Source organism: Chitinophaga sp. Ak27 (assembly GCF_012726295.1).
Classification (GTDB): domain Bacteria; phylum Bacteroidota; class Bacteroidia; order Chitinophagales; family Chitinophagaceae; genus Chitinophaga.
The window spans coordinates 57,672-288,357 of the sequence record NZ_JABAOB010000008.1 but is presented as its reverse complement, the minus strand read 5'-3'; the positions used below and the strand labels follow the sequence as shown (position 1 = coordinate 288,357).

Here is a 230,686-nt window from a genome sequence, read left to right as displayed (position 1 = left end):
AATCCAGTATCCCGGCGTAGCCAACAGCGTGAAATCCGACCTCCGTATCGTAAAACCTTTTGCAATACGCATTGTAGGTATGAACGAAGTAGATATGGATAAATACTTCGACGAAATAGAAAGTAAACTGCTAGAGGAAACCGACTACAAACTGGAGCTTCACCGATCCATGGATTTATCGGCCGCCTGCGCGCATATCCCCAACCTCTGCTTTCCAGGCTATTACCCCGACATGTCCTCCGAGCGGATTATTACGATGGACTGGCTGGAAGGCAAACACCTGAAAGAATTCTTGCAGACAAACCCCTCCCAGGAAGTGCGCAATAAAATAGGCCAGGCCCTGTGGGATTTTTACCAGTTCCAGGTGCACAGCCTGAAACAGGTACATGCCGATCCTCATCCGGGCAATTTCCTCATGCGCCCTGATGGCACCGTAGGCATATTCGACTTCGGTTGCGTAAAAGAAGTACCACTGGACTTCTATGAAAACTATTTCCTGTTGGTTGATAAGGAAGTGTTGAAAGATGAAAAACGCCGGCATGAAATATATACTAACCTGGAAATGATCCATCCTACGGATACACCCAAAGAAGTGGAATTTTTCTCGGGGTTATTCCAGCATATGATCGATCTGCTCACACTCCCCTTCACCCTAGATACTTTCGATTTCGGTAATGAAGCGTACTTCAACGAAATATATGCCTACATGGACGAACTGTACAACATGAAGGAAATCCGCGACTCTAAAGTGGCCCGCGGCTCCCGGCATAGTTTGTATATCAATCGTACTTACTTCGGGTTATACTCCATTCTCAGTGAACTGAAAGCGAATATCATTACCGGGAATAGCCGGATTAAGGAATTGGCGAAAAGCAGCAAGAAAGCTGAAAGCTGAAAGCGTAAAGCAAAAAACTATTGTGGAGAAGGATATAAGCGAATTTAAACACTCGCAAAGTTCTTCTCCACAATAGTTTTTTGCTTTGTGCTTTCGGCCTTACACTCCTTTAAAATGTGTTCTTCTTTTCCAGCTCAGGCATCGCATCATCTATACGCCTGCTCAATTCCGGCAACTTAATAGTTGGCACCGCCGGAAAGAGGTGATGTTCCAGGTGATAAAACATGCTAAATGTAATTTTATTCTTCCAGCCAGAACGCTGCGTTCTCGCAATGGTGTGGTGATCACAATCATGGTGCACACTCCATACGGCAAAAAACGCCATCAGGAATTCACCCACCACCATTACAATAATATGATATACCAGAAAGTATACCTGGAAGTAAAATACCATTCCCGTAAACAACGCTATGGCGGCCAGCTCCAGCAACATATTGCGACGATATTTTTTATTGCCCAGCTGCCAGGTAATCCGGTGTATCAGCCACATGTGCTTAGGTCCGTACAAGATGGCGCCCCAGGCGCTCATACCGGCCGACTTACCTTCATAATCTTCTTCCGATAAACAATACTTGTGATGACGGATATGATTATATTTTACGGCATGAATAGACGCCATCATCAGGATACTATTCAAAAACAAGGTAAGCCAGGTAAGCTTTTTATGGGTGCCGAGCGACTGGTGAAAACCATTGTGCACTTGCCGCAATGCTGTCAGGAAAAACAGCCCCGAAAATGGAAGGGCCAGAACATAATAACCGTAGTAGGCAAGCACCCAGGAAGCCAAAGCCCAAGGGATAGAAATATTATTTTCGATGAGCATTTCCCGGATAGACAAGCGGGTCAAGTCTTTCCAGGCAATCCGGCGGGTAATATCAGCTGTCATATATCAGCGTTTTAGTACAGTGAGGTAATGGGAATTGCAATTATAAAATTAAGACTTAATTTAATATCACAGTTGCGTTGGTCGAAGAAATATCCGGGTTGGTCGCAACTCGCACACATGATAAATATATAAATTCCTAATTTGCCGCCATGAAACGGGAATGGTATCAACAAAAATGGGTTACTATAGCACTCCATACTTTAGGATGGCTCGCATTTATTTCACTGCCCTACCTGTTACATCCCTCGTCAGATACGCATGCGCAGGAACGCATGAATGAGAAACCTAAGTGGGAGCTGTATATGTACTTTACAGACCTGGTGATGATTACCTTCTTCTACCTGAATGCCTGGGTGTTTATTCCCCGGCTGCTCAACAAAAAAAAGGTGGTAAAATACACGCTGTCCGTGCTGGCAGTATTTGTTTTTATGATGACGGCGCGGTATGAGTTTGAAGTCCTTTTCCTGAATCCTCATGTGATAGATATCAGACCCGCTATTCTTTTCACGTTGCTCGTATTTTTCTTCATATGGTCTACCAGTACAGCATTCCAGATGATTGTAGATAAAGTACGGCAGGAAAGACAAACCAGCGCCCGGGAAAACGAAAACCTGAAAACTGAATTATCGTTGCTCCGCTCCCAGGTGAGCCCTCATTTCATGTTTAATGTACTCAACAACATGGTGTCGCTGGCCCGTAAAAAATCGGATGTGCTGGAACCCTCGCTGATCAAGCTGTCGTCGTTAATGCGGTACATGTTGTACGAAGCCGACGAAGACAAAGTGCCGCTGCAGAAAGAAGCAGAATACCTGCAAAGTTATATTGACCTGCAACAACAGCGTTTCGGAAAAAACGTAACGATTAACGTCTCACTGGAAGTAAGTAATAATACTTATGAGATAGCACCTATGTTGCTCATTCCTTTTGTGGAAAACGCGTTTAAACATGGTACCGGATTAATATCCGATGCGCAGATAGATATCCAATTATATACCCGCCCGGGGATACTCTTTTTTTCTGTGCGCAACAAATACAATCCTGTTTCTTCGGAAGTGAAGGATAAAACCAGCGGGATAGGGCTTGTGAACGTCAAAAGACGCTTAAATTTGCTGTACGGCGAAGAGTATGTGTTGCATATCGATAAAAAAGAGGATTGGTTTATAGTTTCCTTACAATTAAATCTACCCGGATGATGAAATGTATTGCCATAGACGATGAGCCATTGGCGCTGGACCTGCTGGAAGACAACATCAGCATGGTACCTTACCTGCAGCTCACAGGCAAATGCCAAAATGCCTTTGAAGCTATGGAAATACTGCGTCATCAATCGGTAGACCTGATATTTCTCGATATACAAATGCCCGGACTTACCGGCCTGCAATTCCTGGAATCGCTGCCCAATAAACCGATGGTAATCCTGATTACCGCTTACGAAAAGTATGCATTGGAAGGTTTTAACCTGGCAGTAACCGACTACCTCGTAAAACCGGTATCGCTGGAACGCTTTGTCAGGGCCTGCAATAAGGCGCAGGAGCTCTTCCTGTTGAAATCGGGCAGTAAAGCCCACCGGGAGCAGGCAGACTTCTTCTTTGTGAATGTAGATTACAGCCTGCTGAAAGTAGTATTTGCAGATATCACCTGGATTGAAGGACTGAAAGACTATGTAAAAATACATCTCCAGGGCAACCCTAAACCCGTGATAACCCGTATGAGTATCAAAGGGTTGGAAGAACAGTTACCTCCGGCAAAGTTTATCCGTATCCATAAGTCGCATATTGTATCTGTAGGGGCTATTACCGCCATCCGGAAGAACAATGTCTTCCTGGATGAAATGGAATTACCCGTGGGAGATACTTACCGGGATTCCGTATATGCGCTAGCCGGAAAATCAAGTCAGTAAGGGATTACAAGCTTTTCCTTCTCGTAAAAACGTTCCCGGAATCCGCATTTCGTAGACATATTTTTCCCGCTCATCTCATTTATTTTATTTAATCCACCAACGCGGTATACTTTTGCATCTCTGAATTTTAAATAAAATGTACAAGATCTACTCGTTAATCGCCCTGTTTTTGCTTACCGTCTCTGCCTGGGCACAGGCCCCCGCTGGCGCTGGCGCCAGAATGCCCATGGGGATGAGCGGACATGTTTATGGAAAAATTATTGACCCAGATGGAAAACCCGTTGCTTACGCTTCTGTAATTATCCTGCAAAACCGCATGGATACTGTTAGCAAAAAAATGAAGGAAAAACTGCTGAAAGGCGCACTCACTAAAGGCAATGGTGAATTCAGCCTGGATGAGTTGCCGGGCAGGGGCCCACTCAAACTGCGGATCACGGCTACCGGCTACAAAACGGTAGAGCAACCCGTTACCTTTCCGCCTTTCGACAAAGACCTGGGTAACATTAAGCTGGCGGTCAGCACCACTCAATTACAGGGTGTAACTGTTGCCGGTACTAAACCCATTATGCAGATGGATATCGATAAAAAGGTATTCAACGTGGAGAAGAATATCGTGAGCGCCGGCGGTACGGCCCTCGATGTAATGAAAAACGTACCGTCTGTTAACGTAGACATCGACGGAAATGTAACCCTGCGTAACGCAGCGCCACAGCTCTACATCGATGGACGCCCCACCACGCTGACACTGGAACAGATCCCTGCCGATGCGATCGAAAACGTGGAAGTAATTACCAATCCTTCCGCTAAATACGATGCTTCCGGCGGCAGCGCAGGTATCCTCAATATCGTGCTAAAAAAGAACCGCAAAACCGGTTACAACGGTAATATCCGCGCGGGTGTGGACAAACGCGGCGCTCTCAACGGCGGCGGCGACTTCAACCTCCGCCAGGACAAAGTAAATATCAGCGCCAGCGTAATGGGCAACCAGATGAAAGGACGTACCAATGGTACCACCGATCGTGATAATTTCGGAGATATACCGCACACCCTCATCAACCAGGAAAATGCCAACAAAACCAATGGTGGCTTCATTTTTGGCAAACTGGGGCTCGACTGGTTCGTTACCAACCGCACTACCCTGTCTATCGCAGGCATTAAGGTGCATGGAGAAATGAACCCCACCGAAAGAATTGATATCAACAGCGACACGCTGTTGAATCCAGTTACCCATGGCTTCAGTCAACGGAATTCCAGCTCACATAATAAATTTAATGCCAATGGATTAGTACTGGGCATGAAACACCTGTTCCCTAAAGAAGGAGAAGAACTGACAGCCGATTTCAACTATTTCGGCGGTAAAAGCAACAACAACTCCGACTATAGAACAGACCGGTATGCCGTTGATAAAAACAATATTACCGGCAGCGATATCCAGCAGATCCTGGGTGGCGGCTCTGTGAGCTTCATGACCATCCAAACGGATTATGTAAAGCCTTTCCGTGGCAAGCTGAAACTGGAAACAGGTTTGAGAGCTTCCATCCGCACTACGAAAAGCAACTTCAATAATTATATGATGGATCCAGAAACGGGTAAGTATATCCTGATTCCGGCAGCCTCTAATAATTATAAAAATAATGACAACGTATATGCGGCCTATGCCAGCATTTCCAATACCATTAAGAACTTTGGCTATAAGGTAGGACTGCGTGCAGAAAGCTCCAGCTATACCGGCGACCTGCTCAATAATGGTCAGCACTTCAGCAACAGCTACCCGGTAAGCCTGTTTCCTTCCATATTTTTAAGCCAGAAGCTGAAACATGACCAGGAGCTGCAGGTAAGCTATACCCGCAGGATTAACCGGCCTAATTTCTTCCAACTGATACCATTTACCGATTCAACGGATAAGCTGAACATCACGAAAGGTAACCCGGGCCTGGTGCCGGAGTTCACCCAGTCAATGGAAATGTCGTACCTGAAAACGTTCAAGGGCAACAACACCTTGCTGGCATCTCTCTACTACCGTCATACCAACAACCTGATTACCCGTTACCTGACTAATGAAACCGACCCGGTAAACAACCAGAAAATCCTGGTCAACACGTATATCAACGCCAACTCCAGCTATTCTGCCGGTGCTGAAGTTACCGCCATGAATACCATTACCAAGTGGTGGAATATGTCGACCAACGTGAATATCTACAATTCCAAAATCAATACGGATAATGTAGCACAGTCGCAGGATGCCCTCTGGAGCTGGTTTGGAAAGCTCAACAACACGTTTAAACTACCCGCTAATTTCGAGGTGCAGCTTACCGGTACTTACCAATCTAAAACCAACCTCCCGGTAAACGACAATAAAGGCGGCCCGCAAAACGGCCCAATGTTCGGTCAGTCGCAAAACGCCTCCCAAGGGTATATTGCCTCCTTCTGGGGTGTAGATGCTGCTATCAAAAAGAGTTTCCTGAAAAACAATGCCGCCTCCGTAACGCTGAGCGTGAACGATATTTTCAGAACCCGCTGGTCAGATCAGTACTCTGAAAGCGCTTACTTCACACAGTACTACAGCCGTTTGCGCGACCCGCAAATGATTCGCCTCAACTTTGCTTACCGGTTTGGTAAAATAGATGCCAGCCTGTTCAAGAGAAAGAATATGGGCGCAGGCATGCAGGGAATGCAGGAAGTGATTCAATAAGAAGTTGTCTGTTATATTTTAAGCGCCGGAATGCGAGGGGAAGCCTAAGCATTCCGGCCTTTTTATTTCTATTTTTTTCCGCTATCTTCAAGCTTTATTATATAACCAATATTCTCTACACCATGAAATGTAAATTGTTGTTAACTTCCCTGTTTGTCATGTCCGCTATTGGAAGTTATGCCCAAATCCAGAACTCCACTGCGCTGCAAACGAATGCTAATTTCAACATTGATGGTACCGGAAGTGCGAGGGCGTTTTATACCTCCGATAGTACCATTAGCTCTGGCAGAGGGCATTATATCATCCGGCAAAAAGGGTCGTTCCGCTGGGCTATAGGAACCTTTACAACTGAAAATGGAACAGAAGGCCAGGGCAGTGATTTTTCGTTGTTCAGCTATAACAATGGTGGCAGCTACCGGGGAAATTATCTCACTATTTTGAGAACAAATGGGGCGGTAGGGATCAATACTTCTGCAGCTACGGCCCAACTGCATGTCAACGCCCAGCCTACTGCTACGGTGGCTAAGTTTACGCTTAGCAATATTGCAGAAACGAATGCTGCTCTTACTATTACAAATGGTACCAGCAGCCCTGGTAATTTCATCACCGCTATTGTAGGTCGTTCCTATAGTCCAACCAGGCCTTTTGGCGTCATTCTGACCGGCGAGGCAGAGGATCTGGCTCCTCCAGCCAATGAACCTGCGGCAGCTGCAGTGGTAATAGATGGCAGAAGTAAAGTAGGTAGCCGTTTAAGCGTTGGCAATGTATTTACCGTTGCCTCTTATGCCAACCCACTTGTGGTGGTAAAGGCCGATGGCAGCATGGGCATAGGTACACTCACCACCGGTACCAACAAACTCGCCGTGGAAGGTACTATTGCTGCAAGAAGAATGAAAGTCACCCAGGCTACGCCCTGGCCCGACTATGTTTTCGAATCCAGCTACGCCCCTCCATCGCTGCAGGCAGTAGAAGCATTCATCAATAAAAACAAACACCTGCCGGATGTACCGTCAGCCAGTGAAATAGCGGAACAGGGGCAGGATGTAGGAGAAATGAATACCATTCTCCTGAAGAAAGTAGAGGAACTTACGTTACACCTGATATCCATGCAAAAGGAAATTACGGCGCTAAAAGATAGCAATAAAGCACTGGAAGAACAGGTAAAAAAGATACAACGTTAAATACTTTACAGGCCGGGATCAGGGATTCCGGCCTTTTTCATCCGGGTAAAACGATTGTACTATATCACTCTGCCATACTTCCTTGGTATCGATATTCATCGCAGAAATCTTGCCCATAAAGGCGGCGCCGGTGTCTACGTTATGTACATTACAGGCAATCATAGGTAGTACCTCGCCATAGTTAACACTGGGGGTATGGCCAATATAAATTTCATAAAACTGTAATAAACGTTTGGGATAAAACCGTGCATCGCGCGGCATTTGTGGATCAAGCGCCAGGGCTAACTCCCATAAACTACGGTCCCAGTATAGCATGGGAGCAAACCTTTCAAATTCGGGCCCATGTGTAGAGGTAAAGCCAGCGTGTACAAACAAGCGCTTCTGTGCATCAATGTAAAAAAGGCGCATGTCGTTGAAAAAGGCAGTATGCCTTTGCAGCTGCGAAGGGGATAGCTTTTCATAGCTGGCGATGGTGGCCGCGCCACCATTCCTCATCCAGGAGGCCTCCGGCATAATACCATTCAGCCAGGATTCACACCAGGCGTCATGATTACCTTTGATAAAAATACAGCGATAGGTCAACTCCAGCTCCATCAGGTACTCCAATACGCCGGCCGACTCCGACCAGCCATCTACATAGTCTCCTAAAAAAATTAGTGTATCAGCTTCTTTGGGCGCAATCCGTGCTATCAGTTGTTTCAAAGCTTTCAGCGCGCCGTGTATATCACCTATTACGTAGGTTGCGGACATGTTTAAAGTTGTTTGTACATAATATCCGTTCTCAGCACGTACTTCACACCAGCCGTCAACAGGGAGCCTTCATGCCGCAACGGATGATGAAAGATCAATGCGGTGCCGGTTTCCGGGCGAATAACTTCTCCGGACGCAAAGATGGTTTCTCCCCCGGTATATGCTTCGTTCAGATAGATCATAAAAGTATATTGGCTGGCTTCAAAACGGTTCCGCTCAAAACTCCCGTCCTTATGCATTTTAAAGCGTTGTCCGGGACTGTATTTATAAAAACGGAACAATTCGTTCAGGCCAACGGCTGTCCGGTTGTCTGTGCCTTCCGGCGCAAATTCCTTCAGACGCTCCCAGATAAAGGTAGCATATGCTTTATCCTTATACAATACCCTTTCATTATTTCGTACGCCTTTGATCAGGCGTTGTACGCCGTTACCCACGTCTACCATGGCTTCTTCATAGCCCAGGGCTTCACTTTTTTCGATCAACGCGCTGCATTCTTCCAAAGAAAAAAATTCACGAATCGTGAAAATACCGGGACTGTAAGTATATTTTTCCATCGTAGTTATGATTCTGTAGGTACATTAATCTGGAAATTGTTTTTCTTCAGGTGTTTGTTAAAGCGGTACAATTCAGGATGCCTGTTCTTCAGCCCTTCCCGCTTCATACCAGTGTTGATAACATATTCCGCATCCAGGATCTTCCGACGGAAATTGCGGCGGTCGAGTGTGGTATGCAGGATACATTCATATAACTCATGCAGCTCTGTGATGGTAAACAATTCATCCAACAACTCGAAGCCTACCGGATGATATAGTATTTTCGATTTCAGCCGCTGTAAGGCCGCCTTAAAAATGTGCTTATGGTCGAAACCCAACACCGGGAGCTTCCTTACATTAAACCATTTTACATCGTTGGCCATACTACCCGCCACGATTTTGAACTTGGCGGGATTGATAAGGGCATAATACCCCACGGCAATTACCCGTCCCCGGGGATCCCTGCCCGGGTCGTCGAAAGAATATAACTGCTCCAGGAATACCTCGTTCATGCCCAGCTTGGTTTGCAGGATACGGGAACAGGTGTCCAGGAAGGTTTCCTCCATCTGTAAAAAGCCTCCCGGCAATGTCCAACAGTCTTTAAACGGTTCCTCTTTACGGTTGAGCAGCAACACCGACAAGGTATTGTCGTGGTAACCAAATACAACCAGGTCTACGGCGAGAGAGGGGTTCCTATATTCGTGAAAAAGCTTCATGGGCTGTTTGCGTCAATATAACGTGAAGTAACAGCTTTTTCAGGAGAAAACCTAAATAAAAGGGATATAATCTGCCCTACTCCCCTCAGATAAGGGGAAACAGAAAGTTTCCGTTCATCCATTTAAATATCTTTTTTAATGGGAGAATTTACCAGCCAAGAAATACCATACCTATTCCACAGAGAGTCACCACTCCTCCTCCTATGGCATGTACGTACCGTTCGAGTTTATCTGTTTTAATGATAGAATAACCATAACAACCTATCAGTACCATGGCCAACATGGTAATAACAGTAACGATCGCAAAAACGCTGATCAGCACCATCACTTCCAGGGAAGAGCGATGTGCACCTGAATAGAACAACAGCGGCACCAGGGGTTCGCTGGGTCCCATCACAAAAATGGCAAACAATATCCAGGGTGTTACTTTCACCCTGTTCTGCGGGTATACTACTTCTCCATGTTTATGTTCATATACATAGATATCTCCTCCCTCATACACATCAAAATGCTTATGCGGTTTGTTCAGCCATGCCTGCCGCAGTCCCCATACCAGGTATACTGCCCCGAAGGCCAGCAGGCACCAGCCGGAAAGATTACCTCTCACATCGGTAAACCAGGCAAGTTTCGACAACTGCCATCCCAGCAATACACCTATCAATCCTATAATGACGGAACTAAAAATATGTCCTAAACCACAGAGGATGGTCCAGAAGATAGTTTTGGACATACTCCATTTCCTGGAGCGCGACAGCACAATAAAAGGCAGGTAGTGATCCGGTCCGGTGGCAGTATGCAAGCAACTGATGGTAACCGCCGATAGTATCAATGTTGTTAATCCAATATTCATAATACTTCCTTTATCGCCGCTACTACCACGGCTTTCCATAAATGTTGCTGTATTTTACGGAGACAGTTAAATAATTGCTCTCCACCATTGCCCAGTATCCTGACTACGGTGCTGTAAGGCCCGCTGACTGAGGCGCCGACAATAATCCCCTCCTCTTCTTCCAGTAAAGTATACAGCTGATCCGGTAAATCGGCCGCTACACCAGCGCCCGTATTCACATAAATGAGTGTGGCCTGGTGCGTATATCCTTCCATCTGCCCGATTGCCTCCATCGACAGCAATTGTGGCTGCAGCAACACATTGTCTTTTACAATCAGCTTATCGCCATAAAACACAGAAGTAACATTCTGAAAATGGCTGAAGCGGAATACTTCCCCCGAATGCTTGCGGCCACAGGTTACAATTTCACCGAAGGTGAGCTCGCAGTTGTCGCCCATCCGGATAATGTTGCGGCCTTTGAATATGGCATTTTCATGCGGCACCACCGGGTGCTGTACATAGCTGAATACACTATTGGGTTCCAGCGTAACCAGCTGCTGTTGCTGCGCACCGCGTTGCATATTGAACAGGCGCTGGTATGATTGTGACTGCAACTGCAACCGGCTGTTGCTTTCTACCTTAATATCAATATCGTAATGATCGCCATCCAATATCCCCGGCGAGGAGCTCATCACCATCAGGTACAACGAGGGATCTGTTTTGTGCTCCCCTACATTCGCCACCCGGAAAGGGCGCGTGAAGTAGGTGTCCCGCAAAAACGAGCGTCCATTCTTATACCCGCTTATTATACTCAGCTTGTTAATCATTCATATTGATTTATCTTACCAGCGCAGGTTCTGCAGCATCTTCCAGTAAGGCATATTTCTTAATCCAACCAATCACGGTGTCAAGCCCCTGTAACGACATCAGATTGGTAAACACGAAAGGCTTACCGGCGCGCATCTTGCGGGCATCGCGTTCCATCACGTCCAGGTCCGCATGTACATAGGGCGCCAGGTCTATTTTGTTGATCACCAGCAGGTCGGAGCGGGTAATGCCCGGGCCGCCTTTACGGGGAATCTTATCGCCTTCTGCCACATCAATCACAAAGATGGTAACATCGGCCAGGTCGGGGCTGAAGGTAGCAGACAGGTTGTCGCCACCACTTTCTATCAGGATCAGTTCTATTTCCGGGAAACGGGCAGCCATTTCATCCACTGCTTCCAGGTTCATGCTGGCATCCTCGCGGATAGCGGTGTGCGGACATCCGCCGGTTTCTACACCGATAATCCTTTCTTTAGGCAGCAGGCTGTTTTTGGTTAAGAACTCCGCATCTTCTTTGGTATAAATATCATTGGTGATCACCCCTATGCTATAAGTGTTCATCAGGTGCCTCGACAATCTTTCTATCAGGGCGGTTTTACCAGATCCTACGGGTCCGGCTACCCCTATTTTCACATATTTTCTGTCGCTCATAGTTAATTACTTTTTTTATTAAGACATATACAAGCGGGAGTACAATTTTTCGTGCTGCATACAGCGGATATCGAATCCTATATTGCAAACACCCACCAGTTCCCGGTCCAGGTGTATGGTTTTGTTTACCAGCTCCGCTATCACTGGTTGCAGGTCGAACAGGATATCCTGTCCTTCCAGCTGCCCCAGGGGCACAAGCTTTACGGCATTGGTGATCATCCCGATGGCAGCATTGTAATAAAAAGCGTATAATGCTTCGGTAAGCGGAATGTTCATGAGGGCGGCATACATACCATAAGTGAGGCAGTAGTGGCCTTCTGCTGTTTTGGCAGCAATAGCCGCAGCATATTCTTCTGCCAACCGACTGTTATATTTCCTGCTGAAAATTTTTATCAATCGTAGTCCCAGCTTCTGGCTGGCCTGCCTGATCTCTTTGGGCAACTTCAGCGCGCTCACTTCTTCATCCAGCAGCAACATGGTTGTAAGATCATTGCTGGTGGCCGCATTGTACGCCAGGCAAACAAAAGCGCCATCATTGTAATGCAGGTTGCCGGCAAGCATTTGCTGCACAAATGCTTTGGCAGAAGTTCTGTCATGTACCAGCCCGAGTTGCACATAGGTTTCCAGGCCATTGGAATGCGAATATCCGCCAATGGGCAAAGTTGGATCGCTGAGGTGCAACAGGCTGCCTAAAAACGGGTGTTGCATATGTTAACGTTCTTTTGCTGCCATGCCTAAAATTTTAGAAAACAACGAACTGCCGCCACCATGGCTATGTGGCTGTACGTTGGCGTTGAGCAGGTTGGTAAGTCGGGTATGCGCTTTCACGGTATCATAGCCACTAGCCGCCAGCCAGCGAAAAATAGGCTCTTCAAAAGGAATGAGCACCTGGTCGTTTTGTATAAAAACAGGCAGGTGTTTATTCCCAATCTCATAGCATATGCTGCCCATCTCCAGCAATGAGCGGGGAGTGACCACAATGGCATCGCTGGGCAGGATGTCTACCACTACTACTTTTTCGTCATCCATATACAGGATATCCCCGTGCTGCAGGCGCTGTCCTTCTTTCAGGAATTTAATGGCGATCTCCAGTCCGTCCTGTGTATGTTTGCGTTGTATACGTTTCGTCATTTCATACCACTCCAATTGCAACAGGTCTACCTTTCGGTTACCTGTTACAGTGGATGCAATATTGCCAGCTATCTTTTCTACGATCATACAGTTATTTTTAGAACAGGAAGTAACGTTGCGCTAAAGGCACAGTGCTTACCGGTTCGCAGGTGATCACCTCTCCGTCTACACGCACTTCATAATTTTCGGGATTCACGGTAATCTCCGGTGTTTTATCGTTATGGATCAGGTGCTTTTTAGTGATGGTTCTGCATCCTGAAACGGGCAACACCATTTTCTCGAGACCATACTTTTCTACAATACCTTTTTCGAGGGATACTTTAGATACGAAAGACACGCAGGTTTTGTGAATGGCTTTACCATATGCGCCGAACATAGTGCGTAGTATTACTGGCTGCGGCGTAGGAATAGACGCATTCGGATCGCCCATTTTGCTGGCGATGATCATACCGCCTTTGATAATCATTTCCGGTTTAGCTCCAAACAGGGCTGGTTTCCACAGCACGATATCCGCAATCTTACCAGGTTCCACGGAACCAACGTAGTTGGAAATGCCCTGTGCGATGGCGGGGTTGATAGTATATTTAGCCACATAGCGTTTAGCGCGGAAGTTATCGTTGCCTTTCCCGGCATCTTCCGGTAATGCACCCCGTTGCTTTTTCATTTTATCAGCGGTTTGCCAGGTGCGGGTCACTACCTCGCCTACACGACCCATGGCCTGGGAGTCGGAGCTCATCATGCTGAATACGCCCAGGTCATGCAGGATGTCTTCCGCAGCAATGGTTTCCGGGCGGATGCGGGAATCTGCAAAGGCCACATCTTCCGGGATGCTCTTACTGAGGTGGTGACATACCATCAGCATGTCCAGGTGTTCGTCGATCGTATTGACCGTATATGGGCGGGTAGGATTGGTAGATGCTGGCAGTACATTGGGGTACATGGCTGCTTTGATAATATCGGGTGCGTGACCGCCGCCGGCGCCTTCTGTGTGGAAGGTATGTATCACGCGACCGTTGATGGCATTCATGGTATCTTCCAGGAAGCCGGCTTCATTGAGCGTATCGGTGTGGATAGCCACCTGTACATCGTATTGGTCGGCCACTTTTAAGGCGGCGTCGATAACGGCAGGAGTAGCGCCCCAGTCCTCATGTATTTTTACGCCCAGCCCGCCTGCTTCTATTTGCTCGGCGATGGGGCCTTCGGTGGCGCAGTTGCCTTTTCCGAAGAAGCCCAGGTTCATCGGGAAAGAATCGGCTGCCTGCAGCATTCTTTCCATGAACCATTTACCGGGAGTTACGGTGGTGGCATTGGTGCCGTCTGCCGGGCCGGTACCGCCGCCGATCATGGTGGTGATGCCGCTGAACAGGGCGGTTTCTATCTGCTGCGGACTGATAAAGTGAATATGGGTATCAATTCCCCCGGCGGTGGCAATGAGGCCCTCGCCGCCATGTACTTCTGTACCGGCGCCAATGATCATATCGGGATGTACGCCATCCATGGTATCGGGATTCCCTGCCTGGCCAAAACCCACAATTTTTCCATTTTTGATGCCCAGGTCACCTTTTACGATCCCCCAATGATCGATCAAGATCACGTTGGTGATCACAAAATCCAGCACACCCTGATCGCTCGTAGCGGTGCTGGACTGGGCCATACCGTCTCTTACCGTTTTACCGCCGCCAAACTTGCTCTCATCGCCATACTCGTTAAAGTCCTTCTCTATCTCAATGATAATATCAGTATCGCCCAATCTTACTTTATCCCCCACGGTAGGGCCGTACATATTGGCGTACTTAACTCTGTTTATTTTCAGGCTCATTGTGCTTTGTTTTTAAAGTTTGCGGCCAACATTTTCGTCATCGCTTTTTCCTTACTGGCTTCCAGGGTGGCATCGCCATTTACCAGGTTGTTGATCCCAAATACGCGGCGGGCGCCGCCCAGTTCCACCAGCTCCACCTCTTTTTCCTCGCCGGGCTCGAAGCGAACAGCTGTACCGGCGGCGATATTGAGGCGCTTACCGAAAGCTTTCTCCCGGTCGAAACTCATTTTGCGGTTGATTTCAAAAAAGTGGCAGTGGGAACCTACCTGTACGGGGCGGTCAGCGGTGTTCACCACTTTTACCTTCACGGTTTTGCGGCCCACGTTGCATTCAATATCTCCTTCTCCTAAAAAATATTCTCCGGGAATCATATTGCGTAGTTTTACGTGTTAACGAATAGGATCATGAACGGTTACGAGTTTGGTTCCATCCGGGAAAGTGGCCTCTATCTGCACATCATGTATCATTTCAGGAATACCTTCCATGACGTCGTCCCGGGTGAGAATAGTAGCGCCGTATTGCATCAGCTCTGCTACTGATTTCCCGTCCCTGGCAGCTTCCAGCAGGTGGCTGCTGATGTAGGCGATAGACTCAGGATAATTGAGTTTAAGGCCGCGGGCCTTTCGTTTAGCGGCCAGTTCGCCGGCCAGATGAAGCAGGAGCTTCTCCGTTTCGCGGGGAGTTAAATGCATATATTAATTTTGTGAATGACAATAAAAAACTGGTATCCGTTATATTTTTTTAGAAATATACAGATAATGGCGCGTAAATCATATCTACTTTTATCATATATAAAAATGAAGCAACGGCCCTTCTGCCTTCTGAAACAGCTGATGATCGCATAAATAAGAAGCGGCGCATGTTTGCACATGCACCGCTTCTTTTATTTGGACCCGGGATAGGAATATTCCAGTCATTTCATAACCTACAACTGTTACACTGTTAAAGTAACAAGTTGCAAAGATAGGTCGCAAATGGCAAATAAAAAGGTGTGCTAACCCCAAGGTTACCAGCAAAAAAAAACCGCAACCAGGAATGACTGCGGTGACTTTTCTTATCCACTCGTTTATCGTTGTAAACTCAACTCTTTATTAGTAGCAAACTGTTGCAGGGTAGCAACAACTTCTTTTTCCAGCGCGGCGCCGGTCAGTTCCTTGCGCAATGCCTTCTCTTCCAGTGCTGCCATTACCTTATACAGTGGTTCATTGTTCACTTTCCGCCGGAGGTGGATGGTACTGCTGCTGCCATACACGTTATCCCAACTCTTACGCACTACCGCCCAGAAAGCCTGGTTTTGTTCCCACCAGGCTTTTGCCAGCTTGCACCTGTTTTCATCGGTACGGTTATAGGTATTGAGTCCTTTCTCACCTACGATTATTTTATCGGTACCGTTTGCACGCACTACTTTCAGGTTGTCCTGCTCATGGATAGAGCCCGTAGCAGTAATTTCATGGTGATTGGTACGGTGTAATACGTTGTAGTCTTTGCGGGTGGTGTATTCCCGCCGGGGCAGCGGCGCATCGCTGGCCGATTCCCAATAATGACGACCATCTGCATGCACCCAGGTAGCGGAGCCTTCGTAGCGGGGCTCATCATCCACACCATATACTTTTTGGGTCCATTGTCCTTTCACCTGTGTCGCGGGCAGGGTTACTTTCTTCCACGCGTCGTCTTTATCATACGCCAGCAGTTGCTGGTTTTCGTATAGCCAGTCTTCCGTCCAATGCTTGATCACCATACTATCAGCAATCAGCAGGTGCTGCAATATAATGCGGTTCTTGTCTTCCGCGGCTACCGTCACATATTCTACCGCATCGGTAATTTTATGGTATCCTTTAGGCTTATAGCTGGTATCGGCCGGGAAGGTTTCGGTATACTCAAAGGTTACTTCCTGGCATCCGCACATGCTTTTTATAGCGGCCTTGTCCTGTGCCAGTTTGTTGCCGCCTGTCTGTTGTGCGGAAGCTGTCCATGCCAGGCATATGCTGGCCATGGTAAAGGTAATGATGTGTTTCATGCTATTTAAGTTGAGTAACAGGATCAGTTAAAGTTACGGGAGCCATCGGCCTGGTATACGTAGCGGAAATTGTAGTGGCGACTCACAGAGGTCTGATCCGGGTTAGCTGGCGCATCTTTGTAATAGCTGGTAATTTCCAGCTTCACATACTTTCCACTGGTGGTCTTCACAACAATAATAGATCCTGCCACCGGGGAAATGACATGGGTATTCATATTGTAGGAATACCAGCCAGTGATAGCCTTTTTGGCGGTAGCATCTGTAACATAACCCGCTTCTGGTGCCTGGCCCAACTGGTTATACACACCGGAAATCACCTGGGCTACCGTACCACCGGGACCACTGCTGCCACCGTTGATGATGATGGTAGTAGCCTTAAACCCAATATCCCATTTGGTGGTAGCGGAGTCGCTGTTTGGCACAATTTTGCCTTCCGCCAGGCTATACAGGGTAAAACTGTTTTTGTTGGCAGCATCGGCATCGAGGTTAGCAACCGTTTTAGAGGTAGCGCCTACTACCGGCTGCGTATCTTTGTTGTCGTCTTTTTTACAGGAAAACAGGAAAAACAGTGAACAGGCGAGCAGGCCTGATGTAAGAAAATGCATCTTCATATAGGTTGTGATTATTTATTAACAGGGTGATAAAAATTCCAGGTAACTGCAGCGCTATAAATCCGCCCAGGCATAGTGGTAATGTGCTGCGGGTCGGTATAGTTAAACAAGTTTTCCAGGGTTGCCTGGAGGCGCAGCCGGCGCCTGAACAGCCACTTGGCTGCAGCCAGGTTCACCGTGGCATATCCCGGTACAAACTCACTTTTTAAATCGGGTACATTATTTCCATTCTCATCCGTAAATCCATACTTGCTACGATACAATACACGGGCATTGGCATCTATACCTAAACGGGTATGGACATACGCTACTTTCACGTTGGCGGTATGATGGGAACGGTTAAACAAACCAAAATATTCACGCCGGGAAAGCGCGCGTGTTTCTCCACTTTGTGCATCTTTCGTATATACCTGACCGTTTTCTACTTTCTTAAAGAGCTCATTGTCTCGGGAGCGCAGGTACTGGTATCCGCCCGACAACTGCCAACGCTCTCCTACGCCCTGCGCCAGTTCCAGCTCTGCGCCGCTGGTGGTAATGCTGTTGATATTGATATAACTGTATACGGCGAGGTCATTGGTTTTCACGGCAATCGCCCGGGTATCAATCAGGTTCTTCACCTGGTTATAAAAGAAATTCAGCTTCGCCGTAACCGCCGTAAATATTTTCCCTTCCAGCCCCAGGTTGTAAGACCACGAGCTTTCGGCATTCAGGTTTTTCAGCTGCTCCGGGTCGATGTTTACCTGCTTGATTTGTCCCTGCTGTTGCATCTCTTTTAAAACATCAGCGGCCAGCTTGGTACCTACTACCGAGTAGCCTACTGTCGCATTGTTGAAGTGCAGGTATAACTGCCGGAAATCCGGTGCACGGTAGCCACGGCCAACGGTGGCGAGTATACGCCAGTTGGGATGGAAATTCCAGGACACCGACAGCTTGGGACTGAACTGGGAAGGGTATTGATTATGTGTATCAAAACGTCCGCCAGCCAATATGTTCCAGGCATTAGCAGGTTTCCAGTTTTCTTGTACAAAAATGTAACCGGTATTAAACGCCATGCGTTCATCGTAGCGGGTAGCTTCCAATGTTTCGTGCACATAACCGACGCCCGCAGTCAATTGGTGCTTCGGGTGTACTTGCCAGTCGGCCTGGTATTCGGGTTTTATATATTGCTGTTTAAAAAAGGATGCATCATACATACTTTTATCTTGCTGATAGCGCATTTCTTCGTCGGTGGAATACCTGGAATAATACCCGCGCAGTACCTGTTTGAAGTTGATCGAAGGCGTATGGCTGATTTGCAGGGAAGCATTCATATCTTTCTCCTTCCCAACATCATCCACTTTTCCCTTGGCGTCATCGAAATAACTGTTGGCCCGCTGTTCATAATACCGGGCCGACATAACGGTGTGCCATTTTGACGACCAGTCATGCTGCCATCGGGCTTGCGCTGTGTTAGCTTTAAACGGCGACACAGTAGGTGAGGCGGCATTAGCATTTAACGTATATCCGTTACTGCTATACCTGATTATGCCGGCAGAAAAACTACCATTGGCATAAGGCAGGCGGGTATTAGCATCCAGCGTATAAGTATGGTTAGATCCATACCTGCCGGTAATAGTGGTTACACCGGAAGCTTGGCGGGGGCTGGTGATAATATTAATAACACCAGCCAACGCGTCGCTTCCATATAGGGATGACACAGGACCTTTGATAATTTCAATTCTTTCAATGTTGGATACTACAACCCGCGACAGGTCGAAAGTACCGGCGGTTCTGCCTATCAGCGGTTCGCCATCCAGCAGTATCAGGGTGTATTCGGCTTCCAGTCCCTGCATTTGTACACCCGTACCATGATTGGAAGTGATAAACAAACCCGTTTGTTCGGCCAGCACCTGCTGCAGCAACACCGCGCCCATAGCTTGTATCTGCTGCTTCGTGATCACCTTTACCTGTACCGGCACTCTGCTGAGCAACTGTTCATTCCTGGTAGCCGTCACCACTATCTCCTGCAAGGCTTTAGCGTTGATAGCTGTATCGGTTTGAGCATAGAGATTCCCTATCCCCATGATGCACATGATCAGGAGTAAATATTTATACATGTTAAAGTTTATCTGAAAAGTGAAGCAAAAGTAAGTGGAGAAAAAAAACAACGCTTACGAGTTTGGGAAAGTTATTTACGAGATACGGAAATTTGCCGTTAACTTCGTTTTCACGGTAATTATGTACCGGTGCAAACAATTTTACGCGTTACCTGTTCTTGTTTATATGAAACTGCAACTCTTCCCCGCAAGCGAAAGGGGTATCAAAGATATTGGCTGGCTGAAAAGCAATTTCTTCTTCAGCTTCAGCGACTATTGCCATCCGATGCGCAGCGCATTCGGCACCCTGTTGGCATTCAACGACGATTTTGTGGAAGCCGGTAAAGGCTTTGGTATACACCCTCATGTTAATATGGAAATAATTTCCGTGTTGCTGAAAGGTAAAATGAACCATAAAGACACAATGGGGTATAGCACTGAAATAGAAGCGCCTGCGGTGCAAATTATGAGTGCCGGCAGCGGGTTAAGACATGAAGAATATAATATCGGCAGTGATGAGGTCAACTTCCTGCAAATCTGGATTATTCCCAAGCAACAAAATATCATGCCCCGCTATCAGCAACGCAGCTTCCCAAAAGATAAACGTAAGAATAAACTGGTGACCATCGTTTCAGGAGAGGAAGGTTTGCAACATTGCTGGATTAACCAGAATGCGAAATTATCGCTGGGTTATTATGAACAACCCACCAGTCTCACCTACACCTTCAACCCGCTGAATAAATGCGTGTTCATTTTTTCTATTGCCGGCGGATTGCGGGTACAGGACCAGGTGTTGCAGGAAAGAGATGCCGTAGGCATTTGGGAAACCGGTGACATCTCCCTGCAGTGTGGGGAAAAGACAGAGTTCCTTATCATAGAAACCCCGATTAACCAGAAGTAATACCGCAGTGGGGGGCGCCTTCGGCCCCCGTACTTTTCCCCAGGATGATAATTATTTTGAAGCACTTACCTATAGCAATAAAAAAATCTATGTTCAGCATGAAAGACTTAACATCGGTTTTTGAACTGGCTGCATGTTATTCCAAACGGAATCATTAAATTTATATAGCACCGCAATAAAGGGTCAGTTACGGTATGACTAGTACCACTCAAAATAATTACATCGGCTTCGAAGTACTCTTTAACCATGCATCGATCGGTATACTGGTAGCCGACAGTGACAACGCTATCCTCATGGCGAACCCCTTCCTGCTCAACCAGTTCGGCTATACGAAAGAGGAAATTACCGGCGCATCAATAGACAGCCTCCTGTCCTGCCAGGATGGGGAACGGATGGCACTGCGGAAAGATGGCAGCAGATTCCCGGTAGAAGTTAACCAGGGTGAGCATGAAACGCCCGGAGGAGTGCTAACCATTATATATGTCATGGATATTTCCGACAGGAAAAATTCAGAATTAACGCAGCAACAACTCACCCAGCAGAAGAAGGAAGTGGCGATTAAAGAAGGTACGCTCAAAAAGATCAACAGCATTCTGAATAGTGTGTGGAGCAATGCCGGCGCTATGATCATTGTTATCAACAAGGAAGGATATATCAAATGGTTTAACCCGGCAGCCGAACGGATACTAGGATATAAAGCCAGCGAAGTAATTGATATATACACTCCGATGATGCTGCATGATAAAGAAGAAGTAGCATTGAGGGCAGAGGAATTTTCACGCCAGCTGCAGCAGGTCGTGGAACCGGGGATGGAAACACTCACCATCAAGGCTAAACTTAATTTACACAATGAATATGAATGGCTGTATGTTCGAAAAGACGGTACCTCATTGCCGGTGTCACTTACAGTGTCGGCTATACGCGAATCTGGTGAAATAACAGGCTACATTGGCATTGCCATAGACCTTACCCGGATTAAACAGGCGGAGTCAGAATTAAGGGTAGCCCTGGAAACAGAAAGGGAACTCAATGAATTGAAATCACGGTTCGTTTCCCTGGCATCGCACGAATTCAGAACACCACTGAGCGCCATCCTGTCGTCGGTATACCTCGTATCCAAATATGAAGCTGTGGAAGACGCCCCCAAACGCGGTAAACATATACAGCGTATCATTTCTTCTGTGAATATGCTGACCGATATCCTGAATGACTTTTTATCTGTTGGAAAAATTGAAGAAGGAAAAATCCAGGTACGCCACAGCCTGTTCGATGCCGGTAAGCACATTGGCACTATCATCAGTGAAATGGATGGATTGAAAAAATCGGCCCAGCAAATTTATTATGCCCACCACGGTAATGCACAAGCGCATCTCGACCCTACATTGTTAAAGCACATCGTTATGAACCTGGTGTCCAACGCGATTAAGTTTTCTCCCGAAGGCGCCATTATCTCTATCCGCACCCAGTGCAGCGACAGCGCCTTCCAGTTGTCCGTACGGGATAAGGGGATCGGCATTTCAGAAGAAGACCGGCTTCACCTGTTTGAGCGTTTCTTCCGTAGCCAGCATGTTGCCAACATACAAGGCACCGGTCTTGGATTACATATCGTAGCCAAATATGCAGAACTGATGAACGGTTCTGTTTCCTGCAACAGTACACTTGACCAGGGTACCGAATTCCTGGTATCCCTTCCATTTCCCAAAAACTAAATACCATGCAAAAAATCCTATTGATAGAAGATAATACCGCTATCTGCGAAAATGTGGCCGAAATCCTGGAGCTGGCTAACTATGAGGTGATCACCGCCGCTAATGGGAAAGAGGGCGTGGCCAAGGCCCTGGAACATCATCCCGACCTGATCGTATGCGATATTATGATGCCGGTACTCGATGGATTTGGCGTACTGCATATGCTTCATAAAAACAAAGCATTGCAAACCACACCTTTTATTTTCCTGTCGGCCAAAGCGGAACGGGGTGATGTACGCAGGGGCATGGAAATGGGGGCCGATGATTATATCACCAAACCTTTTGAAGGAACAGAGTTGCTGAGCGCCATCGAAAGCCGGCTGAAAAGATGCGCCGAAATTAAAGACACCAGCGTTACCGGCTTATACGGCGTAAAAGTACTGCTGTCCGCCAGCACCGGCGATGAACACCTGTCCCGCCTGCGGGAAGACCGGAATACGCACCCGTACAAAAAGAAACAAAGCATTTATGCCGCCGGCAACCGGCCCGAGTACTTGTACTATATCCTGCAGGGAAAGATAAAAACCTATAAACGTAATGATGATGGAAAAGAATTGATTATCGGGTTGTACAATGAAGGGGATTTCCTGGGATATAATGCATTGCTGGAAGGCGGCAACTACCAGGAAAATGCAGAAGCCATGGAAGAGAGCCTGCTGGCTATTATCCCACAGAAAGACTTCGAGCAGCTGATTAGCAGCAACCCCGAAGTCCTGGGGAAATTCATCCAGTTATTGTCAAAGGAAATGGTTGAAAAAGAACAGCAGCTGATTGGGCTGGCTTATAATTCGTTGCGTAAAAAAGTAGCAGAAGCATTGCTGATGCTGGATAAGAAATATAACAGCACAGGCAGTAAACATTTTACTATAGACATCAGCCGGGAAAACCTGGCCGCCGTAGCAGGCGTAGCCAAAGAGTCGCTGATACGCACCCTGGGCGATTTCAGGGACGAACAACTGATTGCCTTAAAAGAAGGACAGATTGCCTCCCTGTCTATCAAAAAACTCACTGAACTGGTTAACTAACCTCCTGGTTAATAAAGACCAGAAAAGCAACCCTCACCCTATCATGCTCCTGTACCATCCCCTCTATATCTCCTTTCAACACCTCATACAAATGAGGGGCAGGTACGCCAACGGGCTGCTTTTCCAGCCATTCCATCTGCTCATTTATCTCGTGCCTCAATAATATCATAGACTGTTCCCTGGCTAACATCAACAACTGAAACTCCTCCGCCTGTTCTATGAAAGAACGGCGTGCGGTTTCTTTTAATGCATCCGCCAACTGGTTAATTAACGCTGCATTTTCCGCTCTCAAGGTTTTCAATATCCTGATCCATGCACTGCACCATTCAATAAATTCAGCATGGGTAGGATCTTTCAGCAGTTCATGCGCCATATCAAAGGCTAATTGTAATACGTTTGAAGTCCATGTATGTCTTTATCTCTGGCCCAGCCCTTTAACAGCTGTACCAGGTCTTTCTGCGTAAAATATAACTGCCTGATATCGTTTACCAGTAATACAATTTCCTTGTGGCTGTAAGCAGCCGGAAAATTGCTTTCGTTCTCCACAAAATCATCCAGTAAAGTCAATATCGTTTTGCTCTGTATTAAAAACTCCTTAACCAGTTTAGCTACTTTATGTATGTGATCATACCCGGCTACGGTGGTTGTTCCATCGCTGATTTTTGGCTTCAGCACCGGCTTCAGCTCTTCCTTCAGGTTCCGCAATACCACGTTATGATATACCATCACCTCGCGGTAGTAGTGAATAAACAACTCATTGAAATCCTGGTTAGCACCTGCTACCGCCGATCCGGCTGCCTGCATCCTGGCATAGGCCGCTTCCATCTTATCCAATACCCGCAGCGCTTTAGGCGCTGCCTCTTCGGTAATACATTGTTGAATACTTTCTGCATACCGGGTATTAAAATCCAAGGTCCCCAACTTCATATCCAGTAATGATTTCACGCCTGCATGACCTCCATATTGCCTGAAAATGAAATGTCCGTACTTACGCAGATGCTTAATCGGGAAGAAGAGGAAGCCTTCGCAAAACCTGCGCTGCCTGGAAGTAGGAGTCAAACCACTAAACATAATTTGCAATTTTAAAGAGATACCAGGAAAAGTATCACCGCTTTTAACGGTGATACCTTACGACAGCATCTCTCCGTTCACTATTTTATCTTAGTATGATGATAATCCGGTTAGAAATTCAATGATGTAAAATTAGCCCGGCGCATGTTGCCGAACAATGATGCGCATTACCTGTAGGGATGACATTCATCATTTTTCAGGATGACGGCGATCATCGGCGCCCCCGGGAGGACGATAATCCAGGCAGCGATATACCAGGAATTTCCTTACTACACGGCCATTTTGGGTTACTACGATCGGTGGTAGCGGCGTGACGGAACTAAAGAATGGAGCTAGCTCTTCCGTAAAGGCGACTTCGTCTTTATCATCATCTACATCAGTGAGAGAATTAATAAAAAGAGCGTTTTTACCTTTGAGGGTATTTAAATCGGTGCCTATAAAATCGAACTGCAACGCGTTTTCTCCAATCACATTGCGGGAATATACCATGTGGCCAAGATATAAGTTGAGCATGGCACTGGTTTTATAATCATCTGCCGAAAAAATAAAATCATCCGGGTAACTGGCCGATAATGTCTTCACCCCATCTCCCAGGCCCTTCCAGCCTATCATCGTATCATCAGAGTGGATCGGCACCGGGTACACCAACACTTCCACCGCCAGGGCCACATGCACCACGAGCGAACAAATCCACTGCCAGCGTATATACTTAAACGTAAGCCAGGTGCTCACCCAGATGATGCCGCTGATATAAGCAGGCATCATCCAGTTGATCTTTACCCAATATATGGGCGATATCACAGTAAACAGGCCACAGATTGGCACAAAAAAACATAATAGGAACAGCTGCCGCGCAGGAATACGGCCAATATATATCCCGTATTTACGAACAAATTTCCAGAGATAATAACATAAAACGCCCAGCAATACCGGCAACAATATGGCCGCCTGGTGACCGATAACACCGAAAAAATCCAACGGATGAAACTCTACCCCTCCCACCCGTTCAGATGACTGGAACCGGAAAGAAGCAAACTGGTTATCCACATTCCAGATCACTACCGGTAAAATAGTGATCGCAAAAAACAGGATACTCAGCAAAAAACCTCCAGACCACAGGTATCGCCGGTGTTCCCGCGACAATAATAAAAACAGCACAGCGCCTGCCGGCAGGAATAACGCAGTATACTTACTATCGAATGTAAGTCCCATGGCAATGCCCGACCAGATCCAGTACATCCGGCGCTGCTCAAACAGTGCTTTGTACATGGCTAACAACGACAGCGACCAGAAAAACAAGAGTGGTACGTCCGGCGTGGAAATGAGCGACAAGATCGTTACCATCAGCGTGGCATACAGTAGCAGCCAGGCATTCCAGGCCCGCTCCCGGGGCAGGAAACACCGGGCCAGCCGGTAAAACACCAACAGGGTACCTGCCGTTACCAGGGTATCGGCCAGCTTGATCACAAACACATGCCGACCAAAAAGATCTGTGAAAGCCCGTAAAATCCAGGCAATCGCCGGAGGATGATCAAAGTAGGAAAGCGCAAAATGCTGCCCGTAAAAGTAATAATAGGCATCCTGGGGCATAGGCCCCATTAACCAGATAAAAGAAAGTCTTAATACCGTAATGAAACAGATGGCCACCGCCACCCACTTATCCGCAGTAAGATAATTTACAAAGCGCTTAACCCCGGCCGATTCCTCCATAGTATGCTGACAGTTAATGTGACAGATCGTGTGTAGGAATACAAGGGCCGCAATCTCCATGCCGTACCACCGTCAGGCAGGTTGTCCTTAACTAAATTTAACACTGGGGGCCAGTTTATTGCCCGGCCCATTGCTTTTCCCAGCTAAAGAAATCTACTGGCGGTACCTGTTTCCCTTCCAGCTGACTAGTTAATGCAGCGATATACATTTTCCAGCGGGGCAGGTAATAACTACGCAGAAGCCCGCCCCATTCCTTGTTGGCATATTCATGCAGGTCTGTATCCGGGTTGTCAGGTCCCCAATAGGTGATCTGGGTTTTGGCATTCCTTACCAACAGCGCTTTTTCTGCCGGCGTTTGTCCCAGGTTTCTGGCAGCGTTCACCCAGCTATCGAGCCGGAAGTGCGGGTTACCGCTTAGCAGCAAGTCCTGTTGCTGTATTAGTGCCAGGAAGCTGGCGGCGCTTTGCTTAAAAGCAGCGAGGTCTTTCTGCTCATAGGCGGTCACCATGCTGGTATAAATATCTTCTCCCTTATTGGCATTCACCTGACGCTGGAAATCTATGGCATCGATGTCGTAGGTGGCGTTATTCTTCATCTTAGGCGCCGCTTTCAGGAAAGTGGCCACCGCAGCGGCAAAATCGGCCGTGTTGTAATTCCGTTTGCGGGTGCCCCACGATGATACCGGGCGATCTGTTAAGGTAGGCCGCGCACAGAAGATCGACTCACTGGGTCCTTCCTGGTACTGTGGAAAACTGCTGTACGCGGTGGCCAGTAAGCCTTGCCAGGCCGCTTGTAAGTCGGCATCATCGCTGCCATAACGGTAACGTACATATGATTTTATCCACTCTTTTACGTCTGTTTTTTCCTGGTGCCAGGCTAGTTCCAGCATCAGGTCAAATACCACCGGGTTGTTGTGAATTCCTTCCGGCATAATGCCGGTGCCCTTAAACAGGCTGGCGTAGGGACTATGAGCCGCTCTCCACGTTTCATCGGCAAATCGTTGCAGTTTGCCATATAATCCCAGCTTCTCGCCAAAGTTATTCACACTGCACCAGATAAAGGGTGTGCCTTCATATCCTTTGCGGGTGTCCCAATTGGCGGTATTTTCTCCGAAAAGTTCCTGTACCAGCACCTTCGACTTATCAAGTCCTGCCAGTAAGACGCTGGAAGGATTGGCCTGCCAGCCCTGCAATACCCAGGTGCTGCCGGGGAAATGCGCCAGCATGGTTTGCTGGATGGTAGCGGCAGCGGCGGTCACGTCTACCCCTTTGCTGATACCTCCTTCATGAAAAGGATCGCCGGCAAAAAAATGGATATCGTTGCCATATAATTTCTTCATCTCTTCGTAATAGATGCCGGCAATGCGGGCAAAGTTACTGTCGCCCGGCACGAGGAAGTCCGGCCGCTGAAAGCCTCCTGCCCATTTGCCTTGTTCAATCACTTTCAGCGGTATTTTCTTTTTCAGGCTTACAGGGATCATCCCATAGAAACCTTGCATTACCGGGGCGATGCCCATATCTTTCATACGGGCCAGTATCTGCTTCTCCAAACGGGTTTGCTGATCTATCATTTGCTGGGTCACCGGTCCTCCCCAACCTTCCAGGTTGCCCATGAGCCACCAGGCGGTAAAGCCAGGTCCGGCTACAAAGCGGCGCGCCTCTTCCGGCGTGTAGCCCAGGCGCTCCAGCGTATGTTGCCATACAGCCTCTGTTCCCATAGTGGCCAGCATCACGTTTACCCCATTGAGTGCCATCCAGTCGAGTTCCCGCTCCCAGTCTTTCCAGTTATAATAGCTCATGGTATAACTGATGGTGCAATAATTGAGCGCATAGCGGTAGTCATAACTGGTGTTGATATGTACTTTTTCTTTTACTGCCGGTAAGGGAGATACCGGCGCGAGGTTGTCGCCCATATGCGACATAGCGCGGTGGCAATAATACTTGAGGTACCAGTTGAGCCCTGCGGCGGCAGCGCTGGGACTGGAAGCCCTGATCTGTACCTGCTTTCCCGGGGTCGTAATTTCAAAAACATCTTTGTCATTTTCCGCTGGTATACTTTTCAAGGCCAGCGACTTGGCCAGCCATGGAACCCTACGCTGTGCCAGTTGCTGTATGGCCGGAAAATCCTGCGCCAATAATGTAGAAGACAGGCATAGCAACAGCCCTGCCAGTATTACTTGCTTTTTCATTTGTTTCACTGTTAGATCGTATGAAGCAATAAAGATGGTAATAAAAAGATGAATTACATAATTCGTAAATTTAGTACGGCTATCACCCAAAAAGATCCTATATGGCTGGACAAATTAATTTACCGGAAAATATCCATGGACTGGACGACGCAGCAGTAGCCGCTTCCAGGGAACAATATGGCAGCAACGTTCCTCCTGTTCCTGAAGGAAACCTGCTTTTGCATATTCTCAGGGAAATAGTAAACGAACCCATGCTGGTGCTACTCATCGCGGTAACTGCCATCTACTTTGTGATGGGCGAACTGGGCGAAGCTTACTTCATGCTGGCGGCCATTGCACTGGTATCGGGTATTTCCTTTTACCAGGACAGCCGCAGCCGTAAGGCGTTGGACGCACTCCAAAAATTGAATGAACCGCTTAGCAAGGTTATCCGTAACGGCCACCTTACCAGTATCCCCACCAGCGAAATTGTTACGGGCGATATGCTCATGATCTCAGAAGGCAATACCATCAATGCGGATGGCGTAATAGTACATGCCAACGATTTTTCTGTGAATGAATCAGCGCTCACCGGTGAAGCCTTTGCCGTATCTAAACAACCCGACGATGAAGACAACAAAGTATATAGCGGCACCCTGGTGGTATCCGGACTGGCCATCTGTGAAGTAACGCAGGTAGGGGCGCAAACGAAAATAGGGCAGCTGGGACAGGCGATACTAGATATCAAAGAGGAGCCTACGCTGCTACAATTGCAAATCCGCCAGTTCGTGAAATGGATGGCAATTGTTGGGGTGGTAGTATTCCTGGCAGTGTGGTTGTTTAATTATATCCGCAGCGGCAGCCTGACCGACAGCCTGTTGAAAGGCCTCACCCTCGCCATGTCTATCCTGCCGGAAGAAATACCTGTGGCCTTCACCACCTTTATGGCGCTGGGGTCCCGGCGCCTCATGCAAATGGGCATTATCGTAAAAAAAATACGCACCGTAGAAGCATTGGGCAGTGCCACTATCATTTGCGCCGACAAAACGGGCACCATCACTGAAAACAAGATGAGTTTGCACGCTATCTACAGCGCAGCAGATCATACGTTATACAGCGAAGACAATCTCCCTGCTGATATTATCACTATGGCCATGTGGGCCAGCGAGCCGGTGCCGTTCGATCCTATGGAAAAGACACTGCACCGGCTGTACGAAAAAACAACGCCCAAAGACGAACGCCCGGAGTATGAAATCATCCACGAATATCCGCTGGAAGGTAAACCACCCATGATGACGCATATTTTCGGCAACAAAGTGGGTCAACGCATCGTGGCTGCGAAAGGAGCGCCGGAAGCTATCATTGCGGTATCTCATCTCCCCGAAACAGAAAAAAAACAAATGCTGAACCAGGTGAATACCCTCGCCGGCAAAGGATACCGGGTATTGGGCGTAGCGAGCGCCGAATTTACCGGCGACCAGTTTCCGGCCACACAGCAGGAATTCCCCTTTGTCTTCCTGGGATTGCTGGCCTTCTACGACCCTCCAAAAGCCAATATAGAAGAGGTGTTTCAGCAATTCTACCAGGCAGGCATCGTAGTTAAAATCATTACCGGCGATAACGCAATAACCACGAAAGCGATTGCCCAACAAGCTGGATTACGGCACGCCGACAAGGCAGTAAATGGAGAGGCACTGATGCAAATGGACGATGCAGAAATGAGAGATACCCTGCAATCGGTTAATATTTTTACCCGCATGTTCCCCGAAGCTAAACTGGCCGCCATCAACGCACTGAAAGCCAACCAGGAAGTAGTGGCCATGACCGGCGATGGCGTCAATGACGGGCCGGCGTTAAAAGCCGCACATATCGGCATTGCTATGGGTAAAAAAGGAACAGAAATAGCCAAACAGGCAGCCGCCCTGATCCTCGTGAATGATGACCTCAGCGGCATGGTAGATGCCATCGCCATGGGACGCAGGATTTATACCAATATCAAAAAAGCCATACAGTATATTATTTCTATCCACATACCTATTATTCTTACGGTATCAGTACCCTTATTCCTGGGATGGATCTATCCCAATATATTTACGCCGGTACATGTTATCTTCCTGGAAGTAATCATGGGCCCTACCTGCTCTATTGTGTATGAAAATGAACCAATGGAGGAAAATGCCATGCAGCTGCCACCACGGCCTATTACGCAAACCTTCCTGTCGTTCCGGGAAATGAATATCAGCATCCTGCAGGGACTGCTGATTACTGCCGGTGTGCTCACCGCTTATCAATGGAGTACAGCTATGGGATATTCAGAGATCCTTACCCGCAGCATGGTATTCACCACCCTGGTACTTGCCAATATTTTTCTTACCTTAGTAAACCGCTCATTCTACTACTCTTTTATACGCAGTATGCGCAATAATAATAAAATGATGACTGGCGTTATCTGTATTACCCTGGCTCTGCTGGCCATTATGTTATACGTACCGCCAGTGGCGCAGTTCTTCAGCATTACCGCCCTGCAGCTGCCGCAACTGCTTATTTGTGCCGGCCTGGGCGCCGCTGCCGTACTATGGTTTGAATTATGGAAAGCATGGAAAAGAAATATACAGGTCCGGAAAAAGCAATTGCATCGTAAGCTCGCTGCAGCGGGCACCGGCAGTATGTAATTTACCCGATATTAAAGCAATAGATGTATGAAGGTATTTACCACCAGGATTATTCCTGAAGACGGTCTTGCACTACTGGAGCGTGCAGGCATTACCGTTACTCAGTGGAGCGAACCGCGGGAAATGAGTCTCGAAGAGATGATTGCAAAATGTAAGGAAAATGATGCCTTGTTATTTGCCGGGGGCAGAAAAATTGATCGCCCACTCCTGGAACATTGCCAGCACCTGAAAATAATCAGCCTGCTATCAGTAGGCTACGACAATGTAGACCTGAAAGCCGCTACCGAACTAGGTATACAGATTACCAACACGCCCGGCGTACTGAGTAATGCCACTGCCGATACCGCTTTCCTGCTGATGCTCGCCGTAGCCAGAAAGGCATTCTATCATCATAAAAGAATCATTAAAGGCGAGTGGGGCTTCTCCTCTCCTACGGCCAACCTGGGAGTAGATATAGAAGGAAAAACATTAGGTATCTGGGGACTTGGCAACATAGGCAGCGTAATGGCCCAGCGATGCCGCGCAGCGTTTGACATGAAAATTATTTACTGCAACCGGCATCGTAATGAAGCCGCCGAAAAAGCACTCAACGCCCAATGGGTGAGCTTCGATGAACTGCTCGAACAAAGCGATGTACTCAGTGTACATACCTCTCTTACACCGGAAACCAAAGAGAAATTCAACAAAGACACATTCGCGAAAATGAAACCTTCCGCCATTTTCATTAATGCCGCCAGGGGTGGTATTCACAATGAAACAGATCTCATCGCTGCACTGGAAACAGGACAGATATGGGGCGCAGGCCTGGATGTAACCAACCCGGAACCCATGCAGCCTGATAATCCGTTGCTGCAAATGCCTACGGTGGCGGTGTTACCACATATCGGATCAGCAACGGTAGAAACACGCAATGCTATGTCGCGCATTGCCGCACAAAATATTATTGCCGCATTCCAGGGGCAACCTGTACCGAACCCGGTAAACCATATTTATGCTTTGTAGTTACCTGCATTATAGCCAGCAAGCATCGTTTGAAGTTATTCACTCCTCAAACTTTGCACCGGGTTTGATAAGGCAGCCCTTACCGACTTCATACTAATCGTCAGCAGCACCAATGCCGTTGTTATCAACACCGGCATTACGAAATAGCCGGGCTTTAAAGTAAGCCGGAACACAAAGTCCTGCAACCAGCGATGCATCACATACCAGGCTACAGGGATAGCTACCAGCAATGCCATCAGCAACAACTGCATAAACTCTTTCATAAACAGCCACAGGATAGAAGTCACGCTTGCGCCCAGCACTTTTCTTACGCCTATCTCTTTTTTCTTCTGTACGGCCATAAACGATACCATACCAAATAAGCCGATGCAGCCCACCAGGATAGCCAGGAAGGAAAAGATCTCTATTAGCTTCAGCAGCGTTTCCTCCGTATGATACATGTTACGGATGCTGTCGTCCAGGAAATTATAAGACCAGCCATAGTCGGGAAATACTTCTTTCCAAACTTTCTCCATTGCGGGCAACAATTGCTGCGCCTTACGCATATCCATCGCTACCGCACACCTGCCATAAGACGAGTAATTGCCCGCCAGGCATACCGGCGCTATCTCTTCATGAAAATCGTTCGTATGAAAATCTTTTACCACACCGGTAATAACAGCTCTCCTGCCAAAGGTGGTCATTCTTTTTCCCAGTATTTGCTCCGGCGTATACTTCATGCGTTTTACAAACGTTTCATTCACCAGGCAGGTAGCTGCAGTATCGCCGCCGGCAATATTCCTGCCGGCCACCAGCTGCAAGCCAAAAGTTCGCAGATAACTGGTATCTGCTGCCTTTTCATTGATGCGGAAACCGGTTTTTGTGGTAGCATTTTCAAATTCAAAATCATTCAGGTTGTACATGTTAGACATGGGCGGGGAATAACAGAAACTAAGTCCGTTCACACCAGCCAGCGTACCCACGCGATGACGTATTGTTTCTATGGCCGACATCTCCTGGGTTGGCACATCTACCATTACAATACCGGTTTTATTAAAACCGATATCGGTATCCATGGAGGCCTTCATTTGCCGCGAAATGATAAGGGTACAACTGATCATAAACAACACTATCGTAAATTGCGCTACCACCAACACCTTCCGCAGCGGCACTCCCGCTGTACGGGTCGTCCCCAGCTTCCCCTTGATGGTTTCCGTTGGCTTTAAGCGCGACAACAGCATACCCGGGTAATAACCTACCAGCAGGGATACCGTTACAAAAAGCGTCACGGAAAACCCAATAAAAACGGGCTGATAAAAAGCAACGGAACTAATAGTGGTATCAAATAATTGATTGAACGACGGCAACGCGGCATACGCCGTAAACAGGGACAATATCATTGCAGCAAACACCAGTATCGACGTTTCCGTTATAAACTGCCAGCGTATCTGCAATGGCGAGCTTCCCAGTACTTTTCGTACGCCCGCTTCCCTTGAACGGTAAAACAGGCGGGCGGTAGCCAGGTTTACACAATTGATACCAGCCATAAGCACCAGGAATAAGCCTACTGTAGCCAGTACCCATAGCTGCTTCTTTTCTATCTGGCCATCATAAGTCCTGTTAAAATGAATATCACTTAATGGCTGCAGGAACAACGAAGCATGTCTGGCCCCCTCCGGGGATATATATTTGGAGAGAAATGCCGGGAATACCTTCTCTACCGCTGCGGCGGATATCCCCGGGCGTAATTTCACGAAACACTGTACCCCGCTGGACACCGCGGCCCAACTGCTATCTCCCCCCATCCAGGGATTGGCTTTTTTATAGTTGGCATAAGATAAGTATACCTGTTGCCGGTTGCTGGTATTGGATGGAATATCTTTCAGCACCCCGGCTACCGTATAGGTATTCCCGTTATTAATAACGAATTGTTGTCCGATAGGGTCTGTTCCGGAAAAAAAACGTGTTGCCTCCTTCTCTGTAATGATTGCCTGATCAGGCACTGCTAATACAGCCGCATTGCCACGGACAAATGGATAATTAAAAATCCGGAAATAATCGGCTTCTACATAGGCCGCTTCGCTATTAAATATCTTCTTTGCGGCGCCGCTGCCAATGCTGATCTGCGGCGCTCCCAGACTGGCGCGCATGGCGGTATACTCGCCATAGGTATAATCATTCCGGAAAGCTTTCCCTACGGGCTGCTGTACTCCCTGGGAATAATCATCCTCTTCATAATGGGAAGCAGACACCATGCGATAAATGCGGTCCCCATCCTGGTGAAAATTATCAAAGCTCAGATGATAATATACCAGGCAAAAAATCAGCATAGCGCCTGCAAATCCCGCTGTTAACCCAACGAGATTAATCAGGGCGAAAAAGCGATTACTACGGATATTCCTCCAGGCTGTTTTAAACCAATGAAGCTGCATCATACATTATCATTTTATGCGGTGCGCTGATACGGCACAGAAAGCAAGCCAATATACAAAACAGCCAGGGACGGGCTTATGCTATTCTTATCACCGTCCGTAAATGAACAGGCAGGTTCAATAGTGAACAGGAAAATCAACCCGGATTCGTTAACTTTAGCAAAAGCATTTCCTTATGAAAAAGGTCGCTATTATTGGTGGAGTACGCATCCCTTTCGTAAAATCCTTCAAGGAATATAATCATATCAGCAACCAGGAAATGCTGACCGCCTGTCTCAATACGCTCGTTACGCGTTATGGACTGGAAGGAAAAAGAATAGGCGAAGTGGCCCTGGGCGCCCTGTTGAACCGCTCCACCGAATGGAACTTTGCCAGGGAATGTATTATGGGCACTGCCCTCGATCCACATACGCCCGCCTATAACCTGCAAAGAGCCTGTGGCACCAGTTTGGATGCTACGATACAACTCGGTCTCCGCATTGCCTGCGGACAAATAGACACCGGCATCAGTGGAGGCAGCGACACCAACAGCGATATCCCCCTGTTGTTTAAACAACAGCTGGCCTGGAAACTGGTAGATTTACGCGCTGCAAAATCGCTGGGAGAACGGCTAAAAATACTGGCGACTATCCGGTTCAAAGATCTGTCCCCGGTATATCCTTCTATCGTGGAACCCAGAACAGGCCTGTCTATGGGGCAACATACCGAAAAGATGGTGAAGGAATGGGGCATTACCCGGCAAGAGCAGGATGCCCTGGCCTATCAAAGCCATATGAACGCAGCCAAAGCGTATAACGACGGCTTTTTTAATGACCTGGTAATGCCCTTCAAAGCAGTAGAAAGAGATACCATTGTACGCGCAGATACCACGCCCGAAAAACTGGCTGCGCTGAAGCCAGCCTTCGACTTCAGCGGAAACGGTACGCTGACGGCAGGCAACAGCACTTTGTATACCGATGGCGCTGCGGCCCTCTTGCTCGCCTCCGAAGAATATGCCCAGCAACAAAACTGGCCGGTGCAAGCCCACCTGGTAGATGCCGAATCGGCCGCGGTAGACTATGTGCACGGAGAAGGACTGCTGATGGCCCCCACCTATGCAGTGGCCCGTTTACTGAAGCGCAATCAACTGCGCCTGCAGGACTTCGACGTATATGAAATTCATGAAGCATTTTGCGGGCAAGTGCTTTGTACCCTCAAAGCCTGGGAAAATGCGGCCTACTGTAAGAAGCTGGGCTGGGATACACCACTCGGCAGCATCAACCGCAGTAAACTCAACACGCGTGGCGGCAGCGTAGCTATCGGCCATCCTTTTGCTGCTACCGGCGCCCGCATTGTAGCACAAACGGCCAAAATATTGCAGCAGCGTGGTAGCGGCCGGGCGCTCATTTCTATTTGCACCGCCGGTGGTATGGGCGTAACAGCCATACTGGAACGATAAAAAAGCCGCGCCGGGAGCACCGGCGCGGCTAAGCTCTAAATCGGGCTCCACTACTTTTTTAAGGCCGCCAGGTATTCTACCAGGTCAACCAGCTCCTGCTGAGACATAGCGGTAGCCAGGCCCGTAGGCATTAACGAATGCTCATATGCTTTCCGGGAAGCAATATTTGTTTTCTTTAATTTAACCCCTTGTCCTCCGGCCATACGCACATCTATTTCTTCATCGGTTTGACTGGCAATATATCCCAGCACCTGTGAGCCGTCTTTCAGCTGGAAGAAGTAACCTTCAAAGCCAAAGCTGATACCGGCGTCAGGGTGGATAATGGCTTCATAAATGGCACTTTTGGGAAGCTTGCTGCCTATTTCTGATAGTGCAGGACCAAAATTCACCCCGGTGTTTCCTGCCAGATGACAGGAACTGCAATAGCTTGCAAACACCTTTTTACCATTCGGCATATCTCCCTTGATAGCCAGCAATTTTTCAACAGGTGGCAACGCCTTGTTCACAACCGCCGGCTCGTAATATGCTACTGCCTTAGCTTTCACATCCTGGCGCCAGGCATGGGTAAGCACTTCTTTTGTGACCGTATCCAGGTCGGCCGGTAACAACTTACGTTCTACAAGGCTCCATAAATCAGCGTATCCATCCCATCCACGACCCAGGTTGCGCGCAGCCAGCTCACGTAACGGAGCCGGGTATACTTTATTACGGATAAGTGAGGTCAACAGCTCGCGGTTGGGCCGGTCCTGGGCCTTACCCATGGCTTCCACCAGGATATAGGCCGCAGCTGTGTCTTTGCCCTGGAGGCGTTTCACCACCAGCGCTTGCCCACCGCATTCAATCAGCGTTTTCATGGCATAGCCCTGTATGTCCTTGGCCGGGTTATTCAGGATCGTTTGTAACAGTGTTTCATTCTGATCGCGTAGCTTATACTTCCGCACCAGGTCTATGAACTCTGTTCTGTCTTTAAATACCTGCAACGCGTTATTAAGTAGCTTCGCCATTTCTCCGGTCCTTGGTAACGCGGCAGCATCCAACTGCATAAAAGCCAGGGCATTGATATAATCCTGTTTAGGATGATGTCCTTTCAGTAATCCCAACAAAACAGGCGTACTTTCTTTAGCGGGGTAAAAGTCGAAGGCCCGGAAGTAGCGTTTATTTTTCATGGGATCTTCTTCGTTACGTTGAATCAATGCGGCCAACAGCGGCAATGCTGCCGGTGTTCTGGCACGCCAGATGATGTCATTGTCTGCCTCGGGATGTTGTTTGTTGGGTGGTAGTTTCCGCCAGGCATCGAAGCAGGCGGCCCAGTTACTATCTGCCGCAATGCCCAGCGCTTCGAGGTACCAGCGGTCCTTACCATCGTACTGTGCCGCCAATAGCGCCCAGTTGGCAGGCATATCCGCCTCATGACTATGATACATAGCCAGCAGGGCCTGGCGGCGCACAGCCGGCGATGGATCGGTCACCAGCATATTACCATAAGTCACGCCTGTTTCCTTTGCAGCACGGATCGCCGTAATACGGATATCTTCATCTTTATCCTGTAACGCTGTTTTGATATAGTCTGCACCGTTAGGCAGCTTGCTGAGCAACCAAAGGGCGCGTGCCCGGTAACGCGGGTTATTGCTATGGTACAGGTTCTCCAGGTCTTTTGCTGCTAATGCACCCATACTATGCAGCTTTGTCCATGCCAGGTAACGGGTACTGAGATTGGGATTCTTAAGTGCGGTTACTGCATCTGCTGCAGTGTTGAATACCGGCGGCAACACTTTATACTTACTCCCCGCAGGGGCTACACGGAATATACGCCCTCTGTCGAGATCAGCTACCTGGTGGCCGCCTACACCCGGATCATACCAGTCAGCCACAAACAGCGAACCATCCGGAGCCACTCCTACATCGGAAGGACGAAACCATTGGTCGGTACTACTTTCCAGTATGTTTTCGATAGTAGCCGTATAACCTCCGCCCTGCTTTTTCACGGGGTAGGCACGCACTACGTTATGTCCCGGCTCCCCGTGGATCATCTGGTTGCGGAATATGGAAGGTAATAAATCACCTTCATATACTACCATCCCTGTGGGTGAACCAGCACCCGTTTGCAACAGGTTGGGCACTACGCCAGGATCATTCAAATGCCAATGCCGGTAAGGAATAGAGTCTTCCATGTTCATACGGCGGCTCGACCAGCCAGCACCGGTCATTTCATCGGTATAACCATAATTACCGTGCTCCAGGATATAATTGATGCGTACAGCCCGGTTGCCATCGTCGTCGTTGTCGCTCTGCCACATATTGCCGAAAGCATCTACCGCAACTTCGTAGTTATTACGAAAATTATGTGCCATTACTTCCAGGTCACTTCCATCCAGGTTACAGCGGAAAATCATACCCTGCCGGTATGGCATGCCTTTATTGGCAATCAGTCGCCCTTCTGCATCTTTAATAACGTTGCCGTTCCTGTCAAGGATACTATCCCCTGCATTGCCAAAGTTGAAATACAATTTACCATCCGGACCAAACGTAAATGCGTGGATGGCATGATCATGCTGGATACCACCAATCCCGCGGAATAGCAGCTCCTTCTTATCGGCCTTGTCATCGCCGTCGGTATCGGTGAAAATAAAAACATTGGGGCTACAGGACACAATGACTTTGTTGCCCAGTACACAAATACCCAGTGCAGCATTAATGCAGGTGTCCTGGTAAAATACTTTAGCCGTATCGGATTTCCCATCACCATCCAGGTCTTCCAGGATCATGATCCGGTCGCCCGCCTGCTTATAGGGATGACCGGGATTGAGCTCATTACGGTAGTTATAAGCTTCTGTAATCCATACCCTCCCCTTTTCGTCAATGTCCATATTGGTAGGATTCATGATCGCAGGTTCGCTGGCAAAGAGGGTCGTTTCCAATCCCTCCCGGGTTTTGAGCCCTTTGACCGCGTTTTGAGGTAACCGCTGCTGCGCTTCGGTGAGCGGGCCTTCTGCGGTGGACGTAGGCTTATTGGCCTGACAAGCGCCAATAATAACAGGTAATATCAGGACAACCCAGTAAATATGTTTCATACGCGGAATTATTAATTGTCATTTTTACAACTATTAAAAATAATAAAATTAATGGCATAAAAAAACCCGTCCCGGGAAACCGGAACGGGTGATCATTGTCATCCATTTCACCGAATAAAAATTCGTATGTTACGGCACAGATACCATGCCGGAAATGAAAGGGACGATCATTAGTGTAATATTTTTTCCAATGCTTCCCCTCTGAGATGAAAAACAGCCCTCATCGGGACTTATATTTTGCTAAACTGGAAATACCCCAGTTGCAGCGGATCAGAAACGGCTCCTGATACCGGCGTTATTTCCAGTGTATATTTTTCTTTGAGATGTGGTGGCAATATATCCTTCACCATATAGATATCATCTACATCTACTCCATACTTGTCATCTACGTGAGACGTAGCGGTACCAAAAGTGGTATGTTTAAAAAAGACGGTTTCCTTAGATGCCCGGATCGCGGCGCCGATATCTTTTTGTACACTGAGTATCTTATAATGAAACTCTTCCATCTCGTCCGGCTTATATCCACCCAGGTTCAGGAAAAACAGTTGCCGGTCGCCGGGTTCCTGTCCGTTCCTTTCCACCACCCGGATCTGGTGATCATCTACAATATTCACTTCCCGGAAACCATCAATATGTAACTTCCCTTTTGCTTCCGGCCAGAAAGCTTCCATATCTGGAATCAGGTCTCTCAGCTGGTTTCCAATACCAAAGAATATATCATGCTGTTCTGTATGACGGCCGTCTGGCTTACATCCCAACAGTACCATGAACAATTTTAATGCTGCCATTGATAAAATTTTATGGCAGTAAGGTACTTTATTTTATTTTTCCTGCATGACAGCACGCAATTGTTATACCATGGTAATGTCGAGCTGCTGACCGGCCTGCAATTGTATCGGCCGATCCAGCTGTATAGTAACAAATCCGTTTTCTGCTTTAAAAGGTATGGCCTTGTTTCCCAGCTTCACCTGCTTTGCGCTGCTATGCTGAAAGCGAAGGGTGTTCAAGGTCAGCTTACCATATTTCAGCAGCAATGCATGATGCCCTTTATGCTGCGAATAAGTACCCCAGCCTTCCGCCGTCACAAACGGGGCTTTGAAATTGTCTTTATTCATGGTGGGAGCGAAAGCGATATAGCCTTTAGGACCGTGATATTCAAATCCGCTGGCGGTAATAAAAGTACCGTAGCTGGCCATGGCACGGGCGTAGTGATCGCTGCATTCTATTTCATTAAAAGGATTACGCTTAGCGGCATGGTAGCGGTCATGTACGGCACGGGTAAGCGTAAGCGCTTCATCTGTCATCCCCTCAGCCATCATATGCGCCGCCACCTGGTGTTCGAAGCCAGTCATACATTCGTTGAAATACCCCAGCTGCCACGCGTCTTTTACGCCAAATGGATAAGGCTCTTTTTTAGGATTGGTATTCAGGATCATCCCGGCTTCACCTGCGAGCGCATAAGGGCGTCCACCCGGATGTGCCGCGATATAAGGCCCTACATCCGCTTTGTAATTATAACGGTATAAAGCCTTTAATGCTGACAAGGTTTTTTCGCGGTCAATCACCCGGTCCATGCCCACCTGGAAAGCCCAACTCTGGCCATATACCTGGTCGATATGACAGGTATTATATGAACCTATTACTGTTCTTCCCTTTACCTTATCCGGTTGGTGAATAAAGTACTCTCCATTGAACAACTGTGTTTCCATATTACGGCGGCCTTTCTCCGTATAGTCGTTACAGATAGCCAGAAATTCCTGGTCGTTCATTTCGGCAGCCATCAGGCCCGCCGCTTTTACAGCGGCAATGCACAACCCTACGATCCAGGCTATTTCACCATCCCATACGGCATCCAGCGTGTTCTCCATCGGCGTATCCTCCATGCCGTCGCCATTACGGTCCTGGTGAATAATGAAGAGCGTCGCCTTCTTGATATTAGACCAATTCCTTTCCAGGAAAACGCTGTCTTTGCTCATCTGGTGCTCCCGGTAAATACGCAGCACGGTACCGGCCTGTCCGTCTATTGCCGGGCGTTTTTCTGCTTCGCCCCGGAAAAGAATGCCCCCGTCAGGCAGGAGCGCGATACCCAGGTCTACCCGTTCCCGCGTATCCCGCTCCAATGCCGGGAAGATACGGCCCACTGCCTGTGCATATTGCCAAACATGCGTACAGGTGCCCTCACAGGCGCCTACGCCTTCCCAGGCCCAGAAACGGCCCGAGCGGAAACGATGCGCCGTGGTGGTAGCCAGCGTGGAAATGTTGAGAAAAGTACGCTCCATAAACCACCAGGGCAAAGACGCGTCATACCACGTATCTTTCCACAAGCGGCTCTCGTGGCTCAGGCGCTCATAATGCGTATTTACGTAATCCATAACCGCTACCGCGTCGGCAAATTTGTTGGCATAGTAACGGCCTTCGCCCTCGATACCGTTGAAATGCAGGTTAGGGCTGTACCAGCTAATAGCAAAATCATTTCGTATAGTCTTTCCCGGTGGTATCGTATTGTATAACGCCACGGCGCCGGTTAATTTCTCCCCGGTATCTTTTACCGTTTGCTTTTCCGGCATCAGGGTAAAACTCTTGTTGGTCAACGGCCCTTCCGGCATAGCGGAATTAGCCATGGCAGCCTTGTCAAAGGCAGCGAGGCACAGGTTACCGTAGTCGAATTGTTTTTCGAGCGCTTCATTACTACCATCTTTCGTACGAATGGTGGCATTAATACCCCTCCACCCGGTACCATTTACTACGGTGTTTACCCGCTCATGGGCAGCAGCTGCAGAATACAGGGCGGTTTTATTTTCCAGCCATCCCATGATGGTGGCGGTCACCGGCGTATTGCTCTTATTTTTTATTTGGTAAGACAGGATCGTTACTGGCAGCCCTGAATCATCTTCATTCAATGGGATGAAGGGCGAAAAGGCTTCCAGTATTACTTCTACCGGTAGTGATGGATCTATATACCGGATGGTGGCCATTGGGTAAGTGGCTTCAAAACTGATCTCCGGCCAGCTGTGTTCATCCAGCTTCCGTATCTCCGTTTTATTACCATAGCGCAATTGCAGGGCAAATCCCTGGTCCAGCGGACGAATATCTTTAGAAGGAGCAATATAGCTGGCCCCATCGCGGGAGCGCACTTTCTTTCCACCATCCAACACATTGACGCTGTAGTCTACTACCTTCGGTTCAATGCCTTCCTGGTTTTTATTGAAAATATCCCATAACCACAAACGCCCGTCGCCACCCAGGTATACGGTTCCGCACATAATGCCGCCTACCGGCATCCCAATGTATTGCAGTTCATTCCTGCTTTTCAGGTAACGGGTAGCCTGGCCACGTTCATACAGGGACGCGATCCACTCCGCCGGAGGCTGGGTGGTGGTCAGCAAACGGTGCTGGCTATCCTGGATAGCCCGGCCTACTGCCGGCAGGCGTATGGTGAGTGCACCCGCCATCGTAAGACTTACATTTCTTAAAAATTTTCTCCGTTCAATACGCATAGTAACATATTCGGTAAAAAATGCGATGCTATAAATTCATACAGTATTTCGAACAAAATAGGTATCAGGTACAAATACAACGCCCTGAAAGCATCACTATCATTGTTCACTGTAATATTTTTGGTAGTGTTATTTCATAACGGTGTCTTAACAATATATAGAACCTTCCGGAGGGTTCATCATCCCGGTTAAACCAACACCATGAAAGGAGAATAAAGCATTACCAGACAAACGTGGCTACCTCGCCGCTGTTCAGCGACGCCGTGGCCTGTTTCCCGCGCACGCTGATCTGGAAAGTTTGCGGCAGGGTGTCGTTATTCACGACAATCAGTACTTTTTTCCCGCCAGGCGTTTTAAAGGCTACGTTATCCAGTTTACCGGGAATATCGGATGCAATCCTCACCGAACCGGCAGGCACAAATTTAGAGGCATGCCCGATCACATAATAAGAAGAATTACGTGAAATAGCATTTCCATCAATGGTAATTGCTCCCAGGCACTGGGAACAGCCTCCTTTATCGGTATGCGGGTTCCATTGCGCATCGGCGGCCAGATTCCATTGCAGTACATTACGCGCCCAGTTGCGGGTGGCGCCAATGATCAGCTGCGTGGTATTCGTTGTCAGCTCCTCAGCAAAGCTGCCCTTTCCATTCGACCACTGTTCTGTAAAATACAAATGCTTACCTGGAAACAAGTCGTGTACCTTACTGAGCGCATCGATAGTACCACCGTATAAATGAAAAGCAGATCCGTCGATATACGGATTGGCGGCGGCATCCTGCAGAATAGAAATAGGGTATTCCGGCTTATCGCAGTTGTGATCATACAAGATGATCTTCGTTTTGATGCGGGCCTTTTTAAACACAGGTCCCAGGTGATCCCGGATAAAAGCGGCCTGGTCTGGCGCCAGCATCAGCATGCTCGGATTATTTTTGGGATGCAACGGCTCATTCTGAATCGTGATGGCGTCGATGGTAATACCGGCGGCTTTCATCGCCTCTATATATCTCACAAAATATTGTGCATACACGCTGTAATACTCCGGCTTTAAACTACCACCAATAAAAGATTCGTTGGTTTTCATCCACGCCGGCGGCGTCCAGGGAGAGCCTAATATTTTGATGGCAGGATTCAGGGCCACAATCTTCTTTAATACGGGGATCAGGTCTTTCTTTTCTTCATTGATGGTAAAATGCTTCAGCTCGGGATCTGTTTCTCCCTCGGGCATATCATCGTAGGTGAATACGCTGGCGCTCAAATCAGAGGCTCCGATGCTCAGGCGCAGGTAACTGATACCGATGCCATTTTCTTTGGTAAGAAATAATTCTTTCAGCAAAGCATCCTGCTGGCCGGCCGGCAGCTGGTTGATCAGCGTAGCGCTTCCTCCGGTGAGCGTAAACCCGAATCCGTCTATCCCCTGGAAGGTGCGGGTATCGTCTACCGTTATAACGGGTATATCTTTTTTCACGGCGCTAAACAACAAAGTACGCGGCTGTTGTTGCAGCACAACAGATTTATCGGGAGAAGTAAGCCAATAGCTGATACCAGGCACTTTCTGTTGGCTGTTTCCGTTAGTATAGCAGCCCAGGAGCAGGGCAAGGCTCGAAAAAATTTGACCAGTTCTTTTCATAGCAAAATAAATAATTCGTCTACGCTAAAGCGGGTATCAAAATACAAACTATTTACGCCTCCTGCAAGAACGATAAGGCCCTTTGTTCTGACCAGTAATACGGTGCGCCGAATTTTACAAAGCCTACATGTCCGCCCTGTTGCGGTGTTTCCAGGAAAAAACAGGTGCTATTGGAAGCCTGGTCATAAGGATAACATTCCCTGCTCAGAAAGGGATCGTCGATGGCATTGATCAGCAAAGCAGGCACCTCTATCCTGTGGAGGTATTTGCGGGAGCTGCATTCCTCCCAGTATTGCAATGCATCCCGAAAGCCATGTATGGGCGCGGTGTAGCGGTCGTCAAATTGCCGGAATGACTTTACAGCGTTGTAACCCGACAAGTCGATACGGCCCGGGTACAGTTGTTCCTTTAACCGCAGCTTCTCTCCCAGGTCGCGGATGAATCGCTGCATGTAAATGATATTATGCCGTTTCTCCAATTCAGCCGAACTGCTTTTAAGATCGCAGGGCACCGAGATGGCTACGGCCGATTTAATGACGCCTTTCAGCTGACTTCCCCTTTCCCCCAGATACTTGAGCGTTACATTGCCTCCCAACGAAAAACCGACCAGGTGTATGGCTTTGTATTTTCCCAATGTTTGCAGGTAGGTAATCACGGTATGCAGGTCACCCGTTTCCCCGCTATGATAAAAACACAGGTTTTTATTGGGCTCCCCGCTGCAGCCACGGAAATTCATAGACACGGTGTCGAAGCCTGCTTCATTAAAAATATGCACCATGCCCAGTACATACTTACGCGTTGAATTTCCCTCCAGGCCATGCAAAATCACCACGATACGGTCATTCCCTTTTTCGCTGAAATCCAGGTCCAGGAAGTCGCTATCCGGTGTAGGAATGCGTTCCCGCCGGTAAGACGCAGGAGCGATACTTCGAAACAGGGAAGGATAAATCGTTAACATATGACGATTCTGCAGGAGGAATGGCGCTCTGTAATCTGAATGATGCAATACGGGCATACTGCGAAAGTACGAATTTAAAAATCACCAAAACACCATACAGCCCTCTGCCATAGCTGATAAACCACCCGGGGGATTTTGTGTTCCCCAGCTGTCATTTAATCGCATTAAACAGTCGTCGCCAGCGGATATGGCCATGGTCAAAGCTCATCCAGATAATCCAGGCCTTTCCTACAATATGGTCTTCCGGCACAAAACCCCAGAAACGCGAATCTGTCGACTCGTTACGGTTATCACCCATCATCCAGTAATAATTCATTTTAAACGTATAGGTACTGGTTTCCTGGCTATTGATATAAATTTTGTTGCCCACCACTTGCAACGTATTATGCTCATAGGTATCGATAATGCGGCGGTAAAAAGGCAGGGTTAAAGAATCAAGTGTCACGGTAACACCTTTTTTAGGAACATAGATGGGGCCCATACAATCCTGTGTCCACTCATAATGTTTGCTATCGAAGGGAAATATCCTGTTATCGCCGTAGCCTTCCACAATCACCCGCTTTATCTGCGCCCCCCTGGTATAGAGGGTATCCAGGTTATCCAGCGACAGGTTGTGTATAAACATGCCCGAATCGCGCATGGGCCGCGGAATGTGATCTGTACCCAGCTTGTCCAACATGGCCTCACTTAGTCGCTGGCGGTCCGGCATGGTCACATAGTACCGCGCCTGGAAATGCGGAGGTATCCTGCCCGGGCGGTGATTGATATATACTTCGCCGCTCACGATCTCAATAGTGTCGCCACTCACCGCTATACAGCGCTTGATCCAGGTTTCCCGCTTATCTACCGGCCTGGTAATGGGTGGTCCGTAATTTTTGTGTACGTATTCCGCACCTAAACCAGCCATGCTATAATAGTCTTCATCTTCCCCTGCTTTATTCTTCAGCACCGTATCCCCGCAGGGATAATTAAACACCACTATATCATTCCGCTCAATATGCCCAAATCCCGGCAGCCGCCTGTAAGGCCATTGTACAGCCGTGGAAAAGGGAGCTACCTCTTTTGTAAAAGGCATGGTATGGTTAGTAAAAGGCCAGGCCAGCGGGGTAATAGGAATGCGGGGACCATAACTGACTTTACTCACAAAAATAAAATCATTGATTAACAGGGTCTTTTCCATGGAAGCGCTGGGGATAACAAACGCCTCAAAAATAAAAGTCCGGATCAGGGTAGCAGCAACAACGGCAAAAAGTACCGCCTCTATCCACTCCCGCAACCTGGATTTCTGGCGGGTACCCTTTTCGGCCTGTTTTACACTGCTGAAAAAAACACGCATGTTGGACAAAGGTTTTAGACAAGTAACTACTAACAATTTAACCATTTTAAAACCTCCTCCACTCAAAAATTACAGGAATAAAAACAGCCGCTGCAATGATGTAGCACAAGGGCCGCCCAATTAGCTACCAGCCAGCATTACAAAGGAATATTTATTTTTCCGTACTTACCTTTCCGTTATAGCAAACTATCTTTTTATTGTATTATTCTGCCGGTTTCTGCAAAAAAGTACCAGCTCCTCGCATGGTTGTTAAAAAATTCGGTCAAGATAAAATCGTTTTATTAAATTGCTTTATATACCACTGCAGTGGTTCAACATTTACCCACGTTATAAATCTTTTATGACCATGCATACTTCGAGACGCTCCTTTCTCCAGCAAACAGGATTGATGGCAGCAGGCATGATGCTCCCCGGCAGCCTCCTGGCTATGACCGGCAACAAAGCACTCCCTAAGAAAATCGGTATCCAGCTGTATACGCTGCGCGATCAGCTGGACAAAGACCCTAAAGGAACCCTGGCTAAAGTAGCAGGCATTGGCTACCGCGAAGTAGAAACATTCTATGGCTTCCAGGGCGCCGGCGATAAAGGCGAATTCTGGGGCCTCAAGCCTAAAGAACTGGGGGCCGTTTTACAACAGCATCAACTGGTAACGCCCAGCGGCCACTATCAGCTCAACGACTACCTCACCCGCGGCAATGGTAACGCAGATGCCCTGCAGCCGCAAATTGAACTGGCCGCCGCATTGGGTCAACGCTATTTCATCGTACCAGTATTACCACTCTCCCTCTGGGATAAAAAACTGGTAGCCGATGATTATAAATTCATGGCAGAACAACTCAATAAAGCAGGCGAAATCTGTAAAAAAGCAAACCTGCACATTGGCTACCATAACCACTACTGGGAATTTAAACCACTAACAGATACCAACGGTACCGGCTATGATATTATGCTCAAAGAAACAGATCCTTCCCTCGTATCCTTTGAGCTGGACCTCTTCTGGGCAGTAAAATCAGGCCGCGACCCAATAGCTCTCTTTAAAGAAGCACCCGGCCGTTTTGTTGCCTGGCATGTAAAAGACATGGATAAAAACAATACTGCCAGTCTCACTGCCGCCGGCACAGAAAACAAAACTTCCATGGAGCTGCTCTCCGGCGTTACCTTTGCAGAAGTAGGTACCGGCAGTATCAACTTCCATAAAATATTTGCCCAGGCGAAACTGGCAGGTGTAAAACACCTGTTTGTAGAACAAGACAAAATTACCATCGATCCGTTCCAGAGCGTCACCAAAAGCTACAAATACGTGAAGAATGTACTGTTGAAAGCATAAAGCTGAAAGCAAAAAGCTATTGTGGAGAATGATCTCAGCGGATATTTCAATATGCTTTGGTCATTCTCCACAATAGCTTTTTGCTTTCTGCCTTATGCTTTATGCTTTTTACGTAGTTTTGCCTAAAAACCACGCTACATATGTCGATGCATGAAGTTGAATCATGGGTGGAATTATCCGTTTATTGCCTGGACGAAAGCCCCGAAGAAGAACTCGACCGAAGAAGTCTTTTCTACAATCTCTATCAAGTACAAAAACAGTTTGATACCGGCTTTACCCATTTCCGCGTAATAGATACGCTGATCAAACACCGATTTGTATATACATTTCCCCTCAGCGCTCATCCGGCCTACGAAGCCCATAAAGCCTGGTTTGATGCGCTGGAAGCCAGCAAAAAATTTAGCTTTATCTACGAGCAGCCAACCGCCGAATGGGACGCTGAAACCAACCCGGTTGCAGGCTACGCCAACTACGACCATACTACCCACCGCTATGTTTTATACTGCGACGCCGGCTCCCTACTCTGGACCGACCTGGTAGACAATGGTACCCTGACCGGCGACGACGCAATAGCCCCGGAAGAAATTGACGTATTTACCATGTCACACGAAATTGCGGAGCTGGCAGGCGAACAAAAAAACACCAGCCTGCTGGCCAGCTACTACCAGCTGATGCCCTACATCGTGATGAATGCAGAACAAATGGGGGAACCTATCGATTACAAAGCACTGGAATCCATACTGGAACTGGTACTGGCCAACGATGCCATTGATGCGGACACCTTACCACCTTCCGATGAACTGCCTATCGGCGGCGAACTGGGAAAATTCTGTGAATGGTGGTATGCGCCGGCAGCCGATAAAATGAAACCCGGCACGGATGCTGCAGAAGAAATAGACCTGGAAAATGTTCCCTTCTCTGAAAATGTAGAAAAAAGCGCCGGCTGGTATGAACAACAGGTAATAAAAATCCTTCAGGAAGCCAATGCCACCATCACTTACATGGAAGATAACGGCTATAACCAGGATACCCAAATGGGCGTAATCACCAAACTACGACTGGCATTGCAATACGCCAACAAAGGCCTGGAACTGTCGCCCGGAGAGCCTAACCTGATGATGAATAAAGGATCCATCTTTATGCTGCTTCAGCTCGACGAAGAGGCACTGGCAATCTATGATGAAGTGTTGAAACTGGCCCCGAACGATCCTTATGTTCACGTAAACCGGGCCGTATTGTTCTACAATATGGACCAGCTGCCCAACGCCATCGCCGCTTTCGAAGAGGTGATCAAACTGGAACCAGGCAACGAATTCGCCCAGCAATGGTTAACACAGCTTAAAAATGGTGAACAACATTAGCATCGCTGAAATAGAAAAAGCACTCGGCTTCCCTTTGCCGGGTGCTTATCGCGATTTCCTGCTAAAAGAAATGACGGAAGATGATCTGCCGGTAACCGACCTGGTGCTGCTATATGGTACGGCCCAACTGCTCCAGCGCAACGCCGATTACCAGGTACAACACTATCTGCCACAATACCTTAGCATTGGCGATGACAGCGGCGGTCAGGCCATTTGCCTCCACTGCCAAAACAACGATCCCACTGTATACATCGTTGCATACGGCGCCCTCGACACTGGTAGCATGGCCATACTTGACTACAACTTTAATAACTGGGTACAGAACGGATTTTCTGTCGATATTATCCGCGAAGCCCCCGATGTACTGGCTTTCCGGAACTCTGAAACTACACAAATCAGAAAAGTCTATTACCAGCTACACAAAGCGCTTACCCAACTGGAAACGTCCAGGCAACAAGGTTTAGACCTCAAACAGTATCTGCAACAAAAACGCGTACTGCAACAACAAATAAGAGACTTCGAAGCACAACATGCAGACAAAAAATATCGCCTGTAAACGGCCATTCCACCTGGCTTCTACTGCGATCCCAATACTAACTAGCACACCACTTTACTGGTTTCGTCCTGTTTTTCTATAGTTCCATCACATTTACCACCCCATTTCTCATCCCTATATTACCTTTCCAAAAATTTTTGCTATGCTCAAGAGAATACTCCCCCTATTGTGTACCCTCTTCGCAGTACAAACCCTGTATGCCCAAACTACTACACAAAAAATTGATACCCTCCTTTATGCTTATCATGATCAGCACCAGTTTTCCGGCACGGCGCTCGTGGCGGTACATGGACAAATACTGATAGATAAAGCCTATGGCCCGGCTAACGTGGCTGACCATACGCCCAACACCACCAACAGTCAATACCAGCTGGCTTCTGTTACCAAAACCTTTACTTCCACGCTGATCCTAAAACTCGCAGAGCTGCATCAATTGTCACTCGACGACCACATCAGCAAATTCTACCCGGCTTATCCCCATGGAGATAGCATCACCATCCGGCAACTGTTATCGCATACCTCCGGCATCTTCAATTATACCAGGCTGGACAGGGACCTCTGGCATCCTGAACAACCGGCTACAGAAGAAAAAATGATCGCACTTTTTAAAGACAAACCATTGGATTTTTTACCCGGTACCAGCTGGAACTATAGTAACTCCGGCTATTCCATGCTGGGATATATTGTACATAAAGCCACCGGCATGCCCTGGGAAGCCGCAGTGAGGAAATATATTTTCAAACCAGCCGGCATGCAACACAGCGGGTTTGACTTTGCGCACCTTCAAAGTAACAACCGAACCATTGGATATGTGGCCGATAGCCTGAATAATTACACGAAAATATCCCCCCTGGTAGACTCATCTGTTTCCTTTTCTGCGGGCGCCATTTACGCTACCACCGGCGATCTGTACCGCTTTCACCAGGCGCTGCAACAGAACCGTATCATCAGCGCACAATCTATCGCCCTGGCCACCACGCCTGTAAAAAACCATTATGGATTTGGTTGGGAAATAGACACCCTCTTTGGACATAAAGCAGTCATGCACAGCGGCGGCATTTTTGGTTTCCGCTCCCAGCTACTGAGAGTACCGGAAGATGATATCTGTATAATTTTACTCAGCAATACCGAAACCCCTGCACTTAACGGCATTGCCAAAAGCATACTGGCCGCTTGTTACCAACAACCATATTATACACCCACCAAAAAAGTAGCGGTAAAATTGAGTGAAGACATCCTGAAAAAATACACCGGCATGTATAAGATCACTGCCCAATCGCTGCTGGTAGAGCTAAAGCTGGAAAACGGGCAGCTGGTAGCTTATCCCGACAAAGGCCCAAGGTCGCCCATGAGTGCAGCAGACAATACCCACTTTTTCCTGGACAATGAGGCCGGCTTCGATATCGAGTTTGTAACCGACAACAATGGCAACGCCACCGCCATGCGCATAACCCGCAACGGAGAAACCAGGGTTGCTCCTAAGCAATAGACCAGCTTTTCCGTTCACCATACATCAAAGTTTAGCACCCGGAACCATTTTTTTTCGCTAACTTATTAGTGAAAAAAACGGGTGCAAAATGCCACAGGGAAACAAGCCATCATCTGTTCCACCAAAAAAAGATAAACAGGAAGCCCGCCGCGATTTCCTGAAACAATCTTCTGCTGTTATGGCACTGGCCTTAGCGCCGCCATTGGTGCTAAAGGCCGCGCAACACGACGAAGCCATTGCCGCCGTGTTCGAAAAGATGCCGGTCAGCCTGGAAATAAACGGGAAGAAAATGCAGCTCTCCGTAGAACCCCGTGTTACCCTGCTGGACCTGCTACGGGAACAGCTTGCGCTGACCGGTACTAAAAAAGGTTGCGACCACGGCCAGTGCGGCGCCTGCACGGTACATGTAAATGGCCAGCGGATCAACTCTTGTCTCACACTCGCCGTAATGCAGGAGGGCAAAAAGATTACTACCATCGAAGGCCTTTCCAACGGCGATCAGTTGCACCCCGTGCAGGAAGCATTCATCCGGCATGACGGCTTCCAATGCGGATATTGTACCCCCGGACAAATCATGTCGGCCGTAGCCTGCCTGAACGAAGGCCATGCCGGCTCGCCGGAACAAATCCGCGAATTCATGAGCGGCAACATCTGCCGCTGCGGTGCATACGACAATATTGTAAACGCCATCATGGACGTAAAAAATGGAGGACAAACAGCATGAATCCTTTCTCCTACGTAAGACCCAACAGCCTCAAGGCCGCCATAGAAGCTATGGCACGCGATCATAGCGCCCGCTTCATTGCCGGTGGTACTAACCTGCTCGACCTCATGAAAAACGGGGTCGCCTTACCGGAAAAACTGATCGACATCAACCAGCTTCCACTCCGGGAGATCCGGCAGGACGGTAATACCCTGCACATAGGCGCCCTGGTGCTCAACAGCGACCTGGCCGCACATGACCTGGTAAAAACACAACATCCGCTGTTGTCGGAAGCCCTACTGGCCGGCGCATCCCAGCAACTGCGCAATATGGCTACCGTAGGTGGCAACATGATGCAACGCACCCGTTGCTCCTATTTCTACGATACGTCTATGCCCTGTAATAAACGGCAGCCCAACAGCGGCTGCGGCGCTACCGGAGGTATTAACCGCATGCACGCCATTTTCGGCGCCAGCGACAACTGCATCGCCGTTCATCCCAGCGATATGTGCGTAGCATTGGCCGCCCTCGACGCAACGGTACTGGTAGCAGGCCCCAAAGGCGAACGCCGCATTCCATTTACCGACTTTCACCGCCTGCCCGGCAATACCCCGCAATTGGATAATAACCTGGCTAAAAATGAACTGATCACGGCGGTGGAAATACCCCCGCACCCATTCACCAAACATACCTGCTACCTCAAGGTACGCGACCGCGCCTCTTATGCTTTCGCGCTGGTGTCTGTAGCAGTGGCCATGGATATCAGCGACAATGTTATACGCAATGTTCGTATAGCCATGGGCGGAGTAGCACATAAACCCTGGCGCCTGCCCGATGCAGAAAAAGCGCTCACCGGCAAAACACCTACCAGCGATAACTTCCGGCTGGCGGCGAACATCGCCATCCAGGGCGCTAAAACATACGCCCACAATGGGTTTAAAAAAGAGCTGGCATTCAATAGTATTCAAACCGCCTTACTAAAAGCTGCTACCGCATGAAAAAACAACAAACAGGACAACCCATGAACCGCGTGGATGGTCGCCTGAAAGTAACCGGCGGAGCCAAATACTTTGCCGACCACCAACCAGCGGATATGCAATACGCTGCGTTGGTTTGCAGTACCATCAGCTGCGGCGCCATTGCCGGCATCAACGCCACCAAAGCGTTGCGCGCACCAGGTGTAGTAGATGTAGTGTCGCACCTGAACGCCCCGCCGGTACCTGGGTATAAAAAGACGACTCCGGGCAACAAAAACGGCCTGCAAATCTTCCGCGATAACCGCATTTACTCCAACGGGCAGCCAGTAGCTATTGTAGTAGCTAACACCCTGGAACGCGCAGTATACGCCGCCTCCCTGGTAGAAGTACAGTACAACCAGGAAACACATTACACTAATATGGAAGCCAGCATGGATAAAGCCTTTCAGAACAATCGCATGAAAGACTATTCCCGTGGAGAAATTAATGCCTGGCAAAAAGCACCTGTTACCCACAGCGCCCAATACACCATTCCACTGGAAGTACACAATCCCATGGAGCTGGCTGGTATCATTGCTCACTGGACCACTCCCGACAACCTCACACTCTATGCTAAAACACAGGGCGTGAAAAGCGTACAGGAAACAATCCAGGAACTGTTCGAAATCCCCGAACAAAATATTACCGTCCACTCCCGGTTTGTAGGCGGCGCATTTGGCATGGCACTCCGTGTATGGCCATTGGAAATTGCCACTATACTGGCCGCCAAAAAAATACGTAAACCAGTAAAGCTGGTTATCACCCGCGAACAAATGTTTACACTGGTAGGATACCGGCCCAATTCCAGTCAGAAGATAAGCATGGGCGCCACTCCCGATGGGAAATTAACCGGCATTACCCATGAAGCCGTCGCTATCACGTCGCCTTACGAAGATTTTACCGAAGGCATTGTAGCCATGACGAAATTCATGTACGACTGCCCCAACGTAAATACCCGGTACCAGCTGGTACCGCTCAATATGAGCACGCCCATCTGGATGCGGGGCCCCGGGGAAGCCACTGGCTCCTTCGCCCTGGAATCGGCCATAGATGAGCTCTCCTACAAACTGAAAATAGATCCGCTGCAATTGCGCATCCTCAATCATGCCGATACCGACCCCGAAAGAAACCTCCCCTTCTCCAGCAAATACCTGAAGGAAGCCTATCAGATAGGGGCGGAAAAAATTGGTTGGTCTAGCCGCAACCCGGTACCACGCAGTATGCAGGAAAATGGTATGCTGGTGGGCTATGGCATGAGCAGTGGTACCTTCGGCGCCTATCGTGGCAAAGCTACGGTATCGGCTATACTAAAATCCGATGGCACACTCACCCTTCAAAGCGCCGCCGCAGATATTGGCCCCGGTACGGCCACTGCCATGGTACAAATCGCCGCCGATGTCACCGGTATCACCCCGGATAAAATAACTTTTATGTTGGGTGAGTCCACTTTTCCCTATGCACCGGAACAAGGAGGCTCTGCCACTGTATCTACTGTAGGTAGCGCCGTATCGGACGTTTGCCATGCCCTGCTTAAAGAACTGGCGAACCTCGCTATCAGCCAGGTGCCCGCATTTAAACAAACCACCCCGGAGCTGATTATTTATGAAGATGGACAACTCATTACTGCCGACCGGCAAACAAAAATTACGCATGAAGCACTACTGCAACAACAAAAGCTGCCGGAAGTAAAAGTAACAGCTACCTCCCAGGGCGGCGACGAAAGAAAGAAATACTCCATGTACTCTTTCTCCGTACATTTTGCCAAAGTACATGTACATCCCGCTACCGGTGTGGTGCGCATACAACATATCGTAAGCGTGGCAGACGCTGGCGCCATCGTTAATACCAAAACAGCCCGCAGCCAGATGATTGGCGGCGTAGTAGGCGGCATCGGTATGGCCCTAACGGAAGAGGCTATACTGGATCACCGCTTCGGCCGTTTCATAAATAATAACTACGCCGATTACCACGTACCGGTCAACGCAGATACGCCACCCACCGATGTGTATTTCGTTAATAAAAAGGACCCACATATTAATCCCATGGGCTCTAAAGGACTGGGAGAAATTGCATTGATAGGATTTGCGGCCGCTGTTTCCAATGCAGTATTTCACGCCACCGGCATCCGTGTACGCGATCTGCCTATCACACCAGATAAGCTATTGCATATTGCCTCCACAGAAAATGCAACCACATGAAAGAGCTCGAAGATATTGTAAAGGCTTATCATAACGCTTGCCAGCAAGGCCTGAAAACAGCCCTGGCTACAGTAGTGCATGTGGAAGGATCGGCTTACCGTCAACCCGGTGCGCGTATGTTGGTAACAGAAAATGGCACCCTTACCGGCGCCATCAGCGGTGGATGCCTCGAAGGCGATGCCCTGCGCAAAGCACAGCTGGTAATATTGCAACAGCAACCCATGCTGGTTACCTACGATACCAACGATGAAGACGATGCTATACTGGGTGTAGGACTGGGATGCAACGGCATTATTCATATTCTCTTGGAACCTATCAACGCTGCCAGTTCCAACAACCCGTTGGCGCTGCTCCGCGAAGTCGTCGCACATCGCAGCCCCGCGGCGCTGGTCACCCTTTTTAGTCTGCGCCAGCGCAAAGGACCTCAGCCCGGTACCTGCCTGCTGCTCACCGCCAACGGGCAAACGGTATACCCTATTGAAGACAAGAAGCTCCAACAGGCTGTGATCACCGATGCCCGGGTGGCGCTGGGCACACAAACCTCTTTTACCAAAACCTACCAGGCCGCTAATAACGACTTTACTGCGCATGCAGCTTATCTGCCACCTGCTATACAGTTGCTCATTGCCGGCGCAGGCAACGATGTAATACCATTGGTAAAAATGGCCGGCCTGCTGGGATGGGGTACCATTGTTGCCGATGGACGCCCCCTGTACGCTACCCAGTCAAGGTTCCCCGATGCTACCCGGGTTGTACTGGCCAAGCCGGCACAACTCCTGTCGGCAGTTAACACCGACGCCTACACGGCAGTGATACTCATGACCCATAACTATAATTACGACCTGGTCCTGCTGGCACAATTATTACCACTTCCCCTGCCGTATATAGGCGTGTTGGGGCCTGCCAAAAAATTACAACGCATGCTCAGCGAACTCATGGAAAACGGCATCCAGGTTTCGAGGCAACAACGGGCACGCATACACGGACCCGCAGGACTTGACCTCGGCGCAGAAACACCGGAAGAAATTGCGCTCTCCGTAGTCAGTGAAATAAAATCAGTGATGTCGGCAGCAGCCGCTACTTCCTTACGGGAAAAAAATACCACCATTCATCCACGTGAACAACAAATCATCCTCCAACAAGTATTATAATGGAAACAACCGGTATCATCATCCTCGCCGCTGGCGCCTCAAAAAGGCTGGGCACCCCAAAACAGCAACTGCCTTTTCAACATAAAAGCCTGCTGCAAAATGTAGTACACACCGCCCAGCAGTCAGGACATATGCCTGTTGTGGTAGTGCTGGGTGCCTTTGCTACCCAGATCAAACAACAACTCACTGCAGAAAAAGTACACACAATCGTTAATCCACACTGGCCTACCGGCATGGGCAGCTCTATTAAAGCAAGCCTGCAACACCTGCTCCAGGTACAACCCAATACTTCCAGCGCACTGTTGCTTTTATGCGATCAGCCACATATCAGCACTTCCCTGCTGCAAGACCTCTACGCTCTCAAAAAGTCCAGCGGCAAGAGCCTGGTAGCAGCTGCCTATGGCGACACAATAGGTACGCCGGCTCTCTTCGATAAAAAATTCTTCCCCCAGCTGCTATCCCTCAGCGGACAGGAAGGCGCTAAAAAAATATTGTTGCAACACCCCAACCAGGTAGCTACCCTCCATTTTCCCCAAGGCGCCATAGATATCGATACTAATAGCGACTATGAAGCATTACTGAATAATACCGGCCAATAACATCCCGTCCGGTAACGGAAAATATTTTTTTGCAATTAAAAGTGAATATCTATATTTGTCCACAGAATTAGTAGACTAATAAAAATCGTATGCCATGGACACTAATTATTATCCATCTAACCGACACCGGTTATACCATCTGATCAATCGCCCGCAACAGCCAGCAGCTGTTTATTGTTGTTAACGCCCATTCCCTCCTGCAGGCTCCCACCACTGCCGCTTCGCATTTTTATTTCAACAACCAACATTACTGTCAGTCTAAACACATTCGTCATGAACACGAACAACCAACCCATATTCCGCCTCAATGAGGCGATTAACCACACACATCTCCAATATTTCCGCCAACATGGAATCATCCAGTTTAAAAATTACCTGGATAAAAATACACTTGCCCATATTCACGAAGAGGTAGCGCGGGTACAGGATTTCCTGTTACGCAACCAGGTACAGAAAGTCAACGGTATTCCGCTGAAATTCGGCGCCGACATCAATGGCGCTCCGCTCATTCAACGCATTGCTTTTGCCTCCCACTTCAGCAATACCTTACGTGAATTGTTGAAAGATCAAAGGCTCCAGTCGCTCATCGCATTACTGGGTCCCTATAGCGGCAGGATAGGCGAAAATGAAAAAGATGGACTGGTAATCAATCATTATGTTAATACCGCTGCCAGCCAATTCAAGCAGCTGGGCTGGCACACCGATAGCCCCCGGGATTTGTTTCTTGGCTCGCGGATTCTTCCTATGCTCAACGTAGGCATTCACCTCGACGACTGCCCGCTGGATAACGGCGGTCTACGGGTATTACCCGGTACGCACGAACAAGGCCTTTTTAAATTACTATTCAGAAAGAAATATTTCATCGATAACAATCCGGATAAAAAGGAAGTGGGTTTCGATATCGAAGCGGGCGATCTTACCGTGCATGATGGCCGCCTGTGGCACCGCGTACAGCAGTCGTCACACACCGGCGAAAAAAGCCGCCGGCGGGTGATGTACATCCCTATCATTACCGGCGACTATCAGCCTAAAACAGCCAATAGCCCCACGCCTTTCTATCATAAGCTGGCCCAGTTTAAACAACACCTCTATGGCGGGAAGCCACAGTGGGTAAATGTTACTGCACACCCGGAAAAGCTGGCGGAAGTAAACACTCCTTCTCTCTAAAAATAATAACTATGTCATACGCATTAATTACCGGCGCAGCCAAAGGAATAGGGAAAGCCATTGCGGCACAGCTGGCGGAAAAAAATTACCACCTGCTGTTGGTGGATATAGACCAACCTGCCCTGGCAGCTACCGCAGAAGCGCTGTCAGTACAATATCACGTGCATGTACGCACGCTGCAACAGGATTTATCGGCCCCCGATGCTGCGCAACAAGTCACTGCCTGGAGCAGTACTTATCACGATTTGTTGTCGGTGGTGGTAAATAACGCCGGGTATGGTATCAATGGCGCATTTGAAACATTAACACTGCCCGAACAGCTGAATATCATTGATGTAAATATCAAGGCACAGGTAAGCTTGTCGTATGCCTATATTCCGGTACTGCGGCAGTTTCCCAGGGCATACCTGCTTAATCTGGCCAGCACTACCGCTTATCAAACGGTACCCTACCTGAATATTTATGCCGCTACCAAGGCCTTTGCGCTATCGTTTACGCGCGGACTCCGGCATGAACTACGGCACTCCAATATTTCCGTGAGCGCATTGAGCCCGGGTAGTACCGATACCGATTTTGTGAACCGGGCGCGCATGAGCAACCGCACCCGGAAGATTGCCGACCGGTTTAATATGACGCCAGAAAGGGTAGCTAAAATAGCTATTGATGGCTTGTTTAGCGGCAAAGCGGAAATTGTGCCCGGTTTCACTAATAAATTGAACGCCTGGCTGCCCAAATTTTTCCCCAAAGCTTTTGTGGAAAAAATCGCCGGGAGAATTTATGAACCGCAGAACACTACCCCGGATACGGCTTTTGCGTCGGGGATACTACTCAAATAATTCCTGTTCATCCGTGTAATAAGTCTTTCTGCCGCCACCGGTATCTTTTTGGATGGCAGCGCCACCCGGACTTTCCTTTAATTTGGCATTATGTACCAGCATAAAGTCCCGGACTTCTCCATGAATAATGTCGGGGTTACTTTTAAGTATCTTTTTTTCGGCTTCCCGTAAAATATGCCTGATGGCAGACAGCAATACCTTTACCTTGGCGGCAGGGATTTTATTACAGATGGAAAAAGGAGAAATCCTGGCGTACCACAAAATATCATCGGCATAAGCATTTCCGATGCCCAACACCTGCTTTTGATCCAACAGAAATTTTTTAATACCGATCTTTTTCTTGCTCAACTGTGTCTCCAAGTAGCGCTCATTAAAATCATCTGACAAGGCATCTGGAGCAGTTTTTTCAGCCGGGTCCAGCGCAATATTGGCAGAGCCCTGGAAATCAGTAATCGCTAACCCGGTTCCGTTACCAAACAATAATTCGGCGATCGTGTACTTCTCTTTATTTTGATGATCAAAGAAGTATAATTTGCCGTGCAACATGAGGTGCATGCCCAGTACATGCCCATTCTGGAATACAAAATGCAACTCCTTTCCCACCCGCTGTATCTCTTTCAACTTTTGCCCTTCCAGGGCAGATTGCAGCGTCTTTTCAGTAACCGCCAGTTTCTTACTGTTCTTAACAGTAATTGTTTTCAGTTGCTGATGCAATAATTTCTTTTCCAGGTTATGACGAAATGCTTGCAGATCGGGTAATTCAGGCATGACTCACTAATTTAAATGAATGGATAATAACAAAGGGCCGGCGCAAGAACCGACCCATTTTTATGGCAGTTTTCTCTTTCTACGAAACCGTTTTCCAAAGTTATATCAGATAAAATAATCAATTATCCTGATATTCTCCAGGCTTTAACCAATGTTTAGCATTTATATGTTTTTCTCATGTATGTGAAAGCACTGTTAAAACCGATTTCCAAGCGGGCTCAAACAGGTTTCCAGGGTTTTATTCCAGGTCAGAATCAGTTAACTTCGTGACCTATGCCTTTTTAATCAATCACCTAAACAAATTACGGAGTGAAAATGAATGTGAAGAAGACGATTAAACCGCTAATTTTTATCAGTGCTATTTGCCTCTTTGTTTTTCTGATTACAACACTTACTACTTCCGAGAAATCAACTGCTGCCAATCAACCTGCACGCAACGGCCTTAAAACAGATTCCTCGCAAAAGGAAGAGAGTTTGTACGATATCATGCGGCTCGACTCTGCCGGTTTATCCCGGGAAGCGTTTCAAAATGCACTATTAGGTTTTCAACACCTGGAAGAAACCGGAAGAATAAAAAATCCGGATATCTTATCTATTGTTGATTTCTCCCTGCCCAGCACCAAAAAACGTCTGTTTGTAATAGATCTCAAAAACAGGCTGTTGTTGTTTAATACCCTGGTATCGCATGGCAGAAATTCAGGAAAAGATATTGCCAATACCTTTTCCAATAAGATGAATAGCTTTAAAAGCAGCCTTGGGTTTTACATTACCGGCGACACCTACAACGGTGAGCACGGATTATCCCTTCGCCTGGAAGGTGAGGAAGCCGGCATCAACGACAATGCACTTAGCAGGGGTATCGTAATGCACAGCGCCGACTATGTTAATGAAAGCCTGGGTAAAGCACAGGGTTATATTGGCCGCAGCCTCGGCTGCCCCGCTATTCCCATCGATATTCATCGTAAGGTAATTCAACGTATACAGAACGGGACCTGCCTGTTTTTATACAGCCCCGATAAATATTATTCTGCCCATACAAAAATATTGAGGCACGACAGCACCGCTTCCTAAACTATAGGAACAACTTATTCCGGAACGGAATATCGTGATCATATACATCTGGTGCTATATGTAAAGTATCTCCTTCTACCCAGGCGGTAAAATAGGTGATAATCACCGGCACCGGGTGTTTTACGGTCACATAAGTTTGCTTGCCGCTGTCCATGGCCGCCGTAATCTTTTCGGTGGTCCACTCCGGCGAATTTTCCAATACAAACTGTGCCATTTTCATCGGATCTTTCAGTCGAATGCAACCGTGGCTGTAGGTCCGGATATCGTGGTTAAACAAGCTCTTCTCTGGTGTATCATGGAAGTAAATATTATAACTATTAGGGAAGAGGAATTTTACCCGCCCCAGGGCGTTATGCGGTCCCGGCAACTGTCTGATAACCGGCAACCCGTTTTGATGCCCCGTTATCTCCATATGCTTTGATGCCAGGTAGCCCGGGCGCCGGTTCATGGCCGGTAATATCTCTTTTCTGATAATACTGCGTGGAATATTCCAGTAGGGGCTAAAGACTACCTGGCTCAGCCACCCCGAAAACATAGTAGTACTATGCCCTTCCTTTCCAACAATAATGTCGATATCAAAAAGTTGCTGCCTGTCTTCTACCACCTGTAGTTTAAAAGCGGGGATGTTAACCAGTATCAGCTTTCCTTTATCAGCCGCGGGCATCCATTTCATTCTTTCCATGTTGATCAGTAACTGCTGCAGGCGCGCTTGGGCAGATACATTGAGTTCCCTGATAATGGTATCATTCAACACCCCGTTTTCCGTGTAACCATAATGGTTACGAAAGATATTTACTGCTGTTTCCAGGGCATCGTCAAATACCGCACTGCTATCCTCGTCTGCCAGCTCCCCGGTAAGGGTTAATCGTTTTTTTATCAGCCGGATATCGGGAGAAGATTGACCCTTCCGGTATCCTTTACCAACCCGTGGCAACGTATCCAAGCCTCCATCCCGCACATACCCCATATAAGCTTTGAGCGGCGCTTTCATAGGCGCTACTGCCGGGAATAAATGGTCGTTGGTTTTCAGCATAGAGTCAGCCAGCTGCATCACTTCATAGCGTTGGGCAGGCACCATATGCTCTATTTGCTCCACGCTTCCGCCTCTTTTCCTGAAATAGGTCACTAGTCGCACGGTTAGCTGCAATTCAAGATGCGTCATTTCAGGGTTATTGGCGGTTATCACCAGGCTGTCTTCCGTTTTTAGCCCATCTAAACGGATATCGATGGCCTTACTGCTGCCCGTATCCTTGCTATAACTGTATAAGCTCTGAAAGGCCGAGGCCTGTTCGGTAGGCCCCTTGCTATCCAGCCAGGCAAACTCATAATTGCGGGTATTGTAAAAACTTCGCAGCCGGTTAGCCATGTGACTGTCCAGCCGCTTTTGCTGAATAAATTTTTCTACCGCCATACTATCCAGGAACAAGTCGTTGTAGGCATTGGCGGGGGTAATCCCCCTGTTACGGGGACTGACCGTATCTTCTTCCTGGGATGATTCCGGGGAGGACGAGGTGCCAGGGGAGGAAGGTCCCTTGCAGGCGGCCACAATAAGGCAAGCCAATAACACCTTCAAAATTTGCCTTTCCATAATGATATCAGCTAGCAAAATGAAAGCCGGTTGCCGGATACCATACCTCAGCTAAAAAAACAAAAGGATCACGTGGCCTACCGGGAACAAATTGTGCATATACCTCAACAAAAAGTCCCCCTCCCCGGTTCAGGACGGGAAGAAGGACTTTACCATCGTTATGATTTTATCCGTATTTAGTCTTTCAGACCATAAAACTTCTTAACAGACGCATAGTTCTTCCAGTCCACACCATTCGCACTGCGCGCCGCTGTTGCCCCGGGTACCAGCACATACCGGAACAGGTTAATTGGACTGTCTCCTGTATGAATGGAACCACCGCTCAGATCTACGTTTGAAACAATATAGATACTGCCTTTTTCTGCCTGGTAAGTGATATACATATTATTATCCACATAAGGCACCGGTACAATATACGGCTTGGAGGTAGAATCGAAATTAAAATAAACGTTTACCAACCCTTTGTTGAGGATATCATCCGTCAGTTTGGGAGCATCAATAATGGCAAAAAAACCAGTCTTCGTGGCTACTCCATTATTATCCCGGATGGAATCAAATGCTAAAGGTTCCCAGGCAGAATAGGTAATGCCTGCGGCATCAGTACCGGCAGGACCAGCGGGACCTTGAGGGCCCTGGGGGCCGGCAGGACCAGCAGGGCCCTGAGATCCCTCTTTAGAACAGGCCACAAATGCAAGTATCATAGCCAAAGAAAATAACCAGTACAGACGACAGTTAGAGCGTTTCATAAAAAGAGATTTTGGATGATTTAATGAATAGGTAATTTGATTTGAGGCTTAGACAGATTCGGGATCACCAACACATCAGTCAATATACAAAAAAACAAATAACAAAAATCTTATAATTTAGTTCAAACCAATACCAGGAAAAGATAAGGGAGTACCTGGAAAAGCAGGTACTCCCTTATTACATAATATATCACGTCACTATGTTACACCCTTCCCATAACAGGATCACTATATGTTTCCTTACCCGTTTCAACCCGGCCTGCATATCGCTGTTCGAACAAACGGTTGCCGGCTACCTTTACCGAAAAGTCGTACCAGCCGTGGCTCTTAGACAAGTCCACGATTAACACCGCTTCCGTTTTAGCCGCCACCGTTTTTTTCAGCACACCTTTATGATAACCCAGGTCCGTGATAACTATTGCCGCCGCTTTAGTCGCGTGATTTATTAACTTCACCTCTATATTACCAGTTAGTTTCCGGCTGTTGGTAAGACTACGCTGATAACCCACCTGTATTTCAACCTGCGGATCGTTGGCATCGCCAGCAAACTCACGGAAAAATCCGTTAGGTCCGTATACCCGCAGATGATAGTGTGCATCTTCAAAAGACGACAACGGCCAGTTATCCGTTAGCTTATCACCCGCTTTTACGCCGTAGGACCATGTTCTCACCGGCTCCATAGTTTGGCTGGCTTCCTGCAGGTATTTCCCTGGCGCATATACGTTAAATGGCGACCCGGCTGCCTGCTGGGCAAATACTTTGTTAGCCGCCTCAAAGCCGATTTCAAAACGCTGTTTATCGGCGCTCAGCTTACCATTCACATATAATTCATATGGCAATGCATTGGCCACACGGATACCTTTTTCCTGCTGAGCCATCCATTCAGACGCCGCCGGGTTTTGATTAATCTGTGCCACCTCTGCCGGCGTCAGCGCCTTAAAGCCATCCGGCAATTTCTTGAACCGGGCATTATGCACCATTTCTATAAACTCATTCCTTTCGGGAAATGGTACATGTATCTTTTCGCCATTAAAAGGACGGAATACGGAGGTAAGATCCCCGCAAACGGCGCGGCGCCAGGCAGAAATGTTCGTTTCCCTGATGACCTTACCTGTTTTATGCTGCAGGAAATGCTCCATAAACTGCAAGATGGAAGTATGATCACATACCTCCGAATTCACATACCCACCTCTGCTCCAGGGAGAAGCAATTACCAACGGCACCCGGTATCCCAATCCTATCGGGCTTTCCCTGACTTCGTCAGGTCGCAGGTATTTCTTGACTTGCTCTTCCTCCCGGGTTACATACTCAATACCGGTGTCAATCCCTTCAGACACCAGGCCGGTACCAGGTTTATGAGGTGCTACAAAAGGAGGTACGTGGTCAAAGTAACCATCATTTTCATCGTAACATAAAATGAAAATGGTCTTTTTCCACACCTCTTCCTTTTTAGTTAATATATCCAGTACTTCCGACACATACCAGGCGCCGTACCACGGCGAACCGGGATGGTCTGAAAACTCACCCGGCGCTACCAGCCACGATACGGTAGGCAGTTTACCCCCATTTACATCCGCCCTGAACTGGTGCAGGATATCGCCCTTCGGCACCAGTACCGTTCTCTCTTTATCCCCATCCTTATAGGTGAGCGTTTCCAGCTCATGATAGTCGGGGTCATTGATATTGGTAGTAAAAGCTTTGTTATGCAACTGCTGCGCCCTGGGCGGCAATTTTGCAAAATTGGCGGCGGTAAATTGTTCCGCATCCTTCTTTGCTTTTTCCAGGCCTGCTTGTAGTTGAGTAAGCAGTTTTTGCAGTCTGGCAGCCTCCTCACCGGAAGTGGTTTTCAGTTTCGCTTCCGTTTCTGCTATTTTTCCCGGCAGCTCTTTTACCTGTCGTTGCAGGTACCCAATATGTCCCGCAGCAAAACGTACATTGAACGCAGTAAACCATTCTATCGGGTTGTCGGTGAAGTTGGCCAGCATGCCGTCTTTCTCTCCCTCCAATCCCGCTGCACTGATTTCATTCTGATATATCCTCCAGGAAATGCCATTATCTTCCAAACGCTCGGGAAAAGTAGTCCAATGTGCTTCGTTACCATAATCCACATCCTCATTCCATACATTGGCTTTGGAGGAAGCATTTTGCTCATCACGCAGGGTGCCTGTCCATAAATAAAGCCTGTTGGGTGTTGTTCCGGTTAAGGAAGAACAGAAATTCTGATCACATACGGTAAAAGCATCGGCCAGGGAATAATAGAAAGGAATATCTTCCCGGTTATAATACCCCAGGGTCAGCGGCATGGGCGACCAGTCCTTGTTGCCAGATTTCTTTACCAACAGCCACTTATCATACTTCCCATTGTTGCGGGCATCTACCTGGTTGCCCCAGGAATGCGGCAAACTGCTCATCCAGGTGGCTTTGGTATCTTTCAGGTTTAAACGGAAAGGAGCAAAGGTTTCATTCTTCTCATTGCTTTGCAGCCACACCAGGTTCTTATTGGGCAACTGTATAGCCCGTGGATCATTGTAGCCACGTACACCTCTCAGGGAACCATAACAGTGGTCAAAAGAGCGGTTCTCCTGCATCAGTATCACAATATGTTCTGCATCCAGGAAGGTACTTCCAGGCCTGGGATCTATGGCCATCGCCCGCTGAATAGAAGCCGGCAAAGCGCTAAATACACCGGCAGCACCGGATAGCAACGCCGCCTTCTTAATAAAATCTCTTCTGTTATCCATTAATAGTTGATTTTTTCATGTACACTGATAAAGGGATCCATCAAAAGCGGAAAATAATAAAAAATCCGGGCTATCCGCAACTATCAATGAGGAGTGGTAGTTATGTTATTGTTACGGCCTTTCTGAAAAAGCTTTTTAATAAAAGTCGTATAGGCAGTGGCGTAGTTCAGTTGCACCAGAAATATGAAACCCACACTCACCACGGGGAAGATAATACCAAGAAGCGCGCCTCCTGCGTACAGCAGCTGCGCATGTACAATGCGCCGTAACATGGCCCTGCTCACCGCAGCCCCCTGCTCCCCTTTTGCACTTACCAAACCGCTGCCATAGGCACAATGCCAATGTATATAAAGAATGAGCCCCAGCATGAAAATATTAACCCAATACAAACCAATGGCCACTTTAGCCTGAAGATGCTCGCTGAGATACGCAGTGGTAAAGGGCAACAATGACACAAAAGCCAGGAAAAATACCGACAACCAGGTAAGGCGCCGGTCCGTTTTTTCAATATAAGTGAGTTGCGCCGACTGCCCCACCCAAAAGATACCCATTGTCATAAAACCCACGAAGTAGGTGGCAATCTTGGGGCCCAGGGCCAGCAACTCTTTCAGCATTTCCTTTTCCGATTGCAGGGCATTAGCTACCGGTACTTTCAGATCCAATACCAACAAAGTCATAGCAATAGCAAATACGCCGTCGCTAAGGGCTTCGATACGCTGTACCCGTTGTCCGGCCAACTGATTATATACGACTGGTGCACTCATAAAGGGGATTTATTGCAAACATAATAAAAAAGGCCCCTGCTTTCGCAGGAGCCCTGTATATGTATGTTGAGAAATGGTAAAGCTGGCTGTATCCTAGTTAACGGAAGGTATTAATACAATCTTCACTCTTACTTTGGTAGCTGGTTTAACAGAAGCAGCGCCGTTAATACCTTTGATATCTACTTCCAGGTTAGCGTCATCGTGGATGATAAAGTAAGACTGGTTATTGTATACCTGCGGTAATAATTCATACGCCTGCGGTGTCTGGCCGCTGGCATCATATCGGGCCATAGATACAATCACACCATCAGTTTGGTTTACCCCCTTTAACTCAGGCAATGGAATAGAATAAAAGTAGGTACCGGTGTTGTTATCATATCCCCAGGCATCCGGCGTTATTTCGTATAAAACAGTTTGATTTGGAATGACGATTTCAGTGGTTTTCTTGGTGCAACCAGGTAAAATGAAACCTAGTAGGAGCAGCGGTAGGTAAAGCCATGTTTTCATAAATGATGCGTTTAGCAGATTTTCTCCAAATACAATGCCATAAAAGAAGCCTCGACACGGAACTGCCATTCTTTTCCCGAACACCCCGCCTGCGCTCCACAAAAACGCCATCATGCAACGGGTATGCAGTCACCATCCCGGCATTATTCACGTCAATAGCTTTGGGCTTCCCGCTCTCTACAGCGTTACCTGTATTCCCCCGGCAGCGCCAATATACGCTCCATGGAACCGGTTGCGGCTCACATCTTCCGACCAGATATAATGACTGACTAAATCGCGGCCAACATCATGCTTGGTACTCACAAAGTTGAAGGTTGGACCGGCAAATATTTCCACCCGGTTGCCAAAGCGGTAGGCAGGAAAAATGCCCACCGTTTGACGATGATAATAGCCTTTCTTAAAATCTGTCAATACGGTATTCAATGCCTCTCCATTGATCCGGAAATGAGCCGTCAACGGTAAATGCGCGCCTATACCACCCTGCAGCGCGTACAGCGGATTGGGGTTATCTTTCAGGTTGTATCCTATGCCCAGTATGCCATACAGAACACGGCCACCAGATTTAAAAGCAGCAATAGTAGTCATGGTTTCGTCGATCGATACGCTCACCTGCTTTTCTCCTCCTTTCACAATATTCACCAATCCAATAGGATACTCACTGCTATCTGCAATATTGATAAAACCTGCTACCTGCACACCTTTCACCTTTTTCGCAATATTGATAAATCCCGCGATCTGGTGTTGTACCGTATCGGCCTTATTGAGAAAACCAGCTACCTGCACAGCTGCTTTATCCTTAACGATGTTGGAAAACCCTGCCAGCTGCGCCTGTGCGTTACTTTGTGCAGTATTGATAAAACCGGCCATCTGCGTACCATTCACGTCTTTAGCGCCCAGGTTGGCAAAGCCTGCTCCCTGGAAACCATTTACATTACCATTTATTAAATTAAGGAATCCTGCCAATGTTGCACCACCCGCATTTCCTTTCACATGATTCATAAATCCTGCAATGGTAGCGGCATGGTAAGTAGTACCAATATGATTGGAAAAACAACCAATCTGTACACCGGTAGCCTGCTCTTTAATGATATTGGAAATGCCGGCAATGGCTACTCCTGTTTCTGCTTTGGATAAGCCGGCAATAATATGTAAAGAAAAATGATTGGTATAAGCAGCTGCATTTTTTCCATTGCTGCTCAACGGATATACTAAACCGATATGCGCCGGGCTGGTCAGTGGCGTTTGCGCAAAGCTATTGCCGGCAAAGAAAAAAAGGGCAATGATTAAATAAATGATGCTGCTGTGGGAATAAATCGTTCTCATACTATGTTTGTTATTACGTACAGCATAACGACACGTTGAGGAACTTCTACCCCTATACCAATCCGGTAAAAAATTAAAAAATGCTGATACCTGCCTGCCAGCCCAGCCAGCGGTTATCCACGCGTATATAATGATAATTGGGAGATATTTTATTATCCTTACCATTCTCTCCCACCATAAACGTAGGTCCGGCAAATAAGCTAATACCTTTTGCCAACTGCACATTGATAGCAGGCTGCAGTGTGTACAGCTCCGATTTATAATTCCAGCTGCCCTGGAAAAAATTCTGCACAGTAGCTTCAGTGGTTAGCGCCCATACTTTACTGAAAGGAATCCTTTTTCCAATGCCATATCCGATGGCCCAGCGCTGGTGAAGACCCGGTTGATAACCTCCCAGCAAAATGCTGTATAGCTTGCTGCCACCGGTTTTCCAGGCCACATTCAAAGGTAATAGATCGGTACTGTACAAGGCTACTTTCTTATATCCCTTCCGCACAATATTAACGATCCCGATGCTATATCCGTTTACGGTATCTGCAATATTCACCAACCCTATCTGTACGCCGTCTACCCGCCTCGCGTAGTTAAACAAGCTCCCAACCTGTACGCCTTTCATCACTCCGCGGTTTATATTACCGGCGCCGGCTACCTGCACGCCGTCTGCATCATGACGATTATAGTTGGTTATACCACTCACCTGTACGCCTCCCATGTTACCGCCGCTGTAGTTATGTATACCGGCTACCTGCCATCCATTCATGTCTTGCCGTACAATACCAATCACACCCTGTACCTGCGCGCCCGTCATATTTTTATACACCTGGCCCACTACACCCGACAACTGTACGCCACGCATACTTCCTTCTATAATATTGCTCAGACCAGATGCCTGTACGCCCTTCATGGAATCCAGCACGTTGTTGTGAATCCCTGCCAGTTGTACGCCGTGGGTTTTACCACCTACAATGTTGAAGATACCCGCCAGCTGCACATACTGCATATCATGCTTTACGATATTGAAAATACTACCCACCTCTAATCCATCTACCCCGGCAGCATAGCCACCTAACAGGTTAAATGAAAATTTATTCACTACCTGCCCGCTCATTCTCCCGTGAGAACCCAGGCCCGGCGTAAGTGAAAACTGGTAAGGCTTGTCGGCGAAAAAGGCGCCAATGTTTAAACTGGTTAATTTCTGCCGGGGCGACAGAAACACTTTACCAAACCATCTTTTCTCCACCTGGTGCCCGGTGATATCCACTGTTTTAAGCTGATAGGTAGTAGGTGAAATACTCACTTCCACGTCCTGGTCACGCCCGGTGCTCAATAACAGCGAAGTATCTGCATACAGGTCCTTACTAACGCTGATGGCTGCGGTAGGATATCTATCCTTTAACCGCAGCCGGAAATAACCATCGCTGTTGGTAAGTGTTGAAATGAGTTGCGTTCGTTCATACACGCTGGCATTAGGTAGTCGCTGCCCTGTGCTTTTGTCCGTTACCACGCCCGTGACCAGGTAGTAATTTTGTCCGGTCGTTTTCTTTAAGAGAATAATATAATTACCAGATTCTTTATAGATGTAGTCCCCATCTAACAAAAGATCTAACACCTGTCTTACTGTTTTATCCGTTGCGGATATGCTCACCAGGCTATCCTGGGGCAATACAGTTGTCAGGTACGAAAAATAAAAATGTCCCTGCTTACTGATGGTGGTCAATACTTCGGCCAGCGGGCGGTCTTTCACATTAACACGCACGGTCTTGTTTAATAAGCCCTGGGCGCCGGCAGTAAGCGACAACACGCAAACAACGAACAAGGTTAGCAATGACTTGGATAGTGGCATACAATACAGCGGCTATTATTTCAAGATGATTTGTGATCCCTGCCTTTCCACAGTGATCTCATAAGTAAGCCCGATTACATTTAATGTACTATCCAGCGAACTGTTGGTGAAGGTAGAATTTATCTGCAAATCACGTTTGCTACTATTGGCAATAACAATGTTTACGCCATACGCTTCATTGAGGATATCCACCAGTTTCCACAGCGGTGTACCATTACATACAAAGGTTTGTGTACGGTAATAATTGTACAGCTCATCGGTGTTACTTTGCTTGGTGGGTACAGCTTCGTCGTCGGTTACGATGGCTTTCTCATGTGGTTTCAGCTGTACGCTGTTATGATGTTTACTCACTTCTACTGCGCCGGTTTCAACGATTACCTCTGTTTTCCCATTGATACTTTTTACGTTAAACGAAGTACCCAGCACTTTTACCGTTACGTCGTTTACCTTGAGTGTAAAAGGTTTCCCGGGATCCTGGGCAACATTAAAAAATGCTTCTCCCGTGAGGTGTATATTTCTTTCCTTTTTAAAGTTGGCGGCATAGGTGATGGTAGACTGCTTATTGAGCGTTACCTCAGAGCCATCGGGCAGTACTTCCTGCTTAATCTTTACCCCCGAACGCACAATGGTGGGAACATTGGCGCCCCTTTGAGAAATAAACCATATTCCGGCGGCGCCTATTAATACCAGGAGCACAGCGGCGATGCGTAGGAAACTGCGCCAGGGCGAAGCGCTGGTATCAAGCTTTATGATACGGGTACTGCTTTCGTTGGTACCTACCCGTTGTTGAAAACGCATCCAGGCATCCTGCTCATTCACGGTACTTACTACCGCCAGCTTTTTACTTTCTTCCCAGATAATCCGGAAGTGTTCGAAATAACGTTGATGATCTTCCTTCTCTGCCAACCATGTTGTTACCGCTGCTTTTTCCGCCGGCGTAGTGATATCCAGCAGGTATTTCACCAGCAAATCATCGTTTATATTGTCAGGTTGTTGTTTCACAGATTCACTTTTACAGGTGGAGCAAAATTAATAACAAAGGCAGAAAATCTACCAGGTTGAGTCGTAGTAAGCGTAAAGCTTTCCCCATCTGATTTTCCACGGTTTTTATAGAGATATCCAGGCGGTCAGCTATTTCCTGGTATTTTAGTTCTTCAAAGCGACTCAGCTGAAAAACGGTCCGGCATTTTTCGGGAAGTGCCTGTAATGCTTGTTCCAGCTTCTCTTCCAGCTCCCTTAATATTACTTTACCGGAGGTATTGCCGGTATTATGATCATTGCTCATCTGGTATTTGGTATGTGCCTGATGCGTGGCTTTTACTTTCTGGTGGCGGATATAGTTGATACACTCATGATATACCGCGCGGTACAGGTAGCCGGAAACAGATTGCTTAATGGTGATATCGCCGGACTTTTCCCAGAGTTTACAAAACACATTTTGTACCATCTCCTCTGCCATCACTTCATCTTTCAATAATGTACATGCATACGCATGCAAGCCTTTAAAATGAGTTTTAAAAACCTGTTCAAATGTTAATGAGTTTTCTATTTCCGGTACTGCAGTACCCGGATGCCTAAATTCCATGCGTAGGGTTTGATATCTAACGTCAAATATAATTCCTTCTGCCAATTGAACTGATTTATTATACGACACCCATGGAGGTATTTACCCCTACGCTTTTACTAATAATTTTCACGGAGAAGAGATCATGGGCGGAAACTTTCGTGGAGCAAGCATTCATTACGTTGTTTTTCAATTAATTATACCCAATTTAAAAGAAATGTGCGATGCTTATAAAGCCCGTCAAAATCCGACACGTTCCGCTACCAATCGCTATTTCATGGCTTTTTTATCGCTTAATCTTTTCTTGTCACTTTAACATTACATTATATTCATCTTAAAGAATATTTCACAACTGGACGATTAATATTGTGGAAATTATCCCGATGAAAATTATCTGTACACTTTTCTTATTACTGATGGGAAGTACTGTTCTTTCCGCTCAATCCAAAACAGGCTATATCAATTTTCAGGAAATGATCGGGCTGATGCCAGAAAGCAAACTGGCGAACGATAGCTTAAATCTGCTGCAGGACAAGCTGAACAAAGACGGGCAACAACTGATAGAAGAATACAAGAAAAAATTGGCAGAATTTGACAGTGCCAGTAAAACTATGAGCCAGAACATGCTGGAGGTAAAAACTGGAGAACTGAAATCTGCCCAGGCCAGCATTCAACGATACAAGGAGATGTCTGACCAGAGCATCGCTGCCAGGGAACAGGAATTACTCACACCATTATTAGATAAAGCTAAAAAGATTTTAAAGGCGGTGGCTAACGAAAAAGGCTACACGCTCGTGATTGATAACTCCAGAGACGCGGTATTAGTATCCGCACCATCCGACGACCTCATGCCGGCTGTGAAAGAGAAATTGGGGATCAGGTAATGAGGGCATTTGAATATTTAGTTATTTAGTTATTTGCCTGATGTGAAGCATTTACCGTTTCTTCCGCCATTCTATATTCTGTAGATGTTGACCGTCGGCAAATAATTAAATAACTAAATGTCAAATGTAACCAACAAAGAACTATATGTGCAAACCATGCGCCAGCAATGATTTCCACTGCGGATGGCTACGTACAAATTCTGCCACTTTTTTGCTGGAAGGCACCATGCGGATATTCTGTGCTGAAATTTCCTCCATCACTTTACCCAGCATCATTGGTAACACTCCCTGCTTTTCCAGCACCGGCGGTACCTCAGCTCCTGTCAGGAAAATACGGCTACCGTTTCTTTCATAAATTACTTTCGCCAGCTGTCCTGCGATATGCGCTTCAAACTGCCTGGCTTCTTTGTTGTCAATGATTTTAAAATCCTTCATGATCATAATTATTTTTACACAATGTTCCTCGAAGTAGCGTAATAATGGGAAGTATCCTATGCAAAAGGGAAGTTGAAATAAGATAGCATGGTTGGTATTAAAATACCTTAAAAAAGCTCTTTCCGCCTGCAAATATACTAATAAAACAGGAGAATACTGTGAAACATTAATATGTAGAAATAATTAATACTTAAAGTAATTGACAGGCATGCCTTTAACAGGAAGACGCACGTGAAACACACTGCCACTCAAGGGATACTTAGCTATCTCGGCCGCCGTCATATGTTCCCGCGCCGTGGTAATCAACATTTCATGACCGTCTGGCCCGCCGAAAGCACAAGACGACACATGCGGCGCCGGCACCTCCACCTTAGCCAACAACGCTCCCGTATCAGGATGCCAGCAATAAACACCACTACCACCCCATTGCGCCACCCATAACATACCATCGGCATCTATCGCCATACCATCCGGGTAGCCCAGCTCCTCAGGCACCTTTACCGCTATACGTGTAAATACAATTTCTCCTGTCTGCCCGTCATAACTGAATTCCTGTACCGTCCCCGTATGCGTATCGTTGTAATACATTTTATTACCCCTCCATACCAACCCATTGGAAATGGTAACACTCCGCAACTTCACTACCGGCGCCTGTTTGCCGGCAATACAATACAACGTGCCGGTGCCTTCGGCGGCCGGCATCTGCATAGTGCCTATCCATAAACGGCCCGCCGGATCACACTTCCCGTCATTACAACGCAGTTGTGGCGCTCCGTGCAATACTGTTATCAGCGGCCCTATGCCATGCTCCGGCGAAAAAAAAGCCACGCCGTCTTTCAACCCCACCAGCAGCTCATTGCGACCCGTTACCGGTACCAGTGTACTTACATAAGTACCTGCATCAAAGGCTTGCTGCCGGCCATCAACATCTCTCAAATAAATCTTATGCCCTAATATATCCACCCAGCACCAACTGTTTCTTTCGGGCCACCAGCAAGCTCCTTCTCCCAGTTCGTCGGGCAATGCAGCCAATAATTCTGCCTGATACAATTTCATATAACGTGTTTTGTAATGCGTTTTATTCTCGCCTGTTCCGCTACAGGACTACATCACAATATATACTTTTATGTACTGATATCGTATATTGCAGGTATTATAATCGTCAATTACCCGCTCTTTAACTCCAATTATGAACATTAAAGTATTTGAAAATCTCCATGCGGAAGGACTGATCAACGACACTGCGCTGGATGCTGTAAAAAGCAGTGAAGCTCACCGCTTGTTTTCCGTTCACTGGGAAATCAAAACATTGCTGTATCTCGGCGTATTACTACTCAGCGGCGGCCTCGGCATCCTTATCTATAAAAATATAGATACCATCGGCCACCAGGTGATCCTGCTGATCATCGGCGTGATCTGTGCCGGCTGTTTCGGTTACTGCATCCGGCAAAAGCTGCCCTTCTCCTGGCAACAGGTAAAAGCTCCCAATGCCTTTTTCGATTATGCGTTGCTGTTAGGTTGTCTTACTTTTGTGACCTTTATCGGGTACCTGCAGTTCCAGTACAATACCTTCGGCACCGCTTACGGACTGGCCACTTTCATTCCCCTGGCCATACTTACACTCAGCGCCTATTACTTCGATCACCTGGGTGTATTATCTATGGCTATTACTAACCTCGCCGCCTGGATGGGCATTGCAGTAACACCTTTTCAACTGCTTTCTGCCAACGATTTCAGCAACGAACGAATTGTGGTCACCGGCGCACTACTGGGCATATTTCTTTTGCTGCTGGCGACTTTGTCCGGCTGGAAAAATATCAAAAAGCACTTCGCCTTTACGTACCAGAACTTCGGCGCACACATTTTTTTTATTGCCTGCATTGCCGCCATGTTTATATTCGACTGGCAGTGGCTCCTGTGGCTTGGCGCCATGATGCTGGTGGCTGTCTATATTTTCCGGCAGGCGTTTAAAGAAGGCTCCTTCTACTTTGTATTGATCACTGTATTGTATGGCTATATTGGTCTAAGCATACTGGTAGGGCGTTTACTCCTTGCCACCGAGGACATTGGCGCCATATATATTGGCCTACTGTACATGATTGGCTCTGCCATCGCCGTGATCCTGCTCCTGATTAACCTCAACAAAAAAATGAAACATGCTCGCGTATAATAACGATACCCTCAACAATCTCGATATAAAAGAAGAAGCGGAAAAAGCGCTGCGAAAAGACTGTATCGATGCTGCTGCTTACCAGGCTATTATTACCGCACATCCGGTCAACTTTTATACGCCCAATCCTATTATCCGGGCAGGGCTTTTTATCCTCACGCTCATTGTTGTAGGCCTTTCACTGGGATTCATCACGCTGGTATCGCTGTCGGCAATGAAAGATGAAAAAAACTTTGGCGGCCTCTGTATATTCGCCGCTCTCCTGTGCTATGGTGCGCTGGAATTATTTTTACGGGAGAAGAAATTATTCCGCGCCGGTGTTGATGATGCGTTACTATGGTGCGCGGTATCGCTCCTGTTGAGTAGTCTCGCTATTTACGGTACCGACTCTATGCTTATCTGGAGCCTGGTGATACTGGGGCTAACGCTGATGGCTACACTCCGCTTTGCGGATATGGTCATGGCAACAGCAGCTTTCCTGGCTCTGGTGGCACTTACATTTGTACTAACACTTAGAACAGGAGTCGTTTCCAGAACGGTGATCCCTTTTTTAATCATGGGGCTTTCGCTGCTCGTATATTATGCGTGCAGGAAAGGAATTGCGCAGCCTGCCTGTAAACATTACCGCCAATGCTTAACAGTGGTATCCGTACTTTCGTTATTGACATTATATTTAGCGGGCAACTACTTTGTTGTACGGGAGCTGAGCAATGAACTATTCGATCTCCAATTACAGCCAGGGCAAAGCATTCCCGGCGCATCGTTCTTCTGGGCGTATACAGTGATAGTACCCCTTGTATACCTCTATCTCGGCATCCGCAAAAAAGATACAATCCTGTTACGCACCGGCATGATATTGCTGGCAGCCATCGTATTTACCATCCGTGTATATCATAGCGTAATGCCACTGGAAACTGCCATGGTATTAGGTGGGTTGGTGTTAACGGTAGGCGCCTGGGCATTGATCCGCTACCTGAAAGTACCGCACCACGGATTCACTTATGAAGAAGATGCAGATCCTTCCCTGGCAGATAAACTAAAAATTGAGTCGCTCATCATTGCGCAAACCTATGCGCCCGTAGCCCATACACCGGGGAACAATATGGATTTTGGCGGTGGCAGCGGTGGCGGTGGTGGCGCCTCCGGCGACTATTAAACACCTACTCACAAATAATAGCAAGGCACAAAGGAAATGCTTATTCCCTTTGTGCCTTTATTGTTCCACTAGCCGGAAGACTTCCGGACATAAAAAAAGCCTGATTGAATGATCTTCAATCAGGCTTAAAGAGCGAAAGACCGGGCTCGAACCGGCCACCCCGACCTTGGCAAGGTCGTGCTCTACCAAATGAGCTACTTTCGCATAGTATTAAGAACTTCGGGACCTGTGTTTGCATCAACGGATCATCAACTTATGACGGATCAATCACCGGATGTTTATATTCGTTTATCCCTCACGAATATCAGAGCGAAAGACCGGGCTCGAACCGGCCACCCCGACCTTGGCAAGGTCGTGCTCTACCAAATGAGCTACTTTCGCAGGTATTAAGAACTTCGTTATTTTAAGATCTTCCCAGACTAAGCGCATCCGTTCGTTTGCTTTGCCCGGCGGCGTTTTCGTTGGGATTGCAAAGATAGGAAACGGACTGAAAACACAAAATTTTTTTTCAAACTTTTCTTAAAAAACTTTGCACGGAAAGGTATAACAACTTCCTGAAACACAATACAGTGAAGCATTTACAACGAAAAATAGAATACTTTTTATTTACACCGGGTCAGTAACAGCGGCTCCCCGCACCATCACCGTCCTCTTTTTCGACTTCTTCCGCCGCCCCCACCAGATGTAAAAGCCCGTTACCGGCAGCGAAGCACAGATAAAACTGATAACGAAAGCCAGGATCTTTCCCGGTAATCCGGCAATGGCGCCTACGTGAATATCATAGTTCATTTCTATCAACCGTTCTCCCCGGTTCTTATGCGCGTCATTACGCCTTCCCAGCAGCTTTGCATTGTATTGGTCAAATTGCAACTCATCCGATCCGTAGTATGTTTCTTTCCCCTTATATCCGCCAATCAGGTTAACCCCTTTTTCTCCCCTGGCGGGATAAATAAATATCCGGCGGGCGCCTCTCAGGATACCCTGCGCCCGCCCGAATGCAGCATCCAGCGGGTCTTGCGTGAGGGTAACCGTACTTTTCGCAGACTCCTTTACCGATCTGTCGGGAGGCGTGGTAGTACCGGCAGCCGCCACATATACGGTTGCCTGGAACCAGGTAAATGCCCATACCATACCCGTTAGCGCCATCACCAGGGCGATAATCAGCGCATAGAAACCCAGCACGTTGTGCAGGTCGTAGTTTACCCGCTTAAAACTGGCCTTCCATTTAACTTTAAAACTCTTTTCCCGGTTAGCTTTATTCCACTTTTTAGGCCACCACATGATCAAACCGGTGATCAGCAACAGCACAAAAATGAAAGTGCTCCAGCCTACAATGGGCTGGCCATAAGGCGTATTCAACAACAGGCTCCAGTGGATCGCCTTCACAATGGAAAAGAAATTGTGCTTATAGTCGATCTTCCCTGTTACCTGGCCGGTATAAGGATTCAGTAAAACCACGTCGTAATACTCCACCCCGCCAAAATAGGTCAGTGCCGTATCATTGCCTTTATAAGCCAGGAATTCCCAGGCATGATCAGGATGGGTATAAGTAGTAATGCTCAGGATGGCTTTATCGGCTCCCAGGGTCGCCTGGGCCGTCTTTTTCAGCTCGCTCAGCGGAAGCACTGGTGTTTGCTGCGGGACGATAAACAACTGCTTGCGGTAATAGTAATCATTGATTTCTTTCTGGAAAACAAATAAACAGCCGGTGATACTAATGATGAGCACAATTAGGCCCGATCCCAGGCCCAGCCAAAGGTGCAACTTATCTACTACAATACGGAACCTGGATTTGGACGATTGCTTCTTTAATTTATCTGTTCGCTTAAACATATTACTTCCGCCGGGCTATATCTGCCGGAGATACAAAAGTCTGGCGAAAGCCATATAAACAGGCATCGGATCGGGAAATTCATTTACGCAATAGGGAAATCCGGAAAATAAAAAACCTCCACCGGAAACCGGTGGAGGTAGGATAATTATGTTGAAGCAGTTGCTTACTTATATTTTGGATTATACAGTGTGCTTTCCTGTACCTTTACATCTGGCTTACCTGGATATTTGTGTTTGTAAAGATTATAGCAACCACCCAGCATGAAAGCTATAAAACAAAACAATTGCACGTAAAAAAGCCAGCGGGAGCGGGAAACCTTATCTAAGGTAATATCATTCTTATTTTCTACTGTATTCTGTTCCATAATCAGTTTATTTCCGGTGCAAACCTACATAATATTTTGAAATTTTCGAATTTTCCCCGGCAGTAATTTTAAGACAGGGTGATCTTTCTCCCAAACCATCCCTTATATCAATTCCGAGAACTTCTTGCGCCTCAAAAAATAATAGCGCCAGATCATAATACCATGAAATACTCCTGTCATTTTCATCAGTTTCATTTCCGGTAAATTATCCTTTTTCACATATTTACGGCGCCAGCGATAGTAATCGCGGTAAGCCCGGTATATGGCTGCCATATCCTTCGGCTTCCCGGCCACCAGGCTTTTCACCCCTGCCAGGATATCCAGGAAGAAGCGCTGTACCAACACTATCCACCGGTCCTCGCTGTGCAGGTTTTTCCACAGCATCATCAGGTTATTCCGAAAATTGAGATAGAGCTTGCGGGGGTTTCCCTGCGGCAGGCTCCCACCGCCTACGTGAAACACGGTCGAATCCGGGCAGTAGCAGATACGGTAGCCGGCCCGCTGTAAACGCCAGCAAAGGTCCACTTCTTCCATATGGGCAAAGAAGTCGCGGTCAAAGCCACCCATCTGGTGGAAACATTCAGAACGGATAAACAACGCAGCACCGGTAGCCCAGAAAATATCGCTGGCGTCGTTATACTGCCCGTAGTCTTTTTCCACGGTATATAAAATACGCCCCCGGCAGAAGGTATATCCCAGGAAATCCATCCAGCCACCGGCAGCACCGGCATACTCGAATTCGTCCGGCTGCAGGTAAGCCCTCATTTTAGGCTGACAGGCCGCAATCCGCGGATCTTCCTGCATAAGAGCCACTACTGGCTCTATCCAGCCGGCTTCTACCTCCACATCCTGGTTCAGCAATACGTAGATGTCGGCCGTTACATGTTGCAAAGCATCATTATAACCACCCGCAAAACCGTCGTTACGGGCATTGCGGATCACCCGGATCCGTGGATAATTCGCCTCCACAAACGCTACACTGTCGTCGGTAGAAGCATTGTCCGCCAATACCAACTGCAAATTGCCGTAAGTGGAACGGCATACCGACGGCAGAAACTTCTCCAGGAAAGCCTTTCCGTTCCAATTTAAAATAACAACTGCTACTGATGGCAATACGGGCAACTGATATGACGTTTATGCGTGAATAATTATTTTTTGAGATGCAAATATGCAACAAAGGATTTTAATATTTGCCAATCATTACAGAATCAGGAAAGCCGAATAAGGCTTAAATTAGGAGTATGTTTAAACAGTTTATAGGATGGAAGTTCGTACTGACCAGCGTAGCAGTGCTCATTATCGGGACCACCATATGGTTCGTCAGTAATCTGTCGAAAAACATCCAGGACGAAGAAAGAAAAAAAGTAGCCACCTGGGTAGAAGCCAACCGTGAGCTGCTACGGACCGAAACAGATGCCAACTTAAACCTTGCTATCGATATCGTTACCAACAATACCACTATCCCCCTGATACTGACCGACGAAGAAGGAAAAATACTGGATAGCCGCAACTTCGACTCCCTAAGGATTGTACAGGATCCCAATTTCCTGCCCCAGGAGCTCAAAGCCTTCAAAAAACAACATCCCCCCTTTATCATGGAGGTCGACGCCAAACAAAAACTGTATAACTACATTTATTACGGCGACTCCCTCATTCTCCGGCAAATCCGCTACTATCCCTATATACAACTGATTGTAGTAACCCTCTTCATCGGTATCGTACTTTTCGCCCTTTCCAGCACCAATCGTGCCACACAAAACCAGGTATGGGTAGGACTCGCTAAAGAAACGGCCCATCAACTGGGCACTCCCCTGTCTTCCATGGAAGCCTGGCTGGAAATATTGCGGGAAAATGAAGCCAATACTACCATCGTAGCCGAACTATCGAAAGATGTAGACCGCCTCAAACTGATTACCGACCGTTTCTCCAAAATAGGCAGCGTACCTAAGCTGGAAGAAACGAATATTGTTACACAGATCGAAAACATGACCAACTATATCCGCAAAAGAGCCCCTCAGAAAGTGCAACTCCAGGTGCACAGCATGGAAGAGGAACTCCCCGCTATGATATCTCCCCCACTTTTCGACTGGGTAGTGGAAAACCTGCTGAAAAATGCACTCGACGCCATGGAAGGTAAAGGGAAAATAGACATCTTCATAGAAAATCATTCTACTTTCATTACCATCGATGTTGCCGATACCGGTAAAGGTATTTCTAAAATGAACTTCGAAAAAGTGTTCAAACCCGGATTCAGCACCAAAAGACGGGGTTGGGGCCTGGGGCTTTCCCTAGCCAAACGTATCATTGAAGAATACCACCAGGGCCGGCTATATGTTAAGTCCTCCGAGTTGAATAAAGGCACCACTTTCCGTATCGTACTAAGGAAATAATCAGTCTTTCAGAAAAAGATGAATAAATAAATTTGCTTATTTCAAAAAAGCCGTTATTTTTGCACCCCATTCTACCAGATGCGAAGGTGGCGAAATTGGTAGACGCGCTACTTTGAGGTGGTAGTGCCTGAAAGGGCTTGGGAGTTCGAATCTCCTCCTTCGCACCAAAGGCGAAAAATTACTTAAAAAGTGATTTTTCGCCTTTTTTCATTTGATAGATAAACTAATAAATGTATCCCATCAAAAGGCATCCATACTTCAAATCTTATATTCATTGTCCAAATACAAATGATGCATATTATCATCAATAACCGTTAAAATGGTGATAACATATACCGCTTCAGATTCTATAGTCAGGAAATAACTACCTAAAAGTTTACCCCAAATAATGTAAACCTTACTACCACATTTTTGTTATCGTTATCAAATCAAAAACATATCATATTGAAATTCCGGAAAACAAATCTATTGCCTGGTATCCTGGCCGCTTTGCTGTTTTGCATGCAGCTATCCTGCCAAAAATCCAACGATACCGCCCCTTCAGACATGCTCCAGGTGATTTATGAAGTAGAATCTCAAACCAACGTACCTTTTGGTCCCATAAAATATACGGCATCCGAAAAAGACAGTGGCGTGGTGAGGTCTGTTACCCATAGCTGGACGGTAAGCGGAGCAGGCCTCTTTCAAAAAACTGTATTCATAAAAAAAGAGCAGGTAGCCCTGCTGGATGTACAACATCCCAGCTCTAACCAGTGGAAAATCCGCATCAGATCTACCGACGGCTCCCTGCTGGTGGAAGGACCGGTAAAATTTGCCGCCGGCTCTCCTGGCTATTACTATTCCCATCTCGAACTGACGATCAACTAAACTCATTATATAAATTATAAATATCATCCTTAACAATTAACTAACCTTCGCTTAATATGCCACTAACAATATTGATTGAATTTACATGCATATCCCTACCCCCGGCTGCTATCCGGGAAAACCTCTTACCTATTGTTTGTTCTTCTTAACGCTGATTGACAAGGAAGGTGGTGAAAATCCCTTCCTTTTTTATTCCGGCTGCCAATCCCCTATCTTTACGTAATTTTTTTACTGAATACTATGGGAACATCAATTACCTGTCCCAGTTGCCGGCACCAATTTGTCATGGAGGATGCCTTTGCAGCGGATATCGAAAAAGAAATGCGCGGTAAAATGGAAGGTGAATGGCGTAAACGCCTGAAAGCCCTCCAGGAAGAAAAAGATACACTCCAGTCGGAAAAAGACCGGATGACACAGGAACGCCGGCAAATAGACCTGCTCAAACAACAGCAGGAAGAGGAAGTCACCAAACGCGTACTGGCGGAGAAAAAACGGCTGCAGGAAAACCTGGAAGCCGAATTACGCAAATCTATCACCGCTGATCTCGACAACCAACTGGCAATACTGAAGGAAGCCAACCTGGAGCAGGAAGAAAAGCTGAAAGAAGCCAGGAAACACGAGCTGGAATTCTTGCGTAAAGAACAGGAACTAAAAGCCAGGGAGCAGGAGCTGGAAATAGACCTGCAAAAGAAACTGCTGGAAGCCCGCTCAGAGCTCGCTGATAAAATACGCCGCGAAGAAGCGGAACGCAACGCGCTGAAAGATACAGAATACCATATGCGCTTAAGAGAGTTGGAAAAACAACTCGACGACCAACGCAAACTCGCAGAAGAAATGAAGCGTAAAGCAGAGCAAGGTTCTACTCAACTGCAGGGAGAAGCGCAGGAACTGGTACTGGAAGAAATGTTGCGTACCCATTTTCCCTTCGATGAAATTACGCCCGTGGGTAAAGGCGTGCGGGGAGCGGATTGTATCCAATTGGTACGTAACCAATACGGCCAGGAATGTGGTCGGATTATCTACGAAAGTAAACGCACTAAGGAGTTTACCCGCGACTGGGTAGAAAAACTCAAAGCCGATATGCGCAGCCAGGGTGTGGAAGTAGCCATACTCGTTACCCAAACCATGCCGAAAGATATGGAACGATTTGGTGAAAAAGATGGCGTCTGGATCTGTACTTTCGCCGAAGCCAAAGCGCTCGCCCATGTATTGCGCGATGGCATCATCAAAATTTCCAGTAAACTCCGCTCCCAGGAAAACAAAGGCGACAAAATGCACATGCTCTATGAATACCTCACCGGTGGCGAGTTTGCCGAGCAATGGAAAGCTATCCGGGAAGGATTTATGGCCATGAAACTGTCCATACAACGGGAACGCGATGCCATGGAAAAACTCTGGAAGGCCCGTGAAAAACAACTGGAAAAAGTATTACTCAACGCCGCTCATATCAGGGGATCTATTGAAGGTATTGCTGGCAGCGATTCAGTAGACCTGCAATTGCTGGAAGATGCAGCGGATGAATTACTGGACTGACATTAATTTTTAAAACACATATCTGCATCTATGCCTCAACCTATCAGCACCATTATCTTTGACCTGGGAGCAGTATTGATAGACTGGAATCCCCGTCATCTCTACCGTAAAATTTTTTCTTCCGAAGAAGAAATGGAAACCTTCCTGCGCGATGTTTGTACATCCGACTGGAATGAAGTACAAGACGAAGGCAGAAGCCTCGAAGAAGGTACCTCCCTGTTGATAAAAAGTTTTCCGCAACATGAAACCAATATCCGCGCCTACTATGGCAGATGGGAGGAAATGCTCGGTGGCGAAATAGAAGGCACCAAAAACATATTACACCAGCTGAAAGAAAGCGGACAATATAAATTGTACGCGCTCACCAACTGGTCTGACGAAACATTCCCCGTTGCGTGGGCCATCTACCCTTCTCTTCATTGGTTTGACGGCATCGTGGTATCCGGCAAAGAAAAAATGCGTAAGCCCAGCCATGCTTTTTATCAGTTGTTGCTCGACCGTTACCAGGTCCCGGCAGCACAGGCATTATTTATCGATGATAACATACGCAACGTTATTGCTGCGCGTGAGTTTGGCATCGACAGCATTTTATTTGAAAATTCACATCAGTTAAAAAATGAATTAGAAAAAAGATCTATTATCGTTTAATGCACTTTATTAATAACTGAATTTGTTAGCCCTTTTTTCACTTTAAGATTTCATTAACACTCCACTGCTAAACTTCCTGTAACAATCAGCTATCTAAACCGTTCAAGAAGGGAATACAACGGAAAACATGATTGTCAGGAATTCAAACCTGTTTGGCTACATGAACGTTAACCTTGTAGAATCTATTTTTAAATTTAATACGCTCGGACATGAAAAAAACATTGTTTTTATTCAGTGCCGCTGCCGCGGTGGTGGCGATGGTTTCATTCAGCAGTTGTCGGAAAGATCCTTTGAAAGACATGACCAACGAGGAGTCGCGGATCTATATTACCAATCACGATAGTACCGCCAACTTCAAAGCCTATTCAACTTTTAGCATAGTAGACTCGGTAGCGGTGTTGACACTGGCTGGCGACAGCGCTAAAAAAGCGTTGACGGATTACGACAAAAAACTGATTGCATCTGTAACCGCTGCCATGCAGCAAAAAGGTTACACCCTGGTGAGTAAAAATGCGAAACCAGACCTTGGAATTAATCTTACCCGCATCGACAATTCCTACAGCGCCATCTCCTGGAATCCAGGATGGTGGGGTGGATGGGGCTACTGGGATCCCGGCTACTGGGGCTATCCCGGTGGTGGTTGGTACTGGCCTTCTTATTACACGGTATACCGCGTAAATGAGAAACAGGTTGCGATCGATGCCTTCGATCTCAAAAATCCGAAAAACAGCAAATTTGTTGCCGTATGGAATTCCCTCTGGCGCGGTTCAGGTGTATGGAATATCGATAATATCGATTCCATGGTGCAGGCTTCTTTCGCCCAATCACCCTACCTGACAAACAAATAATGCTGATCACGAACTTTTAAACTGACAGGAAGATGAAAAAGATAATAAACTGGATATTGGTTTTTGCAGGCTGCTTTACTGCCCAGGCAGTATCCGCGCAGGTTCGTCCACCTTTATCAGTGGATGTCAATTACTCCATTGCACAACCCCTTGGCTCGTTAAAGGATTATTCCGACAAAACCAGCTTCCGTGGCTGGAGCGCCGGGTTACAATATATGTTGAATAACCAGTGGTCTGTAGGTTTACGCTCCGGTTACCAGGACTTTTACGAAAAGCTGCCGCGTGCAGTGTATCCCGACAAACAAGGGGATGTATCTGCTGTACAAACACGTACATTACAAGTAATTCCGATACAGGCTACGGTGAGCTATGCATTTACTAAACCTGAATCTGCCGTTATCCCATATGCAACGGTTGGCGTGGGTGCAGCCAGTATGAATTATGAAAAGTACTGGGGTGAGTTTGTAGAGAAGAATAATAGCTGGCAATTTTTAGTAAGCCCTGAAATTGGTATCAACGTGCCGTTCGGCAAGGCATCTCCACTGATGTTTAATGCCAATGTACGTTACAATTATGCACCGTACAAATACAACGACATCACCAACTTCAACAGCGTGCAAGGCAATATAGGATTGAAGTTCCATCTGAACTAATATCCGATTTACCAATATACTGTGAGAAATGTGAGCGAGGGTCCCATCCGTTATTACAGCGGATGGGACATTTTTTTAGAACTCCATGTACTGCTTAAAGCCTTTACTGAAAGCCTCTTTGATAGTTCCGTCTTTGTCTTTATAAATATAAATCGCTTCCAGTCCATATTCCGGGTGCCTGTCAATAAAGACCATCCCTTTATCTACTCCCATTAATATTAATGGGTTATCAAATGCATCGGCGGTAAAGCAATCTTTCGCAATTACCGTTACACTGATAATGTTATTGTGTAAAGCAATTCCTGTAAGCGGATGAATAGTATGCGCAAAGCGGGTGCGTCCCTGGTCAAAAAAACGACGGTAATTGCCGCTGGTAGCTATTCCTTTATCGGGCAATCTTACCAGCCCCTGCACAGGCTCGTAGGTGGTATCCCCAGGCGATGGTCTTTCTATCCCCACACTCCATACTTTATGCAGGTGATTGTGGCCGCGGGCACATAACTCCCCTCCTACATCTACCAGGTAATTTTCAATACCCAACGACGCCAGGAAGTGCCCGATTACATCTACCGTATATCCCTGTGCTATACCATTGCAATCTATTTGTACGCCCTTCTTTACCGTATACAGTTCATTTCCTTTTACCCGTAGATAACGGGACCCTATTAACGACAGGGCAGCCTTAATACTGTCTGTTGGCGGAACGCCTTTAAAGCCCGGTTTAGTGACCCCAAATCCCCATAGGTATACCAGAGGCTTCACTGTAATATCAAACAGGCCATTAGTGGCTTTATTCGTTGATAATGCCTTTTCTATCACCGCCTTCATATGCTCATCCATCTGTACCCGACCGGCTTCATTAAACTGATTAATGATAGACCCTGGCTGGTACAAGGATAAAGACTGATCAATAACACGAAAAATGGAATCAATGCGTGGCTGCAGGGAAGCAGTGTCGGCAGATAGATACTTCACAATGTAATAGGTGCCCTGCGCCTTTCCTTCACAGGCCATCAGTTTCCTGGACGATTGCTGCGCCCGTACGGCAGGGGCCCATAACAAGGCGCCTGCCAGTAAAAATAATTTCGTCATGGTATTTAAAGAGAAAGCAGCTACAAGTGCTGCTCTCTGTATCGATTGCTATTTAAATGCGTCTAAACCGGTAACATCCATACCAGTGATCAGTAGATGTATTTCGTGGGTGCCTTCGTAAGTCATTACACTTTCCAGGTTCATCATATGGCGCATCACGGAAAATTCGCCGGTAATACCCATACCGCCCAGGATAGTGCGGGCATTCCGGGCAATATTGGCGGCTATTTCACAGGAATTTCTCTTGGCCATGGAAATTTGCGCAGGCGTAGCTTTACCCTCATTTTTCAATACACCTAAACGCCAGTTGAGCAACTGCGCTTTGGTAATTTCCGTCACCATCTCCGCCAGCTTTTTCTGGGTTAGTTGAAAACCACCTATGGGTCTGCCGAACTGTACCCGCTCTTTTGCATAACGCAGTGCAGTATCATAGCAATCCATAGCAGCGCCTACCGCTCCCCAGGCAATACCATAGCGGGCAGAGGAAAGGCAAGTTAAAGGGCCTTTTAATCCTTTGGCACCCGGTAAAATATTTTCTTTTGGAACACGCACCTGGTCAAACACCAGTTCACCGGTAGCGCTGGCACGTAAACTCCACTTTCCTTTTGTTTCGGGGGTCGAAAATCCTTCCATGCCTCTTTCTACGATCAGCCCGCGGATCACGCCTGCTTCATCCTTGGCCCATACTACGGCAATATCTGCAAAGGGGGCATTGGAAATCCACATCTTAGCGCCGTTCAATATTACATGATCGCCATCTTCACGGAAATTAGTGAGCATACCGGCCGGATTAGAACCGTGGTCCGGCTCTGTTAAGCCGAAACAACCCATCATTTCGCCAGTGGCTAATTTGGGAAGATATTTCCGTTTCTGTGCTTCATTGCCAAAAGTAAAAATTGGGAACATTACCAGCGAACCCTGTACGGATGCGGTAGAACGAATCCCGCTATCACCACGCTCCAGTTCCTGCATCATTAAACCGTAGGAAATATAATCCATTCCACCGCCGCCGTATTCAGCCGGAATGGTAGGACCAAAACATCCCAGTTCCCCCAATCCTTTTAATATCTGCGAAGGAAAAGTGGCGCGTTGACAATAATCTTCAATAATAGGGGATACTTCTTTTTTCACCCATTGCCTTACCGCATCGCGGGCTAACAAATGTTCTTCCTTCAACAACTCATCTACGCCAAAATAATCCGGTGACTGAAACAAATCTTGTTGCATGAACTACAGGTTTAGGATACTCAATGTAAGAAAATAAGTGGAAAGCGGGAATTTCGTACCTTTCCTTCAAAATCGGGAGTTATGGCAAGCAAAGTTCTACCTGCGCTGTTGCTATTGGGATTTTTAGTCATTGTGATGTTGTCATTTCACCCCAGACCATTACAATCAGCAGCGCTGAAAATATTTCCCCCAAAAGTAAATCCTGGCGCTAACTATGATCTAAAACGTTACTGGATGGTTTTCCTGGAAAGGGGCGCCCATCGGACCAATGACACTGCGCTGGCGGCGCAGCTTCAGAAAGGTCATCTTCAAAATATCCGCCAGCTGGCCAATGCCGGGAAGCTGTTGGTGGCAGGTCCTTTCGGCGATGATGGCGCATTAAGGGGCATTTTTATCATGGATTGTAAAGACAGTGCAGAAGTAGTATCGCTGGTAAACCAGGATCCGGCAGTAAAAGCAGGACAACTGAGTTTCAGTATAAGACCCTGGTGGACCGCTAAGAATTGTGTTTTTAAATAAAAAAAATTGGTATTCTGTTATCGTTATATACAACAACCAAATACCAATTTCCTTAAAAAAAAATTATACAGCAGCTACCATTTTATTCAGGTAGCTGGCCATTTCCAGCTGGTATTGCCGGGCTACTTTCCTGGCGTCATCTGCAAAATCTTCTCCATTGCCGGCATAAATAATCGCGCGACTGGCGTTCACCAGCAGGCCACAGTCTTTATTCATGGCTTGCAGGGAAATTTCCTCCAGGCTGCCGCCCTGTGCTCCTACACCTGGCACCAGGAAAAAGTTATCAGGCACCAGTTTACGGATATATCCCAACTGGGAAGCAGACTGCGTTGCACCTACCACAAACATCATGTTATCGGGAGTACCCCATTCCATACAGGTTTTCAGTACTTTCTCAAATAAAAATCCGTCGCCAACGGGCTGCAACTGGAAATCCCGGCTACCTTCATTGGAAGTTAATCCCAGCACAATTGCCCATTTTTCAGAAAACTGTAAAAACGGTTCAACACTGTCTCTTCCCATATAAGGCGCCACGGTCACCGCATCGAACTTGTAAGTTTCAAAAAATGTTTTGGCATACTGGGTGGAAGTATTGCCAATATCTCCACGCTTGGCATCTGCGATGGTAAATATACCCGAAGGGATATATTCTACCGTGCGTTGCAAACTTTCCCAGCCGCGGATGCCCATACTTTCATAAAAGGCGGTATTGATCTTATAAGACACACAAAGATCCTTTGTGGCGTCAATAATCGCCTTATTAAAGGCAAACACCGGATCTGCATGAGAAAGCAGGTGTTTTGGAATCTTTTGTATGTCTGTATCCAATCCTACACAGAGGTAAGATTGCTTTTCCTTAATCAGATTCACCAATTCCTGTCGATTCATAGTCGGTTAATTTGGGGCGCAAAGTTAAGTAAAACTTAAGCATTGACGCTGCTTTAAACATATTATGATTACCTATAATTGAAAAACAACTTTAAATATTCACTGTGGTAGTTGTGGTTTACCGACAATGTTGGACTTTTTTTGAGGCAGATGAATTAAAGATATTTCTTTTTATGGTTATGATCATCAAGCGGAAAGATAAAATATTTTTTAATAGCAGAAAGCGCAAAGCAAAAAGCATAAAGCTATTGCAACGAAGACAAACGCGATATATCACTTAACGCAATTCGCTGATATCTTCTTTACAATAGCTTTATGCTTTTTGCTTTATGCTTTAGGCTAAACTATAATATCCACAATCTTGGTAGGTGCTATGTTGGCATTGCGCATGGCAATACTACGGGCCGCAGCGCCGGCAACATCCAGGAATGCTTTGCGGGTAACTTTTTCATCACCAGCCATAGCAGGTACCCCTTGATCCCCACCTTCGCGGATGCTTTGTACCAGCGGAATCTGGCCAAGGAATGGAATTTCCATTTCATCCGCCAAGTGCTTACCGCCATCTTTACCGAAAATATAATATTTGTTTTCTGGTAGCTCAGCAGGTGTGAAATAGGCCATATTTTCCACTAAACCAATGATAGGCACATTGATTTGTTGTCCCTGGAACATGGCAATACCTTTCTTGGCATCGGCCAGGGCCACATCCTGCGGCGTGGTAACGATCACCGCACCGGTCACAGGCACAGTTTGCACCAGTGTCAGGTGAATATCACCAGTTCCTGGTGGCATATCTATGATCAGGTAATCCAGTTCATCCCAGAATACATCGGTAATAAATTGTTTCAATGCACTGCTGGCCATAGGACCGCGCCAAACAACGGCTTGTCTTTCATCGATCAGCAACCCAATAGACATTACTTTGATGCCGTATTTTTCTATTGGCTGAATCATCCCCTTACCATCTACATTCACCATCATTGGGCGTTCGCCGCGCAAACCAAACATAATAGGTACGGATGGTCCGTAAATATCGGCATCCATCAGTCCTACTTTTGCGCCATCCCTGCCCAAAGCCAGGGCCAGGTTGGCTGCTACGGTGGATTTACCTACCCCCCCTTTACCAGAAGCCACCACGATAATATTTTTCACCTTAGACAAGATTCCCTGTCCCCCGGCTCTTTTGGTGTTTACATTGGCGGTCATGACAACTTCTACCTGCGCCTCCTTGCTCACCAGCATATGAATCGCATTCACACAGGCATTCCGGATCATATCTTTCAACGGACACGCCGGGGTGGTCAACACCACGGTAAATTTCACTTTATTACCGTCAATCTCTATATCTTTTACCATGTTCAGCGTAACCAGATCTTTCCCCAGATCCGGCTCTTCTACGTTGCTCAAGGCCTTTAAAACCTGCTCTTTAGTGATCATAAATTGTTGTTAATTTTGAATCCAGGATGCAAAGTTAACCCAATTGGGTTTTAATTTACAATTTCAATCTGGTGCAGCTGATCAACTGCATATAGACACGTAAATAAATTTTTATATCTTAGGACCGGCATGCATCAGAAAAGATCCTACATACTGTCACTTTTAGTTGTTTTCCTATTGTCTCCTTTCCTGCTGAAAGCGCAGATCGCGGAATTCAGAGACAGCGTTATACAGATTTCAGGTATTACCATGACTGCCGACAGCTTACGTGCCATTCCAGCCGTAAGTATTATGGTAAGAGGCCAGGGCAGAGGTACTATTTCCAACCGGAGCGGTATTTTCTCCATCGTGGTGTTTAAAGGAGATACCCTCTCTTTCAGCGCCGTAGGTTTTAAACATAAAAACTACCGGGTACCACCCGGTATCAAAGGCAATAGCTTCTCCCTGATACAACTACTGGTAGAAGATACTACTTATTTGCCGGTGACCATCATCAAACCTTATCTTTCCAGGGAAGAATTTGAACGGGCTTTCGCCAATATGGACATCCCCGATGATGCCTATGAAGTAGCCCGAAAAAATACCAGCAATGCCCGGTTAAGGGCCATGGCCCGCTTCCTGCCAGTCGATGGCCGGGAAGGCGTGAACCAGTATTTCAACAAACAGGCACAGAATCTCTACTATGCCGGTCAGCCCCCTCCACAAAATATCTTTAACCCGCTTGCCTGGGCCCAGTTTATACAGGCCTGGAAACGTGGCGACTTTAAAAGAAAAGATGAGAGTTACGGAGATTAATACGTAACCCCAATTTTCTTTAAATTAGTGGCTTATTCATTTTTGACAAATCACTACACCATGCAAAAAATTGCGGTCATTGGCGCGGGTACCATGGGAAATGGTATTGCCCACGTATTTGCTCAACACGGCTACGCCGTAAACCTGATAGACGTTGCGGCCCCGGCACTGGAAAAAGCCCTGCAAACGATCACCAAAAACCTCGACAGGCAAGTTGCCAAGGGCACTATCACCCCTGACATCAAAGACCAGACTATCAGCAATATTACCCTGCATACCAATCTCGCCACCGGCGTAAAAGACGTATCGCTGGTAGTAGAGGCAGCAACAGAAAACATTGCCCTGAAGCTGAAAATATTCCAGGACCTAGATCAGCACGCACCTGCCGATGCTATCCTGGCCACCAACACATCTTCTATCTCCATCACCAAAATTGCCGCAGTCACTAAACGGCCGGCCAAAGTAATAGGCATGCACTTCATGAATCCGGTACCAGTAATGAAACTGGTAGAGATCATCAATGGGTATGCTACCGATAAAGCCGTTACCAGCGCTATTGTGACCTTGTCCGAAAAACTGGATAAAGTGCCCTGCGTGGTAAACGACTACCCCGGCTTTATTGCCAACCGCATTCTCATGCCGATGATTAACGAAGCGATCTGCTCCCTCTTTGAAGGAGTAGCCGGTGTTGCAGAAATTGATACGGTGATGAAACTAGGAATGGCACATCCCATGGGGCCCTTACAGCTGGCCGATTTCATAGGACTCGATGTTTGCCTGTCTATTTTGCAGGTATTGCACGATGGTTTTGGCAATCCTAAATATGCGCCTTGCCCGCTGCTGGTAAATATGGTGACCGCAGGCTACCTCGGCGTAAAAAGCGGCGAAGGGTTTTATAAATACACAGCTGGTAGTAAAGACCTAGTGGTAAGTGAACGATTTGCGTAGCATTTCAGACTCATACAACGGGGAGCATCGTCATTCCCGTTGTATGTATATTATTTTTGCTCCAGTATATTATTCAGTTCTTCCATAGTGCGGGAATATTTCTTTTTTTTCGGGTAAAACGACAATTTTTCTATTTTGGGTAGATACAACATGGGACTTAAATCGTTGCCTGCTGTAGCAAAAAAATAAAAATTCCCCATGTTATCTCCAACTGATTTATATTCTTATTCCCCTAAAATCTGCCGTTTCACTATAGTCCACTTTATATTTTTCCATCTACAGATAATTATTTTGTCAATACTGTAGCTACTTACTTTGACATCGGCGTAATCTTTACTACTCCTCCAGTATTAAATATCTTGTCACTAAACCTGGTAATATCGTCAGACCAATAATATTGTAGTAATGACTTATTCAGTGATGAATATCTTTCATCCGCTGATTGCATGCCTTTATGAAATTTCTTATCAAAAAAAGCCTTCAACAGTTTACCATTTTTCCCGGCAGAGGCGCTTTTCGTATTCCAGGAAAAAACAGTATCCGTGATCTTAATTTCATTTGGATACAACTCAGCGTATAGATAGATAAAATCAATTTTATCTGTTGATGCAGGCCTTCTATCCAAACTCAAAATCCTGTCTTTATATACCTGTTCATTCCCAATATAGATCATAAAATCGCGGGTATTAAACATGTCATCAACAATATGAGTAGATATATGAAGTTTTCTTGTTGCATCTTCATAAAAGAAAATGAGATGATTTTCCTCCAAAAATTGATTTATTGATGTCTTCAACGACTCTCTTGTCATTACAACATTTATCTGCATTTCTAGTGATGTTTTTTAGTGTTCTGCTCAGGGTGATTATAGGATCTGAATTCAACTCTATCTCTCACTCCATTTTGGTGTCTTATAGCGTTAAGATCTTGCATAGCCTCAATTTCTCTCGGAATGGCTTTACCTTTCACACCAGATTTTCCGACATTTCCCCAATGTACTTTTCCATCAGCATCTCTCCAAATAATATCTGGCCTTCTACCCGCCCTTCTACCATTTGGTGTCGGGAAGAATCTTTCCCCCTCTCTTCCTCCTCCATTCAATACTCTACCGCCATTCCTTTCCACTTCATCACCCCATTCCCGAATAGTAGTGTTGTGAGGGCCATTTGGATCTGTTTTTGGACCTGGTTTTGAATAAGGCGTACCATCTTTTTTGGTTTTGCTCGCCCATCTCTGACCAGCAAGTCCCCATACATCTACCAAGCTATTTGGATCATCCACATATCCATAAAGCCGCATGCCTCCATTCAACCCAATCGGATCCTGGCTTAAATATCCCCCTGTCTCTGCATCATAATACCGGAACCGGTTGTAACATAACCCTGTTTCCCCATCTGCATATTGCCCCTGATAAAGATAATTACAAAATGCTTTATCCCCATGTAGATGTCTTACTTTTCCATAACAATCCAATTCACGTTCCCATACTTTATTCCCGGAGCTATCATACGCATGTGTAGGGGTGCCAAGATGGTCCGCAATAATACTATAGGTTTGATCATCCTGCAATTTGGCGCAGGGAATAAATGAATCTTCCTCAAAAACCCAGGTGATCAGATTTTCTACAGATTCTTCTCCTTGCTGTAATTCACCATCTGTCACAGCTTTCAGATGTGGTGGATAATCACCGCTGTACTGCCATTCATGCAAGGGCACATTACCATTCCACAACCAGCGGGTCACTTGTTCTTTGCGCTTATTGACTTTCGCAATGCGCCGGCCCAGCGGATCATAGCTGAATATAATTTCATTGCCGACAGGCGTAATGACCTGATGCAATAATCCATTTGCCTTCCAATCGTATATCCACCCTGTGTGACTGCCTCTGGCAGCTATTTTCAGCGCCTTGGTATAACGTTGTTTATTCTCAGCATTAGCATGTGTATTATGTTTAAATTCTTTAAATATCAGGTTACCTTCCTCATCATAGTGATAATAATAATCCGGGCATTCCAGTAAGCGTCCCCCTTTACCATAGACACGATCTTTCCGCGCCGGGGTATTGAAAAGATTACCTAATTTATCAGGTACCCTGTAAATGGTGGTAGCCGCACTTCCATCTGCCGTATAGGTAGCACTAGCCAGGTTATCAAATTCGTCATAATCAAACTGCGTTTGGGTACCACTCAACTCATTGATCATCCGGCGCAATTGGCTGCTACGTCCCCATTCATATCGGGTGCGGCGTTGCTCTACTTTATGTACGCCTATAGATTGCCTAATTATTCTGCCTTTTTTATCCCGCTGCGTTTGTACATTAACGCCGCCGGAAAGCATTCTTCCCAGCTCCAGTCCCATGTTATTACGCTCCCATTGAGCTTCCCAGTCACCAGAAGCGCCATTGGCAGCCTTCATTTTCTCTACAAACCCTGCTGCGCTGTATTCCATCTTAACCGACGCCCCGAGACTACTACCTATCAGGCAATTTTCACCGTTCTCATCATATTCCAGGCTAACCGTATGCGCTCCCTGTATTTCCTTTATTACGCGGCCTGCGGAGTCATACTGAATCGTAATTTCGCCTTCTTCATTGAAGGCGCCTGTCAGCATCCCATCTTTATCATAACCATAGGCTGCAACATATCCATCATGATATTCTTCTCTCACTACGTTACCAACGCCATCATAATCATACTGCGTCCAACGATTCCCTGGGCGTAATACTTTTTTTACACGTCCTGCACCATCACGCTCATACTTTCTGTGGATACCATCAAAACCCCATTCCTGGATGATGTTACCGTTCGCATCGGGTTCAAACCGATATAACTCTCCTCCTTCATTAACGATGGTGCGTAACTGCTGTTCTGTATCGTAGTTGAAACGTACCTGCACCCCATGTTGCTTCCTTCCAGTCAAAATCCCCAGCGGACCATAAGTAAAATCTACTTCCCGACGCCCATCTCTGGCGGATATAATATTATCGGCGGCATCATAAGCGAATATATTAACGGTGCTATCCGCTTCCTCCATGCGGATCATATTTCCGGCAGCATCATACGTATATGCATACCAGTAACCTGTTGCAGTAGTTTCTTTTGTCAGTTGGCCCAGTTCATCATATTCCCAATACTGCTTTGCCCCACCAGGCATCTGCATATGGATCAGATTATACTGCTCATCATAGGTCATCTCGAAAGTCCGCCCGCTACTATGAACAAGCCGCGTAAGACAAGGTCCGTTGTAATAATATCGTAAGCTATTCCCATTGGCATAGGTCTTTTTATCCAATAGGCCCTGTTCATTATACCTCCACCTGATCCTTCTTCCACCGGCACTATGAACCATCGTGAGGCGTTGCTCTTCATCATAAGCATAGCTAATCGCCTCTCCATTACCGTTAATCTCCTTTATGGCACAACCATAATCATCATAAATAGTTTTTGTCGTATTACCTGCAGCATCCACCACCACTTCTAGCTCCTCATAGCTATTATACTCCTGCAACGTAACACCACCATTGCCATCAATAATTTTATAAATGAGATGCCGTTCATCATAAAAATATTCCGTAGTATAGCCAAGACTATTGGTAACACTGGTTTTTCCGTCTTCATATCTTGCATGATACTCCAGCACACCACCGTCTCCCCAAGTATGAATACAACGTGCATCATCTCCCTTACCTTCATATTCCCAGTAAAAGCTGCCACCACTTTGGTTGGTCAGTTTTACCAACAGATGCTCCTGATAGAAAAAATACTTACTGACATCCAGTGCATTGGTAGTGCTACACAGGTTTCCATCTTCATCATAACTGTAACGCACCAACGGAATAGTACTGGCGCCATTCCGGGTATGAATCTTTTCGATGCGCCCCTTATCATCATTGGTAATGACAAGTAAACGGTTGCCGCTATCAATGATTTTTTCCAGATGGCCGTTACCGTTATACTGGAACCGGATACGGAAACCAGCGGCATCACTGATTTCAGACAACATACAACTCCCGTCTGGCGCAGGTCTGGCAGCAAAACGATAAAGGCGTCCGCCTCCATCTTTCAAATAATAGCCACTATTATCCCGTTGCCACCATAGATGTTCTATTCTGTTATAATACGTGCCACCATTGGCCAATGCCGGCATAACCGTTTCCCGCCCATCCGATAAACGAATGCTGAAATATCCGTTGTTCAGATCATATAAGCTCATGTTATAGGGGTGATGCCAATTATAACCCAATGGCCCGGGTACAGCCGCATCACTGTAGTAAGTACGTTCCCATACCAACGGAATCGGGCCAGGCAATTCGAAATCCACATTGGAAGAAAATACTCTTCCGGTCACTGCATCCACCGGCTCACCAAAACCTTTACACTTGATATGCTGCAGGATCTCTGCCAGCTTGGGAAAGCGGCTTTTTATTTTATCAATCACTTTCTGCAATACCGCGCCTGCGGCCTTCGACAGCCCTTTCATGCCTAGCTTAAACATCAGCTGAAACAGATCTATCGTAGGAGGACCACCTACCAGCACCGGTTTGCCGGCGGACGTCATGATCAATAATACAGAAGTAGGCGCCATCAGCGCCATTGCCGTGCTCTTTTTATTCAACCGGGGAGGCGATGGCAATCCCACTAGATTACATGACAGGGCCGGATGAAACTGTGTAGAGAAAGGGCCACCATCAGCCAATACGGTGGAACTGCCCATCCACATTTCAGAGGCTGCCTTGGGCTTTATAATAGGAAACGGCAGATGCGCAATGAACGCAGGCAAATGAAAAATGGTCGTACCCGCATTAGCGATCCATTGGTTATGCACTTTTACAGAAGGACTTAACGCATGTATCAACATCTGCGCAGTAGCTGCCAGGGAGAAGGGTTGCGGCGGCGGCTCTTTTCCATCTTCAGGTTCCGGTGGCTCTGGTGGCCGTGGTACCACACTGGCAATTGCGCTCATAATAGCGCCCATAATATCAAAAATCATCCCTATATGAGGAACCGGCAGCAAAGGTGAAGGAGGAAAAACGGAGTCATGAAAATCTATACCGATACCCAGGTCGAAATATTTGGCCGCAGGCATTCCCGGAAAGGAAGGCAATACGCTCGCCATCCCTTTCTGAATATGATCCAGCGAATTTTTCTTTTCTGCGAATAAAGCACCAAAGCCTTTATTTTCTCCAGCCATGATATGGTTTATTTTAATCTCTGTTAAGAGATCAGTATGTTAGTTAAATTCAAACAATGTGGCTTTACGCCTTACCATAGCGTTGTCCAGGCCTTCTGTCTGCAACAGTGCCGCCCAGTCGTCTCCCAGTAATTCGTGTAATTGATCTTGCAATATTTTCCCGTCTTCCTGTCCTCTTATTTTTTCGCAGAGCTGTACAGACATCGCGGCAGCATGCAGAAAAGTAGATTGTCGTCTTACTTCCAGTTCCAGGTAGCTACCGCCGGTGAGCGCCAACAGCAGATGTTCAAAAGCCAGATTCAGCTGCCCCAGTTCATAATACAGATGCCCGCAAAGCCGGTTGCCTTCCAGGATCATAAACGCATCACCTCTGTTGGCGCCTTCATAGGCCAGTGCTTCATATAATGCGATGGCTTGTTTACGCTTCCTTTTGCCTACGAGGATTGCTGCTTTGATCATCACACAAGATTTCCAGGTAGGATAGCCGGCGGGATCCTCCGCATCCATAAGTTGCCTGGACTGTGTGATCGCTTTATCAGCATAGCTGCTACTCTTATTTTGTTCCCGGATCATAAAGTAAGCCTGCGCCGCAATCATATAGCCAGATACCATATAACTGACGCCACCCATTTTTTTACAGAGAGAAAGCAAGATCGTTACTTCATAATCCATCACGCCGGCATCTGCCTGGGTGGTGCAGTCCAGCACTTTACGGATCTGTGCACGAAAACGCGCGTCAACACTGACATTATCAGAATTGCCGCCCCCTTTGTCCATCTCATTTTTCACGGCGCCCACCATATTCAGTGAGGGCTGTAAAATGAGTACCTGTTCCGCTGGTATTTTTCGGGCGATGGCAATAACAGGATTGGTAATCACGTCAATCGTCACCAGGCGGATACCATCCGGTAACCCTTTTTTCAGTACGGAGGCTAACCATTCGCCACCATGTGCCTGATCAGGCCTTAATGGTGGAAAATAAATGCAACAGCCTACGTCTTCCAAACCAATGATAAGCGATTTAAACCGTAATAGTTCTGTCCAGATACTTTGTACGCAGGGAGGGAGACTAAGATCCGGCTGATAATCTTCTTTTAACAAACGATCTTTTTTCAGTGCACCATAAATATCGTATTCCTCTCGCGGTATGGGTTTAAACCAATCCAGGTATTCCTGCCACAGTGCTTGTTCATATGCTTCATGATCCTCGCTGTAAGGGGTATCAAAACGAAAAAATATCTCTTTAAAAATACCAATGGCAGTACGTTCTGTTTCCAGGAATTTATCAATAATATCCACATCTGCATACTGTACTAGCCACAGTGCCAGTTTCCATTGTTTATTCTGATCAGCAGCAGCCCATGTTTCCCTTACTTTATAGAACTCCTGCCCAATAGATGGTGAGGTTGTCATATATCAATTTTAAGGGATCAGGAATTAATTTTAACGAGTCCGCCGGAAACCATTATATCAGCAGGGCTATTCACGGAGAGATCTTTTTTACCGGTCATCGTTACAGAATCTCCCATCACATGAGCGGTAGTACTACCCTGTGCGAGAAATTCTTTTGTCAGCATGGAAAGTGAGCTATCTGCTTTGACCAGTGTATCTTTTCCTTTTACCACCGCTGATTCCGTACCTTCCACATGCAGATCTTTTGTTGCGATGATGCTACCGGTTTTTGATGCTGTCATGCTAAAAGTCTCAGAGCTAATTTCAATTTCTTTGGAAGAAATGGAGATTTTTGTTTTTGAAGAGATGGAAATATGTTCCTTTCCATCCATAAATACTTTATTACCACTGGGATCTTCAATGGTGACGCTGCCTTGGGCATCATTCAGCAAAATAGAAATGCCGCTGCGGGTACGGATGGCTTTCATATCATTGGCGGCCGTACCAAAGCCGGACTTACCCTCGCCATTATACGTAGTCCCTAATACATAAGGCAGTTCGGGGTTTCCACCTTCAAAATCCACCACAATTTCCTCTCCTTTTTCAGGGATCATATACATGCCTTTACTACCGCCACCGTGGGGAGAAAGTACTCTCATCCAGGGCGTAGTACCTTGTTGCTGCCATTTAAAACGTGCTTTCACACGACCGAGATCTTTCGGATCGTGATTATCCACTACAACGGCGCTCTGGGCCTCACAGCTGGGAATATTTTCCAGGTTTACCGGCGGTGCTGCTGCATCCGCCGGGATCCCTTCAAACTCATTATAATAATCGCCATTACCAGTTACATGATGGGTCAAGCCCCAGATCATGAACTTGCCATGGTCATCTTTTGCATATACATTTTCTTTGATAGAAATATGATCTCCCACCCGCAAAGCCGTATGCCGGCTGCTTCCCTTCAACTGTACCATAGATGCCATCCGCCCCTTCTTCTGGCGGGTCACCAGCGTATCCAGTTCTGCTTTAGCGTTGCTGGTAAAAGCATGATTCATTTTATACAAGGAAGTATTGCTGTAAAGCTTCTCGCTTACTCCCTGCACATGTTGGGTATAATCATCTACCTTGCCCGATGGTTGCGCCAATGTGGTATTATCTACTACTTTATTACTGCGGTAATCATAACCATTCAAGTGTTGATTATTAGGCGCTACCTTCATTTCCAAGTCAAAGCTCATCAGATCTACCAGGTGTACCAACGAAATATCCCTGGGCTGATATTTACCAAACACAACCTGTTGCCCATTATAAAAAAACCATTCTCCAAAACGTTCTGACATCCGTTGCAGAAAATCAAAAGAGGTTTCTTTATACTGCACAATATACTTCAGCGAAGCGCTGGTATTCGGCTCTACCAATGGTCGTGAAATATAAGGCCCGCAAGCTTTTAGCGCGGTATGGACAATGGAACTGAGATCCTGGTTCTCAAATGACTGTATATGCAAATCATTATTCAATAACATAGTGGGACTATATCCACGGATAACGCAAAAACCATGCGTGCCATCGCTTTCCTTACCGGAGCTCACCGACATGACAATGCCGTTAAACACCAGCGGTTCATAATGCTGCAACGGCTCGTAAGGCTGGATGGTAATACTTACTTCTTTTCCCAGGAACGCCTTGGTAGCGGATACAATACCGGGACCGAGCTCCTGTAACCAATCGTATCCTATTTTCAATTCGAAATGATGATGCCCCTGTAACGGTTGTTCCAGGCGGAGCGAATGGAATTGCTTAAACTGTTTGTCAGCGATAGATACGGTGGTAATGGTATGTAACATATACAAAGGGGGCTTTTAATAAAAATACGGTTTCATGCCTTAAAATCGGGTAGAAGCGCATTGCATTTGCGGCAATTGCTTCTTTAGAACAACGTCAATAAAACGGGCTATTTAGTGACCAGTTAACAAAACTAAATTTAAGGAAATTATATTAAGGCAATATCAATTTTACATGAATGCAGAAAAAAACTTAATTCCCTTCCAGGGCTGGATGATCCTGCGAGGTACGGATTCCTATCTTCCTGTTGCAACATGGATATGTAAACAGGATCATCCATATCGGTTTATCCTTTCACTTTCTTCACGACCAATCCATATATATCGTTCAGTCGTAGCAGGCACAGCTCTTCCGTTGATTTAGGCACACCTATTTCCATTTCGCAAAATAATTGCAGTTCCTGGGAAATTACCGTGCAGTTATGTTGTTTTACTACCATCATTACATCATTCATGATAGTATAGTCGAAGCTGAGATGATACCTTGCTTCAATATTTTTCTGGATAACGGGAATCAATTGTAAAACGAGCGCAGCGCTCATCTTATAGGCATTAATTAAACCGGGCACACCCAGCAGGCTGCCACCAAAATATCGCACCACTACGATCAGCACATCGGTAATCTGTTTGCTGTCGATCTGTCCGAGGATAGGCTTTCCAGCCGATCCTGACGGTTCGCCATCATCGGCGGCTCTAAATTGCAACCCTTCGGTGCCCAGGCGATAGGCATAACAGTGGTGGGTGGCTTTGGGATGTTCTTTTTTCACTTCCGCCAGGCATTCTTTCACAGCTTCCGTTGTTTTAACAGGGAAGGCATATGCCAGAAATTTGCTGCCCCTGTCTTTGAATTCTGCTACTGCTGTTTTATCTATTGTAAAATAAACCTCCATCAATAAAATTTAATACTTCTAAAACCTACACATAACGATAAAAATCAATACGATCGCCAGCCAGGAGCAGGGTCTGTTGCCGCATCCCGCGGGTAAGCACCGGCGCTGCCAATCCCTGCGGCAGGCTATGTGCGCCGGTAATAATACGGGCTTCATCCCATAAACCGGCGTCGATAAACTGTTGCAGGATATAGGGCCCGCCCTCCACCAGGATGCTTTGCAGCTGCCGCTGGTGCAACTGTTGCAGCAGCTGGGGCAGCAGCGATTCCCGGAAATCCACCTGCATGGTTTCCGTAAGGCCATGCGTATCGGCCGCAGCGGCAGTAACAAAAATCGTCGGAATACTGCCATCCCAGAGGTGATGGGTGCGAGGTATTTTCAGCTCCCGGTCAATTACCAGCCGTACCGGGTCTTTGCCGGTCCACAGCCGGTTATTCAACCGGGGATTGTCTATCATCGCAGTCCGGGTACCTACCAGTATCCCCATTTCTTCGCTGCGCCATTTATGCACCAGGCGATTGCTATATTGATTGGATATCTTCACTGGTGCGCCATCGGCGCCCGCTACCAAGCCATTGCTGGTTTGTGCCCATTTCAGGACGATATAGGGGCGTTGCTGCTCATGGAAAGTGAAAAAACGCCGGTTTATAGCACGGCAGGCCTTTTCCAGTACCCCTGTTTTTACGGTAACGCCTGCTTTTTTCAATTTGTCAATACCTTTCCCTGCAACAGCCGAAAAGGTGTCTACACAACCGATTACTACGGATGGAATGCCCTGCGATACAATCAGGTCGGCGCAGGGAGGCGTTTTACCATGATGGGCACAGGGTTCCAGGCTCACATACATGGTAGCCCGCGGAATCAGTGTCCGGTCAACTTCTGCAACGCTGTGCACACAATTCACTTCCGCATGCGCCTGTCCATACTGTTGATGGTATCCTTCACCAATGATGCGACCCTGGTGCACCAGCACCGCGCCTACCATCGGGTTAGGGGCTACCCTACCCGCTCCCATAGCGGCCAGTTCCAGGCACCGCTGCATAAAAAATTCATCTAATGTGCTATCCATAATCCCAGGGTGATATAATAACTTTGCAAAAGTATCGTTTTTAGCCAATGGAAAATGCGCCGCTTCCCGGGTTTGCGTTTTTCCGGGCGTATTCCTTAAACTATTCATATTGACTATACAAACTGCCTTTACCTATATCACAGGTGCCATCAGTGAATTATACGACGAGCGGGAAGCCGCCAGTATAGCGCATATCATCATGGAGTATCTAACGGGTATGAGCAAACTGGATCGTATTGTTCACAAAACAAAAATGCTCTCCCCCGATCAGAACCAACGTCTGAAAACGGCGATAGAAGCCTTGCAACGGCAGGAACCCGTACAATACATTACCGGCACCGGCTGGTTTTATGGCATGGAGCTCCTGGTCAATAAAAACGTGCTGATTCCCCGGCCGGAAACGGAAGAACTGGTAGAGTGGATAGTACAGGATACCGCACACCGGCACCGGCTTCATTTGCTGGATGTAGGCACAGGCAGCGGTTGTATTCCCCTGGCCCTGAAAAAATCATTACCCGATGCACAGGTATCTGCGGTGGATGTGAGCGAAGGTGCCCTGGAAGTGGCTCGCAGCAATGCTTCCCGTCTCCGGCTGGAGGTAAATTTCTTATTGATGGATGCACTGGATCCCGCACAGGTAAGCACCTTGCCGTCGTTCGACCTGATTGTGAGCAATCCCCCCTATATTACCCAAAGTGAGCAACAGTCCATGCAGGAGCAGGTTTGGGGCTATGAGCCCTCTCTCGCGCTCTTTGTTCCCGACAACGATGCGCTCTTGTTTTACCGCCATATTTCCATGATGGCCAAACAAAAGCTACTTCCCGGTGGTGCGCTCTACTTCGAAATCAACGAAGCACTGGGCAAAGAAGTGGTGGCATTAATGGAGGAACTGGGATTTAAAGAGGTAACGCTGAAACAGGACATGTTTGGGAAAGACCGCATGGTAAAGGGGAAGCTGAAAGCATAAAGCGAAAAGCATAAAGCTATTGTGGAGAATGACCAAAGCGATTTTACAATATTCGCTAAGATCATTCTCCACAATAGCTTTATGCTTTTCGCTTTATGCTTTCAGCCTCTATTTGTGTGCTGTTGCCAACACTACCTTGGCGCCCATTTCCCGGGCCACTTCCATCACATTCACTACATCTTCTACCGGTACTGATTTCTCTGCGTTGATCACAATAGTAGGCTCTATTTTTTCATTGACTATAGAAGGCGCCAATGCCTGTTTAAGGTGATCAAACGGTACTTTGTTGGTACCCACAAAAAATTCACGTTTGTCGTTGATGCTCACCACTACGGTTTGTTTGGCCTTGGTATTGCTCTTCGCCTTGGGCAACAGCAGCTTGATAACATTCGGATTGGCCAGTGTGGAAACAATCAGGAAAAACAACAACAGAATGAACAGGATATCGTTCAGTGCAGAGTTGTGCATTTCCACATGCCGCTTATTTCGCCTTCGTAAATTCATGAGTGGTTGTTTTAGCGGGTTGGTTCCTGCAAAATATCGATGAATTCAGCAGAAGCTCCCTCCATCTTGTTTACGACCTTGTCTATCTGCGCATTCAGGTAGCTGTAACCGATAAACGCCACTATACCGATAATCAGACCAGATGCAGAAGTGATCATCTTTACATAAATACCACCGGCAATAGTACCCAGGGTGATATCAGAGGTAATAGAAATGTTGAAGAAAGTTTGGATCATACCGGCAATGGTACCCAGGAATCCGAACATAGGCGCAATCCCGGCAATAATAGACAGGATAACCAGGTTTTTCTCCATGCCGTAAATTTCCAGTTTACCCACATTCTCCATAGATTTCTCAATATTCTCGATCGGCTTACCAATACGCTGAATCCCTTTCTCAATCATCCTGGCAATAGGCCCTGCGGTGTTTTTAGCCAGGGATCTGGCAGATTGCATATTACCGGAGGTAATCTGATCGCGGATCATCGGCATAAAGTTATCAGGCAGCTTACCGGCTTTACTGATGGTAATAGCCCTTTCCACAAATACATATACCGCCACCAGGGAAAGTATCCCCAATGGAATCATCAGCACACCACCCTTCATCAGCATATCTATCAGGTGTATTTGCGGTGTAGCAGCGGGAGCAGCGCCAATGCCCTGGGCCACGGTATCTGCTTTGGGTTGTAATAAAGAATCCTGTAATAATGTAATTAAACCTAACAACATGAACTATATTTTAACGGGTGCATAAGTAGATCACTATATAAACGGTTAAAGTAGTAAAATATTTGCGAAAGTTCTTCGCAATATTTTATGCCTTCTCCTCCCAAAGCTGTGCCAGATACACAATTGTCTGTACGGCCTTCTTCATATCCTGGATACTTACATACTCCTGCTTACTGTGAAGCGCCATTTCACCGGTAAAAATATTAGGACAAGGTAAGCCCATAAAAGACAGGCGGGAACCATCAGTACCGCCACGGATGCTCATCCTCAGCGGCTGTACATCCGCACGGCGCATAGCTTCCGCGGCATAAGCCGTAACCTCCGGATGATGTACCAGTACTTCCTTCATATTACGATACTGTTCCGTTACTTTCAACGTAGCCCGGGCGCCCGGATGCTTTGCCAATACCTTATCCATCACGCGACGCAGGTATGTTTCATGCGCTTCCAGTTGCGCCGTTTCAAAATCCCGGATAATAAAATCTATCTCCGTCTTTTCTACAGTGCCCTGTATACGAACCGGGTGAATAAAGCCTTCCCGGTCTTCCGTGGTTTCAGGAGAAAGACTGTCTTTCGGCAATGCATCTACGATTTCACCAGCTATTTTAATCGCGCTGACCAGCTTATCCTTCGCTGCACCGGGATGCGCGCTGATGCCATGTACCGTTATTTTTGCGCCATCGGCGGAAAAGTTCTCATCTTCCAGGGAACCCAGTTCTCCGCCATCCATGGTATAACCAAAGCTGGCACCCAGTTTCTTCATATCTACTTTTTCTACCCCACGGCCAACTTCCTCATCGGGTGTAAACAGGATGCGGATAGCCCCGTGCTTTACTTCCGGATGGGTAACCAGAAAGTGTGCTGCATCCATGATTTCCGCCACACCGGCTTTATCATCGGCGCCCAGCAATGTAGTGCCGCTGGCGGTAATGATATCATCCCCCTTTTTGCTGGCCAGGTAAGGATGCTCCTGGGGACGGATCACCACATTTTTATCATCGGGCAATACAATATCCCCCCCATCATATTGCCGGTGCACAATGGGTTTTACCCCAGTGCCACTGCTATCGGAAGAAGTGTCGACATGTGAACAGAAACAAATCACCGGCACCTGCTTATCCGTATTGGCAGGAAGGGTAGCGTATACATAACCATGTTCGTCTAATTCGGCATCTGTGATGCCCATTTCCAGTAATTCCTTTACCAGCAGGCGGGAAAGATCCTTCTGTTTTTCCGTGGTAGGAAAAGTGGAACTCAGTGGATCTGACTGCGTATCTATTTGCGCATAACGCATAAAGCGTGTATCGACTGTATATGAGTAATTTGTAAACATATTGCAAACGTAACGAAAATCACCTTCACACCTCCACCGTAGATTATTCTGTTTTACCACCGCTCATAATATTCATTTTAGTAATTTATTCTAAATAATTGCAAAATTTTAATACAAAAAACTGAATTTATGTTCACTATTCGAACAAATGACCAATAATAATAGGTTTGCATAGAATAAATACACGCTACATATGATCACCAACATTCCAGGCTACCCGAGAATAGGTAGCCAGCGCGAACTGAAAAAGGCCTGCGAAAGTTACTGGACCGGAAAAATTTCACTGGAACGGTTAGAACTAACGGCAAGGCAACTACGAAAAGAAAACTGGACCTTCCTGCAGGCAGCCGGTATTGATCTTATACCTTCCAACGACTTTTCTTACTACGACCAGATACTGGATATGTGTGTGACACTTGGTATCATACCGGCCCGCTTCCAGGCCCTGAGAGCCACTTTCGCCAATCCCAACTGTCCCGAGCTGTACTTTGCGCTCGCGCGGGGATACCAGAAAAATAATTTCGACATCACCGCCCTGGAAATGACCAAATGGTTCGATACTAACTATCACTACATGGTACCTGAATTTGAAGCTGCCCAGGAATACCAGCTATATCAACCTAAATGTGTCGCCGAATTCAAAGAAGCCCTCAGCCTTGGCATTACCACCAAACCAGTGCTGCCAGGGCCGGTAACATTAATGTTGTGCGGGAAAATAAAAGATGCGGAGCTGAGTTATCCGCAATTGCTCGAAAAACTGCTGCCGGTGTATATCCAACTCCTGGAAGCCTTACAGCAGGCTGGCGCCACCTGGGTACAACTCGATGAACCCTTCCTGGTGACAGACCTCGACCCCGCTGTGAGCGACCTTTATCATCGCGCCTATAGCGCTATCCGCCAGGCATTGCCCCGGCTCAACGTACTCCTCACTACCTATTTCGGCGCCCTGGAAGATAATGCGGTACTGGCTTTACAATTGCCGGTAAAAGCGCTGCACATCGACCTGGTACGCGCCCCGGAACAACTGGATACCATCTTGCCCGCTCTCCCGGAAGATAAGTGGTTATCCCTCGGCGTAGTAGACGGACGTAATATCTGGAAAAACGATTACACCCAATCCCTCACGCTCATTGAAAAGGCTGTCAACAAAATAGGAACAGAACGCCTGCTGCTGGGCACCTCCTGTTCCCTTCTGCATGTGCCCTATAATCTCGACCTGGAAACCGCAATGGAGCCGGGTATCAGGCAATGGATGGCCTTTGCCCAGCAGAAAGTGTCAGAGGTAATGGACCTGAAACAAATAGCAGCCGGCGATCTATCATCTCTCGCGGATAACCAAAGCGCCATGATCAGCCGTAAAACATCTGCGGCTATTCATATCCCTGCGGTGAAAGCCAGGATAGCCGATATTCGCAGCGTAGACATGCAACGCCACAGTATCTTCCCACACCGGCAGGTATTGCAGCAATCGGTGTTACAGCTTCCCCTGTTTCCTACCACCACTATCGGCTCTTTCCCACAAACCACGGAAATCAGGCAGCTGCGCGCCGATCTAAAAAAAGGCGTTATCACAGAAGAAACCTACCAGGCCGATATCCGTCAGGCCATCACGGAAACCATTTACCGTCAGGAAAGCCTGGGCCTGGATGTATTGGTACATGGCGAGTTTGAACGAAATGATATGGTGGAATATTTCGGGGAACAACTGGATGGATTTGTATTTACACAAAACGGCTGGGTACAGAGCTATGGCTCCCGCTGTGTAAAACCTCCCATTATTTTTGGCGATGTACAACGCCCCGCGCCTATGACTGTGGCCTGGAGCCGCTATGCCCAATCGCTCACCTCCAAACCAGTGAAAGGAATGCTTACCGGGCCCATTACCATTCTGCAATGGTCATTTGTACGGAATGATCAACCCCGTATGCAGACTGCCTTTCAGTTGGCGCTGGCGATCCGGGATGAAGTGAAAGACCTCGAAGATGCCGGCATTAACATCATCCAGGTCGACGAACCCGCCCTGCGGGAAGGACTTCCGCTGCGCAAAGCCCAACGCGCCGCTTACCTCGAAAAGGCGGTAAAAGCCTTCCGGCTGGCTGTCAGCACCGTAGACGACGCCACCCAGATTCATACGCATATGTGCTATGCTGAATTCAATGATATCATTGAACATATCGCCGCTATGGACGCAGATGTGATCACCATCGAAACTTCCCGCTCACAAATGGAACTGCTGGAAGCTTTTGCTCACTTCTCCTATCCAAATGAAACAGGGCCGGGTGTATATGATATTCATTCGCCAAGGGTACCTACCGTGGCGGAAATGGAAGGATTATTGGATAAAGCGGCGCAATTGCTCCCCGTGCGTAATATTTGGGTAAACCCCGACTGTGGATTAAAAACCAGGAAATGGCCGGAAACAGAACAGGCATTGCTCAATATGGTGGTAGCGGCCAGGAATATGCGAAGCAAAAAGGAAAAAGCTTCGTAAATTGGTGAATGCCATGTCATGAAACAGTTACCTGCCCGCGATGCTATCGCGACTTTGAATGCCGCGTAGGCACTATTCTTCGCTGTCAATGCCAGGAAGTGCCGTTAACTGAAGATGAGCTGGACTTCATCCGGCAGCAATATCATGGATGTCTTTGCGCCGACTGTTTACGCGAAATGAAAATAGTATTTTCGGAATCCCCACATTAACGGGCATAAAAAAAGCCGGATACAGCGGCCATCCGCTGTATCCGGCCAACAAAAATTTTAATATTAAACGATTTCTACCAGTTCCAGGTCGAAAATCAGGTCTTCGCCCGCCAGCGCATGGTTAGCATCCAAGGTAATGTAAGTATCGCCGATAGCAGCTACTTTTACCTGGAATACCTGGCCCTGTGGGTTGCTCATCTGCAATTCCATGCCCACCTCAGGATTCAGATCAGCTGGAATGTTTTCCTTAGGGAAATCCATGATCATTTCATCGCTCTTAGGACCATATGCCTGATCAACAGGGATATGAATGGTCTTTTTGTCTCCCACTTTCATGTCGAGCACACCATTCTCAAAACCTTTGATAACCATACCGGCGCCTACCTTGAATTCAAGTGGAGCTCTACCTTCGGAGGAATCAAAAGTAGTTCCATTCGTTAAACGGCCATGGTAATGCACTTTCACGGTATCCCCGTTTTTAACAGCTTGCATAAAAATTAGTTATTTAGTGTTAATAATTACGCGCAAGATACGAAAAGCTGCTATAATCCCTATTTTTTGATACAGTCAATAAAACCTTTACCGTATCTTAACAACATGAACCGTATATATCTTATCTGTATCCTCCTTGCAGGCCTTTTCAGGGAAACTTCCGCTCAATACGCGGATCATATATTACCAGGCGCTACACAAACAGCCCGCTACCTCCCATTATTGAAAAACAAACGGGTAGCTATGTTGGTCAATCAAACAGCTACCATCGACCATACCCACCTGGTAGATTCCCTGTTGAAACTGCATATAAAAATTCAGAAGATATTCAGCCCGGAACATGGCTTCCGTGGCAATGCCGGTCACGGCGAAACAGTAGCCAACAGCATTGATTCTGCTACCGGTATTCCCATCGTTTCCCTGTACGGACAACATCGCAAAGCTACGGCCGCCGATCTGAAAGATGTGGATATCCTGTTGTTTGACATACAGGATGTAGGCACCCGCTTCTTCACCTATATTTCTTCCCTGCAGGAACTAATGGAATCTGCTGCTGAAAACAAGAAGACACTGGTGATACTCGATCGCCCCAATCCTAACGGCGACTATGTAGATGGCCCCATTCTTGATACCGCCTACCGCTCTTTCATAGGCATGCAACCCATTCCAATTGTACATGGCATGACAGTAGGAGAGTACGCCCGGATGCTCAACGGTGAGCATATGCTGAGCAAAGGCCTGCACTGTGATATCAAAGTAATTCCTTGCGAAAATTATAGCCACCAAACTTTTTACCGCGTACCCATTAAGCCTTCTCCCAATTTACCCAACATGGCGGCTATCAACCTTTATTCATCCCTCTGTTTTTTTGAAGGAACAACCCTCAGCCTCGGACGTGGCACCGACAAGCCTTTCCAGGTATATGGCTCCCCCCTGCTGCCTGATAAAGGTTTTTCCTTTATTCCCCGTGCCAGCGCCACCAATCCTACCCCGGTGCTGAAAGATCAGCGTTGCTATGGTGTGGACCTGAGCAATGCGCCGGAAACAGTACCACACCTGGGCCGCAAAATTGAATTAAAATGGCTGCTCGACGCTTATCGCGCCTACCCGGATAAAAGTAAATTCTTTATCCCTTTCTTCAGTAAAGTGGCCGGCAATACACAATTGCAGCAACAAATCATCAAGGGAATGTCAGAAACCGATATCCGTAAAAGCTGGGAGCCAGGCCTCGCCAAATTCAAAATAACACGCGCAAAATACTTATTGTACTAAACGTATCATTCGGCTAAACCTCTTTATTTTTGCACCCTATGAATAAAGATCTCCGTATTGTTTTTATGGGTACGCCCGACTTCGCCGTGGCGTCGCTGGATATATTGGTGCAGAACGGTTTTAATATAGTAGGCGTTGTCACTGCGCCCGATAAGCCTGCTGGCAGAGGTTTACAGCTGCATGAAAGCGCCGTAAAGCAGTATGCTGTCAGCAAAGGGTTACCAGTTTTACAACCTGAAAAATTGAAAAGTCCTGATTTCATTGCTGCCCTGCGCGACTTAAAAGCAGACTTGCAGGTAGTGGTAGCTTTTCGCATGCTGCCGGAAATGGTGTGGAATATGCCCCCGGAAGGCACTATCAACGTGCATGCTTCCCTGCTGCCCAATTACCGCGGCGCAGCTCCCATTAACTGGGCAATTATCAACGGAGAAAAAGAATCCGGCGTTACCACCTTCAAACTGCAGCATGAGATCGATACCGGCGATATCCTCTTCAGTGACACGGTAGCCATCCGCGAAGATGAAACCGCAGGTGAATTACATGATGCACTGATGCATACCGGCGCCACCTTGCTGCTGAAAACTGTACAGGCTATCGCCGCTGATAATATAGCCGGAACGCCACAGGCACATATTCCCGCAGCAGCCATTAAACACGCACCTAAAATTTTCAAGGATACCTGCCAGATCAACTGGCAACAACCGCTTAACAGCATCTATAACCTGGTACGCGGCCTCAGTCCTTATCCCGCAGCCTGGACGGTTTTCCAGGGAAAAAATCTCAAAATATACAAAGCGCATAAAGAGCATACCATACCTTCCAAATCACCGGGAGCATTTGAAACGGATCAAAAAACATATGTAAAAATTGCGGCGCCGGATGGATACCTCTACCTGGATGAAATTCAACTGGAAGGCAAAAAGAAAATGGATATTGAAGCATTTCTGAGAGGCTATCGATTTTAGAGCGGAAAGCATAAAGCGTAAAGCAAAAAGCTATTGAGGCGAATGATCAAAGCGATTTTAAATATTCGCTAAGTTCATTCGCCTCAATAGCTTTTTGCTTTACGCTTTATGCTTTCCGCTCTTTATTAATTCTCGTAACTCAACTCGCAATAAAACCGGGTTTCATTGCTGCCCAATGCCTGCATAGCACTGTCGCTCAACTTAATAATCAGGCCAGCATTGGATTTCATCTGTGGAATAACGTCCAGTACCTTAGCATATACCGCTTTACCATTCAGTGGGTTGGTTACCTTGATAATGGTGCCACGTGGCGCTGTATTGTGCAGGGCATAATACTTGCCCACGGCATTGCTTTTAAACCAGGTGCCAGGGCCTTTTTCGGTAGATGCTTTCTTACCGCCATTTGTTTGCTGTTCGTATAACTGTTCAAAGTCAGTATTGGTGCTAACAGCAACAGGTTTGGACGCCGCTGGCGCCGGAGCTGGAGCAATAGTGGCATCTGTTACCGGGCGTGAAGTTTCTTCTTTCTTCACCATTTCCTTCGTCTGTTTTACGGGCGCTGGCGCAGGTGTGGGCTCGTCCTCCGTTTTAGTAGCCGCTGTTTCCGTTACAGGAGGTGCTGCTTTCTCTTTTACTTTTTCTACTTTAGGAGCTACTTCTACAGCTGCTCCACTGCCAGCTTTCACGTAGCCGACGATAACGTAGCTGTCTTTCTTCAACCCATCTCCGGAAAACCCATTCCATTGGCGGATATTGTCCAGTGGTACCTTGTTGTAGTTGACGCTTACCCGGTATAAAGTTTCCTTTTCAGTTACTTTGTGATATACCGGTGTACCGCTGGCATCTGCCTTCTGGGAGAAGTTGGCGGCGGTAAGCGGGATATGGAGGGTACGTCCAAGCTGTAATCCCTGCTCCATCGTTACTTTATTGGCAGCGGCAATTTCTTTGGGAGGAATTCCATATGCCCGGCTAAGGCTATAGAAGTTTTCTCCTTTCTTTACTACATGGGATATGTAAAGAGACGGCGAGGTACCCTGTACCTGCAGCGTGTCCTGCGCCTGCACCACTCCTGCACTTACACCAAACAAGGCGATTGATAACATCAATTTTATCATACTAAACTCTGTTTATGATTGATCTTTTGCCTGCTGCTCAGGATATTTTTGCTTCCTACAAAAGCTGGAAACCCAAGTATACCATTGCAGCATCAAAAATCTGAAAAATTCATTTGCTGATTCGGGCAACGAATATATGTGTTAAAATCGACAATTTTACTTACTACACCAAACGAACAAAGATCTCTTTTGTTGTAGTAGCCGGCACCTTTTAACATTCCTTTCAAACACTCGTTGGCATTACATTTCCCGTTGACATAAACCGCGGTATATGCGTTCCTCATTATCCATTAATCTCCTTCAAAATCCGCAACTCCTTCGGGTAATAATTGTTCATGCGGTTAGGTAAAAACTTGGCCCATCCCAGGTGCATTCCCTCATAGCTCACCAACGCCCAACCGCGTATATCGGTGGTTACACCCGGATCTTCCTTACGCAGGTATAACAATGCCTGTTGCAAATTAAGTGACACCGCAGGTAATATTTCGGCCAGTATCGTGCTTGCCGCCAGCTGGTGATCGGGTATTAACTCTTTCTGTCCTAACTGCCCGGCTTTAACGCCCGCTTTGCGAATATACAATTGTTGCTGCAACATTGTAATGTCTGTTGCCAACAAAGGAGGTAAAATCAATACTTCGTCCTGGTGCAGGAAATACTGCCAGGAAGCCGGCATATTCACCCAGGGTGCTACCAGTTCCCGTTGCCGGGCGGTAATCGCTACCTGCTTAGCCTCTTTCTGTCTGCGTATAAACTGACTGCTCCCCTTTTTACGGAAGCAGGCAATAAAAAAACCTTCTCCCTTTAATAAATCGGGATAAAAACGGTAACCGGTACAATTTCGTTTAGTCGTTACCGTTGGTATAATCTGCCAGGCTGCATCCAGGGGAATGGTAATATTCTCCAGCTCAAAATGATCCGCCAGCCAGTCCAGTATCACTTCATCTTCTTCTGCAGAAAAAGAGCAGGTAGAATAGATGATGACCCCATCTTCCTTTACGGCAGGTAATATATCTGCCAGGATTCTTTGCTGACGCTGGCTACAGAGCGTTACATTTTCAGGAGACCACTCCGATACCAGCTCTGGATCACGGCGAAATAAACCGGAACCGGAACAGGGAGCATCTACCACTACCAAGTCGAAATACCCCGGTAAACGCGAAAAGTCACGTGGATCGTTGTTGCTGACCACAACATTGGCGGCGCCCCACCTGGTGAGATTATCCGCCAGCAAGGCTGCCCGCGGCTTTATTACTTCATTGGCTACCAGCAAACTATCTTCGCTGATCAGCGATTGCAACAGCGTGGACTTCCCGCCCGGTGCAGCGCATAAATCCAGTACCTTCAGCGGCGCCGACAGATCTACCGTAGCGCGTACCGCCTGCTCCAGGAACATGGAAGATGCCTCCTGCACATAATAGGCGCCCGCATGAAAATAAGGATCGAAGGTAAAAGAAGGCCTGGCAGGCAGGTAATAGCCTTCGTTGCTCCAAGGCACTCTTTGTACTCCGTTGGCCGACAAAGCCTGCAGCACCTGCTGCGCACGTTCGGGGGTAGTTATTTTAAGAGGATTGAGGCGCAGTGAAGTAATCTTTTCAGCCGCAGCATGTACTCGTTCAAATGTTTCCCGGTTATAGCCCGGAAGTCCCGCTAACGAATCAAGCAGGGCAGCTGGTAAATGACTGGACAAAGGAATTTTTTCCGCAAAAATAATGAAAATGAAGATTTTGTGCAGGTTGAGGAGAAATAGCGGCTATACTTCTTTGATGGCAGCCAGCAACTCCTGCAATACCTTTTTGGCATCGCCAAACAGCATCGATGTTTTAGGCTGGAAGAAAAGATCATTTTCGATACCGGCATATCCGGGTTTCATGCTACGTTTATTTACGATCACCACCTTTGCCTGCTCTACTTCCAGTATAGGCATCCCGTAGATAGGGCTGGCCGGATCGTTTTTAGCGGCAGGATTCACCACATCGTTGGCGCCTAATACCAGTACCACATCGGTGGTGGGGAACTCGGTATTGGCATCTTCCATCTCCAGTAATTTCTCGTAAGGTACATCAGCTTCGGCCAGCAACACGTTCATATGCCCGGGCATGCGCCCTGCTACCGGGTGAATGGCATATTTTACTTCCACCCCTCTTTCTCCCAGCTGCTTTTCCAGCTCATGACAGGCGTGCTGGGCTTGCGCTACGGCTAATCCGTATCCCGGCACAATGATTACTTTATTGGCATAGGCCATGACCACGGCCGCATCATTTAAACTGATTTCCTTATAATTACCCTGGTCTTTGCTGCCGCCCGCAGCAGCGGCGGCGGCGCCACCAAAGGAGCCGATCAGCACGTTCTTCAGCGAACGATTCATGGCCTTACACATCAGGATAGTCAGGATAGTACCGGCAGAGCCCACCAGGATTCCCCCGGTAAGCATTACTGGATTATTGTATAAAAATCCACCACAGGCAGCGGCTACGCCAGTAAAGGAGTTTAAAAGAGAGATAACCACCGGCATGTCTGCACCACCGATGGGTAATACAAAGAGAATGCCGTAGAACAGGGCCAGCGCCAGTACAATATAAAATACCACCAGGCTGGTGGCAGTAGCTCCTACTCCCAGTACCAGCCAAACAAACAGGCCTATAATGACAACCAGCACACCCAGGTTCAGTATATGCTGGCCATTAAACGAAAAGTCTTTGATTTTCCCCGCCAGCTTGCCCCAGGCGATAATACTACCAGCACAGGAAATAGCACCTATAACCAGGCTTAGGAGGATAATGGCTACCATACCGCCGGTGGTGGCCCCGGAAGCCACCAGGTGATTAAACTCTACAATGGATATCAATGCCGCACAGGCGCCCCCCATGCCATTAAACATACTCACCATTTCCGGCATAGCCGTCATTTTCACTTTTTTGGCAGATAACACGCCAATGACCCCACCGATGAGCAAACCGGTAAAAATCCAGCCATAATTGTGCAGGGGAACGTCATCTACTTTATAAAGGAAGATAGTGCCCAGGATAGCGAGCGTCATGCCGGCAGCCGCCACCAGGTTACCTTTGCGGGCAGTATCCGGTTTACTTAGCATTTTCAGTCCCAGGATAAATGTAACAGAGCCGACCAGGTAGATAATTGATAAAATGCTGGATCCCATAATGAATAGTACTTAAAGCCGTTAGCCTCCTGTCTTTGGCTGTTAGTAAATGCAGCGCCACCAGTATCACTTCAGCTACAGCATTGGCTAAAATGCTGCACACAAGCGCCAATCCGTTTGCTATTTCTTTTTTCCTTTAAACATTTCCAGCATACGATCCGTTACCACGAAACCTCCTACCACGTTGATAGTACCCAGTATTACTGCCAGGAAACCAATAATCAATGCCAGGTAATTATCCGCTTCTGCTTTCCCCATCACAATGATAGCACCGATGATGACTACGCCATGAATGGCATTGGCGCCGCTCATCAGGGGCGTATGCAATACAGACGGCACCCTGGAGATGACTTCTACTCCCAGGAAGATAGACAGGATAACGATATAAATCAGATCGATATGCTGATGCAAAAACGATAAAATATATTCCATACTGAACGGATGTTTACGGTCCTGACAATTATGCCGGTTGCATCATACTTTTCACACGATCGTTCACTATTTCTCCATTATGTGTGATACAGGCACCCTTTACGATATCATCTTCAAAATTCAGGTGCAGTGCTCCTTCCTTGGTCAGCAAGAGTTTCAGGAAATTGAACACATTCTTTGCATATAGTTTACTGGCATCAGCTGGCATGGTGGCAGCCAGGTTGGAATTACCGATAATGGTAACGCCTTTGTAATGCACTGTTTCATTGTTCCTGGTAACGGAGGTATTGCCGCCGGTAGCTGCCGCCAGGTCGATAATTACGGCGCCGGCACGCATCCGGTTCAGCATGTCGCTGCTAACCAGTATAGGGGCTGCTTTGCCGGGTATCTGTGCCGTGGTGATCACAATATCGGCTTTGGCAATGCTTTCGGCAATTCGTTGCTGTTGCTGTTGTTTATAGCTTTCGCTTTGTTCTACTGCATATCCCCCGGCGCCGGAGGCGTCTGCGGCGCCCTCCACCTCCACGAATTTTGCACCCAGGCTCATCACTTCCTCTTTCACGGCCGGCCTGGTATCAAATACCTCCACCACTGCGCCCAGCCGGCGGGCCGTGGCAATGGCCTGCAAACCAGCTACGCCGGCACCCAGTATCAATACCTTGGCCGGAGCAATGCTGCCTGCTGCTGTCATAAACATGGGGAAATAACGGGAATAGCTATACGCCGCCAGCAATACCGCCTTATAGCCGGCAATATTGGCCTGAGAACTGAGCACATCCATTACCTGCGCCCGGGTAGTCCGGGGAATGGTATCCAGGCTGAAGGCCGTAATATTCCGGGAAGCCCAGTACTCTACCTCGCTAACGCGATACAATGGCTGTAAAATACCTGTAATAATTTTGCCGGGAGGGATCTGGTCTATCCATTCGCGGGAAGGAGCCTGCAGGGTAAAGATAATATCTGCACCGGCGAGTATAGCTTCCCCGGTTTTAACCAGTGCCCCCGCCTGCATATAGGCGTCATCGTTATAAAATGCACTATCGCCGGCACCCTGTTCCACCCACACGGTCACCGACATTTGCTGCAGTTGCTTTACTACTTCGGGCGTTAGCGACACCCTGGTTTCGCCGTTTTTTTCCTTTAAAATTCCTGCAATCATCTGGTGGAAATTTATAATGGAATTTAAAGAAAAAACGGCAACAACGAACTATTTTTTTGATTAATTTTTCTTCAGTGAAGCGGCTAACGTAGCGGCATGTTGCAGTAACGCGGGAATAGCCACGCCCTGTACATAGTTGCCGCTGATAATTAATCCCGGGTATTTTTCTTCAAATGAGCGTACTGCTTCGCGCAACTTCGCATGTCCTACATTCAGCTGGGGAATAGCATGTTTCCACTCGCTGAGCCGCTGCATCACCGGGGCGGCAGTAAGTCCCAGCAGGGTGGTAATTTCCGCGATCACCCGCTGTTGCAAAGCAGCAGTATCCATTTCGCCAAACAGGTGCTCCTGCCGTGCTCCTCCCAGGAATACAGTCAACAATATCTTCCCGGCTGGCGCCTTATCAGGGAATATAGCTGAGTTACAGATGGCCCCCAGGAAATGCTTGTTTTCTGCATGCGGCACCAGGAAACCAAAACCATCCAGCGGCTGCGGCAATGCTGTGGCATCAAATCCCAGGTGTAATACACCCATGTGTGGATAATTCACCTGGCGCAACAGGCTTTCCAGCGACTGATCCAGCGTGCCTATCGTATTGGCGGTGGCGTAAGCGGGTGTGGTAAATATCACCCTGGCAGCCATATAGGTAGTGGATACGCCGTTGTCGGTTACGTTCACCGTGTAGCCTCCATCCTCCCGGCGAATGCCCGTGGCAATACAGTTAAAACGTACCGGCGTAGACAACAACTGCTGTAAACGGTTGGTCAATACCTGGTTGCCACCTTTGAAACTGATGATCTTCCTGCCTCCCATGGCATTTTTATCTTTCATCAATCCTTTGGTGACACTCCCGTATTCCTGCTCCCAGCGCGGCAAGGCCGGCAATACCTCGCTTATGCTCATAGCATCTGGATTGCCTGCATAAATGCCCGACAATACAGGATCAAATACATAATCAGCTATCTCTTTATTAAACCGGCGGGTAACAAAGGCAGTAACGGTTTCTTCCCCGGCAGCAGGTGCCGGCTTACGAAAACGTTCGGTAAACAGGCGCCACTTGCTGCTTCCACTCAGGTAGGGTGAAGACAGAATCTTCAACGGATGCGGGGATACCCCATGCAATTGGTTATTTCTTACCAGGAAACGGTGCTTACTGGCAGCCGTTGCCTGCAAAATCTCTCCCTCTAATCCCAGCTCTTTAAAAAAAGACAGCACTTCCGGGGAAGCAGCGATGGTATTGGCGCCGGCATCCAGCTCAAATCCGTCGGCGTGCAATGATTTCATGACTCCCCCCGCATGATCCGAGGCCTCTAACACCAGGTAGGGCACCTGCTGCCGCTGTAGTTCATACGCTATGCTCAGCCCGGATAAACCGGCGCCAATGATCAATACGGGTTGTTCATTCATAAGAAAAAAATTATACAGCTGCGTGCTGTGTGATGATCTGGGTACAATATTTTACTACCGCTTTTACCCACAAAGGATGGATATTCAAACAAGGTATCATTGTAAAAGTTTCACCTCCATGTTGCAGGAAACTATGCTTACCTTCTTCCGCAATCTCCTCCAGCGTTTCCAGGCAGTCTGACACAAACGCCGGACACACAACCAGCAACTTCTTCTTCCCTTCTGCCGGCAAAGCTTCCAGCCGGGAGGCCGTATAAGGCTTCATCCACTCTTCACGTCCCAGCCTCGATTGGAAAGAGATGCCCCATTTTTCGGCAGGCAATCCCAGCGCTTCCGCCACCAATTCCGATGTAATTGTTACCTGGTGCCGATAACAGAAATCATGCGCCGGTGATTTCACATGACAGCAATCATTTATTTTCATGCAATGCGCACCCGTAGGATCGCCTTTACGCAAGTGCCGCTCCGGCAACCCGTGATAACTGAACAGCACATAATCATAGTCGCGCTGCAGGTAAGGACGCATACTTTCAGCCAATGCATGAATATAATCTGGCTCATCGTAGAATGGCGGTACTATCGATAGCTTAAATTTATATTGCTTCTTTTTGAATATTTCCTGCGCATATTCTGCTGCTGTCTCATAAGACGACATGGCATAATGTGGGTACAATGGTAACACCACCACTTCTTTCAGCTGCGGATTTTGCCTGAGCAGGTTCTCAAAGGCAACTTCCGGGCTGGGATTCCCATAACGCATGGCTATTTCCACCGGCACTTCCATATCATTCTGCACGGCCCTCTGTAACTGCTTCGTTAACACTACCAGTGGAGAGCCTTCGTCCCACCAAATAGAAGCATACGCTTTGGCAGATTGTTCGGCACGTTTGGGTACAATGATCCCTTCAATTAGTATTTTACGAAACAACCATGGATAGTCTATCACACGCTTGTCCATCAGAAACTCTATCAGGTAACGTTTTACATCCGGTACAGCGGTAGAATCGGGCGACCCGAGGTTCATCAATATTATTCCTACATCAGATTTAGACACCATTTCTTATAAATTGCAGCAAAACTAACGAAAAAGGCGAAAGCATAAAGCATAAAGCATAAAGCATAAAGCTATTGAAGCGGATAATCTTTGCGGATATCTACCCTGGTTCATCAGGCGCTTCAATAGCTTTGTGCTTTATGCATTTAGCTTTCCGCTCCTCTAATGTCATTATTTTGTAAATACAAAACCTGATAAAAATCATTTTTTCATCGTGATGATTACCAGTAGGAGAAATGACACACTAATGACAGCCTAAACCCTTTTGTTTGCAACGTATGCAAGTACTTTTGCACCCGGAAGCTTATACAAGAACATGCAGGTCAGTCATTCAAAAGAAATAGCAAATTTTCATATTGTTGGGATCAACTATAAGAAAACCGACGCTGCTATCAGGGGATTATACGCCATCAATCCGGCCCAATACCAACAGCTCCTGGAGCATGCCAGGACAGTACAACTGAACAATCTTTTTGTACTATCCACTTGTAACAGAACAGAAGTATACGGATTTGCCGCGCATCCCGGGCAGTTGATAGACTTGTTGTGCAAGGAATCAAACGGTGACAGAAATCAGTTGGAAGAATTAGCCTACGCCAAATCAGGCGAAGACGCCGTAAGGCATCTTTACCAGGTAGGCACCGGCCTCGATTCCCAGATCCTCGGTGATTATGAAATCATCGGCCAGATCCGCAATGCCGCCAAATTTGCCAAAGCACAACAGAGCCTCGGTAGTTTTCTTGAAAGACTGGTGAACAGCGTATTACAAGTTTCCAAACTGATTAAAACAGAAACAGGACTCAGCAAAGGTACCGTGTCTGTGGCTTTTGCCACTGTACGGATGCTGGAACGTATCTGCCCCGATATCAAAAATAAAAAAGTGGTATTGCTGGGTGTAGGCAAAATAGGCCGCAACACCTGCAAGAACATGATCGAATACCTTGGTGTGAAGGAAATTACCCTCATTAACCGCACCGAACAGGTAGCCGCCGATTTTGCAGATCAACATGGCCTGAAATACGCACCCTATGAAAATATGGTCAGCGAAATGCAACAGGCAGATGTGATCCTGGTAGCGTCTAATGCACCACAACCCACTGTGCTGGCCGAGCATTTCCAGGGCTCCTCTCCTAAACTCATTATCGACCTTTCTATACCATTCAACGTAGAAGCCGCCGTAGGAGAGTTGCCGCATATTCAGCTGGTAAATGTGGATGAACTGTCCAAAGTACAGGATGAAACGCTGCAAAACAGGTTGGGCGAAGTACCTAAAGCCATGGCTATTATCGATGAATACATGGAAGAATTCCTCTACTGGTATAAAATGCGCAAACACGCCGTGGTACTGAAAGCAGTGAAAGATAAGCTACAGGAAATACATACCCGTGAAATACAACAGCAGAAGAACGGAGAACACTACAAACTGGAAGATATAGAACTGGTATCTTCCCGCATCATACAAAAAATGATTAATCTCATGGCAGGTAAAGTACGCAAGGAAGCTGATAAAAGCGACCAGTACATTGCTATGATCAACGATATTTTCGAGACCGGCGTTAACCAGGAATAAACAATGGAAAAAGTTATCAGGATAGGTACAAGAGACAGTCAGCTGGCACTCTGGCAGGCGCACCAGGTAAACGATTTGCTCACCGCACAGGGTTACCGCACCGAACTGGTGCCCATCAAAAGCGAAGGCGATATTGACCTGGTAACACCGCTCTATGAAATAGGTGTACAAGGTATTTTCACCAAAAGCCTGGACCTCGCACTGCTTAACAAGCGTATAGACATTGCCGTTCATTCCTTTAAAGACGTTCCTACACAATTACCTCAGCAAATAGTACATGCCGCCATCCTGAAACGTGGCCCCGTAAAAGATTTGCTGGTATATAAAACGAATACCGACTTCCTCGAACAGCCTGGGTACATTGCTCACATTGCTACCAGCAGCGTGCGCCGTAAAGCCCAATGGTTGCGCAAATATCCACAGCACCGGCTACACAATCTGCGCGGGAATGTAAATACTCGCCTCCAGAAACTGGCCGCCGAAAACTGGGACGGCGCTATCTTCGCCGCCGCAGGGCTGGAGAGGATTAATGTACGCCCGGCTACATCCATCTATCTCGACTGGATGCTGCCAGCTCCCGCTCAAGGCGCCGTAGTAGCCGTATGCAGAGAAGATGACCAATTTTGCCTGGATGCCTGTGCCGCCTTCAACGATGCAGACACGGCCCTGACCACGCAAATAGAACGCGAATTTTTACGTACCCTGATGGGCGGATGCACCACCCCTATCAGCGCGTATGCTTATATACAAGACCATACCGTTCACTTTAGCGGAGAACTCTGCAGCCTGGACGGATCGCAGTTTTTCAGTACTTCACACGAAGTATCCCTGGATCAGGCCCAACAGCTGGGCCAACGTGCCGCAGAGGAAATTATGGCGCAAGGTGGCGCTGAAATTGTAGCTCAGATCAGAAATGCCAAATGATCAATACCGCATATTATGCACCAGACCTCTGACAGACAGCTCCATCGCTGTTGCTGGTGAAAATGGTATTCATATAGACGTCAAAGATTTTATCCAGATAAAACCGCTCCCCAACGAAGCACTATGGGGTCAGGAAAAAATGTTCCACCTCTTCCGACCCGGTACCGTACAGGTTTTTACCAGCGCCAATGCTGTAAAAATACTAGCTAAACATTACCTGAGACAAGGGGCCGACTGGTACGTTATCCGGGACACCAACATTTGCTGTATCTCCGGAAAAACAAAACAGCTACTGGAAGAAACCTTCGTTGATTGTAAAATACTGGCGGAAGCAGCCTATGGCAAAGACCTCGCAGCTGCCATCATCCAACTGGGTAATATCACAGAAGTAAATTTCTTCTGCGGTACACAGCGCAGAGATGAACTACCCGGTATATTAACAGCCGCAGGGATTACCGTTAACGAATACGTGATCTACGAAAATATTCCCACACCGGAAGTAGTCGCCACCGATTATGATGGTATATTCTTTTTCAGTCCCAGCGCCGTTAAAAGTTATTTCTCCGCCAATAAACTGGCGCCTAAAACGGTTTGCTTTGCCATTGGCCGTACAACAGCCACTGCGCTGAAAGAGCATACCGACAACAAGATTATAATAAGCCCCGGTACAGATGAAGCGTACATGGTGCAAACAGCTATATTTTATTTTAACAACATTAATTGCTACGAATGAGCGCATTGAAGAACGACTTATTACTGAAGGCCCTTAAAGGTGAAACCGTTTCCCGCACACCCGTATGGATGATGCGCCAGGCTGGTCGCTACCTCCCGGATTATATCAAACTGCGTGATAAATATTCCTTTTTTGAACGTTGTGAAAATCCTGAGCTGGCCACAGAAATAACCGTTATGCCGGTAGACCAGGTAGGCGTTGATGCCGCCATCATTTTTTCTGATATCCTGGTAGTACCACAGGCCATGGGCCTGGAAGTACAGCTGGTGGAAAAAGTAGGTCCCCTGCTGCCAGCTCCTATTAAATCGGCCGCCGATCTACAACGCGTATGCGTGCCGGATGTACAGGAAAGACTGCACTATGTATTTGATGCGCTGAAACTCACAAAAAAGACACTGGATGGCCGCGTGCCGCTCATCGGCTTTGGTGGCGCCCCCTGGACACTGCTCTGCTATATGGTACAGGGAAAAGGCTCTAAAACCTTCGACGAAGCAAAGGCATTCTGCTACCAGCAGCCCGCAGTAGCCCATCAGCTGCTGCAAATGATCACCGACACCACCATCGCTTACCTGAAAGCACAGGTAGCCGCCGGCGCAGATACGGTACAGGTATTTGACTCCTGGGGGGGCTTGCTGAGCCCGCAGGACTTCGAAGTATTTTCTTTACAATATATCCGCCAGATAGTAGCCGCGATGAAAGACATTTGTCCGACTATCGTGTTTGCAAAAGGCGCCTGGTTTGCACTGGAAGACATGGCCGCTACAGGTGCACATGGCCTGGGCATCGACTGGTGTATTAAACCCGAACTGGCCCGCCAGTTTGCCGGCAACAACATTGCCTTACAGGGTAACTTTGACCCGGCTAAATTGCTGGCTCCTATCCCTGAAATTGAAAAGTCGGTGAAGGAAATGCTGAAAGGCTTCGGCAGACAGCGTTACATCGCCAACCTGGGACATGGCATTTTGCCCAATGTACCGGTAGACCATGCAAAAGCATTCGTGGAAACCGTGAAAGCACATGGGTAACAACGCGTACAGGCGATTGATCATTAAAAGTAAGGCACTATGGTAAAAAACGATTTCATCTCTTTTATACACGGGTTACAGGACGAAATTTGCACTGCCCTGGAAAAAACCGACGGCAAAGCTACTTTCCGCGAAGACCGTTGGGAGCGGGCCGGCGGCGGTGGCGGAAAATCACGCGTAATTGCCAATGGAAATGTATTTGAAAAAGGGGGCGTAAATACCTCGGTGGTGCATGGCGACCTGCCGGAGGCCATGGCACAGCAGTTTGGCGTTTCCAACAGCCAGTTCATGGCCTGTGGCATCTCCCTAGTTATTCATCCGCTGAATCCATTTGTACCCACCGTACATGCCAACTTCCGCTACTTTGAACTGTATGAAGCCGACGGTAGGATAAAAGACAGTTGGTTTGGCGGTGGGGCCGACCTGACGCCCTATTACCTGGACGAAAAAGATGGTATCCATTTTCACCAGACCTTTAAAAATGCCTGCGATCCTTTTGGAACAGATCTCTACCCAAAATATAAAAAACACTGCGATGAATATTTTATCAATAAACATCGCAACAACGAAGCCCGCGGTATAGGCGGTATTTTCTACGATTACCTCCGGCCCAATGAAAGCAAAACAGCAGAGGAGCTGCTGGCCTTTTCCAAAGCCAATGGCAACGCCTTCCTGGAAGCTTACCTGCCTATCGTAGAAAAAACCAAAAACATTCCTTATACAGAAGCGCATAAAAGCTGGCAGGCGTACAGACGTGGACGTTATGTAGAGTTCAATCTCATTCATGACAGGGGCACCTTGTTTGGCTTAAAAACCAATGGCCGCACAGAATCCATCCTGATGAGCCTCCCCCCGGTAGCCCGCTGGGAATACGATTTTCACACCACTCCGGGAAGCCCTGAAGCACAGCTGGAAGAGTTTTTAAAACCTCGCAACTGGACAAAGACAGCCCAATAGAAACAATAAAACTTTTATAAAGATGATCAGAAGAAACAGAATCCTAAGAGTATCTCCCGCCATTCGTGCAATGGTAGCGGAAACTATATTAACACCCAGCGACTTCATTGCGCCGTTATTTGTTACCGAAGGAGAAAATGTGAAAGAAGAGATCAGCTCTATGCCAGGTTATTTCAGGTACTCGTTGGACCTGACCATTAAAGAAGCCAAAGAGCTCTGGAACCTCGGCATTAAAAGTGTTTTACTGTTTGTAAAAGCGCCCGACAATGTAAAAGATAATAAAGGAACAGAAGCCGTTAATCCAAACGGGTTGATGCAACGCGCTATCCGGGGCATCAAGAATGCCATCCCCGATATGGTGGTGATGACGGATGTGGCCCTGGATCCTTACTCCTCCTACGGCCATGATGGCATTGTAGAAGGCACCGAAATAGTGAACGATCCTACCGTAGAGGTGCTGGCACGTATGAGTCTCAGTCACGCGCAGGCAGGCGCCGACATCGTAGCGCCCAGCGATATGATGGATGGCCGTATCCTCGCTATTCGCAATATCCTGGAGGAAAATGGGTTCGATAAAACCGGCATTATGGCCTACAGTGCCAAATATGCTTCCTGCTTTTATGGCCCCTTCCGTGATGCACTCGACTCTGCTCCCGGATTCGGTGATAAAAAAACCTACCAGATGGACTACGCCAACTCCCGCGAAGCCATCAAGGAAACGCTGATGGATATTGAAGAAGGCGCAGACATTGTGATGGTAAAACCAGCGATGGCTTACCTCGACATCATGCGTATTATCAAAGACCGTGTAACCGTTCCTGTTAGCGCCTATCATGTAAGCGGAGAATATTCCATGATCAAAGCAGCAGCAGAAAGAGGATGGCTCAATGAAAACAAGGCCGTCCTGGAAAGCCTTACCAGCATTAAGCGTGCAGGTGCGGATCTGATTGCTACCTATTTCGCGAAAGACGCCGTAAAACTGCTGAATGCATAATTCAGTATCTTGCGTAAAACAATAAATCATCCCACAGATGTACAGTAAAAGTGAAATGTTATTCGGGAAGGCCAAAGAGGTGATCCCTGGCGGCGTAAACTCTCCCGTACGTGCATTTAAAAGCGTAGGCGGCAATCCCATATTCATGGAACGCGCGAAAGGCGCCTACATGTACGATGTAGACGGTAATCGCTATATCGACTATATTAATTCCTGGGGCCCTATGATCCTTGGTCATGCTTATGAGCCAGTGGTAAAAGCCATCCAGGAATATGCTGCTTACTCCACTTCTTTTGGCGCGCCTACCGAACTCGAAATAAAAATCGCAGCGCTGATTGTGAGCATGGTACCTAACATCGACATGGTACGCATGGTCAACTCCGGCACAGAAGCCTGTATGACAGCCCTCAGGCTCGCCAGGGGCTATACCGGCAGGAATAAATTCATCAAGTTTGAAGGCTGTTACCATGGTCACGCCGATGCGTTCCTGGTTAGCGCAGGCAGCGGTGTAGCCACACTGGGCATCCAGTCTATCCCCGGCGTAACCGCCACAGTAGCCGATGATACCCTTACTGCTCCCTATAATAATCTGCCGGCAGTAGAACAACTGGTAACAGAATATGCCGGGCAAATTGCCGCCATTATTGTAGAACCAATAGCCGGCAATATGGGCTGTATCCTGCCACAACCGGGATTCCTGGAAGGGCTGCGCAAGGTTTGTGACGAGCATAATATCGTATTGATCTTTGACGAGGTGATGACCGGCTTCCGGCTGGCCCGTGGCGGTGCACAGGAACTGCTGGGCATCAAAGCCGACCTGGTTACCTTCGGTAAAATTATCGGTGCTGGTATGCCTGTAGGCGCCATCGCTGGCCCAAGGGAAATCATGGAAAACCTGGCCCCTGCTGGGAAAGTATACCAGGCAGGAACCCTGAGTGGTAACCCAATCGCTATGATCGCCGGCTATACCTTATTGCAAACGCTCAACGACAACCCGGTGATCTACCAGCAACTCGCCGAAAAAGCCACCTACCTGGTAAATGGCTTAAAAGAAGCTTTTGGCGCGGCCGGTATTGTTCATAGCATTAACCAGATAGGCTCTATGCTGAGCGCACACTTTACCGAGTATCCAATTATCGATTTCTCGTCTGCCTCCGCTGCCAATAACGAAATATTCAAGCGTTTCTTCCATGCTATGCTGGAACGCGGCGTATACCTGCCACCTTCTGCCTTCGAAAGCTGGTTCATGTGCAACGCACTCACCACCGAAGACCTGGATCAAACCATTACTGCTGCTAAATCTGCCATGCAGGCAATCAAATAGTTAACAATTCAATCCTGTGCTGAGTGGAAAAGGCTGTCTCATACCCTGAGACGGCCTTTTATTTTCCCTTCAAACCTGCTCCCGGAGCCTCCGGACTCATTACCTTTTATCCGGCTATATTCCCTTTACAATAAACTAACCTGCCAATAATTCAAAAAATATTAATTTTGGACCTTCATGAATAACCAGGTGCCTATATTAAAACGTTGGATAACTGTCGCCTTCCTGCTGTGTATACAGCTGGTAGCCGGCTTTGTACCTGCGTTTGCGGCACATCGTCATTTCCTGCACGAGATCCGGGCACAACAGGCACAGCAAGACCAACTACTGCACCTCGTACACAAAATGCCGGTGCAGCTGGAAGCCGATGATGACGGGGGCATGGATGTATGGCAGGTTACCAAACATCGCCGTAAAACGCGCTGGTACCTCACAGCCTCCGCACCACAGGTAAGTACGGCCACCCGTATTGTATACCTGGATGCGGATAACACCGCCAGAAATATTTATCTCACTGAAAATAAAACCGGTGAATATGTGCGCCAGAAGTCCTTTCTGCCCGCCTACTATTCCTTTCTATTCCGGTTTACTCCCTTCTGAATACCACCCCCTTTTACGATTGTAACCACTTTTATTGTTTAAGGAGATGCCTGCATTTGCTGCTATTCCGGCAAACAGGTAGCTGCTGTGTTGTATTCACTTATTCCGGTTAAACCGGGATCAATATTTTATTGCTATGCGTCATTATACAGGGATCTTAACATCGCTGACCGCTCTTTTTATGGCTGGTTGTGCCACCAAGGGAGAAAGTACCAACAAAGAGGCACTCAAATCATTACCCGTTACCACCCTGGTAACAAAAGATACTACCCTTCACCGTTCTTACGTAACCGATATACAGGCGGTGCAGAATGTAGAAATACGGGCCCGTGTAAACGGGTTTCTCGATAAAATATTCGTTGATGAAGGACAGGAAGTAAAAAAAGGGCAACTGCTCTTCGGCATCAGCGATGCCGAATACCGGGCCGAGTTGGTAAAAGCCAAAGCCGTATTGAGCAGCCTGATCGCAGAAAGTAAAGCGGCCGCACTGGAAGTAGATCGCGTTACTTTGCTGGTAGACAAAAAAGTAATTGCCTCCTCCGAACTGGAAGTAGCCAACGCCAAACTCACAGCAGCTCAGGCCAAAATAGAAGAAGCCCGTTCGGCTGTTTCCAATGCAGAAATGCGCCTCTCCTATACCAGCATCCGGGCGCCTTTCGACGGTATCGTCGACCGTATTCCACTGAAAAAAGGAAGTCTCATCAGCGAAGGTTCCCTGTTAACTACCGTATCGGATACACGAGAAGTATACGCTTATTTCAACGTATCCGAAACGGAATACCTTCAATACAATAAAGCACTTGCCAAAGGCGATAATAGCTACCGCAAAGTGGCGCTCGTACTGGCAGATGGTTCAGACTACAACCAGCCCGGCAATATAGAAACCATGGAAGGAGAATTTGAAGAGAATACCGGCTCCATTGCCTTCCGTGCCCGTTTCCCCAACCCGTCTAAACTCCTGAAGCACGGCGCCAGCGGTAAAGTGCGGCTCACTACCGAAATGGATAGCGCTGTCATTATTCCGCAGAAAGCTGTATTCGAAATGCAGGATAAAAACTATGTTTTCGTGGTAGATGCTGCCAACAAAGTGAAAATGAGAAACTTTATCCCGCAGGCCCGCTTCGCACATTTCTACATTGTAAAGTCCGGTCTTACGCCCGGCGAACGCATTGTATGCGAAGGCGTGCGCAATATCCGCGATGGTATCGAAATCGCTCCGCGCAGCTTGCCCATGGATAGTTTACTGAGTTTATAATCACAGCTGACCCAGCTGAAATCACGGAATAATGTTTGAAATCTTTATAAAAAGACCAGTGCTGTCACTGGTCATATCGCTTATTATCACCCTGGTAGGCTTACTGGCACTCTTTACCTTGCCGGTAACTCAATTCCCCGATATCGTACCACCCTCGGTAACGGTAACTGCCAAATATACCGGCGCCAACGCAGAAGTATCTGCCAAAGCCGTATCTACTCCCCTGGAACGGGCTATCAACGGCGTACCGGGCATGACTTATATGTCGTCTGTTTCCAGCAACGACGGGATCACTGTTATCCAGGTATTTTTCCAGGTAGGAACAGACCCTGATCAGGCAGCTGTAAACGTCCAAAACCGAGTAGCTACCATTATCGATGAGCTGCCGGAAGAAGTAATTAAAGCAGGTGTTACTACGGAGAAAGAGGTAAACAGTATGCTTCTCTACCTCAATGTGATGAGTGAAGACACCACGCTCAACGAACAGTTCATTTACAATTTTGCAGACATCAACGTACTGCAGGAGCTGAAACGTATTGATGGCGTAGGACGTGCGGAAATCATGGGCGCCAAAGAATACGCCATGCGCGTGTGGCTGAAACCTGACCGCATGCTGGCCTACAACGTATCTGCTGAAGAAGTGGTACAAGCCATCCGTCGGCAGAATATTGAAGCTGCCCCCGGTAAAACGGGCGAAAGCTCCGATAAAAATCCCCTGATGTTGCAGTATGTGTTAAGATACACCGGTAAATTTTTTGAACCGGAACAATACCAGCAAATTGTATTGCGCGCAGGACAAGATGGATCGGTGCTCCACCTGAAAGATATCGCCGATGTGGAATTCGGCTCGCTTACCTACAGTATGGTATCCAAAACCGATGGTAAGCCTTCGGCCTCCATCATGCTCAAACAACGGCCTGGCTCCAATGCCCGAGATGTTATCAACAACGTGAAAATGAAAATGGAAGAGATGAAAAACAGCTCTTTTCCTCCCGGCATGACCTACAATTTCAACTACGATGTATCCCGGTTCCTGGATGCTTCCATCCATGAAGTAGTGCGTACCCTGTTTGAAGCCTTCCTACTGGTATTTATCGTAGTATTTATCTTCCTCCAGGATTTCCGGTCTACCCTCATCCCGGCGCTGGCGGTGCCGGTAGCATTAATAGGTACCCTGGCTTTTATGCAGATGATGGGCTTTTCCATTAACCTGCTTACGCTCTTTGCCCTCGTGTTGGCCATCGGTATTGTGGTCGACAATGCGATTGTGGTAGTGGAAGCGGTACACGTAAAAATGAGTGAAGAACATCTTTCGCCCATGGATGCGACCCTCTCTGCTATGCGGGAAATCAGTGGCGCGCTGGTAGCCATCACCCTGGTGATGTCGGCGGTATTTATCCCCGTAGCCTTCCTCTCTGGTCCCGTGGGCGTATTTTACCGGCAGTTCTCCCTCACCCTGGCCATTTCCATTGTAATTTCAGGGATCAACGCGGTAACCTTAACGCCTGCACTCTGTGCCATCATGCTGAAAGATACCCACGGCAAACCCCGTAAAAAGAACTTATTACAACGGTTCTTCAACGGCTTCAATAAAGGTTACAATGCCACTGAAAATAAATACGCCAAACTGATAGGCTTCATCGCCGGCAGGCGCCTTATCACGCTGGCAGCACTACTCTTCTTCTTTGCAGCCACCTGGGGCGTAAGCGCTATCCTGCCTTCCGGTTTTATTCCTACGGAAGACCAGGGAATGATTTATGTAAACGTGACCACTCCTCCCGGCGCCACCGTAGAGCGTACAGAGGAAGTACTGGACCAGGTACAAGCCATCGCCCAGCAACTGGGCGAAGTAGAGTCGGTATCCACCCTGGCTGGTTACAGCCTGGTAAACGAAGTAGCTGGCGCCTCTTACGGTATGGGCATGGTAAACCTGAAACCCTGGGAGGATCGCGAAGCATCGGTACAAAAAATTATCGAAATGCTGCAACAAAAAACGGCTGGTATTGCTGATGCCAGCATTGAGTTCTTCCCACCTCCTACCGTTCCCGGGTTCGGTAACTCCAGCGGTTTTGAGCTTCGGCTGCTGGACCGCAGCGGTAGCGGCGACCTACGCCAGATAGCCCAAATCACCAACCAGTTTATTGATGCACTGAAGCGACGGAAAGAAATAGGCAGCGCCTTCACCAGCTTCGATGCGGAGTTCCCCCAATACCTGATTCATGTGGATCAGGCGATGGCAGCCAAAAAAGGCGTAAGCATAGATAATGCAATGAGCAACCTGCAAACACTCCTGGGAAGCTTTTACGCCTCTAACTTTATCCGCTTCGGCCAGATGTACAAAGTAATGGTGCAGGCCGATCCCCGCTATAGAACCAAACCAGACGACCTACTGCACCTCCATGTAAAAAATGATCGTGGCGAAATGGTGTCTTACTCCGACTTTGTGACGCTCGAACGGGTATATGGCCCCGAGCAACTAACCCGTTACAACATGTACACCGCCGCAATGATCAATGGCGACGCGGCCCCCGGATTCAGTAGCAGCCAGGCCATTGCAGCCGTACAGGATGTAGCGGCCAAAGAACTGCCCCGTGGCTATAGCTATGAATGGAGCGGCATGACGCGGGAACAGATCCTCTCTGGTAACCAGGCCATCTATATTTTCATCATTGTATTGGTGTTTGTATACCTGTTGCTGGCCGCCCAATACGAAAGCTTCCTGCTACCGCTACCGGTGCTATTATCCCTTCCGGCGGGCATCTTCGGCGCCTTCCTGTCGCTGAAACTACTGGGACTGGAAAACAACATCTACGCCCAGGTGGCCCTGGTAATGCTGATTGGATTACTGGGTAAAAACGCCATTCTCATTGTGGAATTTGCCATCCTGCGGAATAAGCATGGCGCCACAGTAATGGAAGCAGCCAAAGAGGGCGCCGTATCCAGGTTACGTCCCATCCTGATGACCTCCTTTGCTTTCATTGCAGGATTGATCCCGCTTTGTATCGCCTCCGGCGCCGGCGCTATGGGTAACCGTTCCATTGGTACTGCCGCTGCCGGCGGTATGTTGATCGGAACCATCTTCGGCGTACTAATTATTCCCGGATTATATGTGCTGTTTGCCTCGATGACCCGGAAAAAATCCGTAGAACTTAAAGCTTACACTAATGAATAAACGACTATATCACTATATACTCAGCGCCGGTTTGGCTGTTACAACAGCCGCCTGCAGCACCCAGAAAGAACTATCGCTACCTGAACGTATAACCGTACCAGTTGTTACTGATACGCTCTCGCTCAGCAGCTTTTCGCAGGTATTCGATGACCCGTACCTGCGGGGACTAATAGATACTGCACTGCATAACAATTTTGACCTGCTGTCGGCCGCACAACGGGTAGCCGTAGCGCAGTCCAACCTGATGATGGCTAAAAATGCCTGGCTGCCATCGCTCAATCTCGCGCTATCCGCCGGCGTAGATAAGTATGCAGATTATACACTCAATGGCGTTGGTAACTTTGACACTAACCTGTCGCCCAACATCACTAAAGACCAGCATATTCCCGGCCCTACTCCCGAGTACTTTGCCGGCTTACGCAGCAGCTGGGAAATAGATCTCTGGGGGAAATTAAAAAGCCAGCGCCAAGCTACCTATGCCCGTTTCCTAGGGAGCGAGCAGGGGCGCCGCCTGCTGGTAACCCAGATTGTGGCAGGCGTTAGCGGTTTGTATTATGAACTTACTGCCATGGACAATGAGCTGGCTATTATTCAACGTAATATCACCCTGCAGGAAGCAGCCGTAGCCACTGTACATATACAGAAAGCCGGCGGCCGTGCCACTGAGCTGGCTGTGCAACAGTTTACCGCTCAACTGCTGAGCACCAAAGCCCTGGAGTTTGGCGTAAAACAAGAAATTACTTCGCTGGAAAACCAGCTAAACGCCTTAATGGGCCGGTTGCCACAACCCATTTTACGTACTACCGTTACCGGTACACAGGCCTTACCTGCTGCGGTGAAGGGAGGTATTCCTTCTAACCTGCTGTTGTTACGGCCCGATGTACAACGCGCTGAGCTGGAACTTACGGCCGCCAAAGCAGATGTAAAAGCGGCGAGGGCTGCGTTCCTGCCGTCACTGACCATTACGCCCTATACCGGCTTTAATGCCTTTAAAGCAGGACTGCTGTTCCAATCGCCCGGCTCTATTGCCTGGGGGGCCGTAGGTAATTTAACAGCGCCTATCTTCAATAAAAAACAACTAAAAGCGCAGTACAATATTAGTACCGCCAACGCCTATACGGCCTTCTATGATTATCAGCAGGCGATAGTGAACGGCTACCAGGAAGTATCCTCGGCACTGAACAAAGTAGAAAACCAGCAACAGGCCTTTGCCCTGAAAAGTAATGAGGTGCTGGTGTTACAGGAAGCAGTATCTACTGCCAACATCCTGTTTACCACCGGCTATGCCAATTACCTGGAAGTAATTACCGCACAGAAAAATGTGCTGGAAGCAGAGCTGGCGCTGGTCACTACCCGGCGAAATGTTTACCAGGGCCTGGTTTCCCTCTATCGCGCCCTGGGCGGAGGATTTAATGCAGCCCAATAGCAGGTAGGAAAAATATGGGGAGACGGCCGTCACCAGGTGGCTGCTATCTCCCCATTTTATTTTTAAAAATGTCATTATTTCTTTTGGTGTTCAAACAACCAGGTCATTAACCCTGGCTCTACAAATACATTGTCCCAGCTATTATGTCCTACACCGGGATATTCTGTATACTTTTCTTCTGCTCCAAGGGCCTTCAGTTTAGCGTCATAGGCGCGGGAGGCGTCTACCGGCACCACTTTGTCATCGCCGCCATGGAAAATCCATACCGGTACTTTTTTAGCGAAATTACCCGCCGCTTCTACGTTGCCGGCGCCGCAAATAGGGAAAGCAGCGGCAAACAGCTTAGGCCGTTTAGTTATCAGGTAGAACGTACCCATGCCCCCCAGCGACAAACCGCCCAGGTATACGCGTTTGGTATCCACCTTGCCGGAAGCCAGTAAGCTATCCAACAAGCCGTTAACCAAGGTAGTAGCCGGTGGAGGGGTAACATCCAGTGGGAAATCTACTCGTTGAAACTTTCCGGCGCTATCGTTTATAAATTTCATGGGTGCCCAGGTCTGGTTCAAAGGCAATTGCGGGAAAACAACAATCGCCGGATAATGCTCGCGAATGCTATCGCGCAGGAACATCGTGCCGCCATGCAGCAATTGTGCATTATTGTCGGAACCCCGCTCCCCTGCGCCATGTAGGAATACAATCAATGGATATTTCTTATGGGCGTCGTAATGCAGCGGCAGTAAAAGACGGTAACGAAGGGTATCTCCCTTGCGGATAAATGTTTGAGAACTGTAGGCAGACAGGTCATCCTGCGCCCGGGCCACTGTACCGGTAGTTAATAGGCAGGCCAGTAACAAAACTTTGAGGTAGTGCATAGCGGGAATTTTATACCCAATATACTACCGCTAAGTTAGTATTTCAATGTAAAATGTTGTTTCACTTTAAAATCCTTCCGGAAGAATACCAGCCCGATGAAAAACAGGTCGATGGTTAAGGTTACCTGGGGATGGGCCTGGATGGTATGCCAGGCGGCTTCCATATCAGGCGTCCAGTGGATGTCGTCAAAGATGAATACAGAGTACTCATCGGCAAACTGCAGGCACTGCTCAAAATATGCCAGCGTTGGCTCCTTACGGTGGTTACCGTCTATATAAACCCAATCCGGTAACTGCATCTGTTTTAACACATCCGGCAGTACGGTATCAAAATTTCCCGTTACCTGGATGATATTACGGAGGTGCAAGGTTTCAAAATTTTTCGCCGCCCGGGCGGCAATGTTTGGACAGCCCTCAATGGTATATACTTTTGCTTTGGGAGCCGCTTTGGCCATATAAGCAGTAGAAAGGCCCATAGAGGTACCTAATTCCAGTATCCGGGCCGGTTGAAGGTATTGTATTAACCGATAAAATAACTGCCCAAATTTGGGCTGTTTGGCGGCATAACGGGTAATATCCCTTACCCGTCGCTCATTACCGGCAGAAATCAGCGATCCGGCGCCCAGGTCGGTCACCTGCAGCGTTTCATCACTGTGCAGCAATTGTTTACGCAACGCTTCTATTTCCGCAAAAGCGGCGTGCTTGCTTTTATCCAGCAACACATCCTCTATCAGTGCATATACAAAAGGAGAATGTACATCATGACGATTGCCTGACGTAAAATAATACTTCAGGTATTTGCTGGCTAAATTATACTGTTGCGCTAAACCCACTGCTTATATTAAATTTTTAATAAATTTTAGCTTTTATAATACCCCATTTGTGCAAACGATGCTGCACCGATACTCTCAATACACCCAATCCGTAAATGGCACTACGCTTAAAATTAATGCTGGATGCTTCATCGAAGTACTTCGTAGGACAAGTCACCTCAGCAATATCATACCCTTTCATAAATATTTGTGAAACCATTTCATTGTCAAACACAAAATCATCGCTATCCGACATGTAGTTGATATTGTTAAGCACTTCTGCCGAAAATGTACGGTACCCGGTATGATACTCACTCAACTTCTGGCCAATCAGGATGTTTTGAGTAAGGGTCAGAAAACGGTTAAAGATATATTTGTACATCGGCATACCGCCCTTCAGAGCACCTTTACCCAGGATCCTGGAGCCAAATACCACCGGGTATACGTCGTTGGCAATGATGCTGCACATGGCGATAATCAGCTTGGGCGTATACTGGTAGTCGGGATGCAGCATTACCACGATGTCTGCCCCCAGCTCCAACGCCTTGTTATAACAGGACTTCTGGTTGCCACCATAACCTTTGTTCTTATCATGGCGAATCAGATGCCGGATACCCAGCTTTCGCCCTACTTCCAGGGTATCATCTTTGCTGGCGTCGTCCACCAATACTACATCATCTACGATCTCAAAAGGGATCTCCCGGAATGTCTTTTCCAGCGTTAACGCTGCGTTGTAGGCCGGTAATACAACCACAATCTTTTTATTATTAAGCATGAAAGTGGATCAAATTTGGCTGCAAAGGTAAGTCACCTGCCGATAATTCAAAATATATCACAGAAAAGCTCCATTTCACCACCTATCATGATTTAATTTTAACTGTTATTAATTATTTATCTTTGCCTGATGATGTTTTTGGCATCATATTTTCTTAAATTTTTGTTAACAAAAAGTAACAATCACATGTTAAAACACCTACCAACGGAAATGAGGCATGATAAATCCTTGACTGACAAGTGTTATGGTTCATTACCGTTAGTACAATTGGCTCAAAGGTTCCTGTCATCAGGATGGATGAAAGTTATACCAGCTCCGCTTGTTCTTCTTTTAACCTTCCATACCGCACAAGCACAAGATCCTGAATTAAAAAGCACTGTTGCTCCTGTTATCAAAACCCAGGATACTACCATCCGTAAACTTATGGAAGAAGTACAACGGATCACCGATAACGATAAACAAAACTCCAATGCCATCCAGGCTTTATTACAGGGTAAAGAAATCGATAATATCACTAAATATGAATTGATTAAAAACAATATCATTAACGCCAGTGAGACTTATTATTTACTCAACAAAAAGATCATTGACCTTAAATCGCGTACTACTACCAATAACCTGGATGTATTTATCACCTCGCTGAATAACCCGGAGAGTAAAGCCCTGGGCTTTTCGCTAAGTGATCGCATTGTGGAATTGGTGGAGAAAATCATCCTGAAAAATAAAAGTGATAAGGGAGAAAAGAATTCAAAAATTGTTGAATCGACCAAATCCATTATCAACAGCCCCATTTTCCAGAGCTTCACTTCATTAACACCGCCATTGGCCATTGCCAACTCGGTGATGAACTTCCTGCACAGCGTAAGTGTGAATAACAAACAGATCAACCAGAAATCGTTGCAGGAATTTGAGAAGGAACTCAATAAATATGTTGTTTATTACACCGCATTGAATGATGCCAATCAGAAATTTGAATATGGCCTTAACTTCAATAAAGATCAATTAAGCCTGCTGCAGGACAACCTGTTCGATCACCTGTCGTTTACAGCTACCTCGCTTAAGTTCCCTGCGCCTCAAAAGGGCAACCAGGGCTTGAGCCAGACCATGAATGAATACTTTTTTGACTTCAAAAAAGAAAAGGTAGTTGATTACTTCAACCAGCTGGAAGCGAAGTATACCAAGAACAAACGCATCGACTACGAATCCCTGCTCCGGGAAAACTCCTCCCTGAAAGAGGTGAATAACCAGCTGGAAGACCTGGTACTTCAAACCAAACGTTTCGAAAACCTGTACAACGAATATTTTACCCTGTTGGATTCTTATTACACCAAGGTGAACAATTCGCTGAAAATAGCCCAGGACAACGGACTGGCCGATAAAAGCATTATTGATACCAAACAGGCAGAGTTTAGAAACCTGAAAACAGAGGCTGTGGGCGAGATCCAGGCATCCATCAATATTCGTGAACTCTATAGCAATACAGAAAAAATCAAATACCGCTACAGGATATTTTAAGAGAGCAAGCTAAAAGCAAAAAGCAAAAAGCTATTGTGGAGGATGATCCTAGCGAATATTAAAAACCGCTCTGGTCATCCTCCACAATAGCTTTTTGCTTTTTGCTTTTAGCTTTCTGCTTAACGCATTTTTCTTGTGCGACCCTATAGATTTTATTTATACCTTTGCGCTATCAATTTAGAGGAAATGACGACAGTTCAATTGGAATACATCGTGGCAGTGGATACCTACAGGAGCTTTGTATTAGCAGCAGAAAAGTGCTTTGTGACCCAACCAACGCTGAGTATGCAAATACAGAAACTGGAAGATGAATTAGGGATTAAACTGTTTGATCGCAGCAAACTACCCGTAGTCCCTACTGAAATAGGCGTTTCCGTGGTAGCCCAGGCCAGGATCATTATCAAGGAAAATGCCCGCATCCGTGAAATCATTGCCGACCAGAAAAAAGAAATACAGGGGAATCTGAAAGTGGGCATTATCCCTACGCTGGCCCCCTACCTGCTTCCCCGTATCCTTACCGGCTTTATGAAAAAATACCCTAAAGTAAAGCTGGAAATATGGGAATATCCTACGGAGCAAATCATGCAACAGCTGAAGCAGGAACTGCTGGATTGCGGTTTGTTGGCAACTCCGCTGCACAATCCACACCTGGAAGAGCACCCGCTGTTTTATGAATCGTTCGTGGTGTATACGGCTAAAAGCAATGCCCTTTACGACAAAAAGATAGTGAAGGCCGAAGAACTGGACATCAAAGAGGTATGGCTGCTGAATGAAGGACACTGCATGCGTAACCAGGTGCTGAATATTTGTAAGGATAAATTTACCATGGGTGATAACAAAAACCTGGAATATAATACCGGCAGTGTTGAAACACTGAAGAGGATGGTAGACCTCAATGAAGGTTATACAATTTTACCGGAGTTATCGCTGCAGGACCTGAATACCCGGCAACTCAATATGGTCCGCTATTTCAAAGCACCCGAACCAGTAAGGGAAATCAGCCTGGTAACTCACCGCCATTTTATTAAGCAGGCACTGATAGAGGCCTTCAAGAAGGAGATCCTGGCTCATATACCAGATAAGATGAAGGCTCAGAAGAATAAAAAAGTGATAGATATTCTTACAGAATAAGCAAAAAGCGTAAAGGATAAAGCAGAAAGTTATTGTGATATTCGCTAAGATCAATCTCCACAATAGCTTTCTGCTTTATACATTCCGCCTTAGGCCCTTCCCGGCGTATAATATTTCATTGCTTCCGGCATCAGTTGCTGTAATTTCTGCACACGGGTAGCATCGCTGGGGTGAGTACTTAAAAACTCAGGCGGCTTTTGTCCATTGCTCATGTTGGCCATACGTTGCCAGAACGGAATAGCTTCCTGTGGGTTGTATCCCGCCATAGCCATGAATATTACACCCAGGTGATCTGCTTCCAGTTCATTACCACGGGAAAATGCCAGCATTCCCATATTACCACCTACACCAAATGCCTGGTTAAATACATTTACCGCAGTTGGGTTCTTGTTCAATGCCACAGCGCCAGCTACCTGTATTCCCTGCATTACCAATCCCTGGCTCATACGTTCGTTACCGTGACGGGCAATAGCGTGCGCAATTTCATGTCCCATTACACAGGCCAGTGCGGTTTCATTTTGGGTAACGGGCAATAGTCCGGTATACACTACTACTTTTCCACCGGGCATACACCAGGCATTCACTTCTTTGCTATCTACCAGGTTGAATTCCCATTTATAATTGGCGATTTCATTTCCCATATTATTCTGGTTCATGTAGCGGGTCACTGCCGCTGCAATACGCTGTCCTACTCTCCTTACCATTTCAGCATCTTTACTGGTGGTTTGTGATACAACCTTATTAGACGACAGGAATGACTGGTATTCCTGCAAGGCCATTGATTGCATCGTGCTTTCAGGAACAAGGTTTAACTGGCTACGGCCCGTGATAGGCACACGCGAACATGCTGCCAATCCTAGGCTAGCAGCTGTAAAGAATAAGAAATACTTTTTCATGGGAGTATTATTTAGAAATGCGTACAACGCAAAAAGCATGAAGCAAAAAGCATGCACATTTTGTGGCCATAGCTTTTTGCTTCATGCTTTGGTATTATAACTATAATTAGTTTTTGTCTTTTTTGTTCTTAAAGAGGGGTACTTTACTTTCCACACCTTTCAATAACCGCGTAATATTCTTCTGATGCGTGAGTACCACCATGAGTGCCACAGCAATAGCAAAAATGCGATAAAATATCTCTGGCTCATTAAAAATGTACAGGATCAATATCGGGAAAGCAATACTGGCTATGATGGAGCTGAGCGATACATACCTGGTCAGGAACAGGATCATTAAAAACACGCCCACACAGCAAAGAGCTACCAACGGCTGGATAGCCAGCACCAACCCAAACAGGGTGGCAATCCCCTTTCCACCTTTAAAGTTTGCCCAGATAGGAAATATATGACCTACCACTGCAGCCAGGCCCAAACCTATCTGCAGGTTCACAAGTTGAGTAAGATGTTCAGGATCGAGATAATAGGGTGCCAGATAAGCTAATCGTACTGCTAATACACCTTTCAGCATATCTACCACCATTACAAAAGTACCGGCTTTAGGCCCCAGTACCCGGAAAGTATTGGTAGCACCGGCATTGCCGCTACCGTACTCCCTGATATCCATACCGAAAACGCCTTTACTTACCCAGACAGCTGTAGGAACAGATCCTATCAGATAAGCACAAAAAAGCAATAAAACTTCTATCATCACTACAAGTTAGGAATGCTAAGATAACAAATTCTGTGTTAAAATATAGAGAATATTAGAAAAGATTGTAACACAAAAGTTGGATTATCAACACTTTTTATATGTAACTTTTAATAAATTTTGTCAGACAGCCACAAATTGCATCGCCAGCCAGTTGTTCTTTTCTATCTTCTTTTCCTTTACAAATCCTTGACTAACAGCAGATTCGGTGATTTGCACCTCATCCGATGGCAGGATTCCACTCAACAGTAATATGCCCCCTGGCGCTAACAGTCTGCGCATATCTCCCATAAACTGCAGTAAAATGTTACAGTTGATATTTGCCAGCAATATATCATATTTTTCGGTAATAGCATCAAGATTATCCGCCTGCCAGATCTTTATCTTTTTCATATTATTGGCAGCGATATTTTCGATTGTGTTATTAACAGCCCACTCGTCGTAATCAATGGCATCTACTACAGCAGCTCCCATCATTTCTGCCAGGATAGCGAGTATACCAGTGCCGGTACCAAAATCAAATACGCGTTTTCCGGAAAAAACGAGCGATTCCATCAGCTTTATCATGGAAGATGTAGTGGCATGATGCCCTGTTCCAAACGACATCTTAGGCGTAATCACGATTTCATAGGCAGGTTGCGGATCAAAAGGGCGATGGAAATCCGCCCGGATACCACAAAAATCATCCACCTGCACCGGCTCAAAATTGCTTTCCCACACCGCATTCCAGTTCTCCGGCAAAATAGTTTCTTTCGTATAGCTAACACCGTGAGGAGCCAGTGTTTCCTTTAGTAAAGCCTCATCAAAATCAGCTTCGGGAATATAGGCGACCAGTGCATCGGTTTGCTCCTCAAATCCCTCATACCCCAGCAACGATAGCTGGGCCACCAACAGGTCAGACTGCTCCGCACCTGTACGCATTGTTATAGCAATGTAAGACATAGAGCGCAAAGATAGCATAAAGCTGAAAGCATAGCGCAGAAAGCATAAAGCTGTTATAGTGAATACTTCCGACATCCATTCGTCATAATAGCTTACGCTTCTGCACTATGCTTTCAGCTTTTTATTTATATTTGATTTATAAATAATATAAATATCCTATGAAAGCACTGTTCTTGCTGCTGGCCGGTGTCACGCTATCGTTTACCGGCATGGCCCAGGTGATTAAAGTAAAGCCTGTTGAACCTATCACCGATTCTATCGTGTACCAGACTGAAAATGTAACGATGATCTTCGATCGTAAAACCCTGTACGACTATATGGTAACTATGGATACCACGCTGCGTGGTCATAAGTACGATAATAAAGTATTTAACAGCGTACAGTTTTCCCGGATGAATGCAATTGACATGGGCAATCATTTCCGGAAAGCCTATTGTTACCTGGAAGACAGTACCAATAAAGATTTCAGCTACAGTACCAGTAAAATGAATATGCTGTGGGCTGAAGATGGAGGCATTATGTTGCCTTATGTAGAAGAATTACTGCCAGATCTGTTGGCAGCAGGCACCGTGCGGGTGATCGACAGAAGCACCAAAGCAGCGCAACCTGCCTATAAAATGATTGCAGAACCGGTAGATGGAAAAAATTACCGGGTATTTAGGTTAAACAGCGGGAAAGAGATTTTCCGGGAGAGTACTTTCCGGGTAGAGCAGCTCACCAGGCGATAATGAGTTTGCTTAAAATGGGAAAGCAGCCACCGGGGGTGACTGCTTTCTTTTTATTTAATTCCAGTTATCGCTAGCTATTACGATGCTTATTCTGCATCAAAGGTAGGTTCCTGTGGTTTCTCATTGCGGCTGTTGTAATCGCCGCCACCACGGTTGTGGTCACGGTCGCCACGGTTGAAATCACGTCTGTCGCCACCACCACGTCTGTCGTCGCCACCGCGTCTGTCATCACGGGGACCACGTCTGTCGCCACGATCGCCACGGTCACGGAACTCACCTCTTTCTGGTCTGTCGCCACGTTCTTCACGTTCTGGTCTTTCTACATAACCTTCCGGTTTAGGCATCAGCACTTTGCGGCTCAGCTTAAACTTACCGGTTTTAGGATCAGTACCAGTCAGTTTCACTTTCACTTTTTCACCTTCAGTCAGTACGCCTTCCATGGTTTCCAGGCGTTTCCAGGAAACTTCAGAGATGTGGAGTAAGCCTTGTTTACCAGGCATGAACTCAACGAAAGCGCCATAAGGCATAATGGATTTTACTACAGATTCATATACTTCACCTACTTCAGGTACTGCAATGATTCCTTTCACCCATGCAACCGCTTTATCCAGGCCTTCTTTCTGTGCAGAGAAGATGCTTACTTCACCAGTTTCACCCACTTCTTCAATGTTGATGGTAGTACCAGTTTCGCGTTGAATTTCCTGTATAATCTTACCACCGGGTCCGATTACTGCACCGATAAATTCACGGTCGATAATAATCTTCTCCATGCGTGGAGCGTGTGGTTTAGGTTCAGGACGGGCAGCGGGTACCACTTCATACATGGCCTCAACGATATGCAGGCGGCCTTTTTTAGCCTGAGCCAGTGCAGAGCGCATCACATCCATGCTCAAACCATCTACTTTAATGTCCATCTGTATACCAACGATACCATCGCGGGTACCGGTAACTTTAAAGTCCATGTCACCCAGGTGATCTTCATCACCGAGGATGTCTGTTAATACCGCCCATTTACCGTCGGAAGCACGGGAGATCAGTCCCATTGCCACACCGGAAACGTGTTTAGGCAAAGGTACGCCTGCATCCATCAGTGCCAGTGAACCGGCACATACAGTAGCCATGGAGGAAGAACCATTGGATTCGAGGATATCAGAAACCACCCTTACGGTGTAAGCATAGTCACTTCCCGGCATCATTTGCTTCAGGGAGCGCATCGCCAGGTTACCGTGTCCTACTTCGCGACGGCCGGGGCCGCGCATCATTTTCACTTCCCCGGTAGAGAATGGAGGGAAGTTGTAATGCAGGATGAATTTGGAATAATTGGAAACAGCAGCGGATTCTATCAGCAGTTCATCTTCTGGTGTGCCGAGGGTAACAGTAGTCAGGGACTGTGTTTCACCACGGGTAAACAGGGCAGAACCGTGAGGAGAAGGCAGGATATCAGTTTCCATTGCCAATGGGCGAACCTGGTCCAGTGAACGACCATCCAAACGAATGGACTCGTCGAGGATCATATTACGGATCACTTCTTTTTCCAGATCATGCAGGTAGTCTTTTACCAGCGGTTGATCTTCTTCGGGTAATTCGCCCAGGTGTTCTTTCAGCTCTTCCCCGATAGCAGCAAAAGCATCACTGCGATCGTGCTTGGCCGAGGCAGACTTGGCTACCTGGTATATTTTATCTTTGGCAAAAGCAGTCACTTTTGCTTTCAGTTCTTCGTTCTGGTGAGGTTGTGCGTATTCACGTTTGCCTTTCACACCTTTCAGGTCACGCAGTTCTTCCTGTGCCTTCACCTGTACACGGATAGCAGCATGTGCTGCCTCGATGGCCTGGATCAGGTCTTCTTCCTGGCATTCTTTACTTTCACCTTCCACCATCATGATGTTCTTGTCGGTAGCACCAATGATGAAATCCATGTCGGCTTTAGCCAGTTCTGTGCGGTTAGGGTTGATAACGTATTTGCCTTCAATACGGGCAACACGTACTTCGGAGATAATTTCCTGGATGGGCACATCAGAAACTGCCAGGGCAGCAGATGCAGCCAGGCAGGCCAATGCGTCCGGCATTACTTCCGGATCGGAAGATATCAGGGTAACCAGTACCTGAACTTCACAAAAATAGTTATCGGGGAACAGTGGGCGCAGTGCGCGGTCAATCAAACGGGAAATCAATACCTCGGAATCAGACAACCGGCCTTCACGCTTGAAAAAGGAACCGGGTATGCGGCCGGCGGATGCAAATTTTTCCTGGTAATCAACTGTAAGGGGGAAGAAAGACTGGCCTGGTTTGGGTTCTTTATTTGCTACCACAGTGGCCAGCAAAATTGCATTCCCTAAACGCACCGTTACCGCACCGTCGGCCTGACGGGCCAACTTGCCGGTTTCGATGGTCACCATACGACCGTCTCCTATATCGAACTTCACTGAAATAGGTGTCAGATTCATAATAAAGTGAGGATTAATGAGATAACGTTATCCATTTTACAATCACAAGGATAACAAAACGTATACATACAAAAAAACTATTCCCAACCATAAAAGTTGGGAATAGCGCTATAATTAAGTCATGGTTATTTCCTGATACCTAACTTCTCGATGAGGGCACGATAGCCTGTGAGGTTGGTTTTAGATAAGTAGGAAAGTAAACGCTTTCTCTGGCCAACCATCTTCATCAAACCACGGTGGGTAGAAAAATCTTTTTTGTTTTCTTTCAGGTGACCGGAAATGCTGTTGATACGCTCAGTCAGCAGCGCGATTTGTGCTTCTACAGAGCCGGTATTTTTTTCGCTTCCACCAAATTCCTTAAAAATATTGGCTTTCTTTTCAACAGTTAAGTAAGACATCTTTAAAAATAATAAGTAATAATAATGTTTTTTGTCGCTATTTTTCCGGTGCAAAGGTAATTTAAAAAATAGGAATTACCAATTAACCCGAAATTTATAATAAATGAATGATAACCACCATTTGTAAATTCTTTCTTCTCAACAACTCCTAAGAAGAAAAATTCACAGCGGCGTTATCTGTTACATGCCCGTTTTCGGTTCTTAATACCCTCGACGGAAATTTCTGTAATACAATATAATCATGCGTGGCCATCACAATGGCGGTTCCCTCCCGGCAGATACGGAACAATAACTGCATAATACCATCTGAAGTTTCCGGATCCAGGTTACCGGTAGGCTCATCTGCCAGGATCAGCTTGGGTGAGTTCAGCATAGCACGGGCAATATCTACGCGTTGCTGCTCTCCTCCCGACAACTCATAAGGCATCTTAAATCCCTTGGTACCCAATCCCACTTTTTCCAGTACATCTGTGATCTTAGCCTCCATTTCCTTGGCATCCTGCCAACCTGTAGCCCGCAGGGCAAACTTCAGATTATCATGTACATTCCGGTCGGTCAACAGCTGGAAATCCTGGAATACTACTCCCAGATTCCGGCGAAGATACGGCACTTTTTTCCAATCCATCTTCTTCAGATCAAAACCTACGACCTGCCCCGTACCATCATTTAGCGGCAAATCACCATATAATGTCTTCAGTAAACTCGATTTACCTGTACCCGTTTTGCCAATCAGATATACAAACTCTCCCTTGTTCACCGTGATGCTCACATCAGACAAAATCAATGATTGCCCCTGGTAAATGCTGGCATTTGTTAACTGGATAATAGGTTGTTCAGCCGTCATGTCCTTTTCTGTTTTACGATCTGTTGCGAGCAAAAATAACTAATTAAAAAATAACTCGTTGTGCTAATATGTCAATCTCCCCAGATTTATTTCTCTTAAAAACTAAAAAAATAGTTTTTAAACTAAATAATTAGTTATAACTTGGAATTATAAATCGAAAATGGGATGAAACAACTTACCAAAGCAGAAGAACAAATTATGCAAGCCCTGTGGGAAACGGGGCCCGCTTTTGTGAAAGATATTATTGAAGTAATGCCAGAACCCAAGCCGCATTACAACACGGTGTCTACCCTCATCAAAATCCTGATAGAGAAAGGGTTTGTTGACTTTAAGGCCTTCGGTAAATCACATCAATATTTTGCCCTGGTTACCAAAGATGCCTACAGCCATAAAACGGTTAACAACATCGTAAAAGGTTACTTCAACGGCTCTTTCAGTAACATGGTTTCTTTTTTTGTGAAAGAAAAGGAATTGAGCATCTCTGAATTGGAAAAACTGATTACCCAGATTAAGGAATCACAAAAACCCAAACAATGAACCTCCTGCTCGCCTATATCGCTAAAGTAATCATCTGCTCGGCTGTACTGTATGGTTATTACTATATAGCTCTGCGCAATAACCGCTTTCACCAATGGAACCGGTATTACCTGGTATTAATTACAGTGATATCGCTGCTCACGCCCCTACTGCGTATCCCGTTGCCCATACCACCGGAAGAGCCGTCGACCATGATGTCGTATACCAGTCGCATGATTACGCTCCGGGAGTCCGTGATACCACCCGCTAGCCCTGCCATTACTACAGCGACGATCGTAAACGCCGGGTATACACTGGTGATGGCACTATTACTCTTACGCATACTCGTAAGTATTTTTAATATCCGTCAACTAATACACCGCAGCCGGGTACAGGAAGTACCTCCCTATAAGTTTGTGGAAAACCAGGAGATTAAAGCGCCCTTTTCTTTCTTTTCCTATATTTTCTGGGACCAGCACACCTCCCTGCAAACAGCAGAAGGCCAGCAAATACTAAAACATGAACTGGTGCATTTGCAGGAGAAACACAGTGCCGACAAGCTTTTCATGGAAATTGTTACGGCTGTATACTGGATTAACCCCATCTTCCATATTATTAAAAGGGAGCTGGCACTGGTACATGAGTTTATGGCCGATAAAAAAGCCGCCGGGGAAGAAGTTGCCGGCTATGCCCAAACAATCCTGCAAATGGCCTTCCACAGCAAACAATTCAGTTTCACCAATGATTTTTTTCACCCACCTATTAAAAGAAGAATACTTATGCTTACACAATTTCATACGCCCCGGTTCAGCTACCTGCGGCGTATCCTGGTATTGCCTGTAGCCACCGGTATTTTCTGCTCGCTTGCTTTTGTGGCTGATAAGCGTCCTTCCGCCATTCGGACGCTTAACACCACCATCAGTGAAGCGGCAGTAATGGATACTACTCCCCGTAAAATAACACCCAAAAAAGAAACCGCATCCGAACCAGTGTTTACTTTTGTTGAGCAACCTCCCACCTTTAAAGGAGGGGAAGATTCATTGATGAGTTACCTGACCCGGAGTATCAAATACCCCAAAGAGGCAGTAGCTAAAAAAATATCAGGTACCGTTTTCGTACAATTTGTAGTAGATAAAAAAGGAAACATTTCCAATGCAAAGACAATAGGTAGAGATCCCGGTGCGGGTATATGCCAGGAGGCACTGCGCGTGGTAAATGCGATGCCACGTTGGGTACCCGGCAAACAAGATGGTAAAACCGTATCAGTACAATTCAATCTGCCCATCCGCTTTACATTAGATGACAGCAAGTCTGCCACTGAAAAGCAACACATTGAATTTACGCCGCCACCACCGCCACCTCCTTCGCCGCGATCTACTGAGATATTTACGTCGGTAGAACAACCTCCTACCTTCCGTGGCGGCGAGGAAGCGCTAGCTAAATACCTGTCTTCCAATATTAAATATCCGCGGGATGCACAAGAACACGGCGTATCGGGAACGGTTTCCGTTCGGTTTATTATCCTCGAAGATGGCTCTATCCGGGATATACGTACGGTTGGCACCCAAAGAGGCCGCGGACTCGAAGAAGAGGCGATCAGGGTAGTGAAAGCGATGCCCAAATGGAATCCTGGTATCCAAAATAAGCACGCGGTCAATACGGAGTTTAATTTGCCCATCCGGTTTACCCTGGTAGAATAACACAACTATCATTCATACAGGAAAGCCCCTTCTATCGCGAAGGGGCTTTTTATTTTGCCCCATTTTACCCATCTTTATAAAAAAATCCTATGCCACTATCCTATTGTCACCTGGTGATCCCCATTATCATGGGGCTACCTTTTTCTTCAACTCCTCATCAGCAGGCAGCTTTACATCATTACGCAGCAGATACCTCCCGGCAACCCGACATGGAGCAGGTATTTACGCTGGTGTCAGATCCCCCGCACTTTCCGGGTGGTGATTCCGCCCTGCAAAATTATCTCGATAAAAACCTCCGGATTCCCAAAGCTGCAGTAGCAGCTAAAGTTGCCGGTACCGTGTATGTACAGTTTGTAGTAGACAAAAAAGGAAATCTCTTGTATCCCAATGTTTCCGGGCCTTACAAAGGATACGGGCTGGAGGAAGAAGCCGTACGGGTAGTGAGTAGTATGCCGCGGTGGGAACCTGGGAAAGAGAAAGGGAAAGCGTTGAATGTAAAGTGTGACCTGCCGGTTACGTTTACCTTGCCGCAGCCAAAGAAATAATTAAGCCTTGCCGATAGAAAAATATCAACTAAAAGAGCCGTTGCGTCTTACGACGCAACGGCTCTTCCTTTTTATATCTCATCTCTTTATTCGTATACAAAAGTACCTGCTGGTGCTTTCACGGTTACTTTCTTTTGCGGCGCTGCTTCTACCCTTCCTACGATCTGGGCATCGATGTTAAAGCTTTTTGAAATAGCGATAATATCGGCCGCAATAGCTTCCGGAACATAGAGCTCCATGCGGTGTCCCATGTTAAACACCTGGTACATTTCTTTCCAGGGTGTGCCGGATTGTTCCTGGATCAGGCTGAACAACGGAGGCACCGGGAAAAGATTATCTTTAATCACGTGTAGTTGCTCTATAAAATGCAGCACTTTTGTTTGCGCACCACCGCTACAATGCACCATGCCATGGATTTGCGGGCGGAATTGCTCCAATATTTTCTTGATAACCGGGGCATAGGTGCGGGTAGGCGATAACACCAGTTTGCCCGCATCGATGGCGCCAAAACCGGGCACCTCTATTTTATCTGTCAATGACTTTTTACCACTGAATACCAGTTCAAAAGGAATATTGGGGTCGAAACTTTCCGGGTATTTTGCGGCAATGTCTTTATTAAATACATCATGACGGGCACTGGTCAGGCCATTGCTGCCCATACCGCCGTTGTATTCCGTTTCATAGGTAGCCTGTCCGTAGGAGGCCAGTCCCACCACTACATCGCCTGCCTGAATACGATCGTTGGAAATTACGTCGGCACGTTTCATACGGCAGGTAACGGTAGAATCTACGATGATGGTACGTACCAGGTCGCCTACATCGGCGGTTTCACCACCGGTAGAATAGATGCTGATACCATGGTGGCGGAGTTCGGCCAGGATTTCTTCTGTGCCATTGATAATAGCGGCAATCACTTCACCGGGAAGCAGTTGCTTATTACGCCCTATGGTAGACGACAGGAGAATGTTATCGGTAGCGCCTACGCAGAGCAGGTCGTCCATGTTCATAATAATTGCATCCTGGGCAATCCCTTTCCATACACCGAGGTCGCCGGTTTCTTTCCAGTAAATGTAAGCCAGGGAAGATTTCGTGCCAGCGCCATCTGCGTGCATGATATTGCAGTATGCCTCATCGCCCCCGAGGATATCGGGTACTATTTTGCAGAATGCTTTTGGGAATAAACCCTTATCAATGTTTTTAATGGCATTATGCACATCTTCTTTACCTGCTGAAACACCTCGCTTGGCGTAAATATTATTATCCACCGGGAAATAAATAAGTATGTAAATAAAAAATAATCTGAATCAAGATACTATTCAGGCTGCAAAAGTAACAGATTCCATGCAGAATGCCCGCCGAATGTGTTAGATTTGCACGGCGTTTTTGATAGTTATTGAATTATATGCAGGTTCACAGGGACTTAGACCACTTACCGGAATTCCGCAATGCTGTTATTACAATAGGCACCTTCGACGGAGTACATGCAGGACACCGCTTTATCATCCAGCAATTGGAGCAGGCGGCCAGGGATTGTGAGGGGGAAACCGTGATTATTACCTTCGACCCACATCCCAGAGAAGTATTGTTACCCAAACCCGGCAACATCCGTTTACTGACCACTTTACCGGAAAAAATTGCCTTATTGGAACGCGCCGGTATTGATCACCTGGTTGTAGTCCCCTTTACCAGGTCGTTTTCGGAAATGTCGGCCCGCAGTTACCTGGAAGACTTCCTGGTAGCCCGCTTTAAGCCACACACTATTATCATCGGATACGATCACCGCTTTGGTCACAACCGGGAAGGCGGACTGGAACTCCTGGAAGCTGAACAGCAGCAATATGGCTTTAAGCTGATAGAAATTCCGCAACAGGTAGTACATGATCTCACCGTTAGCTCTACCAAAATCCGCAGAAACCTGCAGGAAGGCAATATCCGGCTGGCCAACGAACTGCTTTGCTATACTTATTTCCTGACCGGCAAAGTGGTACATGGTGATAAAATGGGCCGGCAACTGGGTTATCCTACCGCCAACCTGCATCTCACCGATGAAAGGAAACTGATTCCGGCAGAAGGCATTTATGCAGTACAGGCCCAGTTAGGAACACGTATATTTCCCGCGGTGATGAGCATTGGCTTCCGCCCTACCTTCAATGGTACAGACCTGCGGCTGGAAGTACACATTTTTGATTTCCACGAAGATATTTATGACCAGGAACTCACCGTGTATTTTGTCGATTATATTCGCTCTAACCTGAAGTTTGATAACATTGATGCCTTGATTGTGCAGATGAACAAGGATTCAGAACAGGCCCGGAAAATATTGGCAACGCTTTAAAATTCTTCTCCCAGCAATTCTATTACTTCTTTTTTCTTATGGGAATGGCGGAGCAGGCGGTAGCCGGTTCTAACCAGCCAGCAAATGAGCAGCAGTGCTAATAGTATTACCAACCAGGATCCAACTGCGGTTCCCCGGTTATAATCTCCCGCTTCGCCCGGAGCCATGTTGAATGCGCTGCTAAAACTTGCTGTATCGTCGAGGAATCCGACTTCCACCAGCACTAAAAACGCTGCCATCAAAAAACAGGCAACGGCCAATATAACTCTGACAGGAAATGACAAGTTGCTGGCAGGCAGTAAGGCCCGGTGTTTTTGGGCTGCTTTATGCAAGCGCCAGGCAGCCACAAAAAGTAATACCGACACGCCCAGGAAAATAGTGCCCGCAACACCAAAACCCACAGCAGTACCTGCATCGAATGATTCATATAACAGGCGGCTAATGAGCACGCTCACGATGCTGGCGGTGAGCAACAATCCCAATAAAAAACAGACAATGGCCAGTATTGTTTTCAGTATAGCTTTTAAACGATGGGACATACAATATAGGTTATATAGCAATGATCGTTATCAGCTCATCATTTTAAACATCAGCTCCTTCATCAGCTCTCCATCTTCTACCCCACTATCATTAATGCCTATACTCCGCAGGTTATACTGATGCAGCAACAAGATAGCTTTTTCGGTACCATCGGGCCCATACTGCCTGGCCGCATTCAGGTAATCCTTTACGAAGAACGGATGTACGCCCAGTGCAGCCGCTATTTCTTTTTCGCCTCCTTTTACACTGAAGACCAGGTTCACTTTGGCAAAGAAATTATAGAGCGCGGGCAGGGTCATCTGAATGGGAGCAGCTTTGGGATTGGCGGCGAAATACGCGATAATCCGGAATACTTTGGCGGTATTCTTTTGCCCCAGGGCGTTTTGTAATTCAAATACGTTGTACTCTTTGCTGATTCCAACGTATTTCTCGATATCGCTTTCATCGATTTTTTTCTGAGTAGGCAAATTTACCAGCAGCTTATCGATTTCATTGGCGATACGGGATAAGTCGTTGCCGATATGATCTACGAGCAGGATAGCTGCTTTCTGGGAAATAGCCAGTCCCCGGCTGCTTACATAGGATTCGACCCAGGCAGGAAGCTGGTTATCATATAATTTTTTGGTCGACAGGAGTACACCTTTTTCTTTTATGAGTTTGGCCATTTTACTGCGGCCATCTATTTTGCCTTGTTTATGTGCTACTACGAATATGGTGGACGACAGGGGATTGTCAATATAGGCTTCCAGTTTGAGTAAATCGCGCATGGCCTGGGCTTCTTTCAGCAATACCACCTGGCGTTCAGCAAACATCGGATACCGGCGACAGGCATTTATAACGGTGGTCCAGTCAGTATCTTTTCCATAGAGCACCGTAAGGTTAAATCCCTGCTCCGATTCGGGCAACAATTCATGTTCTGCATATGCCGTTACCTGGTCGATAAAAAAATCCTCCTCTCCTTCCAGCCAGTAAAGTGATTTAAACTTCTGTTGTTTCCAATCTTTGATGATATCCTGGTAATCCATTTGCTTTAGTTGCTATTTTACGATCACTACATTTTCGGGCGTCAATGCCGGCAGGCGTTTAAACTTGAGCAGCAGCCGGGCAACCGCCAGTACGTCTTTCTGGCAATAGGTGGCAATGCGTTCCAGGTCTTTCTGCTCCCAGTATACCTTTCCTACCATGCTGCCGTCAATATCGTCTTTCGGTGTTTCGATTCCCATAACCGCCGTGAGGAGTTTCAGGGAAATATAATGCTTAAAGTCGCCAAACCGCCACAGTTGCAGGGTATCCAGCATGGGGACTTCCCAGGGTTTAAACCCGTGCAGCTGTAAAGGCTGGGGCAAAGATAACTGATGAATAACACTCCTCCTGCAAATAAAAGGAATATCAAATTCTTTGATGTTATGCCCGGCAAACTGGAAGCGCGGATGTTTTGCATAGAATTTATTGATCAATTCTAAAAATCCACTGAGTACAACTGCTTCATCGTCATTGCAAAACGATTTCAGGCGTAACTGGTACTGGTTATTTTCCACGCTGAAGAAGCCTACGGAGATGCAGACAATTTTCCCAAATTCGGCGTAGATGCCTGCCCTGTCCGCGTATGCTGTTTCCGGGCTTGCGGATTCTGGCGCAGTTTTTGCAATTTTCTCACGCCACAGCTGTTGCATCTCATCCGATAGTTGTTCCAGGGCGGATACAGCGGGTGTCGTTTCTATATCTAACAGTAGTAGCTGGTCTAACGCAATATTGGGAAGCACGATTGAAAAACTGTTTTATATCTGTTATTAATAAATAGGAATATAATAGCTATTTTTGAATGACGATTTTTAACCATATAACAATTAAACATAAAACTCACAACTTATGACGGAGAACACTTTTAACACCCCTGCACCGGGTTCACCCGGACCAGAAAAACCGAAAAGCCGCAATGGGCTAATTTACGGTATTTTAATTGCAGCATTAGCGGGTACCTGGATATATATGTTATACGACAAGAATAAATCCAGTGAGCAAATTGTACAAAAAAACACGCAGATAGATTCTATCTCTTCTTCCCGTGACGCTTTACAGCAGGAATATAACGCAGCTAACGCCCGTCTGGATGACCTGATTTCTCAGAATACCCGGATGGATAGCCTTGTTAAAACAAAAGATAAGGAAATACAGGATATGAAAGCCAGGATCTCCAGCATCCTGTCTAACAAAAACGCCACTCAGGCCCAACTGGCTGAAGCCCGTCGCCTGATCGAACAGCTGAAAAGCAATATCGAAGGCTATCAGCAAACTATTGAGCGTCTCGAAGGTGAAAAGATCGTATTGGCAGGAGAAAGGGATGTAGCCCGTAAGGAGCGTGACTCTGTATCTACTGTAAAGGACAGCCTTAATAAGAAAGTGGATCTGGGTTCTGTATTACACGCTTCCAACATCAAACTGCAACCGGTACATGTAAAACACAATGGCAAAGAAATAGAAACCACTAAAGCCAAACGGGCCGACATGATGCGTGTTACTTTTGACTTGGACGACAACCGTATTGCTCCTACCGGCGACAAAGAAATCTTTGTAGCGATTACTGCACCTGATGGCTCACCACTGGCAGTAGAAGCACTGGGATCCGGTCGTTTCACCCTGGAAGACGGTACCGAAAAACTGTATACCGCCAAGAAAACAGTTGCTTACGTGACTGGCCAGAAACAATCTGTAAGCATGGATTGGAAACAAAATTCTGATTTCAAGCCAGGCGACTACGCAGTAGAGATCTATCACAACGGCTTCAAAATAGGTCAGGGTAAAGTTACCCTCAGAAAAGGTGGCCTGTTTTAAGCCAACCTCCACCAGTTATCTTATTTAATTAAAATTAAATGCCCGGGTGCTGTTAGCACCGGGCATTTAATTTTAACCATCTTTCCAGGTTATGTTATATTTTCCTACAGCTGTTCGCCTAATATCTTTTTAGCTTATATTTACATAGATACTATTCCGTTTTTCTATATTGTTAGTCCTTTTCACCATCGAATAACTTTCTCCTTGATGTTTTTTTCACTTATCTAATTTGTTAATGATTAGTTATTGACAAAAAGATATATATAAAAATAAAATTAAATTAACGTTCTTTGCTTTCATAATTAGCCGGAGGCCACTGAGTTCCCAGACCAATGCTTGAGAAGAAGAATGTGACGGGCAAATAAAAGCTGCCAGTTTTAACCCATGTTTTACAATATACCGTGACTGTTTGCAGTAGCTGAAAATATGCTGTAATTGTTCATCAGGTATGTTTCCCGGCATGGCATCCTATGTAGTGTAATTCTTCCTTGAACATCGTCTTTCTGTGCGCCTGTTGTTATTAACGGAAAAGATCAGAAGCCCAATTAAAATTGAAGCATGGAAGACATGAATAAAATAGTGTACGTTGTAGATGATGATGAAATTTTCCATTTCATTATCAAAAAGATGTTGGAGGAGCAAAGCGATCTGGTAGTTACTTCTTTTCTTTGTGCAGAAGAAGCCCTGGAACAGCTTTCCAACAATCCTCCATCCACACTACCCTCCCTTATTATTCTTGATATGAATATGCAACGAATGAACGGATGGGATTTTATTGAAGCTTACAGAGGTCTGAAAACCTCCCTCAAAAATAACATTCCTATTATTATGTGCTCCTCGTCTGTAGATGTCCGGGACATGCAAAAAGTACAACATACGCCAGAACTCATGGCCTATATCACCAAGCCACTGGACAAGAATAAACTGAAAGTAATAGAAGAATATTTATAGATAGCTTAAAGCAAAAAGCGGAAAGCAAAAAGCGATTGAGGAGAATGACCAAAGCGATTTTATAATATTCGCTAAGATCATTCTCCTCAATCGCTTTTTGCTTTCCGCTTTTTGCTTTAAGCTAATACTGCGTTGCTGTACATTTCTTCACGCAATGCTTTTACGCGCTCATCTGCCAGGTATTCATCGAAGGTCATCAGGCGATCGATAATGCCTTTAGGCGTGAGCTCGATGATACGGTTAGCTACCGACTGCATGAACGTATGGTCATGTGTAGTAAAGAGTACAATACCTTTATAGTTGATCATACTTTCGTTGAAAGACTGAATAGATTCCAGGTCCAGATGGTTGGTAGGTTCATCCAGGATCAATACGTTGGGGTCCTGCAGCATCATACGGCTGGTCATACAACGTACTTTTTCACCACCGCTCAAAACGGAAGTTTTCTTCATAATCTCATCTCCACCAAACAACATTTTACCCAGGAATCCGCGCAGGAACGGCTCGTCTACATCGGTTACATGAGGCGGAACGTACTGACGTAACCAATCCATCAGGTTCAGATCCTTATTGGTGAAAAATGCGGCGTTATCGTTGGGCAGGTAAGCGCTGGTAACGGTAGTGCCCCATTCAAACTTGCCGCTATCAGGCTGTGCTTCGTTGTTGATAATTTCAAAGAAGGTAGTCAGCGCCAGGTGGTCTTTAGACAGGAATGCAATTTTATCGCCTTTATTAACAGAGAAAGTTACATCTGTAAAGAGCTTGCGGCCATCTACCAGTTTTTCCAGTTTCTCTACGTTCAGGATCTGGTTACCTACTTCGCGCTGTTGCTTGAAGATGATACCAGGATACTTACGGTTGGAAGGCTGGATATCTTCGATCACCAGTTTTTCCAGGGCTTTCTTACGGGAAGTAGCCTGCTTGCTCTTAGAAGCATTGGCGCTAAAGCGGGCAATAAAGTCCATGAGGTCTTTACGCTTATCCTCCATCTTCTTGTTCTTATCCGCAATCTGGCGGGCCATCAACTGGGAAGACTCATACCAGAAGGTATAGTTACCACTGAAGATTTGGATTTTAGCGCGGTCCACATCGGCCACGTGCGTACACACGGCATCGAGGAAGTGACGGTCGTGCGATACCACAATCACAATATTTTCGTAGTCGGCGAGGAAATTTTCCAGCCAGCCAATGGTTTCCACATCGAGGTCATTCGTGGGCTCATCGAGTAACAGGATATCCGGGTTACCAAACAGGGCCTGCGCCAGCAAAACGCGCACCTTCATGCTACCAGCAATATCTTTCATCAGCATCTGCTGCATATCCTCTTTGACACCCAGGTCGCTCAACAGTACCCCGGCATCGCTTTCTGCGGTATAACCACCCATTTCTCCATACTCGGCTTCCAGTTCCCCCGCACGCATACCATCTTCCTCGGTAAAATCTTCTTTGGCATAAATAGCATCCCTTTCATGGGCTATCTCCCAAAGCTTCTTATTACCCATCAATACGGTATTCAGCACAGTCACCTCGTCAAACCCAAAGTGATTCTGGGAGAGCACACTCATACGCTCTCCGGGAGTGATTTCCACAGTACCTTTATTCGGTTCTATTTCACCGGACAATATCTTCAGAAAAGTAGACTTCCCTGCTCCATTGGCCCCAATCACACCATAACAGTTCCCTTTTGTGAAATTGAGGTTTACTTCGTCAAACAATACTCTCTTTCCAAAAGAGAGCGTTACGTTTTTAACACTGATCATGCTGGCTATGTAAATTTTGAAGCTGCAAAGGTACAGGTTTTATGCCGGCTTTCCAAGCAGGATCAGCCTCTTACCCATAAAGTATACCATCTTGATAATCATGCATTTCTCTATTTTTTGAATTGCAGTCCCCTCCCGGCCTTTCTGCTATTTCATGATTATTTAATGTAGGAAGGCGCCCACCTCACTTCCTGATAATCAATTTGGTAATACATAGTTTATCGGTACATATAGTCATTCGTGCGTATCTTTATCTCATAAACACATTTATAGCATGACAGCATATAACCAGATATTTGAGAATAACAGACGTTGGGTAGCTACTAAGCTCGCTACAGATGCCGAGTTCTTCGAAAAAATGGCCGATACACAAACTCCTGATTACTTGTACATTGGTTGCAGTGACAGCCGCGTTCCCACCAATGAAATTATGGGACTGGAAGCAGGGGAAGTATTTGTACATCGCAACATCGCCAACCTGGTTCCCAATACCGATCTCAATGTGATGGGTGTGATTAATTACGCAGTGGTACACCTGCAGGTGAAACACATCATTGTGTGCGGACACTACAATTGCGGAGGCGTAAAAGCTGCCATGCAAGCAAAAGACCTGGGAATACTTAATCCCTGGTTGCGAAATATCCGGGATGTATACCGCCTCCACATGGACGAACTCAACGCCATCGTTGATGAGCACGACCGCTATAACCGCCTGGTAGAGCTCAATACGCAAGAGCAGTGCATTAACGTGATCAAAACTGCTGCAGTACAAAAATCATACGTAGCCAAAGGCTATCCTACTGTACACGGCTGGGTATACGATCTGAAAAACGGTACCCTGAAAGACCTGGAGATCGACTTTGAAGGTGTACTGCATGAAATTCAAAAAATTTATGACTTAACAGGCTCCGGCCTGATGCAAAAAGAAAACGAATAACCATGGGCCCTATCGGCATATTCGATTCCGGCTACGGCGGCTTAACCGTACTCAAAGAAATCGTGGCAGAACTTCCGGATTATGATTACATCTACCTGGGAGATAATGCCCGCGCGCCCTATGGCAACCGGAGCTTCGACACTATACACGCCTATACGCTGGAATGTGTGCAGCAGTTGTTCAATATGGGCTGCCCCCTGGTGATACTGGCCTGTAATACTGCATCAGCAAAGGCCCTGCGCACCATCCAGCAGAAAGACCTTCCCAACATAGCTCCCAATAACCGGGTGCTGGGTGTTATTCGTCCTACCACGGAAATGGTGGGTACGATCACGCAAACAGGAGAAGTGGGCATACTCGCGACCAACGGCACCGTTAACTCCGAATCCTACCCGATAGAAATTCACAAGTTCTTTCCACATGTGAAAACCTATCAGCTGGCCTGCCCCATGTGGGTGCCGCTGATTGAAAACGATGAGCATGAAAGTGAAGGAGCGGATTATTTCGTGAAAGAATACCTGGGCAAGATATTGTCGCTTTCTTCAGATATTGATACGTTGGTATTGGGCTGTACGCATTATCCATTGCTGATGAAGAAAATTAAACAGTTTTTGCCGGGTGGCGTCACTGTATTATCGCAGGGAAAGATTGTAGCGCATAGCCTGAAAGATTACCTGAAACGCCATCCTGAAATGGAAAGCCGCCTGCAAAAAGGCCAGCATCACACCTTCTACACCACCGATGATCCGGCCATTTTCGATAAGATGGCGGAAATATTTTTCGGTAAAAGCGTTACGTCCAGAAAGTTAGAGCTCAAAGCGTAAAGCAAAAAGCTATTGTGGAGAAGAACGCAGCGAGTATTTAAAATTCGCTTTAATCCTTCTCCACAATAGCTTCCTGCTTTATGCTTTACGCTTTTACTGATTATTTTCCTTCCAGCTTTAATAGAAAAGCATATTCCAGTGCCACTTCTTCCAATGCCTTAAAACGCCCGGAAGCACCGCCATGCCCAGCTTCCATATTGGTGTGCAGCAACAGCAGGTGATGGTCTGTTTTCATTTCTCTTAATTTAGCCACCCATTTGGCCGGTTCCCAATATTGCACTTGCGAATCGTGCAAGCCGGTAGTGACGAGCATATTAGGATAGGCAGTATGTGCTACATTATCATAAGGCGAATATGATTTCATGTAGTCATAAGCTTCTTTATTCTTGGGATTGCCCCACTCATCAAATTCACCGGTGGTTAATGGAATGCTTTCATCCAGCATGGTGGTTACCACATCTACAAACGGTACCTGGGCAACAATACCATTGAACAAAGCGGGCGCCATATTGGCCACAGCCCCCATCAATAAGCCACCGGCACTACCGCCCATCGCGTATAGATGTGCCGAATCGGTATAGTGTTGCTGTACCAGGTAATTGGCGCAGGCAATAAAATCGGTGAAAGTGTTTTTCTTCTTCATCATTTTACCGTCTTCATACCATTGCCTTCCCATTTCCTGTCCGCCCCGTACATGGGCTACTGCAAAGGCAAAGCCTCTGTCCAGTAAACTTAACAGATCACCGTCGAAAGAAGCATTTAAACTATGACCATATGACCCATAACCATAGAGCAATAGCGGGCTTTTGCTGTTTTTCTCAAAAGTTTTCTTATACACAATTGAGATCGGGATCTTAGTACCGTCTGTAGCGGTGGCAAATAGTCTTTCGGAAGCATAGTCTTTCGGATCGTAGCCACCCAGCACTTCCTGTTGGCGTTTCAGTTCACTTTTACCGGTTTCCATATTGTAGTCGTACACCGAATTGGGTGTGATCATGGAGGTATAGTGATAGCGCAGCTCTTTACTATCCATTTCCGGGTTGTTGCCTACTGAGGCAGTATAAGCGGCTTCTGAAAATGCCAGGTATTTATCCGTATGGGTTTTATCATTGATGACCCGGATTTGTGTAAGTCCGCCTTTTCGTTCTTCCAGTACGGTGAAATCCTTGAACAACTCCACTCCTTCCAGCAATACATCCGCGCGATGTGGAATCAGTTCTTTCCAGTTCTGCCGGGAAGTCTTGCCCAGTGGGGCTTCCATCAGGCGGAAGTTAAGTGCCTCCCAGTTGGTGACAATGTAAAATTTATCATCGCGGTGATCGATGGTATAGAGCATGTCTTTCTCACGGGGCTGGAAAACGTGGAAAGCATCATTGGGCTTGTCGGCATCCAGTACCCTGCTTTCAGAAGAGAGGGTGCTTTCGCTGTTGATAACGATATATTTTCCGGACTTGGTTTTAGATATGGCTACATCAAACGTTTCATCGGCTTCATGATATATTTCTTTGTCGGTGGCTGTTCCCAGGGTATGGCGCATGATACGGTCTGCCCGGAGGGTAACGGTATCTTTGCGGGCATAGAACAGGGTTTTATTATCGTTGGCCCAGCAGCTGGTGGCGGTCGTTTCGGTAATCACATCGGGCAACAATTCATTAGTTTCCAGGTTTTTGATGTGAATAGTATAGCGCCTGCGGCTTACGGTATCAATACCGTAAGCCAGCAGTTTAGCATCGGTGCTTACGCTTAGTCCCCCTACATGGCAATAGGCGTGTCCCGCGGCCAGTTCATTAACATTGAGTATAATTTGTTCCGTGGCTTCCAGGCTGCCTTTTTTGCGGCAGTAAACAGGATACTCTTTCCCTTGTTCAAAGCGGGTATAGTAGTAATAACCGTTTTTGAGATAGGGTACGCTCATATCTGTTTCCTTGATGCGGGATTTCATTTCATCGAAGAGTTTTTCCCGCAGTTTCTTTTCCGGCGCCAGGATGGTGTCGAGGTATGCATTTTCCGCTTTCAGCCAAGATATTACTTTCGGGTCTTCGCGGTCATTCATCCAGTAATAATTGTCGATGCGTTTGTCGCCGTGGATACTGAGTTCTTTTGCTATCTTTTCTGCCACAGGAGGTTTGATGTCTGCCTGATCATTCATAGTATGTTTCTTTTCATTACAAGACAAAAGTATCGTTCCCAAAAGCAACAAAAAATTACCCTGGAAGTTCTTAAACATAGGTGGTGATTTAATAGTATAGTTAAATGTAATAAAGAATTACAAATTACGCATTCTCTTTATACTATTTTCATCTTCACCGGGTCCCAGTTCATGATCTTTTTACTGAAATAGCTCTCATTGGTAAGCAATGCGGGGCCGGCAGCGCGGAGACCGAATACGGCATCTTCTACCACGGGTTTACCGGTGCGCATCGATTCGAAGAAGTTGGTAAAATGCTCAAGGCGGTCGTCATATCCTTTTGGTGCGGCGTAGGCGCTGGAGGTTTCGACGGCTTCCCCTTTGTTGCCGGCATATTTGGCGTTATAATTTTTCACAAACAGGTCCTGTTGTGCTTTGGGGAAGGTATTATAAGTGTCCCATCCGCCATAGCCGGGTGCTTCGGGTAGTTTGTGTTTCTTGATTTTAAAATCATTCCAGCCCAGTTCCAGTACGCCTTCAGTACCAATCAAACGGGTATATTCGCCACCACCGCTGCCATCGGCGAAGTTTACGCGGAGTGTCATCTGGAAGGCTGGATGTTCTTTGGTTTCAGGATAGTTGAAGATGGCCACTACTGTATCCGGTACATCTCTGCCATCTTTCCATTGTACCAGGTTGCCGCTGGCATAGATGGAGGTAGGTCCGAGGGAGCCGGTAATGAAGTGCAGGCCGGAGATGAGGTGTACAAACAGATCGCCGGGGATACCTGTTCCATAGGCCTGGTAATTGCGCCAGCGGAAGAAGCGCACCGGGTCGAAAGGCATTTTGGCGGTGTCTTTCAGGAAGGTATCGAAGTCGATCGTAGCCGGTGAGGCATCTGGTGGAATGGAGTATTGCCAGGCACCGAGTGCACTGTGGCGGTCCATTCGGGCTTCTACTACATTGAGCTGACCTATTTCGCCAGCCTGGTAACGTTTACGGGCCTCCGCTAATGCGATGCTGCTCACCCGCTGGCTGCCTACCTGGAATACCGCTTTAGTGCGCTGTTGTGCCGCAATTACTTTATGTCCTTCTTCAATCTGTTGTACCATCGGCTTTTCGCAGTAAACTGCTTTTCCTGCTTCCATGGCGGCAATAGCGATGGTATCGTGCCAATGGTCGGGCGTAGCCACAATTACGGCGTCAATATCTTTTCGTTTCAGGATTTCGCGGTAATCGCGGGTAGTGTATACCTGGGGACCAAATTCTTCTTTAATACGGGTAAGGTGGCCATCATAAAGGTCGGCAGCGGCTACAAATTCTACTCCCGGCACCTTCATAGCGGTGTGTACATCTCCAAAACCCATGATACCCATACCTACGCAGGCCAGGCGTATTTTATCGTTGGCGGCTATTCTTTTTTCGGGTTGTAACAGGTGTACAGTTTCCTGCTCTTTGGCCAAGGCGGCCAGCTGGCCTATACCAAGCAGGGCGGCGGTACTACCTATATGCTTGATAAACTTTCTACGTGATTGTTCTGACATATACTTTTATTTAATAGGGTGACGTGGAAAAAACACATAATAATAAAAAAATTTACAAAGTTAAATTTCAAATTATGAGCGTGCGATGAGCGGGATGAATGTAGCGTCGGTGACAAGCATATAGCGTTGATAAAACGGGAAAGCCGGCTCTACTGGGTAGAGCCGGCTTTTTTTATGACTTTTTATTGGATTATTTCTCAGAAGAAAAACCGGCACCAATAAACTCGCGGTTGAGGCGGGCGATATTAGTGAGGGAAATTTCTTTCGGACATTCTGCTTCGCAGGCGCCAGTGTTGGTACAGCTGCCAAAGCCTTCCTTGTCCATTTGAGCCACCATGTTGAGTGCACGGCTGTGTTTTTCAGGATGTCCCTGTGGCAGCAGGGCCAGCTGGGATACCTTTGCAGACACAAACAACATAGCAGAGGAGTTTTTACATGCTGCTACGCAGGCGCCACAACCGATACAGGCAGCTGCTGCAAAAGCCAGGTCTGCTTTGGTTTTATCTACCGGGATACAGTTAGCATCCTGTGCGTTACCTGTGTTTACGGAAATATAACCACCTGCTTCGATAATACGATCAAAAGCAGATCTGTCTACCGTTAAGTCTTTTACTACCGGGAATGCACCCGCTCTCCAGGGTTCTACTGTGATAGTATCGCCATCTTTGAAAGCGCGCATGTGCAGCTGGCAGGTAGTAGTACCATCCCATGGACCGTGAGCGCGGCCATTGATGTGCATGGAGCACATACCACAGATACCTTCGCGGCAATCATGATCGAATGCGATGGGATCTTTTCCTTCGTTGATCAGTTCTTCATTCACCACATCGAACATTTCCAGGAAAGACATTTCAGAAGAAATGTTTTTAGCCTGTAAAGTTTCAAATCTACCCTGATCGTTTTTGTTTTTCTGCCTCCACACTTTTAATGTGAGGTTCATGTTATAATGTTCCATATACTTTGGACAATTATTTGATTTATAATCCTGGTTAACCGTTGAGCAGTCAGCCAATAACCATTATTTATAGCTACGTTGTGTAGGTTTGCATTCTTCGAATACCAGTGGTTCTTTGTGCAGTTCGTACTGGCCTTCGCCTTTGTATTCCCATGCTGCCACATAGCTGAAGTTTTCGTCGTCGCGTTTTGCTTCGCCATCTTCTGTTTGTGACTCTTCACGGAAGTGACCTCCACAGGATTCGCGGCGATTCAATGCATCAAGGCACATCAGTTCACCCAGTTCGAGGAAGTCGGCTACGCGACCGGCCTTTTCCAGTTCGGGGTTGAATTCGTTGGCTTCCCCTGGCACTCTTACATTGCTCCAGAACTCAGCACGCAGTGCTTTGATTTCTTCGATCGCTTCTTTCAGGCCCTTTTCATTACGTGCCATACCGCATTTATCCCACATGATCTTACCTAGTTTTTTGTGGTAGAAATCAACGGATTTGGTGCCTTTGATAGCAAAGAATTTATTGATAGTATCTCTAACTTTTTGCTCTGCTGCTACGAATGCGGGGTGGTCGGTTGGGATAGCTTTCGTGCGGATTTCGTCTGCCAGGTAGTTACCTACGGTGTAAGGGATAACGAAGTAACCGTCGGCCAGTCCCTGCATCAGTGCAGATGCACCGAGGCGGTTAGCGCCATGGTCGGAGAAGTTGGCTTCACCCAGGGAATACAGACCAGGAACGGTAGTGCCCAGTTCGTAATCTACCCACAGGCCACCCATGGTGTAGTGTACAGCAGGGTAAATACGCATCGGGGTTTCGTAAGGATTTTCACCGGTAATTTTGGCGTACATGTCGAACAGGTTACCATATTTTTCGGCTACTACTTCTTTACCCAGTTTAATTATTTCTTCTTTGGAAACATTGCTCATCTGGCGTTTACCCACTTCGATGTTACCATAGCGTTCGATCGCTGCGGCAAAGTCGAGGTACACCGCCTGTTTGGAGGTACCTACGCCATAGCCGGCATCGCATCTTTCTTTTGCCGCGCGGGAAGCCACATCACGGGGAACGAGGTTACCGAAGGCAGGATATCTTCTTTCCAGGTAATAATCCCTTTCTTCTTCGGGAATATCGCTGGCTTTACGGGTATCGTTTTGTTTTTTAGGCACCCAGATACGACCATCGTTACGCAGTGATTCTGACATGAGGGTCAGTTTAGACTGGTGATCACCGGAAACCGGGATACAGGTGGGGTGGATCTGTGTGAAGCAAGGGTTAGCGAAGTAAGCGCCGTTCTTGGTAGCTTTCCAGGCGGCTGTTACGTTAGAACCCATAGCGTTGGTAGACAGGAAGAATACGTTACCATAACCGCCGCTGCAGATCAGTACTGCATGGCCGAAATGGCGTTCCAGTTCACCATTGATCAGGTTACGTGCAATGATACCACGTGCTTTTCCATCTATTTTCACGATGTCGAGCATTTCATGGCGGTTATACATTTTCACATTCCCTAACGCTACCTGGCGTTCCAGGGCGGAGTAAGCGCCGAGGAGCAGCTGCTGACCGGTTTGACCAGCGGCATAAAAAGTACGCTGTACCTGTGTACCACCGAAAGAACGGTTACTCAGCAGACCACCGTATTCACGTGCAAAGGGAACACCCTGTGCCACGCATTGATCTATAATGTTACCGCTCACTTCTGCCAAACGGTGTACGTTAGCTTCGCGGGCGCGGTAGTCGCCACCTTTTACTGTATCGTAGAACAAGCGGAAAACGGAGTCTCCATCGTTCTGATAATTTTTGGCCGCGTTAATACCACCCTGTGCAGCAATACTGTGGGCGCGACGCGGACTATCCTGAAAGCAGAATGCTTTTACTTTGTATCCTAACTCACCTAATGACGCAGCAGCAGACGCGCCGGCTAAACCTGTACCTACCACAATTATTTCCAGACTACGTTTATTGGCAGGGTTTACCAATTTACAATGTCCTTTGTAGTCTTCCCACTTGGAATTTAATGAGCCTTTAGGAATCTTTGAGTCCAACATATATCCTTACTTTACAGAATTATTTGAAATAGATTACAACAGGGATAATAGCAAAGCCAACAGGGATCGCTATTCCAAACAGCCATATACCAATGAAGCTGAGCAAGCCATTGTATTTTTTATGATTTAAACCGAAGGTCTGGCAGGCGCTTTTGAAGCCGTGGATCAGGTGGAAAGATAAGCCGATCATACCGATCACATACAATACCACTAACCAGCCGGTTTTAAAAGTTTCCTGGGATACCAGGTACAAATCCTTCAATGGTTCTTCCTGGCCGGGATAAGTGTGGAGCGGCATTTCACCGTAGTGGAATTTTGCCCAGAAGTTAGCCAGGTGGATAATGATGAAGATGAAGAGAATGCTTCCCATGATAGCCATCTGGCGGCTGAACCAGGAAGATGTTTGATTACCCGGATTAACGGCATATTTCACCGGACGGGCAGCCCTGTTGCTGAATGTAAGCTGTATCGCAATAAATGCGTGTAACAGAATCACAATTTTCAGCCCCCAGGCAATAAACTGAATCAGGCTATTGTGTCCCATGAACGCAGCATATGCGTTAAAGGCCTTGCCTTCATCATTGTACAACAACTGGAAATTTCCCGCCAGGTGTACAATAACAAAACTGCAAAGAAACAAGCCGGTAGCACCTACCAATAACTTCTTACCGATAGAGGTATTAAAGAACTGTGACCACTTCATAAGTAAAATTCTAAGCTTCCTAGTATAAAAAGATGATTGAAATGTCGGGCAAATTTAACGCAGGAAAAATAAAAACCAAATGATATTTATCAGGTTTTCAGATGAATAAATCAGAATTCATATGTGTAAAAAGCTGATTTACATATATTCACGCATAATATCTTTCATTTTGTAATGAAAATTAATATTACTCCAGGCGTTTCAACATGATATTGTCCACCATATTAAACAGGTGCATTGGCTGATAGGTTCGCCATTTATCGTCGTCGATCAGGTGGACATAATGGTCCAGGCGAGCCTGCTCAAACTCAGCACGGGTCTGCGATGGCATGTTCAGGCCTACGATCCAGCCGCCCTCGTCACGGATGTCTTCCCACCATTCTTCGTAGTAACAATCATCGGAAGAATGGAAATTCATCACGTTTTCGGTAATGAGTATAAACTTGGTAATCCCTTGCGCAACAAGGGTATCAATAATGTTGCGCTTCATGGTCATAATATCATTATCTACCGCATCATTCCATTCTCCCAACAATTCAATGATGGTAAAATTGAACTGGTAATCGGTAAACAGGATTTTCATATAGAGATTGCGGGAGCCAAATTCATCCCATTGCGGATGTATATAATAATTATATACCGCATTGGAATATTCAAACTCGCTGTACTCCCGTCCATAAAAAGGCGAATATTCATCTTCTTCAGCGGTGTACAAATGTCGCCAGTTGTAATATGGTTCTATGTCGTGCATACCTGGGTTATCTGTATAAAGGTCATTTTTTCACAAAATCATCTACTGCTTTTTTCACGCTGCCAGCCTTGAGTAACAGCTCCTGGGCCTGGTTATAATCGGCGAGCGATAGCTGTTCCATCAGCATCTTTACGCCACGGTCTACCAACTTTTCGTTGCTGAGCTGCATATTCACCATCTTATTATCTTCTACCCTGCCTAATTGTATCATCACGGCAGTAGAAATCATATTCAATACCAGTTTTTGTGCCGTACCGCTTTTCAGGCGGGTGCTGCCGGTTACAAATTCAGGGCCTACCACTACTTCCACAGGGAAGTCTGCTGCCGCTGAAACGGGGGTATCGGGGTTACAGCTAATGCTGCCGGTAACAATACCATGGCCACGGCATTCATCCAGCGCGCCAATCACGTAAGGCGTAGTACCACTGGCGGCGATGCCTACCACCACATCTTTGTCGGTAATATTGTACGCTTGTAAGTCGGCCCATCCCTGCTGCCGGTCGTCTTCCGCAAACTCTACTGCCTTGCGGATGGCACTGTCGCCCCCTGCAATCAGTCCTACTACCAGTCCCTGGGGCACGCCAAAGGTAGGCGGGCATTCCGACGCATCTACCACTCCCAGGCGACCGCTGGTGCCTGCGCCTAAATAAAACAAACGGCCGCCCGCCAGCATTTTATCAGCAATGGCGGTGACCAGCTTCTCAATCTGGGGAATACACTTCTCCACGGCCAATGGAACGGTCTGATCTTCCTTGTTCATATTCACCAGCAATTCGGTTACACTCATTTTCTCGAGGTGGCGATAATGGGAAGCCTGTTCCGTTACTTTAATAAATGACATATTGATAACTTGAAAATGATTAACGATGATACACCAGCAACCCATCCATAGGTGTACGCAATACCTTGCCCATAGGCAATTCATATAGTTCGCACAGCTCTGTCAGGATGTCGCGGAAAGTCCAGGCTACCCCACCGGTAAAATGCAAGGAGGTGGTCCAGCTTTCCCGGTATTTATAAATATGATTAAAGAAGAAGTCATTTAAACCATCTTCCAGGATATTTTCAATCATGAAATGCTGACGATTTTCCGAGAGAAACGTTGTAAACCCCGCTAGGTAGCGGTTGGCTAACGGTTTACGATATACGTTTTCCAGTATTTCATCTTTATTGGTTTTGTATTTATACTCAAAACGGGCGTGCAGGTCTTCGTCAAAACTGTTATAGAGGTAGTATTGGAGCACTTTTTTGCCCAGGTAAGCGCCGCTGCCTTCGTCGCCCAGGATGTATCCCAGGCCGGGATTATTCTTTACAATCTCCTTACCATCATAATAACAGGAATTGGAACCGGTACCTAAAATACTGACTACGCCTTCTTCCCGTCCGCAAAGTGAGCGGGCAGCTCCCATCAGATCGTGTTGTACCTCTGCTTCGGCCTGTGGCCAAATGGCCTTAATAGCATCGGTAACCAGTTGCAAATTCTTTGGCTGGGACAGGCCGGTGCCATAAAAATAAATGGCTGTTACCTGGCTATTGGCGGGCAACTGCGGCAGCAACTCGGTTACAAGGATGGCCCTGATCTGCTCTGCCGACTGAAAATAGGGGCTTACACCCTGCGTTTTCAATATAATTGGTTCCCCGGCGCCCAAAACGCCCCATTCCGTCTTTGTAGATCCACTATCTGCTATCAGCTTTATTCCAGTGCCCATAACCGGTAATTTATGAAATTAAAGAATCCTAAAAGTTTGCACCTGATTTATGCTATTTTTGTCACAATTTAAACAAAAGGGCATCATATAAGCAAATAGCCCCTTTTTAGTTTAAATGATGATGATTCATGTGTGCGGCAGGTGGCTTTCCGCCAGGTCCTTACACCACATGTCTAAAGATTGGTCATATAAAATTAGCGGGATAATAATCTGATTATGTCTAACAGGAAGTTGAATGTTTTTTTACCTCTGCTCTTTGCGGTTGTACTAGCCCTGGGAATGTTTCTCGGGCATAAAATGCCGGGATCGAACAATGGAGGAGCCACCGTATTCTTTGCCAAGCCCAATAAAGGGCCCCTGCAAGAGGTAATGGATCTGATCAAAGCCAAATATGTTGACTCACTCAATACCGATGACCTACAGCATGAAGCCATCGACGGCCTGCTGAGCCACCTCGACCCTCACTCTATTTATATTCCGCCTTCAGAACTGCAACGGGTCAATGAAGACATGGAAGGTAATTTCGAAGGTATAGGAGTAGAATTCAACATCACCGCAGATACGGTGAACGTAGTAAGCGTGTTGAGCGGCGGCCCTTCTGAAGCAGCAGGCGTACAAACCGGCGACAAAATCCTCAAGGTAAATGACAGCCTGGTTGCAGGCAACAATATAACGCCAGATAGAATCCGCAAGCTGCTGCGCGGACCTGCCGGTTCCCTGGTAAACACCGAGATCCTGCGCCAGCAAAAGAAAATCCAGGTCCCTATCAAAAGAGGCGTTATTCCTTTATATAGCGTCGACGCCAGTTACATGGCGGCTCCGGGCGTGGGCTACATCAAAATCAGTAAGTTTTCCGCCACTACCTACGACGAATTCATGAAAGCGATCCGCGGACTGGAAAAACAGGGCATGAAAAAGCTGATCATCGATCTCCGGCAAAACCCAGGCGGCTACCTCGATGCAGCTACCCGCATTGCTGATGAGTTACTGGGAGATGACAAACTCATTGTTTACACCAAGGGAAAAGATTTTCCACGTACCGACTATAAAACTAAACGCCCAGGTATGTTTGAAAAAGGCGCCCTGGCTGTGTTAACCGATGAAGGCTCTGCCTCCGCCAGCGAAATCCTTTCCGGTGCTGTACAGGACTGGGACCGTGGCACTATTATCGGTCGCCGCACCTTTGGTAAAGGCCTGGTACAGGAACAATATGACCTCGACAACGGCGGCGCCCTGCGCCTCACGGTAGCCCGCTACTATATTCCTTCCGGCAGAAGCATCCAGAAGCCTTATGGTAAAGGACATGATGATTACGATGAAGATATTGCTGAACGTTATCACCATGGAGAACTGGTGAATAAAGACAGCATTAAAATCACAGATACCGTTGTGTACAAAACGGCCGCTGGCCGCACAGTATATGGTGGTGGCGGTATTACCCCGGATATCTTTATTCCCTTTGACACTTCCCGGTTTACGCCTACATTAACGGCTATCTATACCCGTAATACCTTCAGCAATTTTGCTTATCAATATTACACTTCGCATAGGGAAGCATTTAAATCCTATAAGAATGCGGAAGATTTCATCAAATCCTACCAGCCAGGTGCAGATTTGTTCAATGAGTTCAGGGAATATGCGAAGAAAGACAGCGTTCCGGGTATGGACCATCTCAGCCCACGCGATGAAAAAGAAATTCACCAGCGATTAAAAGCCATGCTGGCCCGTCAGCTATACAGAACAGAGGGCTTCTATGAAGCGATCAACGCAGATGATCCGATGATGAAAAAAGCGCTGGAAGTAGTAGAAAAAGAGAAAGATTAAACTGGTTCAGCAAAATAAAAAAGCCCCCGTTCTATTAATCAGATCGGGGGCTTTTTTATGCCAGAACAGCCGGCTATATAACGGCTACCTGGTATAAAAAAATAAGCCCGTCCGTAGACGGGCCCACTTTTATGTTGTTTTATACTTACTATCTAGGGAATGCTTACTGATTCTTACGTTGCATTTTTGGCAGCGATTGTACAATCAGGTCGTTCATCACATTTACTGCTTCATCGAGATAAATGTCTTTGGTTCTCACCTTGAGCCAATCTTTGTTACGGGCTATTTTGGAGGAGTCGCCACCAAATTTCTCCATATCAGATTTGATATTGATGATGTTCAGTTCTTTCACTTTATCGTTTACTGCATCGTATTTTTTCAGTGCAGCGGTGTTAGACTTCTGTTCTGTTTTATAGGTCTGCAGGTTCAGTGAATAAGTTTCCTGTTTTTCCAGTTTTTTCAGTGTGCTTAGGTTTTCGTTGAGCAGTTTGAAGGCTGGGCTGGCGGCCATTCTTTTTTCACTGTTTCTTTTCAGCGATTCTGCATTCACCGGGTTGTACCAGGCAGTAAAGCTAGCACGGGGAATTTCGTCCCAGGCCAGGGCGTCGGAATCTTTGCGTTCTGCAATTTCGTAGTAAGGATCTGGCAATACGATATCGGAAGCAACGCCTTTCAGCTGTGTAGAACCACCGTTGGCACGGTAGAACTTTTGTTGGGTGAGCTTCAGGGCGCCCAGGCTGCCGCCGTCTTTCACCGGGTAGAAATCATCCAGGTTGAAGAGACGTTGCACGGTACCCTTACCAAAAGTTTGGGTGCTGCCAATGATCACTGCGCGTTTATAGTCCTGCATGGCAGCGGCCATAATTTCGGAAGCAGAGGCACTGTATTCGTTTACCATAATGGCAAGCGGGCCTTCGTATTGTACGTTTTTATCGCGGTCGCGTAATACCACCGCATCTCCGCCACGGGAGCGTACTTGTACTACCGGACCTTCGGGAATGAAGAGACCAGCCATTTGTACTACGTCCTGTAAAGATCCACCGCCATTGAAACGGAGGTCGAGGATGATGCCTTCTACTTTCTCTGCCTTCAGTTTAGCCACTTCTTTTGCTACATCGTCAGCACTGCGGGCGCCGTTGCGATCGTTGAAGTCGGCGTAGAATTCCGGCAGATAGATATAACCAATTTTATGCTGACCGTTGATGATAGCGGATTTAGCAAACGTTTCCTCTGTAACAATTTCATCGCGGATGATGGTAATATCTTTTACGGTACCGTCGGCGCTTTTCACGGTGAGTTTTACCGGTGTACCTTTTTTACCGCGGATCAGTTTTACAGCGTCTTCCACAGGATAACCGGTAATGTCTACTGGTTCTGCATTTCCCTGAGCTACTTTCTGGATCACATCGTTGGCTTTCAGTTGTCCCTGCTTCCAGCTGGGGCTACCGGTAACGATGCTTACCACCCTGATTTTATCGCCTTCTTCTTTCAGTTGTGCACCGATACCAAAGAATTTACCGGCCATTTGTTCTTCAAACGCGCGTTTTTCATCGGGTGGGAAGTAGTCGGTGTGCGGATCCATGGTGGTAGTGATCGCGTTTACATACAGGTTGAAGCGGTCGTTATCGTTCTGCCTGGTCTTTAAACGGTCGAAATAGCGATCGTACAGTTGCTTCACTTTTACACGGGCTTCTGCTTCCAGTTCTGTATCCGTTTTTGCTTTCACGCTGTCTTTCCCTTTGTCTTTCTCCCGCATTTCCTGGAGATCTGTGAGTTTCTCGAGGGTACGGTATTTCAGCACTTTGCGCCATGCTTCCTTGCGTGCTTTTTCGTCGGCAGGGTAGTCGATCTTATCGGGGTCGAGGGTTACTTTCTCATCCACTGTAAAATCGAAGGGCTGGGCAAGAATTTCCGGATAGATAGCGGCTGCTTCTGCCACGCGTTGTTTAATCAATGTATTGATACTGCGGAAACAATCGATGGGAGCACCTTTCAGCTCATCGTCGATATGCGTGGATAAAGGCAGCAGTTTTTCCACATCAGATTTGAGAAAAAACTTCTTTTCAGTATCCAGGCTACGCAGGTATTTATTAAAAACTTCGGTGGAGAATTTATCGTCTATTGCTTTCGGTTGATAGTGCCCTTCTTTCAGCATCTGGCCTACCAGGTTCATAATCACCTCATAACGTCCGGGGGGGTCGTCGGTATGTCCGAGCTTATTAAAAGCCAACACCCCTGCGGAGATGCTAAGCAGCACAACCGGTATAATCACTTTCAGTCTCATATGTATCTCAATTGAACTTAAATGTTGTCAAATCAAATATAAAATAAAATCACCCGTTGCCTGAGTAATTTACTTCCTTTTAACAAAAAATTGGGCCAAACGGGCGCCGGGCCAGATATGCGGCGTTCCGGCGACCTGCTGTCGGCGGGTTTAAACTACGCCCACGCCGGGTATTAAACGGTAAAGGCACCTGAAATGTTGGGCATCCCTAGGCTTTTACCAACTTATAAATGGCGCCCTGGAAACCATTTCTCCCCGAAATGCTTGTCAACATATACAGTTCTCCCTGCTCATCCTCTCCCCAGCTAAGGATCTGCATATTTTCGGCAGGACGGCCTACCAGCTCGAGGTTGACACGCTGCCAGCTTTTTCCCTGGGGAACCAATACAAAAGATTTCCCGTTGTAATCGCCAAAAACGTAGGCTCCTTTCAGTGCCGGGATCATATTGCCCCGGTATACGTAGCCTCCGGTGATACTTATCCCCAGATCGTGGCTGTATTCATGAATAGGCGCTATCAAGCCGGATTTGTTGGCTCCGGCAGGCGCCTGGTAGTCGTGCAGACCTTCCATGATTCGCCAGCCATAGTTGCCTCCCCGGATAATGATGTCCACTTCCTCATACTTATCTTGTCCTACATCCGCAGCGAAGAGCAGTTTGCTTTTCCTGTCGAACGAAAAACGCCATGGATTACGCAACCCATAGGCCCAAATTTCGCCCCTGGCGTCGGGATGATTCACAAAAGGGTTATCTGGCGGGACAGTATAGGGCGTACCATTTACATTAATCCGTAATATTTTCCCTAGCAAGGTCGACAGGTCTTGCCCATTGCCGGCGGTACCGTGCCTATCTCCGCCTCCGCCACCGTCGCCCAGGCCAATGTAGAGATAACCGTCAGGGCCAAACTGGAGTTGGCCGCCGTTGTGGTTGGACTCAGGTTCATCGATCTCCATTACTATCCGCCGGGAGGCCGGGTCGGCCACATTAGGATTGGTAGCACTGGCGGTGAATTCCACCAGGCGGCTGGTATGATTATATCCTTTTTTCACAGCTGGCGCACTATAATACACATAAAACTTATGGTTAGTGTGGAATTCAGGATGGAAGGCCATTCCCAGCAGTCCTCTTTCGTCGTACCCCGGGTTAATGTTTACCAGCTCCCGGCTTACATCGAGAAAGGGAGCCGGGAGCAGCTTATTTTGCTTTACAATCCATATTTTCCCTTCTTTCTGACAGAAGAATAGTCTGCCGGAACCATCACCTGGTACTGCCATGTTTACGGGAGATATAAAGGCATCGGTGACCAACTGGAGCTTTGCTTTATATACCGGGGCATCGGCGGGTTTACCTGCTTTTTCGTTGGGGGCATTGTTTGCACAAGCCGCCTGGACAAGCAATACCGGCAATAATGTCCATAACATCAGGGGAAATAGCTTCATAGCATGCAGTATTAGTGCAGAATAAATATAATGAAGAAAGCAGAAAGCTTTATGTGTATCTTTGCAGGCAAAACACGATAGCTTGGACACGATGGCACCGAAAAAGAATGACCCTTACGCATCGTTGCGGTTCCCTGAATTCAATTATTATCTTGTTATCCGCTTTGCAATTGTGTTTGCATTAGCTATGCAATTTGCCATTATAGAGTGGAAAGTATATGAGATTTCCAAAGATCCTTTTTCACTGGGATTGATTGGTTTATCGGAAGTAATACCAGCTGTGCTGCTGGCGCCTTTTGCCGGCCACCTGGTAGATAAGCGGGAGAAGCGGGGGATGTTAATGAAATGTATCATTGCCTACGTGTTTATTAGTTCCGGGTTGTTCCTCCTCACCTGGGATCGTGCCGTAGCCGGCATTTCCAAAGAATGGGTACTGAATCTGATTTATGTAATGGTTTTCCTCGGTGGTATTATCAGGGCTTTTACAAGTCCGGCCAATTTCACTTTACTTTCTTTGTTGGTACCGCGTGAACTATATGCCAATGCTTCTACCTGGAGCAGTTCGGCCTGGCAGATCGGCGGTGTGCTGGGGCCTGCGCTGGGCGGACTTTTCATCCACTGGTTTGGGGTACACTGGTCGATGTTGATTGTTGTTTTCATGTTGTTTCCCCCTTTATTCAGCATCATAAAAATAGCACCTAAGCCGGTTTACTACCAGGCCAAGGGCGAAGGTTTCCTGGATGGGCTGACAAAGGGAATGCGGTTTGTGTGGAAAACCAAGGTAGTATTGAATGCTATGGCATTGGATATGTTTGCCGTATTGTTTGGTGGAGCGGTGGCTATGCTACCGGCATTCGCTACGGATGTACTGCATGTAGGTTCCTTCGGATATGGCTTATTGCGTTCGGCGCCAGCCGTAGGTGCGCTGGTGACTATGTTTATCCTCGCACACCGGCCATTGGTATACAAACCGGGCATTAAGCTGCTGGCGGCAGTTTTCGGCTTTGGGCTTACCATTATACTTTTCGGTTTATCGAAAAATTTCTACCTGTCCATTTTTGCTTTATTGATCAGCGGTTCGCTCGATGGGATCAGTGTCATTATCCGTCAAACGATCCTGCAGTTAAAAACACCGGATGATATGCGTGGGCGCGTGGCTTCTGTGAGCTCTATGTTTGTGGGATCCTCGAACGAACTGGGTGCCTTTGAAAGCGGCTTTATGGCCAGGGCTATGGGATTGGTGCCTTCAGTAGTGTTTGGGGGCTGTGTTACGCTGGGTGTAGTGATTACCACTTACGTGATATCGCCGGCAATGCGTAAGCTGGACTTAAAAGCATAATAGTCAGCTTTCAGTGTATTACTGAAAGCTGAGACCTTATAAATTCATTTTTTCTTTCAACTTTTCCAACACGTAGTAAACGGCCGGGCATACCGTACTGTTTTCGTAAGTGATTTTAGGGCGTTTGAAGAAGTCGTAGCTATCTGTATAAGGATAGTTGCCGCAGTCGCCGGGGCGTACCTCATAGATGCTACAATAGTTATCGGCGCCCAGGAAGGGACAGGGCGTAAATTTCACCACGTAATCTTCATCACTATCGATCCGGAGGTAAGTATCGATAAATTCGCCTTCCTTCATCCCTAAGTGTTTGGAAATGCGGCGGATATCGGGTCCTTTAAAGCGGGGGCTGATGGTTTTACAGCAGTTGCCGCATTGCAGGCAATCAATTTTACTGAATGCCTCCTCATGCAGTTCCGGGAGCATCTTCTCTACGCCTTTTCCACGGCGGGTTTGCAGTTTGGTCAGAAACTGTTTGTTTACCTTTTGCTTATCCCGGGCTTTCTGTTCCCAGTCTTCTAGTATTTTGCTCATTTGCCGCAAAGATAAGTAATTAACAGTTGGACAAAATTATGACATAGTCTGTATCCGACGGGGTGGCTTTTATCACCGTTTTACCCCGCCCCTGCTGATTGTTTGGCCGTTGTACAAAATCTGCATAGCTTTGCGCATTCTATTTCAAATTACCTGCTTACATCATGAATCTTTTTGATATTCAACAAAATGAATTCGTGCACCGTCACATAGGGCCGAATGAAGGGGAGACCAACCAGATGCTGGAAACCATTGGGGCCTCCAACCTGGACCAGCTGATCAGCAAGACCGTTCCGGGCGCCATCCGTATGCAACAGCCGCTGGCGATTCCTGCTGCAATGAGCGAGAGTGATTACCTCCGTCACCTGAAAGAAGTTTCACTGAAGAACAAGGTATATCGCAACTATATTGGCCAGGGTTACTTTGATACCATTACCCCGAGTGTTATCCTGCGTAATGTATTTGAAAATCCAGGATGGTATACCCAGTATACTCCTTACCAGGCAGAAATTTCTCAAGGCCGCCTGGAGAGCTTACTGAATTACCAGACGATGGTAGCTGACCTGACCGGTTTGCCGATTGCCAACGCCTCCCTGCTGGATGAAGCCACTGCAGCGGCGGAAGCAATGACCATGTTCTTCAACGCGTTGAACAAAGATCATGATCATGTAACCAGACCTAAGTTTTTTGTGGATAACAACGTATATCCTCAAACACTGGATGTAATTTATACCCGCGCTACACCGCTGCATATCGAAGTAGTAGTAGGCGATTATAAAGCAGCCGAATTTGACACTGCTTATTTCGGCGCATTAGTGCAGTATCCTGATAACGTAGGTGCTACTGCCGATTACCGTGCATTTATTGAGCGCGTACACACTACCGGTGCTTTTGTTGGAGTAGCTACCGACCTGCTGGCATTAACCCTGCTCACCTCTCCGGGCGAAATGGGTGCTGACGCGGCCTTTGGTTCTGCCCAACGTTTTGGCGTTCCATTAGGCTTTGGTGGTCCGCACGCTGCATTCTTTGCCGTGAAAGACGAGTTTAAACGTTCCATTCCCGGCCGTATCATTGGTGTAAGCATTGATGCACAGGGTAACCGCGCGCTGCGTATGGCCCTCCAAACCCGCGAGCAGCATATCAAACGTGAAAAAGCTACTTCCAATATCTGTACTGCCCAGGCATTGCTGGCCAATATGGCTGCTATGTATGCCGTATACCATGGCCCGGCAGGACTGAAAAACATTGCTACCCGTATTTCCCTGCTCACCAATACACTGGCGCAGAAATTGAAGGCGAAAGGGCTGAAACTGGCTGCTGACAGTTTCTTTGATACCATTGTAGTAGAAAATGCAGATGTGAAATCTGCCGCAGAAACAGCTGGTATTAACTTCCGTTATTTTGCTAATGGCAGCGTAGGTATTTCCCTGGATGAAACAGCTACCATTGCGGATGTAAACGATATCCTGCACCTGTTTGGCGCAGGAAAAACAGATGCTGCGGAAGTAACAGCAGGTGTCATTGGTATTCAAGCCGACTTACAGCGTACTTCTGCTTACCTCACACACCCTGTATTTAACAGCTATCATAGCGAGTCACTGATGATGCGCTACCTGAAAATGCTGGAAAATAAAGATCTTTCCCTGAATACTTCCATGATATCGCTCGGTTCCTGCACCATGAAACTGAATGCAGCTACAGAGATGATTCCTTTAAGCTGGGCACACTGGAGCAAAATGCACCCATTTGCGCCTAAAAGCCAGGTAGGCGGTTATTTACAGATGGCTACCGAACTGGGTGAATACCTGAGCAAGATTACCGGTTTTGATGCATGCAGCCTGCAACCTAACAGTGGTGCGCAAGGCGAGTATGCTGGTTTGCTGGTGATCCGTGCATACCAACAAAGCATTGGCCAGGGACACCGCAATGTAATGCTGATTCCTATCAGTGCACACGGCACCAACCCGGCATCTGCGGTAATGGCAGGTTTCAGGGTAGTGATTGTAAAAGCGCTGGAAAACGGTTACATCGACGTAGAAGATCTGAAAGCGAAAGCGGCTGCTTATAGCAAAGACCTCGCGGGTATTATGATCACTTACCCATCTACTTATGGCGTATACGAAGAAAGCGTGAAAGATATCTGTGCTACCATTCACGAACATGGCGGACAGGTATATATGGATGGCGCCAATATGAATGCGCAGGTAGGTTTAACTGCTCCCGGCCTGATTGGTGCAGATGTATGTCACCTGAACCTGCACAAAACATTTGCTATCCCTCACGGTGGTGGTGGTCCTGGCATGGGCCCGATCTGTGTTGCCAAACACCTGACTCCGTTCCTGCCCGGTCACGTTAGCCTGAACGATGGTAAAAAATCCAACGCGGTATCTGCGGCACCATTTGGTTCGGCCAGCATCCTGTTGATCTCTTACGCCTACATTCGTATGCTCGGAGCCAACGGTGTTAAACAAGCATCTGAATATGCCATCCTGAATGCCAACTACATGAAGGCAAGACTGGAAAAGGCTTACGATATCCTGTATACAGGCGTTAACGGTACCTGTGCGCATGAGTTTATAGTAGACCTCCGTCCGTTTAAAGCCTCCGCCGGCATAGAAGCAGAAGATGTAGCCAAGCGTTTGATGGACTATGGTTTCCACGCTCCTACCATGAGCTTCCCGGTTCCGGGTACTATTATGATTGAGCCTACCGAGAGTGAAGATAAAGGTGAACTGGATCGTTTCTGTGATGCGCTGTTAGCTATCCGCGAAGAAATTCGTGCAGTAGAAAACGGTAGTGTGGATAAACAAAACAACGTATTGAAAAATGCGCCACATACACAGCTCCTGATCACTGCCGATGAGTGGACACGTCCATACAGCCGTCAGCAGGCAGCCTTCCCGCTGGACTATGTAAAAGCAAATAAATTCTGGCCATCTGTAAGCCGTATCAATAACACCTTCGGCGACAGAAACCTGATATGCACCTGTGAACCTGCCAGTGCTTACGCAGAAGAAGCAGCGAGCATCTAAGCCCTGCGGCCATTAAACATATATAAAAAGGGCGAATCATAATGATTCGCCCTTTTTATATATGTTTAATGGCCTGTTACTTTAGAATGGGTTCCAGTACTTCCAGTTTTCCATCTATCGGCTGGGTTATATCCAGTCCAAGGATCCGGGCAACTAACGGATAAACCTGTACGTTTTCGAAAGTAGCGATACGGATATTGTTTTTGAAAGCTGGTCCCCAGGCCATGAATATGGCATTCATGTTAGTAAGATTATTATCATACCCGTGATGTCCGGGATGTTGCATTTTGCCTGACTGGCCAAATACATAATTCGCTTCTGCTACCAATATGATGTCGCCGATGCGATTGTAGATATCTTCTTGTCCATAATGCCACCTGGCGGGTGTTTCCTGCTTCAGGTATGCCGTATAATGATTTTCATTCTTCTTCAGATAATCGTATGCTGCTTTTATTTCGGTTTCGTTTTTCCCGTAGTACATCATCTTTTCATTGCCGGGCATTTTCTTCAATGGCTCTAATTGCGGGACATCGGGAATGCTGATGGTGTGTACCGTATCTACTTCCATCATACCGTGGTCGGATACCACGATAAAGTTGACCGGAAGGTGAAGTTGATTCACAGCGGCTACCATTTTGCCGATGGCGGCATCTACAAACTGCACCGAGTTGCGGGTACTGTCGGAATCGGGTCCGTATTTATGTCCCATATGATCTACTTCAGGGAAGTAAAAGGTAATGAGGTGTGGGCGTTGTTCTTCGGGCAGTTGCAGCCAGTTTACCACTGTCTGAATACGTTGATCGATCCCCGTCTTCTCCTGGTATTTGAAATAGTAGGTGGGCCTGACGTTCTGTATGGCGCTTTCCGATCCTACCCAGAAGTAGCTGGCGCTGAGCATTTGTTGTTTTTCTGCCAGCACCCACAATGGGACGCCATTGTACCAGGTGCCATCTTCTACGGCATCGCGGTTACCTACCTTATAGACGGCATCTCTTTTACGGTCATAGAAAAGATTATCTACCAGTCCATGATGTGCCGGATACAGGCCAGTAACGAGGGAATAGTGATTAGGAAAAGTGAGGGAAGGAAAAGAGGGTTGCATGGCAGTAGCCCGTATGCCGTTGCCGGAAAGCCGCAGCAGTTGTGTGGCGTTATATTTTTCGGCGTAGTCATAACGAAATCCGTCAATCGATATCATGATCACATAAGGCCTGGTTTGTTGCGTAGCGCTGTTTTTCCGTTCCGGTACCGTTAACTGGGCAGTATCCTGCGCCTGGCTGCCTATGGTGATCAGCAACAGGGCGGCGGCGAATAAAAAAATCCTTTTCACTATTGTCGTTTTATTATTAACAGGTTTAAGCTGGGGAAGTATAACAAATGATGGGTTAGATGGATTGCAAATTAGAAAACTATTTCCACTCGTGGCGACATGGAGAAATTATATATACGTTAACACGTTTACAGTGGTCCTAACATCTACTGGTTTCTATCTCACACACATAATAATATTTTAACACATTTTACTATAAAATACCAATAATCCGGCAAAATCATAATCACTGAGTAAAATTTTATATATATAAATTATATTAATTAATTGTTTATCTATATATTAGCCAACTGAAAAACCATTTCAAAACTATGTCTGACTATACCTTTATCACCACAGAGGAACATTTTTTATTGCAGGACGCGCTGAAAAAGAACAAGCAACAGTTAACCAAGTTTGCTTTAATTGGTTTTGGTTTATTAATGGTAGCAGCTATCATTCCTCAAATCTATTTGTACACACATAACAAACTGGGCGATGCAGATGACTCCCTGCTGTCGTTTAAGAATTTCTGGTTCTGGATATGGTTGCTGAGCTTTGTAGTAGCTTTGGTATTTGCCCTGATCAAGGTGACAGATATCCGTTATTGGGCAATTAAAAAGGATCTTACCGCATTACAGAAAGGTACAGTGCAGGCGCCTATGGAAGCCGTTTACCTGGAAAACAACGATAGTCAGACCAACATTATGATATTGCTGGAAAATAAAAAGAAACGTTTGTTTTACTGGATGCGCGGAGCGCTGGAAGGTTACCGGGCCGGCCAGGAAGTAGAAATTACCTATGCAAGATATTCCCGTGTGATTATCAGTATCAGCAAGAAGTAGAGTTTATCTTGATCCAAATAAATAGCCCTCATGACAATGGATGTTGTAAGTTAACAAATAGCTTTCTTTGTCATGAAGGCTATATTGTTTACGGTTGGGAAATAAACCATATCTCCCAAATTTTACAGATTTTTGTATGCAAACATCTACATACAAAAATCTGTAAACTGCATCCATTATGAACCTGGCTCAATTTCAGGAATATTGCCTGGCCCTTCCCGGCGTAACGGAAGAATTCCCCTTCGGAGAGGAAACCCTTGTGTATAAAGTAAAAGGAAAAGTATTTGCCCTTGCTAATATCGAGGACTTTGGATCTGTTAATCTGAAATGCGATCCCGAGGAAGCTATTGAATTACGGGAACGATATGAAGGCGTGATTCCTGGCTATCACATGAATAAAAAGCACTGGAATACGGTAGATGTACATTCGGGCATTCCCAATAAACTGCTGCTGGAGTGGATCAAAAACTCGTATAACCTGGTAGTAGCCAGCCTGCCGAAAAAAGACCGGGAAAAGCTGGGACAATAACCATTCCCCACATAGACGGGGCTGTCCCCGTTTTTTTTATTACATTAGCCACCATCTAAATCTAAAAATACTGTTTATGAGAAAATGGCTGCTGCTGGCCTGCGCCGTGATGTTCCTGTTACCGGTTGCGTGTAAAGCCGTTAACCAGGACTCCCTCTGGATGTACGAACATTACACCAAGAAAGAAGTGTACATCACCATGCGCGACGGAGTAAAATTATTTACCTCCATTTACATGCCTAAAGATCAGTCTGAAAAGCACCCGATCTTAATGACCCGTACGCCCTATTCCTGCGCGCCCTACGGGGAAAATGCCTTTCGTCCTTTATACAAAAATCACTATAAAGAATACCTGAAAGAAGGCTATATTATGGTGATCCAGGATGTGAGAGGTACCTGGATGAGTGAGGGGAAATTTGTGAATGTCCGCCCTTTTAATCCTGCTAAAAAAGGGAAGAAAGATATCGATGAAGCCAGCGACACCTATGATACCATCGACTGGCTGGTAAAGAATATTACAGGCAACAACGGTAATGTGGGCGTTTTTGGGATTTCTTATCCAGGCTTCTATTCTACCATGGCTGCATTGAGCGGACATCCCGCATTGAAAGCGGTGAGCCCGCAGGCGCCCGTGACCGACTGGTTTATAGGCGATGACTTTCACCACAACGGTGCTTTCATGCTCACCGATGCCTTCTCTTTTTACACAGTTTTCGACCATCCGCATCCAAAACCTACCACAGAAGGGCCTAAAGGCATCACCTATTATACGCACGACAACTATAAGTACTACCTCGAAACCGGCGCTCTGCCCAACTTCTCCAAAATTATTGGGGACAGCGTTCCTTTCTGGAATGAAATGTATGCCCACCCTACTTACGACAGCTGGTGGAAAGCCCGTAACGTGCGTAATTTCCTCCAAAATGTAAAGCCCGTTATGCTGGAAGTAGGCGGCTTGTTTGATGCAGAAGATTGCTTTGGCGCCTGGAATACTTACAAAACGATAGAAGAAAAAAATCCGAATGCCAACAACCGCATTGTAATGGGTCCCTGGTACCACGGACAATGGGCTTCCAACGACGGTACTCACCTGGGCAATGTTCGCTTTGGCAGCAACACATCCGAATACTATGCTAACAATATTGAGATTCCTTTCTTTAACTACTACCTGAAAGGTAAAGGACAAGCCCCTGCTATTGCAGAAGCTACTGTCTTCTTTACCGGCGAAAACAATTGGAAACAACTGCCTAAATGGCCTCCGGCAGCTATGCAGGAAGCGCCTGTTTACCTACAGGAAAATGGCAAATTATCTTTCAGCAAGCCTTCTACCAGCAATAGCTTCAGCGAATACGTGAGTGATCCGGCCAAACCAGTACCTTATACCGAAGATGTACATTTTAACCGGACCATTAACTACATGACCGATGATCAGCGCTTTGCCGCCCGCAGGCCCGATGTAGCCGTTTTTGAAAGTGAAGCACTGGACCAGGACTTTACGCTGGCAGGTCCTGTGGTGGCCGACCTGGTAGCCAGCACCAGCACAACAGACGCCGATTTCGTAGTAAAAGTGATTGATGTATTCCCAGATGATTTTAAATATGAAGAAGCTGAAGCCAGTGAGCATCGTCGGATACCCTCTGCTACTTATCCCATGGGCGGTTACCAGATGCTGGTACGGGGTGATATCATGCGGGGCAAATTCCGCAACAGCTATGAAGCGCCGGAAGCATTTGTTCCTAATCAGCCCACCACGGTAAAGTTCACTCTGCCGGATGTAGCCCATACTTTCCAGAAGGGACATCGTATTATGATACAGGTGCAGAGCAGCTGGTTCCCACTGGCCGACCGCAATCCACAGCAGTTCATGGATATCTATAAGGCTACTGATAAGGACTTTAAAAAAGCTACCATCCGCATCTATCATGATGCACAGCATCCCTCCAACGTAATACTGCCTGTAGTCAAATAATAACAGGTCTTTTAGCATGCTGTGGCGGATAGCCGTAGCATGCCAAAAAACCTGGCCGGCCCAGCGGTATCAGGTAAAATATTAACTTGCACTTTCTTAAAAACCCTTATTTTACTTATTATTTCGATAATCATTCATTTATGTACAAAAAATACCTGTTTATAGGTGCGCTGGGATGCTTGTCTGTTCAAGGTTTCAGTCAAACCAAACCTACACCGAAGAAACCAGTGGCCAAACCTGCCGCCGTTAAAGCCCCGGTATTGAAAACACGCCTGGATACCGTGAGCTACGGTATAGGTGTTAGCATTGCCGAAAACCTGAAAGCACAGGGATTGGAGAATATTAATACTGCTATATTAGCACAAGCCATACAAGCGGCCCTGAAAAATCAAACATCATTACTGCCAAAAGATCAAATAGATATGAGCATTAGTAACTATCTGCAACAGCTCAAAGCTGAGAAAGCAAGCAAAAACCGCGAAGCAGGACTGAAATTCCTGGCGGAAAATAAAGTGAAACCGGGCGTTGTAACGCTTCCTGATGGCTTACAGTACCAGATTTTGAAAGAAGGTAATGGTCCTAAGCCTACCATCAATGATAAAGTAAAAACACATTACCATGGTACTTTAATTGACGGTACTGTATTCGATAGTTCTGTAGAGAGAGGTCAACCTATTTCTTTCCCGGTGAGCGGCGTGATTAAGGGTTGGACAGAAGCACTGCAATTAATGCCGGTAGGTTCTAAATGGCGCCTGTTCATTCCTTCTGAGCTAGCATATGGCGACCGTGGCGCTGGCCCTAAAATTGGCCCGGGAGCGGCGTTGGTTTTTGATGTAGAATTGCTCGCGATCGAACAATAGTAATAATATCCGGCTTTCTGTATGCAGAAAGCCGGATATTTATATTTAAAAGCCTGTAGCTGTCCATACACGGGGCCTGCGCTGTTCCAGCAGCATAAAATCTGCCAGTACTATGGCGGTCACCGCTTCCAGTACCACGGGTACGCGGAGCGCGATACAAAGATCATGGCGACCTTTTACGCTGAATGTTTCCACTTCTCCACTTTTAATATTCAGTGTCTGTTGTTCTTTAGGTGTGCTGGAAGTAGGCTTAACCGCAATCCTGAACACCAGTGGATTGCCATTGGAAATTCCTCCTACTACTCCACCAGCATGGTTGGTAGCTGTTTTACCGGTTTTATCAAGGATCGCATCGTTATGTTCCAGGCCTTTCATTTTGGCGGCAGCAAAGCCGGCGCCGAATTCAATGCCTTTAATCGCCGGGATGGCAAACACTGCATGCGCAAGTGCTGATTCCAATGAGTCAAAGAAAGGCTCTCCTAAACCGATGGGAAGTCCCTCTACTACACATTCCACGATACCACCTACTGAATCTTTAGCGGCTATAGCGGCCTCTAATCCTTCCTCAGCATTAGTATATCCTCCCACCTCTGTAATGGTGGCATTTACCTGAATATTGCTGCCTAAAATTTTCTTGGCAATCACCCCTGCCGCTACCAGGTTTAAGGTAAGACGGCCGCTGAAATGTCCGCCGCCACGGTAATCTTCGAAGCCGCCGAATTTTTCGGTGGCTACAAAGTCGGCATGGCCGGGACGGGGAAATTCACGCAGCTTTTCATAATCTGCGCTACGTGTATTGTTATTTTCAAAAAGTATCGTTACCGGGGCACCGGTAGTATGATCATTAAATACGCCGGATTTAATAAAGGGAAGGTCTTCCTCTTTACGGGGAGTGGTCCCTCTTGACCCGCCTTTGCGGCGTTCCAGGTCGGCTAAAAAGTCTTCCTGCTTCAACGGAATACCTGCTGGTATCCCATCTATATTTACGCCTACACTGGCGCCATGCGATTCTCCAAAAACGTTGACCCTGAATAATCTGCCAAAACTGTTCACACGCTGATGATTTAAAGTGAAAAAACAGCATCCTGCTTTGAACTGTCAATGCAGGGTGCCTGCTGCTAAATTACGCCAGGATAGCTACCTTACCACCTAATAATGCGAGGTGATCATAAAACTCCGGGTAAGATTTATTGATCGCTTCCGCATTTTCAATGACTACCGGTCCATCTGCCGTGAGGGCAGCTACGGCGCAAGCCATGGCAATACGGTGGTCGTTGTGGGAATGTACCGTAGCGCCTTTAATACCAGTGCCACCATGTACGAGCATGATATCTCCCTGCAGATCGATCTGAATACCCATCTTTCCAAACTCTTCCTGTAATGTTATACCACGGTCACTTTCTTTATGGGCCAGGCGGCTTACGCCCTTTATTTTCGTAGTGCCGTTACAGTTAGCTGCCAATGCAACTAAAGGAGGGAACAGATCCGGGCAATCAGTGGCATCTATTTCAAATGCCCTGAGGCCACCTTTTTCTATATTTACGGTAAATACGCCCGACATGATATGCGCACCTGCTTTTTCCAGCGCTTCCAGGATGGCTTTATCAGACTGCGCCGAGGCTACATTGAGGTGCTGCACCTCTGCTTTACCAGCTACCGCTGCTGCTACGAGCAGGAAAGCGGCGCCGCTCCAGTCGCCCTCCACCGTATAGTCGCAAGGCTTATAGGCCTGCTTCTTTCCAAAATGGAATGTTTCAAAATTCTTTTCTTCCACCTGTACACCAAAATGTGCCATCAGTTGCAGGGTTAACGCAATGTATGGTTTGCTTTTCAGGTCTTTTACGGTGATGGTAGCATTTTCTGCCGCGGCCCCATAAGCCATGAGCAAACCGGTCAGGAACTGGGAGCTTAAGGAACCATCGATGGTAATATCTTTAGGCTGTAGTGGACCTTGTATATGCAGTGGCAATTTACCTTCCCGGGTACTGCATTTTACGTCCAGCTGCGGTAACACTTCTTCGAAGAAGTTCATCGGGCGGGTAGTTAAACTGCCATGTCCTTCAATCGTGATAGCCAGGGAAGACAGCGCTGCGATGGGGGTAAACATACGGATACCTAACCCTGATTCGCCGCAATTGATTTCATCATAAAACGGTTGTACACCGTTGCTGGTGATTTCAAAATAATCGTGCTCCCTTTTAATTTTAGCGCCCAGATTTTCGGCTACTTCCAGGGCTGCCAGGCAATCATTGCTCAGGCCCGGATTACGGATGATAGAAGTCCCTTTAGCCAGCAAAGCTGCTGCTACTGCGCGTTGCATAGCGCTCTTGGAGGGATTGGCCGTAACGGTGCCTTTAATGATAGCTGGTGATACAGTAACTTGCATATGTATATTCGTCCGCCTTTAAATGAATTAGAAATTTTTTTACAACTCCTGCAGTAACTGTTTCAGTTCTGCAATGGGTACCGGCATTGTAGTCGCCTTTCCTATCTCTTCCAGTAATACAAAATGTATTACGTCTTTCTCCCGCTTTTTGTCAAGTTTGAAAATATCAAACACAGCTTCTTTATCTGACGTAAATGCAACCGGCAATTGATAGTCGTTGATTAACCGTATCAGGCGTGTTGTCTGATCTGCAGGCAGGTTCATCAGCTTTTCTGAAAAACGGGTGGCTGCCACCATGCCAATAGCTACTGCTTTACCATGTGCGATATGCTCCAGTTTCTCCACTGCATGTCCCAGGGTATGACCGAAGTTCAACCAGCGACGGGGACCGTTTTCCAGCTCATCTTCAAGTACCACCTTTGTTTTTGCAGCCACTGACTTTTCCACCAGGTATTCCAGTACGGCTACATCACGCGATAACGCCTTGTCTTTGTTCTTTTCGAGATAATCAAACAGCGCTGCATCCATGATACAGGCATATTTGATGATTTCGGCAAAACCGTTATGCCATTCTTCCGCAGGCATGGTTAACGGCAACGTATAATCGAACAGGATAAAAGCTGGTTGACGGATAATACCCAGCAGGTTTTTATGTTTACCGTGGCTCACCCCGTTTTTACCACCGATAGAAGCGTCTACCTGGGCCAGTAAGGTAGTAGGTACAAAGCCGAAGGGAATGCCGCGCATGTAAATGCTGGCTGCAAATCCGGCTACATCTGTGATCATACCGCCACCGATGCCTACCAGCGTAGTTTTGCGGTCGGCTTCATATGCGGTGAGTCCGTCGATGATCCTTTCTACCGTTGCCATGTTCTTCACTTCTTCGCCTGCCGGTACCACGATTTTTTTCCAGTTATGGAGATGATGACCGTGATGTCGTTCCACATTTTCATCTATGACCAGTACCGCCCTGTTCGGGTCTACGTGGTTGCCCAGTTGCAACAGGCTTTCGCCTAAGAAGTAGGTAGTTTCCTGTTGTTGAAACTGGTGGGTTTGTTTTTGCATGTAGCAATTTGCTTTTAGCATTCAGGAAAATGGCTGCGCCTAAGGCTGCCGATGGTAAAGGCCGGCAGCCAGAGGCTAACAGCTGTATAGCTATTTTTCTTCGTTCATCACCTTATTCTGGCGGTTGATGGACTCCAGGTGCACAGCATCGAAATATTTCAGGATGAATTCTTTGGTCAGGCCCAATTTTTCACCTTTCGCGATGTTGCGGTCCAGGATTTCATTCCAGCGGTTTGTTTGCAGGATGGTAATGTTATTTTCCTTTTTGTACATCCCAATTTTTTCTGCAATCTTCATACGATTACCCAGCAGCAGCATGATTTCATCATCTACCTGGTTGATCTGCGCGCGCAGTTTTTCCAGGGCGGAGTTGAAATCTTTTTTATCAGAATGTTCTCTTCTCCAGGTAATACCGTCCAGGAGTTCAGCCAGTTTTTCAGGGGTTACCTGCTGTTTGGCATCGCTCCATGCATTATCAGGATCAACGTGTGTTTCCAGCATCAGACCATCGTAATCCAGGTCGATCGCTTCCTGGGATACTTCCTGCAGGATATCGCGGCGGCCGGAGATATGGGAAGGATCGCAGATCATAGGCAGCTCAGGCATGCGGCGTTTCAGCTCAATAGCCAGGTGCCACATGGGCGCGTTACGGTATTGTGTATTACCGTAGCTGGAAAATCCGCGGTGGATTAAACCTACTTTAGAGATACCTGCTTTCTGGATTCTTTCTACTGCACCAATCCACAGTTCGAGATCCGGATTGATAGGATTCTTAATTAATACAGTCGTATCCACACCTCTCAAGGCATCAGCTACTTCCTGTACAGAGAATGGGTTTACGGTAGTACGTGCGCCTACCCACAAAATATCCACGCCAAAGTGCAGCGCGTCTTCTACCTGTTTGGCAGTAGCTACTTCTACCGCTAAAGGTAAACCGGTTAACTCGCGGGCTTTCTGAAGCCATGCCAGCCCCTTGGTGCCGATACCTTCGAAAGAACCGGGACGGGTACGTGGCTTCCAGATACCGGCGCGTAATACGTCTACTTTACCTGTTTTTTGCAGGGCCAATGCGGTGGCTAATACCTGCTCTTCGGTTTCTGCACTGCAGGGTCCGGAAATGATCAGCGGCTTTTTATCGGAAGACGGATCAGAGAATTTGGTTTTGGATAATATTTGTTCCATTGTCTGTACCATAGTATTGAAGTTAAGTAGATTATCAGAATTTAGTTATTTCAGGATCTTCCTGATTTTATTGGATTTTTGAATCAATTTATAAAACGCGTCGTAGTCTTCTTCTTCCAGCAACGATTTCATCTGTTGTAACTGGCTGATATGCTCATCCAGTACATCGAGTACATTATTACGGTTATGTTTGAAAATAGGCACCCACATATCGGGAGAGCTTTTAGCCAGGCGCACGGTAGATTCGAAACCACCGCTGGCCAGTTCAAAAATGCGGCCCGATTCTTTTTCTTTTTTCAACACCGTCAACGCCAGTGCAAAAGAGGTAATGTGAGAAATGTGAGATACATAGGCAGTGTGCAGGTCATGCTCTTCTCCGTTCATATATACAGTGCGCATCTGCAACTGGTCTACCATATTTTCCACGAGTTCCAGGGCATCTTCATCGCTGTTTTTTACATCGCACAACACCATCGTTTTATGTACGAACAGGTTGCGTACAGCAGCATCAGGGCCGGAATACTCGGTGCCGGCCATCGGGTGAGCCGCCACGAAGCGCCCCCTGTTAGGATGACCGGCAACGAGTTGCAGTATTTTTTCTTTAGTAGAACCTACGTCCATAATTACCTGGTTAGGACGTACTTTATCCATCATCCCTGGCAGGGCCTTCAGCAGGGCATCTACCGGGATAGCCAGTATCACCAGGTCGGAACGAAGCATGGCTTCATCCAGGGTTGCTTTTTCATCGATAATATTCAGATCCAGCGCTCTTTGCAAATGCGCCTCGTTCTGATCTACCCCGATGATTCGCTCTGCAACGCCTTTTTCTTTCAGCGTGATGGCGAGCGACCCACCTATTAAACCTGTTCCTATTATTGTTGCAATCATTTTACGTTTGTTTTGATGCGATCTATCGCTTCCTGGAAAACTTTTTCCTCCTGGCACAGGCTCACCCTGATATAGCCGTTGCCGTTACTGCCGAATATACCTCCAGGCGTAATAAATACGCGGGCTTTCTGCAGTATCTCATCCGTTAGCGTATAGCCATTATCGATAGTATCCGGAATTTTCGCCCATACAAACATTCCTACCTGGTTTTTATCGAAAGTGCAGTGCAGCAGCTCCAGCAAGGCAAATACTTTTTCCCTGCGGGCACGGTAAATGCTGTTCAGATTATCGTACCAGTCTTTTCCCAGCTGCAAAGCCTTCACTGCGGCCATCTGCATAGGTTGAAACATGCCGGAGTCCATATTACTTTTAAAGCGCAATACCTGTGCAATCAGCTCTGCCTTTCCAACGAGCATGCCTATACGCCATCCTGCCATGTTAGATGATTTACTGAGCGAGTTCAATTCCAGTACTACGTCCTTTGCTCCTTCAAACTGTAACAGGCTTTCTGGTTGCTCGTTCAGGATGAAGCTATAGGGATTATCGTGACAGATCAGTATCTGGTGACGTTTGGCAAATGCGATCAGTTTAGCGGCAAACTCCCGGTTAAACTTAGCGCCGGTAGGCATATGCGGATAGTTTACCCACATCAGTTTTACACGGCTCAGGTCTGTTTGCTCCAGGGCATCGAGGTCCGGTAACCAGCTATTTTCCGCTACCAGGTCGTAATCCACTACGGTAGCACCGCTCAGGCTTACGGCAGAGCGGTAAGTAGGATATCCCGGGTTAGGGATTAATGCTTCATCGCCTTCCTGCAGGTAGGTCATACAGATGTGCATAATGCCTTCCTTGGAACCTATCAGCGGCAATACTTCCGTATCAGGGTTCAGTGTTACCTGGTAGTATTGCTGATACCAGTCGGCCATGGCCTTGCGGAGTGCAGGAATGCCTTTGTACCCCTGGTAGTTATGAGTATTAGGCAAAGCGGCATTTTCGTTTAATGCAGCCACCACTGCAGGATGAGGAGGCAGATCCGGGCTACCGATACCCAGGTTTATTACCCTGGTACCTGTTTGGTTCATTTCCTCAATTTCCCTGAGCTTTTTGGAGAAGTAGTATTCTTCTGTGCCTTGTAATCTTTTAGCAACCTGTATCTGCATAAAACTGATTAATGTGTTTTTCCTTTTTTGTAAATACCCAATACTTTCAGGTGTTCTGTCAGCGGTGCAATTTTCTCCAATGCTTTTTCGAAATGTGCGGCATTGTCGAATTCCATATCTGCGTGGAAGTAATAGTTCCATTCTTTGGCTGGGATAGGGAAAGATTGCAGTTTAGACAGGTTAATACCGGCAACGGCGATTTGCGTTAATACCTTGGCAAGGCTACCGCGATCGTGGCTGGTTTGAAAATATACAGAGGCTTTATTGGCATCTTCCGCTGTGGCAACCGGTGTACGTGATACCGCGAGGAAGCGGGTATAATTATTTTTATTGGTATGGATATTAGGCGCGATGATGTCGAGTTCGAAGATTTCTGCGGCCAGTTTACCTGCAATAGCGGCGGTGCTTTTCAGCTTTTTCTGGCGTACATGTTTGGCACTGAGAGCGGTATCTTCTGTTTCCACCAGTTTGATATGCGGGTATTTTTCCAGGAAATCCATACACTGTAACAAGGCCATGGGATGAGAATGTACTTCCCGGAGATCTTCCATCGTCTGGCCAGGCAATACCATCAGGTGTTGGTTGATCTGCAGGTAAGTTTCACCGATGATGTGCAGACCGGAGTTTTTGATGAGACTGTAGTTAGGGAGGATACTGCCGGCGATAGAATTTTCAATGGCCATGATACCTGCATCTACATCGGGCTGTTGTTTTGTTTTCTTCACCAGCTCAGCAAAAGACGCACAGCATTCGATATCTATCTGCTTACCGAAATATCCCTGGGCGGCAACCTGGTGGAAACATCCTTCAAATCCCTGTATGGCAATTTTCATGTGTATGTGATTGATTTTTGATTTATTTATAGTTGCTGTAGCAACTAGCTATTTAAAACAGAAAGGGCCCCATCCGTGGGACCCTTTGCGCTGTACTTTTATGACTAAGTATGTTATTGCAAACGAGTCCCCTGCTTCTTCGCATAAAAGAAGTAAGAGAAGTAATAAAAAAAGTTGTTGTTTGACGTTGATAACATATACTATACTGTCTGTGTGTTAATGCGATTAAAAAAGGCCTTCCGTTTACCGGAAGGCCTCTTGTAGTATCTTTTATTTTTATACAAACGACCTTCCTATTTCTGGTGCCAGAAATAATAAAAGCCAAAAAAACCGAAAGTCGCTTGTAGTTTCATCTGAATTGTTATTCTCTATGAGTGTAGAACAAAAATACGGCACGATTTTAATTATCCAAGGGGTAATATCAAAAAATATACTTTTTTCAATAATAAAGACCATTTATTGAATAACTTTCAAAAAAACATATTTTCGTAGTCAAGCGGGCACAAAAAAACCGTCCTGGCCAAGCCGGGACGGTCATTTATTAAAACCTAAAGGTTTAATTATTTGTGAGCAGCAACTGAATCTACTTTCTTAGCAGCAGAATCAACAACAGCGTTAGCAGCTTTAGCAGCAGAATCAACTACGTTAGTAGCAGCTTTAGCAGCAGAATCGATAGTGTTACCAGCAGCAGTTGCAGTTGAGTCAGTAGCGTTTTCAGTTTTAGCACCGCCACCGCAAGCTACAGCGAAGATACCGAAAGACAGAGCTAAGAAACCGATTTTAATTACGTTCTTCATGATACAATTATTTAAGTTGTTTTTGAATGATTTAACCTTTATACCCGGGTCACCTAAAAGGTAACCCAAAGTTTTAAAAATATTTTTTTTCGGTACTTTGGGTTACCAAATGCCTAATAACTGTATTAAGAGTGAAGCAACATCAAGACATAACAAGAGACAGGGAATTATTGCTGGGACTGGCAAAAGGTGAGGATAAGTCATTGGAAATCATCTATTCTGAGAATTTTCCGGTGGTATTAAGAATGATCCTGCAACACAATGGCTCCGAAGATGATGCCAAGGATATTTTCCAGGAGGCCATTATAGTCTTATATGAAAAGGTACAAAACAACGACTTTACATTAAGCAGCCGGCTTAAAACCTTTCTTTATTCGGTTTGTCGCCATCTCTGGTTAAAAAAAGTACAACGTACTTACGGATTATACAGTCTATCACCCGAACTGGAGGAAGTGATTCCCGCCACGGAAGAACTGGAAGCACATCAGGCCAAGGATCAGGAGTTCCGGATTATGGAAGGGGCCATGAGCAATATTGGTCAGCCCTGCCAGGCAATCCTGGAAGATTATTACCTGCATAAAAGATCTATGCAGGAAATAGCAGAGAAGTTTGGATATACCAACGCCGAAAATGCGAAAAATCAGAAGTACAAATGCCTCATGCGTTTGAAGAAGTTATTTTTTGATCAGTACAACACATCATTATAAGCAGAAAGCAGCCATGAAAGAGGAAATGAGTTTATTACGTGACATTGAGCGTTACCTGGAAGGGGAAATGAGCGAACAGGAAAAAACTGCTTTCGAAGAATTACGCCGTACTAATTCCTTGATTAACAAACAGGTAGAAGAACATCAGTTATTTCTCCTGCACCTTGGTAACTATGGACAACGGCAGCAATTACAAGCTAAACTAAATAGGATCCATCAGCAACTGGATATGCCTGCCTTGCGCCAACAAGCCCAGGAAAGCAACCAGGCCGCCAAACGCTTGTCTATACGCCGCAGAACCATTACCAATCTGGCTGCTGCCGCCTGTATTGCCCTCGTTACGTCCCTGTCGACCATCGCCGTGATTCAAAATGTAACCCGGAACAAGTCCACCGCACAATATGAAGATGTAAGACGGGTGTTGAATAACATTCAACGTTCCCAGAATGCATTGATCAATGATATCAACAGCAAGAGTAAAGCACCATTAAACCCAGGCACTTACGGAGGTACTGGCTTTGCCGTATCCGGCAACGGTTATATCGTTACCAACTACCATGTAGTAGCGGGCGCCGACTCTGTATATGTACAAAATACCAGGGGCGAAGCGTTTAAAGCAGTCAGCGTATTTGAAGATATTTCCAGTGACCTGGCCGTATTAAAAATCGCGGATTCTACTTTTAAAAGCCAGCCACTCCCTTATGCTTTGAAACCCCAAAGCGTAAAAATCGGGGAAGAGGTATTTACCATGGGCTTCCCGAGGGATGAAATTGTATATGGCAAGGGGTATATCAGCGCTAAAACAGGTTTTAACGGAGATACTACCGCTTACCAGGTATCTATCCCGGTAAATCCGGGCAACAGTGGCGCTCCCCTGCTCGACAGTAAAGGAGATGTAGTGGGTATCGTTACCGGCAAGCAAACTACCTCAGATGGTATTGCCTTTGCCGTAAAGTCTGCCCACCTGAAACACCTGCTCGATGAAATGCCTAAAGACAAACAACCCCATAAAGACTGGAACCATAAAAGCCACCTGGAAGGTATGAACAGGGTGGACCAGATCAAAAAAGTGGAGGAGTTTGTATACATGGTAAAGGTGTATAACTAAGCGAATTAATTAGTATTCGGCATAAAGCTATTGAGGCGAATGAACTTAGCGGATAACTTCCGCATTGTTCATTCGCCTCAGTGGCTTTTATAGGTATTGTGTATCTTATCAGTGACCCTGTTTTACCCAGGCTTTGTACTTATCTGTGATCCAGTAAAGCAGGTCGTTGTTGGCGAGCGCCCTCATGGTACTATAATCCGGGTAATTATCTCTCATAAATAAATGCAGAGAGTCGCCTGTTAAGCCGGTTACTTTGTTGACCAATAACGGCGTGAAACGGGAATCGATGAATTTTTGTTTTTCCATCTCTTCGTAATTCTTTTTGAACTGCCGCTTTTGCTTCTCCTTTTTTGAAAAACGGGTAATGGGACTTACTACAATACCTGCTCCTACCGGAGTGCTGCCACCTGCCAGCGGCTGATCAGGCAAATCCAGTATATAACCATATTGCTGGCGTCTTTCCATAGAATCGCGCTGGTAAGGTGTGTATTGAGAGGTTACCTCTACGCCTTTCAGGAATTTCCCGGCAGGTTCCATGATAATATTGGTTGTTTGCGTACCGGAAGACTGGCCCACAATCAGGGTATCAGGCTTATAGCCCACAAAAGTAAATACCAGGCGATCATTACGGGAAGCGGATATTTTATAAAACCCACCCTGATCAGACAAGGAACGTTTTCCTGAACTGATATTGCTGATCGTGGCATAAGGCAACACCAGTTTATTACTGTCCGAGATCATCCCGGTAACAGTTACCTGTGCCTGTACCAACGGAGCAAATGCCATACTGAGTATACCTCCTAGCGCTATGGCGCGTAATAAAACCTTCATATAAGTATAATAATTTGACTGCTGAACCCTCTCCTCTCTTACAAACATATCTCTATAGACATTGTTCATATCCTTTATGAAAGTACAAATTAAACGAAATGCGGCCGTGTTAAAAAAGAAAAATCCTTCTGCCTGTTGACAGAAGGATTCAAATATTTTTGCTGATAGTTGTTACAGCGACACTTGTATACGCGTATCGAAAACTTTACTTTCGCCAGCAGCCAGCTGAACCAGCCCAACGCCATTATTAAAAGCATCGGGCGCACCACTAAGGTTTTCCACCGCAATGCTGGTGCGGTGAGGCGGAATATAGATCTGTAAAATCGGGTAACTATTGCCCGGGTAAAACGCAATACGGATGTTTTTCTTTGGATCGCGGATAGTAGCCAACGGTTGAGATTGGCCATTATCCAGCACAAAGGAATTATCCAGCTCCACTCCTTTCAGCAACTTACCCTGTACAAATTCGGTATAAGGTAACAGCTTCCCGGTAGGCAGCAGGTTGTCATTGAATTCCACGATTTCTTTGGACGCGAAAGTCAGCTCCAGTTCATCTACATGTGTGCCAGTGGTGAAATAGGGATGCCATCCATCGACAACAGGAATGGTGTGCCCGTTTTTATTCACAATGGTAGTAGTTACCTGCAACTCGTTGTTAGCACGCAGAGTATATTTCGCGATACAATCATATGCAAATGGATACCCTGCATCATCTGTTTGTTTAAAATGATGGGTGAGGGTAACCGCTGCATGCTCATCATCGGTAACCTGTGCGGTAACGGTAAAAGGTGCATCGTACAACAGGCCATGGATCGCGTTGCCGGGTGCCAGTGTCTTCTGGATGCTGTAAGATTTGCCTTCCCAGATATATTGGGCATCTTTCATCCGGCAGGCGTAAGGGCTTAATTTCACACTTTTAAAGCTGGTGCGGAGATTTGCTTCCAGGTCGGCTACATCTTTATAGCTATCTATCAGGTTGAGTTTGCCCTGCGAGTGTTTCACCTTGAACGCGTGCAACAGTGCACCACAAGAAGGAATTATTTCTACCTGCGTTCCTGCAACATGATCCTGGAGCGCTATAATATCAAATCCTGCCTCTTGAAAGGAATGGATGCCAAATTTCATTGTTCAATATTTTGAGTTCCAGACAAAATAGTAAAATTTTATCTCGCAAAGAAGTTAAGAAGTAAAGGGGCAAAACAATTTACAAGAGATAAAATATTCTTTGCTTCTTTGCTCCTTAGCGTCTTTGCGAGAGCGCTTTTGCGGGACAATTAATTAAATACTTGCATTGATCAGGTTTTCCAGCCATTCCTGTTTACCGCTGATTTGCTTAGGCTCTCCGTTGGCTACAGCAAAATTGCGGAGGTCTTCCAGGGTCAGTTTACCGGCTTCGAATTCCTGGCCTTTTCCGCTGTTAAAAGATGCATAGCGGTCGTGGCGGAACTGTTTATAAGGCGTGTCATTCAGTACCTTTTCCGCAACAATGGCTGCGCGGGCAAATGTATCGATACCGCCTATGTGTGCGTGGAAAATATCTTCAAGGTCAGTGGAATTGCGACGGGTTTTGGCATCGAAGTTTACGCCGCCACCGGCAAATCCGCCTGCTTCCAGGATAACCAGCATGCTTTCAATGAGGTCGTTGAGATTAGTCGGGAACTGGTCGGTATCCCAGCCATTCTGTGCGTCGCCGCGGTTGGCATCAATGCTACCCAGCATACCTGCATTGGCGGCTACCTGTAATTCGTGCTGGAAGGTATGCCCGGCCAGGGTAGCGTGGTTTACTTCCAGGTTCAGCTTAAAATCTTTATCAAGTCCGTATTGCCGGAGGAAACCTATCACTGTAGCGGCGTCATAGTCGTATTGGTGCTTGGTAGGTTCGCAGGGTTTAGGCTCAATAAAGAAAGTACCTTTAAAGCCCTGTGCCCGTGCATAATCGCGGGCCATCCCCAGGAAGCGACCCAGGTGTTCCTGTTCGCGTTTCATGTCGGTATTCAGCAAGGTCATATATCCTTCACGACCGCCCCAGAATACATAGTTTTCGCCACCCAGCGCAATGGTAGCGTCCAGGGAGTTTTTCACCTGTGTGCCGGCATAGGCCAATACCGCAAAATCAGGGTTAGTAGCAGCACCATTCATGTAACGGGGATTGCTGAAAACATTGGCAGTACCCCATAACAACTTTACGCCGCTGGCTTGTTGTTTTTGTTTGGCGTAGGCAACAATTTGCTGCATACGGCTTTCATATTCTGCTATGTTAGCGCCTTCATCTACCAGGTCTATATCATGGAAGCAATAATATGGCAGGCCCATTTTCGTAATAAATTCAAATGCGGCGTCCATTTTGTCTTTGGCGCTCTGGTTAGCATCAGTAGCGGTAAGCCAGGGGAAATGCTTGGTACCGGGGCCAAAAGGATCCCCACCGGTGCCGCAGAAGGTATGCCAGTAGGATACTGCAAAGCGAAACAGTTCCTTCATGGATTTACCGGCAATAAGGCGGTTTTCATCGTACCACTTATAAGCCAGCGGATTGTCTGACTGCGGTCCTTCAAATTTTATTTTACCAATTCCTTTAAAGTATTCCGTGTTTCCTAATGTAATACTCATAACTAATGTGGTTTTTAAATGCGTGTACTTATATGTTTCCGTTTATTGCAATAAAGTACGAAGTCCATTTAGCCAGTCGCCATATACATCACGGTATTGCGACTGTAGGGCAGCATTGGGTTCTATTACAGAAAGACATTCCATACCGCGGAAGGCATCGGCAGCATTTACGTACCCGGCGCCGATAGCAGCCCCCCGGGCAGCACCGGCGGCACCATCTGTGTTATATAATTCTATTACCACGTTTGCTGTATTGGCAAAGGCTTCCCGGAAAAGGGGACTGAGGAACATGTTGGCGTGTCCGGCTCTTACGCGATGGATATTCAGATCCATTTCCGCCATGATATCCATACCGTAGTTGAGCCCGAATACAATGCCTTCCTGCACGGCCCGCATCATATGTGCGCGCTGGTGGCGATTGAAGTTCAGGTGGCTAACGGTGGCGCCTATACTCTTGTTTTCCAGTATACGCTCTGCCCCGTTGCCGAAAGGAAATACCTGTAAGCCTGCGGCGCCAATGGGCGCCTGGGCGGCCAGCTGGTTCATGTCGGGATAGGTGATATCTCCTACCAGGTTTTTGAGCCAGCTGTTGGCAATGCCGGTACCGTTGAGGCACATGAGCACACCATTCCTGGTATGAGCGGGGTCGTTATTGACGTGTACAAATGTGTTGACACGGCTCTTTTTATCGAAGCTGTTTTTATCATGTACAGCGTATACGACACCGGAAGTTCCCGCGGTGGTAGCGGCCTCGCCGGGTTGCAGTACATTCAGGGAAAAAGCATTATTGGGCTGATCGCCGGCACGATAAGTTACCGGGGTACCGGCTGTGAGGCCCAGTGTGGCAGCAGCGCCGGCAGTGAGCTGCCCCTGTACACCGAAAGTAGGTACAATGGCGGATAGCAGCTGCTCATCAATATTGTAATATTTCAGCAATGCGGCATCTACCCTGTTTTCCGTAAAGTCCCAGAAAGTACCTTCTGATAACCCGGATATTGTAGTAGCGGCTTCGCCTGTGAGTTTCATGGCAATGAAGTCGCCGGGCAGCATTACTTTATGAATACGTTCGTAGAGGTGAGGCTCATTTTCCTGTATCCAACGGAGTTTGGAAGCGGTGAAGTTACCGGGAGAATTGAGAAGATGAGAAAGGCAATAGGTTTCGCCCATGTTTTTAAAGGCGGAATTACCAATGTCAACGGCGCGGCTGTCGCACCAAATGATAGCAGGTCTTAATACCTGCTGGTTTTTATCCACACATACCAGTCCGTGCATCTGGTAGGCGATACCAATACCTTTGATCTGTTCGGGATCTACGGCAAAGCGGCTCAGCAACAGACCTGTTGCCCGGATGATTTCCTGCCACCAGCTTTCGGGATCTTGCTCGGCCCAGCTGGGATGCGGCACATCTATGGCCATTTCTTTTTCAGGGCAGGTAGCAGAGGCTACACAAACACCAGTATCAGCATTCAATAAAGCTGCCTTGATAGAGGATGACCCAATATCATATCCTATAAAGTACATAACGTGAAGATTAGCAATAAAACCGGATATTTCATGGCTGCTGTAGGCAACCATGAAATATCCGGGTAACAAAATAAAATATTCTTACCAGAAAACTGTATACAATGCTATTAATATTCCTACAATCAACAGGGCGCCCACCGTGAATCCCATATTGGGTTTGAACATGCTGCTGTCGATCGCCAGTCCTTTTGGATTATTGACACTGGATTTATCTGTCAGGGTAATAATGATCATACCCACTACACACACTACAAACACCAGTCCCATACGATCGATGAAGGCCATTTCCCAAAGACCACTATCCGGGTTCAGGGCTGCAAAACCAATCTGGTGCAGTGGCTCCAGGTTTACCCATGCTGGCAGGAATTTGAGTATGAAGGAAAGCAGTAAGCCGCCGATCATGGCAAACATAGCTGCGTTGGAGGTAGTCCGTTTCCAGAAGAAGCCCAGGGCAAACATGGCGAATACACCCGGAGATACGAAGCCGGTATACTCCTGGATAAACTGAAAGCCACCCTTCTTATCGATACCCAGGAAGTTGGAGATCACGATCGCAATAATCATGGTAATAATTACCACTGCACGCCCTACGCCTACGACCTTCTTTTCGTCTGCATCTTTGTTATAAATCTTCTTATAGATATCCAGGGAGAAAATGGTAGAAATACTATTGGCTTTACCTGCCAGGGACGCTACTACCGCTGCTGTTAATGCAGCAAATGCCAGTCCTTTCAGTCCTACCGGCAGGAGGTTGAGCAACACGGGGTAAGCGTTGTCTGCATTCAGGGAGCCATCTTTCATCATAGACTGTGCAAAGTCGCCATGGTTTTGGGAATACAGCACATATGCCGCAATGCCGGGCAATACCACGATAACAGGCATCAGGAGTTTGAGGAAGCCGGCAAAAAGCAGACCGCTGCGGGCAGTCTTCAAATCGGCGCCCAGGGCGCGTTGCGTAATATATTGGTTACAACCCCAGTAGTTCAGGTTTACGATCCACATACCGCCAATCAATACGCTCAGGCCAGGCAGGTCGAGGTATTTAGGATTCTCTTTATGCAGGATCATGTGGAAATGTTCGCTGGCATGTTGTGTCATCAGGGAGAAGCCTTTCAGCACACCGGTGGTACCAAAGTGCGAAGACACCAGTTGCAACGCCAGGTAGGTAGTAGCCAAACCTCCCAATATCAGGAAGAACACCTGGATAACATCGGTGTAGCCGATTACCTTCATACCTCCCAGGGTAATGAGAATGGCGAAGAAGGCCAAAGCCACCATACACACGTAGAAGTTGATGCCTGAAATAGTAGATACCGCCAGGGCTCCCAGGTAAAGGATGGAGGTGAGGTTTACCACTACGTACAGCAATAACCAGAACACCGCCATGATGGTACTTACCGTTTGATTATACCTGCGTTCCAGGAACTGAGGCATGGTATAAATCTTATTCTTCAGGTAAATAGGCAGGAAAAATACCGCTACAACAATCAATGTGGCTGCTGCCATCCATTCATAGGTAGAAATAGCCAACCCGATATTAAAACCGTTTCCGGACATCCCGATAAATTGTTCCGCGGAAATGTTGGAAGCAATCAGGGATGCACCAATAGCCCACCAGGTGAGTGAACCTTCGGCCAGGAAAAAGTCCTTTGAATCCGTGGTAGCCTTCTTTTTCTTGCGATAGATGTAGTAACCATAGCCGGCTACTATTACGAAATATACCAGGAATACCAGGTAGTCAAAGATGTGTAAGGATTTTGTTTGCATAACGTTTCAAACGTGGTTATAAAAAATTTAGCGGATCAATATACATAATAAATGTAAAAAATACGCTTACTGGTACTTTTTTTAACAATGAAAAATAAAACCGCGACGGCCGTCGCGGTTTTTTCCGGCATTAAAACTATACATTTTAATTTCTTCTCCTAGTTTCTTTCAAAAAAAAGAAACAATTGATACCCCTTACGTACACAAAAAGTGCCGTTGGCAGTACTATATTTCTTCCAAAGCCATGACTGCCAGCTTATCACCGATGATAGATCCAATGGCAACCCCCATACCTCCCATGCGCACGCCGATGATCACATTTTTCGTGTGTGCCTTTACGATAGGTTGCCGGGTACTGCCAAAGGCCATGATACCGGTCCACCGGTCGGCAATAGCCACTTCCCTGCCAGGAAGGATAGTGGTTCGCAACAATACTTCGAGTTCGTGCTGTATGCGGTCGTTGAAGTGGAAGTCCGTAGAGGTTTCGCCGGCGAAATCCAGTTGACGGCCACCTCCCAGGAGTACGCGGCCATCCAGTTCCCGGAAATAGTAGTAGCCTTCTTCAAAATGGAAAATGCCTTTAAAGGGCAGGTCCTTTACCGGCGCCGTGATCAGCACCTGTCCCCTACCGGGCGTGATTTCTTCTTCCGGCAGCAGTTTTTTTGTAAAGGCATTGGTACATACCAGCACTTTACGGGCAGAGAAAATAATATCTTCTTTCAGGGTATGATGAGGTACTACTACGTTGACGCCAGTATGAAAATCATCGATATGGGTGACTGCGCAACCGGTTTTAATTTCGATGCCAGCGGCGATGGCGGTATCGATCAGGGCGCGCATCATGTGGCCGGTATGCAGCTCTCCTTCAAAATTGTTGCGTACCAGGGCTTTTACATATTTGCGTTCGAAGCCGAAAGGACCTAAATGATCGTTGGCCCGTTCGAAGGCCGGTTGGTGACTGAAAAGGGCGCCCAATATGCGGTTTACTTCGTCCAATTGTTCCAGGGCCCATTCCTGGCGGGGACCAATTAGTTCAAAACTTCCGTTTTCGTGATAATTGATAGCCTTATCACCCAGGCGCTGACGCAGGAGGCGCAGGCCTGCATAGCGCAGGTTGACCAGGTTCAGTACTGATTCCACCGGCATGGTTTGGAGGTCGGCCAGTATTTCGGTGAGACTGCCGAGGCAGGCAAAGCCCGCATTTTTTGTGCTGGCGCCGGTAGGTAGTACTTCCCGCTCCAGCACCATGATACGGCTCTGCGGGGCTCTTTCCTTCAGGCTAATGGCGGTAGACAGGCCCACAATTCCACTGCCTATAATGATATAGTCGTATTGCAGGAGGCTTTGCTTTTCCCAATAACTGAGCATAATATTTATTTAAACGGCTCCAACAGAGCCGCCATCCACCCTGAATATTCCGCCGGTGATGAATGAAGCCTGGTCCGACGCCAGGAAGGCCACCATGGCGCCGGTTTCTTCCGGGAGGCCCGGCCTTCTGAGTACCTGGTAAGGGCGATTTTCTTTGAGAAAGTCCCTGGCAGCATCTTCTTCCGAAATACCTTTTTCCTTTGCCCGCGCAGCCAGCATATCATCTACCAGCGGAGTCTTGATAAATGCCGGAGATACAGTATTCACCAGGATATTGTCTTTACCATAGTTCATGGAAAGCGTTTTGGAATAGTTATTCAGGGCTGCTTTGGTAGCATTATAATGGCCCATGTTAGGATCGGGTTGTTCCCCGTTTTCTGACGAAATATTAATAATGCGGCCACCTCCCTGTTTCTTCATATGAGGAATAACCAGCTGGGTGAGTGCTACCAGGCCAAAGAAATTAATATCAAAGATATTCCGCCATTGCGCCATGCTAATGGTATCCAGTGGGCCGAAGGCATCAATTCCTCCGGCATTGTTGACGAGGATATCTATATGTCCCAGACGTTGTATGGTACTGGAGACCAGTTGTTCGAGGTCGGCTTCCTTTGCCATATCTGCTACTGTGGCCAGCACATCATGGCCTTGCAGGCGGAACATGGCGGCGGTATCTTCCAGTTCATCTGCATTGCGGGCCGTAATTACCACGGTGGCGCCTTCCGCCAGCAGAACGGCGGCAATTCCTTTACCAATGCCTTTGCTGCCACCGGTAACGATGGCTACTTTTCCTTTCAGATTAAGTTCCATAACAATATGATTTAAAGTGGACTTTTACGCTATCCGGATATAAGTTATCGAAAAAAGTAAAAAGGCCCTACTTCTGAGGCCGTCATTTTTTGTTCACAAATTACGCGTAGATTAGGTGCCTAAACATATACACCATGATTGCAACAAAAGCATATGCCGTACAGGATGCCACTTCCCCGCTGGGGCCATGGAATTTTGAACGCCGGGAACCGGGTCCTCATGACGTACAGATCGAAATTTTATATTGTGGCGTATGTCATTCCGATATACACCAGGTGCGTAACGAATGGGGCAACTCCATTTACCCAATGGTGCCGGGTCATGAAATAGTAGGGCGTGTGACCAAAGTGGGAGACCATGTTACCCGTTTTAAAGTAGGCGATCTGGCGGGGATCGGATGTTTTGTAGATTCCTGCCGCGAATGTGCACCATGCAAAGCCGGAGAAGAACAATATTGTGTTACCGGCGGCGCCAGCACGTATAACGGATATGAGATGGATAGGAAAACGCTTACTTATGGCGGTTATTCCACGCATATTGTGACTGATGAGAAATACACCCTGAAGATATCCGATAAATTACCGTTATCGGGTGTAGCTCCATTGCTCTGTGCAGGCATTACTACTTATTCTCCCCTGCGGCACTGGAAAGTAGGCAAAGGGCATAAAGTAGGCGTAGTAGGTTTGGGAGGACTCGGACACATGGCGGTTAAGCTGGCTGCTTCCATGGGAGCCGAGGTAACCATGCTCAGTACCTCCCCATCGAAAGAGGCGGATGCCAAAAAACTGGGCGCCCATCATTTTGCACTGACCACCAGTAAGGAACAGTTAAAGCAACTACGCAACCAGTTTGATTTTATCATCAATACGATTTCTGCGCCGCACGACTACAGCAACTACCTGAATATGCTGAACCTCGATGGCGTGATGATTTGTTTGGGCGTACCTCCGGAGCCATCGGCTGTGCCGGCGTTTAACCTGATTATGGGCAGAAGGAGCATTGCCGGTTCATTGATTGGTGGTATCCGTGAAACCCAGGAGATGCTGGATTATTGCGCGGAACATAATATAACCAGCGATGTAGAAGTGATTGACATTAAGGATATCAACACCGCTTATGAACGGATGTTGAAGGGAGATGTGAAGTACCGCTTCGTGATTGATATTGCCAGTTTAAAAAAATAAACCTGTTTATCAGGATAGGCTAACTAAAAAGGGATCCCGCACAGGAGATCCCTTTTTAGCTAGTAGCTACACCAGGTACCCGAATAAGCTGTCGTCTTTATTCAGCTCGGTGAACTGGAAATTATATTTCTGGAAATTGGCGATCAGTTTATCGTAGTCTTCCCGGTACTTCAGTTCAACACCTACCAGTGCCGGTCCTATTTCCTTATTATGTTTCTGGATATATTCGAAGCGGGTGATATCGTCGTTGGGACCGAGGATATGATTCACGAATTCTCTTAATGCACCCGGGCGTTGTGCAAAACGTACAATAAAGTAGTGTTTCAACCCTTCGTAGAGCAGGGAGCGTTCTTTTATTTCCTGCATGCGGTCGATGTCGTTGTTGCTGCCGCTGATTACGCATACTACTTTCTTTCCTTTTATTTCTTCTGTAAAGCCGTCGAGTGCTGCGATGGATAATGCGCCGGCAGGTTCTACTACGATGGCATCTTCGTTATACAGGCGCAGGATGGTAGAGCATACTTTTCCTTCGGGCACCAGGTGCATCTTTTCCAGTACGTCTTTACAGATTTCATAGTTGAGTGTGCCCACTCTTTTCACCGCGGCGCCATCTACAAATCGTTCAATTTCGTTGAGGGTAACAGGGCCTCCCTGTTCGAGTGCTTTGAGCATGGATGGGGCGCCTTCCGGCTCTACGCCGATGATGCGGGTCTTAGGGCTATATGTTTTGAAGTAGGTACCCAGTCCGGCTGCGAGTCCGCCGCCGCCTACCGGTACAAAGAGGAAATCGATGCCGGATTGGTCTTCCAGTATCTCCACGGCCACGGTGCCCTGGCCTTCAATAATTTTGGCATTGTCGAAGGGCGGGATGAAAGTCATGTTATTAGCGGCGGTAAATGCCTGGGCTTCGGCGGAGCAATCGTCGAAGGTGTCGCCAATGAGCCGGATTTCGATATTATCGCCTCCGAACATGTTTACCTGGTTTACCTTTTGTTTTGGTGTAATTACGGGCATAAACACCACGCCTTTGATGTTCATGGCTTTGCAGGCATAGGCGAAGCCCTGGGCATGGTTGCCTGCGCTGGCGCAGGTAACGCCTTTGGCCAATATTTCAGCAGGGAGGCTGCTGATGAGGTTGTAGGCGCCACGTAATTTATAGGAGCGTACAATTTGCATATCCTCTCTTTTCAGATACACATCGCATTGGTAGCGCCGGGAAAGGTTGGCGCTATAGGTAAGCGGGGTGCGTGCCACCACTGATTTCAGCTTCACTGCTGCATCGAGGATATTCAATGAATTGACGCTGCTCATTACTTCAGACATATGATCTATTTAAAATACAAATGGCAAACCATTCCGGAATTCTGGGAATCGGCTATTCAGCTATAAAGTTTCGTGGAAAAAATATCCGGGAAACTAAACAGCGGGAATGCTAATAATCAAAATTCCAAAATGGTTTGCCATCCGTCACTATAATTTTAAAAAAATTAAGCGTTGTTAGGACGCAACTTACGTACGGCTGCACCTGCCTGCCACATTTCGCTTTCGCGCAGTTCTTTCAGTTCTTCGTTCAGTTTTTCGCGATAATCAGGCGTACTGTTGGAAGCGATAGAACGGGCAGCTTCTTTACCAGCAGCTACGCTGGCGTACAGTTCATCAAATACAGGCTGAGTAGCTGTTTTGAATTTCTTCCACCAGTCGAGTGCACCGCGTTGAGCAGTGGTAGAGCAGTTAGCATACATCCAGTCCATACCATTTTCTGCTACCAGTGGCATCAGGGACTGTGTCAGTTCTTCTACTGTTTCGTTGAATGCTTCAGAAGGAGAGTGACCATTTTTACGCAGGGTTTCGTATTGTGCTGCGAAGATACCCTGGATACAGCCCATCAGGGAACCGCGTTCGCCTGTGAGGTCGGAGTATACTTCTTTTTTGAAATCTGTTTCGAACAGGTAACCGGAACCAACGCCGATACCCAGTGCAACTACGCGTTCTTTAGCGCGACCGGTAGCATCCTGGAAGATAGCGAAGCTGGAGTTCAGCCCCTGACCAGCCAGGAACAGGCGACGCAGGGAAGTACCGGAACCTTTAGGAGCTACCAGGATTACGTCTACATCAGCCGGAGGAACGATACCGGTTTGGTCTTTATAGGTGATACCAAACCCGTGGGAGAAGTAAAGTGCTTTACCAGGAGTCAGGTGTTGTTTCAGTGTAGGCCACAGGGTGATCTGACCAGCATCAGAGAGCAGGAACTGGATGATAGTACCTTTTTGAGCTGCTTCTTCGATGTCGAATAAAGTTTCGCCAGGAACCCAGCCATCAGCTACCGCTTTATCCCAGGTTTTAGAATTCTTACGTTGGCCTACAATAACATTAAAGCCATTGTCTTTCAGGTTCAGTGCCTGGCCAGGACCTTGTACGCCGTAACCAATTACTGCAATCACTTCGTTCTTCAGCACTTCCCTTGCTTTTTCCATAGGGAATTCTTCTCTGGTTACTACTTGCTCGAGTACCCCTCCAAAATTGATGGTTGCCATGTGTTGTTTTTTTAGCTTTTAGCTATTAGCGGTTAGCTATTAGCTGACGTGTGATTTGAATGAATAATAATGTATCGTTTAACTGCTTTCAGCGATCTGCTAAAGGCCGTGTTCTGCTTCCTGTGCCTGCAGTTCTTTCAGGTGTTCATGGAAACGGCGGCTCCATTTTACGATGGCTACGCGGCCGCTTTTTGAATACTCGATCAAACCGTATGGTTCCAGTTTTTTAATGAAGTCTATCAACTCCTGCTGGTGGCCGGTTTTTTCGATTACGAAATACTCGGCGGTAATAGTGAGGATACGCGCATTGTTTTCGCGGATCAACCTTTCAATATCGCCGGTATGTAACGACCGGGTAGATATTTTGTACAGCGCCAGCTCCTGGTATACTACCTCTTCTTCCTCGTGTACAAAGGCGCGATGTATTTCGATGAGTCTTTCTATCTGGCCTACCACTTTATCCAGCTTTTCACGTGTAGACAACACCGTTATAATGAATTTATATACACCGGGTATCTCTGTTTCAGCTGTGGTTAAACTGGTAATATTAATGCCCCTGCGGGTAAATATAATCGTGATACGGTTGGTGATACCTATACGGTCTTCCGTATATACCGTTACTGTATATTCTTTTTGCATATACCTGTTGTGAATTACAAATGATCAAAAATGAATCCTTCTGTACTGCTACTCCAGCCTGATGGAAGTAATAGGAGCGCCTGCTGGTACCATGGGGAATACGTTATCTTCTTTTTCCACCACTACTTCGAGCAGGTAAGCGCCCTTGTGTGCCAGCATTTCATCAATGGCGGCAGATATATCTTCCCTTGCTGTTACTTTCTTGCCGGGGATAAAGAATCCTTTGGCAATCTGTACAAAATCGGGATTGACCATTTCAGTTGAGGAATAGCGTTTGTCGAAAAACAACTGTTGCCATTGTCTTACCATTCCGAGGAAGTTGTTGTTGAGGATCACTATTTTCACGCCGATCTGTGACTGATAAATAGTGCCCAGTTCCTGGAGGGTCATCTGGAAGCAGCCATCACCAATGATAGCCACTACTTCTTTTTCTGGCGTCCCCATTTTGGCGCCCATGGCTGCCGGCAATGAGAAGCCCATGGTACCCATACCACCGGAGGTAACATTGGTATTAGGATTTTTGAACCGGTAGTAGCGGGAAGCTACCATCTGGTGTTGTCCTACGTCTGTTACCAGTACGGCTTCTCCCTTGGTTTTTTCTGAGATGAGGCGGATTGTTTCTGCCATCTTCAGTTCACCGGCTTCGGGATATAATTCTCTATGCTGTACTTTTTCGTATTCTTTCTTGTCAGCTGCCCTGAACTCTCCCAGCCATTCGCTGTGCTGTGCAGGTTGTACCAGTTCCAACAGCGCTTCCAGTGCGGGTTTGGCATCGGCATGCACCGCTACATCCGCTTTCACGATCTTGTTGATTTCAGCGGCATCAATTTCGATGTGAATTACTTTGGCGTTGGGCACATAGGTACCTACGTCGCCTGTTACGCGGTCATCGAAGCGCATACCTACCGCAATAACTACGTCGGCTTCGCCGGTGAGCATATTTGGGCCGTAGTTACCGTGCATACCGAGCATACCTACGTACAGGGGATGATCTACCGGCATCGCAGATAATCCCAGTAAAGTAGAGCCTACAGGGATCTGCGCTTTTTCTGCCAATGCGATCAGGGCTTTTTCTGCACCGGATAACAGCACGCCGTGACCACAAAGGATGAATGGCTTTTTAGCGCTGTTGATCAGGGCTGCTGCATCTGCCACTGCTTCCATACTTAATTCAGGAATAGGGCGGTAGCTGCGGATATATTCACATTTTTTGTACTCGTATTCAAACTCCCCGAACTGCGCATTTTTGGTGATATCCACCAGTACGGGGCCTGGCCGGCCACTACGGGCGATATAAAATGCTTTCGCCATGGCGGCAGGAATATCCTCTGCACGGGTTACCTGTATGTTCCATTTAGTGATAGGCATGGTGATACCGATCACGTCTGTTTCCTGGAATGCGTCTGTACCCAGCAATGCAGCGGCCACCTGGCCAGTTACACATACCATGGGCGTAGAGTCCATATAGGCATCTGCCAAACCTGTTACCAGGTTGGTAGCGCCGGGACCGGAGGTAGCAAAAGCCACACCTACCTTACCGGAGCTGCGGGCATATCCCTGGGCAGCGTGTGTAGCACCTTGTTCATGGCGGACGAGAATATGGTGTACCTGATCCTGGAAATCATAGAGGGCATCATAAATAGGCATGATCGCCCCGCCGGGATAACCGAAGATAGTGTCGACTCCTTCTGCTATCAGGGAGCGGATCACTGCTTCAGAGCCAGTAATAACGGGCTTTACAGTCAACTGCTTATCAGCTATCTCAGGCTTCATCGGTAACACATCCTTCTGTTGCATTTTTTACAAGTTTTGCGTACTTAAATAAGATTCCATTGGATACTTTCAATGCGGGTTGTACCCATTTTGCCCTGCGGGCGGCCAGTTCCTCATCACTCAGTTCCACATTGATAAAGTTCTTTACTGCGTCGATTTCGATGATATCATCATCTTGAACCAGGGCGATATTACCACCTTCAAAAGCTTCCGGGGTAATGTGGCCTACCACGAATCCGTGTGTACCACCGGAGAAGCGGCCATCTGTGATGAGGGCCACGCTTTTACCCAAGCCCACGCCCATAATAGCGCTGGTAGGTTTAAGCATTTCCGGCATACCTGGTGCGCCTTTAGGGCCTACGTGGCGGATGACGACGACATCTCCCTGTTTCACTTTACCGGAGGTAATACCGGCAATCAATTCAAATTCGCCATCGAAAACACGGGCAGGTCCTTTGAATCGTTCGCCTTCCTTACCAGTTATTTTGGCTACAGATCCCTGGGTGGCCAGGTTACCGTACAGGATTTGAATATGTGCGGTTGATTTCAATGGTTTTTCCAGCGGTACAATGATATCCTGTGCGCTGAAATCCAGGTCTGGTATACTTTCCAGGTTTTCGGCAATTGTTTTACCGGTAACGGTGAGACAGTGGCCGTGGAGGAATCCTTTTTGCAGGAGGTATTTCATTACCAGGGGAATACCGCCGATGTTGTGGAGGTCTTCCATGAGGTATTTACCACTTGGTTTGAGATCGGCGATCAGCGGTGTTTTATCGCTGATACGCTGAAAATCGTCAATGGTAATATCAACGCCTACGGATTTTGCGATAGCGATGAAATGCAGTACGGCATTGGTGCTGCCGCCAGTGGCCATGATGATGGTGAGCGCATTTTCAAATGCCTCTTTCGTCATGATGTCCCTGGGTTTAATATCTTTTTCCAGGAGCAGGCGGATATATTTACCTGCGGCGAGGCATTCATCCTTTTTTTCCTTGCTCAGGGCGGGGTTGGATGAGCTATAAGGCAGGCTCATACCGAGTGCTTCAATAGCAGAAGACATGGTATTAGCGGTGTACATACCTCCGCAGGCGCCGGCGCCGGGGCAGGAGTTTTGTACGATGCCTTTAAAATCGCCTTCATCGAGTTTACCGGCCATTTTCTGACCCAATGCTTCGAAAGCGGAGATGATATTAAGATCCTGGCCTTTATACTTTCCGGGGGCGATGGTACCGCCGTACACCATGATAGACGGGCGATTGAGGCGACCCATAGCCATCAGGGAACCGGGCATGTTTTTATCGCAGCCTGGAACGGTGATGAGGGCATCATAATACTGCGCTCCGGCTACAGTTTCAATGGAATCAGCAATCAGATCGCGGCTAACGAGGGAGTAGCGCATACCGGGGGTACCATTGCTCATACCATCGCTGACGCCAATGGTATTAAAAATGAGTCCCACCAGGTCATTGGCCCAGACGCCTTTTTTCACGTCCTGTGCCAGGTCGTTCAGGTGCATGTTGCAGGTATTACCATCGTAGCCCATGCTAACAATACCTACCTGTGCTTTTTTCAAATCTTCCTCTGTCAAACCAATTCCGTACAACTGTGCCTGTGCGGCTGGTTGCGTAGGATCCTGCGTAATCGTCTTGCTGTATTTATTTAATTCCATTGCTTTAGTTATTACCGGAGTTATAGTAACCCTATTTTAAAACTTCACCACAAATTACCCGGTAGTTGCCTCATATTCAAACCAACAATTTCCAAATTACCGGTATTCAAATCTGCCTTTCAGTTGTCCAAACCCTTTACAGTAAAGGGTTATGTATTTTTCGATTTACGACCTTCAAGGCAGAAAGCGTAGAGCGGAAAGCGGAAAGCATAAAGCTATCTATGTTTGCTGAAGCTCCTTTACAGATATCTGGTAAAAATTCCATACATAATGGATGGGTGATATCCGCTTCAATAGCTTTGTGCTTTCGGCTTTCAGCTTTCAGCTGTATATTATTTAGGCCAGTTGAGCTTCGCGTTGGAAGGATTTTTCCAGTACTCTGGCTTTGTAGGCCTGTTGCAGTACTTTTCCGAGTGACTGCGCCCATGGTTTACCGAATGGTTGTCCGTCGAGGGAGTCGAGACCAATTACTTCGGCGGCGGTACCGCAGAAGAAGGCGCATTCGGCTTCTTTCAGTTCAGCGATGGTAAATAATTTTTCTTCCAGTGGGATATTCAGTTCCTGGCAAAGTTCGATAACGGTAGCGCGGGTGATGCCTGGGAGGATGTTACCGGCAGGAGGAGTGTAGATTTTGCCGTCTTTTTCGAAGAAGATATTAGCACCGGGGCCTTCTGCAACGTAGCCATTCATATCGAGGAGGAGTGCTTCATCGTAGCCTTTTTCTTTTGCTTCCTGTGAGGCCAGTATCGAATTTACGTAGAGGCCGGCGGACTTGGATTCTATTTTAAAGGCTTTGGGATTAGGTCGCTCGTAAGAGGAGGTCATTACGCGCAGCAATTTTTCTCCCAGGTACGCTCCCCATTCCCATGCACAGATCAGGATATTTGATTCCGATGCTGCTTTGAGGGTCATGTTAGGCGGACAGAAAACCAGCGGTCGGATGTAAGCTTCTTCCATGTTATTCATCTCCAGTACTTTGTAACAAGCGGCGATCAACGCTTCGTTATCAAATTTGTAAGGGATGTGGATCAGTTCACAAGAGCGCTGGAGGCGGTCGAAGTGTTCTTTTGCTTTAAAAATTTTCACTTCCCCGTTAGCGGTCTTGTAGGCGCGGATGCCTTCAAATACTGCGTAACCGTAGTGGAGCGATTGGCCAAACAGGTCAGTGGTAGCGGTGTTCGCTTTGGTGTACTCCCCGTTGATGTAAAGAATGGTGTTGTCGTTGTAATAGCTATACATAAAATTGAAATTATACCAGGAATCTATCGTCCAAAAAAAAAGCCTTCCTCTTTGCGGAGGAAGGCTCTATATTTTGTGATTATATGCACGTTTACCTATCCTCCGAACTGGTGGCTAATAATGACAACGACGATAATCACGACCTTCGTGATAGCCCAGTTGAGCTGAGGTACGATGTGATTAAGTTTTATATTGTCTTTATTTACCCACATGGAGGTGTTTGTTATTGACTGTGTTTCTACAAAAGTATTCGCGAAAAAAATAAAAAACAACAACCTTCCCAATATTTCGTAAAAAATTAATCACATTAGATGTTTTTGAAAATATTTAAAAAAAGAGCTCCATACTTATTCTTTTTCTAAACAATCCAATAGTTCCTTATAAATTAATCTACCAGTTTTGTGTACAAAACACGGATAAAGGGGCAAAAAAAATCCCGGTGCGGGGTGCACCGGGATCTAAATGATTTCATTTCATTTACTGTTCACGTTCTAAAAATGATTTCATTTTACTGTTCACTTGTTACGCTGATAAGCAGGCATTTGTCGATAATTTCCTGCAGTATCGCTTCTTTTTCCATGAGCCGCTGGAGTAATACCAGTTGGTTTTTAGCGCGGTCATAGTTGTGTGTCGGATGTTTAATGGGATAGTATACATCACCGTTCAGGTAATCGGTGAGGAATCTGATCCCCTGCATGTAGATCATGAACTTCCCGGCAAAGAACAGTTGTTCTTTTTCTACTTTGGTTAAAGTACCGCCAATCTCTTCGAGATACCCCTGCATGAGGGCCTCGTAGTATTCTTCGCGGATAACGATCTGGCTGAAATCTTTTTCTTCTTCAGAAACGGGGCAAACATAGGTACGTACCATGTCGCCGAGGTCTGAGATGATTTTACCGGGCATCAGGGTATCCAGGTCACACACACAAATACCTTCATAAGTATCCTTGTTGAGCAATACGTTATTGATTTTGGTATCGTGGTGCATCAGATGGTCCCTGAAATCGGGATTTGTTTTCAGTTGTTCATACGTTACAGCGATGTCAGAATAGCGGAGGAATTCTTCAATCATCTCTTCTGCTGCAGCTTTCCTGTCTTCCTTAGCGGTGCGGATAGCTTCCTGGAAGGCGCTGTACCGCAAGGTAAGGTTGTGAAAGTTTGGAATAGAAGCTTTAAACGGCTTCAGGTCAATTCCCGAAAGGTAACTGGCGAGGCGGCCAAACTGTTTGGCTGCTTCATACGCCTGCTTTGGGTTGTCGGCCTGATCTACCGTTACGGAATCCGCAATAAAAGGGATCATTCTCCAGTATTCGTTGTCAATTACAAAGAGCTCTTCCCCATTAACCGTGGGGATCGGCGTAATAAACAGATAGCCGGGATGATGAACTGCCAGGAAATCTGCTGCCATTCTCTGGTTGGCGGCGATCACTCCTGGTTCCTTAAATACGTTTACATTGATTTTCTGTAAAACATACTTACTGCCGTCCTGCTTTTTTTCCAGCAAAAAAGTGTTGTTGATGTGTCCTGATCCAAATCTTCGGACATTTAATCCTTCAGGCTCCAATCCGAAAGCCTGAAGGATCTTTGTGTTGGGTTTTATTTCCATAAATTGTCTGGATATTCTCCCTTCTTAACCAGCTCGGATAGGCTGGCCTGCACGCCGGGTGCATCTTCTTTGTAAGTAACACCAAACCACTGTGCGCTGGTCGGTAATACTTTTACTTCGCCTTTACCGCGACGGATAAATTCATCAGCTACAATCGGAATAAAGAATTCAGACTTAGGATTGCTGATGTTCTTATCCAGGAATTCGGTAAATAAGTCCTGGCTCAGCTGGAACACGCTGGGATGGAATCCCCAGAAGTTCATAGATACAGGTGTATTGGCTGCCAGCGGGTGCTTGCCGCCGTCTGCGTCTTCATACACGATCTGATCGCCGTCTTTGTATATTTTAGTCCTTTCATTGATCGCAGTGAGGTTTTGCGTAGTGCCCACTTCGCAAACACCGCGGGATACAGAGCCATGTTCACTGATGGTTTTGCCCAATTCATAACCTACTACGCTGTATACATCTGGCTTACAGTCATTTTTCAGGAAAGCCGCCATTTTTACGAAAGAGTCGGTGCCATAGAAGTCATCCGCGTTGATTACTGCAAATGGCTCATTGATGGCGTTCTTTGCACAAAGGATCGCATGAGCGGTACCCCATGGCTTGGTTCTGTCGGCAGGAATAGTGTGATTACCTACAAATGCATCCATTTCCTGGAATACATAATCCACTTCTACACGACCTTTCAGCTTAGGTTCAAAGATTTCTTTGAACTCTGTAGCAAAGTTTTCGCGGATAATGAACACAATCTTTCCAAAACCGGCGCTGATAGCGTCGTAAATAGAGTAATCAATGATAGTTTCTCCGCTGGGGCCAAATTGCTGGATTTGCTTCAAACTGCCATAACGACTGGCCATTCCGGCCGCCAAAATCAATAAAGTCGGTTGCATTTTGCTGATATTAGTTTTATAATTGACAACTATTTACCTAAAATAACGGCGTTAAATTTAATCATTAAAACTATTTTCACACTTTCTTTTTGTGTAGAACACGTATTTTAAAGATTAATTAAACCGAACAATGAAGAGATTACTAGTGCTGGGAGTCCTTGCCATGCAGCTTTTTACTACTGCCAATGCGCAAGAAAAAACAAATCCTGAAGAGATCAAAGAAAAAATGCAGTGGTTTGCGGATGCCAAATTGGGCATTTTCATCCACTGGGGGATTTATTCTGTGAATGGAATCGATGAATCCTGGTCATTCCACAACAAAAAAATCTCTTATCCCGATTACATGCGGCAGCTAAAAGGCTTTACCGCCAGTAACTACAATCCACAGGCCTGGGCCGACCTAATCAAGGAATCTGGCGCCCGCTATGCGGTTATGACCACCAAACACCACGACGGTGTAGCCCTGTGGGACAGCAAATACAGTAAACTGAATGTTGCTAAGAGCACGCCGGCCAAAAGAGATGTGCTCACCCCCTTCTTTGCAGCCCTGCGGCGCGATAGTATCAAATGTGGGGCCTATTTCTCCCTCATCGACTGGAGTTACCCGGATTATCCACAGTTTTTGAAAGACAGCAACCGCTATGATATCAAAGCACAGCCCGAAAGATGGAAAAAGTTCCTTGGGTTTTACGAAGGCCAGATGGCGGAGGTAATGAACAAATTCAACCCCGACCTGTGGTGGTTTGACGGCGACTGGGAACATTCTGCCGAAGAATGGGAAGCTCCTAAAATGCGTAAAATGCTCACCGACCATAATCCTAACACCATTATCAACGGACGTTTACAAGGGTATGGCGACTACGACACTCCCGAACAGAATTTCCCCGTTACCCGTCCGCATTTCCACTGGTGGGAGCTATGTATGACCATCAACAACAACTGGGGATGGCAGCCACAGGACACCAACTGGAAAACGCCCTACGAAATCATCACCATCTTCGCAGATGCCGTGGCCAATGGCGGCAACCTGCTGCTGGACATAGGTCCACGTGCTGACGGCAGCATCCCGGATGAAGAAGTACACCTGCTCAAAGAATTGGGCGCCTGGAATAAACGTAATGGGGAGGCTATTTTTAACACCATTGGCGGTATCCCACAAGGGCATTTCTATGGCCCTACCACCCTGTCGAAAGATTCCACCACCCTTTTCCTGTTCCTTGCTGCTAAAACCAGCGGCCCGATTATGGTAAAAGGACTATCTAATAAAATAGAAAGCATCACCGTATTGGGCAATAACACCCCGCTGTCGCATAAGATAGTAGGTAAGATCTCCTGGAGCCCGGTACCGGGACTGGTATATATTGACGTTCCAGAACAAGTACAGGATAAATATGTGACCGTACTGAAAGTGAAGCTGGACAAAGCCGTGAAGCTATACAGGGGAAAAGGCGGTTTTCTCACCAACGAATAACTATGCTGGATTATAGCAACATCAGCTTAACATCTATACACCCCGCATGGCTGCCGGAACACATCTCCGCAGCCATGCTGCGTTTAGATCAGCTTCATCCGGAGATATCCGGCAATAAATGGTTTAAATTAAAACATAATATACAGGCCGCGCTGGCCGATCACTGTGGCGGTATACTCACCTTTGGAGGCGCGTACTCCAATCATATTGCAGCCACCGCGGTAGCCTGTAAAGAAGCTGGTATTGCCTGCACTGGCATTATACGCGGAGAAGAGCATCATGCATCGGGGAACCATACCCTGCAAACAGCCAACGCCAACGGTATGGGGCTGATCTTTGTAAACCGGGAAGATTACCGGAATGGCACCGCCTTAAATACTTATAGTTCCCTGTTTCCCGACTATCACCTGGTGCCGGAAGGCGGGCACAATCCGTTGGGTGCCAGGGGGTGTGAAGAAATCCTGTCTATTCTCCCTACTACCAGCTATACACATATACTTTGTGCCGTAGGCACCGGCACTACGCTGGCCGGGCTGATCAACAGCGCTACCCTGCAACAGCAGGTAATCGGCATCCCTGTATTGAAAGGCGCCCAATACCTGGATAGCGAGGTGAACGACCTGCTGAAACCCGGGATCCGCCCGGTCTGGACGCTGTTACACGACTTCCACGAGGGTGGTTATGCCAGGAAATCGGCCGCGCTCATAGATTTTATCAATAGCTTCTATATTCAAACAGGTATTCCAACAGATATTATTTATACGGGTAAACTGGTAAAAGCATTTCAGCAATTGGCCCTGCAAGGCTATTTCCCGGACAACAGCAAAGTATTGCTGATACATACCGGCGGGCTGCAAGGCAATCTTTCCCTCCCTCCCGGCGTTTTAACCTTTTAAAAACTGTTCATTATATTTGAACGGTAGTGTATTTTTGCCAACTTAAAGAGCTCGGAATAATCAGTATGAAGCAAATTGTGCGTATAACTTTTGTTATTGGAATATTTTTATTGACGGCATTTACCGGGAAAGCACAGGAACAAACCTATGTTCCGCCCGTACTGCCCAACTTCGTGGCTACCATTAAAACCGGTAAAATACAACTGGACTGGATCTCCGGCTTTACACAAGTCAAAGAAATCGGTGTTCAGCGGTCGCTCGACAGCGTACTGAATTTTAATACCATCGGGTATGCCAGCTATCCTACCCAGACAAGAAATGCTTACCTCGATAACAAGCCCCTGCCCGGTACCAACTACTACCGCCTGTTTATCTTATTCACCAATGGGCGTTATATGTACAGTAAAACGGTACTAGCCCTGTCTGATAGCAGTATTCGCGCCGACCAGAAACTCCAGTATGCTGATATCAAGGATGCCGCCAAAGGCCTCCGAGGCAAAGAACAGGAAAACAAAGAACCCGAGAGAATACAATGGCACCCATCAAACTATATTTATACCACTGCAGATGGTAATGTGAATATCAAATTACCGGATGCGCCGGGAAAAAAATATACTGTCAAATTTTATGAACCAAACGGGGCCTATCTCTTTGATATCCCGGAGGTGAAAGGGCCTTTTCTGATCCTGGAAAAGGCGATTTTCCTGCATGCAGGCTGGTTCAATTTTGAAATATTTGAGAATGGGAAGGTGTTAGAAAAGTGGAATTTGTTTATTCCGTTGAATTATAAGATGTAGAAGCTATAACATGCTATAAAAAGCCCCCACGCTGCCTGCAACGTGGGGGCTTTTTTATATACCTCACTCCTACACCATCTCCGCCTCAAACACTTCTCCAAAGTGCTTGCTCAGCTTAGCTTTCACTTCTTCCATACTCACAGCATGTCCTAATTCTTTATCAAGTGACGCTACTTGTTTATCGGCGATGCCACAGGCAATAATATTATTGAAATAATCCAGGAGGGTATTAACGTTGAGTGCAAAGCCATGCATAGTTACCCAGCGGCTGCAACGTACGCCCATCGCGCATATTTTACGGGCTTGGGCTTTATCCTGTGGATCGAGCCATACGCCGGTTTCTCCTTTGGAGCGATCGCCCGTAACACCGTATTCTGCGAGGGTGCGGATAATTACCTCTTCCAGGCAACGCAGATATTTGCCGATGTCGGTAAAAAAGTGTTCCAGGTCCAATATGGGATAGCCTACTATCTGGCCTGGTCCGTGGAAGGTAATGTCGCCGCCCCGGTTGGTAGGCACAAACTCGATACCTTCTTCCTTCAACCGTTGTTCAGAGATCAGCAGGTTTTCTATATGCCCGCTTTTACCGATGGTATATACCGGCGGATGTTCGCAAAAAAGCAGGTAGTGGGTAGTAGGCGCTGGCTGCCCGGCGGGCGTAGTTGATTTCAACTGCACATTTTCCTTCAATAGCTGCTCCTGGTAGTCCCAGGCGGCCTGGTAACCGATGGTGCCAAGGTCTTTTACTACAATCTGTTGTTTTGCTTTTTCCATGATCGTACTGGTTCTTTTTCGCTGCGCGAAGGTACGCCAATTCGCCGTGATCCGGAACATTTGCCCGGGAGCTGCTAAACTGGCAACTAAACTTTACCTTTGCAAAAAAATAATATTAATGGCTGAAGAACTGCTGGAATTGGAAGATGAGCTGGATAATGGCGATGGCAGTGAGGAATTATATGAGAAAATTAATATGGTGGTGGACAAAGGTCAGGAGCCCCTCCGTATCGATAAGTTCCTTACAAACCGCATTGAAGGCGCTACCCGCAACAAGATACAACAAGCCCTGGATGGTGAGATGGTATTGGTAAACGATAAACCCGTTAAAGCCAATTACAAAATCCGGCCACTGGACAGGATTGTGGTGTTTTCCAACCGGAATCCGGAGAACAACGACATTATTCCACAAGAGTTACCGCTGAACATAGTATACGAGGACGAAGATGTGATGGTGATTGATAAACCGGCCGGCCTGGTAGTACATCCCGGTTGTGGTAACCGCGATGGTACCCTGGTAAACGGCTTGTCGTGGTACCTGGGAGATAAAACACAGGTGACGGAGCCAGAAATTCCGCGCTTCGGGTTGGTGCATCGGATCGATAAAAATACCAGCGGGTTACTGGTCATCGCCAAATCGTCTAAAGCCATGAATGACCTGGCCAAACAATTCTTTGACCATAGCGTGCATCGCCGTTATATAGCGCTGGTATGGGGTGATTTTGAAGAGGATGAAGGAACGGTAGTAGCCCACGTAGGCCGTCACCAACGGTTAAGGAAAATCATGGATGCGTATCCCGATGGTGAATATGGGAAAGAAGCCATTACCCACTACCGGGTGTTGGAACGCTTCAACTACGTGAGCCTGGTAGAATGCCGGCTGGAAACTGGCCGTACCCACCAGATCCGTGTACACATGCAACATATTGGCCATTCACTCTTCAACGATGAAACCTATGGCGGCAATCGTATTGTAAAAGGCACCGTATATACGAAGTATAAACAGTTCATCGATAATTGCTTCGATATTATGCCCCGCCATGCCCTGCATGCGCAACAGCTGGGATTCATACATCCGCGTACCCGTCAACAAATGCATTTCGAAAGCCCATTGCCGGCCGATTTCACCAGCGTATTGGAAAAGTGGAAAAGGTATATCTCTGCCAGGCCGCTGAGAGATGAAGAAAGCTGATCTATAGCAGAAAGCAGAAAGCAAAAAGCTATTGTGGAGAATGATCTTAGCGAATATTTAAATCACTTTGGTCATTCTCCACAATAGCTTTTTGCTTTCCGCTTTATGCCTTCTACATTTATTATTAAAAATATTCTACATGTTTTATATTATCTTAGCGGTAATTACCCATGTCAATACATGAGAAGCCAAAGATCCATTTCCGTTCGTATCTTATACCTGATGCTTGTGCTGGCTGCCTGTTGCCTGCTCCCCGAAACTACCGCCGCACAGGGCAAAACCCCGTTTACTGTATCTTCTACCTGCGTAAATGATACCTCCTTTTTCCAGATCAATACTCCGGCGGGAATTGATTCCGTAAAATGGTATTTCGGTGATCCGGCATCCGGATCAAAAGATTCTGCTGTTAATATCCGGGGAGCTTTCCATATTTATACTGCTACCGGCACTTACAATGATACACTCATTGCGTGGCGGCAGGGAGTACCTGATACTACCATACAACCTATTACCATCGTAACACCGGTGATTTTCGACCTGGGGCCGCAGGATATCACCTTATGTCAGGGTTCCACTATGACGCTCAGCGCACCAGTAATACCAGGCGCCACTTACCTGTGGCAGGATGGTTCTACCGGCAGCAGCATTCTTGTAGACACCTCTGCTACCTATAAAGTAAAAATTAACGGATGTCCGAACCCTGATTCGGTAAATATTTTTTATACACCCATTCCTAAAATAGACCTGGGCAAAGACCTCATACTTTGCACCGGTGAAAACATAACCCTGGACGCTACCGCCCAGAACTGTACCTACCTGTGGAATACCGGTAATACAGAGCCTACGCAGCCGGTAACTGCTTCGGGTACTTATCATGTAGATGTGTTTCCGAAAGGTTGCGCCATGATGTCGGCCCAGGTAACCATTACCTTTACCGGTGCTCCCTATCCTTTTTCGCTGGGGCCCGATACTTTATTATGCCCGGGCGAATCTATTACGATAGCGCCAAAGATCCCCGAAGCTACCAAATGGGAATGGAGTACCGGCGCCACTACGCCGTCTGTTACCATTAACCAGACCACCAATCTCTGGGCACTGGTAGAAATAAATCATACCTGTAGTGTGGTAGATACTATTTTCATTAACTACAATCGCCTGAAGAAGCTGAACCTGGGCAACGATACCACCATTTGTAAAGGTAATTTCCTGGTGTTGACAGCCGATTTCGGCAACGGGGTTTATCGCTGGCAGGATGGCTCGGACCAGGCCACCTATTATGTGACCAAACCGGGCTTTTACTATGTGCATGCCAAGATAGGCCGCTGTGAGTCGTTCGACAGTATTTCAGTGGCATTCGACGATACCCTGCGGGTGAACCTGGGTCCGGACACATTGCTTTGTAAAAATGAAGTATACCAATTGCGGGCTACCGGCGCCGGTGGTGGCATTTTTAAGTGGCAGGACAGCACCAGCACTCCCCTGTACACAGTGACCAGGCCGGGTATATATGCTATGGTAGCATATAACAGCTGCGGCAAGTCGGTCGATTCTGTAACAGTGGGGTATCACGATTGCATTTGTCAGTTATTTTTCCCTACCGCTTTCACACCTAACGGCGATGGCAGGAACGACTTTTTCCGGCCCATTTATCGTTGTCCTATCTACGATTATACCATCAGCATTTACAATCGCTGGGGTGAGCGGATATTCTATACCACCGATCCCCAGGTAGGCTGGAATGGGAAAATCAACGGGAAAACAGCAGATGTAGCCACCTATGTATGGATTGTGGACTACAAAGAAACGGACACGCGGTTACCGGTGCATAAAACCGGTACTATTACGCTGCTGAACTAATTACTGAGCGGCGGTAAAATTCATGAATTTTGCGGCAAAAACGGCAGTTTCGCGCTTTTTGAAAGGTACATTCCAGGTACCGCTGTAAGAAACGAGGGAAGGAATCAGTAACCCGTTGTATTTCGTCATCTGTACATTCATCTTTACGTTAAAGTCGAACAGCATTGTTTTGTAAGACAAGGCGTACTTACGTCCCACGATTTCAAAATTATCTTTATTAAACCAGGTGATCAACTCATCTATTACAATATCGGCGCGGTCGATACGGTTGAGGTCAGGTTTGGCTTTTGCGGTAAATACATAGCAAGGGGTTCCATCTACATAATTTTGGGCGGAAATAGAAAAATCGTAGAAGCGCATCACTTCATAATTGAAGATAGCTACTTTCTGGCCCACGATGGGTACGCCATGTACGGGCTTACCGGGATTGAAGATAAGTTGTTTCAGCTGTGATTTATGCCGGGCGAGGCTTCCGCTGGAGCGTTCGGGTGATTCGCCGGTTTCATCTACGCAAACGGTGCCTTTGGTAAAAAATAGGTTAGCGTATAATTCAGCAGTATAGTAGTTATAATTTCCTTTGCGGGTATAAAAATCGCCGGTTATTTTTTCGTCGGTCGTTTGCATGGTACGGCACCTACCTTTCATGTCCTGGTGGGTGCGGTTAAAGAGGGAAGCTTTTACCTGGGTACCGCCTTTGTCCAGTATCTGGATGTCGTTAATGGCATCAAATCCTACGATATGTAAATTTTTGAATGCACGGTAAAAGGTAGTGTCTTCTTCTACCCTTTTAATAAAGCTGTTAACGTCGAAGCCTATACGTTTTGCTTCCACAATTACTTCGTCCAGGTTAACCGTCATGCCTTTATAGCGGGCTGTATCCTGGGCATTGAGTTGTGTAAACAGTAGCAGGCTGCCGGCTACGGCTCCGGCTATACTTTTCCAAATATGTGACATGCCTGCAATTTAAGGAAAAAGCAGAAGGCGGAAAGCAAAAAGCTACTACGGAGAATGACCAAAGCGGGTAATATATACGCGCGGATCATTCTCCATAATAGCTTTTTACTTTCAGTTTTCAGCTTTCTGCCTTTCTTCTATCCCGGAATTTTTCCGGCCACATACATTTGTTCCATTGTTGGAGATACGGCGCCACCTTTTTTCTCCAGGGTAACGGCGAACATTTGTGCTTTGCCGGTTACTTTCATTTTCTGGAGGAGTTTGGCGGTATCACCCATTTCGAACACGCCCATGTCTACGGGCTTACCGTCTACGATAGCCCAGAGCTGGTACTGTTTGTCGGCGGCTGGTTCCGGCAGCTTGTTCACCTTCAGGTAAACCTGCTGGCTCTGCGGATTCCAGAATACGGTGGCTAATGCTTCAGGGAATGCCTTGGTTCCTGGCATTGGCACCTTCAATACTTTAGGATCCTGGATAATATCCATCGATTCTTCCATTTGCTCTAAGCGGGTTTTGTAAAGATTGCTCTTTGACAAAATGGAGTTCTGAGAGAGGAGCAAAGATTCGTATTTGTCTTTGTACTCTTTGAATTCGTTGTACCGGTTAAAGAACACATAGTTGAGAATGAGGCTACCGATCAGCAGTATGGCAGCTGCGGCAGCAATCCATTTCCAGGATAGGCTTTTGGTTGTTTCTTCTTGCATGGACATACTTTTGGTGGTTGCAGGTCTTAATCGGGTACAGGGTCACCCTCCTGCGGATCTGGTTCATTATTGATGTTAGAGAATAAAATTGACGGATATTGAATTATTCCCACTTATCTCTGCACATCAGCCACCCGATCTAAAACAACAGGGGCTTTTCTTACATTTTTACATCGCAATCTTTGCCGACATACACACCTGATCCATAGAGGGTTGGGAGTTACCTCCTGCTTTTTCCAATGTTACGGCAAAGCCCTGGGCAGCCGCCAGTGGCTTCATTTGTTGTAATACCTGGGCAGCCTCTGCACCGGTTTCAAAAACACCTTCATCCACCAGCTTCTTATTAATGATGGCCCACAATTGGAATTGCTTGCCAGCGGGGGGTGCCGGCATCAACCTGGCCTGCAGGTAAACCGCTTGCGTACCTGCGTTCCAGCCCACTGCAACGGTCTTTCCCCTAAACAAGCCTGCACCCTGGATAGTAGTCCATTTAAAAGCGGGATCGCTCAGCGGATCTATTACCGGAGCTGCCGGAGAGTGGACGCTGGTTAAGGCTTCGCGCTGTTTTTCTGCCTCCAGTTTTTCTTTGGTTGCAATCAACGATTTGTAACGGCTTTTATAGTCGGTGGATTTCTGGAAGAAGAAAAAATTCAGGAGCACACTACCTATTAATAAAATCACGATAGCGGCGGTCATTATTTTCCATTTGCGGTCATCCTTTTTCCTGGCGACCGGCAGTTGTTTAATTACGGCTTCCTTTACGGGCTTTTTTTTTTCACCAGGAGGCTGGTGGCTGGGGATACGTAAGTCTTCCGGCAACTTTTCATTGCCTTCCAGGGTATTTTCCTGGCGAATAATTTCTGTTAACTTGTCTTTAATAGCAGATGGAGGTGAAACGGCATACAACTGAACAAATCTTTCCTTGTCCAGCTGCAACGAGTTTACAGCGGCTTTTACATCAGGATATTGTCCTACGATAGCCTCTACTTCGCTACGTTCTGCTTCCGGCAACATGCCAAAAACGTAGCTTTCAAGAATTCCAGATGATATGTAGCGTTGTACATCCACTATGTTTCCGTATTACAACTGTTTTAAGAGTGTTCTCAATTGGATAATAGCGTTGCGCATGCGGGTCTTCACGGTTCCTAAAGGTATTTCAAGAGATTTGGCTATTTCTTCCTGTGTATGACCCTTAAAATAAGCCATATCAATAATAATGCGCTGATCTTTCTGTAACTGTTCTATCACCTTACTCAGGCCGAGGTGATCTACAGATAAGTGAACTGCCAGTTGCGGCTCGTATACCAGTGATGCACTGTTGACATCCTGTATCCGTTGATCTAACTTGTGGTTTTTGGATCGGAGACTATCTATCGCTGTGTTGCGTGTTATGTTTAGCATCCAGGTGAACAGGCGGCCTTTTGAGGGATCATAACGGTCTATATTACGCCATATTTTTACGAACACTTCTTGCAGTACATCCCCAGCAGCAGCTTCTTCGCCTACTACCTTGAGGGCTACACCGTATAAAGCGGGTGAATAGTGATCGTATAGGTAGGTAAATATCTTTTCCTCCCTGGCCAAAAGGCCCTGAATCAGCTCTACTTCAGTGTATGTTAAGGTAGCTCCCAAGGTTGAGGATATGGATGTTATACTTTATAATACCAAAATAACAGGTTTTCTTTACATTACAAAATTATTTCCTATTTAGGGAACGTCATCTTGTAATCCACCCTGATTTTGCCTTTGGAGATATCGTCGAGTTTACTTTTCAGCATTCTGCGTTTCAGGGGTTTCAGGTGATCGATAAATAACACCCCATCAATGTGGTCATATTCGTGAAGGATTACCCTGGCGGTAACACCTGTAAATGTTTTCACATGTGGTGTAAAGTTTTCATCTACATAGCTTAAGGTCACTGTTTCCGCACGGTTTACATCTTCGCGTACTTTGGGAATGCTCAGGCAACCTTCGTTATAGGCCCATTCTTTTCCACCGGTTTCCACTATATGTGCATTGATAAATACTCCCTTTACACCGTTGTCGCCGGGATAGTCGTCTTTCTCCTCTTCTTCCAGGTTATTAATAATCTGCTCGCTATCCACTACAAACAACCGTATTGCTTTATTTACCTGTGGGGCTGCAATGCCTACGCCATTGGAACCGTACATGGTAGACCACATATTTTCAATCAATTCCTTCAGACCAGGATAATCGGGCGTAATGTCTTCCGCTACTTTTCTTAATACCGGGTGCCCATATGCTACTATTGGCAAAATCATGTTCAAATTCTTGGTTTAATCCGCAAAGATAGACAATTTCAGGCTTGTAGCTCCCCTGTTGCGGCTCATTATAACAACTTTATTTTATATTTTATTTCTCAGGTATTCCTGGAGCATGATTGTGGCGCTGATTTCGTCGACTAGCGCTTTATCCCGGCGGTCTTTCTTCTTCAGCCCGCTGTCGATCATTGTCTGGAAGGCCATTTTTGACGTAAACCGCTCATCTACCCGGACGATGGGGATATCGGGGAAATTTTTCTTGATGACCCGGATGCATTCTGCTACCAGGGCCGTAGCATCGGTAGCCGTTCCGTCCAGGTTTTTAGGCTCTCCTATTACGATCGTTTCCACCGGTTCGGCTGCAAAATATTTCTTCAGGAAAGGAATCAATTCATGGGTAGGGATGGTAGTTAATCCACTGGCAATCAGCTGCAGCGGATCTGTTACGGCCAGTCCGGTTCTCTTCTTTCCATAGTCAATGGCCATTAAACGAGGCATATCAATATCTTTTGAGGTGAATATATTATCCCAGTACCAGCATATCTGTAATGGCAAATATGGCAAACACCACGCTGGCAATACCATTGGTGGTCATAAACATTACATTGATGCGGCTCAGGTCATTGGGCTTTACCAGCAAATGCTGGGATACCAGCATTACAATAAATACCGCGGCGCCTATCCAGAACAGCCAGTGAAAATGCCCGGTGAGGCCAATTGTTATCACTAAGGCAGCTGCCACCACGTGCAGCAATTCCGAAAAGCGCAGGGCGCCGGAAAGTCCCAGCCAGGCCGGGATTGAATTCAGTTGCTGTGACTTATCAAAATCTTCATCCTGCAGGGAATAAATAATATCGAAGCCAGCCACCCAACACAACACCAGGAAAGACATCAGCACCGGCAACAGCGCAAACTCACCGGTTACCGCCAGGTAAGCGCCAATGGGCGCCAATGCCAGTCCCACGCCAAGCACCATATGGCAAAGCGCAGTAAAACGCTTGGTATAACTATATCCCAGCACCACCAGCAATGCCACCGGCGACAGGTAAAAACAAATCCTGTTGATAAACCAGGTGGTAACGATGAACAGTACCACATTGGCTATGATAAAAAATAAAGCGTTATTGGGAGATATGATACCTGCTGGTATTTCTCTTTTCGCAGTACGAGGATTGAGTTTGTCGATATCCACATCCAGCCAGCGGTTGAAGGCCATGGCCGCACTGCGGGCAAATACCATACACAATACCACCAGCCCGAAAGTAGTCCAGCTAAAACTGCCGCCACCCTTAGTAGTAGCCATAAAGAAGCCGGTTAATGCAAAAGGCATGGCAAAAATGGTATGACTGAATTTAACCAGTGAAAGATATTTGTTAACCGTAGAAATCATACAGTGTTTATGTTTTAGCTGCCGGTACGCTTTAATACCACTCGCTATTTATTAAAAAAAGTTTATGTGCTGCCGTTATCCGCGGCGGTTGAAGGCCGCCAGTTTTACAAAGATATCCCAAACTACGATACCAGTGCTCACAGAAATATTCAAAGAATGTTTCATACCTAACTGGGGAATTTCTATACAGCCATCCACCACTTTCATCACTTCCGTGTCTACCCCGCTCACTTCATTTCCGAAAACCAGCGCCAATGGCTGATCGGTGGGCGGTATAAACTGGTCCAGCATATGGCTGTTGACCGCCTGTTCTATTGCCATCACCTGGTAACCGGCGGCTTTCAGCTCCTGTACCGCCGCCACGGTAGTATCGAAGTACTGCCACTCTACCGTTTCCGTAGCACCCAGGGCTGTTTTATTAATATCACGGTGAGGAGGCACCGGGGTGTACCCGCAAAGTATGATACCTTGTACCAGGAAAGCATCAGCGGTACGGAATACGGAGCCTACATTATGCATGCTGCGTATATTATCCAGCACCAGTACAATAGGCGTTTTATCGGCGGCCTTGAACTCGGCGACCGTTTTCCGGCCCAGTTCATCCATGCTTAATTTTCTCATCACCTGCAAAGATAATAGGATGGGATGAGTTTTATATATTTGCGCCATGGCAAAAAGTAAATCGGAAGAAACCCCGCTCATGCAACAACATAAGGCTATCAAGGATAAATACCCCGATGCCGTACTGTTGTTCCGTGTGGGCGACTTTTATGAAACATTTAATGAAGATGCGGTCATCGCCGCCCGGGTGCTGGGCATCGTGTTAACCAAAAGGGCCAATGGATCTGCATCCTACGTGGATCTGGCAGGATTTCCCCATCATTCGTTAGATACTTATCTGCATAAACTGGTAAAAGCAGGTCACCGGGTGGCAGTATGCGACCAACTGGAAGACCCTAAAACTGTAAAAGGCATTGTAAAACGGGGAGTAACGGAAATGGTGACGCCCGGCGTAGCCATCAATGACAAGCTGCTGGAAAATTCGAGCAACAACTTCCTGGCTGCCGTACATTTTGGCACCGATACCACCGGCGTATCCTTCCTGGATATTTCTACCGGTGAATTTTTTGTAGCAGAGGGCAGTGAAGAATATGTAGATAAACTCCTGCAAAGTTTCCGTCCGGCAGAAGTGCTCTTTGCCAAACAGCAGCAGAAACACTTTAAAGCCACCTTCGGCAGCCGGTTCTATACTTATACGATGGATGAGTGGATATTTACCACCACTTATGCCGAGGAAATATTACTCAAACATTTTCAGACCCATTCCTTCAAGGGATTCGGCGTAGATGGACTGGCGGCGGCACTCATTGCAGCCGGTGCTACGCTTCACTATCTGAAAGACACGGAGCATCCCAACCTGCAACACATTACCCGCATGCAACGGATCAGCCAGGATGATTTCCTGTGGATGGACCGTTTCACCGTACGTAACCTGGAGCTGCTCAACAGCAGCGTGGAAAATGGGCATACCCTGCTGAAAGTGCTGGATAATACCGTTACCCCCATGGGCGCCCGCCTGCTCAAACGCTGGATGGTATTTCCCTTGCGCGATATTAAAGCCATCAACGAGCGACTGGACACCGTAGCTTATCTCATAAAGGAAACTGATTTCTCCAAAGCCCTGGTACATCACCTGAAGCAAACCGGCGACCTGGAGAGATTGGTCTCTAAAATACCACTGAAAAAAATTAATCCCCGGGAAGTGATGCAGCTGGCCCGCTCACTGCAACAGGTAGAAGCGGTACAAGCCATGCTGGCCGGAAGCAGCAGTGACTACCTCCTGCGGCTACACGAAAAACTGGATCCTTGTAAGCCATTGCTGGAACGTATTCTCAATGAAATTATGGAGAACCCTCCAGTATTGGTCAACAAGGGCGGTGTAATCCAGGAAGGTGTGAATGCCGAACTGGATGAACTACGCAACATTGCCAGCAAAGGCAAAGACTACCTGCTACAAATACAACAGAAAGAATCGGAAGCTACAGGCATCCCTTCCCTTAAAATAGCCTTCAACAATGTGTTCGGCTATTACCTGGAGGTAACCAACACCCATAAAAATAAAGTGCCCGAGCGTTGGATGCGTAAACAAACGCTGGCCAATGCTGAACGATATATCACACCGGAGCTGAAAGAATATGAAGAAAAGATTGTAGGCGCAGAAGAAAAGATCCTGGCGCTGGAAACCCGGTTATTCGACGAGTTAGTGCAAGCATTACAGTCGTTCATTTTACCGGTACAGGAAGATGCGCAGGTATTTGCCCGATTAGATTGCCTGTTGTGCTTTGCACAGAATGCGGTTCAATATAAATATCGCCGGCCCAATATCAATGAAGGCTTCGATCTGGTGATCAAAGAAGGGCGGCACCCCGTTATTGAAAGAGGATTGCCTGCCGGCGAAACATACGTGTCCAACGACCTCACGCTGGACAAGGCATCGCAGCAGATCATTATCCTCACAGGACCCAATATGAGCGGTAAATCGGCCCTGCTGCGGCAAACCGCGCTGATTACTCTCATGGCGCATATGGGCAGCTTTGTTCCGGCCACCAGTGCAGATATTGGCTTAACCGACAAGATATTTACCCGTGTAGGCGCTTCAGATAACCTGAGCGGCGGCGAATCCACCTTCATGGTAGAAATGAATGAAACTGCCAGTATTATCAACAATATCACCGACCGCAGCCTGGTTATCCTCGATGAAATTGGTCGCGGTACCAGCACGTACGACGGTATTTCCATTGCCTGGAGCATTGTGGAATACCTGCACGATATGACTGCCTGTTGCCCGAAAACATTGTTCGCCACTCACTATCATGAATTGAATGAGCTGGAAAATAAACATGCCCGGGTCAAAAACTTCCATATCACCAATATGGAATCAGGCAACAAAATAATTTTCCTGCGTAAGCTGGCGCCGGGAGGCAGCCGCCATAGCTTTGGTATTCACGTAGCCCGGATGGCAGGCATGCCGCCGGAACTGATTAACCGTGCCAACGAAGTGTTATCTCATCTCGAAGAAAAACATATTGAAGCACCATTACAGAAAAACGTGAAGCATATCAGCACGCCATCTCAAAAATTACAGCTGAATATCTTTGATGCG

196 protein-coding genes, 3 tRNA genes and 1 pseudogene (2 of these 200 only partly in view) are annotated in these 230,686 nt (G+C 46.9%); 79 read left to right on the top strand and 121 right to left on the bottom strand.

Annotated elements, in window-relative coordinates:
* A protein-coding gene (locus HGH90_RS25165; protein WP_169192130.1) for an ABC1 kinase family protein crosses the window boundary here: on the top strand, positions 1 to 895 show its 3' portion. The gene continues 443 nt to the left of window position 1, outside the view; only the last 895 of its 1,338 coding nucleotides appear in the window; its start codon lies off the left edge, out of view; its stop codon occupies positions 893 to 895.
* A gap of 109 nt (positions 896 to 1,004) precedes the next feature.
* Here the strand turns inward: HGH90_RS25165 and HGH90_RS25160 are convergent, their stop codons facing one another.
* Positions 1,005 to 1,781, bottom strand: a complete 777-nt coding sequence (locus HGH90_RS25160; protein ID WP_169192129.1) for a fatty acid desaturase family protein — start codon at positions 1,779 to 1,781, stop codon at positions 1,005 to 1,007.
* Between the two features lie 149 nt (positions 1,782 to 1,930).
* Here HGH90_RS25160 and HGH90_RS25155 point away from each other — a divergent pair, with 149 nt between their 5' ends.
* From HGH90_RS25155 to HGH90_RS25140, 4 genes are all read left to right on the top strand, one after another.
* Entirely contained in the window at positions 1,931 to 2,974 is a 1,044-nt protein-coding gene (locus tag HGH90_RS25155) for a sensor histidine kinase (RefSeq protein ID WP_169192128.1), read from the top strand.
* The gene (locus HGH90_RS25150) at positions 2,971 to 3,681 is read left to right on the top strand and encodes a LytR/AlgR family response regulator transcription factor (RefSeq protein ID WP_248277057.1); all 711 of its coding nucleotides are present in this window, start codon (positions 2,971 to 2,973) and stop codon (positions 3,679 to 3,681) included. Before HGH90_RS25155 ends, HGH90_RS25150 begins: the two co-directional genes overlap by 4 nt.
* Before the next feature lie 136 nt (positions 3,682 to 3,817).
* A complete protein-coding gene (locus HGH90_RS25145; protein ID WP_168766468.1) occupies positions 3,818 to 6,373 on the top strand; it encodes an outer membrane beta-barrel family protein in 2,556 nt (851 codons plus the stop codon).
* Between the two features lie 122 nt (positions 6,374 to 6,495).
* Positions 6,496 to 7,554: a hypothetical protein gene (locus HGH90_RS25140; protein ID WP_169192127.1), complete on the top strand. Its 1,059-nt coding sequence runs from the start codon at positions 6,496 to 6,498 to the stop codon at positions 7,552 to 7,554.
* A gap of 18 nt (positions 7,555 to 7,572) precedes the next feature.
* Here HGH90_RS25140 and HGH90_RS25135 read toward each other — a convergent pair whose 3' ends face one another.
* The 14 genes and pseudogenes from HGH90_RS25135 to HGH90_RS25070 all read right to left on the bottom strand — a co-directional run bounded on the left by HGH90_RS25135 (position 7,573) and on the right by HGH90_RS25070 (position 19,532).
* Entirely contained in the window at positions 7,573 to 8,304 is a 732-nt protein-coding gene (locus tag HGH90_RS25135; RefSeq protein WP_169192126.1) for a metallophosphoesterase family protein, read from the bottom strand.
* A 2-nt stretch (positions 8,305 to 8,306) separates the two neighbouring features.
* Positions 8,307 to 8,858 (bottom strand): 2OG-Fe(II) oxygenase, encoded by a 552-nt coding sequence (locus HGH90_RS25130; protein WP_169192125.1) that lies wholly within the window; start codon positions 8,856 to 8,858, stop codon positions 8,307 to 8,309.
* 5 nt (positions 8,859 to 8,863) lie between these two features.
* A complete protein-coding gene (locus HGH90_RS25125; protein WP_168766465.1) occupies positions 8,864 to 9,553 on the bottom strand; it encodes an NUDIX hydrolase in 690 nt (229 codons plus the stop codon).
* Positions 9,554 to 9,701: 148 nt separating this feature from the next.
* Positions 9,702 to 10,403, bottom strand: a complete 702-nt coding sequence (locus HGH90_RS25120; protein ID WP_168766464.1) for a hypothetical protein — start codon at positions 10,401 to 10,403, stop codon at positions 9,702 to 9,704.
* Complete coding sequence (locus tag HGH90_RS25115; RefSeq protein ID WP_169192124.1) at positions 10,400 to 11,209, bottom strand: urease accessory protein UreD; 810 nt, start codon at positions 11,207 to 11,209, stop codon at positions 10,400 to 10,402. Before HGH90_RS25115 ends, HGH90_RS25120 begins: the two co-directional genes overlap by 4 nt.
* 10 nt (positions 11,210 to 11,219) lie before the next feature.
* Positions 11,220 to 11,858: an urease accessory protein UreG gene (ureG, locus tag HGH90_RS25110; RefSeq protein ID WP_169192123.1), complete on the bottom strand. Its 639-nt coding sequence runs from the start codon at positions 11,856 to 11,858 to the stop codon at positions 11,220 to 11,222.
* 18 nt (positions 11,859 to 11,876) lie between these two features.
* Positions 11,877 to 12,566, bottom strand: a complete 690-nt coding sequence (locus HGH90_RS25105; protein WP_168766461.1) for an urease accessory protein UreF — start codon at positions 12,564 to 12,566, stop codon at positions 11,877 to 11,879.
* Positions 12,567 to 12,569: 3 nt separating this feature from the next.
* Complete coding sequence (gene ureE, locus HGH90_RS25100) at positions 12,570 to 13,076, bottom strand: urease accessory protein UreE (protein ID WP_168766460.1); 507 nt, start codon at positions 13,074 to 13,076, stop codon at positions 12,570 to 12,572.
* 10 nt (positions 13,077 to 13,086) lie between these two features.
* A complete protein-coding gene (ureC, locus tag HGH90_RS25095) occupies positions 13,087 to 14,808 on the bottom strand; it encodes an urease subunit alpha (RefSeq protein ID WP_168766459.1) in 1,722 nt (573 codons plus the stop codon).
* Between the two features lie 71 nt (positions 14,809 to 14,879).
* Positions 14,880 to 15,179: pseudogene (gene ureB, locus HGH90_RS25090) on the bottom strand (urease subunit beta); the annotation flags it as partial.
* Positions 15,180 to 15,197: 18 nt separating this feature from the next.
* A complete protein-coding gene (gene ureA / locus HGH90_RS25085) occupies positions 15,198 to 15,500 on the bottom strand; it encodes an urease subunit gamma (RefSeq protein WP_145675032.1) in 303 nt (100 codons plus the stop codon).
* A 374-nt stretch (positions 15,501 to 15,874) separates the two neighbouring features.
* Positions 15,875 to 16,825: a DUF6607 family protein gene (locus HGH90_RS25080; protein ID WP_168766457.1), complete on the bottom strand. Its 951-nt coding sequence runs from the start codon at positions 16,823 to 16,825 to the stop codon at positions 15,875 to 15,877.
* A gap of 23 nt (positions 16,826 to 16,848) precedes the next feature.
* Positions 16,849 to 17,436 (bottom strand): HmuY family protein, encoded by a 588-nt coding sequence (locus HGH90_RS25075; protein ID WP_211093078.1) that lies wholly within the window; start codon positions 17,434 to 17,436, stop codon positions 16,849 to 16,851.
* 11 nt (positions 17,437 to 17,447) lie between these two features.
* Complete coding sequence (locus tag HGH90_RS25070) at positions 17,448 to 19,532, bottom strand: TonB-dependent receptor plug domain-containing protein (protein WP_169192122.1); 2,085 nt, start codon at positions 19,530 to 19,532, stop codon at positions 17,448 to 17,450.
* Positions 19,533 to 19,698: 166 nt separating this feature from the next.
* Here HGH90_RS25070 and HGH90_RS25065 point away from each other — a divergent pair, with 166 nt between their 5' ends.
* The 3 genes from HGH90_RS25065 to HGH90_RS25055 all read left to right on the top strand — a co-directional run bounded on the left by HGH90_RS25065 (position 19,699) and on the right by HGH90_RS25055 (position 23,185).
* A complete protein-coding gene (locus tag HGH90_RS25065; protein WP_168766455.1) occupies positions 19,699 to 20,412 on the top strand; it encodes a pirin family protein in 714 nt (237 codons plus the stop codon).
* A 194-nt stretch (positions 20,413 to 20,606) separates the two neighbouring features.
* Complete coding sequence (locus HGH90_RS25060) at positions 20,607 to 22,121, top strand: PAS domain S-box protein (RefSeq protein WP_168766454.1); 1,515 nt, start codon at positions 20,607 to 20,609, stop codon at positions 22,119 to 22,121.
* A 5-nt stretch (positions 22,122 to 22,126) separates the two neighbouring features.
* On the top strand, positions 22,127 to 23,185 hold the full coding sequence (locus tag HGH90_RS25055) for a response regulator (RefSeq protein WP_168766453.1): 1,059 nt from the start codon (positions 22,127 to 22,129) through the stop codon (positions 23,183 to 23,185).
* Here the strand turns inward: HGH90_RS25055 and HGH90_RS25050 are convergent.
* From HGH90_RS25050 to HGH90_RS25035, 4 genes are all read right to left on the bottom strand, one after another.
* Positions 23,178 to 23,558 carry a hypothetical protein gene (locus HGH90_RS25050; RefSeq protein ID WP_168766452.1) on the bottom strand — a complete coding sequence of 127 codons (381 nt, stop codon included), beginning with the start codon at positions 23,556 to 23,558 and terminating at the stop codon, positions 23,178 to 23,180. The genes HGH90_RS25055 and HGH90_RS25050 overlap by 8 nt on opposite strands.
* A gap of 8 nt (positions 23,559 to 23,566) precedes the next feature.
* Complete coding sequence (locus HGH90_RS25045; RefSeq protein WP_168766451.1) at positions 23,567 to 24,256, bottom strand: hypothetical protein; 690 nt, start codon at positions 24,254 to 24,256, stop codon at positions 23,567 to 23,569.
* Positions 24,257 to 24,445: 189 nt separating this feature from the next.
* Positions 24,446 to 25,966, bottom strand: a complete 1,521-nt coding sequence (locus HGH90_RS25040; RefSeq protein ID WP_169192121.1) for an ArnT family glycosyltransferase — start codon at positions 25,964 to 25,966, stop codon at positions 24,446 to 24,448.
* A 115-nt stretch (positions 25,967 to 26,081) separates the two neighbouring features.
* On the bottom strand, positions 26,082 to 28,154 hold the full coding sequence (locus HGH90_RS25035; RefSeq protein WP_169192120.1) for an alpha-N-acetylglucosaminidase: 2,073 nt from the start codon (positions 28,152 to 28,154) through the stop codon (positions 26,082 to 26,084).
* A 101-nt stretch (positions 28,155 to 28,255) separates the two neighbouring features.
* On the opposite strand from HGH90_RS25035, the gene HGH90_RS25030 reads away from it, so the two are divergent.
* The gene (locus HGH90_RS25030) at positions 28,256 to 30,805 is read left to right on the top strand and encodes a cation-translocating P-type ATPase (RefSeq protein WP_169192119.1); all 2,550 of its coding nucleotides are present in this window, start codon (positions 28,256 to 28,258) and stop codon (positions 30,803 to 30,805) included.
* A gap of 27 nt (positions 30,806 to 30,832) precedes the next feature.
* Positions 30,833 to 31,807 carry a 2-hydroxyacid dehydrogenase gene (locus HGH90_RS25025; RefSeq protein WP_169192118.1) on the top strand — a complete coding sequence of 325 codons (975 nt, stop codon included), beginning with the start codon at positions 30,833 to 30,835 and terminating at the stop codon, positions 31,805 to 31,807.
* Between the two features lie 35 nt (positions 31,808 to 31,842).
* Here HGH90_RS25025 and HGH90_RS25020 read toward each other — a convergent pair whose 3' ends face one another.
* Positions 31,843 to 34,221: an ABC transporter permease gene (locus HGH90_RS25020; protein WP_169192117.1), complete on the bottom strand. Its 2,379-nt coding sequence runs from the start codon at positions 34,219 to 34,221 to the stop codon at positions 31,843 to 31,845.
* Positions 34,222 to 34,393: 172 nt separating this feature from the next.
* On the opposite strand from HGH90_RS25020, the gene HGH90_RS25015 reads away from it, so the two are divergent.
* Positions 34,394 to 35,656 carry an acetyl-CoA C-acetyltransferase gene (locus HGH90_RS25015; RefSeq protein WP_169192116.1) on the top strand — a complete coding sequence of 421 codons (1,263 nt, stop codon included), beginning with the start codon at positions 34,394 to 34,396 and terminating at the stop codon, positions 35,654 to 35,656.
* Positions 35,657 to 35,706: 50 nt separating this feature from the next.
* Here HGH90_RS25015 and HGH90_RS25010 read toward each other — a convergent pair whose 3' ends face one another.
* From HGH90_RS25010 to lepB, 6 genes are all read right to left on the bottom strand, one after another.
* A complete protein-coding gene (locus HGH90_RS25010; protein WP_168766444.1) occupies positions 35,707 to 38,727 on the bottom strand; it encodes a PVC-type heme-binding CxxCH protein in 3,021 nt (1,006 codons plus the stop codon).
* Positions 38,728 to 38,957: 230 nt separating this feature from the next.
* Complete coding sequence (locus tag HGH90_RS25005) at positions 38,958 to 39,515, bottom strand: DUF1543 domain-containing protein (protein WP_168766443.1); 558 nt, start codon at positions 39,513 to 39,515, stop codon at positions 38,958 to 38,960.
* A 63-nt stretch (positions 39,516 to 39,578) separates the two neighbouring features.
* A complete protein-coding gene (locus tag HGH90_RS25000) occupies positions 39,579 to 42,224 on the bottom strand; it encodes a GH116 family glycosyl-hydrolase (protein ID WP_169192115.1) in 2,646 nt (881 codons plus the stop codon).
* A gap of 220 nt (positions 42,225 to 42,444) precedes the next feature.
* Positions 42,445 to 43,854, bottom strand: coding sequence for a glycoside hydrolase family 30 protein (locus tag HGH90_RS24995; protein ID WP_168766441.1), 1,410 nt, complete (start codon positions 43,852 to 43,854; stop codon positions 42,445 to 42,447).
* Positions 43,855 to 43,906: 52 nt separating this feature from the next.
* Positions 43,907 to 44,869 carry a YheT family hydrolase gene (locus tag HGH90_RS24990; protein ID WP_169192114.1) on the bottom strand — a complete coding sequence of 321 codons (963 nt, stop codon included), beginning with the start codon at positions 44,867 to 44,869 and terminating at the stop codon, positions 43,907 to 43,909.
* A gap of 94 nt (positions 44,870 to 44,963) precedes the next feature.
* A complete protein-coding gene (lepB, locus tag HGH90_RS24985; protein ID WP_168766439.1) occupies positions 44,964 to 46,148 on the bottom strand; it encodes a signal peptidase I in 1,185 nt (394 codons plus the stop codon).
* 346 nt (positions 46,149 to 46,494) lie between these two features.
* On the opposite strand from lepB, the gene HGH90_RS24980 reads away from it, so the two are divergent.
* The 11 genes from HGH90_RS24980 to HGH90_RS24930 all read left to right on the top strand — a co-directional run bounded on the left by HGH90_RS24980 (position 46,495) and on the right by HGH90_RS24930 (position 58,551).
* Complete coding sequence (locus HGH90_RS24980; RefSeq protein ID WP_168766438.1) at positions 46,495 to 47,475, top strand: sugar phosphate isomerase/epimerase family protein; 981 nt, start codon at positions 46,495 to 46,497, stop codon at positions 47,473 to 47,475.
* Between the two features lie 140 nt (positions 47,476 to 47,615).
* Complete coding sequence (locus HGH90_RS24975) at positions 47,616 to 48,836, top strand: hypothetical protein (protein ID WP_168766437.1); 1,221 nt, start codon at positions 47,616 to 47,618, stop codon at positions 48,834 to 48,836.
* Positions 48,820 to 49,392: an SMI1/KNR4 family protein gene (locus HGH90_RS24970; protein ID WP_168766436.1), complete on the top strand. Its 573-nt coding sequence runs from the start codon at positions 48,820 to 48,822 to the stop codon at positions 49,390 to 49,392. Before HGH90_RS24975 ends, HGH90_RS24970 begins: the two co-directional genes overlap by 17 nt.
* 142 nt (positions 49,393 to 49,534) lie before the next feature.
* Positions 49,535 to 50,881 carry a serine hydrolase domain-containing protein gene (locus HGH90_RS24965; protein WP_169192113.1) on the top strand — a complete coding sequence of 449 codons (1,347 nt, stop codon included), beginning with the start codon at positions 49,535 to 49,537 and terminating at the stop codon, positions 50,879 to 50,881.
* An 88-nt stretch (positions 50,882 to 50,969) separates the two neighbouring features.
* Entirely contained in the window at positions 50,970 to 51,605 is a 636-nt protein-coding gene (locus HGH90_RS24960) for a 2Fe-2S iron-sulfur cluster-binding protein (protein WP_168766434.1), read from the top strand.
* Positions 51,602 to 52,582, top strand: coding sequence for an FAD binding domain-containing protein (locus HGH90_RS24955; protein ID WP_169192112.1), 981 nt, complete (start codon positions 51,602 to 51,604; stop codon positions 52,580 to 52,582). Before HGH90_RS24960 ends, HGH90_RS24955 begins: the two co-directional genes overlap by 4 nt.
* Positions 52,579 to 54,798, top strand: coding sequence for a xanthine dehydrogenase family protein molybdopterin-binding subunit (locus HGH90_RS24950; RefSeq protein WP_169192111.1), 2,220 nt, complete (start codon positions 52,579 to 52,581; stop codon positions 54,796 to 54,798). Before HGH90_RS24955 ends, HGH90_RS24950 begins: the two co-directional genes overlap by 4 nt.
* On the top strand, positions 54,795 to 55,949 hold the full coding sequence (locus HGH90_RS24945) for an XdhC family protein (RefSeq protein ID WP_169192110.1): 1,155 nt from the start codon (positions 54,795 to 54,797) through the stop codon (positions 55,947 to 55,949). The genes HGH90_RS24950 and HGH90_RS24945 overlap by 4 nt, the downstream gene beginning before the upstream one ends.
* On the top strand, positions 55,949 to 56,548 hold the full coding sequence (locus tag HGH90_RS24940) for an NTP transferase domain-containing protein (protein WP_169192109.1): 600 nt from the start codon (positions 55,949 to 55,951) through the stop codon (positions 56,546 to 56,548). Before HGH90_RS24945 ends, HGH90_RS24940 begins: the two co-directional genes overlap by 1 nt.
* A gap of 273 nt (positions 56,549 to 56,821) precedes the next feature.
* Entirely contained in the window at positions 56,822 to 57,715 is an 894-nt protein-coding gene (locus HGH90_RS24935; protein WP_168766429.1) for a phytanoyl-CoA dioxygenase family protein, read from the top strand.
* An 11-nt stretch (positions 57,716 to 57,726) separates the two neighbouring features.
* The gene (locus tag HGH90_RS24930) at positions 57,727 to 58,551 is read left to right on the top strand and encodes an SDR family NAD(P)-dependent oxidoreductase (RefSeq protein ID WP_169192108.1); all 825 of its coding nucleotides are present in this window, start codon (positions 57,727 to 57,729) and stop codon (positions 58,549 to 58,551) included.
* Here HGH90_RS24930 and HGH90_RS24925 read toward each other — a convergent pair.
* On the bottom strand, positions 58,540 to 59,319 hold the full coding sequence (locus HGH90_RS24925) for a DNA-formamidopyrimidine glycosylase family protein (protein WP_168766427.1): 780 nt from the start codon (positions 59,317 to 59,319) through the stop codon (positions 58,540 to 58,542). The genes HGH90_RS24930 and HGH90_RS24925 overlap by 12 nt on opposite strands.
* 315 nt (positions 59,320 to 59,634) lie before the next feature.
* Here HGH90_RS24925 and HGH90_RS24920 point away from each other — a divergent pair, with 315 nt between their 5' ends.
* Positions 59,635 to 60,390: a murein L,D-transpeptidase catalytic domain family protein gene (locus HGH90_RS24920; protein WP_168766426.1), complete on the top strand. Its 756-nt coding sequence runs from the start codon at positions 59,635 to 59,637 to the stop codon at positions 60,388 to 60,390.
* A gap of 1 nt (position 60,391) precedes the next feature.
* Here HGH90_RS24920 and HGH90_RS24915 read toward each other — a convergent pair whose 3' ends face one another.
* The 9 genes from HGH90_RS24915 to HGH90_RS24875 all read right to left on the bottom strand — a co-directional run bounded on the left by HGH90_RS24915 (position 60,392) and on the right by HGH90_RS24875 (position 71,487).
* Complete coding sequence (locus HGH90_RS24915) at positions 60,392 to 61,978, bottom strand: murein L,D-transpeptidase (RefSeq protein WP_169192107.1); 1,587 nt, start codon at positions 61,976 to 61,978, stop codon at positions 60,392 to 60,394.
* 176 nt (positions 61,979 to 62,154) lie between these two features.
* Positions 62,155 to 62,679 (bottom strand): collagen-like protein, encoded by a 525-nt coding sequence (locus tag HGH90_RS24910; RefSeq protein ID WP_169192054.1) that lies wholly within the window; start codon positions 62,677 to 62,679, stop codon positions 62,155 to 62,157.
* Between the two features lie 248 nt (positions 62,680 to 62,927).
* Positions 62,928 to 65,465, bottom strand: a complete 2,538-nt coding sequence (locus tag HGH90_RS24905; RefSeq protein WP_169192106.1) for a phosphocholine-specific phospholipase C — start codon at positions 65,463 to 65,465, stop codon at positions 62,928 to 62,930.
* 83 nt (positions 65,466 to 65,548) lie between these two features.
* On the bottom strand, positions 65,549 to 66,229 hold the full coding sequence (locus HGH90_RS24900; RefSeq protein ID WP_168766423.1) for a TMEM175 family protein: 681 nt from the start codon (positions 66,227 to 66,229) through the stop codon (positions 65,549 to 65,551).
* A 93-nt stretch (positions 66,230 to 66,322) separates the two neighbouring features.
* Positions 66,323 to 66,736 (bottom strand): hypothetical protein, encoded by a 414-nt coding sequence (locus HGH90_RS24895; RefSeq protein ID WP_168766422.1) that lies wholly within the window; start codon positions 66,734 to 66,736, stop codon positions 66,323 to 66,325.
* Between the two features lie 177 nt (positions 66,737 to 66,913).
* Positions 66,914 to 68,059 (bottom strand): hypothetical protein, encoded by a 1,146-nt coding sequence (locus HGH90_RS24890; protein ID WP_168766421.1) that lies wholly within the window; start codon positions 68,057 to 68,059, stop codon positions 66,914 to 66,916.
* Between the two features lie 73 nt (positions 68,060 to 68,132).
* Complete coding sequence (locus HGH90_RS24885) at positions 68,133 to 69,902, bottom strand: carboxypeptidase-like regulatory domain-containing protein (RefSeq protein WP_169192105.1); 1,770 nt, start codon at positions 69,900 to 69,902, stop codon at positions 68,133 to 68,135.
* A gap of 15 nt (positions 69,903 to 69,917) precedes the next feature.
* Positions 69,918 to 70,904, bottom strand: a complete 987-nt coding sequence (locus tag HGH90_RS24880) for a FecR family protein (RefSeq protein WP_169192104.1) — start codon at positions 70,902 to 70,904, stop codon at positions 69,918 to 69,920.
* A 10-nt stretch (positions 70,905 to 70,914) separates the two neighbouring features.
* Complete coding sequence (locus tag HGH90_RS24875; protein ID WP_169192103.1) at positions 70,915 to 71,487, bottom strand: RNA polymerase sigma-70 factor; 573 nt, start codon at positions 71,485 to 71,487, stop codon at positions 70,915 to 70,917.
* Positions 71,488 to 71,849: 362 nt separating this feature from the next.
* Here HGH90_RS24875 and HGH90_RS24870 point away from each other — a divergent pair, with 362 nt between their 5' ends.
* Positions 71,850 to 72,350, top strand: a complete 501-nt coding sequence (locus tag HGH90_RS24870) for an OmpH family outer membrane protein (RefSeq protein ID WP_168766416.1) — start codon at positions 71,850 to 71,852, stop codon at positions 72,348 to 72,350.
* Between the two features lie 141 nt (positions 72,351 to 72,491).
* On the opposite strand, the gene HGH90_RS24865 is transcribed toward HGH90_RS24870, so the two are convergent.
* A complete protein-coding gene (locus HGH90_RS24865) occupies positions 72,492 to 72,785 on the bottom strand; it encodes a GNAT family N-acetyltransferase (RefSeq protein WP_168741240.1) in 294 nt (97 codons plus the stop codon).
* 183 nt (positions 72,786 to 72,968) lie between these two features.
* Positions 72,969 to 73,841: an SMP-30/gluconolactonase/LRE family protein gene (locus HGH90_RS24860; protein WP_169192102.1), complete on the bottom strand. Its 873-nt coding sequence runs from the start codon at positions 73,839 to 73,841 to the stop codon at positions 72,969 to 72,971.
* A gap of 133 nt (positions 73,842 to 73,974) precedes the next feature.
* On the opposite strand from HGH90_RS24860, the gene HGH90_RS24855 reads away from it, so the two are divergent.
* Both HGH90_RS24855 and HGH90_RS24850 read left to right on the top strand, forming a co-directional pair.
* A complete protein-coding gene (locus HGH90_RS24855) occupies positions 73,975 to 74,955 on the top strand; it encodes a DUF2157 domain-containing protein (protein WP_169192101.1) in 981 nt (326 codons plus the stop codon).
* Positions 74,942 to 76,111: a hypothetical protein gene (locus HGH90_RS24850; RefSeq protein WP_168766413.1), complete on the top strand. Its 1,170-nt coding sequence runs from the start codon at positions 74,942 to 74,944 to the stop codon at positions 76,109 to 76,111. The genes HGH90_RS24855 and HGH90_RS24850 overlap by 14 nt, the downstream gene beginning before the upstream one ends.
* Before the next feature lie 131 nt (positions 76,112 to 76,242).
* On the opposite strand, the gene HGH90_RS24845 is transcribed toward HGH90_RS24850, so the two are convergent.
* The 4 genes from HGH90_RS24845 to HGH90_RS24830 all read right to left on the bottom strand — a co-directional run bounded on the left by HGH90_RS24845 (position 76,243) and on the right by HGH90_RS24830 (position 79,431).
* Positions 76,243 to 76,315: transfer RNA gene (locus HGH90_RS24845), tRNA-Gly, on the bottom strand.
* 104 nt (positions 76,316 to 76,419) lie between these two features.
* Positions 76,420 to 76,492 (bottom strand) — tRNA-Gly (locus HGH90_RS24840).
* 225 nt (positions 76,493 to 76,717) lie between these two features.
* Positions 76,718 to 77,944, bottom strand: a complete 1,227-nt coding sequence (locus HGH90_RS24835; RefSeq protein WP_169192100.1) for a PepSY-associated TM helix domain-containing protein — start codon at positions 77,942 to 77,944, stop codon at positions 76,718 to 76,720.
* A gap of 467 nt (positions 77,945 to 78,411) precedes the next feature.
* Positions 78,412 to 79,431 (bottom strand): glycosyltransferase family 2 protein, encoded by a 1,020-nt coding sequence (locus tag HGH90_RS24830; RefSeq protein ID WP_168766411.1) that lies wholly within the window; start codon positions 79,429 to 79,431, stop codon positions 78,412 to 78,414.
* A gap of 119 nt (positions 79,432 to 79,550) precedes the next feature.
* Here HGH90_RS24830 and HGH90_RS24825 point away from each other — a divergent pair, with 119 nt between their 5' ends.
* From HGH90_RS24825 to HGH90_RS24795, 7 genes are all read left to right on the top strand, one after another.
* Positions 79,551 to 80,699, top strand: a complete 1,149-nt coding sequence (locus tag HGH90_RS24825) for a sensor histidine kinase (RefSeq protein ID WP_168766410.1) — start codon at positions 79,551 to 79,553, stop codon at positions 80,697 to 80,699.
* Positions 80,700 to 80,779: 80 nt separating this feature from the next.
* Positions 80,780 to 80,866 (top strand) — tRNA-Leu (locus tag HGH90_RS24820).
* A 277-nt stretch (positions 80,867 to 81,143) separates the two neighbouring features.
* Positions 81,144 to 81,566 (top strand): hypothetical protein, encoded by a 423-nt coding sequence (locus HGH90_RS24815; RefSeq protein ID WP_168766409.1) that lies wholly within the window; start codon positions 81,144 to 81,146, stop codon positions 81,564 to 81,566.
* A 240-nt stretch (positions 81,567 to 81,806) separates the two neighbouring features.
* On the top strand, positions 81,807 to 83,099 hold the full coding sequence (locus tag HGH90_RS24810; RefSeq protein WP_168766408.1) for a DUF2130 domain-containing protein: 1,293 nt from the start codon (positions 81,807 to 81,809) through the stop codon (positions 83,097 to 83,099).
* A gap of 30 nt (positions 83,100 to 83,129) precedes the next feature.
* Positions 83,130 to 83,747: an HAD family hydrolase gene (locus HGH90_RS24805; protein ID WP_169192099.1), complete on the top strand. Its 618-nt coding sequence runs from the start codon at positions 83,130 to 83,132 to the stop codon at positions 83,745 to 83,747.
* A gap of 209 nt (positions 83,748 to 83,956) precedes the next feature.
* On the top strand, positions 83,957 to 84,595 hold the full coding sequence (locus HGH90_RS24800) for a DUF4136 domain-containing protein (protein ID WP_168766406.1): 639 nt from the start codon (positions 83,957 to 83,959) through the stop codon (positions 84,593 to 84,595).
* 32 nt (positions 84,596 to 84,627) lie between these two features.
* Entirely contained in the window at positions 84,628 to 85,248 is a 621-nt protein-coding gene (locus HGH90_RS24795) for an outer membrane beta-barrel protein (RefSeq protein ID WP_145671802.1), read from the top strand.
* A 75-nt stretch (positions 85,249 to 85,323) separates the two neighbouring features.
* Here the strand turns inward: HGH90_RS24795 and HGH90_RS24790 are convergent, their stop codons facing one another.
* The gene (locus HGH90_RS24790) at positions 85,324 to 86,340 is read right to left on the bottom strand and encodes an FAD:protein FMN transferase (protein WP_168766405.1); all 1,017 of its coding nucleotides are present in this window, start codon (positions 86,338 to 86,340) and stop codon (positions 85,324 to 85,326) included.
* A 48-nt stretch (positions 86,341 to 86,388) separates the two neighbouring features.
* On the bottom strand, positions 86,389 to 87,567 hold the full coding sequence (locus HGH90_RS24785; protein WP_168766404.1) for an acyl-CoA dehydrogenase family protein: 1,179 nt from the start codon (positions 87,565 to 87,567) through the stop codon (positions 86,389 to 86,391).
* An 81-nt stretch (positions 87,568 to 87,648) separates the two neighbouring features.
* Between HGH90_RS24785 and HGH90_RS24780 the strand changes: the two genes are divergently transcribed.
* Positions 87,649 to 88,086 carry a YciI family protein gene (locus tag HGH90_RS24780; protein WP_169192098.1) on the top strand — a complete coding sequence of 146 codons (438 nt, stop codon included), beginning with the start codon at positions 87,649 to 87,651 and terminating at the stop codon, positions 88,084 to 88,086.
* A gap of 63 nt (positions 88,087 to 88,149) precedes the next feature.
* On the opposite strand, the gene pyrF is transcribed toward HGH90_RS24780, so the two are convergent.
* Positions 88,150 to 88,974 (bottom strand): orotidine-5'-phosphate decarboxylase, encoded by an 825-nt coding sequence (gene pyrF, locus HGH90_RS24775; protein WP_168766402.1) that lies wholly within the window; start codon positions 88,972 to 88,974, stop codon positions 88,150 to 88,152.
* A 339-nt stretch (positions 88,975 to 89,313) separates the two neighbouring features.
* Complete coding sequence (locus HGH90_RS24770) at positions 89,314 to 90,411, bottom strand: Mrp/NBP35 family ATP-binding protein (protein WP_168766401.1); 1,098 nt, start codon at positions 90,409 to 90,411, stop codon at positions 89,314 to 89,316.
* A gap of 129 nt (positions 90,412 to 90,540) precedes the next feature.
* Here HGH90_RS24770 and HGH90_RS24765 point away from each other — a divergent pair, with 129 nt between their 5' ends.
* Together HGH90_RS24765 and HGH90_RS24760 are read left to right on the top strand one after the other, a co-directional pair.
* A complete protein-coding gene (locus HGH90_RS24765; RefSeq protein WP_168766400.1) occupies positions 90,541 to 91,206 on the top strand; it encodes a carboxypeptidase-like regulatory domain-containing protein in 666 nt (221 codons plus the stop codon).
* A 60-nt stretch (positions 91,207 to 91,266) separates the two neighbouring features.
* Positions 91,267 to 92,154 (top strand): 3-hydroxyacyl-CoA dehydrogenase family protein, encoded by an 888-nt coding sequence (locus HGH90_RS24760; RefSeq protein ID WP_169192097.1) that lies wholly within the window; start codon positions 91,267 to 91,269, stop codon positions 92,152 to 92,154.
* Positions 92,155 to 92,464: 310 nt separating this feature from the next.
* Here HGH90_RS24760 and HGH90_RS24755 read toward each other — a convergent pair whose 3' ends face one another.
* The 6 genes from HGH90_RS24755 to ribD form a co-directional block, all read right to left on the bottom strand.
* Positions 92,465 to 92,983: a hypothetical protein gene (locus HGH90_RS24755; protein WP_169192096.1), complete on the bottom strand. Its 519-nt coding sequence runs from the start codon at positions 92,981 to 92,983 to the stop codon at positions 92,465 to 92,467.
* Between the two features lie 2 nt (positions 92,984 to 92,985).
* The gene (locus tag HGH90_RS24750; protein WP_169192095.1) at positions 92,986 to 97,344 is read right to left on the bottom strand and encodes a DUF6531 domain-containing protein; all 4,359 of its coding nucleotides are present in this window, start codon (positions 97,342 to 97,344) and stop codon (positions 92,986 to 92,988) included.
* A gap of 39 nt (positions 97,345 to 97,383) precedes the next feature.
* On the bottom strand, positions 97,384 to 98,757 hold the full coding sequence (locus HGH90_RS24745; RefSeq protein WP_168766396.1) for a hypothetical protein: 1,374 nt from the start codon (positions 98,755 to 98,757) through the stop codon (positions 97,384 to 97,386).
* 17 nt (positions 98,758 to 98,774) lie between these two features.
* Entirely contained in the window at positions 98,775 to 100,583 is a 1,809-nt protein-coding gene (locus HGH90_RS24740) for a type VI secretion system Vgr family protein (RefSeq protein ID WP_169192094.1), read from the bottom strand.
* Positions 100,584 to 100,867: 284 nt separating this feature from the next.
* Complete coding sequence (locus HGH90_RS24735) at positions 100,868 to 101,470, bottom strand: IMPACT family protein (RefSeq protein ID WP_168766394.1); 603 nt, start codon at positions 101,468 to 101,470, stop codon at positions 100,868 to 100,870.
* A gap of 25 nt (positions 101,471 to 101,495) precedes the next feature.
* On the bottom strand, positions 101,496 to 102,539 hold the full coding sequence (gene ribD / locus HGH90_RS24730) for a bifunctional diaminohydroxyphosphoribosylaminopyrimidine deaminase/5-amino-6-(5-phosphoribosylamino)uracil reductase RibD (RefSeq protein ID WP_168766393.1): 1,044 nt from the start codon (positions 102,537 to 102,539) through the stop codon (positions 101,496 to 101,498).
* Positions 102,540 to 102,648: 109 nt separating this feature from the next.
* Here ribD and prmC point away from each other — a divergent pair, with 109 nt between their 5' ends.
* The gene (prmC, locus tag HGH90_RS24725) at positions 102,649 to 103,506 is read left to right on the top strand and encodes a peptide chain release factor N(5)-glutamine methyltransferase (RefSeq protein WP_168766392.1); all 858 of its coding nucleotides are present in this window, start codon (positions 102,649 to 102,651) and stop codon (positions 103,504 to 103,506) included.
* 108 nt (positions 103,507 to 103,614) lie between these two features.
* Here prmC and HGH90_RS24720 read toward each other — a convergent pair whose 3' ends face one another.
* From HGH90_RS24720 to pepT, 3 genes are all read right to left on the bottom strand, one after another.
* A complete protein-coding gene (locus HGH90_RS24720) occupies positions 103,615 to 104,010 on the bottom strand; it encodes an ExbD/TolR family protein (RefSeq protein WP_169192093.1) in 396 nt (131 codons plus the stop codon).
* An 11-nt stretch (positions 104,011 to 104,021) separates the two neighbouring features.
* The gene (locus HGH90_RS24715; protein WP_168766391.1) at positions 104,022 to 104,738 is read right to left on the bottom strand and encodes a MotA/TolQ/ExbB proton channel family protein; all 717 of its coding nucleotides are present in this window, start codon (positions 104,736 to 104,738) and stop codon (positions 104,022 to 104,024) included.
* 85 nt (positions 104,739 to 104,823) lie between these two features.
* Positions 104,824 to 106,071: a peptidase T gene (pepT, locus tag HGH90_RS24710; RefSeq protein ID WP_168766390.1), complete on the bottom strand. Its 1,248-nt coding sequence runs from the start codon at positions 106,069 to 106,071 to the stop codon at positions 104,824 to 104,826.
* 193 nt (positions 106,072 to 106,264) lie between these two features.
* Here pepT and metE point away from each other — a divergent pair, with 193 nt between their 5' ends.
* Positions 106,265 to 108,562, top strand: coding sequence for a 5-methyltetrahydropteroyltriglutamate--homocysteine S-methyltransferase (gene metE / locus HGH90_RS24705; protein WP_168766389.1), 2,298 nt, complete (start codon positions 106,265 to 106,267; stop codon positions 108,560 to 108,562).
* Positions 108,563 to 108,570: 8 nt separating this feature from the next.
* Positions 108,571 to 108,771, top strand: a complete 201-nt coding sequence (locus HGH90_RS24700; RefSeq protein ID WP_168766388.1) for a cysteine-rich CWC family protein — start codon at positions 108,571 to 108,573, stop codon at positions 108,769 to 108,771.
* Positions 108,772 to 108,834: 63 nt separating this feature from the next.
* On the opposite strand, the gene HGH90_RS24695 is transcribed toward HGH90_RS24700, so the two are convergent.
* Entirely contained in the window at positions 108,835 to 109,263 is a 429-nt protein-coding gene (locus tag HGH90_RS24695) for a peptidylprolyl isomerase (protein WP_145671860.1), read from the bottom strand.
* A 105-nt stretch (positions 109,264 to 109,368) separates the two neighbouring features.
* Here HGH90_RS24695 and HGH90_RS24690 point away from each other — a divergent pair, with 105 nt between their 5' ends.
* Positions 109,369 to 110,535 (top strand): exo-beta-N-acetylmuramidase NamZ domain-containing protein, encoded by a 1,167-nt coding sequence (locus HGH90_RS24690; protein WP_169192092.1) that lies wholly within the window; start codon positions 109,369 to 109,371, stop codon positions 110,533 to 110,535.
* 38 nt (positions 110,536 to 110,573) lie between these two features.
* Positions 110,574 to 111,500 (top strand): methionyl-tRNA formyltransferase, encoded by a 927-nt coding sequence (gene fmt / locus HGH90_RS24685; protein WP_248277056.1) that lies wholly within the window; start codon positions 110,574 to 110,576, stop codon positions 111,498 to 111,500.
* Between the two features lie 125 nt (positions 111,501 to 111,625).
* Here fmt and HGH90_RS24680 read toward each other — a convergent pair whose 3' ends face one another.
* The 7 genes from HGH90_RS24680 to hemH form a co-directional block, all read right to left on the bottom strand.
* On the bottom strand, positions 111,626 to 112,615 hold the full coding sequence (locus HGH90_RS24680; RefSeq protein ID WP_169192091.1) for a LysM peptidoglycan-binding domain-containing protein: 990 nt from the start codon (positions 112,613 to 112,615) through the stop codon (positions 111,626 to 111,628).
* A 283-nt stretch (positions 112,616 to 112,898) separates the two neighbouring features.
* Positions 112,899 to 114,302, bottom strand: a complete 1,404-nt coding sequence (locus tag HGH90_RS24675) for a methyltransferase RsmF C-terminal domain-like protein (protein WP_169192090.1) — start codon at positions 114,300 to 114,302, stop codon at positions 112,899 to 112,901.
* 63 nt (positions 114,303 to 114,365) lie between these two features.
* Positions 114,366 to 115,772 carry an NAD(P)(+) transhydrogenase (Re/Si-specific) subunit beta gene (locus HGH90_RS24670; RefSeq protein WP_169192089.1) on the bottom strand — a complete coding sequence of 469 codons (1,407 nt, stop codon included), beginning with the start codon at positions 115,770 to 115,772 and terminating at the stop codon, positions 114,366 to 114,368.
* Positions 115,773 to 115,892: 120 nt separating this feature from the next.
* A complete protein-coding gene (locus HGH90_RS24665; RefSeq protein WP_168766383.1) occupies positions 115,893 to 116,204 on the bottom strand; it encodes an NAD(P) transhydrogenase subunit alpha in 312 nt (103 codons plus the stop codon).
* A gap of 28 nt (positions 116,205 to 116,232) precedes the next feature.
* Positions 116,233 to 117,363, bottom strand: a complete 1,131-nt coding sequence (locus HGH90_RS24660; protein ID WP_169192088.1) for a Re/Si-specific NAD(P)(+) transhydrogenase subunit alpha — start codon at positions 117,361 to 117,363, stop codon at positions 116,233 to 116,235.
* A gap of 60 nt (positions 117,364 to 117,423) precedes the next feature.
* Entirely contained in the window at positions 117,424 to 118,770 is a 1,347-nt protein-coding gene (gene hemG, locus HGH90_RS24655) for a protoporphyrinogen oxidase (RefSeq protein ID WP_169192087.1), read from the bottom strand.
* A 10-nt stretch (positions 118,771 to 118,780) separates the two neighbouring features.
* A complete protein-coding gene (hemH, locus tag HGH90_RS24650; RefSeq protein ID WP_168766380.1) occupies positions 118,781 to 119,827 on the bottom strand; it encodes a ferrochelatase in 1,047 nt (348 codons plus the stop codon).
* Positions 119,828 to 120,140: 313 nt separating this feature from the next.
* Here hemH and hemA point away from each other — a divergent pair, with 313 nt between their 5' ends.
* The 11 genes from hemA (at position 120,141) to HGH90_RS24595 (ending at position 133,804) form a co-directional block, all read left to right on the top strand.
* Positions 120,141 to 121,394: a glutamyl-tRNA reductase gene (gene hemA, locus HGH90_RS24645; protein WP_168766379.1), complete on the top strand. Its 1,254-nt coding sequence runs from the start codon at positions 120,141 to 120,143 to the stop codon at positions 121,392 to 121,394.
* Between the two features lie 3 nt (positions 121,395 to 121,397).
* Positions 121,398 to 122,318 (top strand): hydroxymethylbilane synthase, encoded by a 921-nt coding sequence (gene hemC / locus HGH90_RS24640; protein WP_169192086.1) that lies wholly within the window; start codon positions 121,398 to 121,400, stop codon positions 122,316 to 122,318.
* Positions 122,308 to 123,051: a uroporphyrinogen-III synthase gene (locus HGH90_RS24635; RefSeq protein WP_168766377.1), complete on the top strand. Its 744-nt coding sequence runs from the start codon at positions 122,308 to 122,310 to the stop codon at positions 123,049 to 123,051. The genes hemC and HGH90_RS24635 overlap by 11 nt, the downstream gene beginning before the upstream one ends.
* On the top strand, positions 123,048 to 124,076 hold the full coding sequence (gene hemE / locus HGH90_RS24630; RefSeq protein ID WP_168766376.1) for a uroporphyrinogen decarboxylase: 1,029 nt from the start codon (positions 123,048 to 123,050) through the stop codon (positions 124,074 to 124,076). The genes HGH90_RS24635 and hemE overlap by 4 nt, the downstream gene beginning before the upstream one ends.
* Positions 124,077 to 124,115: 39 nt before the next feature.
* Positions 124,116 to 125,033 (top strand): oxygen-dependent coproporphyrinogen oxidase, encoded by a 918-nt coding sequence (gene hemF / locus HGH90_RS24625; RefSeq protein ID WP_169192085.1) that lies wholly within the window; start codon positions 124,116 to 124,118, stop codon positions 125,031 to 125,033.
* Positions 125,034 to 125,055: 22 nt separating this feature from the next.
* Entirely contained in the window at positions 125,056 to 126,027 is a 972-nt protein-coding gene (gene hemB, locus HGH90_RS24620) for a porphobilinogen synthase (protein WP_211093076.1), read from the top strand.
* A gap of 37 nt (positions 126,028 to 126,064) precedes the next feature.
* Positions 126,065 to 127,351 carry a glutamate-1-semialdehyde 2,1-aminomutase gene (gene hemL / locus HGH90_RS24615; RefSeq protein ID WP_169192084.1) on the top strand — a complete coding sequence of 429 codons (1,287 nt, stop codon included), beginning with the start codon at positions 126,065 to 126,067 and terminating at the stop codon, positions 127,349 to 127,351.
* Positions 127,352 to 127,528: 177 nt separating this feature from the next.
* Positions 127,529 to 127,951: a hypothetical protein gene (locus HGH90_RS24610; protein WP_168766373.1), complete on the top strand. Its 423-nt coding sequence runs from the start codon at positions 127,529 to 127,531 to the stop codon at positions 127,949 to 127,951.
* 136 nt (positions 127,952 to 128,087) lie between these two features.
* The gene (locus HGH90_RS24605) at positions 128,088 to 129,206 is read left to right on the top strand and encodes an efflux RND transporter periplasmic adaptor subunit (protein ID WP_169192083.1); all 1,119 of its coding nucleotides are present in this window, start codon (positions 128,088 to 128,090) and stop codon (positions 129,204 to 129,206) included.
* 31 nt (positions 129,207 to 129,237) lie between these two features.
* A complete protein-coding gene (locus HGH90_RS24600) occupies positions 129,238 to 132,378 on the top strand; it encodes an efflux RND transporter permease subunit (RefSeq protein WP_169192082.1) in 3,141 nt (1,046 codons plus the stop codon).
* Entirely contained in the window at positions 132,371 to 133,804 is a 1,434-nt protein-coding gene (locus tag HGH90_RS24595; RefSeq protein ID WP_168766370.1) for a TolC family protein, read from the top strand. The genes HGH90_RS24600 and HGH90_RS24595 overlap by 8 nt, the downstream gene beginning before the upstream one ends.
* Before the next feature lie 74 nt (positions 133,805 to 133,878).
* On the opposite strand, the gene HGH90_RS24590 is transcribed toward HGH90_RS24595, so the two are convergent.
* The 3 genes from HGH90_RS24590 to HGH90_RS24580 are packed head-to-tail and all read right to left on the bottom strand — an operon-like array spanning position 133,879 to position 136,263.
* Complete coding sequence (locus HGH90_RS24590) at positions 133,879 to 134,676, bottom strand: dienelactone hydrolase family protein (protein WP_168766369.1); 798 nt, start codon at positions 134,674 to 134,676, stop codon at positions 133,879 to 133,881.
* 35 nt (positions 134,677 to 134,711) lie between these two features.
* Positions 134,712 to 135,509, bottom strand: a complete 798-nt coding sequence (locus HGH90_RS24585) for an O-methyltransferase (RefSeq protein WP_169192081.1) — start codon at positions 135,507 to 135,509, stop codon at positions 134,712 to 134,714.
* 16 nt (positions 135,510 to 135,525) lie between these two features.
* On the bottom strand, positions 135,526 to 136,263 hold the full coding sequence (locus HGH90_RS24580) for a glycosyltransferase family 2 protein (RefSeq protein WP_168766367.1): 738 nt from the start codon (positions 136,261 to 136,263) through the stop codon (positions 135,526 to 135,528).
* A 297-nt stretch (positions 136,264 to 136,560) separates the two neighbouring features.
* Here HGH90_RS24580 and HGH90_RS24575 point away from each other — a divergent pair, with 297 nt between their 5' ends.
* On the top strand, positions 136,561 to 137,778 hold the full coding sequence (locus HGH90_RS24575) for a hypothetical protein (protein ID WP_145671927.1): 1,218 nt from the start codon (positions 136,561 to 136,563) through the stop codon (positions 137,776 to 137,778).
* A 186-nt stretch (positions 137,779 to 137,964) separates the two neighbouring features.
* Positions 137,965 to 138,909, top strand: coding sequence for a hydrogen peroxide-inducible genes activator (locus tag HGH90_RS24570; RefSeq protein ID WP_168766366.1), 945 nt, complete (start codon positions 137,965 to 137,967; stop codon positions 138,907 to 138,909).
* Positions 138,910 to 138,998: 89 nt separating this feature from the next.
* Here HGH90_RS24570 and HGH90_RS24565 read toward each other — a convergent pair whose 3' ends face one another.
* The 3 genes from HGH90_RS24565 to prmA form a co-directional block, all read right to left on the bottom strand.
* Positions 138,999 to 139,805 carry a M48 family metallopeptidase gene (locus HGH90_RS24565; protein ID WP_168766365.1) on the bottom strand — a complete coding sequence of 269 codons (807 nt, stop codon included), beginning with the start codon at positions 139,803 to 139,805 and terminating at the stop codon, positions 138,999 to 139,001.
* Between the two features lie 106 nt (positions 139,806 to 139,911).
* A complete protein-coding gene (plsY, locus tag HGH90_RS24560) occupies positions 139,912 to 140,553 on the bottom strand; it encodes a glycerol-3-phosphate 1-O-acyltransferase PlsY (RefSeq protein ID WP_145671936.1) in 642 nt (213 codons plus the stop codon).
* Positions 140,554 to 140,676: 123 nt separating this feature from the next.
* Positions 140,677 to 141,495 carry a 50S ribosomal protein L11 methyltransferase gene (gene prmA / locus HGH90_RS24555; protein ID WP_211093075.1) on the bottom strand — a complete coding sequence of 273 codons (819 nt, stop codon included), beginning with the start codon at positions 141,493 to 141,495 and terminating at the stop codon, positions 140,677 to 140,679.
* A 158-nt stretch (positions 141,496 to 141,653) separates the two neighbouring features.
* On the opposite strand from prmA, the gene HGH90_RS24550 reads away from it, so the two are divergent.
* On the top strand, positions 141,654 to 142,223 hold the full coding sequence (locus tag HGH90_RS24550; protein WP_169192080.1) for a hypothetical protein: 570 nt from the start codon (positions 141,654 to 141,656) through the stop codon (positions 142,221 to 142,223).
* 86 nt (positions 142,224 to 142,309) lie between these two features.
* Here HGH90_RS24550 and HGH90_RS24545 read toward each other — a convergent pair whose 3' ends face one another.
* The 3 genes from HGH90_RS24545 to HGH90_RS24535 all read right to left on the bottom strand — a co-directional run bounded on the left by HGH90_RS24545 (position 142,310) and on the right by HGH90_RS24535 (position 145,909).
* Positions 142,310 to 144,667, bottom strand: a complete 2,358-nt coding sequence (locus HGH90_RS24545; protein ID WP_168766362.1) for a polyribonucleotide nucleotidyltransferase — start codon at positions 144,665 to 144,667, stop codon at positions 142,310 to 142,312.
* 125 nt (positions 144,668 to 144,792) lie between these two features.
* Entirely contained in the window at positions 144,793 to 145,065 is a 273-nt protein-coding gene (gene rpsO / locus HGH90_RS24540; RefSeq protein ID WP_145671947.1) for a 30S ribosomal protein S15, read from the bottom strand.
* Positions 145,066 to 145,213: 148 nt separating this feature from the next.
* Complete coding sequence (locus HGH90_RS24535; protein WP_168766361.1) at positions 145,214 to 145,909, bottom strand: cell division ATP-binding protein FtsE; 696 nt, start codon at positions 145,907 to 145,909, stop codon at positions 145,214 to 145,216.
* A gap of 165 nt (positions 145,910 to 146,074) precedes the next feature.
* Between HGH90_RS24535 and HGH90_RS24530 the strand changes: the two genes are divergently transcribed.
* The 3 genes from HGH90_RS24530 (at position 146,075) to HGH90_RS24520 (ending at position 148,670) form a co-directional block, all read left to right on the top strand.
* Positions 146,075 to 146,446 carry a BlaI/MecI/CopY family transcriptional regulator gene (locus HGH90_RS24530; RefSeq protein ID WP_145671949.1) on the top strand — a complete coding sequence of 124 codons (372 nt, stop codon included), beginning with the start codon at positions 146,075 to 146,077 and terminating at the stop codon, positions 146,444 to 146,446.
* On the top strand, positions 146,443 to 148,125 hold the full coding sequence (locus HGH90_RS24525; protein ID WP_169192079.1) for a M56 family metallopeptidase: 1,683 nt from the start codon (positions 146,443 to 146,445) through the stop codon (positions 148,123 to 148,125). Before HGH90_RS24530 ends, HGH90_RS24525 begins: the two co-directional genes overlap by 4 nt.
* A gap of 89 nt (positions 148,126 to 148,214) precedes the next feature.
* Positions 148,215 to 148,670, top strand: coding sequence for an energy transducer TonB (locus HGH90_RS24520; protein ID WP_168766359.1), 456 nt, complete (start codon positions 148,215 to 148,217; stop codon positions 148,668 to 148,670).
* An 86-nt stretch (positions 148,671 to 148,756) separates the two neighbouring features.
* On the opposite strand, the gene HGH90_RS32145 is transcribed toward HGH90_RS24520, so the two are convergent.
* Entirely contained in the window at positions 148,757 to 149,935 is a 1,179-nt protein-coding gene (locus HGH90_RS32145; protein WP_168766358.1) for an AIR synthase related protein, read from the bottom strand.
* 137 nt (positions 149,936 to 150,072) lie between these two features.
* Here HGH90_RS32145 and HGH90_RS24510 point away from each other — a divergent pair, with 137 nt between their 5' ends.
* The gene (locus HGH90_RS24510) at positions 150,073 to 151,005 is read left to right on the top strand and encodes a bifunctional riboflavin kinase/FAD synthetase (RefSeq protein ID WP_168766357.1); all 933 of its coding nucleotides are present in this window, start codon (positions 150,073 to 150,075) and stop codon (positions 151,003 to 151,005) included.
* Here HGH90_RS24510 and HGH90_RS24505 read toward each other — a convergent pair.
* Genes HGH90_RS24505 through HGH90_RS24495 form a run of 3 tightly spaced genes read right to left on the bottom strand, consistent with a single transcriptional unit; the run spans position 151,002 to position 153,308 of the window.
* On the bottom strand, positions 151,002 to 151,544 hold the full coding sequence (locus HGH90_RS24505; protein WP_168766356.1) for a hypothetical protein: 543 nt from the start codon (positions 151,542 to 151,544) through the stop codon (positions 151,002 to 151,004). The genes HGH90_RS24510 and HGH90_RS24505 overlap by 4 nt on opposite strands.
* A 30-nt stretch (positions 151,545 to 151,574) precedes the next feature.
* The gene (gene holA, locus HGH90_RS24500; protein WP_168766355.1) at positions 151,575 to 152,570 is read right to left on the bottom strand and encodes a DNA polymerase III subunit delta; all 996 of its coding nucleotides are present in this window, start codon (positions 152,568 to 152,570) and stop codon (positions 151,575 to 151,577) included.
* A 12-nt stretch (positions 152,571 to 152,582) separates the two neighbouring features.
* Entirely contained in the window at positions 152,583 to 153,308 is a 726-nt protein-coding gene (locus HGH90_RS24495; protein ID WP_168766354.1) for a 3'-5' exonuclease, read from the bottom strand.
* Positions 153,309 to 153,414: 106 nt separating this feature from the next.
* Here HGH90_RS24495 and HGH90_RS24490 point away from each other — a divergent pair, with 106 nt between their 5' ends.
* Positions 153,415 to 154,377, top strand: coding sequence for a hypothetical protein (locus tag HGH90_RS24490; RefSeq protein WP_168766353.1), 963 nt, complete (start codon positions 153,415 to 153,417; stop codon positions 154,375 to 154,377).
* A 558-nt stretch (positions 154,378 to 154,935) separates the two neighbouring features.
* Positions 154,936 to 155,328 carry a response regulator gene (locus tag HGH90_RS24485; protein WP_168766352.1) on the top strand — a complete coding sequence of 131 codons (393 nt, stop codon included), beginning with the start codon at positions 154,936 to 154,938 and terminating at the stop codon, positions 155,326 to 155,328.
* 116 nt (positions 155,329 to 155,444) lie between these two features.
* Here HGH90_RS24485 and HGH90_RS24480 read toward each other — a convergent pair whose 3' ends face one another.
* The gene (locus HGH90_RS24480) at positions 155,445 to 157,088 is read right to left on the bottom strand and encodes an ABC-F family ATP-binding cassette domain-containing protein (protein WP_168766351.1); all 1,644 of its coding nucleotides are present in this window, start codon (positions 157,086 to 157,088) and stop codon (positions 155,445 to 155,447) included.
* Between the two features lie 274 nt (positions 157,089 to 157,362).
* Between HGH90_RS24480 and HGH90_RS24475 the strand changes: the two genes are divergently transcribed.
* Complete coding sequence (locus HGH90_RS24475; protein WP_168766350.1) at positions 157,363 to 158,025, top strand: carbonic anhydrase; 663 nt, start codon at positions 157,363 to 157,365, stop codon at positions 158,023 to 158,025.
* Between the two features lie 2 nt (positions 158,026 to 158,027).
* Positions 158,028 to 158,849, top strand: coding sequence for a glutamate racemase (gene murI / locus HGH90_RS24470; protein WP_168766349.1), 822 nt, complete (start codon positions 158,028 to 158,030; stop codon positions 158,847 to 158,849).
* Positions 158,850 to 158,949: 100 nt separating this feature from the next.
* Here murI and HGH90_RS24465 read toward each other — a convergent pair whose 3' ends face one another.
* The 8 genes from HGH90_RS24465 to HGH90_RS24430 form a co-directional block, all read right to left on the bottom strand.
* Positions 158,950 to 160,998 carry a S9 family peptidase gene (locus tag HGH90_RS24465; RefSeq protein ID WP_247679994.1) on the bottom strand — a complete coding sequence of 683 codons (2,049 nt, stop codon included), beginning with the start codon at positions 160,996 to 160,998 and terminating at the stop codon, positions 158,950 to 158,952.
* A gap of 137 nt (positions 160,999 to 161,135) precedes the next feature.
* Positions 161,136 to 162,521 carry a Gfo/Idh/MocA family protein gene (locus HGH90_RS24460; RefSeq protein ID WP_169192078.1) on the bottom strand — a complete coding sequence of 462 codons (1,386 nt, stop codon included), beginning with the start codon at positions 162,519 to 162,521 and terminating at the stop codon, positions 161,136 to 161,138.
* 190 nt (positions 162,522 to 162,711) lie between these two features.
* A complete protein-coding gene (locus HGH90_RS24455; protein WP_168766346.1) occupies positions 162,712 to 163,476 on the bottom strand; it encodes a succinate dehydrogenase/fumarate reductase iron-sulfur subunit in 765 nt (254 codons plus the stop codon).
* 63 nt (positions 163,477 to 163,539) lie between these two features.
* On the bottom strand, positions 163,540 to 165,513 hold the full coding sequence (locus HGH90_RS24450; RefSeq protein ID WP_168766345.1) for a fumarate reductase/succinate dehydrogenase flavoprotein subunit: 1,974 nt from the start codon (positions 165,511 to 165,513) through the stop codon (positions 163,540 to 163,542).
* A 19-nt stretch (positions 165,514 to 165,532) separates the two neighbouring features.
* Positions 165,533 to 166,216, bottom strand: coding sequence for a succinate dehydrogenase cytochrome b subunit (locus HGH90_RS24445; protein ID WP_168766344.1), 684 nt, complete (start codon positions 166,214 to 166,216; stop codon positions 165,533 to 165,535).
* Positions 166,217 to 166,403: 187 nt separating this feature from the next.
* Positions 166,404 to 166,967, bottom strand: coding sequence for a hypothetical protein (locus tag HGH90_RS24440; RefSeq protein WP_168766343.1), 564 nt, complete (start codon positions 166,965 to 166,967; stop codon positions 166,404 to 166,406).
* 22 nt (positions 166,968 to 166,989) lie between these two features.
* A complete protein-coding gene (gene murQ, locus HGH90_RS24435; protein WP_168766342.1) occupies positions 166,990 to 167,808 on the bottom strand; it encodes an N-acetylmuramic acid 6-phosphate etherase in 819 nt (272 codons plus the stop codon).
* Between the two features lie 19 nt (positions 167,809 to 167,827).
* Entirely contained in the window at positions 167,828 to 168,676 is an 849-nt protein-coding gene (locus tag HGH90_RS24430; RefSeq protein ID WP_168766341.1) for a BadF/BadG/BcrA/BcrD ATPase family protein, read from the bottom strand.
* A 216-nt stretch (positions 168,677 to 168,892) separates the two neighbouring features.
* Between HGH90_RS24430 and HGH90_RS24425 the strand changes: the two genes are divergently transcribed.
* Complete coding sequence (locus HGH90_RS24425) at positions 168,893 to 170,500, top strand: S41 family peptidase (protein ID WP_247679993.1); 1,608 nt, start codon at positions 168,893 to 168,895, stop codon at positions 170,498 to 170,500.
* A 163-nt stretch (positions 170,501 to 170,663) separates the two neighbouring features.
* Here the strand turns inward: HGH90_RS24425 and HGH90_RS24420 are convergent, their stop codons facing one another.
* Positions 170,664 to 172,784, bottom strand: a complete 2,121-nt coding sequence (locus tag HGH90_RS24420) for a carboxy terminal-processing peptidase (protein ID WP_168766340.1) — start codon at positions 172,782 to 172,784, stop codon at positions 170,664 to 170,666.
* Between the two features lie 208 nt (positions 172,785 to 172,992).
* On the bottom strand, positions 172,993 to 174,222 hold the full coding sequence (locus HGH90_RS24415) for a PQQ-dependent sugar dehydrogenase (protein ID WP_169192077.1): 1,230 nt from the start codon (positions 174,220 to 174,222) through the stop codon (positions 172,993 to 172,995).
* Between the two features lie 91 nt (positions 174,223 to 174,313).
* Between HGH90_RS24415 and HGH90_RS24410 the strand changes: the two genes are divergently transcribed.
* On the top strand, positions 174,314 to 175,561 hold the full coding sequence (locus HGH90_RS24410) for an MFS transporter (protein WP_169192170.1): 1,248 nt from the start codon (positions 174,314 to 174,316) through the stop codon (positions 175,559 to 175,561).
* Positions 175,562 to 175,597: 36 nt separating this feature from the next.
* On the opposite strand, the gene HGH90_RS24405 is transcribed toward HGH90_RS24410, so the two are convergent.
* Complete coding sequence (locus tag HGH90_RS24405) at positions 175,598 to 176,092, bottom strand: YkgJ family cysteine cluster protein (RefSeq protein ID WP_168766339.1); 495 nt, start codon at positions 176,090 to 176,092, stop codon at positions 175,598 to 175,600.
* Between the two features lie 164 nt (positions 176,093 to 176,256).
* Here HGH90_RS24405 and gcvP point away from each other — a divergent pair, with 164 nt between their 5' ends.
* Complete coding sequence (gene gcvP, locus HGH90_RS24400) at positions 176,257 to 179,124, top strand: aminomethyl-transferring glycine dehydrogenase (protein ID WP_168766338.1); 2,868 nt, start codon at positions 176,257 to 176,259, stop codon at positions 179,122 to 179,124.
* A 76-nt stretch (positions 179,125 to 179,200) separates the two neighbouring features.
* Here the strand turns inward: gcvP and HGH90_RS24395 are convergent, their stop codons facing one another.
* Entirely contained in the window at positions 179,201 to 180,454 is a 1,254-nt protein-coding gene (locus tag HGH90_RS24395; protein ID WP_211172675.1) for an ectonucleotide pyrophosphatase/phosphodiesterase, read from the bottom strand.
* A gap of 311 nt (positions 180,455 to 180,765) precedes the next feature.
* On the opposite strand from HGH90_RS24395, the gene HGH90_RS24390 reads away from it, so the two are divergent.
* The 4 genes from HGH90_RS24390 (at position 180,766) to HGH90_RS24375 (ending at position 184,636) form a co-directional block, all read left to right on the top strand.
* Complete coding sequence (locus tag HGH90_RS24390) at positions 180,766 to 181,278, top strand: hypothetical protein (RefSeq protein WP_168766337.1); 513 nt, start codon at positions 180,766 to 180,768, stop codon at positions 181,276 to 181,278.
* Positions 181,279 to 181,456: 178 nt separating this feature from the next.
* Positions 181,457 to 181,807: an MmcQ/YjbR family DNA-binding protein gene (locus tag HGH90_RS24385; protein ID WP_168741372.1), complete on the top strand. Its 351-nt coding sequence runs from the start codon at positions 181,457 to 181,459 to the stop codon at positions 181,805 to 181,807.
* Between the two features lie 76 nt (positions 181,808 to 181,883).
* Positions 181,884 to 183,776, top strand: coding sequence for a CocE/NonD family hydrolase (locus HGH90_RS24380; protein ID WP_169192076.1), 1,893 nt, complete (start codon positions 181,884 to 181,886; stop codon positions 183,774 to 183,776).
* Positions 183,777 to 183,916: 140 nt separating this feature from the next.
* Positions 183,917 to 184,636 (top strand): FKBP-type peptidyl-prolyl cis-trans isomerase, encoded by a 720-nt coding sequence (locus HGH90_RS24375; RefSeq protein ID WP_168766335.1) that lies wholly within the window; start codon positions 183,917 to 183,919, stop codon positions 184,634 to 184,636.
* A gap of 45 nt (positions 184,637 to 184,681) precedes the next feature.
* Here HGH90_RS24375 and HGH90_RS24370 read toward each other — a convergent pair whose 3' ends face one another.
* From HGH90_RS24370 to HGH90_RS24335, 8 genes are all read right to left on the bottom strand, one after another.
* Positions 184,682 to 185,689, bottom strand: a complete 1,008-nt coding sequence (locus HGH90_RS24370; RefSeq protein ID WP_168766334.1) for a chorismate synthase — start codon at positions 185,687 to 185,689, stop codon at positions 184,682 to 184,684.
* A gap of 70 nt (positions 185,690 to 185,759) precedes the next feature.
* The gene (gene aroA, locus HGH90_RS24365; protein ID WP_168766333.1) at positions 185,760 to 187,022 is read right to left on the bottom strand and encodes a 3-phosphoshikimate 1-carboxyvinyltransferase; all 1,263 of its coding nucleotides are present in this window, start codon (positions 187,020 to 187,022) and stop codon (positions 185,760 to 185,762) included.
* 39 nt (positions 187,023 to 187,061) lie between these two features.
* Positions 187,062 to 188,087 carry a 3-dehydroquinate synthase gene (aroB, locus tag HGH90_RS24360; protein ID WP_169192075.1) on the bottom strand — a complete coding sequence of 342 codons (1,026 nt, stop codon included), beginning with the start codon at positions 188,085 to 188,087 and terminating at the stop codon, positions 187,062 to 187,064.
* Between the two features lie 90 nt (positions 188,088 to 188,177).
* Positions 188,178 to 189,281: a chorismate mutase gene (locus HGH90_RS24355; RefSeq protein ID WP_247651830.1), complete on the bottom strand. Its 1,104-nt coding sequence runs from the start codon at positions 189,279 to 189,281 to the stop codon at positions 188,178 to 188,180.
* Between the two features lie 33 nt (positions 189,282 to 189,314).
* Complete coding sequence (locus HGH90_RS24350) at positions 189,315 to 190,157, bottom strand: prephenate dehydrogenase (protein WP_168766331.1); 843 nt, start codon at positions 190,155 to 190,157, stop codon at positions 189,315 to 189,317.
* Positions 190,154 to 191,317, bottom strand: coding sequence for a pyridoxal phosphate-dependent aminotransferase (locus tag HGH90_RS24345; protein ID WP_168766330.1), 1,164 nt, complete (start codon positions 191,315 to 191,317; stop codon positions 190,154 to 190,156). The genes HGH90_RS24350 and HGH90_RS24345 overlap by 4 nt, the downstream gene beginning before the upstream one ends.
* 8 nt (positions 191,318 to 191,325) lie before the next feature.
* Entirely contained in the window at positions 191,326 to 192,150 is an 825-nt protein-coding gene (locus HGH90_RS24340; protein WP_168766329.1) for a prephenate dehydratase, read from the bottom strand.
* A 560-nt stretch (positions 192,151 to 192,710) separates the two neighbouring features.
* The gene (locus HGH90_RS24335; RefSeq protein ID WP_168766328.1) at positions 192,711 to 192,947 is read right to left on the bottom strand and encodes a hypothetical protein; all 237 of its coding nucleotides are present in this window, start codon (positions 192,945 to 192,947) and stop codon (positions 192,711 to 192,713) included.
* A gap of 131 nt (positions 192,948 to 193,078) precedes the next feature.
* On the opposite strand from HGH90_RS24335, the gene HGH90_RS24330 reads away from it, so the two are divergent.
* Both HGH90_RS24330 and HGH90_RS24325 read left to right on the top strand, forming a co-directional pair.
* On the top strand, positions 193,079 to 193,654 hold the full coding sequence (locus HGH90_RS24330) for an RNA polymerase sigma factor (RefSeq protein ID WP_145672037.1): 576 nt from the start codon (positions 193,079 to 193,081) through the stop codon (positions 193,652 to 193,654).
* Positions 193,629 to 194,762 carry a S1C family serine protease gene (locus HGH90_RS24325; RefSeq protein ID WP_168766327.1) on the top strand — a complete coding sequence of 378 codons (1,134 nt, stop codon included), beginning with the start codon at positions 193,629 to 193,631 and terminating at the stop codon, positions 194,760 to 194,762. The genes HGH90_RS24330 and HGH90_RS24325 overlap by 26 nt, the downstream gene beginning before the upstream one ends.
* Before the next feature lie 108 nt (positions 194,763 to 194,870).
* Here the strand turns inward: HGH90_RS24325 and HGH90_RS24320 are convergent, their stop codons facing one another.
* The 7 genes from HGH90_RS24320 to HGH90_RS24290 form a co-directional block, all read right to left on the bottom strand.
* The gene (locus HGH90_RS24320) at positions 194,871 to 195,593 is read right to left on the bottom strand and encodes a carboxypeptidase-like regulatory domain-containing protein (protein WP_168766326.1); all 723 of its coding nucleotides are present in this window, start codon (positions 195,591 to 195,593) and stop codon (positions 194,871 to 194,873) included.
* A gap of 171 nt (positions 195,594 to 195,764) precedes the next feature.
* Positions 195,765 to 196,718: an aldose 1-epimerase gene (locus HGH90_RS24315; RefSeq protein WP_169192074.1), complete on the bottom strand. Its 954-nt coding sequence runs from the start codon at positions 196,716 to 196,718 to the stop codon at positions 195,765 to 195,767.
* 153 nt (positions 196,719 to 196,871) lie between these two features.
* Positions 196,872 to 198,200 carry a xylose isomerase gene (gene xylA, locus HGH90_RS24310; RefSeq protein ID WP_168766324.1) on the bottom strand — a complete coding sequence of 443 codons (1,329 nt, stop codon included), beginning with the start codon at positions 198,198 to 198,200 and terminating at the stop codon, positions 196,872 to 196,874.
* A gap of 42 nt (positions 198,201 to 198,242) precedes the next feature.
* Complete coding sequence (locus HGH90_RS24305; RefSeq protein WP_169192073.1) at positions 198,243 to 199,721, bottom strand: xylulokinase; 1,479 nt, start codon at positions 199,719 to 199,721, stop codon at positions 198,243 to 198,245.
* A gap of 84 nt (positions 199,722 to 199,805) precedes the next feature.
* Positions 199,806 to 201,491 carry a sodium/sugar symporter gene (locus tag HGH90_RS24300; RefSeq protein WP_168766322.1) on the bottom strand — a complete coding sequence of 562 codons (1,686 nt, stop codon included), beginning with the start codon at positions 201,489 to 201,491 and terminating at the stop codon, positions 199,806 to 199,808.
* Positions 201,492 to 201,716: 225 nt separating this feature from the next.
* On the bottom strand, positions 201,717 to 202,859 hold the full coding sequence (locus HGH90_RS24295) for an NAD(P)/FAD-dependent oxidoreductase (protein WP_169192072.1): 1,143 nt from the start codon (positions 202,857 to 202,859) through the stop codon (positions 201,717 to 201,719).
* 9 nt (positions 202,860 to 202,868) lie between these two features.
* Positions 202,869 to 203,669: an SDR family NAD(P)-dependent oxidoreductase gene (locus tag HGH90_RS24290; protein ID WP_168766320.1), complete on the bottom strand. Its 801-nt coding sequence runs from the start codon at positions 203,667 to 203,669 to the stop codon at positions 202,869 to 202,871.
* A 134-nt stretch (positions 203,670 to 203,803) separates the two neighbouring features.
* Here HGH90_RS24290 and HGH90_RS24285 point away from each other — a divergent pair, with 134 nt between their 5' ends.
* Positions 203,804 to 204,853, top strand: a complete 1,050-nt coding sequence (locus HGH90_RS24285; RefSeq protein WP_168766319.1) for an NAD(P)-dependent alcohol dehydrogenase — start codon at positions 203,804 to 203,806, stop codon at positions 204,851 to 204,853.
* A gap of 66 nt (positions 204,854 to 204,919) precedes the next feature.
* Here the strand turns inward: HGH90_RS24285 and ilvA are convergent, their stop codons facing one another.
* The 8 genes from ilvA to HGH90_RS24245 all read right to left on the bottom strand — a co-directional run bounded on the left by ilvA (position 204,920) and on the right by HGH90_RS24245 (position 215,206).
* Complete coding sequence (gene ilvA, locus HGH90_RS24280) at positions 204,920 to 206,176, bottom strand: threonine ammonia-lyase IlvA (protein ID WP_168766318.1); 1,257 nt, start codon at positions 206,174 to 206,176, stop codon at positions 204,920 to 204,922.
* A gap of 164 nt (positions 206,177 to 206,340) precedes the next feature.
* Complete coding sequence (gene ilvC, locus HGH90_RS24275; protein WP_145672060.1) at positions 206,341 to 207,387, bottom strand: ketol-acid reductoisomerase; 1,047 nt, start codon at positions 207,385 to 207,387, stop codon at positions 206,341 to 206,343.
* A gap of 99 nt (positions 207,388 to 207,486) precedes the next feature.
* Complete coding sequence (gene ilvN / locus HGH90_RS24270; RefSeq protein ID WP_168766317.1) at positions 207,487 to 208,026, bottom strand: acetolactate synthase small subunit; 540 nt, start codon at positions 208,024 to 208,026, stop codon at positions 207,487 to 207,489.
* Positions 208,027 to 208,074: 48 nt separating this feature from the next.
* Positions 208,075 to 209,823 carry a biosynthetic-type acetolactate synthase large subunit gene (gene ilvB, locus HGH90_RS24265; protein ID WP_317166176.1) on the bottom strand — a complete coding sequence of 583 codons (1,749 nt, stop codon included), beginning with the start codon at positions 209,821 to 209,823 and terminating at the stop codon, positions 208,075 to 208,077.
* Positions 209,789 to 211,468, bottom strand: a complete 1,680-nt coding sequence (gene ilvD, locus HGH90_RS24260) for a dihydroxy-acid dehydratase (protein ID WP_168766316.1) — start codon at positions 211,466 to 211,468, stop codon at positions 209,789 to 209,791. The genes ilvB and ilvD overlap by 35 nt, the downstream gene beginning before the upstream one ends.
* A gap of 336 nt (positions 211,469 to 211,804) precedes the next feature.
* Positions 211,805 to 212,707, bottom strand: coding sequence for a branched-chain amino acid transaminase (locus tag HGH90_RS24255; protein WP_168766315.1), 903 nt, complete (start codon positions 212,705 to 212,707; stop codon positions 211,805 to 211,807).
* A 508-nt stretch (positions 212,708 to 213,215) separates the two neighbouring features.
* Positions 213,216 to 214,313 carry a phosphotransferase enzyme family protein gene (locus tag HGH90_RS24250; protein ID WP_168766314.1) on the bottom strand — a complete coding sequence of 366 codons (1,098 nt, stop codon included), beginning with the start codon at positions 214,311 to 214,313 and terminating at the stop codon, positions 213,216 to 213,218.
* Positions 214,304 to 215,206, bottom strand: a complete 903-nt coding sequence (locus HGH90_RS24245; RefSeq protein ID WP_168766313.1) for an NDP-sugar synthase — start codon at positions 215,204 to 215,206, stop codon at positions 214,304 to 214,306. Before HGH90_RS24245 ends, HGH90_RS24250 begins: the two co-directional genes overlap by 10 nt.
* 130 nt (positions 215,207 to 215,336) lie before the next feature.
* Between HGH90_RS24245 and HGH90_RS24240 the strand changes: the two genes are divergently transcribed.
* From HGH90_RS24240 to HGH90_RS24230, 3 genes are all read left to right on the top strand, one after another.
* Positions 215,337 to 216,677 carry an alpha-L-fucosidase gene (locus tag HGH90_RS24240; protein ID WP_169192071.1) on the top strand — a complete coding sequence of 447 codons (1,341 nt, stop codon included), beginning with the start codon at positions 215,337 to 215,339 and terminating at the stop codon, positions 216,675 to 216,677.
* Between the two features lie 2 nt (positions 216,678 to 216,679).
* Entirely contained in the window at positions 216,680 to 217,573 is an 894-nt protein-coding gene (locus HGH90_RS24235; RefSeq protein WP_168766311.1) for a 1-aminocyclopropane-1-carboxylate deaminase/D-cysteine desulfhydrase, read from the top strand.
* Positions 217,574 to 217,638: 65 nt separating this feature from the next.
* Positions 217,639 to 218,370 carry a hypothetical protein gene (locus tag HGH90_RS24230; protein WP_168766310.1) on the top strand — a complete coding sequence of 244 codons (732 nt, stop codon included), beginning with the start codon at positions 217,639 to 217,641 and terminating at the stop codon, positions 218,368 to 218,370.
* A gap of 69 nt (positions 218,371 to 218,439) precedes the next feature.
* Here HGH90_RS24230 and lipB read toward each other — a convergent pair whose 3' ends face one another.
* Complete coding sequence (gene lipB / locus HGH90_RS24225; protein ID WP_168766309.1) at positions 218,440 to 219,144, bottom strand: lipoyl(octanoyl) transferase LipB; 705 nt, start codon at positions 219,142 to 219,144, stop codon at positions 218,440 to 218,442.
* Positions 219,145 to 219,262: 118 nt separating this feature from the next.
* On the opposite strand from lipB, the gene HGH90_RS24220 reads away from it, so the two are divergent.
* The gene (locus HGH90_RS24220; protein WP_168766308.1) at positions 219,263 to 220,336 is read left to right on the top strand and encodes an RluA family pseudouridine synthase; all 1,074 of its coding nucleotides are present in this window, start codon (positions 219,263 to 219,265) and stop codon (positions 220,334 to 220,336) included.
* A 180-nt stretch (positions 220,337 to 220,516) separates the two neighbouring features.
* Positions 220,517 to 222,193: a gliding motility-associated C-terminal domain-containing protein gene (locus HGH90_RS24215; RefSeq protein WP_169192070.1), complete on the top strand. Its 1,677-nt coding sequence runs from the start codon at positions 220,517 to 220,519 to the stop codon at positions 222,191 to 222,193.
* Here the strand turns inward: HGH90_RS24215 and HGH90_RS24210 are convergent, their stop codons facing one another.
* The 8 genes from HGH90_RS24210 to HGH90_RS24175 all read right to left on the bottom strand — a co-directional run bounded on the left by HGH90_RS24210 (position 222,194) and on the right by HGH90_RS24175 (position 228,144).
* Entirely contained in the window at positions 222,194 to 223,147 is a 954-nt protein-coding gene (locus HGH90_RS24210) for a hypothetical protein (protein ID WP_168766306.1), read from the bottom strand.
* A 137-nt stretch (positions 223,148 to 223,284) separates the two neighbouring features.
* On the bottom strand, positions 223,285 to 223,851 hold the full coding sequence (locus tag HGH90_RS24205) for an anti-sigma factor domain-containing protein (RefSeq protein ID WP_168766305.1): 567 nt from the start codon (positions 223,849 to 223,851) through the stop codon (positions 223,285 to 223,287).
* A 168-nt stretch (positions 223,852 to 224,019) separates the two neighbouring features.
* On the bottom strand, positions 224,020 to 224,865 hold the full coding sequence (locus HGH90_RS24200) for an anti-sigma factor domain-containing protein (protein WP_168766304.1): 846 nt from the start codon (positions 224,863 to 224,865) through the stop codon (positions 224,020 to 224,022).
* A 66-nt stretch (positions 224,866 to 224,931) separates the two neighbouring features.
* The gene (locus HGH90_RS24195) at positions 224,932 to 225,483 is read right to left on the bottom strand and encodes an RNA polymerase sigma factor (RefSeq protein ID WP_145672089.1); all 552 of its coding nucleotides are present in this window, start codon (positions 225,481 to 225,483) and stop codon (positions 224,932 to 224,934) included.
* A gap of 71 nt (positions 225,484 to 225,554) precedes the next feature.
* Entirely contained in the window at positions 225,555 to 226,133 is a 579-nt protein-coding gene (gene def, locus HGH90_RS24190) for a peptide deformylase (RefSeq protein ID WP_168766303.1), read from the bottom strand.
* 84 nt (positions 226,134 to 226,217) lie between these two features.
* Complete coding sequence (gene ruvX / locus HGH90_RS24185; protein WP_168741444.1) at positions 226,218 to 226,631, bottom strand: Holliday junction resolvase RuvX; 414 nt, start codon at positions 226,629 to 226,631, stop codon at positions 226,218 to 226,220.
* Between the two features lie 25 nt (positions 226,632 to 226,656).
* Positions 226,657 to 227,523: a UbiA-like polyprenyltransferase gene (locus HGH90_RS24180; protein WP_168766302.1), complete on the bottom strand. Its 867-nt coding sequence runs from the start codon at positions 227,521 to 227,523 to the stop codon at positions 226,657 to 226,659.
* Between the two features lie 75 nt (positions 227,524 to 227,598).
* Positions 227,599 to 228,144, bottom strand: a complete 546-nt coding sequence (locus tag HGH90_RS24175) for a TrmH family RNA methyltransferase (RefSeq protein WP_168766301.1) — start codon at positions 228,142 to 228,144, stop codon at positions 227,599 to 227,601.
* A 46-nt stretch (positions 228,145 to 228,190) separates the two neighbouring features.
* Here HGH90_RS24175 and mutS point away from each other — a divergent pair, with 46 nt between their 5' ends.
* Positions 228,191 to 230,686, top strand: partial view of a DNA mismatch repair protein MutS gene (gene mutS, locus HGH90_RS24170; RefSeq protein WP_168766300.1) — the 5' portion only. It continues 114 nt past the right edge of the window; the window shows 2,496 of its 2,610 coding nt (coding positions 1-2,496); it begins with the start codon at positions 228,191 to 228,193; its stop codon lies beyond the right edge, outside the window.

Coding starts and splice junctions, on each gene's coding strand:
- HGH90_RS25065 (WP_168766455.1), top strand. CDS start 19,699: ATGAAACTGCAACTCTTCCCCGCAAGCGAAAGGGGTATCAAAGATATT.
- HGH90_RS25035 (WP_169192120.1), bottom strand. CDS start 28,154: ATGAAAAAGCAAGTAATACTGGCAGGGCTGTTGCTATGCCTGTCTTCT.
- HGH90_RS24535 (WP_168766361.1), bottom strand. CDS start 145,909: ATGACGGCTGAACAACCTATTATCCAGTTAACAAATGCCAGCATTTAC.
- HGH90_RS25075 (WP_211093078.1), bottom strand. CDS start 17,436: ATGAAGATGCATTTTCTTACATCAGGCCTGCTCGCCTGTTCACTGTTT.
- HGH90_RS24695 (WP_145671860.1), bottom strand. CDS start 109,263: ATGCAAGCTGTTAAAAACGGGGATACCGTGAAAGTGCATTACCATGGC.
- aroA (WP_168766333.1), bottom strand. CDS start 187,022: ATGCAAGTTACTGTATCACCAGCTATCATTAAAGGCACCGTTACGGCC.
- hemL (WP_169192084.1), top strand. CDS start 126,065: ATGTACAGTAAAAGTGAAATGTTATTCGGGAAGGCCAAAGAGGTGATC.
- HGH90_RS24460 (WP_169192078.1), bottom strand. CDS start 162,521: ATGTCAGAACAATCACGTAGAAAGTTTATCAAGCATATAGGTAGTACC.
- HGH90_RS24315 (WP_169192074.1), bottom strand. CDS start 196,718: ATGAAATTTGGCATCCATTCCTTTCAAGAGGCAGGATTTGATATTATA.
- HGH90_RS25070 (WP_169192122.1), bottom strand. CDS start 19,532: ATGTATAAATATTTACTCCTGATCATGTGCATCATGGGGATAGGGAAT.
- HGH90_RS24375 (WP_168766335.1), top strand. CDS start 183,917: ATGTACAAAAAATACCTGTTTATAGGTGCGCTGGGATGCTTGTCTGTT.
- HGH90_RS24870 (WP_168766416.1), top strand. CDS start 71,850: ATGAAAATTATCTGTACACTTTTCTTATTACTGATGGGAAGTACTGTT.
- ilvB (WP_317166176.1), bottom strand. CDS start 209,823: ATGCAACAGAAGGATGTGTTACCGATGAAGCCTGAGATAGCTGATAAG.
- HGH90_RS24255 (WP_168766315.1), bottom strand. CDS start 212,707: ATGTATAGCTATTACAACGACAACACCATTCTTTACATCAACGGGGAG.
- HGH90_RS24965 (WP_169192113.1), top strand. CDS start 49,535: ATGCTCAAGAGAATACTCCCCCTATTGTGTACCCTCTTCGCAGTACAA.
- ureC (WP_168766459.1), bottom strand. CDS start 14,808: ATGAGCCTGAAAATAAACAGAGTTAAGTACGCCAATATGTACGGCCCT.
- HGH90_RS24900 (WP_168766423.1), bottom strand. CDS start 66,229: ATGAGTGCACCAGTCGTATATAATCAGTTGGCCGGACAACGGGTACAG.
- HGH90_RS25025 (WP_169192118.1), top strand. CDS start 30,833: ATGAAGGTATTTACCACCAGGATTATTCCTGAAGACGGTCTTGCACTA.
- HGH90_RS24770 (WP_168766401.1), bottom strand. CDS start 90,411: ATGATCACTAAAGAGCAGGTTTTAAAGGCCTTGAGCAACGTAGAAGAG.
- HGH90_RS24700 (WP_168766388.1), top strand. CDS start 108,571: ATGCCATGTCATGAAACAGTTACCTGCCCGCGATGCTATCGCGACTTT.
- HGH90_RS25125 (WP_168766465.1), bottom strand. CDS start 9,553: ATGAAGCTTTTTCACGAATATAGGAACCCCTCTCTCGCCGTAGACCTG.
- HGH90_RS24800 (WP_168766406.1), top strand. CDS start 83,957: ATGAAAAAAACATTGTTTTTATTCAGTGCCGCTGCCGCGGTGGTGGCG.
- HGH90_RS24490 (WP_168766353.1), top strand. CDS start 153,415: ATGACGGAGAACACTTTTAACACCCCTGCACCGGGTTCACCCGGACCA.
- HGH90_RS24520 (WP_168766359.1), top strand. CDS start 148,215: ATGCCACTATCCTATTGTCACCTGGTGATCCCCATTATCATGGGGCTA.
- HGH90_RS24580 (WP_168766367.1), bottom strand. CDS start 136,263: ATGCTTAATAATAAAAAGATTGTGGTTGTATTACCGGCCTACAACGCA.
- rpsO (WP_145671947.1), bottom strand. CDS start 145,065: ATGTCTTACTTAACTGTTGAAAAGAAAGCCAATATTTTTAAGGAATTT.
- HGH90_RS24215 (WP_169192070.1), top strand. CDS start 220,517: ATGAGAAGCCAAAGATCCATTTCCGTTCGTATCTTATACCTGATGCTT.
- HGH90_RS24905 (WP_169192106.1), bottom strand. CDS start 65,465: ATGGATAACAGAAGAGATTTTATTAAGAAGGCGGCGTTGCTATCCGGT.
- HGH90_RS24605 (WP_169192083.1), top strand. CDS start 128,088: ATGCGTCATTATACAGGGATCTTAACATCGCTGACCGCTCTTTTTATG.
- def (WP_168766303.1), bottom strand. CDS start 226,133: ATGATTTTGCCAATAGTAGCATATGGGCACCCGGTATTAAGAAAAGTA.
- ureG (WP_169192123.1), bottom strand. CDS start 11,858: ATGAGCGACAGAAAATATGTGAAAATAGGGGTAGCCGGACCCGTAGGA.
- holA (WP_168766355.1), bottom strand. CDS start 152,570: ATGGATTACCAGGATATCATCAAAGATTGGAAACAACAGAAGTTTAAA.
- aroB (WP_169192075.1), bottom strand. CDS start 188,087: ATGCAAAAACAAACCCACCAGTTTCAACAACAGGAAACTACCTACTTC.
- HGH90_RS24735 (WP_168766394.1), bottom strand. CDS start 101,470: ATGGAGGTTTATTTTACAATAGATAAAACAGCAGTAGCAGAATTCAAA.
- HGH90_RS24920 (WP_168766426.1), top strand. CDS start 59,635: ATGAATGTGAAGAAGACGATTAAACCGCTAATTTTTATCAGTGCTATT.
- HGH90_RS24740 (WP_169192094.1), bottom strand. CDS start 100,583: ATGTTACATACCATTACCACCGTATCTATCGCTGACAAACAGTTTAAG.
- lipB (WP_168766309.1), bottom strand. CDS start 219,144: ATGGAAAAAGCAAAACAACAGATTGTAGTAAAAGACCTTGGCACCATC.
- HGH90_RS24320 (WP_168766326.1), bottom strand. CDS start 195,593: ATGAAGGTTTTATTACGCGCCATAGCGCTAGGAGGTATACTCAGTATG.
- HGH90_RS24930 (WP_169192108.1), top strand. CDS start 57,727: ATGTCATACGCATTAATTACCGGCGCAGCCAAAGGAATAGGGAAAGCC.
- ilvC (WP_145672060.1), bottom strand. CDS start 207,387: ATGGCAACCATCAATTTTGGAGGGGTACTCGAGCAAGTAGTAACCAGA.
- HGH90_RS25115 (WP_169192124.1), bottom strand. CDS start 11,209: ATGATTAACAAGCTGAGTATAATAAGCGGGTATAAGAATGGACGCTCG.
- HGH90_RS25050 (WP_168766452.1), bottom strand. CDS start 23,558: ATGGCGCATGAACTGCTGAAAGATCCTACCCATGCTGAATTTATTGAA.
- HGH90_RS24765 (WP_168766400.1), top strand. CDS start 90,541: ATGCATCAGAAAAGATCCTACATACTGTCACTTTTAGTTGTTTTCCTA.
- HGH90_RS24300 (WP_168766322.1), bottom strand. CDS start 201,491: ATGCAAACAAAATCCTTACACATCTTTGACTACCTGGTATTCCTGGTA.
- metE (WP_168766389.1), top strand. CDS start 106,265: ATGATCACCAACATTCCAGGCTACCCGAGAATAGGTAGCCAGCGCGAA.
- HGH90_RS24970 (WP_168766436.1), top strand. CDS start 48,820: ATGGTGAACAACATTAGCATCGCTGAAATAGAAAAAGCACTCGGCTTC.
- HGH90_RS24665 (WP_168766383.1), bottom strand. CDS start 116,204: ATGGAATATATTTTATCGTTTTTGCATCAGCATATCGATCTGATTTAT.
- HGH90_RS24635 (WP_168766377.1), top strand. CDS start 122,308: ATGCCAAATGATCAATACCGCATATTATGCACCAGACCTCTGACAGAC.
- HGH90_RS24550 (WP_169192080.1), top strand. CDS start 141,654: ATGAAAGCACTGTTCTTGCTGCTGGCCGGTGTCACGCTATCGTTTACC.
- HGH90_RS25120 (WP_168766464.1), bottom strand. CDS start 10,403: ATGAATATTGGATTAACAACATTGATACTATCGGCGGTTACCATCAGT.
- HGH90_RS24445 (WP_168766344.1), bottom strand. CDS start 166,216: ATGAAGTGGTCACAGTTCTTTAATACCTCTATCGGTAAGAAGTTATTG.
- HGH90_RS24235 (WP_168766311.1), top strand. CDS start 216,680: ATGCTGGATTATAGCAACATCAGCTTAACATCTATACACCCCGCATGG.
- ureE (WP_168766460.1), bottom strand. CDS start 13,076: ATGATCGTAGAAAAGATAGCTGGCAATATTGCATCCACTGTAACAGGT.
- HGH90_RS24670 (WP_169192089.1), bottom strand. CDS start 115,772: ATGGGATCCAGCATTTTATCAATTATCTACCTGGTCGGCTCTGTTACA.
- HGH90_RS24205 (WP_168766305.1), bottom strand. CDS start 223,851: ATGCAAGAAGAAACAACCAAAAGCCTATCCTGGAAATGGATTGCTGCC.
- HGH90_RS24980 (WP_168766438.1), top strand. CDS start 46,495: ATGCATACTTCGAGACGCTCCTTTCTCCAGCAAACAGGATTGATGGCA.
- HGH90_RS24865 (WP_168741240.1), bottom strand. CDS start 72,785: ATGAAGGATTTTAAAATCATTGACAACAAAGAAGCCAGGCAGTTTGAA.
- HGH90_RS24745 (WP_168766396.1), bottom strand. CDS start 98,757: ATGACAACCTCACCATCTATTGGGCAGGAGTTCTATAAAGTAAGGGAA.
- HGH90_RS24785 (WP_168766404.1), bottom strand. CDS start 87,567: ATGCAACAAGATTTGTTTCAGTCACCGGATTATTTTGGCGTAGATGAG.
- HGH90_RS24975 (WP_168766437.1), top strand. CDS start 47,616: ATGTCGATGCATGAAGTTGAATCATGGGTGGAATTATCCGTTTATTGC.
- HGH90_RS24485 (WP_168766352.1), top strand. CDS start 154,936: ATGGAAGACATGAATAAAATAGTGTACGTTGTAGATGATGATGAAATT.
- HGH90_RS25140 (WP_169192127.1), top strand. CDS start 6,496: ATGAAATGTAAATTGTTGTTAACTTCCCTGTTTGTCATGTCCGCTATT.
- HGH90_RS24595 (WP_168766370.1), top strand. CDS start 132,371: ATGAATAAACGACTATATCACTATATACTCAGCGCCGGTTTGGCTGTT.
- HGH90_RS24825 (WP_168766410.1), top strand. CDS start 79,551: ATGTTTAAACAGTTTATAGGATGGAAGTTCGTACTGACCAGCGTAGCA.
- HGH90_RS24935 (WP_168766429.1), top strand. CDS start 56,822: ATGAACACGAACAACCAACCCATATTCCGCCTCAATGAGGCGATTAAC.
- xylA (WP_168766324.1), bottom strand. CDS start 198,200: ATGAGTATTACATTAGGAAACACGGAATACTTTAAAGGAATTGGTAAA.
- HGH90_RS24175 (WP_168766301.1), bottom strand. CDS start 228,144: ATGAGAAAATTAAGCATGGATGAACTGGGCCGGAAAACGGTCGCCGAG.
- HGH90_RS24790 (WP_168766405.1), bottom strand. CDS start 86,340: ATGACGAAATTATTTTTACTGGCAGGCGCCTTGTTATGGGCCCCTGCC.
- HGH90_RS24380 (WP_169192076.1), top strand. CDS start 181,884: ATGAGAAAATGGCTGCTGCTGGCCTGCGCCGTGATGTTCCTGTTACCG.
- HGH90_RS24720 (WP_169192093.1), bottom strand. CDS start 104,010: ATGAATTTACGAAGGCGAAATAAGCGGCATGTGGAAATGCACAACTCT.
- HGH90_RS25000 (WP_169192115.1), bottom strand. CDS start 42,224: ATGCGTATTGAACGGAGAAAATTTTTAAGAAATGTAAGTCTTACGATG.
- HGH90_RS24715 (WP_168766391.1), bottom strand. CDS start 104,738: ATGTTGTTAGGTTTAATTACATTATTACAGGATTCTTTATTACAACCC.
- HGH90_RS24960 (WP_168766434.1), top strand. CDS start 50,970: ATGCCACAGGGAAACAAGCCATCATCTGTTCCACCAAAAAAAGATAAA.
- hemF (WP_169192085.1), top strand. CDS start 124,116: ATGGTAAAAAACGATTTCATCTCTTTTATACACGGGTTACAGGACGAA.
- HGH90_RS24660 (WP_169192088.1), bottom strand. CDS start 117,363: ATGATTGCAGGAATTTTAAAGGAAAAAAACGGCGAAACCAGGGTGTCG.
- HGH90_RS24200 (WP_168766304.1), bottom strand. CDS start 224,865: ATGTTGCCGGAAGCAGAACGTAGCGAAGTAGAGGCTATCGTAGGACAA.
- HGH90_RS24425 (WP_247679993.1), top strand. CDS start 168,893: ATGTCTAACAGGAAGTTGAATGTTTTTTTACCTCTGCTCTTTGCGGTT.
- HGH90_RS24895 (WP_168766422.1), bottom strand. CDS start 66,736: ATGAAAACATGGCTTTACCTACCGCTGCTCCTACTAGGTTTCATTTTA.
- HGH90_RS24890 (WP_168766421.1), bottom strand. CDS start 68,059: ATGAGAACGATTTATTCCCACAGCAGCATCATTTATTTAATCATTGCC.
- HGH90_RS25055 (WP_168766453.1), top strand. CDS start 22,127: ATGCAAAAAATCCTATTGATAGAAGATAATACCGCTATCTGCGAAAAT.
- HGH90_RS24855 (WP_169192101.1), top strand. CDS start 73,975: ATGAACATTAAAGTATTTGAAAATCTCCATGCGGAAGGACTGATCAAC.
- HGH90_RS24430 (WP_168766341.1), bottom strand. CDS start 168,676: ATGGGCACTGGAATAAAGCTGATAGCAGATAGTGGATCTACAAAGACG.
- prmA (WP_211093075.1), bottom strand. CDS start 141,495: ATGTCTTACATTGCTATAACAATGCGTACAGGTGCGGAGCAGTCTGAC.
- murI (WP_168766349.1), top strand. CDS start 158,028: ATGGGCCCTATCGGCATATTCGATTCCGGCTACGGCGGCTTAACCGTA.
- HGH90_RS24565 (WP_168766365.1), bottom strand. CDS start 139,805: ATGAAAAAGTATTTCTTATTCTTTACAGCTGCTAGCCTAGGATTGGCA.
- lepB (WP_168766439.1), bottom strand. CDS start 46,148: ATGCGTGTTTTTTTCAGCAGTGTAAAACAGGCCGAAAAGGGTACCCGC.
- HGH90_RS24465 (WP_247679994.1), bottom strand. CDS start 160,998: ATGAATGATCAGGCAGACATCAAACCTCCTGTGGCAGAAAAGATAGCA.
- ilvA (WP_168766318.1), bottom strand. CDS start 206,176: ATGTCTGAAGTAATGAGCAGCGTCAATTCATTGAATATCCTCGATGCA.
- HGH90_RS24990 (WP_169192114.1), bottom strand. CDS start 44,869: ATGCCCGTATTGCATCATTCAGATTACAGAGCGCCATTCCTCCTGCAG.
- HGH90_RS25060 (WP_168766454.1), top strand. CDS start 20,607: ATGACTAGTACCACTCAAAATAATTACATCGGCTTCGAAGTACTCTTT.
- HGH90_RS24780 (WP_169192098.1), top strand. CDS start 87,649: ATGGCAAGCAAAGTTCTACCTGCGCTGTTGCTATTGGGATTTTTAGTC.
- HGH90_RS25150 (WP_248277057.1), top strand. CDS start 2,971: ATGATGAAATGTATTGCCATAGACGATGAGCCATTGGCGCTGGACCTG.
- HGH90_RS24405 (WP_168766339.1), bottom strand. CDS start 176,092: ATGAGCAAAATACTAGAAGACTGGGAACAGAAAGCCCGGGATAAGCAA.
- HGH90_RS24945 (WP_169192110.1), top strand. CDS start 54,795: ATGAAAGAGCTCGAAGATATTGTAAAGGCTTATCATAACGCTTGCCAG.
- HGH90_RS24755 (WP_169192096.1), bottom strand. CDS start 92,983: ATGCAGATAAATGTTGTAATGACAAGAGAGTCGTTGAAGACATCAATA.
- HGH90_RS24420 (WP_168766340.1), bottom strand. CDS start 172,784: ATGAGACTGAAAGTGATTATACCGGTTGTGCTGCTTAGCATCTCCGCA.
- hemA (WP_168766379.1), top strand. CDS start 120,141: ATGCAGGTCAGTCATTCAAAAGAAATAGCAAATTTTCATATTGTTGGG.
- gcvP (WP_168766338.1), top strand. CDS start 176,257: ATGAATCTTTTTGATATTCAACAAAATGAATTCGTGCACCGTCACATA.
- hemB (WP_211093076.1), top strand. CDS start 125,056: ATGATCAGAAGAAACAGAATCCTAAGAGTATCTCCCGCCATTCGTGCA.
- HGH90_RS24220 (WP_168766308.1), top strand. CDS start 219,263: ATGGCTGAAGAACTGCTGGAATTGGAAGATGAGCTGGATAATGGCGAT.
- HGH90_RS24570 (WP_168766366.1), top strand. CDS start 137,965: ATGACGACAGTTCAATTGGAATACATCGTGGCAGTGGATACCTACAGG.
- HGH90_RS24805 (WP_169192099.1), top strand. CDS start 83,130: ATGCCTCAACCTATCAGCACCATTATCTTTGACCTGGGAGCAGTATTG.
- HGH90_RS24760 (WP_169192097.1), top strand. CDS start 91,267: ATGCAAAAAATTGCGGTCATTGGCGCGGGTACCATGGGAAATGGTATT.
- HGH90_RS24295 (WP_169192072.1), bottom strand. CDS start 202,859: ATGCTCAGTTATTGGGAAAAGCAAAGCCTCCTGCAATACGACTATATC.
- pepT (WP_168766390.1), bottom strand. CDS start 106,071: ATGTTTACAAATTACTCATATACAGTCGATACACGCTTTATGCGTTAT.
- fmt (WP_248277056.1), top strand. CDS start 110,574: ATGAATAAAGATCTCCGTATTGTTTTTATGGGTACGCCCGACTTCGCC.
- murQ (WP_168766342.1), bottom strand. CDS start 167,808: ATGTCATTTATTAAAGTAACGGAACAGGCTTCCCATTATCGCCACCTC.
- HGH90_RS24240 (WP_169192071.1), top strand. CDS start 215,337: ATGAAGAGATTACTAGTGCTGGGAGTCCTTGCCATGCAGCTTTTTACT.
- HGH90_RS25130 (WP_169192125.1), bottom strand. CDS start 8,858: ATGGAAAAATATACTTACAGTCCCGGTATTTTCACGATTCGTGAATTT.
- HGH90_RS24245 (WP_168766313.1), bottom strand. CDS start 215,206: ATGCAACCGACTTTATTGATTTTGGCGGCCGGAATGGCCAGTCGTTAT.
- HGH90_RS24505 (WP_168766356.1), bottom strand. CDS start 151,544: ATGTCCCATCGTTTAAAAGCTATACTGAAAACAATACTGGCCATTGTC.
- HGH90_RS24955 (WP_169192112.1), top strand. CDS start 51,602: ATGAATCCTTTCTCCTACGTAAGACCCAACAGCCTCAAGGCCGCCATA.
- HGH90_RS24600 (WP_169192082.1), top strand. CDS start 129,238: ATGTTTGAAATCTTTATAAAAAGACCAGTGCTGTCACTGGTCATATCG.
- HGH90_RS25030 (WP_169192119.1), top strand. CDS start 28,256: ATGGCTGGACAAATTAATTTACCGGAAAATATCCATGGACTGGACGAC.
- HGH90_RS24250 (WP_168766314.1), bottom strand. CDS start 214,313: ATGGAAATAAAACCCAACACAAAGATCCTTCAGGCTTTCGGATTGGAG.
- HGH90_RS24390 (WP_168766337.1), top strand. CDS start 180,766: ATGTCTGACTATACCTTTATCACCACAGAGGAACATTTTTTATTGCAG.
- HGH90_RS24910 (WP_169192054.1), bottom strand. CDS start 62,679: ATGATACTTGCATTTGTGGCCTGTTCTAAAGAGGGATCTCAGGGCCCT.
- HGH90_RS24285 (WP_168766319.1), top strand. CDS start 203,804: ATGATTGCAACAAAAGCATATGCCGTACAGGATGCCACTTCCCCGCTG.
- HGH90_RS25160 (WP_169192129.1), bottom strand. CDS start 1,781: ATGACAGCTGATATTACCCGCCGGATTGCCTGGAAAGACTTGACCCGC.
- HGH90_RS25045 (WP_168766451.1), bottom strand. CDS start 24,256: ATGTTTAGTGGTTTGACTCCTACTTCCAGGCAGCGCAGGTTTTGCGAA.
- HGH90_RS24455 (WP_168766346.1), bottom strand. CDS start 163,476: ATGGAACATTATAACATGAACCTCACATTAAAAGTGTGGAGGCAGAAA.
- HGH90_RS25155 (WP_169192128.1), top strand. CDS start 1,931: ATGAAACGGGAATGGTATCAACAAAAATGGGTTACTATAGCACTCCAT.
- ruvX (WP_168741444.1), bottom strand. CDS start 226,631: ATGCCTCGTTTAATGGCCATTGACTATGGAAAGAAGAGAACCGGACTG.
- ilvN (WP_168766317.1), bottom strand. CDS start 208,026: ATGCAAAAAGAATATACAGTAACGGTATATACGGAAGACCGTATAGGT.
- HGH90_RS24450 (WP_168766345.1), bottom strand. CDS start 165,513: ATGTTGGACTCAAAGATTCCTAAAGGCTCATTAAATTCCAAGTGGGAA.
- HGH90_RS24385 (WP_168741372.1), top strand. CDS start 181,457: ATGAACCTGGCTCAATTTCAGGAATATTGCCTGGCCCTTCCCGGCGTA.
- HGH90_RS24410 (WP_169192170.1), top strand. CDS start 174,314: ATGGCACCGAAAAAGAATGACCCTTACGCATCGTTGCGGTTCCCTGAA.
- plsY (WP_145671936.1), bottom strand. CDS start 140,553: ATGATAGAAGTTTTATTGCTTTTTTGTGCTTATCTGATAGGATCTGTT.
- HGH90_RS25010 (WP_168766444.1), bottom strand. CDS start 38,727: ATGAAACATATTTACTGGGTTGTCCTGATATTACCTGTTATTATTGGC.
- HGH90_RS25080 (WP_168766457.1), bottom strand. CDS start 16,825: ATGAAACACATCATTACCTTTACCATGGCCAGCATATGCCTGGCATGG.
- hemG (WP_169192087.1), bottom strand. CDS start 118,770: ATGAATGAACAACCCGTATTGATCATTGGCGCCGGTTTATCCGGGCTG.
- HGH90_RS24750 (WP_169192095.1), bottom strand. CDS start 97,344: ATGGCTGGAGAAAATAAAGGCTTTGGTGCTTTATTCGCAGAAAAGAAA.
- HGH90_RS24925 (WP_168766427.1), bottom strand. CDS start 59,319: ATGCCTGAATTACCCGATCTGCAAGCATTTCGTCATAACCTGGAAAAG.
- HGH90_RS24590 (WP_168766369.1), bottom strand. CDS start 134,676: ATGCACTACCTCAAAGTTTTGTTACTGGCCTGCCTATTAACTACCGGT.
- HGH90_RS24680 (WP_169192091.1), bottom strand. CDS start 112,615: ATGATAAAATTGATGTTATCAATCGCCTTGTTTGGTGTAAGTGCAGGA.
- HGH90_RS24795 (WP_145671802.1), top strand. CDS start 84,628: ATGAAAAAGATAATAAACTGGATATTGGTTTTTGCAGGCTGCTTTACT.
- HGH90_RS24180 (WP_168766302.1), bottom strand. CDS start 227,523: ATGATTTCTACGGTTAACAAATATCTTTCACTGGTTAAATTCAGTCAT.
- hemE (WP_168766376.1), top strand. CDS start 123,048: ATGAGCGCATTGAAGAACGACTTATTACTGAAGGCCCTTAAAGGTGAA.
- HGH90_RS24575 (WP_145671927.1), top strand. CDS start 136,561: ATGAAAGTTATACCAGCTCCGCTTGTTCTTCTTTTAACCTTCCATACC.
- HGH90_RS24340 (WP_168766329.1), bottom strand. CDS start 192,150: ATGAAAATTGCCATACAGGGATTTGAAGGATGTTTCCACCAGGTTGCC.
- HGH90_RS24350 (WP_168766331.1), bottom strand. CDS start 190,157: ATGATTGCAACAATAATAGGAACAGGTTTAATAGGTGGGTCGCTCGCC.
- HGH90_RS24690 (WP_169192092.1), top strand. CDS start 109,369: ATGAACCGTATATATCTTATCTGTATCCTCCTTGCAGGCCTTTTCAGG.
- HGH90_RS24475 (WP_168766350.1), top strand. CDS start 157,363: ATGACAGCATATAACCAGATATTTGAGAATAACAGACGTTGGGTAGCT.
- ilvD (WP_168766316.1), bottom strand. CDS start 211,468: ATGGAATTAAATAAATACAGCAAGACGATTACGCAGGATCCTACGCAA.
- HGH90_RS25005 (WP_168766443.1), bottom strand. CDS start 39,515: ATGGCAGCATTAAAATTGTTCATGGTACTGTTGGGATGTAAGCCAGAC.
- HGH90_RS25145 (WP_168766468.1), top strand. CDS start 3,818: ATGTACAAGATCTACTCGTTAATCGCCCTGTTTTTGCTTACCGTCTCT.
- HGH90_RS24915 (WP_169192107.1), bottom strand. CDS start 61,978: ATGGAAAGGCAAATTTTGAAGGTGTTATTGGCTTGCCTTATTGTGGCC.
- HGH90_RS24860 (WP_169192102.1), bottom strand. CDS start 73,841: ATGAAATTGTATCAGGCAGAATTATTGGCTGCATTGCCCGACGAACTG.
- ureA (WP_145675032.1), bottom strand. CDS start 15,500: ATGCATTTAACTCCCCGCGAAACGGAGAAGCTCCTGCTTCATCTGGCC.
- pyrF (WP_168766402.1), bottom strand. CDS start 88,974: ATGAATCGACAGGAATTGGTGAATCTGATTAAGGAAAAGCAATCTTAC.
- HGH90_RS25105 (WP_168766461.1), bottom strand. CDS start 12,566: ATGCAACACCCGTTTTTAGGCAGCCTGTTGCACCTCAGCGATCCAACT.
- HGH90_RS24335 (WP_168766328.1), bottom strand. CDS start 192,947: ATGAAGAACGTAATTAAAATCGGTTTCTTAGCTCTGTCTTTCGGTATC.
- HGH90_RS24950 (WP_169192111.1), top strand. CDS start 52,579: ATGAAAAAACAACAAACAGGACAACCCATGAACCGCGTGGATGGTCGC.
- HGH90_RS24940 (WP_169192109.1), top strand. CDS start 55,949: ATGGAAACAACCGGTATCATCATCCTCGCCGCTGGCGCCTCAAAAAGG.
- HGH90_RS24510 (WP_168766357.1), top strand. CDS start 150,073: ATGCAGGTTCACAGGGACTTAGACCACTTACCGGAATTCCGCAATGCT.
- HGH90_RS24850 (WP_168766413.1), top strand. CDS start 74,942: ATGCTCGCGTATAATAACGATACCCTCAACAATCTCGATATAAAAGAA.
- HGH90_RS24355 (WP_247651830.1), bottom strand. CDS start 189,281: ATGGTACAGACAATGGAACAAATATTATCCAAAACCAAATTCTCTGAT.
- HGH90_RS24210 (WP_168766306.1), bottom strand. CDS start 223,147: ATGTCACATATTTGGAAAAGTATAGCCGGAGCCGTAGCCGGCAGCCTG.
- HGH90_RS25135 (WP_169192126.1), bottom strand. CDS start 8,304: ATGTCCGCAACCTACGTAATAGGTGATATACACGGCGCGCTGAAAGCT.
- HGH90_RS24610 (WP_168766373.1), top strand. CDS start 127,529: ATGAATAACCAGGTGCCTATATTAAAACGTTGGATAACTGTCGCCTTC.
- HGH90_RS24345 (WP_168766330.1), bottom strand. CDS start 191,317: ATGCAGATACAGGTTGCTAAAAGATTACAAGGCACAGAAGAATACTAC.
- HGH90_RS24530 (WP_145671949.1), top strand. CDS start 146,075: ATGAAACAACTTACCAAAGCAGAAGAACAAATTATGCAAGCCCTGTGG.
- HGH90_RS24415 (WP_169192077.1), bottom strand. CDS start 174,222: ATGAAGCTATTTCCCCTGATGTTATGGACATTATTGCCGGTATTGCTT.
- HGH90_RS24480 (WP_168766351.1), bottom strand. CDS start 157,088: ATGATCAGTGTTAAAAACGTAACGCTCTCTTTTGGAAAGAGAGTATTG.
- ribD (WP_168766393.1), bottom strand. CDS start 102,539: ATGGATAGCACATTAGATGAATTTTTTATGCAGCGGTGCCTGGAACTG.
- HGH90_RS24545 (WP_168766362.1), bottom strand. CDS start 144,667: ATGAATCTGACACCTATTTCAGTGAAGTTCGATATAGGAGACGGTCGT.
- HGH90_RS25040 (WP_169192121.1), bottom strand. CDS start 25,966: ATGGAGGAATCGGCCGGGGTTAAGCGCTTTGTAAATTATCTTACTGCG.
- HGH90_RS24230 (WP_168766310.1), top strand. CDS start 217,639: ATGAAGCAAATTGTGCGTATAACTTTTGTTATTGGAATATTTTTATTG.
- HGH90_RS24835 (WP_169192100.1), bottom strand. CDS start 77,944: ATGTTTAAGCGAACAGATAAATTAAAGAAGCAATCGTCCAAATCCAGG.
- HGH90_RS24290 (WP_168766320.1), bottom strand. CDS start 203,669: ATGGAACTTAATCTGAAAGGAAAAGTAGCCATCGTTACCGGTGGCAGC.
- hemC (WP_169192086.1), top strand. CDS start 121,398: ATGGAAAAAGTTATCAGGATAGGTACAAGAGACAGTCAGCTGGCACTC.
- HGH90_RS24995 (WP_168766441.1), bottom strand. CDS start 43,854: ATGAAAAGAACTGGTCAAATTTTTTCGAGCCTTGCCCTGCTCCTGGGC.
- HGH90_RS25015 (WP_169192116.1), top strand. CDS start 34,394: ATGAAAAAGGTCGCTATTATTGGTGGAGTACGCATCCCTTTCGTAAAA.
- HGH90_RS24810 (WP_168766408.1), top strand. CDS start 81,807: ATGGGAACATCAATTACCTGTCCCAGTTGCCGGCACCAATTTGTCATG.
- HGH90_RS24885 (WP_169192105.1), bottom strand. CDS start 69,902: ATGCCACTATCCAAGTCATTGCTAACCTTGTTCGTTGTTTGCGTGTTG.
- HGH90_RS24525 (WP_169192079.1), top strand. CDS start 146,443: ATGAACCTCCTGCTCGCCTATATCGCTAAAGTAATCATCTGCTCGGCT.
- HGH90_RS24305 (WP_169192073.1), bottom strand. CDS start 199,721: ATGTACTTTATAGGATATGATATTGGGTCATCCTCTATCAAGGCAGCT.
- HGH90_RS25020 (WP_169192117.1), bottom strand. CDS start 34,221: ATGATGCAGCTTCATTGGTTTAAAACAGCCTGGAGGAATATCCGTAGT.
- hemH (WP_168766380.1), bottom strand. CDS start 119,827: ATGGTGTCTAAATCTGATGTAGGAATAATATTGATGAACCTCGGGTCG.
- HGH90_RS24440 (WP_168766343.1), bottom strand. CDS start 166,967: ATGCACGACATAGAACCATATTACAACTGGCGACATTTGTACACCGCT.
- HGH90_RS24875 (WP_169192103.1), bottom strand. CDS start 71,487: ATGGAATTTAGGCATCCGGGTACTGCAGTACCGGAAATAGAAAACTCA.